Genomic DNA, 230,686 nt, shown 5'->3' on the forward strand with positions numbered 1-230,686 from the left:
AAACGAAAAAATAAAAAGGCATCTTGATAGTCTGCCTTAACCTTTAAATATTGCTGTATCATCGGCGTGTAAGTAGCCATGTTTATCCTCCAATATCACCATAACGTTCTTTAAAAATCACTGTTTATTATAACATATATCGACATATTCTTGTGATTTTAACTAAAGGGAAACATAGGAATCTAGTTGAAACTTTTTTATTAATCAGTTAGTGAGCGTGGAAAGAAGCTATTTGGAGGACACTGAAAATAGCAAATGCGGTTTAAGCAACCAATAACCGTGATAGTGCATCAGAAAGACTTGTCCAACAAAACAATTGAATTTAGATTGTGAGGAAATAAAGAAAACTAGGAGGACAATTCCTCCTAGTTATTCTTCTACATCTCCAACTAGAAATTCTGGATTTAAATCTTCAAATTCATCATCTAGCTCTTCTTCCCACTCTTCGTCATCATCACAGCCATGGGGATTTACATGTACACACACTTTCGTTTCCCCAATTACTTCTGCCAGATGCTCTCGTTCTGCTTGAACGATTATTTTGTTTCCATTTGGCGAAATCGTCACTTCTAAGCAGTTTGGTTGTTGTAACGCTTTACAGATTACTTCATGCTCATCATCAATAAAGTTATCATCTTTATATCTTAACTTTATGACATCTACATATTCTACTCGTTCTGTTACAACCTCTGTTTTTGTGTTTTCATTGTAAGAATACCAAACGTTAATATCGTAAGTACCCTCTACTTCAACTGTTTTTCCATTCTTTTGAGCATCATAATTATGGTTAATAATCCAGCCACCTAAAATGCTCGCAGGTTTTTGCGATGGTGAAATCGTATGTGTACATTGTGAAAATTTGCGTCCTTTCGCAACAACTGCTTTTGTAATTATTTCTCTGTATTCAGACATTCGAGCATACCCTCCTCAATGAATCTTCTTTTAATCCTATGCTAGGCTAGTAACGATTGTGCCAAAATAATTGACTGAAATGATGACATGTTACGCCAATACATGAAACCTATAGTTCATTGTATGCTAAGGGTGATAAATATGTGCCTAAAAAAGAAAAAAGGTGCATGATCATCTAAAAATACTTAAGCCTAATCTGTTTTGGAAAGAAAAATAAAACTTATTTGCATCATGTTAAGATGAAAGAAAGAACCGTTATTACACGTTTTTATTGAGCAATATTAGAAAACAATAAAAAAAAGATACAATTAAAGAGAGGATGTTTATTCCACCTCTCTTTAATTTGTATCTATAGCATTTTATGAACAGCTACCACCAGATGCATTATTAACTTTAGATCCTGTTTCTCCTGCTAAAAGATCTCCACCTGTTGACGTAATGATTTCATTCGTTACTTTGTTCGAAATGGTATGTGAAACTAGTTGAAGTAAGTCGTTTACTTCAATTTGTGATTCTTGGAATTCTTGAATAATTGGAATTTCATCCAATTCATTTTGAATTTTTTCAATTTTTGCCTCAACTTGTTTCAATGCTTCGTGTTTTCCATAATGTTGAAAGTTGACTGCTTGTTTTTGAAGACTTTTAATACTTGCAATCATTTCACGTATTTTTTGATTTTCGTTGATTTGTGCCTCTGCACGTTTAAAGAAATCAACCTCATTTGATTCAGAAATCATTTGTGCTAACTCACGAGCTTTTGCTACAATATCGTCTTTTGTATATAATGTCATCTTATTTCACCTCAACCGCTTCTTCTATCATTTCTCCATCAAGCGTCCATGTTTTTGCTTTCGTAATTTTCACCTTTATAATTTGCCCAATAACAGATTTAGGTGCTCTGAAGTTTACTAGCTTACTTTTTTCCGTGTAACCTGCTAAAACATCAGGATTCTTTTTACTTTCGCCTTCTACAAGAACATTTACAATTTTACCTTCGTATTCCTTTAATTTCTTTGCAGATATTTCATTTACAAGAGCATTTAATCGTTGAAGACGTTCCTTTTTCACTTCATCAGGTACATTATCTTGCATTTTTGCAGCCGGAGTACCTTCACGAGGTGAATAAATAAACGTATAGGCGCTATCAAATTCTACTTCACGGTATAGAGATAACGTTTCTTCAAATTGCTCATCTGTTTCATTTGGGAAGCCTACAATTATATCAGTTGTAAGGGATGCATTTGGCATTGCTTCCTTAATTTTACGAACGAGCTCTAAATAATGTTCACGACTATATTTACGTGCCATGATTTTCAGAATATCCGTGCTACCAGATTGTACTGGTAAATGAATATGATCTAACAGATTTCCACCCTTTGCTAATACTTCAATTAAGTGATCATCAAAATCACGCGGATGGCTTGTTGTAAAGCGAAGTCTAGGAATATCAATTTTAGAAATTTCATCCATTAAATCGCCTAAACCATAATCAATGTCTTCAAAATCCTTACCATAAGCATTAACGTTTTGTCCAAGGAGAGTTACTTCCTTATAGCCCTGTGCAGCTAAGTGACGGACCTCTTGGATAATTTCCTCTGGACGACGGCTACGTTCTTTTCCACGTGTATATGGAACGATACAGTACGTACAGAATTTATCACAGCCATACATAATATTTACCCATGCCTTAATATTCCCTTTACGGACTTTTGGAAGGTTTTCGATAACGTCTCCTTCTTTAGACCATACTTCAACAACCATTTCTTTTGAAAGATATGCTTCATTTAGAATGTTAGGCAAACGGTGGATGTTATGTGTACCAAAAATCATGTCAACAAACGGATGAACCTTTAAAATACGGTTTACAACAGATTCTTCCTGTGACATACAGCCACAAACTCCTAATAATAAATCAGGTCTTTTCTTTTTTAATGTTTTAAAGTGACCTAGTTCTCCGAACACTTTGTTTTCTGCGTTTTCACGAATTGCACAAGTGTTTAGCAGGATTACATTCGCATCTTCAACACCATCAGTTGGCTCATAGCCTAGTGCCATGAAAATACCAGCCATTACTTCAGTATCATGTTCATTCATTTGACATCCGTATGTGCGAATATAAAACTTCTTACCTTGTCCCATTCCTCGAAATTCTTCTGGAATCGAAAAGCCATCATACTTTACTTCTTCTTTCCCACGCTTTTTAGCTTCCTTCAAAGAAGGTGGCATATACACTGCTTGGAAATACTGGCTGTAGTCCTTATCGGATTTTTTGTCCGAAGGAGTTACTTGAGTACTTTCCTTACGTTGCTGTTCATTCATCGTGTGATTCTCCTTTCAAACTACCCATTTAAAAACTTGTTCGTAAATTTCTTACTTTGTAACAATTAATTTATTATCCTTAGCGTAAAACTAATTGGACATAAACTAAGGTCTTTAAACGTTGTGTTGGTCATGTATCTCATTTATTTAAATAATATTATAGAAACATACAACTTAATAGTATATCGATTATAGTTGTGTAACACAATTATTTAACCATACTGTTGAAAATTGTACATGATTTTTCAATAAAATGCGAATCTAGTTTTTGGATGCACTTCCTTCAAAAAGAAATTGAATTTTGCCTTCTTTCCACTCTAATTTCGCATCAAACGTTTTTTCTCCCTTTTTAAATCCCTTAATTAAATTAGAGTTACCCTCATTTAATAGCTTTTGAATATTAGTCTGAGAGATTTTTTTCCCTAATATTTTTTTAGAAATGGTGAAGGTACATTTGTTTGTTTTGTAGTTTGTACATCCATAAAATTCACCTTTATCGACAATATCACCATCACACAGCTTACATTTTCCAACCTTTTTGCCTATTGTGTACCGGGAAGAAGTTCGCTGGATTGAGTCTACTTTTAATCCTTCGAAGCTCCAATTAGGTGCAACTGTTATTGCATCAGATACAATCTTTGTAGACAGCTTTTTTGTTTGTTCCATAAAAACAGATGGTGATGCTTGCCCTTCACCTATTTCTGATAGCCGTTGCTCCCATTTGGCTGTCATTTCTGGTGAAGCTAAAATGTGATCACCAATTGCCGCAATTAGCACTTTTCCTTTATCTGTCGCATACACTTGGTTCTTTTTAATATCAATGTACTTTCTGTCCTTCAACATTGTGATAATACCTGCTCTCGTCGCTTCGGTGCCCAACCCTTCTACTTTGCTTAAGACCTTTTCTAATTCATCATTATCTAAATATTTCCCTGCTGTCTTCATTAAAGTTATTAACTGGCCTTCTGTATATCGCTTCGGCGGCTGAGTTTTTCCTTCCTTTGTTTCAACCTTATGAACATGTCCAGAATCACCTTTCGAAACATTAGGGAGAAGTTGATCTTTTTCTTTGTCAGATTGAAAAATGACTTTGCGCCAGCCCTCTTGAATTTGTTGTTTTCCCTTGGTTATAAATTCTGCACGCCCATCAACAAGGGTTGTTAATGTTGAGTAATCAAAAATCGCACTTTCATAGTGGGCGGCAATTAGCCTTCTAACAATCATGTCATACATTTTTTGTTCGTCAGCAGATAGTCTTTTTGGATCCTTTACCTGTTCAGTTGGGATGATTGCATAGTGATCTGTTACCTTTTTTTCATTTACGTATCGAGAATTATTTATGATAGATGGATTTGGTAACGGAAACAAATTCTTAAAGTCATCAAAGGCACTTAATTTCTTTAAAATTTCTGAAAATAGCTCTGCTTCCCCTTTTGTTACATAGGTTGAATCACTACGAGGATAAGAAACAATCCCTTTTTGATAGAGTGATTGAACAATGTCTAACGTCTTTTTTGGCGAAAATTTAAATGCCTTATTTGCTGTTGCTTGAAGTGATGACAAATTGAAAAGAAGCGGTGGTTGATATTCCTTGCGCTCGGTTATTAGTTCTTTTATTTCAGCGGGCTTATCTTTACAAAATGCTGCCATCCTGTTTGCAAGCTCAACATCCATTACTCTTGTTTGTTGATCCTTTTGCCATTTCCCTTGATATTTCTTACCGTTTATTTGGAACGTTGCAACAATTTCCCAAAATGGCTCAGACTTAAATGCATCAATTTCCTTTTCTCTTTTAACGATTAATGCGAGTGTTGGTGTTTGAACTCTACCAGCTGAAAAAACGTCATTCATCCCTTTTTCTTTTAATAAAAGCGAATAGACCCTAGAAGCATTCATGCCTACTAACCAATCAGCACAAGCACGAGAATAAGCTTCAAAATATAGATTTTTCGTTTTTTCATCATCAAGTAATTGGCGAAAACCTTCAAAGATAGAAGCCGGAGTTAGTGATGAAATCCATAATCTTTTTAAAGGCTTCTTTATACCAGATAGGTGAATGATATTACGTATGATAAGCTCACCTTCACGACCGGCATCTCCAGCATGGATGATTTCATTAACTGCTGGATCTTTTAAAAGTTGTTTGACAATATTAAATTGTTTTGCTTTTGACTTTGTGACTTCATATTTAAACTTATCAGGAATGATCGGCAACATCGTTAATGACCATTTTTTCCACTCCGACTTATAAGCTTCAGGTGCACTTAATTGAGTTAAATGGCCAATTGCCCACGTACAATAGGCACCATTTGGAAAGAGTTCATTTGGCTTCACTTCGAAATAGCCATCTCTCTTCACTCTCTGAAATTGCGCACACAGAGTTGAAGCTTGATCGGGTTTTTCTGCAATAATTACCTTCATTGTTTTAATCACCCATACACTTTAATTCATTCTATTTTCCTTGCAATCTACTTTTAGTTTACAGTATTTTTCTTTAGATGAAAAATGTAAGAAAACAAAGTTTAATAGTAGAAAACATGACTTAATCTAATTCCTATTGAGGAAATCATTTGTATACAATCATTTTCAGAGAATAAATTCTGATGAAATACACCTTTCCCCATTTTACCTATTACAACGAGAAAAAGCACCACAAAACTATGTGATGCGTTTCATAATAGAATTTAAAATGTATTATATACGTCCGGACATGAGGATTCTGTTGGTTTGTAAAAGCAGTGAGCCTTGAATCGTCCTGAGTTCCATTGGTTATTCCATTGAGCTGGACAGGCTCCAGAAGGTTTAAAAAACCATAATGAGTAACTTGCTGGGTGGAAACGTTCGCCATTAATAACTCTACGGGCGAGTCGTATATCCAGTTCTCTTGCACCTTGATAAAAATATCCTTTTATCGTTGCTTCAAACCCACCTGGTCGTTGAAAAACCATTCTTCTAATCACGTATTAATATCGTTAAAGTCTAAACATCCAGATCGCGTTCTGTTGACGCCTACATTGCCAACCATCAGCATCCCTAATTGCCCATCACCTTCTGCTTCTGCTCTCATTAAGCGAGCTAACAATTTCACATCAGCTTCAGTTGCTTTTACAACAGCCAAAAAAAATCACTCCCTTTTTTTGTATTATTTCTAATAATATGTGAGGAGTGATCGTCCAAGTGTTATATGTTAAGGTTTTAAAATAATCTTAATACAATTATCCTGATGGTCATTAAATAGTTTATAAGCATAATCTGCTTCATCCAGTGTTGTTTTATGAGTGATAATTTCCTTAGGATCAAATTCTTTTTTCGTAATCATATCAAATAACTTTGGCATAATTGGAATGACTGGAGCCTGCCCCATTTTTAATGTTATGTTTCTAGTGAAAAATGCGCCTAGTGGAAAATTGTTATAATTCGCACCATAAACACCTGTGATTTGTACCGTTCCATATTTCCTTACGGCTTTTGTTGAAATTTGGATCGGTCCAAGTGTTCCACCTTGTAGCTTTAATTTTTGTTCAATAAATTCAAGCGGCGATTTCTTACCATCCATTCCTACACAATCAATCACAACATCTGCTCCACCTTGAGTAATCTCTTTTAAATGTTCACCCATATCAGGATATTCAGTAAAGTTGAACACTTCGACGCTATTCATTTTTTTTGCATGATTTAGTCGATAATCTAAGTGATCGATGGCAATCACACGTTTTGCCCCTTTCATCCAGGCAAATTTCTGTGTCATCAAACCGACTGGTCCACACCCTAAAACGATAACAGTATCACCCTGTTTGACTCCGCCATGCTCAACACTCCAGTATGCAGTAGGCAGAACATCTGATAAAAATAAAAGTGATTCATCCTCTAATTCACAAGTTTCAGGAATGAGAAAAGGAGTAAAATTCCCAAAAGGAACCTTTAAATACTCGGCTTGTCCACCAGGATGATTCCCAAACTTTTCAGTATAACCAAAATACCCACCGGAATCATAATGTGGATTAGAATTATCACATTGACTTGTCATATCATGCTGACAATAAATACATTCCCCACATGAAACATTAAATGGGACGACAACACGATCGCCTTTTTTTACTTTCGTCACATTTGGACCCACTTCTTCGACAATCCCCATTGGCTCGTGACCAATAATGTAACCTTCTGGTAATGGCATATTTCCTTGATATAAATGTAAATCAGATCCACAAATTGCTGTTGAAGTAATTTTGACAATTACATCATCCTTTTTTTCCAGCTTTGCATCTTCAACTTCTTTTACTTTTACATTATTAGGACCTTGATAAGTAACGGCTTTCATAGGTACACTCCAATCAAAAACTGGTTTATATTTATATGAGTATAAGTATGCCCCTATTAAGCTAGTTCCAAATCATGTTTACATGTTAAATACCGAAATAAAAATGAATAATTAGTTTTCTTATACAAGCATCTTTATGTAAAAAATAACAGCACTGAAAATATCAGTACTGTCAAAGTAAGATCTTTTTATATTATCTTTAATTCTTTTCCTGACTTCTCAAAAATGTCTAAAGCAGCTTGAAGCTCTTCTTTTGTGTGTTCTGCGGTGACAATTGTTCTCACACGTGCAAGTCCTTTTGCAACAGTAGGGAAGGCAATCCCTTGTGCAAATACTCCATATGCTAATAATTTATCAGAAAAATGATGTGAAAGTGCTTCATCCCCGACTATGACTGGAGTGATTGGTGTTTCACTTTTTCCTGTATTAAAACCTAAATGCTCTAGTCCTTGTTTAAAAAACTTTGTATTTTCCCATAAGCGTTCAATCAGTTCAGACTCTTCTAATAGCACATTAATTGCCTCACTACAAGCAGCTGTCACAGCTGGTGGATGTGATGTACTAAATAAAAACGGTCGACCTTTATGAATCAGATAGTCAATAAGCGTTTTCGAACTAGCTACATAGCCACCTAAAACACCTATCGCTTTACTTAATGTCCCTACTTGAATGTGAACCCGTCCGTCTAAACCAAAGTGATTAACAGTTCCGCGACCATTTTCACCTAAAACCCCTGAAGCATGTGCATCATCAACCATCACTAACGCATCATACTTTTCTGCTAATTCTACGATTTCAGGTAGTGGTGCGATATTTCCATCCATTGAAAACACCCCATCAGTCACGATTACCCGAACTCTAAAGTTAATGGATTCCTTAAGTGCTCTTTCCAGATCCTTCATATCAACATGGTTATATACTTTTCTTGCTGCTTTTGTTAATCGAATTCCATCGATAATAGAAGCATGGTTTAAAGCATCAGATATGACAACGTCTTCATTTGTTAAGATGGCAGAGAGTACTCCTTGGTTTGTTGTAAAGCCCGATTGAAACACTAGTGCAGCTTCCGTATGCTTGAATTTCGCGAGTTTTTCTTCTAATTCCTTATGCATTGTTAATGTTCCGGCAATTGTACGAACAGAACCAGTACCGGCACCAAATTTCTCAATCGCTTCTATTGCAGCCTTTCGTAAACGAGGATGTGAAGTTAGCCCTAAATAGTTGTTTGAAGAAAGTTGAATGACTTCCTTGCCATCTATGACAACCTTTGCACCTTGATCACTTTCTAATGGAATTAACGTTCGAAATGTTCCCTGTTTTTTCATTTCATTAAGCTCAGCATGTAAATAGTCAAAGCCTTTCATTTTCATTCCTCCTATTAAACTAGTAAAAAAATCAGCAGAGCTTCGATTATAGGCTTTTAAGGATGTAATACAACCTTTCCACAGTTACCTTTGATCATTAGTTCAAAGCCTTTTTCAAATTCTTCGAGTGAAAAATGATGTGTAATGATTGGTTTTACATCAACTTGCCCCGAGTGAAGTAATGCAGATACTTGCTGCCATGTTTCAAACATTTTTCTACCTGTTATCCCTTGTACGGTTATTCCTTTAAATACAATGTCATTTGTCACATCTAGTTCAACTGGTCTTACTGGTAAACTCAAAATTGACACCCTGCCACCATTGGTGACCATTTTAAAGCCTTGATTCATGGCAATTGGATGTCCTGACATTTCACAAACTACGTCAACACCAACTCCATTTGATAACTGTTTGACAGCTTGCAGTGGCTCTTCATTTATTGAATTTATGACACTTGTTGCCCCTATTTGCTTCGCTAAATTCAAGCGATAATTATTTATATCAAGGGCAATTACCTGTGCTGCGCCTGCTGCTTTCGCCACACCAACAGCCATCAATCCTATTGGTCCACAACCGATAATTGCCACAGTTTTACCGATGACATCACCTGATAATACAGTGTGTACAGCATTACCCATCGGTTCTTGGATAGCTGCAACATCATATGGCATTTCTTTTGGATTTTTCCAAAGATTAGCTGCTGGTAGGGCAACATATTCTGCGAAGCATCCTTGTGTATCAACACCAATAATTTTTGTATACTTACATATATGCGATTTTCCTGTTAGACATTGTGAGCATTTTCCACAAACAATATGAGTTTCAGCTGATACAGAATCACCATAATCAACATTCATTACCTTTGAGCCTTTTTCTACCACCTCTCCAGAAAACTCATGCCCGAAAACATATGGAGGATTCACTCTGCTCTCAGACCATTCATCCCACTTATAAATATGAACATCAGTCCCGCAAATTGATGTTGCTTTCACTTTAATTAATACCTCATCCTCATTTATTTGAGGAATCTCAACTATTTGTATTTGGGCACCATATCCTCGATGATGTTTAATAACCGCTTTCATTTTTCCGTTCAATATGAACACCCCTTTGTTGAAAACCCTTACATAATAATAGTTTAACACGTTATTATAAAATGTAAATAAGGATGTCTACTGTGAACGGACATTTGATTACGAACAAAATAATTTTTTCTTTATACGAAATTCCTTACCATTTAAATTCTGAACATACAAAAAGGACTGATGCATTCCCATCAGTCCTTCACTATCAACTATTACATAAATTCTGCAACTAGTTTATTAAATACTGCTTCATCAATCGCTAATTCAGCTTCTGATAACGGTGTTTCGCTGTAACCATTAATCAGTTCTTGATAAGATTTTTGCTCAGTATTTTGATAAATTAATCCAGTAACCAAGCCTTTATGCTTCATTAAAGTTTGCATTGCTAATTCTTTATTATTAGCATCATAACCTTCTACATTAGCTAACTTTGTTAAGTTCTCTTTAAACCAATCATACGTGTTGACCTTGTTATACGTTACACAAGGGCTAAAAACGTTAATTAGTGAGAATCCTTTATGGTTAATACCTGCTTCAATTAATGCTGTTAAATCCTTAAGGTCAGTTGAAAAACTTTGTGCAACAAATGTCGCACCAGCTGTTAACGCCATTTCCATTACAGATAAGGCAGATTCAATCGAGCCTTTAGGTGTACTTTTTGTAACAAAGCCTGCATCACTACGTGGTGATGTTTGACCTTTTGTTAATCCATAAATTTGATTATCCATGACGATATACGTGATGTCGATGTTACGACGAATAGCATGGATGGTGTGACCCATACCAATCGCAAAGCCGTCTCCATCGCCACCAGATGCGATTACTGTTAAGTCTCGATTTGCCATTTTCACACCTTGTGCAATGGGCAATGAACGACCGTGAATACCGTGAAAACCATACGAATTAATGTATCCAGAAATACGACCAGAACATCCGATACCAGACACAACAGCAAGATTATCTGGCTGTAGACCTACATTTGCTGCAGCACGCTGGATAGCAGCTTGTACAGAGAAGTCACCGCAACCAGGACACCAGTTTGGTTTTACGTTGTTTCTGAAATCTTTAAACGTTGTTGCCATGTTTAGATCAACTCCTTGCTTCTCGTATGAATTTCATGAGGTAGGAATGGATTACCGTCATATTTTAATATTGATGAGATTTTGTTAGCATGACCAACATTCATCTTTAAAAGACTTGCTAGTTGTCCAGTTGCATTGTTTTCAACAACAATGACTTTTTTTGCAGCTTCTACTAATGGAAGCATTTCCTCAGTTGGGAAAGGATGAATTAGGCGAATTTGAGCATGATTTACCTTAACACCATCTGCTTCTAAGCGCACGATTGCTTCTTCGATTGTTCCTCTTGTTGAAATGAAACCAACAAGTAGCACATCTGGATTTTCATGTTTGATATTTTTATGAACAGGATTTTTGAACTGAATGCTATTTAGCTTTCTTAATCGTTTATCCATCTGATCAATACGATTTCCTGCAGCCTCAGATGGCTTACCAGTCTCATCATGCTCTACACCTGTAACATGGTGAATTCCGTTTTTCATACCTGGAATAACACGAGGTGATACTCCGTCTTTTGTTACTTCAAAGCGTTTGAAGTAGCCTTTATTCTCTATTTCTGGTAATTCTTCTGTTTGAAGCTTTCCACGACGAATTTCGATGTTACTATAATCTAACGGTTCAACGGTTTGTTTTCCTAATGAAAGTTGTAAGTCTGTTAACAAAATGACAGGGCATTGATATTCTTCGGCAATATTGAATGCTTCTATTGTATCGTAGAATGCCTCTTGAACTGTACTTGGAGCCATAACAACTTTAGGAATTTCACCATGTGTTCCATAAATCATTGCCATTAAGTCAGATTGTTCTTGTTTTGTTGGTAAACCAGTACTTGGGCCTCCACGTTGTGTATCAACAATAACAAGAGGTTGTTCTGTTATACCCGATAGACCAATTGCTTCCATCATTAACGATAAGCCAGGACCTGCTGATGCTGTAAAGGTACGTGCACCTGCATAGTTTGCACCAATTGCCATTGTACAAGCTGCAATTTCATCTTCGGTTTGGATAACCGCTCCACCGAATTTTGGAAGTTTATCAATTAAATATTCCATAATTTCTGAAGCAGGTGTAATTGGGTAAGCAGCCATGAAACGTGAACCACCAGCTAATGCACCTAATGCGATCGCATCATTCCCAATCATAAACATACGCTTTTTGCCATCAGCTTTTTCAAGGTACATATCTTGGCGATCAAATCCAAGTTCATTTTTTAAATACTCTGCACCCTTTTCAATTGCTTGCATATTCTTCTCAACAATCTTTTCTCCTTTGCGGCCATATGTGTCATTTACGACTTCATGGTATCCACTCGGATCTATATCAAGGATTGCACTTGTTGCTCCAATTGCAACCATATTTTTCATTAAAGAAGTACCTAATTCAGTAGCAATTGCTGAAAATGGAACTGAATAAAGCGTAACATTTGCTTCATCAGAAATGGTTGGATTGAATTTTGAATCTGCAAGGACAATCCCACCAGCTCGTAGCTCATGGAAATTTACATCGATTGTTTCTTGATCAAAAGCTACTAATATATCAAGATCGTCTGAAATTGAACGAACCTGTGTTGTACTTACACGAATTTTATTGTTCGTGTGTCCACCTTTGATTCGTGACGAAAAGTGACGATATCCGTATAGATAATAGCCTAGTCGGTTTAATGCAATAGAGAATACTTCACCAGTACTTTCAATACCTTCTCCTTGCTGTCCTCCAACTTTCCAGGAAAGTTGACTTATCATGTATTTACACCCCTCAAAAGAATACAAAATTTTAATTTATATGTTTTTAAATATAATTAACAGTGTACCATAATCTCGTCCATTTTCATTACTATACTTCTTGGAGCCTATGAAAAATTGATTTATGGCCATTTCAATTAAACTGAGTTATTTGATTGGATTTACTCTAAACTTTTACAATTGTAGACCCTACTTTAGAAAAAAACAAGTGTTTGACTCAAAATAATAAGAAAAATAAAGTCTAGTTTTCACAGCTTATCAATCTTATTTATTTAATATGAAATGTTGTCTATAAAGTTTTGATAGACCAGCTTATTTACTATTTTTTGAGGATAATAGTTGAGTAACTGATTGATAAAATTGTAATAACATGAGTAATCCTCTAGACCGATTATCGTTTCATCAATCCCATCAAAGTCTGAACCAAATCCTATATGATTTTCTCCGCCTAAGGCACAAAGATAATCTACATGTTTTAGGACATCAGAAATGGTTGGCTGTGGGGTATTGGTCGTAAAGAATGGGACAAACGTTACGCCAATCATTCCATTTTTTTTAAACAAGGCTAGGATTTGTTCATCTTTTAAATTACGTACATGTGGACAAAGCATATGAACATTGGAATGTGAAGTAATTGGATAGTCAGCTATTTCTAAAGCCTCCCAAAAACTTCTCTCACTTGTGTGAGATAAATCTGTCCAAATTCTTTGTCCATTTAAATAGTTAATCACATTCCTTCCAAAGTTTGTAAGACCACCATTTCGTTTCTCATTTGCACCATCAGCAACGAGATTTGCATAATTCCAAGTTAAGCCGACAGAACGAACCCCTAACTGATAAAGAATTTCTAATTGTTCAAGCTGATCCCCAATTGCATCACAGCCTTCTAGTGTTAAAATAGCACCTATATCATTTTCCGAGAGGCGGTCGATATCAGATTTTGTTTTTATTAATTTTATTTCTGGATATCTTTTTAACACCTTTTGAAAAAAAATATTGATTTGCGAATGAACAACCGATAATCGGTTATTAAATGGAACATCCTCTGGAACAAAGATTGCAAAGCATTGGATGGCCTTATTCATTGCTTTAAGTTTTGTAATAGAGACGTGTAAGCTTTTGTCTTCAAAAACATCAATTTTCGGATCTCTCCAAAGTTTGAATAACATATCACAGTGTGCATCAAACACTCTCATCAATGATTTCTCCCCTTCAAAAAACAAGTCTTTAACAAAACAAGGGTCTGACTCAAAGTTACGAGTCAAACCCCTATTTGACATATCTCCTAATCTTGTAACCTTTACATTACCTTGGCTCGACAATTAATTTAATTGCAGTTCGTTCTTCTCCATCTATTTGAATATCAGTAAAAGCAGGAATACATATTAAATCAACACCACTCGGTGCTACAAAGCCTCTAGCTATCGCTACAGCTTTTACAGCTTGATTGAGTGCACCAGCCCCAATTGCTTGGATCTCGGCATTTCCACGTTCTCTTAAAACCCCAGCTAATGCACCAGCGACAGAATTAGGATTAGACTTTGCTGAAACTTTTAATATTTCCATTTCTAGTTCCCCCTTAATTTTCAATGAATCCTTGAGTGTTCATTAGAACAATCATTGGCATATCTTGTTTAAAAGGCTTCCCCTCATTTGCCTTCTAAACAGTGTTAGTTCATCATCCATTGATACTATATTCACTAGAAATGGAAAGTATTCCTGCTTGTTCGCACATTATTATGAAAAATCCTATCCCTAACAGTGTAAGCGATTTACAAATCCTCTTGTAAATAAAACACTCTCGATTATATAGTGTTCTATCCTTTAATTCCTTTAACCTATCTTTATTCAAAAAACATATGATCGTCGTTAATAAGAACTCTTTCAATTTTTTTGGCATTCCCTGTTTTATCATCAATGTCAACGACAACTGCACTTAATTGTGTACGACCTTCTGCAACATCATGACGTACAGGTAAACTCGTTAGAAACCTTTTTAGAATCATATCTCGATTTACACCTAATATCCCATCATAAGGGCCTGTCATACCGACATCTGTTATGTATGCTGTCCCTTTATCTAAAATACGTTCATCTGCTGTTTGGACATGTGTATGTGTACCAACTACAGCTGAAACCTTCCCATCTAAATACCATCCCATCGCTTGCTTCTCACTAGTTGCTTCTCCATGAAAATCAACAAATATTATTGGTGTACGTTTTTTAGCTTCTGCAACAAGCTCATCTGCCTTTTTAAACGGACAATCAGATGGCGGCAAAAATGCTCTCCCTTGTAAATTAATCACGGCTACTTCTTTTCCACCAATTGTTACAAAGATCATGCCTTTTCCAGGATTTCCTTCTGGAAAATTAGCTGGACGGATCATCTTTTTAGCATGATCTATAAACTCAAATATTTCACGATTATCCCAAGTATGATTTCCCATCGTAATAACATGTGCACCACATTCAATAAATTGCTGATAAATCTTCTCTGTAATTCCTTTACCGTGTGCAGCATTTTCTCCATTAATAATTACGACATGTGGGTTATATTTTGTTTTTAACTTTGGTATATATTCTTTAATCATATCTCGACCTGGTGAACCAAATACATCTCCAACAAACAATATTTTCATAATTGAAGCCCCTCTATTTAAGTAATCTTTATTTTTTTCCTTGGATCTGTAAAAGTTGGTTGTTGATTTCCCCGCTGCAGGCGTTCGCTTTCCGCGGGCGTTCTGGGAGCCACCTCGGTGCTTTGCACCAGTGTTAGTCTCCCTTGGACTCGCACTCCCCAGGAGTCTCATCCTTCCGCTCCAATCAACAAAGTGCAAGAATCAACTGTGAGCTTTAACAGAGCCTCTACCTTATAAACGCTATTCTGCAAAAAGTTTTTACTATGTATCTTTCTTAGTTTTGCACAAACTTCATAAAAAATAAAGTGGCGCATTTCTGCACCACTTTATTTTGCATATTCAACTGCTCTTGTTTCACGGATAACAGTTACTTTAATGTGACCAGGATAGTCGAGCTCTTCTTCAATTCTTTTTCGGATGTCTCTTGCCAAGCGATGAGCCTGTAGATCGTCAATACTATCAGGCTTAACCATAATACGTACTTCTCGACCTGCTTGGATCGCAAACGACTTTTCAACACCTTCATATGATTCAGAGATTTCCTCGAGCTTTTCTAGGCGACGAATGTAATTTTCAAGCGTTTCACTACGTGCACCAGGTCTTGCCGCTGATAATGCATCTGCTGCTGCAACAATAACAGCAATGATTGAAGTTGGCTCTGTATCACCATGGTGTGAAGCAATACTGTTAATCACAACAGGATGCTCTTTATACTTTGTTGCAAGCTCAACACCAATTTCCACGTGACTTCCTTCCACTTCATGATCAATTGCTTTACCAATATCATGCAGGAGCCCTGCTCGTTTAGCTAATAACACATCTTCACCAAGTTCGGCAGCCATTAGGCCTGCTAAGAATGAAACCTCAGTAGAGTGCTTCAATACGTTTTGACCATAACTTGTTCTGAATTTCAAACGACCAAGAATTTTAATTAGATCAGGATGAAGTCCATGTACACCAACCTCAAATGTCGTTTGTTCTCCAATTTCTCGGATGTATTCATCTACTTCACGTCGAGACTTCTCAACCATCTCTTCGATACGTGCAGGGTGAATACGACCGTCCTGAACAAGCTTGTCTAACGCTATTCTTGCAGTTTCCCTACGGATTGGATCAAACCCTGATAAAATAACTGCTTCAGGCGTATCGTCAATGATTAGATCTATACCCGTTAATGTTTCTAATGTACGAATATTACGTCCCTCACGTCCAATAATACGACCCTTCATTTCATCATTCGGAAGATTGACAACAGATACGGTAGTTTCGGCTACATGATCTGCTGCACATCGTTGAATAGCAAGCGACAGGATTTCTTTAGCCTTCTTGTCAGCCTCTTCCTTGGCACGACTTTCGCTATCTTTAATCATTATAGCGGTATCATGTGTAAGTTCTTTTTCAACCTTTTCAAGAATGATCGACTTTGCTTCATCTCGTGTAAGGCTAGATATGCGCTCAAGCTCTGTTTGCTGTTTACGCACCATCTCGTCCACTTTGCTTTCCATCTCTTCAATATGCTGTTGTCTTTCATTCAGAGAATCTTCTTTTTTCTCTAGCATAACTTCACGTTTATCTAAAGACTCGTCCTTACGGTCAAGATTCTCTTCCTTTTGTAATAAGCGATTTTCTTGTTTCTGAAGCTCATTTCGTCTCTCACGAACTTCCTGCTCTGCATCTGTTCGCAACTTGTGGATTTCGTCCTTTGCTTCAAGAAGTGCTTCTTTTTTCGTTGCTTCTGCATCACGCTTTGCATCTTCAAGAATCTGCTCTGCAGCATGATTAGCACCAGCAATTTTCGCTTCGGCAATGGATTTACGAACAAAATAGCCAACAACTGCACCGACGATTAGGCCAAGCAAAATGGAGATGATTATTGATACGATGTCCATCATTACACCTCCTCTTGCTATGAACTTGTTTTTTCTAGATTAAAGTGTCGGCATGTACATTGTTCAATTTTAAGTTGTCAACATACAGCACAAAGCTTTGTTTTCATGTTGAACTTTGCGTCTTATCAATATTTTTTTTAGGAAGACAAAATCAAGTACCAACATTTTTGCTTTCAAAATGCTTCAATCATCATTCTACAAAATTGTAAAATATACATCCTAATTGTAAATGTGTGAAATTTTCTTGTCAAGCCCGTCATTCTAACGATTGTAGCCACTTAAACAATTAGAAAGATTGATTACCCTATTTGAAATTGAGAAAGCTAGAGTGAATTTTGTAGAATTGTGTCATAATATATTGTTTTTAGATAAAATTAATTATAATGATTATATCCAAATATGATACCTTTCTATACGTATTCAAGTTATCTTTAGTCATTTTCTTTTCTATTAGAATTGTATAACGGTAAAAATACTATTTTCATATAAAGACTTTTCTAAAGACGCTGTTATGCTCTTATAGGATTGAATAGAAAGAATATTTTCGCAATGATCCATACCTCTGACTTCCCGGATTTAGCTTTTCTTCATGCTCATCCCACTTATTTATTGATTCGTTTACTCTTTTAAATTTTGTAGAGGTAAACTTTTAGAAAGGCTGATTTCGCAAACTTTGTTGCTATTACCAAGGAATGAGATGTGGTTGATTGCAGCGAGAGATGCTCGCTTTCCGCGGGGCAGGCGGTTAGCCTTCTCGGCGTAAACGCCTGTGGGGTCTCACCTGTCCCCACTGCTCCCACAGGAGTATCGCACTTTCGCTCCAATCAACCTGAATAGTTTTTGCTTTAAAAGCAACAATCTCTTAGAAAAGAGCATACAAAAAAAGGGCAAGCTGCCCTTTTTAAATTAATCCTCTAATAAATCTAATTCCTCTTGGCTCTCATCCGGAGCAATGACATCTTCATCCAAGCCATAATGTTTGCGAATTTTTTCTTGAATTTCTAAACGAAGAGCTGGGTTTTCTTTTAGGAATTGCTTCGCATTTTCACGACCTTGTCCTAAACGTTCTTCATTATATGAATACCAAGAACCACTTTTTTGAACAATATCAATATCAGATCCTAAATCGATAATTTCTCCCTCTTTAGAGATCCCTTCACCGTACATGATGTCCACTTCAGCAACTTTGAATGGTGGAGCAACTTTGTTTTTCACAATTTTGATTTTGGTCTTGTTTCCGACCATATCATTTCCTTGTTTAAGTGTTTCAGCACGACGAACCTCTAGACGAACTGATGAATAGAATTTTAACGCTCTTCCACCTGGTGTTGTTTCTGGGTTACCAAACATAACACCAATTTTTTCACGAATTTGGTTGATAAAAATAGCAATTGTTTTTGATTTATTAATAGCACCTGACAGTTTTCGCAATGCTTGTGACATTAAACGTGCTTGGAGACCAACGTGTGAATCACCCATCTCACCTTCAATTTCAGCTTTTGGTACTAACGCAGCAACTGAGTCAATAACTAGTATATCTATAGCGCCACTTCGAACAAGCGCTTCAGCAATTTCAAGTGCCTGTTCTCCTGTGTCAGGTTGAGATAATAATAGTTCATCTATATTAACACCTAACTTTTGTGCATAAACTGGATCAAGTGCGTGCTCTGCGTCGATAAATGCTGCTTGTCCTCCTTGTTGCTGAACTTCAGCAATAGCATGAAGAGCAACAGTCGTTTTACCAGAGCTTTCAGGACCGTATATCTCTATAATTCTACCACGAGGGTATCCACCTACTCCTAATGCCGCATCAAGAGCTAGTGAACCACTCGGAGATGTTAAAATCTTTCTATCTGTTTGTTCCCCTAATTTCATAATGGAACCTTTACCGAATTGCTTCTCTATTTGTTTTAACGCCATATCTAAGGCAGCTTGACGATCGCTCACAAAATTTCCTCCTTTAAATGAATCTATATTTAATATAACGCTTTTTTTATCGTTTGCCAAGTAAAAATCGAACATTTATTCGATTGTTTTCTTTTGAAAAACGTTCTTAATTTTCACTTTTCCTTAAAGAGTTTTTTGAAATTAAGAGTAATATGATGCCATAAAATCTAATTTTATCTATTTATTAATCAATGTTCCCATAAATGAAATAGGATCTGAAAATCAGATCCTATTTCAGTCTCTCAAGTAAGTAATCATTTAAGAAGTTTACGAGAGGTTATTATATCATTCTATTTCCGATAAAAGTTTGACTAAATAATGACATCCATACTTTACCGTTCTCACACGAATTCCTTTTCTTGATCCAGCAAAATGAAACGGATAAACTTTTGTTTCACTATCCTTCATAGAAATACCGATAAATACTGTACCTACAGGTTGTCCCTCATGTGGTTTTGGACCTGCAACACCTGTAAAGCTAATACCGATATCACTATTTGATATCTTGCGTACTTGCTCTGCCATTTCCTTTGCACATTGCTCACTGACAGCCCCATTTTCATCAAGTGTTTGCTTTGACACCTTTAGTATTTGTGCCTTCATTTCGTTTGTATAGCAGATAATGCTACCTTTAAAAAATTTTGATGAACCCTCTAAGGCTGTTAGTTGTTCAGAAAACATTCCACCTGTTAAACTTTCAGCTGCAGATACCGTTTTCTGTTTATCTATTAACAGGTTTTTAAGTTCTTGAGCAAGCGTTGTTTGTTCATAACCGTATAGAAATTCACCAACACGGGCATGAATTTTTTGTTCAAGTTCGTTTAATAGTTGATTCGCAACTTCTTCATCTACATGCTTTGCGGTTAAACGTAAAGTTACTTCACCTTCAGATGCTAATGGTGCAACAGTTGGGTTTATCTGTTCATCAATGATGTCTTGTATGTCTGTCTCAAGCTGAGATTCACCAATACCAAAGAATCTTAACACACGAGAAATAATCTTTTCCTGAAAACCAAGTTGATTTTGGAAATAATCTCGACCATAGTTTTGGAACATTGGTTTCATTTCACTCGGGGGACCTGGTAAAAGCATATAGATGGTTTGATCAACCACTAAGGCCATCCCAGGCGCCATCCCATAATCATTCTTCAATATGTATGAACCATCTAGTACAAGTGCTTGTTTTTTATTGTTTTCAGACATGATTCGTTTCGTTTGAACAAAATATTGTTCAATGCTATCTAACGCAGCCTGATCAAATATAAGTTCCTTACCAAGTGATTTAGAGATGGTTTCTTTCGTTAAATCATCCTTTGTAGGCCCAAGCCCTCCAGTGAAAATAATAACGTTTGATCGTTCCTGAGCAATTTTAATTGCTTGCTCAAGTCGAGTTGGATTATCACCAACTACAGTATGGTAATAAACATTCATTCCAAGTTCAGCAAGTTCTTTAGATAAAAATTGAGCATTGCTGTTTACGATTTGCCCAAGCAGTAATTCAGAGCCAACAGCAATTATTTCTGTACGTATATTCATTATGTATTCCTCCTGTAGGGTTTTAGATCACTTGGAGTTAATAAAGGCCTGCTTGTTTTTATTAAAGTAGTCCCAGCCTGATATTACTGTAAAAAAGGTCGCAACCCATAGGGCTATCATACCAAATGGAAGATTTATAAATTCAAATGGCAGGTTATGAAGTAATAGCGCTGAGATGGCTATGATCTGTGTCCATGTTTTAATTTTCCCTAACATGTTCGCTGCAACAACCTCACCTTCCCCTGCTAATACAAGTCTTAGACCTGTTACTGCGAACTCACGACTAATGATGAGAATGACCATCCAAGATGGTGCAAGTTTAAGTTCTACTAGGATAATTAATGCGGCAGAAACAAGTAGCTTGTCTGCTAAAGGATCTAAAAATTTCCCGAGATTAGTAACCTGGTTAAGTTTTCGAGCATAATATCCGTCAACCCAATCTGTTGTTGATGCAATAATAAATATAAGTGCACCAACAAAATGTGTGACTAAAATTGTTTCAGAACCAAAAGTTAGCTCTCCCCAATTGAATGGGGCAAGCATAATCACCATGAAAACTGGGATTAGTAATATTCTCGAGATCGTTATTTTATTAGGTAAATTCATGTTAGATTTCCTCCGTGTTTTTTTAAATTAGCTCTGTTAAACTTGGTTGTTGATTTCCGCTGCATGCGTTCGCTTTCTGCGGGCGGTCTAAGGAGCCTCCTCGGTGCTTTGCACCTGCATGAGTCTCCTTTGGACTCACATTCCCGCAGGAGACTCACGCATTCCGCTCCAATCAACAAAGTGCCAAAAATAATTGTGAGCTTAAGAGAGCTTTAAAATTAAAAGCTAAGCTGAATGTTTCAATTCCTTACAAAGAGAAACATTTCAAAGTAATGTTTTCAATCGTTCAAATAGTAAAAGGGAACGACTCAAAATAAAAGTCTGACACCTAATCCGACATCAGGGCGGAAGAGGTGTCTGACACATTAACATGAGTCAATCCCTATTCTTTGCTATAAATAATCGTAATGTTTTGAGGTGTTGTCTTCGTATCTTCAAATTTTAACAGCTCACCATTGACTTTTAGATCAGTACCAGGAACATTCCCAACCCTTACTGTGATTTCTGATTCAGCTGTAAAGTCAGATACTTCTGACTCCCCTTCTGCAATTTCAGCACCAAAGAAACTTTTACCTTTTCCATTTTTAATACCTACCCATGTTCTACCTTTAGCAATTACCTCTAATTCAAACTTATCTGTACCCGTAAGTTCATATGTTGTAGTATTGCCTTTCACTTCTTTTACAGAAAGTGTTTGAACTGGTTTCTCTGGCTCTAGTTCAGTTTCTTCCTCTGCTGTCGTATTCTCTTGCTCTTTTTCTACTGATTCGTTTTCCTCATCAGTGGATGTAGTATTTTCGATATTGTTTGTATATTCGTTCTCGTTTTCAACTGTATTAGTATCGCCACCTTGATTACTATCAGTTGCATTTTGTCTCCACAGCCAGAAGACAATCGCAATAATAACAATAACTACGACAATTAATAATTTAGGTAGCATATCGAGAAATTTAGACGCGGATTTAGGAAGTTCTTTATGTGTTTTTACTCGTGATAGCTGTTCAGGTAAATCTTCATTATATGTACTTGGAACTTCGTTTTTAAATTCTTCAAAAATCATATCTGGATCTAAATTCACTGCTTCAGCATATTGCTTAATAAACGCGCGAACATAAAATTTACCAGGTATCATGGAATAGTTGCCTTCTTCAATACCAAGTAAATAGCGCTTTTGAATTTTCGTCATTGCTTGAAGGTCGTCCAAGCTAATGTTTTTTTCTTCTCTTGCTTGTTTCAGTCGATCTCCTAGTTCACTCAACCGTAACACCCCATATTTAAAAGTCAAAGCCTGAAAGACTTGAAGAATCAAACATCATCTGTGGTTCTTCAACATCTTTATAGGTAATTTCCTCATCAGGATCATTGCGAATTTCTATTATATAATCAAAGTCATCCAATGTATATTCTGTATTTTGCACAAAAATATCAGGATGTTCCACTACTTTTGTTGCAGAAAGTCTCATTATTTCTCTAACTAACTGAAGATGTTGTTCAGAGCCTCTTCTCGTTGATACGATCCCATCAATAATAAATACGTTATCTTCACTATATTCATCAGCAATCAACTGACTGCGAATTGTTTGCTTGAGTAAAGTAGATGAAACAAATAACCATTTTTTATTTGCGCAAACACTAGATGCAACTATCGATTCTGTTTTTCCAACCCTCGGCATTCCACGGATTCCAATTAGTTTATGACCATCCTGTTTATATAATTCTGCCATAAAATCAACTAATAGTCCAAGTTCATCTCGTACAAATCGAAAGGTTTTTTTATCGTCTGCATCTCGCTGTATGTATCGTCCATGGCGAACTGCTAATCGGTCTCGAAGCTTTGGGACTCTTAACTTGGTAACAGTTATATGATCCATAGTTTTTAGGATTGATTCGAGTCTTCGTACTTGGTCATTACTTTCACATTTCAATAACAAACCTCGACGGGAATCATCTACACCATTAATGGTGATAATGTTAATTGATAACATCCCTAATAAGGATGAAACATCACCAAGGAGCCCGGGACGATTTTTTTGAATTTCATATTCTAAATACCATTCAAATGGCAAAGTAAGTCCCCCTTTAAACAACCACTATAACCTATAATATATGATTTATCCAAAAGAAGAAAGAACAATTACTTGACAAATAATAAAAAGTGCAACCATCTTAATCTTACTTTATCCAAAAAAGGTCTATGTAAAACAAACCAAAAGGGTTCTATAATAAATGATATTGAAAAAGAGAGGATATCTCCTCTCTTTTTTAGTGCGAACCGTTATTTTGAACAAGCTTTACCATCATACTTGCAATTGCCTGTTTTTCTTGATCAGAAGCAACACTCCAAAGATCTGATAATACTCTTTCTTGAGTGTTTTTAGGGTCTACTTGTTTTGCTAAGTAGTCACCAACTTCAAATGCTAGATTATTAATAACCTGATCATTCATTCCTTCGTTTTGAGCATGATGTAAACGGTCACCAAGGAAATTTTTCCACTCATCCCAATTTTCTAAAACAGACATAGGAGTACCCCCTTTTTTAATTGTTACAAGCTTAGTGTTCCTTTGGCTTAAATTTTTTATTCCATATTTTTTAGAAAAATCTTATTTGTAGAAATAGATATTTCGTCAATTTCAAAAATAGGGCCTAGATATCGGTTCAAACCATAGCAAGTTGAATAATGCACTTAATTAATACCATCCACCATCCACCGATATAACCTGACCAGTGATATAAGAGGCTTTTGTTGATGCTAAAAAAGATACCGTTTGAGCAATCTCATCAGGCTGACCTAAACGACCAATTGGAATTTCATCTTTAAGATCATTAAGTTCCTCTTCAGTAAAATTCGAGAGCATTTGAGTGTTAATAGCACCTGGTGCAATCGCATTTACTCGAATTTGACTAGGGGCAAGCTCTTTAGCGAGAGCTTTAACAAATGAATTTTGCCCACCTTTAACCATCGAATACAATACCTCACACGATGCTCCTACTATTCCCCAAATTGATGAAATCACTATGATGTTTCCCTCGCGCTTACTTACCATTGCAGGAATAAGCTTTTGTGTTAAACGAAAAGGGCTTGTAATATGTAAATTGATCATTTGTTCTATGTCATCATCATTCATATCAGTAATTAAACCGTAAAAGCTCATGCCACTATTTAATACAAGTAAATCAATTGGCTTTTCCATTTGATTGATAAGATCTTGTACACCCGTTTGCTTAGTTAAATCTGCTTGTATTGGCAGGATCATCCGTTTATATTGGGCATTAGATTGCACAAGCTCCTGAATAGCTTGTTCATTTTGATGATAATGAACAAATAAATGGTAACCATCCTTTATAAGTTTTTTCGCAATTGCTGTACCAATTCCACCACTAGCCCCAGTGATTAATGCATATTTATCCATTGTTTCTCTCCTCAAACAAAAGGGTCAGACCCCTTAACACAATCTATAGTATTTTAAAAAGTGGAAAAATACTATAAACTAGTGAAGTTTGAAGGGGTCAGACCCTTTTAAGTCATCTATTAACTACATTATTTCTTAAACCTATCGTTACTTAGGTACTACCTGACAAACTGTGAATAATTCTTCTTCCACTGCCTCTTTGAGTACAGATGTAATATCGTCCTGTGAAAGCGATTCGAGTGTTGGTACGACATCGAAAAGGTTCATATCATTAAAGGCATAACGCGTAAACTGATTTGCGATATATTCTGGAGAGTTAATCGCTCTTAAGAACGCTCCAATTTTTTTGTTTTTCGCTGAATCAAAAGTTGTAAAATCAACACCATCAGCTTTTGCCGTTAATAAAATATGTTTGATTTGCTCTGCAAGTTTATCAGGATCTTCTGTATCTCCACCGATCATTGCAAAACCAAATCCTTTTTCTTCTGTATAGTCATAACTAAATGTATCGTCAATAAGACCCTCACTATAGAGATTCTCATAGTACTTAGAACTTTTACTAAATAACATATCCAAAATAATATTCATAGCTAGCTCATATTTTAATAAATCTTTTCCAGAGCGATTAGGATTTTTTGCTTTTAATCCAACTAAACATTTAGACCCTTGGACATTCATTTTTAATTGATCAAGCTTTTGATAAACTTGATTCGGCTCATTTGGAAATTCTCTTTTGATTTCAGATTGAGCTGTGAAATCTTTTTTCTGTTGATTATCTCTTACTTGTTTTAATATTTCCTCTGGTTCTACAGCACCAACCACAAATAGCAACATATTGCTTGGGTGGTAGAATGTATTGTAGCACTCATACAACGAGTCTTTTGTAATTTTAGCAATTGAATCAATTGTACCTGCTATATCTATTCTTACCGGATGATGTTGATATAGATTTTGGATTAATCCAAAATATAATCGCCAATCCGGATTATCATCGTACATATTGATTTCCTGCCCAATAATACCTTTTTCCTTTTCAACAGTTTGCTCTGAAAAATATGGAGTTTGCACAAAATCTATTAATGTTTCAAGATTTTGTTCAACATTGCTTGTGCTTGAGAACAAATAAGCTGTTCTAGTAAACGAAGTAAACGCATTTGCAGATGCCCCTTGTTTACTGAATTGCTGAAATACATCTCCATCTTCTTTCTCAAAAAGCTTATGTTCAAGAAAATGGGCGATTCCATCTGGAACAGTATTCATCTCTTCCTTATTTAAAGGTACAAAGCGATTATCAATTGACCCATATTTTGTTGTAAATGTAGCAAATGTTTTGTTAAAACCCTTTTTAGGTAATACATAGACATCAAGCCCATTATCCATCTTTTCATAGTATAGCTCTTCCTGTAATTGCTCAAAACGAATAGGATTTGTCATGCATTTCCCCCCATTCCTTTTAAGAAGTAAATTGTATCTAACTCCACCTTATCAGCAACTTTCACAACATCTTCTTTTGAAACTTCTTCAATCCCTTGTAGGTATTCGTCAAATGAGCGATTCTTTTGGGCAATAACATTATGATAGACAATCTCAACTAAGCCATATGCAGTATCAATTGTTTCTAAAAGCTGATTTCGGATAACTGCCTTAGTTTGCTCGAATTCTTGATCTGTAAAATCTCCACTTTTCATCGCAGCCATTTGCTCCCGAATGATTGTGACAGCTTGTTCATAATTCTGAACCTCTATGCCGGACATAACCATTAATAAACCTTTGTGGCTCTCAACCCTTGATGCCGAATAATAAGCTAAGCTTGCTTTTTCACGGACATTGATAAATAGCTTCGAATGTGAAAAACCACCGTAAATTCCATTAAAGACTTGTAGAGCATAGTAGTCATCATCACGATACGTACTATTTGTTCGATAGCCAATATTTAATTTTCCTTGTTTTACATCTTGTTCCTCAATCACTTCATTTTCTTCTACTTCTTGTTTCTTAGATGTTTCACTAACTGGATGATGGTTGTTTTGTATAGGAAAGTACTGATTTACATAACCTTCCACCTCTTGTTGATCTAAATCACCAACAACATAAAGATCAATTTTATCGGAGCTTATTGCCTTCTGATAATAATCGAATAATGTCTTTGGAGATATTTGTTCTATATCATCAATATCACCATTAACATGTAGCGCATATGGTTCACCCTTACACATTTCCTGCACAAGGCGTAAATTAGAATATCTCATTTTGTCATCATAAACAGATTGTATGCGTTGCTTTAACGTTCGCTTTTCTTGTGTCACAATCTCTTCTTTAAATGCTTCTCCATCGACAACCGGATCTAACAAAATTTCTGATAATAGCTTAATCCCTTTTTCTAATAAAGGCGCGGGATTGGACAAGAATTTTTCATTTGCAAGTTCCATGCGAAATGAAATGATATGATTTTCACCCTTTTTAGCAAGATCAACATGTAGAGTTGCACCATATAGTTCATCTAAATGCTGCCTTAAACTCGTACTAGTTGGAAAACTCTTCGTACCTCTTTGAAGTACATACGGAAGCAATGCACGATATGTAACATCCTGTTCATTTAATGGGGCGAGTAGTTTTAAAACAATAGTATTGGTTTTAAATTTACTCGTTGTAACAGTATGCAAGGACAACCCGTTTACATTAACGAGCTGTTCATTAATAAACGACATGAAAACCCTCCTTTATGGCAATTAGCTTTTGTAAGTATTTGCTTGTAATTATATCAATACGAGGATAATAAAGGAAATAATACACTTTTTTCTCCATCTTATTCTTTCTATAAACAAACATCTATATACAAATGAATATAAACAGGCTGATATAAGGGAGAAAATCCCTTACATCAGCATTAAGCAAGCTTAGGCATTCGCTTTGTATCCGAATCCTTTTGCGGGTTATTTTTAGGCTTAATAAATAACATAACAATCATTACAGCCAAAAAACTAACACCACCAGATATATAATAGATGAGATGTTCTGATATCGTCATAAAATATGAGTATGCTGGTGGACCTGCTGCAACTCCTATAAATCTCATTGAACTATATATTGAGGTAATTGTTCCTCTATGCTCTTTCTCAATACCCTCTGTAATGATCGCATCAAGGCTTGGCAGTGTGATTCCAATGCCAATGCCAGTAATGACTAAAAAGGCAACTAAATATAAAAAAGAATGTTGTACCCTTAATGCTATAAAGGATATAGTTACGATTCCCATCCCAATGACAATGACCATTTTCATCAGTTGTTTGCTTTCACCAATTTTTTTCCCCGCTGCATATGAACTAACTGAAAGCGCTAATAACGGAATGGCTAATACTAACCCTTTGTGAATACCATCTATGTTATATTGCTTTTCAAGCATATCTGATAAATAGAATAAAACCCCAAACAAGACAAACATAATAATACAACCTACCGCAAAAACAGCAGAAAGCCATTTTCCATTTTCTTTAAAAATGTCTTTTATACAATGAGCAAATTCCTTAAATGACTGTTTCTCTTTTTCCTTTTTTTTAGGAACCTTAACGAAAAAAAAGACAAGTAATACACTAATTAAACTAAAAAAAGGAATAAACCAAAAGGGCAAATACCATAAAAATGAAGCTAAAACAGCTCCGATTATTGGACTTAACACTTTTCCTGCTGTATTAGCTGTTTCAGTTAATCCTAATCCCTCACTAACTTGTTCATCTTCCTTAAACATATCCCCTACTAACGGTATCACCACGGGTGCGGCACCAGAAGAGCCAATCCCCTGTAATACCCTCCCCATCAGTATAAACATAAAAGGATCATCCATTTGCCAAGAAGCCCAACCTGAAACTGCTCCACCTAGACCTGCAATAATTAAACATGGTACCATGACCATTTTTCTACCAAAACGGTCAGATAAATATCCTGCAATCGGTATTAAAATAATCGCCACAATTGAATACACGGTTATAATTAAAGAAACTTGAAAAGATCCGATATTTAATTTTTTAGAGATTAAAGGAAGTACAGGAATTAACATTGAATTTCCTAATGTCATTACAAGCGGAACAGATGATAATGCTAACAAATCGAGCTTCTTTCGTGATTCCATCTTTGCTTCACCTTGTCTACATTATTTTTTATTCAATTACATTTTGTGTAGTTACCTACGAACATATACTAGAATTAAGTAGTAACTAACAAATGGAAATTCATTCGTATTTATTAGTTCGTTATTTTAATTTATTTCTTGTTAGAATATTAATTCTAAAAGGCACAAAAACTCAAGCGCATTGATCAACCTAAGGCAAATAAGATGATTTAGAATAGAAGACGTTCTTTGCCTTCAATTCTAAATTAGCTTATGACCTCGAGGGGCTAGGCGCTGGAGCTGGATGTCGTGCGCTTATCCACAGTTCAAGAATTTTATAATTTACTAAACGACAAAAAAAGCTCCCCAACATAGTGAGGTAGCCTTTTTCGATTATTACTTTTATCGTTTTCCTTTTTCATATGGGGTTCCAGATGCTTTAGGTGCATCGGCACGTCCAATAAATCCTGTTAGCGCAAGAATAGTTAAGACATAAGGTAGTATAAGTAAGTAAACCGTTGGAATATCTTTTAAAAACGGAATGGTTCCTCCAATAATACTTAATCCTTGTGCAAGTCCGAAAAATAGTGCGGCCCCCATCGCACCTAATGGATGCCATTTTCCAAAAATAACCGCTGCAAGCGCCATAAATCCTTGGCCACTTATTGTTGCATGACCGAAATCTCTTGAAATAATCGTAGCATATACAGCACCACCGATTCCAGCAAACGCTCCACTGAGCATGACCCCGATATATCTCATTTTTGTTACATTTATTCCCATTGTATCTGCTGCCATTGGATGCTCTCCAACTGAACGCAGACGAAGACCAAATGGTGTTTTATATACAACATACCAAACAATCACAGCTGCTAGTATTGCAATATAAGAAGTAATATATCCTCCTGAGAAAAGAATTTTACCAATTATAGGAATGTCACTTAAGATTGGTGCGTCCATCTTATTAAAGCTTATACTTATTCGATCTGTTTGCCCTTTTTCATATATATTTTTTACTAAGAATAATGTTAAACCTAATGCTAAAAAGTTTATTGCTACACCACTTACTACCTGATCTGCTTTAAAGGTAATCGAAGCGACTGCGTGAAGCAAGGAGAAAATAGCTGCTGCAACCATTGCAGCTAAAATGGCTAACCAAGGGGTAGCACTTCCAAATACATCTACAAAATTAAGGTTAAAAACAATACCTACAAAAGCACCAATAATCATTAAGCCTTCAAGACCAATGTTTACAACACCTGCACGTTCACTAAGAACTCCACCAAGTGCAGTGAAAATAAGTGGAGCTGCCACAAACAAAGCTGTTGGAATTATAATTTCTAAAGCCTGTAAAATGCTCACTTATTTCCCCTCCTTTTTAAAACGAAGTAAAATCCAACGGATAAAGTAGCTTGAAGCTACGAAGAAGATAATAAGTGCAATAACTATTTCAACTAGTTCATTCGGTACACCAGCTTCTGAAGGCATGTTTAATGCTCCAATTTTCAGTCCACCAAATAATGCAGCAGCGAATATGATTCCAATTGCCGTGTTTCCTCCAATAAGGGCAACAGCGATTCCATCAAAACCAATTCCTGTAAAGCCACCCTTAACAGAAACATATTCAAACGTTCCTAAACCTTCCATCGCCCCAGCAACACCCGCAAACGCACCAGAGATAACCATAGATAAAATAATGTTTTTATTTACATTCATCCCAGAATAATGTGCTGCATCGTGATTAAAACCTACTGCACGAAGCTCATATCCTTTTGTTGTTTTTTCAAGTAAAAACCACATCAAAAATGCTGCAATTAGTGCAATAAAAATCCCAAAGTGCATACGTGAAAAGTCAGTTATATTCTCAAAAAATTCAGAACGTAAAGATGCAGATGGAAGTACTTTTTCCGTTTTATCAGCATTATCAGTAATTACGTCTCTAATTAATGCATTTGTTACATGTAAAGCAACATAATTCATCATAATTGTAACGATGACTTCGTGTACTTTAAATCGGGCTTTCAAAAAACCAGGAATAAATCCCCAAAGTGCACCTGCTAAACCAGCAACGATAATTGCTAGTGGAAGGTGAATAATCATTGGTAATTCAAATGCAATACCGACCCAAACCGCAGCAAGCCAACCGACTATTACTTGCCCTTCAACTCCAATGTTAAATAGACCAGTACGAAAGGCAAACGCTACCGCTAAACCTGTTAAAATATAAGGTGTTACCTGTCTAACCGTTTCACCTATATAATAAGATTCTCCGAAGATCCCATACCATAATGCACTATACCCAGCAATCGGATCGTAACCACTAACTAACATAATGATTGCACCACAAACTAAACCTAATATAATGGCAATTATCGGAATTAGCAAATTCATATAACGATTTAAATTCATGATGGCTCACCTTCTTTCTGACGCTTACTACCAGCCATTAGCAATCCTAACTCCTGTTCAGTTGTTTCCTTAGGATCAACGATATCAACTATTTTTCCTTCGTAGATAACAGCAATTCTATCACTTACATTCATAATTTCATCTAATTCAAATGAAATAAGGAGGACAGCTTTTCCGTTATCACGTTGTTCTATTAACCGGCTATGAATGAATTCAATTGCTCCAACATCTAATCCACGTGTAGGCTGTGCTGCAATTAATAAATCAGGGTTTCGATCAACTTCACGTCCGATTATAGCCTTTTGCTGATTTCCACCTGATAAAGCCCTTGCTAAGGTTGTTGAGCTTGGTGTTCTTACATCAAATTCCTTTATTAATTGGGAAGCTTTATCATAAATGGCTTTAAAATTTAAGACACCTCTCTTTGAAAATGGTTTTTGGTAATAGGTTTGTAGCACCATGTTCTCGCCAACAGGGAAATCCAATACAAGGCCATGTTTATGTCTATCCTGCGGAATATGACCAATGCCTGTCTCTGTAATTTTCCTTGGGTGCATATTTGTAATGTTTTTATTATTTATTTTAACAGTACCAGAATGCACCTTTCTTAACCCTGTAATCGCTTCAATTAATTCAGTTTGACCATTGCCATCTACACCAGCAATACCGACTATTTCACCGGCACGGATTGATAAACTTAAAGAATTTACCATCGGAACTTGACGATTATCTTTAACAACTAAATTTTCGATTGTTAATACATCTTCTTTAGGAGAAGCAGGAATTTTTTCTGTAGTAAATGAGACCTCTCGTCCTACCATTAATGAAGCTAGTTCATTTGGATTTGTATCAGATACATCTACTGTTCCAATTCCTTCCCCTTTACGAATGACTGTAACTCGATCACAAACCTCCATAATCTCCTTTAATTTATGTGTAATTAATATGATCGATTTTCCTTCGTTAATTAAAGTTTTTAAAATTTGAATTAACTCTTTAATTTCTTGAGGAGTTAAAACTGCTGTCGGTTCGTCAAAGATTAATATTTCTGCACCGCGAAATAACGTTTTTAAAATTTCTACTCGTTGCTGCATACCTACTGAAATATCTGAAATTTTTGCTGTAGGATCAACTTTAAGACCGTATTTCTCTGATATTTCTTTTACTTGTTTTTCTGCTTCTTTTAAATTAATTGAAGTACCTTTTTTCGGTTCATTACCTAAGATGATATTTTCTGTAACAGTAAACGTATCAACGAGCATAAAATGCTGATGAACCATCCCAATTCCTAAATCATTTGCGATGTTTGGATTCGTAATATCAACCTTTTTTCCTTTAACTCTAATTTCCCCTTTTTCCGGTTGATAAAGTCCAAAAAGCACATTCATCAATGTTGACTTTCCTGCTCCATTTTCACCTAATAACGCATGAATTTCCCCTTTTTTAACTTGTAAAGTAATGTTATCGTTTGCAACTATTCCAGGAAATTCTTTGCGAATATTTAGCATCTCAATTACATATTCCAACTTGTTCACTCCTTTTCCCTGAACAACATGAAGTTTTTTATTATTCATTTTGTAACTTAATGCTCTATTGACAAAAGCTAGCTGGTATGAAAATCACCAAATGCAAGTCCTCTAAATAGTTAGAAGATTTGCATTTATTGATTTTCAGGAATAAAGGGGTGACTTTTAAATAGTACAGACCTCTCTAACAAATGGAGATATAGACACATTGTCCTATATTCGTTTAGCTAGAGGGTCTGACCTTTATCATTAAGTCAGCCCCTTTTTATTTATCTTTATTTTGTAGGTACTTCAATTTCACCATTTAAGATTTTCTCTTGATATTCTTTCACTTTTGCTTTTACATCATCTGATAGATGTTCATCATGTGGAGCTGAAGCAATACCAATTGCCTCCTCTTCAATACCGTATTCTATAATTTCTCCACCTGGGAACTCACCAGCAGAAGCTTTTTCAGCAAGATCTTTAACAGCAACGTCAACACGTTTTACCATAGAAGTAAGTGTTACGTTAAAGTCTTCTCCGTCTTTCGTTTTACCGTTTCCTTCTTCATATTGATCTTTATCAACACCGATAACCCAAAGTTCACGGTCTGGATCTTCTACTTTCAAGTCAATAGCCTCAGAGAATACACCGTTACCAGTACCACCAGCAGCATGATAAATAATGTCTGCGCCACCACCGTACATACTTGAAGCAATCGCTTTACCTTTATCAGCTGCAGTAAATGATCCAGCGTATTGAATATCAACTTTTGCAGCAGGATTAACTGCTTTTACACCTTCAACAAAACCTACTTCAAACTTTTTAATTAAATCAGATTCCATACCACCTACGAATCCAATTTTATCAGTTTTCGTTGTTAAACCAGCAACTACTCCAACTAAGTATGAACCTTGATGCTCTTTAAATGTAATGCTGGCAACGTTTGGCTGTTCTACAACACTATCAACAATAGCAAAATGAGCATCCTTTTGTTGCTGTGCGATCTCATCTACTGCACCTTGCAATTGGAAACCAATTCCGTAAATTAAGTCATAGTCTTTACGGGCAAGAGTATTTAAGTTTGTCGCATAGTCTGCATCACTTGTTGATTGCAAATAGTTATAACCTTCCCCTTTTTCAAGGTTGTTTTCTTCACCATATTCTTGAATGCCTTCCCAAGCAGATTGGTTAAATGATTTATCGTCTACCCCACCTTCATCAGTAACCATCGCTAAAGTGAAGTTATCTTTTGAACCTTCACCGCCGCCTTCTCCACCAGCTTCTTCATTTTTATCAGCCCCACCGCCACAGCCAGCTAAAAGCGTTCCTGCTGCAAGCACTAGAGATAATGCAAGTCCATGTTTTTTCTTCATTTTTATAACCCCCTAATTAATAATTTTAATATAGCTCTTAACTACAAACAGACTTTTCGGTACGATCACCTCCTTAAAGTCCAAATTACACTTACTTTTATCATAAAGCGAGAATTCCATCGGAGGGGTTATGTTCATCCCTACTGATGGATAGCGAGACTTATCGGATCTTTACGGGCAGTTCCCCCCACACCAATCTGCTTGGCCTCTCTAGAATCTTGAGGTGGGGGTTTTACTGCCCGTTATGAATGGGATAAATAACACACAAGAGTTTAGCACTAACTAGTGTAGATTTTCTGACAAACTTATGTAAGAACTATAGAAAAAAAGTTAAGGGTCTATTATTATCATTTACCTATAATCGTTTTCTTACAACATGAAAACTAAAGTGGTCTGCTCTAAAGTAATTTAATGAGTATAAAACCGGTCTATCTTGGTCATCAAAGTGCATTTGTTTTAACAATAGCAATGAGGTTTCAGGATCACACTCTAAAATTGGAGAAATTTTCTCATGGTAGCCAATAGGATCGATATGAGTAACAGCATAGCTAATATATATATTAGCTTTTTCTTCCAATAATTTAAATAAGGATTCCTGCTCATGATCAAAAGTTTCTGGTAAAATATGTGTCGGAATTTTATCTAAACAATAGACTACTGGCTCACCATTTGCTGTCCGTACTCTTTCTAGTAAGAAGATTTCCTCTTCTTTGTCACATTTAAACCTTTTCACATCATCATCTGTAGCACCAGTAATCAAGGATGAAAGAAATATAGTGCCTGGTGTAAGATTTGCCTTTTCAATCATTGCTGTTACACTATTTAATTGTTCTATACCTGAAGTGAATCGCGGTTTGGAGTTTACAAATGTTCCAACACCATGCCTTCTTATGATAACGTTTTCTTCCTCAAGTATACGGAGTGCTTCTCTTAGAGTAGCCCTACTGACTCCTAAACCTTTTGAAAGTTCAAATTCAGATGGTAGTTTTTCTTTTTCCTTGTAAGTGCCATTTTCAATATCTTCTTTAATTTTATCAATAACTTGTAAATACAAGTGACGATTGTCAGATTTTATGGTCATTAGTCCGCCCCCAACCTTTTCCGCTATGTACAAGAGATCAGACATCTGATGTTATACACCTATCTCTAATCGAAAATACTATATCATGTTTTTCGTTAGAAATAAATAGAAACTAAATATTTTTGTCGAAATAAGTAGAAAAATAAAATTAGTTTGTTAACTATATTTCTGTTTTTCATGATTTATTATACTCAATATGTAAATTTTAGATGTAATGTGTCCAATTTTTATTGGAACTACTAGTAACAAATTTATTATAAATTTTCATTTTATTATTGAACTTGCAATTGAAAACAAAAAAACAGCATACAAAATGATTTTCACTTCGTACACTGTTTAGTCTTATTCATTATGAGGTTAGTTCTTCATGTCTTTCTTTTGAGAGAAGGACTTCACGAGGCTTGCTCCCTTCGTATGGGCCTACTACTCCTCTTTCTTCCATCGCATCAATTAATCGAGCCGCTCTCGTATAACCGACACGAAATCGACGTTGTAGCATTGACACAGATGCCGTTTGCATATCAACTACAAGCTGTACAGCTTCCTCGTACAAATCATCTTGTACTTCGCTTGTTGTTTCAACTACTTCGGAAGGAATCATCTCTTCTTGATATTGTGCCTTCTGTTGAGCAATAACAAAATCAACGGTTTGTTCAACTTCATCATCCGATAAAAATGCTCCCTGAACACGAACAGGTTTTGATGCACCGACAGGTAGAAAGAGCATATCTCCTCTACCTAATAGCTTTTCAGCGCCCCCCATATCAAGTATTGTTCTAGAATCAGTTTGTGATGAAACACTGAAAGCGATTCGTGAAGGAATATTTGCTTTAATTACTCCTGTGATAACATCAACTGACGGACGTTGTGTTGCAATAATCAAATGGATTCCTGCCGCACGAGCCATTTGTGAAAGCCTAGTTATTGAATCCTCAACATCAGATGAAGCAACCATCATTAAATCTGCGAGCTCATCAACAATAACAACGATATAGGGGATTTCTGGCTGCTTTGCTTCTTCAACTCGGTTATTTCTTCTGATTATCTCATTATAACCCTCAATATTTCTCGTTCCAGTATGAGAAAACAGCTCATATCGTCTTTCCATTTCATTGACTACTTTTTTTAAAGCTTGGGACGCTTTTTTTGGATCTGTTACGACAGGGGCGAGCAAATGCGGGACCCCATTATATACATTAAGTTCTACCATTTTAGGATCTATCATCATAAGCTTGACTTCATGTGGCTTTGCACGCATTAAGATACTTGTGATGATCCCATTAATACAGACACTTTTCCCACTACCAGTTGAACCTGCAACTAATAAGTGAGGCATTTTATTAAGTTCAGCTAAAACAGCATCACCAGAAATATCTCTTCCCAAACCGATTAGTAGTTTTGCATCAGGTCGATCATTCGATTTCGACTCTAATACCTCTCTTAGGGAAACCATTGCTATTTCTGAATTTGGTACTTCGATACCGACAGCAGATTTTCCTGGAATAGGGGCCTCTATCCGAATATCCTTTGCAGCAAGAGCTAATGCTAAATCATCACTTAAATTAACAATTTTACTAACCTTAACACCTGCATCGGGGTATACCTCATATTTCGTAACAGCTGGTCCTAAATGTACCTGAGTAACTTTAGCTTTGACACCAAAACTTTGAAATGTTTTTTCAAGCTTCCTAGCATTTTCGTAAATATTTTTCTTATCTGCATTTTGAGCGTTTTGCTTAGGTGCTTTTAATAAATCGATTGGCGGTAGTTCATAATCTTTGTTCTCTACCTCCACAAATGTTATTGGCTGAAGAGCCTCTTGCTCTTGTGTTGATTCTTCTGTTGTTGATTTGGTAGTTCTTTGTTTTTGAGTTGATTCATTAGCAGGATTTATTTGTTGATGTGTGTCCATCATATGAACGACCATTTCTGATGGTTCCTCAAGATCAGAAAAACTTGAAATGATTGGTTTCATAACCTCTTCATCATCAAACGATTCCATTTCCTTTTCTCTAGCCTTCTCTTCTTCCTTGTCCTTTCTATTTTGTTTTTGCTCCTCACGCTTCTTTTTCATTGCAGAGGGTAGACTTTTCATATCATCTTTAAAACCTATAGCCTGATTTTTAATAAATCTTCCAATCGGCATTAACACCTTAGCCAATGTTGCTTGTAATGATCTACCTGTAATTAAAATAACCCCAATAACAATTAGGACAACTGCAATGATTCTTGAACCCGCTTCAGCAAATAGATAGTAGGAAGCAGCAAAAAAGAGTGCTCCTAGCATTCCCCCACCTAAATCGACAGTGCTTCCCTCACCTCTAACATCCAACCAAAACAGTTCAAGTGTGTTAGAGAGAACACTAGGGGATGCAAAAGTGCCATTATGTGAAAGCATTTTGAAAAGTGTTACATGACTAAGTAGTAATAGAGAGGCTGTTACACAATATATGCCAATCATTTGCCGACTAAATAACCTTGGGATTTGTCGCTTCCAAATTAAACAGAGTGAGAAAAGGACAATTCCAATTAAAAACAGCATGTACCATTCTCCGCTAAAAAAGCGAAATAAATGAACGAACGTTGTACCCACAAATCCAAGCTTTGAAATAGCTATTAGTGCAATTGCTAAAATAATTAATCCTGCAAGCTCATATTTTAACGTCTTTTTCCAATCTTCCTTCGTTTTTCTTTGTTTTCTTTTTCGTTTTGCCATAAAATGATCACCTATGTATAGTTAATGTTTTTCTTTAAAAAAATGAAGAAAGCAGCCGAAACTGGCTGCCTTATCGTTGCTCTCCTATTATACCATATTTCTCCTCTGGGGTTGAAATGGTCATGGTAATTTTTTGACCCGGACAATACTGATTATCTAAAAAATGACGTGGATCACTACTTAGAATTCGAACAATTTCATATTGAGCAGTTGCTGTTTCCTGGACTAAAAGTTGAACACCGTTCATATGAATGACTGATTGCTTTTTATATTCATCTTCCATGGTTGGGAACATAAGTTCTTCTGGCATCATTGTATAGTAGATCATTGAAGCACCTGCTTATCATCAGATTTTTCAAGAATACTATTCAGCTTTTGAATTGCTTGACCAACTCCACCGACTTCATCAATTAACCCGTACTCTACTGCATCCTTCCCAACAACATTTGTCCCAATATCTCGCGTTAAATTCCCTTTTGAAAACATTAACTCTTTAAACTTCTCTTCAGTAATATTTGAGTGCTTCGTAACAAAATTGATGACTCGATCCTGCATCTTATCTAAATATTCAAAGGTTTGTGGTACCCCAATAACTAATCCTGTTAAACGAACAGGGTGGATTGTCATTGTTGCAGTTTCTACGATAAAGGAATGGTCACATGAAACAGCGATTGGGACACCAATCGAATGACCTCCACCTAATACTATGGAGACAGTTGGTTTTGAAATCGTGGCAAGCATCTCAGCTATAGCTAAACCTGCTTCCACATCACCACCAACGGTATTTAATATTACTAATAATCCTTCTATATTAGGATTTTGTTCAATTGCAACGATCTGCGGGATGACATGTTCATATTTCGTTGTTTTATTTTGAGGTGGAAGTTGAATATGACCTTCAATTTGTCCAACAATTGTTAAACAATGGATTTTAGAATCTTGTCCCATCTGTGGCACATTTGTTTGGCCCAGTTGTTGTATCTTTTCAACAATTGAACTTTCTTTTCCTTCTTGCTTCTCTCCAACTTCGCTATGATCGTTCCCCTGTATGTAATGATCATGATTCGTCAAGCTTCATCATCCTTTCTTTTTCATTCTGTTTGTAGTATTTACAACCTTGTTTATTTCATGCGAATGATAAGAAATAGACGATTCAAAACAAAAGCGCATGTACCTTGTTCAGCGATGTATGAACTGGAGGACTCCGTATCTAGCTGCGGCTTATAGCTCTTCGAGTCATAAGCCAATCAGCTGCCTGAGAAAAAACCACAACAATCATCTGCTTGTCTTATGCTTGTCAGAGCTGAACAGTCGCCTCGCTTTTAAATTGTATGGGATATAGCGAGACTTACATCAGTGGTTTTCTGATGGATAGTAAGACTTAACGGACTTTTACATTTACTAACCTTTAATGTGCAGCAAATAAAACACAAAGAGCACGAGCGTTCGATGTTGACTTAGCGTATAAGGGGTGTAAAGTTCAATAGTCGCTGGAGGAGGATGTCAAAGCTCTTAACCACAATAGAAACAATTTTATTATTTTCTTCACATTGAAAAGAGACTGACAATTCAATCATGTGTCAGTCTCAAGCCAAATTAAAGTATATTCAACAACTTTGTCTTACAAGCGTTTTCAATCTATTAAAAATCAACGTTACATTGATTTTTCATTAAATCTCCATAATAATCGGTAAGATCATTGGTCTTCTTCTCGTTTTCTCATATAAGTATTGATTAAGCGACTCTCTTATACTAAGCTTTATTGCTGACCATTCAATAGCATATTCCCTCACACTACGATCTACAATATCAGAAACAAGCTCAGTTGCTTTTCCAATTAACTCCTCTGATTCACGGACATAAACGAATCCTCTCGTTATAATCTCTGGACCTGATATGATTTGTTTTTTCTGTTTATCAAGAGTAACCACAACGATTAAAATTCCATCCTGAGATAATAAACGACGATCTCGAAGCACGATGTTTCCTATATCCCCTATTCCTAGGCCATCGATTAATATATTTCCAGATGATACTTTAGCACCTGTATGTACTTGATCTCCTTTAAACTCAACAACATCTCCTTTTTCTATTAGAAAGATGTTCTCTTCATCCAAGCCTACTTGTTTCGCTAATTTTGCATGAGCTTTTTGCATTTTATATTCACCATGAATTGGAATAAAAAACTCTGGCTTTGTTAAGTTAAGCATCATTTTTAACTCTTCTTGGTGACCATGGCCAGAAACTTGGATTTGCTTTTGACCAAATACAACATTTGCTCCTGCTCTAAATAATAAATCAATTGTTTTAGAGAAAATTAACTCTTGACCAGGAATTGGAGTAGCTGCTACAAGGATGGTGTCTCCTTCTTTTACATTAACTTGCTTATGAGACTGTTTAGCCATTCTAGATAAGACAGCTAGTGGATCTCCATGATTACTTGTTGTTAAAATAGCAACTTCATTTTTTGGATGCTTGTCTATTTCGTTTACAGATATGATAAACTCTTCATCAACATCAATATATCCTAGATTGATAGCTAAATTTAGGGTATTCTTCATATTTTTCCCTACAATTGCTATCTTACGGTTATTTTTTACTGCAGCATTTATTACTTGTTGAATCCTGTATAAGTTAGAAACAATTACTGCAACAATTACCCTTCCTTCGGCATTATACATGACATCAGATATTTCACTTCCAATAATGGCTTCTGAACCAGAATATCCAGGCTTTTCTGCATTAATACTATCAGATAATAAGCATAAAACACCTTCATCTCCGATCTTAGCGATTTTACCAATATCCATTTGACTATCACCAACAGGTGTTTGATCAAATTTAAAGTCACCTGTAAAGACGATAGAACCCATTGAAGTAGAAAAACTTATGCCGACTGAATCTGGAATACTATGATTTGTTCTAAAAAAAGAAATTTCAGTACTTGAAAACCGCAAGACTGTTTGGTTATCAATTTCTTTTACCAATACCGTTTGTTTCATTCGATTTTCTTTTAGTTTTTCACTGACAAATGCCAATGTAAGCTTTGTACCATATATAGGCACACTAATATTATTTAGGAGATAGGAAATCCCACCGATATTCTCATCATGCCCATGTGTTAGAAAAATCCCTCTTACACGCTCTCTATTTTCCTTTAAATACGTAATATCTGGTATAACCATATCAATACCTAACATTTCACCTTCAGGATACATTAACCCTGCATCAACGACAAATAGATCAGAGTTAATTTCAACTACAAACATATTTTTCCCGACTTCACCTACGCCGCCTAAAGCGATTAATTTAATATTTTCTGTCTTTTCCATGATTTAATAAATCCTCCCCACTGAAGTACCCGTTCAACGGCACTTAGAAACATTATACCTGATGAAAGAAATGGAACACAAGGAAATTTTCTCCGTATAGTTTTTCTGATGATTAATACTTAATCATCATCATAAACACCTTCTCCAACCTTAGTATTAGTCCCCATAAATAAATGGTTCCTCACCTTCAATCTTAAGTGTTTAAGACTAGAAGGCAATTATGTTTGTTTCCGTCGAAATAAATAAGACCTGATACTCTTGTATCAGGTCTAACGAAAATGAATCAACAAAAATAATTATTCGTTTAAATAGTTATCAATTACTTCCATAAGCTTATTACGTTCATCACTTGTTAATGGGATTAATGGTAAGCGTACAGAACCAACATCTAAGCCTCTAACTTGTAAAGCCGTTTTTACAGGTCCTGGGTTTGGAACTGTGAACAATTGCTTAACTACGGGCAATAATTTACGGTGTTGGTTTGCAGCGGAAACATAATTTCCACTAACAAATGCTGATATCATAGATTGAATCTCATTTCCAAAAATATGAGAAGCCACAGATACTACTCCGGCACCACCAATTGAAAGAACTGGTAATGTTAATGTATCATCACCTGAGTATAGGACGAAATCTTCTTTTGTTTTAGCAATAATTTCTGACATCGCATCTAGATTACCACTAGCTTCTTTAACTGCAACAATGTTTGGCAGCTCTGACAGTCTCACCGTTGTTTCTACGGACATATTAACTACACTTCTGCCTGGAATATTATATAGCATGATCGGGAGAGTCGTTGATTCTGCTATAGCTTTAAAGTGTTGATAAAGTCCTTCTTGGCTAGGTTTATTATAATATGGAACAACAAGCATAATTGCATCCACACCTGATTCCTCAGCAAGCTTTGTTAATTTAATTGAAGCAGCAGTATTATTACTACCAGTCCCAGCTACAACAGGAACTCTACCATTTACCTCTTTAACAGTGTGTTTAATTAGCGCAATTTTCTCTTCATTGCTTAGTGTAGGAGATTCGCCAGTTGTACCTGTTACAACCAATGAATCAGATCCATGGTTGATTAAGTAATCAATTAATTTAGATGTTTTTTGAAAGTCAATATTTCCATTTTTATCAAACGGAGTTACCATTGCTGTTGAAAGTTTTCCAAAATGACTCATTCTCTCTCTCACTCCTTTTGTTGCCTTCTAAATATAAGCTTAGTTTGTTGCTAATGATAGCGGCTAATTGCCCAAGAATGTCCAAAGGCTTCCGCTTTTCTTATTTTGATAGATCAAATGCTTCGTGTAAAGCATTAACCGATTTTATCATATCTTCTTCCTTTACTAAAACCCAAATCGTCGTATGACTATCGGCAGATTGAAGGATTTGGATTCCTTTTTCGGAAAGTGCTGTCACTATTCTTGCTGTCACACCAGGAACACCCATAATTCCTGCCCCTACTGTGGATACTTTTGCACAATGTCTATTAATAATTGGTTCATAACCGAGACTCTCTAAAATTTGGATTGCACGATCGGTAACCTTATCAGTAACAGTGTAAATAACACCTTTTGGAGTTATATTAAAAAAGTCTACACTTATACCGTCCTTTGCCATTGCTTTGAAAACTTCTGTTTGAACATCATATTGACCTTCTTTTGCAGTCACTTTTATTTGAGTGACATTAGAGACATGCGCAATTCCGGTTATTAGACGTTCATGAACATCGCTTCCTCTTTTTCTAGAGTGATTTGATGTAACGAGTGTTCCAGAGGATTGTGAATATGTCGATCGAACACGTATAGGTACTTCTGCTTGCATTGCGATTTCAACTGCACGAGGATGGATAACCTTAGCACCTTGATATGCAAGATTAACAATTTCTGTATATGTTACAATTGAAAGAGGTTTTGCATTTTCTACGATTCGTGGATCTGCAGTCATGACACCTTCAACATCTGTAAAGATATCAACAAATTCAGCGTCTAATGCTGCACCAAGTGCAGCTGCAGAAGTATCACTTCCACCTCTACCAATCGTCGTTATATCTCCATTTGTCGATGAAGCACCTTGAAAACCCGCGACAACTACAACATCATGAGTTTCGAATGTCTCAAGCAATCGCTCACACTTCATTTCAAGAATTTTAGCATTTGTATGTTCATCATTTGTAACAAAACCAGCTTGTGATCCATTTAGCGCTGTGGCTTTAATATCATTCTCATTTAACATACTTGAAAATACAATTGAAGAGATCATTTCACCGCAAGACAAGAGCATATCCTGTTCCCGATTCGAAATCGATTCAATCCCACCATATAGCAAACTAAGCAGCGTATCTGTTGCATATGGATCACCATTTCTACCCATTGCAGAAACGACAACAACAACCTTATAGCCTTCCGCTATTGCTTCTTTTATATGGTTTAAGGCCATTTCTCGACCGTGAGTATCTTTAACAGACGTTCCACCGAATTTTTGAACAATAATTTTCATTGTAACACCTCAACTATAGACGTGAGAGAAGAGAGCTGGTTAACCATGCTCTCTTCCTAATAAAGATTAAACTAATTGTAATTTTACAAGACTCTCAGCGATTTGAACAGAGTTCCAAGCTGCACCTTTTAATAGGTTATCAGAAACGATCCACATATGGAACCCATTATCACGGTCTAAATCTTTACGAATTCGACCTACAAACACATCATTCTTTCCTACACAATGTGCTGGCATTGGATAAATTTGTCTGGATGGGTCATCTTGAAGTGTCACACCATCTGATTCTTTTAATAGTTCTTTAACTTGCTCTGCTGTGACATCATGTTGATCAATTTCAACGTATACAGATTCTGAATGTCCAGTCTCAACAGGTAAGCGAACACAAGTTGCTGCTACGTGTAACTCAGGCATAGTCATAATTTTCTTCGTTTCGTTAATCATCTTCATTTCCTCAAATGTAAAGCCATTATCTTGGAATTTATCAATTTGTGGAATTGCATTAAATGCAATTTGATAGTGTTGTTCATCACCTTTTACAGGAAGAATTTCAGGTGTGTATTCTTCACCATTAAGGATGGCTTTAGATTGTTCTTTTAATTCATTAATTGCTGCTGCACCTGCTCCAGATACTGCTTGATATGTTGACACAATCACTTTATTTAAGCCATATTGCTTGCGGATTGGTTCAAGTGCAACAACCATTTGAATCGTAGAACAGTTTGGGTTTGCAATAATCCCATTATGATCTTTAAGAGCCTCTTCATTAACTTCAGGTACTACAAGTGGAACATTTTCATCCATTCTGTATGCACTTGTATTGTCAACAACGATTGCTCCACGTTTTACTGCTTCTGGTGCAAATTGTTTAGATACACTTCCACCAGCACTGAACAATGCAATTTGAACTCCTTCAAAGCTTTCAGGAGTTGCGACTTGAACAATATATTCTTCGTCTCTGAACGTGATTTTAGTACCAGCTGAACGTTCAGAAGAAAGCAAAGTTAATTTAGAAATTGGAAAATTACGTTCCTCCAGCGTATGAAGCATTTGTTGCCCCACCGCTCCTGTTGCACCGACTACTGCTACATGATAACCTCTTGCTTCCATTAAACACTAGCTCCTTCCAGCTATTTTAAACAAACATGTAAAATAGCTTCAAATCTTTTACGTATTATTCTATCACATTAATTGTCGAATGGATTCAAAAATTTATTTTTGTTTAATTGAATTTTAAAATTATTTTTCTAAATCGCGAAACTTTTCGACAACAACAGGTTGAAATTGTTTTCCTTCTAGTGCAGATAGGACTGTCTCAAGTAATGATTCCATTCTAGCAACCATTGAATTAGGCTTCTTATCAGGAGCATCTTGACCGAAAGGAATGAAGTAAATATCTTTAGTAGCCATTAAACGCATCAGATTTACACCATTTAACCCAAGTGCATCATTAGTTGAAATTCCAACTACAACAGGACGATGTGTTCTTAACGTTGCTTTGGCAGCCATTAGAACTGGAGAGTCTGTTAATGCATTCGCAAACTTACTCATTGAATTACCTGTTAATGGAGCAATCACCATGCAATCAAGAGGGAGCTTCGGACCCAATGGTTCCGCTGCTACAATCGAGTCAATTACTTTATTACCTGTAAGTCGTTCTATTTTTTCTACCCATTCTCCAGCAACTCCAAAGCGTGTTGTTGTATTTTTAACTGTATGTGATACAACAGCAATAACATCAGCACCTTCATCTAATAATGACTTAATTTGTGGATATACCTCTTCATATGTGCAATGTGATCCCGTAATTCCAAATCCAATACGTTTACCAGTTAACTTCATCAAGAAGACCCCTTTCCTTCTATTAATAAATCATTCAAAAGCTGGGTGAGAACATTAGCTACAATTTGGCCTGCTGTTTTAGGGGCAACAATGCCAGGTAATCCTGGTGCCAATAGAGCTTTAATTCCCCGTTTTTCAGCATAGCGAAAATCAGTTCCACCTGGTTTTGATGCCAAATCAACGATTAGAGTGTGTGTAGGCATATTCGAGATGACCCTTGCAGTAACAACTAAATGTGGAATTGTATTAATGCAGACATCAATGTCCTCAACCTCTTCTTGAAGGTTTTCTAACAAAAATGGTGTAAGTCCCATCTCAGTAATTCTAGCTAAATGTGCAGTATCTCTTGCTCCTACCTTTACTTTTGCTCCTAATGCAGCGAATGTTCTGGCAACACTCATTCCTACTCTTCCAAGGCCTAGAACAGCGATTTTCGAGCCATGGATAGTGATATCAGTGTGCTGAATGACCATCATGATCGTACCTTCGACTGTAGGTATTGAATTGTAAATAGCAACATCATCCCGCTCAAAAAGTTGCACCAATGTTCGATTGGTTGATTGAACAATTTTATCTAAGTAAGAATTTGTTATTCCTGAATATATAACACAATGTGTAGGAGTTTTTGAAAGTAATTCCTCAGTTAATTTAACTTCTTCATTCGAAAACACAGTATCAATAGCCCCCTCATGTGTGGTACCATTGATGGGCAAAATTATTGCATCTATTTCTTCAAATTGAACCTCATCTATCTTTGCTTTCGTAGCACCAGTAAAGCCATGGTCTAATTGATCAAAACCGATGAGAAATAGCTTTGCATCGAGTTCAGTTAATTTACGGATAACTTCAAGCTGCCTTGCATCGCCACCGATAACAGCTACGTTTAATCCTGTTAACATGTTGATTTTTCACCTTCTTTTCGGCATGTTATCTGTTTTAAATTCATTGATTTTCTAGGATAACTTACTTCAACATACTATGTAGAGAATGTAATATGGGTGATTAAACAAGAGGAATTTTGAAAATGGAAGCTTGAGGTTCAGGAATTGGAAAACGGTACGTTCCTTTGTGTTAAGTGTTTATTACCTATCAATGAGGATTCGTGTATAAAAAAAAACGATTGGCTTATGCCAATCGAATACAATTATGATTCTATTTTTTCAATCTGTTCATCAGGAATATCAAGAATAATCATATCTGTCCCGATCTTTTTAATATGCTGCCATGGTACACGAATTTCTTGCCCTTGTTTTCTTAGACCAAACCACTTTAAAGAAGGGATAATTAAGGTAGTAATTTGACCTGTTTGTTCATTGATTTCAAGATCTGTTTGACCAAGCACACCTAACCGCTCTGCTCGTTTAACATCGACGATTTCTTTTCCACTTAACTCACTTAATCTCATGTTCATTCCCCCTTTCTATTATCTTATCGGACTATACCATAAAAAAATGCCTACAATTTTCATGAATTGTAGGCTTTTAAAATTATTTTAGTTTTTCAGGAAGCTGTCCGTCTGGACTGATTAGGGCAATTGAATACGTATCTGTAAACAATTGGTTTGCAAGAGTATTGACGCTTTCTTCACTAACTTCATTTACCTTTTCAATGATTGAATCAAGTGAACGATGACGTCCAAGCATAAGTTCATTTTTACCATTTCTACTCATTCTACTATTTGTGCTTTCAAGGCTTAGCATTAAGCTTCCTTTCATTTGCTCTTTGCTATTTGCTAATTCTTTTGCGGTAATGCCTTCTGCTTTTAATGTCGCTAACGTATCTTGAATCGTTTCAAATAACAGGTTTAATTGGCTGCTACCTGTACCACCGTAGATCGTTAGTAAGCCATTATCCTCATATGAAGAATGATAAGAAAAGACCGAGTAGGCAAGTCCTTTTTGCTCCCTTACATCTTGAAACAAACGGCTGCTCATACTTCCACCTAAAATATTATTTAATACGATTAAACTATAAATATTTTCATGACCTACCTCTAAGCCATTAAACCCGATACAAAGATGTGCTTGTTCAGTATCCTTTTTTCTTGCTAGCTTTTGATCCATAAAGCCTGGTTTTTCAACCTCGCCTTTAGTTGAATTCGTTTCGTATGATCCAAAAAGTTTTTCAACTTCTTTTATAAATTCCTCTGATATATTACCAGCAACAGAGATAACAACTTTATCAGGTGTATAATAATCATTCATATATTGTCGTAAAGTATCTCCATTAAAGGTTGCTAGTGTTTCTTCCGTACCTAAAATTGGATAACCCAGTGGATGATCTCCATATGTAGCACGACTTAATACATCATGAACGATATCATCTGGTGTATCTTCATACATTTTTATTTCTTCATATACAACGTTCTTTTCTTTTTTTAGTTCTTCCTCATCAAATGTTGAATGAAAGAACATATCTGCTAATACATCAAGAGCATATTGTGCATGGTCATCTAGAACCTTAGCGTAATAGCATGTATACTCCTTTGATGTAAACGCATTAACTTGCCCACCTATACTATCAAAAGACTCTGCTATTTCGCGTGCAGATCTCGTTTTTGTTCCTTTAAAAAACATATGCTCTAAAAAGTGGGAGACACCATTATTTTGTAAATTTTCATTACGTGATCCAGTGCCAATCCATACCCCAATTGCAACTGATCGCACAGTTGGTATGTTTTCTAATACGATTCTTACTCCATTTTGACAAGTATATTTTTTTATCAAACTTGCTCCTCCTTCATAGATGCTACATGAATCACTCATCTGTTTTGTTATTCTTATCATTTGTTGATAGTCTTCCTTCATCAACCATCATTGAAACAGAGCCGAACGAATACCCTTTTTGCTTGACTGATAAAATTAGTGTTTCAAGACTATCAGAAGTTGAAGAGGTTGGGTGCATTAAAATTAAAGCGCCATTATGAACTTTCCCCATGACTCGCTGAACTAGCACATGTGGTTCAGGACGCTGCCAATCAATTGTATCGACACTCCACATAACTGTTCCCATATTCATTTCGTCAGCAATTTCTACAACCTCATCCCTCATACTTCCACTTGGTGGTGCAAACCAAGTTGGAGTTACGTCTGTTACTGACTTGATGACCTCATTTGTTTTCGCTAATTGCTCTCTAATAGACGATGAAGACAACTGTTTCATATCTGGATGTGTATATGAATGATTTCCAACCTCATGACCCGCGTCAACAATCATCTTAGCCATTTCAGGATTTTCTTTGACCCATCTTCCTTCTAAGAAGAAGGTTGCTTTTACATGGTATTTATTTAGCGTTTCTAGCATATCAGGAATATACTCATTTCCCCATGCAACATTAATTAGAAAGGAAACCATAGGTTTATCAGGATGTCCTCGATAAATCGGTGCTGCAGGTAAATCTGCTAAATGAACAGTCGGTTCTACTTGACGGTACACAAGGAGCTTTTCATCAAATACTCCCTTACCCTTCATTTTCTTATATGATTCTTCAATATCAACGGCTATTCCATTATAGCCTGGTGTTGCCTTCCAAACCTTATGTATTTCTGCATTTTGAGCAGGAATGTTATATTCTTGGGATTTAGCAGCAATCTCCTCATATAAATTGTCCTGATGCTTTGAAACGGTGATGCTAGCATGCTTTATTTGATCAACATAAGATGATGTATAAGGATTTTCAATAAACCCTATGCCAACCGTTAAGATTAAAAGAAATCCAACGAGATGAATAATTTTCCTTTTCATTATGTATCCCCCTTTTTACTAAAAAATATGTAAAAAGAGGACAAGGTAGAACTAGAAAGCGGAAGGTGCCTGCTTATCGGTGAAAAGAATAAGACGAGCCGACTAGAAGGTTGTTCTTTAACCTTCTAGACGGATTGGCTTATTCCTCGAGCCGATGGCATCTGCAGCTGGACTAACGGAAAGCGCAAGCGCCTTGTTCAGCCCCGACAAGCATAAGACGCTCCATAATAGAAGGCGTCCTTTGCCTTCAATTATGGAGTGGCTTATGACTCGAGGGGCTAGGCGCTGGAGCTAGACAACAAAAACTAATTCTAAAGCATATTAATTCCAGGACCTCTAAGAAAAAACGCACTTTTATAGAAAGTCACCTTTATGTAATAAACTCAGTATTGCAGTATTTGCAACCGCTCTCCCCAATAACCTTTCAAACCTAAAAAGAAGCCCGGTTACCCCGGCCTCCACTATTATCCTTCTTGCTCTTCTTTTTCTTTTTGTTCTTTTAATACAGCTTTTCGTGATAAGTTTACACGACCTTGCTTATCAATTTCAGTTACTTTAACTAAAATCTCATCTCCTAGGGAGAGAACATCCTCTACCTTACCAACACGTTCTTCAGCAAGTTCAGAAATATGAACTAATCCATCTTTCCCACTGAAAATTTCAACAAATGCACCGAATTTTTCAATACGCTTAACTTTACCAAGGTACAATTGGCCAACAACCACTTCACGTACAAGATCTTCAATAATTTTCTTCGCTTTTTGATTCATTTCCTCGTTTACAGATGAAATGAATACAGTTCCATCTTGTTCAATGTCGATCTTCACGCCAGTTTCTTCAATAATTTTATTGATTTGTTTTCCGCTCGGTCCAATAACATCTCTAATCTTATCTGGATTTATTGCCATTGTTAAGATTTTAGGTGCATATTGTGAAAGCTCTTGCTTTGGTGTTGAGATGGTAGCAAGCATTGATTTTAGGATCTCCATACGACCCTTTTTCGCTTGTTGTAACGCTTCTTCTAGGATCTCACGAGAAAGTCCTTCAATTTTGATATCCATTTGTAAGGCAGTTACACCTTTTTCAGTACCTGCAACTTTGAAGTCCATATCACCTAATGCATCTTCCATACCTTGGATATCTGTTAATACTGTATAGTGCTCTCCAGATTTCACTAAACCCATCGCAATACCAGCTACTGGAGCTTTAATTGGAACACCAGCATCCATCATTGCTAATGTACTTGCACAAATACTTGCTTGTGATGTTGATCCATTTGATTCTAGTACTTCTGAAACAAGACGTATTGTATATGGAAAATCTTTTTCAGAAGGGATAATTGGTTCTAAAGCTCTTTCACCTAAAGCACCATGACCGATTTCACGTCGTCCTGGCCCTCTCATTGGTCCTGTTTCTCCAACACTAAACTGTGGGAAATTATAATGATGCATGAATCGTTTTGATTCTTCGATACCAAGACCGTCTAATATTTGTACATCCCCAAGTGCACCGAGCGTACAAATGCTTAATGCTTGAGTTTGTCCACGTGTAAACAAGCCTGAACCATGTGTTCTTGATAATAAATTCACCTCAGATGAAAGTGGTCTGATTTCATCAACACCACGGCCATCAGGTCTTACTTTTTCTTCCGTAATTAGGCGACGAACCTCAGCCTTTACTAGCTTAGAAAGAATTTGTTTAACCTGCTTAATTGTTTGAGCATCTGCTTCTTTTTCTTCGAATTTAGCGATAACTGCATTTTTCACTTCTGTAATCGCAGCTTCTCTAGCATGTTTTTCTTGAACTTGAATAGCTTGTAATAAGTCCGTTTCTGATAGATCACGAATTTCTTTTTCTAGCTCAGCATCTAATTCAAAAAGCTCAATTTCTATTTTCTCTTTGCCAACTGCTGCAGCAACTTCCTCTTGGAAGGCAATTAGACGTTTTATTTCATCATGTCCAAACATAATCGCCTCTAACATAATTTCTTCTGGTACTTCTTCTGCACCAGCTTCAACCATATTAATTGCATCTTTTGTACCTGCAACAACTAAATGAATATCGCTTTGTTCAGCTTGTTCAACAGTTGGATTAATGACAAACTCATTATTAATTCGACCAACTGTTACACCTGCGATCGGTCCTTCGAATGGGATATCCGAAACACAAAGTGCTAATGATGACCCAAACATTGCTGCCATTTCAGAAGAACAATTTTGATCAACACTCATAACAATACTAATGACTTGTACTTCATTTCTAAAGCCGTCAGCGAATAATGGTCTTATTGGACGATCGATTAATCGACTTGCCAAAATTGCTTTTTCACTTGGACGACCCTCTCTTTTAATAAATCCACCAGGAATTTTCCCAACTGCATATAGTCGCTCTTCATAGTTTACAGTTAACGGAAAGAAATCAAGTGGTTTCGGTTCCTTTGAAGCAGTTGCTGTACTTAATACTGCAGTATCACCGTAACGAACTAACACGGCACCGTTTGCTTGTTTGGCTAATTGCCCAATTTCAACTGTTAGGTTTCTACCAGCCCAGTCTATGGAAAACTTTTGCTTTGCTTGTCCCATATATGTAAAACTCCTCTCTTACTAGTTAGTTTTAATATTATGTATTAGTATGAACCATTTATATTCAACATATCAATGTTGTTATTGTATGTAAATAGGTTAATTAGAAAATCTTGATTCCTCACCAAGTACTATTGACGATAGGTTAAGTTTTTCTTATACAGGCTCTTTATTTAAATACACTAAAAAAGCGGGAATAATCCCGCTTTTGAAGTAATTATCGACGTAAACCAAGCTTGTTGATTAACTCACGATAACGAGTTACGTCTTTATTACGTAGGTAAGTTAATAAGTTACGACGTTTACCTACCATTTTTAATAGACCGCGACGTGAATGGTGGTCTTTTTTGTGAACACGTAAGTGATCGTTCAAGTTATTGATGTCCTCAGTAAGGATAGCAATTTGAACCTCTGGAGATCCAGTATCAGATTCATGTGTTTTAAAAGTAGCGATTAGTTCGTTTTTACGTTCTTGTGTGATAGCCATCCTTTTCACCTCCTTAATTTACAAAACCCCAATTACCGAGCAACCGTTGGTGAATCGATTTGCCAAGCAATGGTTTTAAGTTACATCAATTAGAATACTATTTTTCTAATGATTTTGCAAGAGCTAAACTGTTTTTTTTCCAAAGTATTGTAGTGTGGCAGCTTTATCCTTTGCAATTTGTGAGATTAATTCATCTACATTATGGAACTTTTGTTCACTTCTTATACGTTTAAACCAAGAAACTGAGACTTTTTCCCCGTAAATTTCACTTTGAAAATCAAAGATATGGACTTCAATACTTGGTTTTGCAGATTTTTCTTTATTAAAGGTAGGCTTGTAGCCTATGTTACAAACCCCTTCATATTCTAGACCATTTACAATTATTGAAACGGCATATACTCCTGTTGGTGGCAATAAATAGACATCAGATACCTCAATATTAGCTGTTGGAAATCCGATCGTTCTCCCTCTTTTATCACCATGTACAACAGAGCCTGAAACACTATGTGGTCTTCCTAGCAGTTTATTAGCATATGTTACGTCACCGCTTCTTATCACTTCACGAATTAATGTAGAACTAATCTTTCGATCATGATCTGTTTGTTTTTCTACAGTAGTATGGAAAAATTGTTCTCTAGAATGAAACGGCAAAGTTTCCATAGTCCCCTTACCTAAATGTCCATATGTAAAGTCAAAACCTGCAACTACATGCTTAACATGCAAGTTTATGATATAGTCATCCACAAACTGTTGTGGTAATAAAGCTGCAAAATCCTTCGTAAATTCCACAACAAATAACAGGTCAACATTTAATGCCTCAATCAAGCGGATCTTCTCATCAAGGGGTGTAATATAGTCAATCCCCTTTTGATCACGAAGAACTACAAGAGGATGTGGGTTAAATGTCATTACTGCACACTTTATCCCAAGATTATTTGCAACCTCTTTGGCTTTCAGAATAACTTTTTGATGTCCAATATGAACTCCATCAAAATAACCCAATGCTAAAACCATTTCATCAAAGTCTTGCTTCATAAAATTATGTGGTTGAGACAGCTTAATTAGTTTCACGGTCACTTCACCTTTTCTCACTTATAACATGTTAAATTTCATTATACAGCACCTTCGTAGGCTTCATCAGGTGTTGCTTAGTAGGATGTTTAGAATAAATAGCTAGGCAACGTCCATCTTCACCATAAACAGCAATTGGAGAACCCACTTCAAGATCTTGAAACTCTGAAGGTAACTCTAGCACTGCACCATTTTTCACTTTCTCTGCTAGCGTATCATGGATAATTAGATTCGGCAAATCTTTTAACGCTTCACCAATTGACAGTAAAGAATCCTCTAGTGATCCACATTCAATTGCTGCTTCAATTTCTTCAAAGGTTAAACAATTTGCAAGATCAAATTCTCCTGATTTTGTACGAATAAGATGGGACATATGGGCAGGATAGCCAAGTTTTTCTCCAATCATTACAGCTAAAGTTCGGACATATGTACCTTTTGAACAGGTAACACGAAAGCGAAATTTAGTTAAGTCATTTTCGTTTATTACGTCTCCAAGAAGAACTAATTCATCAATTGTAATCATTCGAGCTGGCCTTTCAACCTCTATACCGGCTCTTGCATATTCGTAAAGCTTCTTCCCTTTCACTTTTACAGCTGAGTACATTGGTGGAATTTGTTCTATAGATCCAAGCATTGAATTAAAGACATGTTCAACTTCTTCTTGGGTAATTTTAGGATTCACTTTTTTCCTCGCTACTTCTTCTCCTGATGAATCTTCAGTTGTTGTGGAAAAACCAATTGTTACCTCAGCTTCATACGTTTTTGATGCGGCTGTTAAATATTCTACAATTTTTGTTGCTCTTCCAAGACATAGTGGCAATACACCTGTTACATCAGGGTCTAGTGTACCTGTATGTCCGACCTTTTTTGTTTTTGCGAGCCTACGCATTTTGGCTACACAGTCATGGGATGTCATCCCAACAGGCTTATTTAGTAAAAGTACACCTTCCATTTAAAGACCTCCATGCAATTATTTAAAAAGTGAAATGATGTTACTATGTAAAAAATAATTAGCATTTCACTTTCCTGAAGCGAGAAATAAGATAAAAGCTATTTGATAAAACTGATACCTATCAATAAATTGTGTCACCATACATAGAAAAGGGATAGACGAAGGTGTCTATCCCTTTAATAAAGGAGTTAATCCTCCTCTTTATTTTGAACATTTAACTCATGAATAAGTGTTTCAATCCGATTTCCATAATTAATTGATTCATCAAATTCGAATTGTATTTCTGGAGTTTTTCTTAGGCGGATTCGTTGGCCAATTTCTGAACGGATAAACCCTTTTGCCTTCGCTAAGCCTTTTAACGTATTTTGCCTTTGTTCTTCATCACCTAAAACAGAGATAAATACTTTAGCAATTTGTAGGTCTCCTGAAACACTTACATCTGTTACTGTCACAAAGCCTATACGAGGGTCTTTTATTTTTCGACCAATAATATCGCCAAGCTCTTTTTTCATCTGTTCACCGACACGGTTTGCTCTTAAGCTCATGCCAATCACCTCTTCATTAAAACCATTCAAACGAAGTTACTGTACGCTCAATTTCAGGAAATGAATCAATAAATTGCAAAACATTTTGCAATTCTCGTTCTGTTTGTACCTTTGAGGAACTAATGGAAACAATACCAAACTTTGTACGTTGCCAAGTGTCCTGAAATTCAATTTCTGAAATTGAAACATTATACTTTTGCTTTATTCTTGTAAGCACTCGTTGTAAAACAGCTCTTTTATCTTTTAATGACTGTGAATCATAAATGATACATTCACAATCTATATAACCGATCATTTACGTTCAATTTCCTCCATCACATATGCTTCAATAATGTCGCCTTCTTTTATATCATTGAAGTTTTTAATTGTAATTCCACATTCGTAGTTACGAGCAACTTCCTTCACATCGTCCTTGAAGCGTTTTAAGGTATCAATTTCACCTTCAAATACGACAATACCATCGCGAATTAGTCTAATACCGCTATCACGAGTGATTTTACCTTCAGTGACATATCCACCTGCGATCGTACCAATTTTGGAAACCTTGAAAGTTTGTCTTATTTCAACTTGACCAATTACTTTTTCTTCGAATTCAGGGTCAAGCATACCTTTCATAGCTAATTCAATTTCTTCAATAACTTTATAAATAATACGATGTAGGCGAATGTCAACTTCTTCTACATCAGCTGTTTTCTTAGCACCATTATCAGGTCTTACGTTAAACCCAATTACAATTGCTTTAGAAGCAGCTGCTAGGATGATATCAGATTCAGTAATTGCACCTACACCCGTATGGATGATCTTTACACGAACACCTTCAACATCAATTTTATGCAATGCTGCTGCTAATGCTTCTGCAGAACCTTGAACATCAGCTTTTACAATTAAATTAATGTCTTTGATCTCACCTTGTTTAATTTGCTCAAATAAATCATCTAAGCTTAATTTAGAGCCTTCGCTACGTTGTGCATCAAGCTGCTTCTGAGCTCTTGCTTCCCCAACTTGACGAGCTTGCTTCTCATCTTCAAATACCATGAACTGGTCTCCAGCTAATGGTACGTCATTTAAACCTGTGATTTCAACAGGAGTTGATGGTGCTGCCTCTTTCACACGGCGACCGATGTCATTAACCATTGCACGTACACGACCAAATGTATTTCCTACTACAATTGGATCACCAACGCGAAGTGTTCCATTTTGAACAAGTAATGTAGCAACAGAGCCTCTACCCTTATCTAATTGTGCTTCAATAACCGTACCTGTAGCACGTCTGCTTGGGTTAGCTTTTAATTCCTCTACTTCTGTTACTAGGATAATCATTTCAAGTAGATCATCTAGTCCTTGACCAGTTAATGCTGAGACTGGTACAAAAATAGTATCCCCACCCCAAGCCTCTGGTACTAGACCATGTTCTGTCAATTCTTGCATAACACGATCAGGATTTGCTGTCGGTTTATCAACTTTGTTTACAGCAACAATGATTGGTACTTCAGCTGCTTTAGCATGGTTGATAGCTTCAATTGTTTGAGGCATAACACCATCATCTGCTGCAACTACTAAAATGGTAATATCTGTCACTTGCGCTCCGCGAGCACGCATAGTCGTGAAAGCAGCATGACCTGGTGTATCAAGGAAGGTAATCTTTTGATCATTAGAAACAATCTGATAAGCACCAATATGCTGAGTGATACCGCCAGCTTCACCTTCAGTTACTTTTGTATTTCGAATGGAGTCAAGAAGAGTTGTTTTACCATGATCAACGTGACCCATGATTGTTACAACGGCAGGACGAATTTGTAGATCCTCAACACGGTCCTCTTCTTCATACTTCTCGAATTCTGTTTTTTCAAATACAATTTCTTCTTCCACTTCAACACCATATTCACCAGCAATTAACTCAATTGAGTCTTTATCAAGCTCTTGATTAATTGTTGCCATAGTTCCGAGTAAAAGAAGCTTTTTAATAATTTCAGACGGCTCTTTACCAAGCTTTGAAGCTAATTCTCCTACAGATAAGCTATCTGTGAAGGTAATTTTACTAGGTAGTTCCTTTTTAGGCTTTGGTTGAACAGGTTGTTGGAAGTTACCTTTATTTTTCTTATTGTTGTTGTTTTTCTTACCTTTATTTTGATTAAAGGATTTATTATTAGATTGATTTGGCTTTTTGTTATCTCGGTTAGTGCTAGTTGGAGCTTGCTTAAACGATTTATTGTTAGCAGATTTTTCTCCACTAGTTGTTTTTACATTTTCTGAATTGTTAGTACTTGTATTAGAATTATTCACTTGTTTCCCCGGTTTCTTAGTTGATTCGTTATTTGTATTTACTTGACTTTTTGCTTTAAATTTTTGATCAAGTTTAACTATGACATCATCTTCAATTGTTGACATGTGGTTATTAACTTCAACATTCATTTCTTGTAACGTAGAAATAATGTCTTTACTTGATACATTTGTTTGTTTTGCATATTCATAAACTCGCATTTTTGTCATACGTTCACCCCCAAGAATATTAATCGAGCAAGGTTTTTAACTTTGCAGCAAAGCCTGCATCATTTATCGCTACAACGACTCTCGCATCTTTACCAATTGCTTGACCTAACTGGTAGCGATCTTCAACGGTTTTTAAGGGGACCTGATAAAATTTGCATTTATCTGTTACCTTCTTCATTGTATTAGCGGATGCATCTTGTGAAAGAAGAACAAGTTTAGCGCGTTGTTGTCTAACTTCTTTAACAACAAGTTCCTCCCCTGATATAACTTTTCGTGCTCGATTTGCTAAGCCCAATAAGGACGTCCATCGTTGCTGCTGATTCATGTATTTATTGTTTCTCCTTCTCAGCTAATTGAAGTAACTCTTCATATACAGTTTCATCAATTTTTGTCTTTAAATGATTAGCTAGAATGTTTTTCTTTTTTGCTAAAAGAATACACTCTTTATCAAGTGTAATATAAGCTCCACGTCCATTTTTTTTGCCGGTTAGGTCGACAGAAACATCGCCTTCCTTTGATCGGACAACGCGGACTAATTCTTTTTTTGTTTTCATTTCACCTGTTGCAACACATTTACGTAAAGGAATTTTGCGATTGTTCATGTGATTTCACCTCTTATTCACTAAGCTCAGGTTCATGAATACTAGTTAAAAGTGGTTCGTCATCAACATCAACGTCGGATTCAGACTTTTGAAGTGGATAAATTCCAGCTTTTTCTGCATCTGTTTCACTTTTAATATCTATTTTCCATCCAGTAAGCTTAGCTGCTAAACGAGCATTTTGTCCACGTTTACCAATTGCTAATGATAATTGATAATCAGGAACAATAACTGTAGTGGCTTTTTCTTCTTCATTTACAAGAACCTCAACTACTTTAGAAGGACTTAATGCGTTAGCGACAAATTCAATAGGATCTTGCGACCATTTTACAATGTCAATTTTTTCTCCTTTTAATTCGTTGACAATTGCTTGTACACGTTGCCCTTTTGGCCCAACACATGATCCAACTGGATCTACCTCAGGATTCTCGGAATGTACAGAGATTTTTGAGCGATCTCCTGCTTCCCTAGAAACAGATTTAATTTCAACAGTACCATCATAGATTTCTGGAACTTCGATTTCAAACAATCTCTTTAGAAGACCCGGATGTGTTCTAGACACAAAAATTTGTGGGCCTTTTGTCGTTTTTTCGACCTTTGTAATAAAAACCTTTATACGGTCATGTGGTTTATATGTTTCATTTGGCATTTGTTCACTAACAGGTAAAAGAGCTTCTATTTTACCTAAGCTTACATAAATGAATTTAGAGTCGATACGCTGAACAATACCTGTCATAATATCTTCTTCTCGATCAATAAACTCGCTATAAATTACACCACGTTCAGCTTCACGAACACGCTGAGTTACAACTTGTTTAGCTGTTTGTGCTGCAATACGACCGAAATCCTTTGGAGTAACTTCCATCTCAATTACATCGTTCAGCACATAATTTGGATTGATTCCTCGTGCTTCACTTAGAGATATTTCAAGACGAGGATCATATACCTCATCAACAACATCTTTTCTTGCATAAACCTTCATTGTACCTGTTTCACGATTTAAATCAACGCGAACATTTTGTGCTTGGTTAAAGTTTCGTTTATAAGCAGAAATTAATGCAGCTTCAATTGCTTCAATGATAATTTCTTTGCTGATGCCCTTTTCCTTTTCTAAGATTGTTAAGGCATCTAATAGTTCACTACTCATTTTAACGGCTTCCCCCTTAAAAAATAAGCTAAATGCATATTGTTTTGCTAAATCCACCTTCTACAGTTAAGGTACAAGCTTAGTACACTTAAGAAGTAATGAGGAGAATGCTTGGACTTGTAAATAGATAAATATTCACAAATCCGCTGGAGATACTGCAGTCGATGCTAGTTAAAATGTTACGGCTAATCTAGCTTTTGCCACTTTATCATAAGGGATTTCAACCTGTTTTTTTCTAGTCTTAATCGTTACAGTTACAGTAACCGTTTGACCGTCAAAATCAGTTAAGACACCTTCAAATAACTTTTCTCCATTTATTGGTTCATATGTTTTAATATGGACCTGTTTACCAATTGCCTTCTTTAAATCTTCTTCTTTTTTTAATGGTCTCTCAGCACCTGGCGAAGAAACTTCTAAGAAGTAGTTATGTTGAATGGGATCTAATTCATCAAGCTGCTCGCTTAATCGTTCGCTTACTACACCACATTCTTCAATATCAATGCCTTTTTCAGAATCAATAAATAATCGAAGAAACCAATTAGAACCTTCCTTCACATATTCAATATCTACCAATTCTAATTTCATATCGTTTAAAATTGGTGTCACTAATTGTTCCACGATTTCCGTTACTTTTTTGCTCATTCTCTTCCTCCTTGCTAAGAAAAGCGCATGCCTTGGGCAAACTAGACGATAATCACAGACCTTTGGTGATTATTGACTTGAAGGCTAGGCGCTGAAGCTAGACATGATTCTTTAGTCCAAAAAACTAGCATTCTTATCCTAAACAGCAATTTGACACCTTTAAGTTGCTGAAAAACCCTGCCTTTTGAGCAGGGAATGGTATGTACTATACTATCCGAGTGACGAGGACGATAACAATACGAAAGAGTGGGTTTCCCCACTCTTTTCCTCTGCTTATCGTTAGCATTTCCATTAAAAGCATAACATAACCGTATTTTTATTGCAAATATACCTTAATTTACCCAGGGTCTGACCCCCAGAGAATATATAAGTTATTTGAACAAGTCTTTGCAGGGGTCTGACCCTACTTTGAGCAACGGTATAAATGCACCTTATAAATTTCTAGTGTTTTAGTTAAATTAGTGGTGGGGTCTGACCCCTATTTAATTAACCTCATAAATTTATTTTGTGCTCTTGGGGTCAGACCTCCGCTTGAGACATAGAGATCTAAAACAGTGATAGTTGGTTTTGATCAGGTAGTTCATCAAGACAGCCATGAGTGTTTAAATATTCAATGATTGTTTTTGAGACTTTACCTCGTTGCTGGAGGTCTTCTTTTGATAGAAATTCTCCGTCTTCTCTAGCTTTTACGATATTTAACGCTGCGTTTGTTCCTAGTCCAGGTATGGAGTTGAACGGGGGAATTAGTGTATTCCCATCAATAATAAAGTCTGTTGCACTAGAACGATAAAGGTCAACCTTTTGGAAGGCATATCCTCGTTCACACATTTCCAGAGCTAGTTCTAATACAGTTAGTAAGTTTTTCTCTTTTGGAGAAGCATCTAACCCTTTTAGATTAATTTCATCAATTATAGCTCGAATTGGTGTAGAACCTTTTACCATTGTGTCAATATCAAAATCATCTGCACGAACTGTGAAATATGCAGCATAATAAAGTAGAGCATGATGGACTTTAAAATACGCAATACGAACAGCCATTAACACGTATGCCGCAGCATGGGCTTTTGGGAACATGTACTTGATTTTCAAGCATGAATCAATATACCAAGCAGGCACTTCTTGTTTTTTCATTTCTTCTTCCATTTCATCTGTTAATCCTTTTCCTTTACGAACAGACTCCATAATCTTGAAAGCGAATGAAGGCTCTAATCCTTGATAGATAAGATACACCATGATGTCATCACGACAACCAATAACTTCACTTAACGTACATATTTTATTATGAATTAACTCTTGAGCATTCCCAAGCCATACATCTGTCCCATGTGATAGACCAGAAATTTGGACAAGCTCAGAAAATGTTGTAGGTTTTGTGTCTTCAAGCATTTGACGAACAAATCTTGTTCCAAACTCAGGAATCCCTAATGTCCCTGTTTTACACATAATTTGTTCTTCAGTCACGCCTAAAGACTCGGTACCACTAAAAATTTTCATTACCTCTGGATCATCTGTCGGAATTGTTTTTGGATCAATACCGCTTAAATCCTGAAGCATACGGATTACAGTTGGATCATCGTGTCCAAGAATATCAAGTTTTAATAGATTATCATGAATGGAATGGAAATCAAAATGAGTTGTACGCCATTCAGAACCGGTTGCATCTGCTGGGAATTGAATCGGCGAAAAATCAAAGATATCCATATAATCAGGTACAACAATAATTCCACCTGGATGCTGTCCTGTTGTTCTTTTTACTCCTGTACATCCTTGAACAAGGCGATCAACCTCTGCACCTCTATAGATGAGGTTATGGTCGTTTGCATATCCTTTAACATATCCATAAGCAGTTTTTTCTGCTACTGTCCCGATTGTACCAGCACGATACACATTGTCCTCACCAAAAAGAACCTTCGTATAGTTATGGGCAGTAGGCTGATATTCACCTGAGAAGTTCAAGTCAATATCGGGAACTTTGTCCCCTTTAAAGCCTAGGAATGTTTCAAAAGGTATATCATGTCCATCTTTTTGATATTGAGCACCACAATTCGAGCACTCTTTGTTAGGTAAATCAAAACCAGAACCGACTGACCCATCATTAAAAAACTCTGAATGCTGACAATCTGGGCATACATAATGCGGTGGCAGTGGATTTACCTCTGTTATTTCTGTCATTGTTGCGACAAATGAGGAACCAACAGACCCACGTGAACCTACTAGGTAGCCATCATCAAGTGATTTTTTAACGAGTTTATGTGAGATAAGATAAATAACCGCAAACCCATGGCCAATAATACTCTTAAGTTCTTTTTCTAGACGAGCCTCAACAAGTTCTGGAAGATTTTCTCCATATATACTTCTCGCTCTTGAATAGCTCATTGCGCGGATTTCTTCATCTGCACCTTCAATCTTAGGTGTATAAAGATCATCCTTTATTGGCTTAATTTCGTCGATCATATCAGCAATCTTATTTGTGTTATCTATAACAATCTCTTTTGCTTTCTCTTTTCCAAGGAAAGAGAAGCAGCTCATCATTTCATCTGTTGTTCGGAAATGTACATTTGGTAATTCATGACGATTTAATGGATTTGCTCCAACTTGAGAGCTAATCAATATTTTCCGATAGACTTTATCAACAGGATTTAAATAATGCGCATTACCTGTTGCCACAACAGGCTTTTCTAGCTTTTCACCAAGCATAACAATATTTGTGACAATTTCTTTTAAAGATGTTTCATCCTTAATATAATCTAATGCAATAAGGTGATTGTAAACCTCTAGAGGATGGACCTCTAAATAATCATAATATGCTGCAATCTCTTCTACCTCTTCGGGAGATTTTTGCATCATACCTTCAAAAACCTCACCTTTATCACATGCTGATCCGACAATAAGACCTTCTCGATATTTATTGAGTTGTGAACGAGGAACTCGTGGAACTCTGTAAAAGTAATTCATATGTGAAATGGACACTAGTTTGAATAAATTTTTCAACCCAGTCTCATTTTGAGCGAGTACTATAGCATGATATGGTCTTGATCGTTGATATGCATTACCTTTACCCATATTGTCGTTAAATTGATTGTGATTTTCAATGCCCTTCTCCGCTGCATCCTTTAGCATCTTAACAAGCAAATAGCCTGTTGCTTCAGCATCATAAATTGCTCGGTGATGCTGAGTTAATTCGATATCAAACTTTTTACATAGTGTGTTTAGTCGATGATTTTTAAATTCAGGATATAGGAAACGTCCGAGTTCAAGGGTATCGATAACAGGGTTCTTTGCCTTTTCTTCACCAAGGAGTTTTTTATACCCTACGTTTAAAAATCCCATATCAAAGCTAGCATTATGTGCAACGAGAATATCATTTCCGATCCAATCCTTAAACTTCCGTAAAACTTCATCAACATTAGGTGCATCTTTTACCATATCGTCTGTAATTCCTGTTAAATCAATTGTGATTGCTGATAATGGATGATGTGGATTTGCGAATGATTCAAAACGATCGATAATTTCTCCTCCACGAACCTTTACTGCAGCTAACTCAATGATTGTATCGTAAACAGCTGATAAACCAGTCGTCTCCACGTCAAATACAACATATGTTTCATCAGGTAAAAAACGATTATCATCATTATAAGCAATAGGAACTCCATCATTTACAAGATTTATTTCGACACCGTATAAAACCTTGACCCCGTTCTTTTTGCCAGCAGAATACGCTTCTGGGAAGGACTGTGCAACAGCATGATCTGTTAATGCAATCGCCTTATGTCCCCATTTCTTCGCTTGCTCAATATACTTACTCACAGACGTTACCGCATCCATTTGACTCATTGGTGAATGAAGATGAAGTTCTACCCTCTTCTCATCTTCTGGAGATTGATCTCGTCTCTCTTGAGGTGTTATTTCATTAATATCATTTGCGATCATTACAAGATCTCGTACGAATGTGTCATTTTGGATGCTACCGCGTACTTTTAACCACATTCCTTTTTTAACAGCTTGTACTAGAACGGCATCCTCTTTATCTCTAGCAAACATTTTAACAAGGATGGAGCTTGTGTAGTCAGTTATTTTAAAGGTCAGTAGTGTTCTTCCACTTCTAAGTTCCTTTGTTTCTGCATCAAATACATACCCCTGAATAGCGGTTCTTCTCTCTTCATCTTCAATCGAAGCAAGGGTACGAATTTCTTCATCATTTTTGATCGTATAACCAATTGTTAAAGGTCCAGTATATTCAGCTTGACTAGCCTCTTCCTTCTCAGCATTAACCATGTCAGTTAGCGCTTTTAGCCCTTTTTCTCTATCTTCTTGTAGCTTTTGTTCTTGAAATTTCTGAATTTCCTCTTGTGTGACGGCTACAGTTGTATCTAATTGAAAGGCAGGAAATCCAAGTTCCTGAAAGCTTTCTTGAATGAGAGATGCATATTTTCGCTTGATCGTCATTGCCTCAGTATCATTTTTGGTTTTAACGATGACCTTTATACCCTGTACAGTTGGTTTCTGCTCATTTAATAGTGCGAGCATTGGAGGCGAGATCCCGTCCATTTGCTGAATACATATTGACCAATAATCCTGCACAAGTTTTTCGTCAAAAAATTGTTCTTTCGTTTCAATTGAAAATGTAACATCTGCAATATGAGAAAACGCTTTTGCAAGCTTAGTGTGAAACAATTGATACACATCAAAAGGAAGGATTTTTTCAAATTGAAAATGAAAATGCCACTTTTTCGTTTGTTTATGCACGGTCAACTTTGCGATTGAACCGTTCTTAAAGTGAACGACAACTGCATCTTCTGTTAGATTTATTTGTTGGAGCAGGAGTTGAAATCGCTCAATTTGGTTGATTTGCATGTCCATATTTTATCCCCTTTCCCCCTCTTACTTATTAATTCTACTAATAGTTGATTAATTTTTTATTTAATTTGGCTGTTTTAGCAAACTTTGTTGCTATTTACCCAGAATTGATGTGTGGTTGATTTCCGCTGCAGGCGTTAGCTCCAATCTACATAGTGCGAAAATCAACAGTGAGCTTAAACAGAGCCTAACATTTTAAAATATAAATGAAATTAGTTTTATCACAACTGAAGAGGCTGCCTCATTTATAGACTAATGCCTTTATATACACTTAGTATATAAAGGCTTGTCTATTACTTTCGAGTCAGCCTCTTCTCGTTATTGCTCTTGTATTATTTTATCATGGTTTATTCCTTGCTGTAACCTTTTTTAGTTTCCAAGTATTTGCTTCACTTTTTCATGAAGTTCATCAACTGAAACTTCAAATGATTCACCAGTCTTACGAATTTTCACTTCTACTATACCCTCTTCTGCTTTCTTTCCAACAGTCACACGTAATGGTAAACCAATAAGGTCTGAATCTGCAAATTTGACTCCTACTCGCTCAGCGCGGTCATCAATTAGGACCTCATATCCACTTTGAGTAAATTCAGTGTATAGTTTTTCAGCTAAATCCTTTTGTGAATCATTTTTAACGTTTACAGGTATAACATGGATTTGGAATGGTGCAACTGATTCAGGCCATACGATCCCATTTTCGTCATTATGCTGCTCAATAATAGCCGCTAATGTTCTTGAAACACCTATTCCATAGCAACCCATAATCATAGGCTGCGTGCGGCCGTTTTCATCTAAGAACGTTGCATTCATTGACTCACTATATCTAGTGCCTAGTTTAAACACGTGACCAACTTCAATCCCTTTAGCAAATTTAATAGTACCTTCACCATCTGGAGATATGTCCCCTTCTTGGATAAAGCGTAGATCAGCTAATTGTGTAATCTTGGCATCACGCTCAATGTTTACACCCTGAAAATGGAATTGTTCTTCATTTGCTCCACAAACTCCATTAACTACTGAAGAAATTGCATGATCTGCTACAACTTCTACATCTTCAGAGACATTAATAGGTCCAATAAAGCCTGGAACACATTTTAAAGCCTTTATTGTCTCTTCTGCTGTTGCTAATTCTACAACTGAAGCACCAAATAGATTTTTCACCTTAATGTCATTTACCTCATGATCGCCACGAACTAAGACTAAAACAAATTTATCATCAACCTTGAAAAGAACGGATTTAATGCATGATTCCTTTGAAACATTTAAAAACGTTGAAATTTCTTCAATTGTTTTTTGATCAGGTGTTTCAATTTTTACCAATTCTTTTTGTTCCTCTGTACTTTTTTCATAAGTAGCAATGACAGGTGCCATTTCAATGTTTGCAGCATATTGAGAGGTATCAGAGTAAGCAATTGTATCTTCGCCGATATCAGATAACACCATGAATTCATGTGTATCAGTACCACCCATAGCTCCTGAATCTGCAATAACAGCCCTAAAGTCTAGGCCGCAACGAGAAAAAATATTTTGATAAGCGGTAAACATTTTTACATAGACTTCATCCAAGCTTTCGTGTGTGGCATGGAAAGAATATGCATCCTTCATAAGAAATTCTCGACCTCGCAAAACACCAAAACGAGGTCGTTTTTCATCACGAAACTTTGTCTGAATTTGATATAAGGAAAGCGGAAGTCGCTTATAAGATTTAATTTCATCACGAACTAAGCTTGTAATCATCTCTTCGTGTGTTGCACCTAAAGCAAATTCACGCTTATGTCGATCTTTTAACCTCATTAGCTCAGGGCCATATGAATACCAACGTCCAGATTCCTGCCAAAGCTCAGCTTGTTGCAGTGCTGGCATTAATAATTCAGATGCTCCAGCATTATTCATTTCTTCGCGTACAATTTGTTCGATTTTCTTTAATACTTTATGTGCCAATGGTAAGTAGCTATATACACCACTTGTATTTTGTCTTGTAAATCCAGCCCGTAGCATAAGCTGATGACTTTTTACTTCAGCATCAGCAGGAACTTCTCTAAGAGTAGGAATAAACGTCATACTTTGTTTCATTACGAGCACCTCTATTTTTATTTAAACTAGTTTCACCTAATTAGGTTACTATATTATCATTCATATTTCCCCATGTAAGTTGCTAAATCTTTAAAAGACGAGTTCGATGAATAACCGATTCCAATTTCAATCGTATATTCTTATAAGAATAAACGTTGAATGTCATTCCATGTAACAACAAGCATCAATAGCATTAATAACGAAAAACCAATAAAATGAACAACCCCTTCTTTTTGTCGATCAATTGGTTTCCCTCTTAACGCTTCAATAAATAAGAATAATAAACGTCCACCATCAAGAGCTGGAAGGGGCAATAAGTTGACTATTCCTAAATTGATACTTAAAAGTGCTGCCCATCTTAACAAGTTCAATGTACCAGATTCAGCAACCTGATCTGTCATATCGTAAATACCAACTGGGCCTGATAGCATATCAATAGAAAATTGACCTGTTACTAGCTTCCCAAAACCAATTAATATTTCTTTTGTCCAAGTGTATGTTTCAATAAATCCATATTTTATAGAGCTACTAAACGATTTATCTACGGGATTATAGGCACCAATACGTCCTATTGTCTCTTCACCGACTTTTGTTGCTTCAGGTACTACTTCAAATGAAAGGATTTCTCCACTACGTTCAACTTCAAAGGTTAATTCCTTGTCAGGGTTTTCTTGAATAATATTTACTACTTCCTCCCAAGAAGAAGTAGATTGTCCTTCAATCGACTGAATAACATCACCTTCAAGTAAACCAGCTTCTTTTGCAGATCCGTCATCAGTTAATATACCTAATTTGGGATCATCAACAGGAGCACCTTGCAATAATCCTAATGAAAACAAAATGACAAATGCAAGCAGAAAATTCATTAATGGTCCTGCAAAAATCGCTGCAATTCGCTGTCCAACTTTCTTCGACTGGAATTGACGATTATATGGAGCAATTTGGATTTCTTGACCATCAACAATAAAATAAGATGTTTCACTAACATCGAATCGTTTTATATATTCTTCTTCCCCAAATTCATAGCCGGAAATAAACATGCTATGTTCTAAATCTGCGTTCTCCACCTCAATAATTCGTGCCTGAGGGTATTTTTCTTTATTATTTAAAATAATTTTTTCAACTTTATTTTCTTTATTGAAAAGTAATCCTACGTTATGGCCAGGCTTTACCTCAATCACTTCAGGATCCTCGCCAGCCATTCTTACAAAACCACCTATAGGTAATAAACGTATCGTATAAACCGTTTCATTCTTTTTAAAAGACAAGATTTTCGGTCCAAAACCAATTGCAAATTCACGGCATAATATCCCAGCTCGATTAGCTAGAAGTAAATGTCCTAGCTCATGAAAAAAGACAAGAGCACCAAAAATGAGGACAAACGCTATCACTGTATTCACCTTGTATGACCACCTTTATCTAGATTAAAGTTTGTACAAAATTTCGTGTTAGTTGATCAACTTCTTGAATCTGCTCCAAACTAGGGTTTGCGATGCTCTCATGCTTATCTAACGATCTTTCAATTAATTCCTCGATTTGAAGAAACGTAATCTCTCCACTTAAAAATGCCGCCACAGCTTCTTCATTTGCAGCATTTAAAACCGTTGGCATCGTTCCTCCTATTTTACCTGAATCAAACGCATATTGTAAGCATCGGAACCTGGTAAAATCCGCTTTTTCAAAATGTAATTTTCCAATTTCCCAAAGCTCTAACCTTTTCGCTTCTTTTAAAGGTAATCTCTCGGGATATGTTAATGCATATTGTATAGGAACTCTCATATCTGGTGTCCCTAGTTGAGCAATGATGCTGCGATCGTGAAACTCAACTAAAGAATGAATAATACTTTCTTTATGTAATAAGACATCAATTTTGTCATAAGGCAAATTGAATAACCAGTGTGCTTCAATTACCTCTAAGCCTTTATTCATCATCGTAGCTGAGTCTATCGTTATCTTTGCACCCATAGACCAATTTGGGTGATTCAATGCTTGGTCCACCGTTACATCTACAAGGTCTTCCCTTTTTCGATCACGGAAACTACCTCCAGATGCGGTTATGATCAAGCGGTCTATCGATTTGAAACTCTCACCCTGCAAACATTGAAAAATCGCAGAATGCTCACTATCTACTGGCAAAATATTAACATTGTATTTTTTTGCATGCTCTGTTACTAAATGTCCGGCAGTGACAAGAGTCTCCTTATTAGCAAGTGCAATTGTTATGTTATTTTCAATGGCTTTTAAAGTTGGTATTAACCCTACACTTCCAACAACAGCATTTACTAAACACTCTACTCCATCATAAATTGCTGCTTCAATAAGGGCCTCTTCACCATATCCTAATTTAACATCTTGACTTGAAAACTCACTCTTAAGATGTTCATATGTTTCTTTATCTTTAACTGCAACAAATTCAGGCTTGAATTTGTTGATAATGTCGCTTCCAGATTTATAATTTCTTCCGAAAGACATTGCAACTAGCTTAAACTCTTCAGGGTGTGATTCAATGACATCTAGAGTTTGAATCCCTATTGAACCTGTAGCCCCTAACAAACTAATCTTTTTCACGAAGTCACTTCCAATCAAATTAAGAAATGCTCAGAGCGCCTTGTCTAATCTCGGTATAGACCTTCGAAGTAAAGAACGTAACATTTATAGCTGTTCCTGTGATATAAACGTTCATTGGTGTCGAAAGCCACGGCGCTAGAGCTAGACATAAAAATTAGGTAAAAATGTTTTTCAAAACAGTAACCTTAAGAAATGTAAAATTGGTAAAACAAATAATAAGCTATCAAAACGGTCTAATATCCCGCCATGTCCTGGAAGGATATTACCTGAATCTTTTACTTGATAATGGCGTTTTAATGCAGATTCAACAAGATCACCAATTTGTCCAAAAATAGAAAGGAAAATGGTCATGAAAGTAACTGTTACATAGTTATAATCAAGAACCCCTGTGAAATAATGGTAGATCCATGCAAAAATAACTGCAAATAGAACACCGCCAACTGCACCTTCAATTGTTTTATTAGGACTGATTTCAGGCCAAAGCTTGTTTTTCCCCATTGCACGCCCAACAAAATAAGCTCCTGAATCAGTTACCCATATCAATATTAATGCATAAAAAACTAGTTCTAGACCATATATATTTCTTGTTTCAATGAAAAAATAAAAACCAATCCCCAGATAAAAAATGGCAATGACAACAAAGCCAACATCGTCAAAAGTAAATTTATTTTTCGTTACAACAGTATAGGTTAATAACAATAGCAAAGCCAATAAAGCAAATTCAGACTTTGAAAAACTAACACCGTCTAGTATTTTTATATAAGAAGTTGGGATCAATAGAACCCATAAAATTAATAAACTAACTAGTCCCGGTATACTTGCTAATGAAATGTTTTTCATTTTTAAAAGCTCATATAGTGCAATTGATGCTAATAAATAAACAAATATTGTGAACGGGAGCTCCCCGTAAATGACAAATGGAAGAAAAATAGCTGCAGCTAATACTGCAGTTAATATTCGTTGTTTCATTGTATTTCATCACCTTTTATACGCCGCCAAATCTGCGCCCTCTTTGTTGGTATGTGTAAATAGCTTGAAGTAAGTTTTGTTCGTTAAAGTCTGGCCAAAGCACATCAGTAAACCAAAATTCTGTGTAAGCTAACTGCCAAAGCATAAAATTACTTAGTCTTATTTCACCACTTGTACGTATTAATAAGTCAGGGTCATGTAATGACTGTGTCATTAAATAGTCAGAAAATAGGCTTTCGTTTATTGCTGTTTCTTCGATTCGTCCTTCTTTAACATCTTGGGTAATTTTTTGGACAGCAGAAATGATTTCTGCTCGACTTCCGTAGTTTAATGCAAAATTCAGAATAAGCCCCTTGTTATTCGCAGTATCACTCATAGCTTTTTCTACAGCTCTTAATGTGTGTGCAGGAAGTCTATTTTTATCACCTATAATTCGGACTTGTACATTTTCTTCAATTAGTTCAGGTAAGTAAGTATTTAAAAATTCTTCTGGAAGCTTCATTAAAAAATCTACTTCTGTTTTAGGTCTTTTCCAATTCTCAGTTGAAAAAGCATATAGTGTAAGTACTTTAACACCAAGATCATTTGCTTGTTTGGTAATCTTTCGTACAACTTTCATTCCTTCATGATGACCAGCTATCCTTGGAAGTGCGCGTTTTTTTGCCCATCTACCATTTCCATCCATGATAATCGCAATATGTTTAGGGATTTCTCCTTTTTCTATATCCTCTTTAGCAATCGATTGTTCATTTGTGGCTTGGGAACTACCTTTCCACTTTTTTAATAAGTTGAGCATGTGATTCCTCCATCACCCAATAATTCATGATCTCTTTTTACCATGATGACGTTAACAGTATTAACAAAAAAACCCCCTGTAAACATTAGAGGGTTTTTCACTTTTCTATTGTACCTATTTTTTCATTAAACTTCCATGATTTCTTTTTCTTTATCTTTTGCAACCTGATCAACTTTAACAATATAATCATCTGTTAATTTTTGAACATTCTCAGTGTTACTTCTTAATTCGTCCTCAGTGATATCACCATTTTTTTCTAGCTTTTTCAGGTCATCATTACTATCACGTCTAATATTACGAACGGCAACCTTTGCTTCTTCTGCATATTTCTTAACTAATTTCACTAGCTCTTTACGTCTTTCTTCTGTTAAAGCTGGAATAGACAAACGGATAACTGAGCCATCATTTGAAGGAGTTAAACCTAAGTCAGACTTAAGAATAGCTTTTTCGATATCACCTAAAACAGTCTTGTCATATGGTTGAATAACGAGAAGACGTGCTTCAGGTACACTAATAGAAGCAAGTTGGTTAACTGGAGTTGGAGCACCATAATAATCCATAGAAATTTTATCTAGTAAGTTTGCGCTAGCTCTACCAGCTCTTACAGATGCTAATTCTCGACTTAAAGCTGCCACTGCTTTTTCCATTTTATCTTTAGTATTCGCTAATACTTGTTTAGCCAAGGTTATTTCCCCCTAACAATTGTTCCAATATTTTCACCAGTTACGGCACGTTTAATGTTTCCTTCTTCCATTATTGAGAAGACAATTAACGGTATATCATTATCCATACATAAAGATGATGCAGTTGAATCCATCACTGCTAGACCTTCTTTTAGTACGTCTAAATAAGATAATGTTTCATATTTCACAGCATTTTTATCAATTCTAGGATCAGCGTTGTAAACACCATCAACATTATTTTTAGCCATTAAGATAACATCTGCTTCGATTTCAGCAGCACGCAAAGCTGCTGTTGTATCGGTAGAGAAATATGGATTACCAGTTCCGGCTGCAAAAATAACGACGCGTTTTTTCTCTAAGTGTCGAATCGCTTTTCTTCTTATGTATGGTTCAGCAACTTGTCTCATTTCAATAGAGGTTTGAACACGTGTCTGAATCCCTTGTGTTTCAAGACTATCTTGCAATGCTAAAGAATTCATCACAGTAGCAAGCATCCCCATGTAATCTGCAGTCGCTCGGTCCATCCCCATTTCACTACCGATTTTACCACGCCAAATGTTTCCGCCACCAACAACAACAGCTACTTCAACATCTAACTCTGCAATTTCCTTCACTTGTTTTGCGATTGATTGGATCACAGTAGGGTTAATACCAAAACCATTATCACCTGCTAATGCTTCACCACTTAATTTAAGTACTATACGTTGATATTTAGGATTACTCATATTTACCTCCAACTCTGTTCCTTATAAGAAAAAGCGCAAATCGGCTACTGCCTATATATATCTCCAAAAGAAGGGAACACAGCCTGTGTTCCCTCTTCCATTTTTTTGATCATATACACTTATATTCTAAGAATTTAGAATAAGTGCTAGATAGCAAAAATTATTTTTTAACTTGACTCATTACTTCTTCAGCAAAGTTGTCTTGACGCTTTTCGATACCTTCTCCAACTTCATAACGGATAAATGTTTTTACAGTACCGCCTTTTGACTCGACAAATTGTTTAACTTTTTGATCTGGATCTTTAACGAAGCTTTGATCAAGTAAGCAAATATCCTCAAAATATTTACCTAAACGGCCTTCAACCATCTTAGCTACGATATTTTCAGGCTTGCCTTCGTTAAGAGCTTGTTCAGTTAAAATTTTACGTTCATGTTCAGCTTCTTCAGCAGAAACTTGATCACGAGAAACATACTTAGGATTAACAGCAGCGATATGCATAGCTACATCTTTAGCAGCATCTTCATTAGTAGTTCCTTCTAATAATGTTAGAACACCAATACGGCCTCCCATGTGTAAGTAAGCACCAAATGCATCGCTATCAGTTTTAGTTACAATTGTAAAACGGCGAAGAGTGATTTTTTCACCAATTTTAGCAATTGCTGAGTTAATGTAATCTCCAACAGTTGTACCACTGTCCATTGTTTCTGCTAATGCAGCATCAACATCAGCTGGTTTTTTAGTTAATAAGAAATCAGCTAACCCATTGATTAATTCTTTAAAGCCTTCGTTTTTCGCTACGAAGTCAGTTTCAGAGTTAACTTCTAAAATAACTGCCTCATTACCGTTAACTTTTACTAATGTAGATCCTTCTGCTGCAATACGGTCAGCTTTTTTAGCTGCTTTTGCAATACCTTTTTCACGAAGGTAATCAATTGCTTGATCCATGTCTCCGTTTGTTTCAGTTAACGCCTTTTTACAATCCATCATTCCAGCGCCAGTTTTTTCACGTAGTTCTTTTACCATTTGTGCAGTTACTGCCATAACGGTATTCCTCCTTAAGGTCAATTGTTTTATCGTATAGAATCTTTTGTTCTTTAGAAAACTTACATATTAAGCTTAGGTGCCTTATTTGCCTGTGGCTAATTAAGTCGCTTACGCTTTTGTACTTTATGTAACTTGCTTAAAAAAAGGTGATAAAAGGTCAATTCCCCTTATCACCTTTTGCACATTAAGCAGGTGTTGTTTCTTCACCTTGTTTAGATTCTAAAATTGCATCTGCAATTTTTGCAGTAAGAAGCTTAACAGCGCGAATTGCATCATCATTTGCAGGGATTACGTAATCAATTTCATCTGGATCACAGTTTGTATCAACGATACCAACGATCGGGATGTTTAATTTACGAGCTTCCGCTACTGCGATACGCTCTTTACGAGGATCAATAATAAATAATGCATCTGGTAATTGCTTCATGTCTTTAATTCCACCTAGGAATTTTTCAAGACGCTCAAGCTCTTTGTTAAGTTGAACAACTTCTTTTTTAGGAAGGACTTCAAAAGTTCCATCTTCCTGCATTCTTTGAATATCTTTTAAACGTTTAATACGTTTTTGGATTGTTTCAAAGTTTGTTAACGTACCACCTAACCAACGTTGGTTAACAAAGTACATTCCAGAACGTTCTGCTTCTTCTTTAACAGAGTCTTGTGCTTGTTTTTTTGTACCAACGAATAGGATTGTACCACCTTCAGCTCCAAGTTCCTTAACGAATTTGTAAGCTTCTTCAACCTTTTTAACTGTCTTTTGAAGGTCGATAATGTAGATACCGTTACGCTCAGTAAAGATGTAACGTTTCATTTTTGGGTTCCAACGGCGTGTTTGGTGACCGAAGTGAACACCAGCTTCAAGCAATTGCTTCATAGAAATAACTGACATGTGTTTGTTCCTCCTAATGGTTTTGTTCTCCTCCGCTTATATCATCTTTAAGCATAACTGTTACTAACAGCACCAATGCTTAAATCTATAAACGTGTGTAATAACACCAAAAATTAATATACCATATTGAAATATGACAATCAAGGATATATTGACTACTTTTGACGAAATTTAAGAAGAAGCTCTATTTCGGTCTTCCCCTTACTTAATTTTTTAGCAATCTGTTCAACAGTATGACCGTTTTCATAAAGTTTTATAGCATGAATTTCAAAAGGAAGATTTTTTTTCTGTTCTGGTTTACTGATTTCAACAATATCTTCGATTTCATTAAGCTGAGAAAAGTAGTCAGGTAGATCCTCCTCTAGAGGTTCTTCCGGTACTATATTATTCGTATGAATCATCGTGGAGTTGGCTATGTGATGATTGCTCTCATTTGTCTTCTCGTCCAACTCTTTTCTATCGTGATTATAATGTGCAGAGCCTTGTTTAAAATGCTGGATCAGTCTTTCGTTCTCTTCCTTCATCTCAATTAAAAAGCTTGTCATTGAAGTTTCCGTTTCATCAAGGATAGCCCTTTGAGACTTTGAAAGATCTTTAATAGTTGAATATTTTGTATATAAAACGACGATAAAATAAAAAGCTACTACATGGAGTAGTAAACTTATCAATAGCAATATTGTAGTCATAGACATCCTCTCTTAACCAAAAAAATCGATTTTTTTCCCTTTATAAGGATGGTCAGGATTCTCATCTTGTTTTTGTTCCTTTTTCCTTTTTTTCTGATTGTGCTGTTGATGTTGCTCAGAGCTTTCCTTTTTTAGATGTAATTTCTCACTATCACTATTTTCTTGCACTTGTGATCTTTTTATGTCAGATTCTTTTTGAAATGAATTAGCCAGCTGTTCCTGAGCTAGCTGGCTTCTTTGATTTAGTTGCTCCTGTAGCTTTCCAGCATCATGTGTACGTGGGAGGGCAATTTGCATTTCAATATTCCTAAGGCTCACATTCACTCACACCTGACTAATGTTAATGAATCACATTTTCCAATATTTTTCTTAATTTAAATAAAGCTTTTGAATGAATTTGTGAAATTCTTGAAGTTGATAAGTTCATAACTTGTCCAATTTCAGTTAAGGTTAATTCTTCTTTGTAAAAAAAGCTAATCACAAGCTGTTCTTTCTCACTTAACTGGGTAATCACTTCAGATAATTGTCCAATTAATTCATCTTTAAGAATTTTATCTTCAGGAGTGTGCTGATGTTCATCTTTAATCGTAAACCCGATGCCTTCTCCATCATCTTGATCAAAAAGCTGATCGTCGATGGAAAGGACATTCGCAAAAAAACCTTCATTTATGACGCTTACGACTTCACCTTCAGAAAGTCCTAACTCAGTGGCAATTTCTTTTGAAGAAACATTTCTTAGATGCTTTTGCTCTAATTTCTCGATAGTTGCTTCAACACGTTTTGCTTTTTCTCTAGAACTACGTGGTAACCAATCTTCTTTTCTTAACCCATCAATAATTGCTCCCCTTACTCGGAAAGACGCATACGTATCAAATTTCAAATCTCTATTTGGATCAAACTTTTCTAAAGCATCGTATAAGCCAAATAAGCCTAAACTCATTAAATCATCCTTACTTACACTTTTAGGAAGCCCCACAGAAATCCTCTGTACATGATAAGAAACAAGGGGCATGTATCTTTTTATGAGAACATCGCCAGCATTGGTGTCACGTACATCTATCCATTTTTGCCATATCACTTGTTCTTCATTTAATGTTAATTGAGTCATTTTGATCCCCCACACCAAGAATTGTAAACATACCTCTATTATTCAAATCACTTTTGTACCTTGATTTACTGTTCTTATCATCAATTCACATGTTTTCGGGTCAAATTCGATTGTTCTACCACTATTACCGCCAACATCTTCACTTAATAGAGTGATGTTATACCTTTTTAGCTGTTGCTTAATTGCTTCTACATTTCTTGGACCAATTCTCATCATGTCATTAGACGATTGAAATTGAAACATCTGTGCACCGCCAGCCATTTTAGCTTGTAGTGATCTTACCCTAGCTCCTGATTCTACTAATCTATCCATTAGCTGTGGTATGGCAGTATCAGCGTATTTAGCATGGTTCATAGAGCCTTTATTTGCGAGAGAAGAGTCCGGAAGCATGATATGTGCCAAACCTGCTACTTCGTTTACCTTGTCAAATAATATCAAACCGACACAAGAACCTAATCCTGAGGTTCTAATTTGATTAGGTGACTTAGCTACATTAAGCTCTGCAATTCCTACTTTTATTATTTCTTTAGATTTAGTCATCATCTGTTACACCTAATGCGTCAAAGAGTATTTTAAATGAGGCTGGATCTGGTAATAGAAAAAAGTGACCTTTAACTGTATCAACTTCTTGCTGATCTTCTTCTTTAATTACTGTGTCAATAATAATTGCATAATCACTCACTTGAGATAATTCAATCAATCCATGACTAATCACTGCTCCAAACATATCGAATGATAGAGCAGGTACAGAAGGATAGAGATGTAAATCAGTGAGGTCAGATAATGATGAAAGATATGATCCAGTTAATATATTTCCAAGCTCCTGAAAAGCAGATAACCCAATTTCATCATAAGTTGATTGTCTAAGGGAAAAGTTAGCATCATCAATTAATTGCTTTACAAAGCGTTCAGCTTGTTCAATGCTAAGAACAAAAAATAGAGAACCGGGAATATCGCCTTCAATTCGTAAAAAAACACTGGCAATAAAGACTTCAGGACCACCTAACCATTCTGTTAACTCATTAAAAGAAACAACTTTTACATCTGGAACTGTCATATCAATTTTTTTATTTAAAAGCTTAGAAAGGGCGGTAGCAGAGTGACCAGCTCCAATATTACCTACCTCTTTTAATACGTCTAAATGCTTAAAAGAAATACTTTTTAAAAAATCCATCTGTATGCTCCTAAACTAGTAATGAAGGCTGATTTTCAGTCTTTAATATTTCTTCTAAATCAATCATGACAATTAATCTTTTTTCTAATTTAGCTACACCTTGAATATAGTCAGAATGGACAGTGCCTACTACTTCGGGTGCTGGTTCAATAATTTCTGAATGAATATCAATTACATCATTTGCTGCATCAACTATAAAGCCTACCTCCATGTCGTCCTTGGAAACAATGATCATTCTTGTACTTTCATTCGTTGAAAGTTTTTCTAGACCGAGACGTTTACGTAAGTCAATTATTGGTGTAACAACACCTCTTAAATTAATGACACCTTTTATATATGGTGCTGTTCTAGGTACACGTGTAATATGTTGAACCTTTTCAATCGATTTAACTTGTTGAACAGGAATTCCATATTCCTCATCCTGTAATTGAAACACAATTACTTTTACATCTTCTGACATGTATTCACTCATTGGAAAGACCCCTTTCTTAGTAATGCAGAATGCCTTAGTTAGCCCCGACAAGTATAAGAAAATAATAGCTAGAAGGTATTCTCACCTTCCATTCATTAGTAGCTTAAGCCCTAGATAAAAATGGTTGTTTTTTTCCTTTTACTATTAAACTTGGTTGTTGATTTCCGCTGCAGACGTTCACTTTCAGCGGGCGGCCCGTGCTCCTCCCGCAGGAGTCTCACGTATCCGTTTCAATCAACAAAGTACAAAAATCAACAGTGAACTTTAACAGAGCCTTCCCTTTACAGGCTAGACACAAACAATCCCCTATATTATTAAAGAATTACAATCAATAATTAGAGCTACTTGCCCATCTCCTAAAATTGTTGCACCTGAAATAGCAAAAACTGAATTCAAATAATTCCCGAGTGATTTTAGAACGATTTCCTGTTGCCCGATGAACGAATCCACTACTAACGCAGCCATTTTATCACCTTTTCGGACAATTATTAAGGAAACAAAATCTTCATTTTGATTTTCCATTGGTACTTCAAAGATCTCGCTCAAGAATACTAACGGAACAATTTTCCCGCGATAATCAATGACCTTCTGATTATGTGCTTGAAGAATTTCTTCCTTTTTAATAACTGCTGTTTCAATAATAGAAGATAGTGGGATTGCATATTTTTCATTTTGTAATTCCACAAGCATCACTGAGATAATTGATAAAGTAAGCGGAAGCTGAATTGAGAATAAGGATCCTTTTCCTTCCTCAGCATCAATTGATACAGAGCCACCAAGTGATTCAATTGTACTTTTAACAACATCTAGACCTACTCCACGACCTGATATATCTGAGATTTGATCGGCAGTAGAAAAACCAGAAGAAAAGATAAGCTCATAAACCTGTTTGTCAGTTAAGGTTGCTGCTGTTTGTTCAGTAACAACCCCTCTGTCAAGGGCCTTCTTTAGAACTCGATCACGATTTATTCCTGCACCATCATCTTCGATTTCTATGAATACATGATTTCCACTATGATAAGCCCTTAAAACTACATTTCCTTCTTCTGTTTTCCCATTTTTCACTCGAACATCTGGCATCTCAATACCATGATCAATTGCATTTCGTAAAAGATGGACCAGTGGATCACCAATTTCATCTATGACTGTTCGATCTAATTCTGTTTCAGCACCAATAATTTCCAAGTTTATTTTTTTATTTAAATCCTTTGCAAGTTGACGAATCATACGAGGAAAACGGTTAAATACTGTCTCAACTGGAACCATTCTCATGTTTAAAATGATATTTTGAAGATCACCTGAGATTCTTGACATTCTTTCAACTGTTTCATCCAATTCGTTATTGTTTAAATCCTTTGAAATTTGCTCTAATCTCCCACGGTCAATTACAAGCTCTTCAAATAGATTCATAAGAATATCTAAGCGTTCGATGTTTACACGAATTGTTTTCGTGCTTGTTGCTGCAACTTGTTTTTTTGCAGTTTTTATACTAGCTTCTTGTCCTTGAATTTGTTCGATTTCTTCACTTTTCACCGAGCAATCATTACCATCTAAATCAGCCTGTCTGACATAAGATTGCGAGTTAGTCATATTTGAAGGATCTAAAATATGAACCTTAACCTCTTCGATTTCAGATACTTTCATAACTTTACTTTGAATATCATCGCTTGTATCTTTAGAAACTATTGCCACAGTGAATTGTGAATCGAACTTTTCATCTTCTAAAAGCTCTACAGAAGGAACAGACTTGATCACTTCACCAATTTGTTCTAAAATTTCGAAAACCATAAATACTCTGGCTGCTTTTAATAAACAATCCTCACGAAGAGAAACTGACAATTCATATGCAGTAAACCCTTGTTCTTTCGATTGTTGAATGACAGTGTATTCAAAATCATCATATTCCTGTATTGTATGATTACTAGAATCAATGTTAGTAAGTTGCTGGCTAGTATGCTCTTGACTATCCTCTTCACCATTTTCTATGGATTTTAACATGGCAACTATAGCTGATACATCCTTTTTTCCATCTCCACCTTCCGCAATGGAAAAAACCATTTCCTCAAGTGCATCAACAGAGGAAAAAACGGCATCAAACAAGGCTGGTGTTACTGAAAGCTTTTCATTTCTTATGGCATCAAGGACGTTTTCCATTTGGTGAGTTAAGCTTGCGAGGTCTTCATATCCCATAGTTGCACTCATCCCTTTAAGAGTATGAGCGGATCGAAAAATATCATTTACAATGATTAAGTCATTGGGATTCTTCTCTAAATCTAGTAATTTTTCATTACATGCTTGTAAATGCTCTTTGCTTTCTTCAATAAAAACTTCTAAATATTGATTCATATCCATAGAGTAACACCCCTTAGTTTCGTATAAAATCCATAATAGCAGTAGCTATATTTTCCAGGTGTTCAACTTTATCAACAAGGTTTGTACTAAGTGCTGATCTAGGCATACCATAAACTACAGAGGACTGCTCTGATTCTGCAATGGCATTAACAACACCCGTTAATTTAAGCTTTCTTAACCCTTCGGTCCCATCAGAGCCCATTCCAGTCATAATGACAGAAATTTTACGATAGTCCTGTAGCTTACTAATTGATTCGAACATCACATCAACAGAGGGACGATGTCCATTTCTTATATCTGATTGATCAATTTTAATTGTTAAATAGCCTCCCGATTTCATTATCTTCATATGAGAGCCACCTGGCGCAATATAAGCAATTCCATTTTGTACCTGCTCACCATTCTCGGCTTCCTTTACAGTGATAGATGAAATTGAGTTTAAGCGATTAGCTAGAGATTGAGTAAATCCAGGAGGCATGTGCTGGACAATGAGAATTGGTGCATCTATGTCTACTGGTATTTTTGACAATACTTGTTGCAACGCTCTAGGTCCTCCAGTAGAGGTACCTATACAGACAATTTTTTTTGTAAGGCTGTTTTTGTCGATAGTTATAGGACTTTTGTCTCTTCTTGAGTCTATTTTACTATATTCCATTTGTTTTAGGGGAATATTTTTTTTGTTTACTTCTTTTGACAATTTACGAACATTTGCTGACTTTGCAAGAACAACTTTTTCTATTATCTCTTGTTTTACTTTGAATAAGTCTAAAGAAATTGCTCCTGAAGGTTTTGCGATAAAATCAAATGCACCATATTGCAATGATTTTATTGTATTTTCAGCACCCTCAGTTGTTGTGCTTGATAGCATAATAATTGGTCTTGGAAATTGATCCATAATAACTTTCAATCCTTCAAGTCCGTCCATTATAGGCATTTCGATATCCATTGTGACCACATCAGGATTTAGTAACTTGACCTTCTTTATAGCATCTTGTCCATTTCTAGCAGTTCCAATGACTTCAATCTTTTCTTCTTCATTTAGAAAATCTGTAATTATTTTTCTCATGAAGGCAGAATCGTCAACTACAAGTACACGTATTTTACTCACCCTAGTTTACCTGCCTTTCATGAAGAAATATTTTAATTTTGCTATAAAAGGTTTAGCATCTTCCACATCAATTGATGACTGTCTATTTATAAAGTCATTTGCTATTTTGTTTATCGCTTTACTTGCATGGCAATTTGGCTGGTACATTAAGAAAGGTTTTTGATCAATAACTGCTTTCATGATAGTTGAATCATCAGGAATAGTACCTAACAGTGTGACTTCGCGTTTTAAAAACTGTTTCATTGTTTGTGCTAACCTATTAAAGGTAAAATCACCAATTTTACGATTAAATGCACGATTAACAACGATTGAAAATGGCATCGTTTCATGATTTACACAAATATGCTTTATAGCAGCATAAGCATCAGTCATTGATGTTGGTTCTGGAGTTGTAATAACGATTATTTCATCAACACATAGTATGAACCTTAAACTGTCTTCAGAAATCCCTGCTCCCATATCAAAAATAACAAAATCATATGCATTAAATAAAGGCTCAAGCTCTTGAATAAAACGTTGAAATATCTCTTCACTTAGTCTAAAAATTGTACCTAAACCAGTTCCTCCTGAAATATAATCAAGATTATTTGGACCTGTTGTAATGATGTCAGTTAGTGAAACATTTTTATTAAAAAAATCAACGATAGTAAGTCTAGAGCTTTCACCAATAAGAATATCAATATTACCCATGCCAATATCTAAATCAAATAATAAAACTCTTTTTTGAGCGTTTTGTAAGGCTAAAGAGAAATTCAAGGAAAAGTTAGATTTTCCAACCCCACCTTTACCACTCATAACCGCGATTGATTTCGCTTGCGTTCTCAATGTCTTTAATCGCTCTCTTAAGCTTTTTGCTTGATCATTCTCCATATCACTCTACCTCAATATCTGTTCGACTATGCGTTCTCTTGTTGCTACTTCGATATCATCGGGGACAGTTTGACCATGTGTTGTATAGGCAATACCTTTATTCGTTTTTATCATAACCTCAAACAATGATCCTCTGGTCGAAGTTTCATCGAGCTTTGTGAAAATTAGCCTATTAATTGGAAGGACTGAAAATTGCTCATAAACCGCAATCATGTCTGATGGTTTAGCCGTTGCAGCCAATACGAGAAATGTCTCCATCTCATCATTAAAATCAATAATTGATTGAAGATCTTCCACATACTGAGATTCTAAGAAATTCCTTCCAGCAGTATCGATAAAAATAAAATCATAAATATCCAGTTTTGTTTTTGCTTCTTTAAAATCATTAACACTATAACAAACTTCAATTGGAACGTTTAAAATTTTCGCATAAGTCTTTAACTGGTCAATTGCTGCTATTCTATATGTATCTGTCGTGATAAAAGCGACCTTTTTCTTTTTTTGTAATACACAATGTGCAGCAAGCTTTGCGAGAGTTGTTGTTTTCCCAACACCAGTTGGACCAATTACATTAATATATTTTTTTTGATAGGACATCCCACCAAATTCAAGCTCCTTTAACTCTTTAAGGAAGATTTCTGTTTCTTTTTCTCTTAATTGTTCAATGGTCAAGTTTCCATTAACAAGATACCAATAATCTAAAAGCTCTGACATAACCTGACCTCGTAGTGATGGATTTATCTCTTGTTTTGTCAACTGTTTTAAGATTACTTTCAGTGGCTCTGGATAAAAGTCACTTCTTTCATTAGTAGAGATTGACTGAAGTAAGCCTTTTAATTCTTTTAATTCGTCTAATACACCCTGATTATTCTCGACATTAATTGATTGAGGCACGTGTTCGTTGTGCATTACAGTTTTATTTTTTGATTTAGGAAAAGCGTTTTTTTCTTGTGTACTAGTTCGCGTTTCTCCCACTTTTTGCCGTTCTGGTTCATCTGGGTCTATGGCTGCAATCACTTCAATTTGTTTTTTTGCAAAAAGCCCTAAAAATCCACCTGAATGACTGACTTTTGAATTTAAAATAACAGCGTCATTTCCCATCTCAGAACGGATTTTTTTCATTGCTTCTTGCATTGAAGGTGCAATAAATTTCTTTACCTTCATTCGACATTCACCACCCCAACACTCTGTACTTCGACATTTGCTTCTAATTCATTATAGGATAAAATTGGCACCTGAGGAAAATAACGATCTGTAAGTTGTCTCACATACATTCTTACTGCAGGTGAACATAATAGAATTGGTGTTTGTTGCTGAAGCGAAAGCATTTCTATTTCCTTAGCTATTGCCTCAATAATCGATTGAGAAACGTCAGGACTTAATGATAAGTAATTTCCATGTTCTGTTTGTTGTACACCATCGGCAATTATTTTCTCAATTTTCCCTGATAAGGTAACCACCTTTAATTGTTGGTCTTGATCTGTATATTGAGTAGTAATTTGTTTAGCAAGAGCCTGTCTCACATACTCACCTAATAGCTCTGTATCAGAAGTCATTTTCCCAAAATCCGCCATTGTTTCAAAAATAATTGGCAGATTCCGAATAGAAACCTTTTCTCTTAAAAGCTTTGCAAGTACTTTTTGAATATCTCCTATTCCTAGTGGTGTCGGCGTTACTTCTTCTACTAAAATTGGATAGGTTTCTTTTAAATGATCAACCAACTGTTTCGTTTCTTGTCTTCCGAGCAATTCATGTGCATGTTGTTTAATAACTTCAGTGATGTGTGTTGAAACGACTGAAGGTGGATCAACAACCGTATAACCGTACATTTCAGCTGTATCCTTTATTTCTTCTGTAATCCATTTAGCAGGTAGCCCAAATGAAGGCTCGACTGTATCTATACCATCAATTGAATCGTCCTCAATTCCTGGAGCCATCGCTAAATAATGATCAAGTAAAATCTCACCTTTAGCTACTTCATTACCTTTAATTTTCAAACGGTATTCATTTGGTTGTAACTGGATATTATCACGTATTCGGACAACCGGTATAACAATTCCAAATTCGATTGCTAACTGTCTTCTTATCATGACAACCCGATCGAGGAGGTCCCCACCTTGATTTGTATCTGCAAGTGGGATCAAGCCATAACCGAATTCAAATTCGATCGGATCGATATTTAACAGATTTACAACGCTTTCCGGACTTTTCATTTCATCCATTTCAATTTCCTGCTCAATTTCTTCTTCATCTGGAACTTGTTTTTCTTTTGATCGAGAAATCATGTACCCCCCAAAACCTAGTAATCCAGCAATCGGTAAGGTTAGCAAAAGACCTATTGGAGTAAAAATACCTAATAAAAAAATGGCCCCAGCAGCTACATAAAGCATTTTAGGATATGCAAACAATTGTGCTGTAATATCACTACCCAAGTTACCTTCTGATGCTGCTCTAGTTACAACGATCCCAGTAGCAGTTGAAATTAATAATGCAGGTATTTGGCTGACAATCCCATCTCCAACTGTAAGCATCGTATAATGTGATGCTGCTTCACCAATCGCCATCCCTTTTTGCATCATGCCAATAATAATTCCAAATAGCATGTTGATCAAGACCATGATGATTCCAGCAATAGCATCCCCTTTTACAAATTTACTCGCTCCATCCATAGCTCCATAGAAATCTGCTTCATTTGCAACTTTCTCTCGGCGTTCTCTGGCTTGTTGCTCTGAAATCATACCAGCGTTTAAGTCTGCATCAATACTCATTTGCTTACCTGGCATTGCATCAAGGGTAAAACGAGCTGCAACTTCAGAGACACGCTCAGAACCTTTTGTTATTACAACAAATTGGATGACAATTAAAATAATAAAAACAACCATTCCTACAAGGATGTTTCCCCCGGTTACAAATGTACCAAACGTTTCGACAACCTTTCCTGCATCACCTTCAGCTAAAATAGCACGAGTTGTTGAAACATTTAACCCTAAACGAAATAAGGTTAAGAGTAATATTAATGAGGGAAAGATGGAAAATTGTAATGGTTCGTTCATATTCATTGACGTAAGGATAACTAACAACGCAAGAGAAATATTTATGATAATTAAAAAGCTTAACAACCAGCCTGGAAACGGGATGATAAGCATTGCTATGATTAAGATAACACTAAGTAATACGGATAAATCTCTTGCAGACATTTTTTTCTCTCCTTAAAACCAGTCAATTCTATCTTTAGCTTTCGTGCATAGTAATTATTTTATCCAATATAAACTTGCATCTAATGTAACGATCTTTTTACATTGATTTCGCTTGATAAACATATGCTATGATTTCTGCGACCGCTTGGAAGAACTCCTCCGGTACAGCTTGGCCTATTTCAACTTGATCGTACAGTGCTCGTGCAAGAGGTCTATTTTCAACCATCATTATTTCATTCTCTTTTGCAATTGCTTTTATTTTTTGTGCAACAAGATCAACCCCCATTGCAACAACAAATGGAGCATCCATTTTTAATTCATCATATTTTAAAGCAATGGCATAGTGTGTTGGATTCGTAATGACAACATCTGCAGTTGGTACATCCTGCATCATTCTTCTCATCGCCATTTCACGTTGCCTTTGCTTAATTTTCGATTTAATTAATGGGTCACCTTCTGATTTTTTATATTCATCCTTTATATCCTGCTTCGACATTCTGAGGTTTTTTTCATAATCATATCGCTGATAAAGATAATCCATTAATGCCAATAACAGCAGGGCTGCCGATGCAAATAATCCCATTTTCACAGTTAAGGAAGCAATAAATTGAAAAGATTGTTCTACAGTCATTTGCGATAGCCGTAAAACATTTTCCATATCAAACCATATAACAGCAAATGTGACTGATCCAACAAATGAGATCTTTAACAGTGACTTTAACAGCTCGACAATGGCACGCATTGAATAAATTCGCTTGAAGCCTTGGATGGGATCCAATTTATTTAATTTCATTTGAATTGCTTCCGTTGAAAATAAAAAACCTACTTGAAGGTAATTACCAAGTACACCTGCTACTAATGCGATTCCCATAATCGGAGCAAGAATCATTGCAGCTTGAAAAGCCATTGTTAAAAAAAAATCATGCACATTTTGATCGGTTAAATCTAAAAGTAAGTAATCTTGAAAAACACCTTTTATCATCAGTAAAATTCGGTCTCTCATAAAAGCGCCAATGAATAGAAACGATAAAAATACAGTTAATAGTGATAATGCAGTATTAACATCCGCACTCTTAGCAACCTGACCTTTTTTTCTTGCATCCTGTTTTTTTCTAGGCGTAGCTTTTTCTGTTTTCTCTCCTGAAAAAAACTGTAAATCTAATTTAAGAAGGTTCATTGCCTACTCCTCCAAACAATTCCATAAGTCCACGCATTGTATATGTCATCGTTTCAAATAGCTGTTGCATTAACACAAATAATGCACCCATTACAAGAATAAGCATGATAAAGCTTACTCCAATTTTTAATGGCAATCCTACTACAAATATATTTAATTGAGGAACAGTTCTTGCCACAATCCCAAGTGCTATGTCAACCAAAAACAATGAGCCTACAACAGGAATCGACATTTGAAACGCAATAATAAACATGGAATTAAATGTTTGAACAATGAATTCAATAATATTTTCTTCACCTAACGGTAAAAAAAGTTGATCGATAGGAACAAACTGATAACTATAAAATACCCCATCTAATAAAAGGTGATGAGCATTTAGACTAATCATAAGCAATAGTGACAATGTATAGAGAAATTGCCCTATAAGGGGACTTTGTGCACCAGTTTGTGGATCAATAACATTTGCGATAGCAAATCCCATTTGAAAATCAATAAAACTTCCTGCAATTTGGACAGCTGCAAGAATAAAATAAGCAGAAAAGCCAATCATTAGCCCGAAAAGTGCTTCCTTTAAAATAAGCATAAAATATTGGCTATCAATCTCAATTGCTGGTGGTTCTAACGAAATAAACATAATCCATGCTAAAAAAAATGAAAAACCAATTTTATGTGTATTAGGGATATTTCGATAAGAAAATAGAGGTAAAGTAACAAAAAAAGCTGTTATCCTCATAAATACTAGAAGAAATGCTGGATAATTTTCAAGAATTGTAACCATTTTTACCCCACAAACCTATTTAAATTACCGAATATATCTTGAGCATAGGAAACAAGTGTTGAAAGCATCCATGGACCAAAAAAAATTAATCCTAATAACACTGCAACAATTTTGGGAATAAACGCAAGTGTTTGTTCCTGAATTTGAGTTGTAGCCTGGAAGATACTGACTACTAAACCTATTACAAGTGCTAGCAATAATAATGGTCCACAAACGATTAAAGTTGTATACACCGCTTTTTCTGCTAAAGAAATTACAAACTCTGAACTCATTCGTTCTCACCCATTCTAAAAACTTTGTAGCAAAGACTTAATAATTAAATACCAACCATCTACTAACACAAAAAGTAATATCTTAAATGGTAGAGAAATCATAACTGGTGGTAACATCATCATCCCCATGGACATGAGAATACTTGCAACTACCATATCAATGACTAAAAATGGAATGAATATCATAAATCCAATTTGAAAAGCTGTTTTAATTTCACTTATTGCAAACGCAGGGACAAGAGCTGTTAATGGGATATCTTCGACCGATTCAGGACTTTCAATACCTGCATAATTTAGAAAAAGTGCTAAGTCTTTTTGTCTTGTGTGCTTGCTCATAAATTCCTTAAACGGTAATGCTGCTCGCTCATAAGCTTCTTCTAATTGAATTTCCTCATTAAAAAGAGGTGTTAATGCTTGTTCATTTACCTCTGAAAAAGTCGGTGCCATAATAAAAAAGGTTAAAAATAAGGCAATTCCAATCAAAATTTGATTTGGTGGCATTTGTTGTGTTGCCAGAGATGTCCGAACAAACGACAGAACAATAATAATTCGTGTGAAACAAGTCATTAAGATTAAAATACTCGGGGCAATTGACAAGACAGTTAATAATAGTAATAGTTTTACAGATGTACTGACATTTTCTGCATCACTATTATTAAAAAATTCCATAAATTCATTCATGCTTGTTTAAACCCTTTCTTTTAACATCATCAAGCTGTTTCGTTCGGTCGTTCTTTACCTTTTCTAACTGGTCTTTAAATGAAGTTGAAAATGTTGATTCATTCTCTTTTGCCCGATTTCTTTTTAAGTTGTCATTAAGTATAGTTGTCACCTTTTGGATAAAATCCTTAGGCTCAACGATTTGTTCTTGCTTACGCTCAAAATCTTCAATTAATTGTTTTCTTTCTTTTTCATCGTCTATTTCTTTAAGTAATGAAATCGATTCACCCACACCTACCACGAATAAGCGATTTCCAACCTTGACTATTTGAATTGATTTACTCTGTCCTAGGCTTGTACCTCCTAGATTGACAATTGACTGACCTTGTTGAAACATCCGGTTGCGTTTGCTGACAAATTTCAATAAGAAGTAAACCAAAAAGAGAACAAATGCTAAAGCGAGAAACATTTTAATAAAATCAAAGGCTGAAACTGACAGCGCATCATCCTGAACAATCGGCTCTACTTCTTGATTATTTTCAAGCGAGGTGTTATCAGCAGGCTCTTTATTCTCTTCTTTTATATTTTCATACACACTCTCATTAACTGTTTCCTCCGCAAGTGCACTCATTGAAGCTTGCGGAGAAAAAATGATAAGCGCTACTAACATCAATAAAGCATAGTTTCTATGAAGCAATTTCACTCCACCTTTAGCTTAATGTTTTACCAATAGCCTCTAAAACACGGTCTGCTTGGAATGGTTTAACAATAAAGTCTTTTGCTCCTGCTTGGATCGCATCGATAACCATCGCTTGTTGTCCCATTGCAGAACACATAATAACTTTTGCGTTGGCATTAATTTCTTTAATTGCTTTTAAAGCCGCAATACCATCCATTTCTGGCATTGTAATATCCATAGTAACTAGGTCAGGTTGATGTTCTTTATATTTTTCAACAGCTTGTGCTCCATCTGCAGCTTCTGCAACAACTTCATACCCATTTTTCGTTAGTATGTCTTTAATCATCATTCTCATAAATGCTGCATCGTCTACGATCATAATTTTATGTGCCATATTGTTCTCCACTCCTAATACGTAATATTATTTTAGTTTACTTAACCGTTCAGTTTGGCTAATAATATCAGTTACACGAACTCCAAAATTTTCATCAATAACAACTACTTCCCCTTTAGCAACAATTTTACTGTTCACTAAAATATCAACAGGTTCACCAGCTAGCTTATCGAGTTCAATAATTGAGCCTGATGATAATTCCAAAATTTCTTTCACTGAACGCTTTGTCCTACCTAATTCTACCGTAACTTGTAAAGGTATATCGAGTAGCATATCTAAATTTTGAATATCTTGCTGCTGATATTGCATTGGTTCAAAAGAAGTGAAATCAGCTGGTTTCACATTAACTGCTGGTTGCTGGTGTGTTGTTTGTGTATGTTGTCTTTGTGGTGCATTGTACATTTGCTGACTAGGCTGCTCCATGTATTGATTTGGATGGTTCATTTGTTGGTTCATTTGTTGATTCATTTGCATGTGATAGTCCTGAGATTGAGCTTCTTGATATTGCACAGGTATATCATTCATAACTGATGATGGCTGTTGTGCCTCTCTTACTGCTTCAGCTGTAGCTGCAACCTCTTGTACTGGATTAATTAATTGGTCGATTAAATCCTTAGCAAAATATAATGGTAATAACTGCATGATATTTGAGTCAATTAACGTTCCAATTTTAAGTCTAAATGAAACTTGAACAAATAAATCTTCATCTGGAATTGCCTGAGTTTCATCAGTTTCGTTTGCAGCGAGCAGTTCGACTCTCGGTGGTGAAATATCAACCTTCTTGTTAAATATTGTAGACATTGATGTAGCAGCAGAACCCATCATTTGATTCATCGCTTCTTGAACTGCACTTACTTGAATTTCACCAAGCATTTCATCAGGATTCAGACCGTCCCCACCAATCATTAAATCCGCAATAATTGCAGCATCACTTTGCTTAATCACTAATAAATTACTACCAGAAAAACCCTCCGTATAATTCACTTCGATTGCAACATAAGGATGCTCGAATTGGTCACCTAACTTGCTTTTTTGAACAACTGAAACACTCGGTGTTGTAATTTCAACTTTTTGCTGTAGTAGTGTTGATAATGCAGTTGCAGAACTACCGAAAGAGATGTTTCCAATTTCTCCTATCGCATCTTCTTCCATCGCATTAAAGTAATCTTCAGTATTTAGTTTAAATGCCTCTTCGTTCTCTACAGGAGTTTGGTCAACTTCAGAACTATTTCCCTTTAATAGTGCATCAATTTCATCCTGAGATAACATACCGTCACTCACCATCTTCGTCACCTCTCAATAAGTGGTCAATAATCTGAACCGCTATTTTTTTGTTCAATTTCCCTGGTTGTGCCGTATACTTTGGCTTATCACCTATTTTAACCACCAATGGTTTGTCGATCGAGCTATTTAACTGAATGACATCACCAATTTGTAATTGTAGAAAATCCTGAACGGATAATTCAGAAGCCCCTAGCTCTGCAGACACTATTAAATCAGCTAATTGTATTTGCCTCTTAAGAGCTTCTATTTCATTTGGTTTAGGCTCTTTTCTATCTGATTGCATCCAATAATGAGCTGAAAGTCTTGGAATGATCGGTTCAAGGACAACATGTGGAATACATAAATTGATCATTCCACTTGTTTCACCAACCTGAATGTTTAATGAAATCACGACAACTGTTTCATTTGGTGATACCATTTGTAAAAATTGAGGATTTACTTCAAATTCAGACATCATTGGCTCAATATCAATGATAGAATCCCATGCTTCTTGATAATTTTCTAATGATTTTTCAAAAATATTAGAGATAATTTTCGTTTCAATTTCTGTTAAATTTTCAATTTTATTAACACCTGAGCCAAGTCCCCCCATAACCCGATCCATCATAGCGTATGCTATATTAGGGTTAACTTCCATAAGGATACGGCCATCAAGTGGTTGAACCTCAAAAACATTTAGTACAGTCATTTTAGGGATCGAGCGGATAAATTCTTCGTAGGGTAATTGATCGACTGATCCAACTGTTATTTGAATATAAGTTCTTAATTGAGCTGAAAAATAAGTAGTTAACAATCTAGCAAAGTTATCATGAATACGTGTTAAGCTTCTGATTTGATCCTTAGAAAAACGTAATGCTCTTTTAAAATCATATACCTTAACTTTTTTGGTAGATTCTTCTTTCTTTAATTCATCTGCATCCATCTCACCAGTAGAAATGGCTGAGAGCAAGGCGTCAATTTCACTTTGTGATAAAATATCTCCTGCCAAAGTTTTCACCTCCTTGGATTATATGTTTGAAACTACTGAAGGATATAGGAAGTGGTATAAACCTTATTGACCTTGCCTTCTTGCATTAATCCATTTGCTTTTTGTTTAACTGTTTCCTTTAGCTTGTCCATTCCTTCTTTTCCCTCAAGCATCTCTGCAGTCATATTTGCTAATTCAGATATGATAATATCACGGATTTGAAACTCTCTTTGTTCCAATTCTTCTTTTGCCTTCTTAGAATCTGTTTCAATTTTAAATGACAGGCGTACTATATTTCCACTGGATAAATTTGTGGTGATTTCCGGGATATCCACGGATGCTTCCACTACCTCTTCAATAGAAGGTTCTTTATGCTCTTCATTACCAAGAAATTTCATAACGACAACAAGTGCTGTTACACCGATTAATGTAATAGAAACGATAATGATAAGCATAATACTTAAAAGCTTCTTATTCATCGTCCAAGACCTCCGAGCCTTTTCTTAACGACAGAACATTTATATCTCTATAAAAAGAAGTTATTTTCTGACAAACCTCTTGTTCTGGCTCTTTCACAACATATTTATGCCCATTTGTTAAAGTAATCGTTGTATCTGGAAATGATTCAATTACCTCAATAAATAATGCGTTTAGTGAAAATGATTTTCCATTTAACCTTGTTAACTGAATCATATTATGTGTGGCTGACTTAAAAAGGTGATATTAAATCCGCCTCATTCCCCCTTAATTAACGTTTTAAGCCCATTAATTCTTGTAAGATTTCATCTGAAGTAGTAATGATTTTCGTATTTGATTGGAAGCCACGCTGCGCTACAATCATTTCTGTGAATTCTTCAGACAGATCAACGTTGGACATTTCTAGTGCACCAGAAATTATTGATGAAGTTCCATTCTCACCAGCAATTGAAAAATCAGCAAGTGTGATTCCATCTCCATCTGTATCTACTTTACCTGAATTAGAGGACTCTTTATATAAGTTTCCACCGACTTTACTTAAACCCCCATCGTTTGCAAATTTCGCTAATAGAATTCTACCAGCTACATTTAAATCTCCAGCTTCATTTACGAACGATACTGTACCATCTTGCGAAATACTAAAGCTTTGTGCTGTCAATGGGATTTGAATGAGACCAGAATTACCATTTGGTGAAGTTCCAAAGGTATTCTCATCAATTTTAGTTCCAGTTTCGCCAATTAGATACATACCATCTGCAGTTACTATATAACCTTGATCATCCAAATATAGATTACCAGACCTTGTATAATTTAAATCAATTGTCTCTTCAATTGGTCCAGCGATTTGGTTATCATTAGCTGATACTCCTGCTAAGTTATAACCTTGCTTAAATGTACCCACTGGGAAAAATCCGTCACCAGCAAGTGCTAAATCTAGGGTTCTTGATGTTGTTTGCATTGAACCTGTTGTGTGAATAGTATCAATCGAGCTAATTGATGATCCAAGTCCAACTTGTTGTGGGTTTGTGCCGGCAGTTGCATTAGTTGCTCCTGCAGCACCTGCAACTTGCTGATTTACTAAATCAGAAAAAGTTGTACGTGATTTTTTAAATCCGTAAGTATTTACGTTAGCAATGTTATTACCAATTACATCTAATTTCGTTTGAAAGTTTTTCATACCGCTTATTCCTGAATATAATGAACGTAACATTTATTGTTCTCTCCCTTTATAATAATATTTTGTTGCTTCGAATCATTCCAAAACTATAGGCTTCAGATCAAGATCCTGAAATGATCTATTACTTAATAGTCAATATTTAATTGCCATAGTCCTCACTGTTACTCAGCCATACTAACCTTTGTAATTGAATCGCTTGAAATCTCTTCACCATTGTCAAGCTCTAATATAATCCCAGTGTCACTTTGTTTTATCGATTTAACAATGCCACTGCCAGTATCATCAGTGCTCTTCCATTCAACTTGTTTTCCGATCATTTCTGAGTATTTTAAAATAGAGTCACTTTGCGTCTGGGTATTAATGAATTTTTCTAGCAAAGATGACATATTTGTTGTTTGTTCTAATGTAGAGAATTGAGCCATTTGAGCGATAAATTCTTTATCTTCCATAGGATTAAGTGGATCTTGATTTTGTAACTGCGCCATCAAGATTTTTAAGAATTCATCCTTACCGAGACTTGAATTGCCTGTGCTAATTGTATTGGACTTATTTGAAATTAGTAAACTAGGATCTATTGAAGTCACCATTCATCCTCCTTAAACAGTTGTATTTAATGCCTCTTTTAATGATTCTAAAAAGCTCTGTTCGTTCTCCGGTTCTTCTTCAAGTCTAGAATCATCAAATTCTTTTTCACGCTTTTCTTCTTGATCATTATTTTGATCCTTAAATGTTTTTACAATTTGTTCTGTATTTACTTCAAACCTCTCAATCTCAATCTGAATTGATGGTAAGGCTTGCTTTAGTTGATGAATACTATGATCAAGTAAGTCCTTTGCAGACTCAGTAGATGTGATGATCCGTGCAACCATCTCACCATTTTTTTGAACAAGCCTAACAGTAAGGGCTCCTAGGTGTTCAGGGTTCAATTTGATTACTAAACGATTTGCACCGTTCGGAAGTTGTGCAAATTTACTTGTTTTAAACGCATTCACTAATTGATTTGTGAATTCCTGTCTCATTGGTACATCAGGTTTTTGGTTTTCTCCTGATAAATTAAGTTGTTTAGAGATAAGTGAATCTAATTGAATCGTAACGGTTTCTTCTCTTACCTCAATCATTTTTAGTGCTTCTTGTGGTTGAAGCTTTGAATGGTTTAAATCTATCATTTGTTGTCTTGTTGGTACTATCGTATTTATCGCTGTAATAATACGGTCTGACTGGACATTTATTTTACTATTTAACTCCTGTTTATTACTTAAAGATTCGTCAGAAAAGTCTCCGAATAATTTCCCGTCTTGTTTAGATAATTTGGTTACTAAACTCTCGTAAAGTAAAGGAACATTTTCAATCAAAGATCCTTTTTGTCCATTCTGATTATCATCAGTAAGCATAGCATGAATACTACTATCAATTTTTGAGTATAATTCATTCTTATTAAATGAACGCTGTGTTGATAATAAATTACTTCTTACAGGATCTTGGTCTTCAGTTGAAGAAATCAACTGATAACTCTCTAGTAGTTGGTCATCATTGAAGATCATTTCATCCGAAAAAAATCTAATATCTCCAATTACTCCTTTTTCATCATTTGCCAATTGATATAACTGATTAAATCTCGTTTCACCTGCAAAAAGATTTTCCACAGTTTTGTTGACAATTGATTTTATTGATGTCAAATCCATTTTTTCAAAAGTAGTTTCTAATTTATACTTAATCTCATCATCCGAGGGTACGCTTAAAATATCATTAATAATTTCTTTTTTCATCTGTGTTTCTTGTATTGGCATGATATTTGTATCGGTTAATTTATTATTTATTTCGATTAATTTATCAATGATTAGTAACCTAGTAGAATCATCATCTGATGTCCATTTACTAAACAATATTTCTCCTTCTACTAAGGATTTGTCATTTCCATTCATCTGATCAATTGCTTGCATCATGCTTAATAATGAAAAGGAATTAGCATTATTATAACTAGGATACTTATCGTCTAACACATCATTTAACTTAGATAAGAAAGGTGAAAAATCCACTTTTTCATTATTAGGTAATTCTTCGATCGCTTTTACTAACGATAGTACTCCTACTGCAGTAGGTGAAGTTATAACTTGATCAATCAATTCTTTTACAGATTCAGCATCATTAAAATTACTCATTATTTGATTTTCAAGTAGTGACACAGTTGATGATTTGGTATCAACGGTTTGATCATCATCGTGGAAGCTAGTATCTATGCTAACATGATCAAGTGCCCCCCCACCTAAAATTGCTTTTAATTCATCAGTAATTTGTTGCAAGGAAACATCTTCAGAAGATGCTTTATTATGATCAATATTAGGTAGTTGTTTTGTTCCTTGATCACCAACTAAAAACTCACTAAATTTCGAGCCACCTGAATTTGAGATCGTTCTGAATGAACTTGCATTTTGATTCATCATTTGTAATAGTGGAGCGATTTTCACTAGTTCACCACCCTTCTATTCAGTTGTTGATGCTAAAAGATTTGTATATTTTACTGCATCATCAACAGTCATTTTTGTTAATATATCTGCTACCTGTTTGTCATCTAAAGATGTAAGAATAAGCATTGCATCTGCCTCATTTAAATTAGGAATGATTTCAGCTGCTTTTTTACTCGTCATATTATCGTAAAGCTTCGTAATATCCTTCGACTTGTTTTCTGATTTAGCATTATTTATTTCTTCAATTTGAGATTCTAGAGAGTTTATTTCTTGATTTAAATTTTGAATTTCTTTTTCTTTAATCGTTACATCATTTTCTAGTGCACCAATTATTGATGATTGTTCTTCGATTGTTTTCTCGAGTTTTTCTTTCTCATCCTTTTGTTGTATAGCTTCCTTCAAATCAGCTTCTGCATTAGTTGTTGTTTCTTGTTTATCATCTTTAAACAATTTTTCAACCACTGGTACTTCTGCTAAGAGTGTCTTTGTTTTGCCTAAGACATCGAATCCAGCAACTGACAAGATTACTAGGACTAACGTAGCTGTGAAGATAGTCGGAATTAAAATAACGAAGAAAAACCATTGGAATTTACCATATTCTTGTTTGTTATTTTCCATCGTTCTTCCACCTAATTTCCTCGATACATATATGTCTGAATTGAGAGATCATCCATATACTTGTTTTCAACATACTTCATACCTATTTGGTAATCTTCTTGTTGTTTTTCTTTTAGCTTTTCATACTTTTTAACTTCAATATTGTGTTTCATAAGCTTTACTTGCTTTTCATTCATCCGACTTCGGGTCATAAGGACAAGTTTTTGATAGTGTGATATTGTCTTTTCTAGATTATTAACAAATTGCTGATAATGTCTTATTTCTTGAACTTGCATTCCTTGATTAAGTCTAGAAAGTGTATTCTCTTCAAGCACTTCTTTTTGTTTTAGAGAATCGTAAAGCTTTTGCGCAACATTTTCAAAATCATTAACCGATTGATTATATTCTGCTAACGATTTCTCTTTTTCATTTTCTTTTATATCCATAATTTTTTGAAACCGAAATTGGTAAGTCATTAAAATTCACCTTTTTCCATTAACTGAATAAGCGAATAAATACTTTGCTCAATCGTAACTTTGTCTTCAACATTTTGCTTTAAGTAGGAAATGATTTTCGGATAAAATTTTATTGCGTCATCAATTTCACGTGAAGACCCTCTTTTATAGGCTCCTATATTGATTAAGTCTTCTGAATTCAAATAGGTTGATAGGTGATCCCTAAGTTTAATGCTAGAGGATCGATGGTTTTGATCAACAATATGATTCATAACACGACTTATACTTTTTAAGACGTTTATTGCTGGAAATTGACCTTTATTTGCAAGCTGACGGTCTAAAACGATATGCCCATCAAGAATCCCACGAACAGTATCTGAAATGGGTTCATTCAAATCATCTCCATCAACCAGGACTGTATAAAATGCGGTAATTGTCCCATGCTCATTTGTACCGGTTCGTTCTAAGAGCTTAGGAAGAATGGCAAAAACTGAAGGTGTATATCCTTTTGTGGTAGGTGGTTCACCAACAGCTAATCCGATTTCACGTTGTGCCATGGCAACACGTGTTACCGAGTCCATCATAAACATGACATTTAAGCCTTTATCACGAAAATATTCTGCCACAGCTGTTGCTGTATATGCTGCTTTTAGTCTCATAAGGGCTGGCTGATCTGAAGTAGCTACAATAACGACAGACCTTTTCAAGCCTTCAGGACCTAAATCTCGATCTATAAATTCTCGAACTTCACGACCACGTTCCCCAATAAGAGCAATCACATTTATATCAGCATTCGTATTGCGTGCAATCATCCCCATCAAGGTACTTTTCCCAACTCCACTACCTGCAAAAATACCAACACGTTGCCCCTTACCTACCGTTAATAAACTATCAATCACTCGAACACCAACTTCAATTTTTTCATGAATTGGCGGACGTTTCATAGGGTTTGGTGGTGATTGATCGGTAGGTACATACGTTAAGCCCTTAGGTAAAATTGAGTCATCCATAGGTTGTCCAAAAGCATCAATTACTTTTCCAATCAATCCTGTACCAACCTTAATTTTTAACGGGTCATCTGTTCCTTCTACAATACTACCAGGTGAGATATCTGTTACTTGTAAATATGGCATTAGCAGTACGTTTTCATTCTTAAAACCTACTACTTCTGCTGGAATCTTTGATTTTTTATTTGAACCTGTGTAGATATAGCACAGATCTCCAATTGAGCTTTCTGGACCTCTTGATTCAATCATAAGTCCAACTACTCTTTTTACTTTTCCATAGCGTTTATAGGAATCTAGTGAATCAATTTTATGAATCAAGTCCAATGCTCTCAATTTGAGGATCACCCTTCATCCAGTAATTGTAATAACTGATTTTTTAATTGCTTTAATTGAGTATCAATACTAACGTCAATTCGTCCAAAAGCAGATTCAATATAACAGTCATCTACATTTAACTCTGCATTAGCATATATACTTATGTCAGTGTCATTTGTCACTAATAATTTCAATTCATCTTTTTGACCTAACAAAAGCTCATAATATGAGGGATGAACATGTATTTTTATATTTTCATATTCTTTTACTTCATTTAATCCTTGTTTAATAAGTGGTAGAAAGTTGTCAGGTGATTCAGCTAATTTTGCTGAAATAATCTTTTCGGCCAGTTTAATTGATAAAGATAAAATCGAATCCTCTGCCGATTGAATCGTTTCATCATAGTCTTTTTTCGCTATGTCAACGATTCTCTGTGATTCTTCAATATGACCTTGATATTGCCTTAAAGCCTCTTGTCTACCTAGTTCTAAACCTTCAGCATAACCTTCTTGTCTTACTTGCTCATAAAGCTGTTCACGCTCTTGTTCCCAAGCTCTGCGTTCATTTTCTATTTGTTGTTGTAGCCTTGTTTTTTCATCTTGAGCTGATTGAATTAATTGCTCTGCCTCTTCTTTTGCAGTTTGAATAATATATGAAGCATGCATATCTGTTTCTGGGTCATTTGAGTGTTTATATTTTTCGTTTAGCAGTACCTCTAGCCCTTGTACGGCTATGGGTTGTTTATCATTGTCATTTTTATAGGTGTATTGTGCTTTAATCAACCTAGACAATAATATCATCTCCTCCACCACGAGCAATGACAATCTCACCAGCTTCTTCTAGTCTTCTGATGACGCCAACGATTCTTGATTGAGCCTCTTCTACATCGCGCAGCCTAACTGGTCCCATGTATTCCATTTCTTCTTTAAAGGTATCAACCATTCTTTTAGACATGTTTTTAAAGACAACATCTCTAACTTCCTCACTTGCAACTTTAAGTGAAAGCATTAAATCTTCATTCTCAACATCTCTGATGACTCTTTGAATTGCACGATTATCAAGAGTAACGATGTCCTCAAAGACAAACATTCTCTTTTTAATTTCTTCAGCAAGTACTGGATCTTGTATTTCTAGTGAGTCAAGAATTGTTCTTTCAGTAGAACGATCTACTCCATTCAACACTTCTACTACAGCTTCAATTCCACCAGTTTGGGTAAAATCTTGTGTGACTGTAGATGAAAGCTTCCGTTCTAGAATTTGCTCTACTTCATTAATAATCTCAGGAGAAGTTCGATCCATTACAGCTATTCTCCTTGCTACATCAGCTTGCAGTTCTTGCGGCAGCTCAGATAATATTTGACCTGACTGGGCTGGCTCAAGATAGGATAAAACGAGCGCAATTGTTTGTGGATGCTCATTCTGAATAAAGTTCAAAATTTGTCCTGGATCTGCTTTTCTTGCAAAATCAAAAGGTCTAACTTGTAATGACGATGTTAATCGCTGAATGATACTAGTTGCTTTTTCGTCACCTAAAGCCTTTTCTAGAATTTGCTTGGCGTATGCTATACCACCCTGAGAGATATAGTCCTGAGCCATTGCAATATCATGAAATTCTTCAATAATTTCTTCCTTTTTATTCGCTTCAACTTTGCGAACACCGGATATTTCTAACGTTAACTTCTCAATTTCTTCCTCAGACAAATGTTTGTATATTGACGCTGAGACTTCAGGACCTAATGAGATTAAGAGGATGGCAGCTTTTTGCTTACCATTTAGTGTATTAGAATTATCTTTTCTCGCCATAACCTTAACCCCCTATTCCTCTGAAATCCATGTGCGTAAAAGCTTAGCAAAATCTTCAGGCTTTTCTTTAGCCATTTTTTCGAGCTGTTTTTTACGAACAGTTCCTTCTGTTTCGACTTCATTATTAATATCTTGTACTCTAATCGGCTCATCAATCATATAATCCTCTTCTTCGTCTAACTCAATATCATCTTGTTTTTTCTTTCTAACTAACAAAATAACTAAAATAATAATTGCTACTAATAAAGCACCAGCAACCATGTACATCCACAATGGAATGACTTGTGTTGCTTCTGTTTCAGCAAATTGTTGTTTACCATCAAACGGTTGGACAGATACAACTACTTTTTCAGCAATTTGTTCCTCTGTTAATGGTTCTTCTGTAGTATCTTTATTAATTGATGTTCGAATAACAGTTGAGAGTATTTGTTGAATATCTTCTTCACGCTCTGCTGTGAATGAAAGAGGATCCTCTGGATCAGGTGGCTCTACCATCACTTGAATTCCTAAGTCACGAATTTTATATGGGCTTTCAACAATTTGTTTATTAATACGATTCACTTCATTATTTATTCTCTCTTCAATTCGTTCGTAATCTCCGTCACCTGAAGCTTCTGTTGTAGCTTCATAGCCAGGAACATCAGTGTCACCGGTTCCATTAACTCCACCTGCTGCAGCAGCTCCGTTTCCTGTGTACGCTTCTGTAATTCGTTCAACACTTACTGCAATTCCTTCATCACTATCTTCTCCTACAGGAGTAACGATGTTTTCTTCTCTATTTTCTTGAGTAAAGTCAATATCAGTAGTAACAGCAACAACAACCTTATCTTGTCCAATCATCGTACCTAGCATTTTCTGTACATCACGCTGAATATCTTGTTCAATTTGCGACTTGATTTCCTGCTGAGATGCATAGCTAGTCCCTGCTGTAGAATTTTCACCATTATTTAAATCATAGTAGTTAAAGTTTTGATCCATTATGACGATGTTATCAGTAGTAAGGTTTGGTACACTTTTTGACACTAAATGAAATAGTGCATTTACTTTTTCTTGATCTAGCCCGGCACCAGGTTTTAAATTAAGAACGACTGAAGCTGATGAACCTTCTTGTTGATCACCAACAAATACAGATTCTGCTGGGAGATTAATCATGACATTCGCATCATTAACACCCTCAATCCCCTTCATTAAATTGGCAAGCTCAGTCTGTGTGGCTTTTAACTTTATGACATCAAATTCTTTATCAGTCATTCCAAAACCAGAGTCCTGTCCAAAATAGGAGTAATCAATTGTTCCTGAATCAGGAACTCCTTCAGCTGCAAGCTCAACCATTAATGTATCAACTTGCTCTTTCGGCACTAAAATAGTAGCACCATTATTTGTAATTTCAGATAGAATACCTTTGGAATCCAGTGTTTCTTTTATTTGACCAGTCTCAGCTGGTGAAATATTTGAATATAAAGGAACTAAATTAGGTTTTGACATAAAGTATGTTAATAAACCTGTGAACACAAAAAATAAAAGTGCACCAGTAATGATTAATGTTTTCTGCACTTTACTTCTTTGCTGCCATATCCCATTTAGTTTATTTGTCGTATTTTTTATTTTTTCGTTCATTCATATAGTCCCCCGGTTATGATGACATATTCTATTTGTAGTTACCGATAACCGCCCTTAAACGTAAGAACAATTACTACACTTGCATTCTCATCATTTCTTGATAAGCTTCTATCGCTTTATTTCGAACCTCAACTGCAAGTGTCATTGATACGCTAGCTTTTTGAGCTGTTATCATCACATCATGTAATTCAACATTTTTACCAGAAGCAAGCGCCTCAGTCATTTTATCCGACTCAATTTGTGATTGATTCACTTGATTAATCGCTTGTTTTAATGAATCAGCAAAGCTTGTTTTACTTGTACTTGTATTATTCATTAAAGAATTAGATTTTTGTTGTATTTGTGTTGGTTGTGTAGTTAGTTGAAAAGGATTTACCTTGTTTATCATTTAATCCACCCTATTTTCCAATTTCTAATGCTTTCATTAACATCCCTTTTGTTGCATTCATTGCAGTTACATTTGCTTCATATGATCTGGTGCTGCTAATAAGGTCAACCATTTCCTTTAATGGGTCAACGTTTGGCATGGCAACATATCCTTCATCATTTGCATCTGGATGGTCAGGATCATAGAAAAGTTCAAACGGTGTGTCATCTTCGACAATCTCTGTTACTTTTACACCATCTGCTTTCGAAGATGAGCCCATAGCCTTGTTTAAAAAGGACGAGAAATGATTACCTTGCGGCTGAGTTACAACCATTTTCCTACGGTATGGTTGCCATTCCCCATCAACCATCTCTCCTCTAGTCGTATCCATATTAGCCATATTGGATGAAATAACATCCATTCTAACTCGTTGTGCTGTTAGAGCAGATGCAGACGTATTAATTGATTGAAAGATTGACATGCTTAATTTCCACCTTTAATTACTGTTTTTAATGAAGAAAATTTACTACTTAATCGGTCGATTAAGGCGTTATACTGGATTTGGTTTTTTGCCATATCCGTCATTTCTTGATCTATATCGACATTGTTTCCATTGTGTTGGTAGTTGGTATTCGCTCTAGTTGTTATTTGATACCCTGATGAAGAAGAACCAAAATCAAAGTGTTTATTGTTTGTTTTATGTGCTTGTAACTTTTGCATTTCATTGCTTAGTGCATTATTAAAACGAACTTCTTGAGCCTTATAGTTCGGAGTATCTACATTTGCTATATTATTTGAGATAACTCTTTGTTTCGTAGTTGATTGGCTTATTGCCTTTTCAAGGTTATTTATTGTATTAGAAAATAATTTCATGGTACCCCCCACAAAAATAAAAATCCACACGTATCGTATAGTGTCGAATTTTGTTAATCGATATTTCAATTGTATGAAATAATAGTCTTAAAGTCTATTAAGCTACTGTAAAAAAAAGTCGGAATTTCTATGAATTCCAAAATGAGGACTATTTACCTATTAGAAACACATGAAAATAGTCATAGAAACGTTAAGAGCAGAGGATTTTTTTATTTCATCATTTCATTTCTTATATCAAAATAACACATTTTTCTACAACAAGGCAGATATTATATTTTTCCATATTACGAGCATAAAAAAAGCACTTCAAGTTTAACTTGAAGTGCTTTTTGATTAATTTGTTTTTAATTTTTCCAATTCAATTAGGAACTTATCATTTAATACCTTGATATACGTTCCTTTCATACCTAATGAGCGAGATTCAATCACACCAGCACTTTCGAGTTTGCGAAGTGCATTTACAATGACAGAGCGTGTAATGCCAACTCGATCTGCAATTTTACTTGCAACTAAAAGTCCTTCTTTGCCGTTTAATTCTTCGAAAATATGTTCAATTGCTTCTAATTCACTATAAGATAATGAACTAATAGCCATTTGTACAACAGCTTTACTTCTTGCTTCTTCTTCGATTTCTTCAGATTTTTCACGAAGAATTTCCATTCCCACAACTGTAGCACCGTACTCTGCAAGAATTAAATCTTCATCTTCAAATTGCTCTTGTACTCTTGCTAAAATAAGTGTACCAAGACGCTCACCACCGCCAATAATTGGTACAATTGTTGTTAAACCATTTTGGAATAGTTCACGATTTTCTACGGGAAATGCTGTGTATTCACTTTCAACATCAATGTTAGAAGATGTTTCAGTAATGTTAAATAGATTATTTGTATATTCTTCAGGAAATTGACGATCTTCAAGCATTTTTTTCATACGGTCATTTTCAATTTGTTGATTTACCGCAAAACCAAGTAGTTTACCTCTTCGGCTTACGACGAAAATATTTGCCTTGATCACGTCACTTAACGTTTCTGCCATTTCTTTAAAGTTTACTGGTTTTCCAGCTGCTCTTTGGAGCATCGCATTAATTTTGCGCGTTTTTTGTAATAGAGCCATAATTGGTTCCTCCTGTAGCATATTAAATTGTTATTTGGAAGTTTCGGCATTCCTTATTTGTTAGCGAAATGTATCTTCCTTCTATTAGAATCAACATAAGAAAATTATTATTGATCCTATAGTATAAATTGACTTAGATCTTTATTTTTTGAAATTTTACCCAATTTGTCTTCAACATATTGAGGTGTAATAACAATCTTTTCTAAATTTATATCAGGCGCTTCAAAAGATAAATCTTCTAGTAGACGTTCAAGAATAGTATGTAATCTTCTAGCACCGATATTGTCTGTATCCTGATTCACTTCAAATGCAACTTCTGCTATTTTACGTATAGCATCGTCAGAAAATTCTAATTGTATACCTTCAGTTTCAATTAATGCTTGATATTGTTTTAAAAGTGCATTATCAGGTTCTACTAAAATTTTTACAAAATCATCAACACTTAGCTTAGTAAGTTCTACACGAATAGGAAATCTACCTTGCAGTTCAGGTATTAGATCAGAAGGCTTTGCAATATGAAAAGCACCAGCAGCAACAAATAGGACATGATCTGTTTTTACAGATCCATATTTGGTTACCACTGTGGAACCTTCTACAATTGGAAGGATGTCGCGTTGAACCCCTTCTCTTGAAACATCAGCAGATGATCCACCTTTCGATTTCCCAGCTATTTTATCAATCTCATCGATAAAGATGATTCCACTTTGCTCAGATCTAATAACTGCTTCCTGTGTCACTTCATCCATATCAATTAATTTACTTGCTTCTTCATTAGTAACGACTTTTCTTGCTTCTCTTACAGTAAGTTTTCTTTTTTTCTTTTTCTTTGGCATAAAGCTTCCTAAAGCATCCTGCATATTCATACCCATTTGCTCCATACCAGAGCCTTGAAGCATATCAAACATCGATGCTTGTTGCTCTTCAACCTCGATCGTCACATAGTGATCCTCTAATTCCCCTAGAGCTAATTGATGTGCTATACGACGGCGTTTTTCTTGAATCGTCGTTTCTTCAGAACTATCCTCTTGCTCGTTTACTTGGTTACTCGCACCGCCGAATAACATTTCCAATGGGTTTTTTGCAGTAGATTGCTTTTTTTTCCCAGGTACAAGCAGCTCTACTAAACGCTTATTTGCATTCTCTTCTGCAAGACCTTTTACATCAGAAATTTTTTCTTCCTTCACTAAACGAACTGCCGTCTCAACTAAATCACGTACCATCGATTCGACATCTCTACCTACATATCCAACTTCAGTAAATTTTGTCGCCTCAACTTTAATAAAAGGTGCTCGGGCAAGTTTTGCAATTCTTCTCGCAATTTCAGTTTTTCCAACACCTGTAGGTCCGATCATTAAAATATTTTTAGGAACTACCTCTTCACGTAGCTTTTCGGTTAATAAGCTTCTTCGATAGCGATTACGGAGTGCAACTGCTACCGCCTTTTTTGCATCCTTTTGCCCTATAATATATTGATCTAATCGTTCAACAATTTCTTTTGGTGTTAGTTCTTTATTCAACCCTTTTACCTCCCTTATTAAAGCTCTTCGACAATAATATTTTGATTGGTATATACACAAATCTCACCTGCAATAGTCAATGAACCTTTTGCAATATCCTTGGCAGTTAAGTTCTCACCTGCGTAGCGCTTTAAAGCTCTACCAGCAGATAAAGCATAATTACCACCTGAACCGATCGCTAACATGCCGTCATCAGGTTCAATCACTTCTCCTGTACCAGAAACAAGTAAAATGTGTTCTGCATTCATGACGATAAGCATTGCTTCAAGTCTTCTTAACACCTTATCACTACGCCATTCTTTCGCTAATTCAACAGCTGCACGTTGTAAATTACCATTATATTCTTCAAGTCTGCTTTCAAAAAGCTCAAACAAAGTAAACGCATCTGCAACAGAACCCGCAAACCCTGCAATCACTTTTCCATTAAATATTTTCCGAACTTTCTTTGCAGTATGCTTCATCACAACAGCATTGCCAAATGTGACTTGACCATCACCAGCCATTGCTGACTCACCATTATGCTGAATAGCAAATATTGTTGTCGCATGAAATTGAGACATTTTTTTACCTCCTATAATCTGGCTTTTAAGCTCGTGGATGATGTGACATATAAATCCTCTTTAAATGCTCTTTCGTAACGTGGGTGTACACTTGAGTTGAAGACAAATGTGCATGTCCTAACAACTCTTGAACACTCCTCATATCAGCACCTTCATTTAGCATATGTGTGGCAAATGTATGTCTAAACATATGAGGGTGTATATGAAGTGTCGAGGATGCTTTTTTTATCAATTCATTTAATATGTGTCTTACACCACGATCTGTCAAAGGGCTACCTCGATGATTGACAAATAAATATGAGTGTTGATCAGGTTCTTTTAATCTACTTACTAATGATTTTCTTCCTTGGCTTAAATAGTGTTCAATCGAATCCTGGGCATAGCTGCCAAATGGAACGTATCTTTGCTTGCCACCCTTCCCATGAACAAGTACGGTTCCGATATAAAAGTCAATATCTGTTAACCGTATATTACAACACTCACTTACACGAATCCCAGTTCCATAAAGAACTTCTATTAGTGCCTGGTTTCTTTGCCCTAATGGAGTGGTACAATCTGAGATTGAAAACAGTTTTTCAATTTCTTCTTCATAAAGAAATTGGGGGATTTTCTGTTCTCGTTTCGGTAATGACACTAACGAAAAAGGATTTTCACTAAGTTTTTCTTCTCTAACAAGAAACTTAAAAAAGCTTCTTAAGGAAGATACTTTTCTTGAAATTGTTTTTCTAGAATACTTTCTATTATGTAACTGCGTTAAAAATAAACGTGTATCATTATATGTAATTTCTTCTAGATGTAGGATCGCTTGTTCTTTCATAAAGGAAAAAAAATCCTCTATATCAGTGGCATAATTCACAACTGTATATTGTGAATAGTTTTTCTCAATTTGTAAATATTCTATGAAGAAATTTAAATAATTCTTAACATTTTCCATCATAACACCTCACAAGGGCTACTAAATGTTATCACAACTTTAGTAGCCCTTGCAAATTATTTCTATAAATTTTTCGAAATTTTTTGAATTGTTTCTAATGCACGATTTGCATGCATTTCATTTCGCTCTTTTTTACTTTTGATACGTACTGGTAATTCTGCAAAAATGCCAAAGTTTGCATTCATTGGTTGAAAATTATCAGCATTCGTAGTTGTAATATATTTCGCCATACTACCAATCGCTGTTTCATTTGGAAATTCAACTAAGTCTTTACCTAAAACAAAGTGGGCAGCATTTAAACCAGCTACTAACCCTGATGCAGCAGATTCAACATATCCTTCAACACCTGTCATTTGTCCTGCGAAAAATAAATCTTCACGATCTTTATATTGGTAAGTTGCTTTTAAAAGTCTTGGTGAGTTGATGAACGTATTTCGATGCATAACACCGTAACGAACAATTTCTGCATTTTCTAGACCCGGAATTAAAGAAAGTACTTCTTTTTGCGGTCCCCACTTAAGGTGTGTCTGAAAACCTACTATATTATATAATGTACCAGCTGCATCATCTTGACGGAGTTGAATAACAGCAAATGGTCTTTTCCCTGTTTTTGGATCTTCTAAACCAACCGGCTTTAACGGACCGAATAACATAGTTTTTCTGCCCCTTTTAGCCATTACTTCGATTGGCATACATCCTTCAAAGAAGATTTCTTTTTCAAACTCTTTTAATGGAACTGTTTCTGCAGAGATTAAAGCCTCATAAAAACGATCGAATTCTTCCTCTGTCATCGGGCAATTTAAATAAGCTGCTTCCCCTTTATCGTATCGGGATTTTAAATATACTTTCTCCATATCAATGCTTTCTTTTTCAATAATTGGTGCAGCTGCATCATAGAAATATAAGTATTCCTCACCAGTTAGTGATTTAAGTTGATCTGAAAGATTTTTTGAAGTAAGTGGACCTGTTGCAATAATTGTTGGACCGCTAAGAATTTCTCCAACTTCTTCAGTTACAACGGTAACATTTGGATGTCCTTTAACTAGCTCCGTTACTTTAGCAGCAAACTCATGTCGATCTACCGCTAAAGCCCCTCCTGCAGGAACAGCACATTCATCAGCTGCTTTTATAATAACTGAGTCAAGAATTCTCATTTCTTCTTTTAATACCCCAACAGCATTTGTTAACGTGTTAGCTCTTAATGAGTTACTACATACTAATTCTGCAAACTTGTCTGTATGATGTGCTGGAGTTTGTTTAACTGGTCTCATTTCAAATAGACGAACTTGAATACCTCTTTTTGCTAACTGCCAAGCAGCCTCACTACCTGCTAAGCCTGCACCTATTACATTTACTACTACATCTTGGTTCATTATTGTATTACCCTCCATCAAATAAGAAATTCCACATAAAGCTCTCAAGCTAAAAATTCTTTTTCATAATTATAAAGAGGTGAGCTTAAAAGCTGCTCACCTACTTTTGCTGTTCTTCTTTATAATCACATTCCATACATTGTACTTGGATGCCCTTTTTCAGCTTCTTCTCAACAAGCATATTGTTACATTTAGGACAACTTCTTGCAATTGGTTTATCCCACGATAGGAATTCACATTCTGGATATTGATTACAGCCGTAAAAAATTCTCCGTTTTTTCGATTTCCGTTCTACTATTGTACCCTCTTCACAATTCGGGCATTTAACACCTATTTCCTTTACAATCGGTTTAGTATTACGGCAATCAGGAAAATTTGAACAAGCCATAAACTTTCCAAATCTACCCATTTTATAAACCATATGATGACCACACTCTTCGCAATCTACCCCAGCAGGTTCATCTTTAATTTCGATTTTTTCCATTTCATTTTCTGCTTTTTCTAATCTTGGAGAAAAATCTTTATAAAAATCATCAATTATTTTGATCCACTGTATATTTCCATCTTCTACTTCATCTAGACTATTTTCCATATTGGCAGTGAACTCGACATTAATGATTTCTGGAAAAAATTCCCTGATAAGCTCAAGAACAATTTCACCAAGCTCTGTTGGAATAAAGCGTTTATTATCAAGTCCTACATAGCCACGCTTTTGAATTGTGTCTAGTGTTGGAGCATATGTTGAAGGACGACCAATCCCTAATTCTTCTAATGTTTTTACTAAGCGTGCCTCTGTATAACGTGGAGGTGGTTGAGTAAAATGCTGTGCCGGTTCAACATCTTTAGAAAAGACTTCATCTCCCTCTTTTAAGTCAGGCAGTAATCGATCTTTTTCTTCGATTTGATCATCATTTCCTTCGACATATACTTTCATAAATCCAGGAAACTTAATTTTAGACCCAGTGGCTCTGAACATTACACCATTATTTGTTAAATCAACACTCATTGTATCTAAAATAGCTGATGCCATTTGGCTTGAAACAAATCGTTCCCAAATAAGCTTATATAACCTTAGTTGATCTCTGCTCAAAAACTCTTTAAGTGATGCAGGATCACGTAACGTTGATGTTGGACGAATCGCTTCATGAGCATCTTGAGCATTCGAATTTTTCTTAGCTGTTTTTGTTTGTGTACCAAGAAATTCTTTACCGTACTTACTTTCTATATATTGGGCTGCCTCTAGCTGAGCAGTTTCAGATATTCTTGTTGAATCAGTTCTCATATAAGTGATTAATCCAACAGTACCATCCTTACCTAAATCAATACCTTCGTACAGCTGCTGAGCAATCATCATTGTTTTCTTTGCTCTAAAGTTTAATTTACGTGCAGCCTCCTGTTGTAAAGTAGAGGTGATAAAAGGTACTGCTGGGTTTCTTTTTCGTTCTTTTTTTGTCACTTTATCGACAGTAAATTTGTTTCCTTCAATATTCTGTAATACTGCTTTAACATCAGCATCTGATGATAATTCTTTTTTCTTTCCATTAACACCATAAAAAGCTGCATCAAATTCTTTTTGACCCTTTAAAAACTGACCATCAATTGACCAGTACTCTTCTGGGATAAACTCTTTGATTTCTTTTTCACGATCAATGATTAATCGAAGAGCGACAGACTGTACTCGTCCAGCACTTAGGCCTTTTTTTACTTTTTTCCACAGGATTGGGCTAATCTTATAGCCAACAAGTCTGTCTAGGACACGTCTTGCCTGTTGTGCGTCGACAAGATCCATGTTAATTGAACGAGGATGTTTAAATGACTCCTGTATTGCATCCTTCGTAATTTCATTAAATACTACGCGACAGTCAGAGTGTATATCAACATCAAGGCTATGCGCCAAATGCCATGCAATCGCTTCCCCTTCGCGATCCGGGTCAGCTGCGAGGTAAACTTTTTTTGCCTTTTTAGCAGCAGTCTTTAATTCCTTTAAAACAGAACCCTTACCTCTAATTGTAATATACTTTGGTTCAAAGTTATGTTCAACATCTACACCAATTTGACTTTTAGGTAGATCCCGTACATGTCCCATTGACGCTTTTACTTTATATTTTTTCCCTAAATAACGTTCAATTGTTTTGGCTTTTGCAGGTGATTCAACAATGACTAAATAGTCCGACATGCATTTTGTCCTCCTTAAGAGGTATTCTCTCTTTAATATTTCTTTTATTTTCATTAATTTATGACTCTGTTAACTTGATTGTTGATTTCCGCTCCAATCAACAAAGTGCCAAATTCAACAGTGAGCTTTAACAAAGCCAAATTTATTGAAAGATTATTTGAATGTGAATGTTTCGCTTAGGTCACATTTAGAAAGAAGAGACCTTCTTATTCATTTTTGATTATTATCGTTAGTTTGGCACTTACTCAAATATAAGAGTAATCATCAGAATCTATAAAGAATGCTACTAATAAAATTCTGTTATGTCCATCTATCCATTTACTGCTATTGGAAAACCCCCATGAGACCGAAGTTTCACTATATAAATCTCCACTATTATTAAATATTCCCATGCTATTTGTCAAACACTAATAAAGAAATTAACCTTATCATATACCAATTTAATAAGAAAGAACATGAATATTTTCACTAATATTGTAAATTTTGTACATAGTTATTTAATTAATACTGCAACTTTTGAATCAAAAACGTTCAGAACTGATTGGAAATTCCTCGATAATATGTGATGCATTTTGAACCAATTTTGCCCCACTTTGTATTAGTTCATTTGTACCAGAACTACATTCATCAAATATGGAACCAGGTACAGCAAATACCTCTCGATTTTGCTCAAGAGCTTGGTATGCTGTAATTAATGATCCACTTCTATTTTTTGCCTGAATAATAATTGTCCCTTCTGATAACCCACTTATTATTCGGTTTCTCATTGGAAAATGCCATTTTTGAGGTGGTGTAAATGGGGGGTGTTCTGAGAGGATAAGATGTGATTTCATAAGTATATTGGCTAATGGTATATTTTGTTTTGGATAGATATGAAATAAACCACCTGCAATAACCGCAATCGTCTTCCCACCATTATTTATGGCTGTTTCATGACCTAATGTATCAATTCCTTTAGCCATTCCACTTACAATTACCCTATTAGCTAAAATAAGCGGCTTTAAAAGGTGCTCCAGAGCTTTTTTACCGTAATCAGTTGGATACCTCGTACCAACTACACTTATTAAATGGCGACGCTGTGCTAAGCTAATATCCCCCTTATAATACATTATAGGCGGTGGGTCGGTAATTTCTTTCAATAAATACGGATATTTTTCATCATATATAGAAACAAAAGATATATTGTGCTCAATGTATTTTTCATAAAGTGTGTCAAAATCTATTAAATTATATTCTTTCTTGATTGCTTGAACCTTATCTTTCTTCACATTAAAATAAAAGTTCCATTCATCATCATTAAGCGAGTAAAAAATATTTAAAGTTGGGTCAATTTTATAGAGTTTATAGAGAAGTTGATTACTTACACCTTTACAATGTGATAATAGAAATAATCTTTTAGTAACAATGTCCATGTTCCCCTCCTACTATTACTTTTCTTAACTAGCAAATTATAAAATTTTAAATACGCTGAAAAGGAACAGGCAAAAACCTGTCCCTTCTATGATATATAATTAATGTGTTTTACATTTCTCTAATAAACCCTGCTCTTCAAGTACTGAAATAAGTGTTTCCCCCATAACAGATGGTGTTTCAGCCACTTTAATACCGCATTCGTTCATTGTTTTAATTTTTTCTTCGGCAGTACCTTTACCACCTGAAATAATTGCACCAGCATGGCCCATACGCTTTCCTGGAGGTGCAGTTTGACCACCGATAAAGCCAACAACTGGTTTAGTCATATTTGCTTTAACCCATTCTGCAGCTTCCTCTTCAGCAGTACCACCGATTTCACCGATCATGATGACAGCATATGTATCCTCATCTTCGTTGAAAGCTTTAAGAACATCAATAAAGTTTGTCCCATTAACTGGATCTCCACCAATACCTACAGCAGTAGATTGCCCAATTCCAGCTTGTGATAATTGATGAACCGCTTCATATGTAAGCGTTCCTGATCGAGATACTACACCAACATGACCTTTTTTGTGAATATAACCTGGCATAATACCAATTTTACATTCTTCTGGTGTAATAACACCTGGGCAGTTAGGTCCTACTAGGCGAGTATTCTTGCCTTCCATATAACGTTTAACCTTAACCATATCTAATACTGGAATATGCTCTGTAATACAGATAACTAAATCTAATTCTGCATCTACACCTTCCATAATTGCATCAGCAGCGAAAGGAGCAGGCACATAAATTACAGATGCATTAGCACCAGTTGTTTGAACAGCCTCTTGAACTGTATTGAAAACTGGTACACCTTCTACCTCAGTACCACCTTTACCAGGTGTTACACCACCAACAATATTTGTACCATATTCTAGCATTTGCTTTGTATGGAAAAGTGCTGTTGAACCAGTGATACCTTGTACGATAACTTTCGTATCTTTATTAATAAATACACTCATGATTGTCCCCTGCCTTTCTTACCCTACTAATGAAACGATTTTTTGTGCGCCGTCAGCCATAGATTCTGCAGAAGTAATATTTAAACCAGACTCATTTAAAATTTTCTTTCCTAAATCTACATTTGTACCTTCTAGACGTACAACAAGTGGAATCTCTAAGCCTACTTGTTTTGTTGCCTCTACAACACCTTCTGCAATAACATCACATTTCATAATTCCACCAAAGATGTTAACGAAAATACCTTTAACATTTTCATCTGATAGAATAATTTTAAATGCTTCTGTTACTTTTTCTGCAGTTGCACCGCCCCCAACATCAAGGAAGTTAGCCGGATCTCCGCCATAAAACTTAATAATATCCATAGTAGACATTGCAAGACCAGCACCATTTACCATACAGCCAATGTTACCGTCTAAAGAAATATAGCTTAAGTCATATTTAGAAGCTTCAATTTCTTTTGCATCTTCTTCTTCAAGATCACGATATTCTACGATATCTTTATGGCGATATAGTGCATTTGAATCAAAGTTTAATTTCGCATCAAGTGCCATAACTTTTCCATTACCAGTAACAACTAATGGATTAATTTCTGCAATTGAGCAATCCTTTTCAACAAATGCTTGGTATAAGCCCATCATGAATTTCACAGCTTGTCCAACTAATTCTTTCTTAATGTTAATGTTAAAAGCGATTCTTCTAGCTTGATAGCCTTGTAATCCTACAGCAGGATCAATCACTTCTTTAAAGATTTTTTCAGGAGTTTTCTCTGCTACTTCCTCAATCTCTGTTCCGCCTTCTTCAGAAGCCATAAGAACAACACGTGATGTAGCACGGTCTAATACAAGACCTACGTAATATTCCTTCTTAATATCACAGCCTTCTTCAATAAGTAGGCGTTTAACCTCTTTACCTTCAGGACCTGTTTGGTGTGTTACTAATGTTTTTCCAAGAATTTCTTCAGCATATGTACGAGCTTCATCAAGGTTTTTAGCAACTTTTACCCCGCCAGCTTTACCGCGTCCACCTGCATGGATTTGAGCTTTAACTACCACTACATCTGTTCCAAGTTCTTTTGCAGCTTCAACTGCTTCATCCACAGAAAAAGCCACTCGTCCATTTGGTACAGAAACCCCGTATTTACGAAGGAGTTCTTTCCCTTGGTACTCATGGATATTCATTTGCCATCCTCCTAACCTATTTACAAGAAAAAATATACTGCGCTTTCATTTTATATAATAGTTTTCACCTTGTCTACCATTCCACACAAAATTATATATTCCTTTAATAAAATTAATTTTTATTTTATTAAGATAGAAGAATTTATAGAATTTGGGGATATTCCCCAAATTCTATATAAGATTAGCTTTCACCAAACAATTTTCATGGTAAACAAAGGGTTTACTCACTGAGGGACTGTCCCCAACACGAAAATTTTATATATCTTTGTCAAGTTTATAAAGAAATGCAAAAATTTCTGCAACTGCCTCGTATAGTTCTTCAGGAATTTGCTGATGGATTTCAAGTTTAGCTAGTAATTCTATCAATGCCGGGTCTTCTTGTATGTGGATTTCTTGTTTGTTTGCAGCTTTAATTATTTCTTCCGCAACTAGTCCTTTTCCTTTTGCTATAACTTTTGGCACAGTTTCTTTTTCGTTATCATATCTTAAGGCAATTGCTTGTTTTATTTCCTTGCTACTTGTCATATTTTAATATCAACTCCAGTGTATGAGGATAGGGGAGTTTGTATATTTACTTGCTTGATAGAATTTCCTTGAAATTCAGCTTTCTTTTCAAAAGGCTTAACTTTAACCGAGGTTACATGATAATCCATATTGCTTAAATGTTCTTTTAATTCATTACTATAAAGTGTGACAAGTTTTCCTAGTGCCTTACTATTATTTCTGATTATAATATTCATGACGCGATTTTGGATTTGAACATCGATCATCGTTTCATTCAGTCTAGGAAGTTGTAAATAAAATATGATTCGACAAAACGCCGGGTCTATCGTACCATCCGCTTGTTTTTTCCCATTCCATTGAATCGTCAAATCTGTCTGCTGATTGTGCATGAAGAGTGGAATTTGAGTCATAATTTGTTGGGTCGGACCATTATCTTGATATAGTAATGATTGACCGTTTAAACGATGTATGAGTTGATCAATTTGCTCTTTCAACCCCGGAATTGCAACTTCTTTACTAGCAGAAATTAACATATTTTTAAAGGAGAGCGTTTCATTCATTTTTTCTCGGTCACTGTTTAACTGGTGCCATAATTTAGTTTCATCCATGAGACCTAAGTTTTTTTCTGTTGCTAAAAGAATATTTAGTACGATATCCTTTGAAACTAATTGAAAATCATTATCAATATTTCCATTTGAAACTTGCATTAGTCCCTGGATTAATTCTGTTAGCAGTTTGATCGGTTTCGTTTGAACGTTTTCTTGTTGAAGTGTTTGTAAGAGCTTGTCAATTTGTTGTGCTAACGGCTCACTTCTTTGGGATTCAATAATCGATCTAACAACTACTTCTGATAACGGATAATACTTTTTTAAAGCTGAGACTATCGTGTTTATTGTTTCAGGTATTTCAGCCTTAGGTGTATTTTTAATAATTTCATTTGCAGTAATAAGCTGTTGCTTCGTTATTGGAATGTTAAGTCTTATAAGTTCATTTGCTAACAACAGATTATTCTTTGTATGTTGTTGCTGAAATAAGCTTAATAGATCTTTCACAGGAGCTAGTTGGGAGTTTTTATCCCCCTCAACTTGTTTGACTATTTTTAGTTTTATCCCTAGCTGATCTGACCCTTTCACTGTGAACCAATACTTTTCCAATGCATGAATTGGTGTATCTAGATGAGCTACAAGTTTTGAGTGTCCAACCTGGATTAGTGCTTTTTGGTCAGGAAAGAGCTTGAGTACATGTCCCAATACGACTTGATTCTCTTTTAATGTCAGCTGTCTTTGAGGCTGGGTAAGTTGAGAGACAGCTTGTTGCAAGAGATTACCTATGACAGATGCACGCTCCATTGTTACGCTCCTTCCCTTGTCAAAATGATTATAGTAATTCTTTTACAGGTGCAAAGCTTTTACGATGATGTTCTGTAACACCATATTTTCGCAATGCTTCCAAATGGTACTTTGTTCCATATCCCATATGTTGATCAAAACCATATTCAGGGAATTGCTTTGCTATATCCTGCATGATGCGATCACGAGTAACTTTTGCGATAACAGAGCTTGCTGCAATTGATACACTTTTTGCATCACCCTTAATAATAGACTCCTGTGAAATTGGTAATTCTAATTTCATTGCATCAAGTAATAAAAAATTCGGCTGGATTTCTAGTTCATTGATCGCATTCTTCATAGCTAATTTTGTTGCTTCATAAATATTTATTTGATCAATGACCTCTGGTTGGACAATACCAACCCCAATTGCCTGCGCATTTTCCTTAATAAGATCGAAATATTTCTCTCTCATTGGTGCAGATAGCTTCTTAGAATCGTTTAATCCAGGTATGTAACACTCTTCCTTTAAGATGACCGCTGCTGTTACCACAGGTCCAGCAAGTGGTCCTCTCCCCACTTCATCAACACCTGCTATCAAATGAAAACCTTTGTTTTGTGCACTCCTTTCATAGCTGAGCATGCTATAGAACTGCTGCTGAAGAATCTTATCTTGTTCATACCTTTTCAGCCATTTCTGCACAAGCTGTTGTACGCCTTTTCTTGAATCAGTTTTACACTCTTTTAGAAAAGGATCGTTATCACTTTTGATTTCAGATAATTTTTCTTGTATTTCCTTCGTTGTTAATTGCATAGTTATTAGCTCCTTACACTTTTACCTCTACCAATTATATCGGTCTAATTTAAATTAAATAAAGACTCGCAAAATTGCGAGCCCTTTTTATATGTTATTGTTCAATAAATTGTTTTGGTGTTTCAAAGGATAATCTTCCTAATTTATCAGCACGGATTTCTCTAAGAACAAGTTCAGAGGTTTTATCGTAATCAATATAACCTCCTGGCATAATGCATCCACGCTTTTTTCCGATTTCATCAAAAAGCGGCACAACCTCATCAGGTAGCTCATCCAAATGAAAGCGACCCATTAGCCGTTTAGGATAATGTTCCTTTAGAAAATTCAATGCAAAAACTGTAACCTCTTGCAAATTTAGGATTGCATCTTTAATAGCACCAGTTGTTGCAAGCTTAAAACCTACAAGCTGATCTTCAAATTTTGGCCAGAGAATTCCTGGAGTGTCCAAGAGCTCAAGTTCTTGTCCAACCTTGACCCACTGCTGAGCAGTTGTTACACCAGGCCTATCGCCTGTTTTGGTAATATTTTTCTTTGCCAGCCTATTTATTAATGTTGATTTCCCCACATTTGGAATCCCGATAATTAACGCACGTATAGCCCGGGGTTTTATTCCTTTTGAAGCCATTTTATCAAATTTTTCTTTTAACAAAACCTTTGATAAAGCGGTAATTTGTTTTAATCCAGTTCCTGTTTGGGCATCGATTGCAAGAGCAGGTATACCTTTTTCTTTGAAAAACTCCAGCCATTGCTTGGTTATGGCATCATCAGCCTTATCTGCCTTATTTAATAATACAATACGAGGCTTTGATGACACAATTTCATCGATCATAGGATTTCGAGAAGACATTGGAATTCTAGCATCAACAAGTTCAAAAACAATATCAATTAATTTAAGCTTTTCTGTTACTTGTCTTCTAGCTTTTGCCATATGTCCTGGAAACCATTGTATAGTCATAAAAAACACCTTCTTTTTCCATTACTCAGCGATTCTAAAACCTGAGATGGGCCAGTATACCAAACTGGTTTTCCCCATAACTTCTTCAATCGGAACTGTACCAATGTGCCTGCTATCCTTACTTTGTCTTCTATTATCACCCATAACAAAGATATGGCCTTCTGGTACAGTTGATTGTCCAATGATACTTTCGAGATCAAAGGGTTCTGTTAATGGTCCATCTATTAGTTGATTTTTATATTCTTCAAGGTATGGTTCGTCAAACGCTTCTCCATTTATATAAAGAGTATCATCCTTATACTCAACATGATCCCCCGGTAATCCGATTACTCTTTTAATATAATCCTTGTCAATCGTTGCATGAAAAACAACAATATCAAAACGATTAGGTTCACCGATTTTATATGAAAATTTATTCACAATCATTCTATCTTGTGTATGTAAGGTTGGCATCATGGAATATCCATCAACTACTATTGGAGCAAAAAAGAAATAACGTATGACGGCTGCTAATAGCACTGCTATCGCCAAAGCCTTAATCCATTCTAACAGTTCGTTTTTCTTTTTTGTCATTATTTCACCTACTCTAGCAATCATTATCAACACTTTTACTTATTACTATTCCCTATTACAAGGTAAGTCAATCTACCGTTTTTTATTTAGTGGTATTCTCTTGAAATTTCTTGGAGTCGTTTAAAGGCAACAATCTTTTACAAAAGAGCTTAGATGAAAAAGGAGCTTGTTATAAAAACAAGCTCCTTTTCACCTATACGGACAGCAATAAGTGCTGACCCATATATTAGAGACTTAGCATTGCTAAGCTATCTTATCGAATTTCTTTGATACGCGCAGCTTTACCACGTAATTGACGTAGGTAATAAAGTTTCGCACGGCGAACTTTACCGCGACGGATAACTTCTAACTTCGCGATCTTTGGTGTGTGTACAGGGAAAGTACGCTCAACACCTACACCGTAAGAAATCTTACGTACTGTAAATGTTTCACTAATTCCACCACCACGACGCTTAATCACAACACCTTCATACACCTGAACACGTTCACGAGTACCCTCGATAACTTTTACGTGTACACGTACTGTGTCACCAGGACGGAATGCAGGTAGATCAGTTTTTAATTGTTCTTTTGTGATATCTTCAATTAGTTTTTGCATCGTTTTCAACTCCTTCCAACAGATGCTCATTCCAACATTTCGTATTGCAGCGGAACATCGTTTTAAGACTCTACAGAATAAAAGATTACATAGTAAGCTTCTAGTCAGCAAGTCACGAGATTTATCATACCATATAGACGTAATGCCTGCAATAGCTACTTCTCATTTTCCCATTGTTTAATCAAAGATTTTTGCTTCTCTGTTAACGGATATGTTTCTAATAGATCTGGTCTTCTGGTAAATGTTCTTCGCAGTGACTCTTGCTCACGCCATTCCTCAATACGCTTATGATTACCTGATAGAAGGACCTCAGGAACCTTCATTCCTCTAAAATCTGCAGGTCTCGTATAATGTGGATGTTCAAGTAGGCCTGAACTATATGAATCTAAAACTGGTGAATCCTCATTTCCTAATACTCCTGGAAGAAGACGAACTACACTATCCGCAATTACCATGGATGCAAGCTCTCCACCTGTTAAGACGAAGTCTCCAATTGAAATTTCATCTGTAACAAGATGCTCTCTTATCCTTTCATCATACCCTTCATAATGACCACATATAAAAAGGAGATGATCTTCAGTTGCTAATTGTTCCGCCTTTGCTTGCGTAAAACGCTCTCCTTGAGGGCATACAAGGATTACTTTAGGTTTTGTATCTGTTTGCCTTTCAATATCCTCTACAGCATCAAATATGGGCTGTGGCTGCAAAACCATACCTGCTCCACCGCCATAAGGGTAATCATCAACATTATTATGTTTATTTGAAGAATAATCACGAAAATTAATAATCCGAAACTGAACAGCTTCTTTTTCCTGTGCTTTTTTTAAAATCGATTCATTCAATACACCGTTAAACATCTCTGGAAAAAGTGTCATAAAATCAATTTTCATCAGTCTAGTAATCCTTCCATTGGTGTAATGATTACTTTCTTTTCTTCAATATTAATTTCCTTAACAATATCATCGATGTAAGGAACGAGGAGGTCTTTACCACCATTTCGTTTCACTATCCATACGTCATTAGCACCTGTTGCTAAAATCTCATGGATTTTCCCGATTTCTTCTCCTTGATCCGTATACATGTGGCAACCAATGATTTCATGGAAATAGTATTCGCCTTCATCTAGTTCTGACAGCTGATTTTCGTCTACTTTTAGTAAAGAACCTTTAAATTGCTCTACATCTTGAATGGAATGCATTCCTTCAAATGTTAGTAAGTCAAAGTTCTTATGTACCCGGTGGCTATCCACAACAACCTCTATCGGATCATTGGAGCCTTCTTTAAATATGTATAATTTATTGCCAGGCTCATATCTTTCCTCAGCGAAATCCGTTTTTGATATAACACGAACCTCACCTCTAACTCCATGCGTGTTTACGATCTTTCCAACATTAAACCATTTTTCGGCCATGTTCATCACCTCAGGCGTATTTGATCTACAATACCGTCTTTTATGACAATCGTTCTTTCTTTCATAAGTTCATTCCAATTGTCACCAACATTTACTTCAATAATTGCTTCCACTTCTTTTTCCTTAAGCTCACTACCTAGGGGTAATGTATTTACTTGTTGAAGCTGAAATTCAACGAGTTTTATTTTTTCTCGTCTTTTTTCGATCTCTTTTAAAAATTGCGTTGCTAGCTGATTGCTTGTTTTTTCTACCTTTTTATATTGAAAATATAATTGATCACATTCTTGCTCTAGTAGTTTTTTCTTATTTGTAAACTGCTCAATTAATGCTTGCTTACTTGTTTCAGTCAAGATTTGTTTCACAGTAACTTGGTGGAGTATATCCATTATTATTCCTCCCCTACCTGAGCTTAATACTATTAGAAAAGCGCAAACTCCTGTTTTACTATGTATGTGCGGCTAGAAGTCTAAAAACGCGACTTCCTGTCGCAACGACTGCACTTGCACGTCCAGTGCTTCGGAGCTTGACACCAGAACTAAAAAAATTGTTTTCTAATGTACAAAAAAAGGGGAGGATCGATCCTCACCCTTTTTCAGTCATTAATTTCAAGTTGAATTCTTTTAGATGAATTAGATCCTGCTGCATAAACAACAGTTCGAATCGCTTTTGCTATACGGCCTTGTTTACCAATCACTTTACCAATGTCTTCTTTTTGAACAGAAAGGCGATACGTAATTTGGTTCTCAGTTACCAGTTCTGTTATTTCAACATTCTCTGGTGAGTCAACAAGCGGTTTAACAATGGCTTCGATTAACTCTTTCATCTCATTTGCATTCATTACTTGCTTAATTTTGCATTATGGAATTTTTCCATAATGCCTTGTTTAGAGAACAAGTTACGTACTGTATCAGATGGTTTAGCACCATCTTGCATCCATTTCATTGCTAATTCTTCGTTGATTTTAACTTCTGCTGGTTGAACAACTGGATTGTATGTTCCAACTACTTCGATGTAACGACCATCACGTGGTGAACGAGAATCTGCTACTACAATACGATAAAAAGGTGATCTTTTTGATCCCATACGTTTTAAACGAATTTTTACTGCCATTTTATAAAGCACCTCCGAAAATATTTCAACAAGATAGTATATTATCAAATAAGTTATATGATGTAAAGGTTTTTTTCTTGTCAGAAGAAATTTCCTTTAAAAAATATTAGTTTTTTGTGTCTAGCTCCTACAGAACGACCTTTGTAAAAAGTCGGAAAACTAGTACTTTTAGGATAAAAACAAAATCCCTTTTCTTACATAAACGGGAATTTCATCCCTTTTTTCTTACCTTTTGACATACTTGTCATTTGCTTCATCATTTTTTTCATATCTTCAAATTGCTTTAATAGACGGTTAATCTCTTGAACAGATGTTCCGCTACCTTTTGCAATTCTTTTTTTACGTGAAGCATTCATGATTTCAGGGTTAATCTTTTCAGCCTTTGTCATGGATTTAATTATGGCTTCTACATGACTTATCTGTTTTTCATCAACCTGAAGATTTTTGAGTCCTTTAACCTTGTTTGCTCCTGGAAGCATACCAATTAGATCTTCAAGAGGACCCATGTTGCGAACTTGACCCAACTGCTCTAGAAAATCATCAAACGTAAATGACATCGTACGCATTTTTTGCTCAAGCTCTTTTGCCTTTTCGGCATCAACATTTGTCTGAGCCTTTTCAATAAGGGTTAGTACATCCCCCATACCAAGAATCCTTGATGCCATTCGTTCTGGATGAAATGCTTCTAATGCATCCAACTTCTCACCAAGACCGACAAACTTAATTGGTGTATCTGTAACAGAGCGAATCGATAATGCAGCCCCACCACGTGTGTCACCATCAAGCTTTGTTAGCACAACACCTGTTAATCCAAGCTGTTCATTAAAGCTTTTTGCTACGTTTACTGCATCTTGACCTGTCATTGCATCAACAACAAGGAATATTTCATCTGGCTTCGCGATGGATTTTACCTGTTCTAGTTCCTCCATGAGATTTTCATCAATGTGTAATCGACCTGCTGTATCGATGATGACATAATCATGATGTTCATTCTTAGCATGTTCAAGTGCTTTCGTTGCAATTTCAACAGGACTAACTTGATCACCCATAGAAAAAACAGGCATGTCCAATTGCTTACCTAATGTTTGCAATTGTTTAATTGCGGCAGGACGGTAAATATCTGCTGCAACAAGCAATGGCTTACGGTTGAACTTTTTACGTAAAAGGTTTGCAAGCTTTCCAGTTGTCGTTGTTTTACCAGCACCTTGTAAACCAACCATCATAATGACTGTTGGAGGACGATTGGAAACAGCAATTTTACTTTGCTCTCCACCCATTAATTCAGTTAGTTCCTCTTTTACAACTTTAATAACCTGTTGGCCAGGTGTTAAGCTTTTCATTACCTCTTGACCAACAGCACGTTCACTTACGCGCTTAATAAAGTCTTTAACAACTTTGAAGTTTACATCGGCTTCTAAAAGAGCGAGGCGAACCTCTCTCATCATTTCTTTTACATCAGCTTCAGAAACCTTCCCTTTTCCGCGAATTTTTGCCATCGTATTTTGCAGTCGGTCGGCCAATCCTTCAAATGCCATAATGCCGCCTCCTAATCTAATTTCTCAAGTTCATTTAGCAATGAATCAATTTCCGCATTTCTGTCTGTCTTAGCAGAGGATTCACGAAGTTTTGTCATTAACTCTTGACGCTTTTGAAATTTTTGAAATAATAATAGCTTTTCTTCGTATTGCTCCAGCATTGCTTCAGTACGTTTAATGTTATCGTAAACAGCTTGTCTACTAACATTATATTCTTCCGCAATTTCACCAAGGGAGAAATCATCTAAATAGTATAACGACATATAGCTTTTTTGTTTAGGAGTTAATAATGATTGATAAAAATCAAACAGATAATTAAGCCTTGTCGTTTTTTCAAGCATTATGCCGTTTCACCCCTTTGTTAAGTGAATTACCTTTACATGTTATTAGTCTACATTCGCAGCCGATCCTTGTCAAGTAATACAGGAAGAAACTACGGATTTTAAAGAATAAATCTATCTATAAGTTCGGTGGAAACATAAAAAGGAGCTAACTTTCACATTATCTCAAAGTAAAAGTTAGCCCTTTCTATTTTATCGATCTTTTATTGTTCCTCTTGCTCTTCAATAATTCCAGAGAAAAGACCATATACATATTGTTCAGTATTAAACTCTTGAAGATCATCCATTTTTTCTCCAAGACCTACAAATTTCACAGGTATATCTAGCTCGCCTTTAATAGCTAATACAATACCACCTTTTGCAGTACCGTCTAATTTTGTTAACACGATACCAGATACATTTGTTGCTTGTGAAAATTGCTTTGCTTGTGTCATTGCATTTTGCCCTGTTGTTGCATCCAGTACAAGCAAAACCTCATGTGGAGCTCCAGGGACCTCCTTTTCAATGACACGCTTTACTTTTTCTAGTTCCTTCATAAGATTCACTTTATTTTGCAGCCTTCCAGCTGTATCACATAAAAGGACATCTACTTTTCTTGCCTTTGCAGCCTGTACCGCATCATACATTACGGCTGCAGGGTCTGAACCTTCAGATTGCTTGATTACATCTACACCAACTCGTTCTCCCCATACCTCTAACTGCTCAATTGCACCCGCTCTAAACGTATCCCCTGCTGCTAAAAGCACAGAATTCCCTTCACTTTTAAGCTTGTGAGCTAATTTTCCAATTGTTGTCGTTTTACCAACACCATTAACACCAACAAATAGCACGACATTTAAGCGATCTTTTTGAAGATTTAGCTCATTATCATCTCCATCTTGATCTCCTTGATAAATTTCTACAAGCTTTTCGGAAATTACCGCCTGTACCTCTTTCGTATCCTGAATATTTTGACGTTTAACTTCCATCTTCAATTCGTCAATGAGATCCATAACTGTCGTTACACCGACATCTGCACTAATTAATAGCTCTTCAAGCTCCTCAAAAAACTCCTCATCAACTTTACGATATTTTGCAACAAGATCATTCATTTTACCAGCAAATGAATCTCTTGTTTTCGTTAAGCCTTCTTTAAACTTTTCTGTTACAGAATCTGTTTGCTTTGTGATTTTATCCTTTAGTTTTTTAAAAAAGCTCATGCTTGTTCATCCTTTCAGCTAGATTGTACGAGTTCTTTTGATTCTTCAAGTCTTACAGATACGAGTTTAGAAACACCTGATTCCTGCATCGTTACTCCGTACAGGACATCAGCTTCTTCCATTGTTCCTTTACGGTGGGTAATCACGATAAATTGTGTTTCATGACTGAATTTTTTCAGGTATTGTGCAAAGCGATGAACATTTGCTTCATCAAGTGCTGCCTCCACTTCATCAAGTACACAAAAAGGTACTGGTCGAACTTTCAAAATCGAGAACAATAAGGCTATTGCTGTTAGGGCTCGTTCCCCACCAGATAACAAACCAAGATTTTGCAGCTTTTTACCTGGAGGTTGTGCAACAATATCAACACCTGTATTCAATAAGTCATTTGGATCCGTTAACTTTAATTCAGCACGTCCACCACCAAATAACGCCTGAAAAACAGATTCAAAATGAGCACGAATCGCATTAAAGGTTTGCTCAAATCTTCTCTTCATTTCCTCGTCCATTTCACCAATAACTTCGTAAAGAGTGTCTTTTGCTTCGGTCAAATCATTTCGTTGCTCAGATAGGAACGTGAAGCGTTCAAATACTCGTTCATACTCATCAATCGCTCCTAAGTTTACCGTTCCTAACTCATCAATTGCAAGCCTGATCAGCTTCACACGTTTTCTTGCTTCATTTATATCCATTTCAAGGATATATTTTTCTTTTGCACCTTCAAAGGTTAACAAATATTCTTCTCGAAGGTGGTTAAGCCGATTATCTAATTCAACATCTAAGCGATTTAATTTTACCTCTTCATCCTTTAAACTATCTTGAAGCTGCTTATCTTGACGCTTTAACTCCTTCAGTTCACGCTCCTCATACTCAAGTTTTTCATGTAATTGGAGTCGTTCCTCACGTCTTCTAGCGATTAATTCAATCGTTTTATTTTTATCCTGGAGCTTATTTCTCGCGGCTTCCTCTAGCTTTTCCTGACCAGATGAACTTGAATTCATTTCATTTGATAGCAAGGAATAATCTTCAGTTGCTTCATCATACTTTTCCTGTGATTGTTCCAAGTCTTGGTTTATCCGTTCAACCTTTTCCGTTTGGTTTTCATAAACCTGACGTTTGCTAGCAAGGATGACTTTTAATTCGGTCAACTCATCATGTAATTCGTCTTTTGAGGTTTGCTGGGATACCTTTTTCTCGGACATTTTCTCGATCTCTTTATCTAGCTTATCAAGCTTCATAGAAATTGACTGCAGATTTTTACTAAGCTCAGTTTTCCGTGCTAAAAACTTATCTTTTTCAGATTCAAATGATTCTCTTTCAGCATCATATAATTTTAAATGATCGTTAACATTCTTTTCATTTAATTCAATTTCCCTTATTTCACTTCTGATCATTTGCTCTTCTAAACGAAGCTTCTCACCCTTAGAACGTAACTCTTCGAGAATATCTTCTTGCTTTTTGATCGTTTCCTTTGTTACCTTTACATCTTGTTCAAGCTTAGCTGTCTTCTCTTCCATATCGGCTAATTTTTCATTAATTGTTTCCAATTCACGCCCGCGACTTAATAAGGAATTATTTTTTTGTTTAACAGCACCACCTGTCATTGATCCACCAGGATTCACAACATCACCCTGAAGTGTAACAAGTCGATAACGATAATTCATGAGTTTCGCGATCTCATTTGCACCCTTTAGGTCTGAAGTAACAATAACCGTTCCAAGAAGATTGCCAATAATGGATTTGAATTGTGGTTGATACTTCACCAAATTTGTCGCAACACCAACAAATGCTTGATGAGACTGAATCGTTTTAAGATCATGTGAACCGATTGAACGTTCCTTAATGACTGTTAATGGTAAAAATGTAGCTCGCCCAAAAGAGTTCTGCTTTAAAAATTGAATCGCCTTCCTTGCTGCTGATTCATCTTCAACAACCACATGTTGCATCGAACTACTTAAGGCAATTTCAATTGCAGATTCGTAGGTTTTGTCAGTAGAAATTAATTCAGCAACCGCTCCATGAATTCCTTCTAACTTATCCTTTGCTTTTAAAATCTCCTTTACACCCTGGAAGAACCCGGCATAATCCTCCTGCATTGATTCTAAGACTTCTTTTCTTGAGCGAGTTTGCTGGAGTATCTGATAGGCCTGGTATAAAGTCGATTCCTTCTTTTGATACGCACTTTTTAGGTTTTCAAGTTTTGTATGTGCATCTCGGAAACTCTTTATTTGATCAGATAACTGGCTCTCAATTAGCGAGTATTTCGCTTCGATTTTGGTTTTTCTCTCAATAATATCTTCGCGTTCTGTTATATATCGTTTATTCGAGTCTAGCAGTCTAGCATTTTTCCGCTCTTGTTGACTTAGCTGCTCTTCTAAATAATTAATTTCATTCCGTGCTGTAGCCTGCTCATTTAAAAGTTCAAAGTATTCACTTTTTAAGCCTTCAATTAATTCCTCAATATTTTGATCGTAAGATGTCATCATCTGTTGTTTTTCTGCTAATTGATCTTGAATGGTTTTTAGCTCTTTTTTAGAGTTTTGCAAGAATGCTTCCTGCTCTTGTTTTTCCTTTTTCAACCCTAAAAGTCGCTCAGTTAATTCTTCTATTGATTTTTCTAATTGAGCCTTATTTTGATGGGCATTTTTCTTTCGCTCTTTTAAAACTTCTTTTCTTCCTTCTAACTTTTCTAACTCTTCGCTTGCCAATAGTAAAACCTGTTGTAGATCATTAACTGAATCATCTAATGCGATTAAATGATCGCGCATTCGCTCAACTTCTGCTTCTCTTTTTTGCATGGTTGCAGAAAGCTTAAGTTCACGATCTTTTCCATCATCAACAGATTTAGCAAGTGCTTCGTATTTTTGGTGGAGCTCTTCAATTTCATAAACCGTAAGTGCTACTTCAATTTGTTCGAGTTCTTCTTTCTTTTGCAAAAAATCCTTGGCAATAGATGCTTGTATTTTTAATGGTTCAACCTGACCCTCTAACTCATGCAAAATGTCATGAACACGATTTAGGTTTTCCTGTGTTTCGGCTAATTTATATTCAGCCTTCTTTTTACGTGACTTATATTTTAAAACACCTGCAGCTTCTTCAAAAATGCTTCTGCGCTCTTCTGATTTACTGCTAAGGATTTCTTCAACTTTACCCTGGCTAATGATTGAAAAAGCTTCCTTCCCAAGACCAGAGTCCATAAATAAATCTATAATATCCTTTAGGCGGCAGCTTTGCTTATTAATAAAAAATTCACTTTCTCCTGAACGATACACACGGCGTGTAACACTCACTTCGTGGTAATCAATTGGCAGAAAATGATCTTCATTATCTAACGTTAATGTCACTTCAGCAATATTCAAACCCTTCCTAGAATCACTTCCAGCAAAAATGATATCCTCCATTTTTGCACCTCGAAGAGACTTAGCTGATTGCTCCCCCAACACCCATCTAATACCATCAGTAATATTACTCTTGCCACTTCCATTTGGTCCAACTACTGCTGTAACACCTTTTACAAAGTCCACTGTTACTCTTTCAGCAAAGGACTTGAATCCAACAATATCCAATCGTTTGAGGAACATTGTGATTTCCTCCTTACTATTTTTCTATTTAGTATGTGATTTTAATCTGCTAACAAAAGCTCATGGCACCTTGAACAGCCTAGGGCAAATAAGACGCTCATGAATAGAAGGTGTTTTTTACCTTCAATTCATGAGTGGCTGTAGACCCAAGAGGGGCTAGGCGCTAGGCGTTGAAGCTGGATGCCTAGCGCTCTTATCCACAGTTTTAATAATTTCCTAGACGCTAGAAAAATCACTCTATCAATGTCAAGATCAAATAAACATTTTCATTTATTAGTCATGTCTAAAACATGACAAATCCTCTCATATTTTATCACAATATGTCGGATAAAGGTCGATAACTTTTAAAGACATGAAAAAAGGACGACTCAGGTAAGTCATGTTTATCACCATAAATCAATTTGCTTAAAGGAAATGATTTAATAAAAATGTGAAGTACATGACATCATCGAATGAGTCTGCCCTAGTAAAAGTTAATTATTAATTTGTTGGAGCCTTGATAATGCTTCCTGTGCAGCATGCTGTTCCGCTTCTTTCTTAGATCTGCCACTCCCAGTTCCAAAAACTTCACCATTTAATGATACAGTTGATACAAATTCCCGATTATGTGCAGGTCCTTTTTCTTGAAGAATTTTATATTCTAAAATGCCCTTCGTGTCCCTTTGAACAAATTCTTGCAGTTGACTTTTAAAATCCATCACATGCGAAAAAGCACCTTCGTCAATCTTCGGAATAACAAACTGTTCTAAAAATTGTACAACAGCCTCCAAGCCCTGATCTAAATATAAAGCACCAATAAATGCCTCAAATACATCTGCAAGTAACGCAGGACGAGCACGCCCCCCAGTCATTTCTTCACCCTTTCCTAGTAGCACTAAGCTACCAAAAGAAAGGTTATTAGCAAATGCTACTAAGGAAGGCTCACAAACAATTGCAGCACGTAGTTTCGTTAACTCCCCTTCACTCATCATCGGATACTTTTTATAAAGGTACTGTGAGATCGTTAGCTCTAAAACAGCATCTCCTAAAAACTCAAGCCTCTCATTATCTTCATAAGGCTTCTTGCGATGCTCATTCACATATGATGAATGTGTAAAAGCTTGATATAAAAGCTTTTCATTCTTGAATGAATGGTCTATAAGCTCTTGAAATTTTTTGAATTCCTCTACCTTTTTTGCAAAGGTTCTTTTCTCTTTGTAGTTAATATGTCTTGGCATAGGGTCCTCCATTTAAAAACGGAAGCGCGCATTTTTTAGCTTAAGAAAATAAGGCACTCCATAATAAAAGGAGTTAATACCTTCAATTAGGGAGGGGCTTATGACCTAAAAGGCAGTTACATTTACGACGTTCATCGTGGTAACTCCACACACACATTTTGTGCTTTTGGAAAAAAGGCGCAGGAGCAAAAAAAGTGTACTCCGTCCGAAATTTATCTTTTCATAATCATAAAATTACTTTATAAAAGGGGTAAAGCCCCGTAAGAATACGGGACTTTTAAGCAAACATTACTGTAAGCTATTTATGTAGTTAACAGCGTCACCCACTGTACCGATCTTTTCTGCATCTTCGTCAGAAATCTCCATATCGAACTCATCTTCAAGTTCCATAACAAGCTCAACTACATCAAGGGAATCTGCTCCAAGATCATCTTTGAATGAAGACTCTAATTTTACCTCAGCCTCATCAACACCTAAACGGTCAACGATAATCTTTGTTACACGTTCTAATACTTCTGCCATTTTCCTTCACCTCCCCTCAAGTATTATAAGTGATTTTTAATAGAAAAACTAGGTTTCAAACTAGCATTTTTTAAAAGAAATCCGGAATCGCCTTGTTCAGCCCCTACTAGCATAAGACGCTCAATAATAGAAGGCGTTCTTTGCATTCAATTATTGAGTGGCAAGACCCTAGAGGGGCTAGGCGCTGGAACTAGACACAACCACAGGTTACATTACCATTCCGCCATTAACATGCATGGTTTGACCAGTAATATATTTGCTTTTTTCCGAAGCAAGGAAGGTAACAATATTTGCGATATCACTAGGTTCTCCTAATTTTGCTAAAGGAATTTGTTTTAACATTTCGGCTTTCATCTCTTCTGATAGCTCATCTGTCATATCTGTTGTGATAAAGCCAGGTGCAACTGCATTTACAGTAATATTTCTAGATGCAAGCTCTTTTGCTGTTGTTTTTGTTAGACCAATGACACCAGCTTTTGCAGCTACGTAATTTGCTTGTCCTGCATTTCCACTTACCCCAACTACAGAAGTTATATTAATAATACGACCGCTTCGTTGCTTCATCATCTGACGAGTAACACCTTTTGTACAAAGGAATACACCTTTTAGGTTCGTATTAATAACATCGTCCCATTCAGCATCTTTCATTCTCATTAGTAGATTATCGCGAGTTATTCCTGCATTATTCACGAGGATATCTAATTGACCAAATTGACTAATAACTTCTTTAATCATATTTTGAACATCCTCAGTATTTGATACATCTGCTTTAATAGCAAAGGCGTTTCCACCATTTGCTTTAATCTCATCTACAACTTCATTTGCTTTCGCTTCACTACCAGCATAATTGACAGCTACACTTGCACCATTTTCAGCTAATTCAAGCGCAATAGCTTTTCCAATTCCACGTGACGCACCTGTAACTAATGCTACTTTGTTCTCTAGCATTACGACTCCCCCTTAAGCTTCTCAACAGTTGTATTCATTGTTTCTTGATCTGATATAGAATAAACAGTAGCAGATCGATCAATTTTTTTCACTAATCCTGACAATACCTTACCTGGCCCAATTTCAATAAATGTCGTTACGCCGTTTTCAATCATTGTTTTTACAGATTCTTCCCATCTTACAGGAGAGTATAACTGTTTCACAAGTAAATCCTTAATTTCTTCTTGGCTCTCAACTGGATTCGCCGTTACATTTGCAATGACTGGAATTGTTGCATCTTGAAAGCTTAATTCTGAAAGAACTTCCTGTAATTGATTTGCTGCTGGCTTCATAAGCTCTGAATGAAACGGACCACTAACTACTAACGGAATCGCACGTTTCGCACCTTTTTCTTTTGCGATTGCAGAAGCTTGTTCGACCCCTTCAGCTGTACCTGAAATCACAATTTGACCAGGACAGTTTAAATTAGCTAATTGAACAGAATGTCCTGTATTTGTTACTTCAGATGTAACACTCTCAAGCTTTTCTACAGACATACCTAAAATTGCCGCCATTGCCCCTTGACCTGCTGGTACAGCTTCATCCATAAACTCACCGCGTTTTTTCACAGCATAAACAGCATCCTCAAAGCTTAAAACACCTGCTGCGACAAGTGCTGTGTATTCTCCAAGACTGTGTCCGGCAACATAGTCTGCAGTTATTCCGTGCTGTTTAAAATGCTCCAATATCGCAATGCTTGTTGTTAACAATGCAGGCTGGGCATTATAAGTTAATGTCAATGTATCCTGAGGTCCTTCAAAAATAAGTTCTGTTAGCTTCTCACCTAAGCGGTTATCTGCTGCTTCAAAAATACGTTTTGATTCAAGTACGTGATCAAAAAGATCTTTCCCCATGCCAACAGCTTGTGACCCTTGTCCAGGAAATAAAAATGCTAGTTTTGTCATATCTCTGTCCCTCTCATTTCTTTCTGGTTTTCTTCTAATTCTTACTCTACCTCACCTTAAAGTGAAGCGTGAATTGTATCAGAAACATTGTTCGAAACCATTTCACGTGTTTGACGGATCGCGTTGTAAATGGCATTAGCATCAGATGAACCGTGTGCTTTAATAACGGGTGCCTTCAAGCCAAAAAGTGCGGCTCCACCATATTCAGAGTAATCCATTTTCTGCTTTATTCCTCGGAGCTCAGGTTTTAATATCCCTGCAGCTAATTTCGACTTCAAATTGCTTGTTAAAGCAGACTTCATCATTGAAAACACAGATAATGCGGTACCTTCAATAGTCTTTAGAGCTATATTTCCGGTAAAGCCATCAGTTACAACAACATCTGCAATAGAATTCATCAAGTCCCTTGATTCAACATTTCCAACGAAATTTAACTGAGTATTTTTTAAAAGTTCGAAAGCTTGTTTCGTTAATTCATTTCCTTTTTTATCTTCCGTTCCAACATTTAATAGGCCGATACGAGGATTCTTAATTCCACGCACCTTTTCTACATAAATTGAGCCCATGATTGCATATTGAAGCAAATGTTCTGGTTTAGCGTCCACATTTGCACCGACGTCTAAAAATAAAAAGCCTTTTCCATCCAAAGTTGGTAATGTTGGTGAAAGTGCTGGCCGTTCAATTCCTTCAATTCTACCTACAATAAATAGACCGGCTGTCATCAATGCCCCAGTATTACCAGCAGATATACAGCCATCTGCTCGTCCTTCCTTCACTTCATTAGCCATTAGCACCATAGAAGCATTCTTTTTTCTTCTAACAGCACGTACTGGTTCATCTGTACTTTCAATAACTTCATCTGTATGTATAACTTTAATTCTCGTCTGATCTGTTAAATAGGGTTTAATTTTATCTTCATGACCAAAAAGTGTCACCTCTAAGTCTGAAAAAGCAGAAATGGCTTTTATAACACCTTCTACTACAGCCTGTGGGGCATTATCTCCACCCATTGCGTCGATTGCTAACTTCATATTTATGCTACCTACCTTTGTGCTGGATTTGAGCGATACATGTCAAATTCACCTGAAAACACTAATTCACTTCCGACATAGCTGTTTACTTCAACAGTCGTACGTCCTTTTTCAGATTCGCCCTTTACAACCTTTGCTTTCGCAATTACCCGTTCATTTTCCATTACTTGTCGAGTAAATCGAATATTTGCAGTTGCAGTTAGCGCCAACTCATCATTAATAACAGCAACTGCTAATGAATTTGCTTGTGCAAACAAATGATGACCACGAGCAATTTGGTTCCTACTAAAAACATGCTCTTTTTTAATTTCTAAAATAGAAATTGCTGAATCATCTAACTGAAGATCAATAATTTCTCCGATAACTTCTTCTATATGTAACGATTTCACTTCATCGTCTAGTTTCTTTTCTGCAACATGTTTTATACGTTCTCTTAATTCTGGAATTGACAATTCTAAGCGGTCAAGACGAATTGTTTGGATACTCACTTGGAACTTATCAGCTAATTCCTCATCTGTTATAAAAGGTGTTTCACCTATAGTTTCCTGTAATAATTGCTGTCTCTCTTTTTTATTTTTTCTCATATCCCTATGACACCGTCCGAACTATTAAGACTAGGTACTAATAGTAGTATATAGATAAAGAAAAAAGAATGCAAGTAGAAAAGCGGAAGTGCCTTGAACAGCCCCGAAAAGCATAAGACACTCCTGAAATGAAGGTGCTCTTCCCTTCAATTCAGGAGTAGCTTTTGACTTGAGGGACTAGGCGCTGGAGCTAGACAGTAGAAAAGCGAAAGCGCCTTGAACAGCCCCGAAAAGCATAAGACACTCTTGAAATGAAGGTGTTCTTCCCTTCAATTCAGGAGTAGCTTTTGACTTGAGGGACTAGGCGCTGGAGCTAGAGAAAACTATTTCAAAACCATTTAATCTATTAATCTAACTTCTCCCCATCTAGAATACCTGATCGAATTAAGTACATTCTTAACCCTTCATATTTATCTTCAACCCAAAAAGATTTTGAACGAACTAATTCTACGGCATCTTGTCTTGCAACTTCTAATGCACGATAATCATGGACCATGTCAGCAACTTTGAAAATCGGCATACCACTTTGTTTTTTACCGAAGAAATCTCCTGGGCCCCTCAACTCTAAATCTCTTTCTGATAAAACAAAGCCGTCATTCGTATCTGTCATAATCTTCATTCTTTCTTTTCCTGCTTCTGATTTCGGATCAGCTAGTAAAATACAATATGACTGTTCACTTCCTCTTCCCACTCGACCGCGGAGCTGATGAAGCTGTGACAAGCCAAAACGCTCTGCATCATATATAACCATTGTTGTTGCATTAGGGACATTTACACCAACCTCAACAACTGTTGTTGAGACTAAAATATTTACCTCATTTTGACTAAAGCTTCGCATTACAGTATCTTTCTCATCAGATGTTAGCCTACCATGCATAAGCCCTACCTGATAACGACCTTTATAATAAGAGTTGAGCATACTATGAACATCCAGCGCATTTTGCACATCAAGCTTATCTGATTCCTCGATCAAAGGACAGATCACATAAGCTTGACGCCCCTTAGATACTTCTTTTTCAATAAAAGCTAAAATTCGCTCAAGCATTGTTGGCTTTACCCAATATGTTTCAATTGTTTTTCTCCCAGCAGGCAACTCATCTATAACAGAGACATCCATTTCTCCAAACGCAGTAATCGCTAGTGTTCGAGGAATCGGGGTAGCTGTCATAAATAAAACATCTGTATTAACTCCCTTTTCACGTAGCATCCGTCTTTGCTCAACTCCAAATCGATGTTGTTCATCTGTAATAACTAAGCCAAGCTTGTGAAAATGAATGTCATCTTGAATCAGAGCATGTGTCCCAATTAAAAGCTGAATCTCATTATTTTTCACCTTTTCTAAAAGCTCGCGGCGTTTCTTACCTTTAACAGAGCTTGTTAACAGAGCGACATTTACATCAAATGATTCAAACAAGTTTGATAAAGACTCTGCATGTTGTTCAGCTAAAATCTCCGTTGGGACCATTAAAGCAGCTTGATACCCAGATAAAATTGCAGCATAAACTCCAATTGCTGCAACTACTGTTTTTCCGGATCCAACATCTCCTTGAAGTAATCGGTTCATTCTAAATGGCGACTTCATATCTGTTATTATTTCATTAATTACACGTGCTTGAGCTTTCGTTAGAGGAAAAGGTAATGCCTTAATAAAGTTCTCATGACTTTCTTCAGAAAACTCATGCGATATTCCCTTTGACTGTTCTCTCTGCACTTTGCGTAACGTTTGCATCTTCAACTGAAATAAAAGAAATTCTTCATATACAAAGCGCCTTCTTGCCTGCTTTAATTCTTCCTTTCCATCTGGTAGATGAATCGAACGTAATGCTTCCTTTCTCGTCTGAAGCTTATATTTTTGCAAAAGCTCTGTTGGAAGGATTTCTTCTACTTCATCTAAAAACTCATTTAACGCAAGAGAAATAAATTTCCTCATTCCTTTAATTGTAAGCTTACCTTTTACAGAATATACTGGTTCAATTCCATTAAGCACTTGCTTAGGTCCAAATGTAAGTTCTTGAACGGTTATGGTTTGTCGATGCTTATCCCACTTTCCTATAACGGTCACCGTTGAATCGATCGTAAGTTTATTCTTAAAATAAGGACGATTGAAACAAACCGCAGAAAGTAAGTATCGACCAACTAATAAACGGAATGTAAGGCGAGAACGCTTTTTACCAAAATAAGAAAGTAACGGTTCACTATGAACCTTCCCCTCCACCGTTACTCTTTCATCATGTTTAACATCTGCAAGGTCTTTTAAGCTGTTGTCATCATATCTATATGGAAAATATTCTAAAAGATCATCAATTGTATATATACCTAAATCGTTTAAAAGGTCTTCTGTTTCATCACCAACACCTTTAATTGTTGAAATAGGTTCTGCTAGTCTTTTCTTCACATTTATTTTGCGATTCCCTATTATTATGGTCTTTAGCTGTTGACCTTCAGGAGTCGCAGCTAACCTCCTTGTGCTTGTTCTTTTCTTGCAACATACGTAATATGCTTAGTTTAACAGATTTCCCTTCAAGCTGTACAAGCTTACTAATCCAAAAGACTGAACTAATATTTTGACAAAAGTTCTTATATATAATTAAATTTTCATCATGGAAAATTGGTTATTAGAAGTTTGTAACAGAGGAATTCTTCAATTATCCAACTCAAAAAACTCGGCAAATGCCGAGTTTTTAAGTGTGATTTTATTCAACTGAGAAAATATAGGAATATAGAGGTTGTTCACCTTTATGTGTTTCAACTTCAATGTCCTCAAACTGTTCTTCAACAAATTGAACGAGTTTCTCTACTTCTTCATCGTTTGCGTCTTCACCTTGGATAATCGTTAAAATCTCATCCTCGGCAGAAATCATTTCTGAAAGTAGTTTCTTCGAAGCAGCTAGTTGATCACGATCTGTAATGGTGATTTTACCATTCAAAATCCCCATGAAGTCCCCTTTTGTAATATCAAGTCCATCAATATTCGTATCGCGAACTGCATACGTTATTTGACCGCTTTTCACATTGCTTAAGGCATCAATTAGTGCATTTTCTACATCACTAGGATCTGCAGTAGGATTAAAAGCGAGTAATGCAGCCATTCCTTGTGGTACTGTTTTAGAAGGAATGACAATGACATTTTCTTCAACAACAGAGGCAGCTTGTTGTGCCGCCATGACAATATTTGAGTTATTAGGAAGGATGATAATGGTTTCAGCATGAACATCTTTGATTGCTTGCACGATATCCTCTGTACTAGGATTCATCGTTTGTCCACCTTCAATCACTTCATTCGCTCCGATGCTTCTAAATAGCTCTGCAATACCTTTGCCCATTGTTACGGTCACGATGCCATATTTCTGCTTTTCTTGCTTTGATTCTGCTGTAGAAGCAGCTTGTGGATTTTCACCAACAATATTAGTATGTTGTTGACGCATATTTTCGATTTTCATGTTAATAAGGTTTCCATACTTTTGACCGTATGACAAAACCTCACCAGGATGTTCTGCATGTATATGTACTTTTGCAAGCTCATCATCAGCGATAACGAGTAATGAATCACCAAATTGACTTAAATCATTTCTGAAGTTATCTTCATTGAATGGTGTCTTACCAGCTTCAAAACGCACCATGAACTCAGTACAATAGCCAAACTCAATGTCTTCAGTGTTAATATGAGATTGAACACTTTTATGATGCTCAGCGTTTACAAGTTCATTCATAGACGGCATTGATGCATTTATTGTTGAAAGTTTTTCTCCTTTTAGAACAGTTAAGAACCCTTCATATACAAACACTAACCCCTGACCACCGCTATCGACTACTCCAACCTCTTTTAATACTGGAAGAAGATCAGGTGTACGCTTTAATGAATTATTAGCTTCTTTTAATGTTAATTCCATTAATTTATCGATAGAAATCTCATTTTCTGCTGCAAGCACTGCAGCTTTAGCAGCGTCTTTTGCAACAGTTAAAATTGTACCTTCTACAGGCTTCATGACTGCTTTATACGCTGTATCAACACCTGCCTGTAGTGCGTTAGCAAATTCTAAACTGTTAATCGACTGCTTCGATTCAATTGATTTTGAGAAACCTCTGAATAACTGCGAAAGTATAACACCAGAATTTCCTCTAGCACCCATTAGTAGACCTTTTGATAGAGCGCTACCAACCTTACCGATATGATCTGATGTATTGTTTTGGACTTCTTTTGCCCCTGATGTCATCGATAAATTCATGTTCGTTCCAGTGTCACCATCAGGAACTGGAAAAACGTTAAGTGCATCGACTAATTTTGCATTATTCGATAGGTGGTTTGCCCCTTGCAAAATCATCTCTGCAAAACGCTTACCATCTAAAGTTGTAATTGACACAGGTAATTTCCTCCTTACTACGAGTTCGCTACACGAACACCTTGTACAAAAATATTTACGGAATCAACAGCAAGTCCAACCGTCTGGTCTAACGTATACTTAACTTTTGTTTGAACGTTATGTGCGACTTCAGAAATTTTTGTACCATAGCTGACGATAATATACATATCAATATAAATCGTTTCGTCTTCTTGGCGAACAATTACGCCTCTGCTAAAGTTTTCTTTTCTTAGAATTTCTGTAAGACCGTCTTTTATTTGATTCTTTGATGCCATTCCAACAATACCATAGCAGTCAATTGCTGCACCACCGGCAACAGTTGCAATGACCTCGTTTGATATATCAATTTGTCCGTACTTCGTTTTTAATTCAATGGACATGATCGTTCCCCCTTTGGAATTGCTCTCACTGGCTATAGTTATTTTACTATAAGCATGGACAAATGAAAAGCGGAAGCGGCTTGATCAGCCCCGAAAAGCATAAGACGATTTATAATAGAAGGCGTTATTTGCCTTCAATTATGGAGTGGCTTATGACTCGAGGGGCTAGGCGGTGGAGCCAGACACCTTGAAAAGCAGAAGCGGCTTGATCGGTAAGAAACCATAAAAGAACTAAATGTAATTCCTTTTTTCCATATTATTATACAATACATCATAAAATACTATGTCAAGGAAAAATTCTTGAAAGCTTTACGTTGAAGTATTGCATTCCTGAGGCAGTTATGATAAATTATTAAAGTATCTCATGGCTATGTACATGACTATTGTAAAAAATGTTAGGTTTTTTTGTAGTAAGGAGGGAATAACATGGCACGTAAATGCGTTGTTACTGGTAGAAAGACTCGCTCAGGTAATGCACGTTCACACGCGATGAACGCTAATAAACGTACTTGGGGCGCAAACCTTCAAAAAGTTCGCATCTTAGTTAACGGTAAACCAAAAAAAGTATATGTATCTGCTCGCGCTTTAAGATCAGGTAAAGTTGAGCGAGTTTAATTCATATTAAGCTCTCTCTAAATTAATGTTCAAAAAGGAAGACAAAAAGAGCCTAGAACTTCAATAAAGCAAAATTTTCAACCACCAAAACGTATATATACGTTAGAAGTCGAAAAAACAAGCTTCGTAGAAATTCGATAGCTATTTTTCCCGGACTTTTTGAACTACCTATAAAGCAGAAAACATGAAATGATAGCTTATCTTAGTTTGCTATATTGCAGCTATGTTTCATATTCCATAAATATAAAACACATAAGCTAAGAAAAAAGCACCGAAATTACGGTGCTTTTTTCTTAATCTTTTTTAAACGAACCGAGCATTGCTCGAACAATTCCTCCTAAAAACTTTGGTAGCTTGATCGTATAAAATCTCATTGTTTCCCTCCTCAACCAAATCATTAAACATGCTTGTTTAAAGGTACTATTAGCGTCAAAGTTTCAAAAAATTAAATCAGTTCTTTAGCATTATATTCAGTCTGTGGAAAAAAATGACGCGAGACCTTATCTCTTTGAATCCACAAGGCTTAATCTCGACTTCTTATCATTAATATTATGCCGTCATGAAAAGAAAAAGTACCTAGTTCATGAATGAGTTCATTACTAATACATAATGTCGATCCAATGCTGATATGACAATTTTTTAATGGATATTTAAATCCTTCTAGCGTAATACCCTTCACTTCATGACTAATCGGAATAAACGATATATATTTCCACTCCTTGCGTTTCTTTATTGTATATGTTCCTGGAGTGAAGAGCGTGATATGATTTTGTCGATCGATTATTTCAATTTTCGTATTATAATTTATTGTTTTAGAAAGGAGTTGAATATTCCCTAGCATATGGTCGATTCTTCCACCAGTTGCTCCAAAAATTTGAATGAATTCATGTGATTGTTGCACTGCCCATTCTAATGCAAGCTCTGTATCTGTTTTATCCTTTTCAGCTGAAAAAATAGACAAATTAGTGAAAGCCCTTGTTAACTCATTCCTCTCTTCATTTGTAATGGAGTCAAAATCTCCAAAAGCATAGTTTAGGGGCAATCCCGACTCTTGTATGTATAACGCCCCTCTGTCAATTCCAACCCATATAACATCATCGTGATGATAATCTATTAATACAGGGAGGTTTTCTTTTGGTCCTCCTGCAACAAGTGCGATTGTTTTCATATTTACTCCTTATAGATCAAAATTTTATTAGATTTGTTTTCTTTATCCTCACTAATGGATACCTTGACTTATCACGCTTAAAAACGCTACGTCCTATGGGCTAGGCTAAGCCTGAACCCCGCATTCTAACCTTCGTCGGATAAGCCCAGCTTCTTTGTAGTTGCTTATCTCTTGAATCGAGTACCGGAGGTTTTATTGCTAATGGTATAAAAAAAGTCTGACACACGGAATGCGTCAGAACTCATTATTGTTTTGATTTAAATCTTGGATGAGTTTATTTCAGTTTTATGAATGAATGGCTTGTTTTAAGCTCTGAATTGCTTGATGGCGATCGGGTTTATTATAAATAGCCGAGCCTGCAACAAGTACAGTTGCTCCTGCTTCAACACAAAGCTTGGCCGTTTCTTCGTTAATTCCACCATCCACTTCAATTTCGATTGGAAGCTGTTTTTCTTTAATAATCGTAGCAAGCTGTTTTATTTTTGGTAAAACTTGTGGAATAAAAGCTTGTCCCCCAAAACCAGGATTTACTGTCATTAATAAAACCATATCAATATCCTCTAGAACATGCTGTATTGACTCGATAGGTGTATGTGGGTTTAATACAACACCTGCCTTAATACCTTCTGACTTGATTAATTGAAGGGTTCTATGCAGATGTTTACATGCTTCAACATGTACAGTAATGATATCCGCACCTGCACGCACAAACTCATGTATGTAACTGTCTGGTTGTTCAATCATGAGGTGTACATCTAAAGGAAGCTTTGTAATAGGTCGAATTGCTTCCACAATTAAAGGCCCGATCGTAATATTTGGTACAAAGTGACCATCCATTACATCTACATGAATGTAGTCAGCACCTCCATTTTCTACATCTTTAATCTCCAAACCCAATTTCGCGAAATTTGCCGATAGGATTGATGGGGCAATTTTTATCATACTAATACCTCGGCTTTCTATCTTTTATTTCTTCAACAAAGGTTAAATAATGTTCATATCGATATTGCGGTATTTCTCCGTTATCTACCGCTTCTTTGATCGCACATTTTGGTTCTTTTACATGTGTGCAACCACGAAATTTACAATTCCCACTTCTTTCTTTCATTTCCGGAAAACAATAGGTTAAATCTTCAACCTCAATACCTGTAAAATCTAATGAACTAAAACCAGGTGTATCTGCAACAAAGCCAGAACCTGCTGCAATTAATTCTACATGTCTTGTCGTATGCTTACCGCGCCCTAAATGTGTTGAAATATCATCTGTCTTTAGATCAAGATCTGGTCTTAAAACATTTAATAATGATGATTTCCCTACTCCAGATTGTCCAGCAAAAACTGAAATTTTATTATCTAGAATCGGTTGTAAATCATGTTCTACACTAGATTCAACAGTAGAGGTTAATAACACTTTGTACCCTGCATTTTGATAATCTTTAGCATATGACAACACTTTTTCTTTTATATTCTCTGATGGAATTAAATCTGCCTTACTAATAACTAGTATTGGCTCAATATCATTAGCTTCAATCAAAACAAGGAAGCGATCAAGCAACGCTGGACTAAAATCAGGTTCAACTGCCGAAAAAACAAGAATCGCTTGGTCCACATTACAAATAGGTGGTCTGACAAGTTCATTTTTTCGGTCAAATATCTCAAGTATATAGCCCTCTTGATCATTATCTGCCTGGTATTCAACTTCATCACCAACAAGTGGGGTGATCTTATTTTTCCGAAAAATACCTCTACCTCTGCATTGAATCATTCTTTCGCCGTCTTGCACATAGTAAAAACCACTAAGAGCTTTCACAATTTTCCCTTGTGGCATGAATAACCTCCTAGAACAATATTGTTGTTTCTCTAAACATGATGTTAATTTATACGAACTACTTTACAAAAATCCATAATAAAAGTTTGTGATTAATATTCTTGTGATATTCCATAATAAAAAACAAAATTCTGCTACTAATTTTTAACTTTTACTCCACTGGATATGGAATTGTTTCAGAGGTGACAACTTTATTATCGATCGTAATTTGGTAAAACGCACTATCATCTGGTGCAATTGTAAATACCAACCTCTTAGTTTGTGGACCTGTAATTTTGAATGAATCAAATGTTTCTGAAATTGAATTCTCAGCATCATCAATACTAATTTTAACTTCAAGCTCTTGACCTTCTTCTTCAGGTTCATATGGAATTTCTACGGTTTTTTCTACCTTCTTAGGCGGATCTGGTTCTGGACCCATGGAATATACAAGCGTTAGAGTCGTATCTTTAGGAACAACTTCTGTTCCTACTCCAGGTGATATTGAGATAAGATGCCCTATAGGAATTTCATCTGAATATTGCTCTGATTCGTTGGGGAAAAATCCTTTAGATCTTACATATTCATCGACCTGAGACTTACTTTGACCAATTAAATTCTCGATTTTTTCAAGCTTAGGTCCAGAGCTTACCGTAAACACTATGGTTTCCTCAGAAGGGATCACTTCTTCCCCTACTTCAGGCGTTTGAGTTAGAATCGTTCCTGCATTTTCTATTTCATCCGACTTCTCTTTCCTTTCAATTTTAAAGCCCTTCATTTCGAGAATCGATTTGACTCTGTCAAAATTTTTCCCAACATAATCATCAAGCACTACTTTTTCTTTGCCAGTACTTTCGTAAATCGTAATTGTTGCACCTTCTTTTGTTATTTCAGAAGCTGATGGATTTGTCTTGATGACATATCCTTCCTCTATTTCCTCATCAGAGACAAGAACAGGTTCTCCAACTTCAAATCCATTTTCATAGAGAATATCTACTGCATCCTCGTACGTTTCCCCTGAAACATCAGGTACTTCGATATCCTTTGGTAGCATCATGGGAGGTATTATTGTAAAAGCAGCAACACTAGCCGTGATTAAAATAATAAAAGTGGTAATAATAAAAATGGCAAGTTTGCTTTTTCGCTTTTTTGGTTTCTTTTCCTTCTTTGCTAGCTTTTTATTTTGCTTAATGTTCATTTTTGGTTCTTCTTTTTGATTGTCGATTGGGGAATGAACAATTGTATCCTCGATTTTATTTTGTTCAATATCTTCATTTGTAATAATAGGTATTGCTTTAGTTGCTTCGAAATCCTCAGGTATTGAAAAACGAGGTTCAGATATCCGACTTACATCAAATGCAGTTTCAAGATCTTTTTCCATTTCTTCTGCAGAATCATAGCGGTGAAAAGGATCTTTTGCTGTCGATTTTAAAATAATATTTTCTAAGCTTTGTGGGATATCGGGATTCCATCTTTTTGGCGATGGTGTTTCTGATTGCAAATGCTTTAACGCAATCGATATAGCAGATTCACCATCGAATGGCAAACGTCCAGTTAATAACTCAAATAATACGATTCCAATTGAATAGATATCAGATTTGTTATTTGCTAAACCACCTCTAGCTTGTTCAGGCGATAAGTAGTGGACAGAACCTAGTACTGAATTGGTTTGTGTTATTGTTGTTGAGCTAAGCGCCATCGCAATTCCAAAATCTGTTACTTTCACATTACCATGATGATCAATCAATATATTATGTGGTTTTATGTCACGATGAATAATATGATTATCATGTGCGTGTTGGATCGCTGAAACAATCTGCACCATTATGTTAACCGCTTTTCTCGGGTGAACTGGAGCAAACTGCTGTATGTATTGCTTTAAGGTTTGACCTTCTACATACTCCATTACAATATAGTAAATGCCATCTTCTTCACCGACATCATATATACTTACAACGTTAGGATGGGCCAAGCTTGTTGTAGATTGTGCTTCTCTTCTAAATCTTTTAATAAATTCGTCATCGTTAGAAAAATCAAATCGCAACACCTTCATTGCAACTTCTCTTTCTAGAATCATGTCCTTGGCTAGATAGACGTTTGCCATTCCACCTCCGCCAATAACCTCTAGAATTTTATAACGACCACTAATTCTTTTACCTATTAGCACTGCGCTTCACCTAATTCAAGATTTGCGGTCTTTTTTATAATGACTAGGGATATATTATCCTCTCCACCGTTAGCATTAGCTGACTGAACAAGTGAATTCGCAATCTCAGGAAGTGGATGACTTTTTAAAAGTTCTTCTTGCATTTCTTCATCAGAAACTTTGTTTGACAACCCATCAGAGCATAATAAAAGCACATTTTCTTGTTCAAATTCAATTGTAGAAACATCCAGTTCTACTGTTTGTTCTGTGCCTAATGCCCGTAACAAGACATTCTTTCGAGGATGGTGTTCAGCATCTTCTTTAGAAATTTGCCCTGATCGTACCAATTCATTTACGAGTGAATGGTCTTGAGTCACTTGCTTATAACCACTGTTGTTTAATAGGTAGCAACGACTATCCCCAATATGACCAATGGTCGCGAAGCTTGGTGTTATAATTGCACCAACAATTGTTGTTCCCATGCCTTGACATTCTGGATTTAATAAAGAATGGTCATAAACAGCTTTGTTTACTTCTGATACCTTATCAATAAACCAAGCCTCTGCATCTTTAGGGCTATCAATATTCTTCACTTGCTCCCATAATCCTTTAAAGGTAGAGATGGTCATTTGACTAGCTACATCACCAGCCAGATGACCTCCCATTCCATCAGCAACAATCGCTAACACACCAGCTTCGTTTTCAAAAACACCAACACAATCCTCATTATGCTGTCTTACTCTTCCCCTATCTGACAAATAGAAAGTATCCACCTTGGTCACCTCGTCTCCTCTTTACGCTCCTTAGCTCGAAGTTGTCCACATGCTGCATCAATATCATGGCCTTGTTCTCTTCTTACTGTTACATTAACTCCAAACTTTTTAAGCGTATCTTCAAATAACTTAATCTGATCTTTCGGTGTACGTACATAATTTCTTTCAGGTACATAGTTTACAGGAATTAAATTAATGTGACACTTTAAACCCTTTACTAATTTAGCTAATTCTTCGGCATGTTCAACTTGATCATTTTCCCCACCAAAAAGTCCGTACTCGAAGCTAACGCGTCTTCCTGTTTTATCTACATAATACTTTACAGCCTCCATTAAATCGGGCAATTTATACGCTTTATTAATCGGCATAAGTTGAGACCGTAATTCCGAATTTGGAGCATGTAATGATATAGCAAAGTTAATTTGTAGCTTTTCATCAGCAAACTTATAGATCTTCGGAATGATCCCACTTGTTGAAACAGTAATATGGCGAGCACCAATATTTAAGCCTTTATCATGATTAATAATTTTTAAGAAAGACATCATCTCATCATAATTATCAAATGGTTCACCAATTCCCATTATGACAACATGACTTACACGCTCATCAAATTCATCAAGTGCCTGTTGTACTTTTACGACTTGAGCAACAATTTCTCCTGCTTCTAAATTTCTTTTTAATCCTCCTAATGTTGAGGCACAAAATGTACAGCCAATTCGGCAACCAACTTGAGTTGTTACACATACAGAATTGCCATATTCATGTCTCATTAAAACCGTTTCAATTGAATATCCATCATGTAATTCAAAAAGAAACTTAATTGTCCCGTCTTTTGATGTTTGTTGAATAAGAGTATTAAGTGTTGTTAAAGTAAAGTTTTCACTCAAAAGCGTTCTTAGGTTTTTCGACAAGTTTGACATATCCTCAAAGCTAGTTGCACGTTTTGTATATAACCATTCAAATATTTGATTAGCTCGGAATGATTTTTCACCATTATTCTTTAACCATTCTTCCAACTCATGAAGTTCTAATGAGTAGATAGACGGGTTACTCTTCTTTTCTTCGCTGTCTTTTTTCGTCCTTGTTGTTTTCATCTGTTCCAATTTTAACCCTTCTTTCGTAAACATGCTATATAAAAACCGTCCGTTCCAAAGTAATGTGGCAGCAACTGTACTTCCCCATTTTGAAAAATAGGCTGAAGTTTTTCAGGTAAGTATTTTACTGCATCTTGATCCCGCACGAACTCTGGATGGTTCTCTAAAAATGTCTGAACGACGTCGCTATTTTCTTCTTTATCAATTGTGCATGTACTATAAACTAACACACCATCTCTTTTTAATAAAGGGGCAACAGCCTGTAAAATATTGTGTTGTAGGTCGGCCAGCTTCAATACATCTTCTTGATTTTTTGTATACTTGATATCAGGCTTTCTTCGAATAACTCCAAAACCAGAGCATGGGGCATCAACTAAAATCCGATCAAAGCTCTCCTTTTCAAACCGGTTACCTGCCAACCTGGTATCTAATGCTTCTGGAAAAATATTTTCTAACTGCAATCGGTCTGCTTGTTGTTTAATAAGCTTTACCTTATGCTCATGTAAATCAAGGGAATGAACAGTACCTGTCCCTTTCATGCGTTCGGCTATATGTGTAGATTTTCCACCAGGAGCTGCACATGCATCTAAAACCCTTTCACCAACTTGAGGATTTAGTGCTCTAGCAACTAACATTGAACTTTCATCTTGGATGGTAAGTAGTCCTTTTGAAAACGCCTCTGTTAAGGCTAGATTTCCTTTCATACCCTTTATAGCATCCTCTGATAAATCTCCATGCTCAACCATAATCCCTTTGTTTGTTAGGTCATGAAAAAGCTCTTCAACAGTTGTTTTCGTTTGATTTACTCGTGCTGTTTGCGAAGGTGGCATTAAATTCACTTCACACATTTTTTCGGTTTCTTCATATCCAAATTGTTTTACCCATTTGTCAACTAGCCATTTCGGGTGACTTGTTTTAATGGCTAGTCTCTCAACTGAATCAAATATATCATCAAAAGTGGGTATACCTTCTCGTTGAACAGATCTTAGCACGCCATTTACAAAAGCAGCAATCCCTTTATGACCTCGTTTTTTTGCAATTTCTACTGCCTCGAAAAAGATAGCTCTTTCTGGGATTCGATCAAGATAAACCATTTGGTAAATGGAAATCCTTAATAAAATTTGTACCCAAGCCTCAATTTTTTTTGCCTTTTTTAAAAAGCCTGCTAAAAAATAGTCGAGTGTTTCACGTCTTTGCAAAGTTCCGTAAACGATTTCGGTGAGTAATGCTATATCCTTCTCATTTACTTTATGCTTTTTTATCATTGAGTTTAAGAGCAAATTACTATATGCTTGATTTTTCTCGACTTGTAATAAGGTTTCTACTGCTACATCTCGTACACTATTTGGTTGTTTTTTCATCATCATCGCCTAATTTATTCCCTACGGAAATTGTTGTCCCTCTCAAATAGTCTTCTCCACTCATTTTCTTTTTACCAGATGGTTGAAGTTCAGTGATTTTAATCGCTGTTTTATTTCCAGTTGCAACGACAAAACCGTCCTGGTCAATTCCGATAATTGTCCCGGGAGATGAATCGTTTTTATTTGGCATTTTTTCTCCCCACCATAGCTTAAGCGGTTGATTCTCATAAGTGGTAAATGCAACTGGCCAAGGATTAAGACCTCTAATTTGGTTATAGATTTCTTCCCCTGTTTTGGTCCAATCAACCTTTTCTTGTTCACGTTTAATATTAGAGGCGAAGGTTGCTTTTGAATCATCCTGCTTCTTTGGTGTAAGCTTTCCTTCGAGTAATTGAGGAATTGTTTCAGACAAAAGCTTTACTCCTGCTTCACTAAGCTTGTCATGTAATGAACCAACTGTGTCTCGCTCCTCAATTTCCACCTCTGCCTGGGTAAGGATATCACCAGCATCAAGCTTTTCTGCCATATACATTATCGTGATTCCTGTTTTATCTTTCCCTTGAAGAATAGAATAATGAATTGGTGCACCACCTCTTAATTCCGGTAAAAGGGAAGCATGAACATTTATACAGCCAAATTTCGGTGCTTCTAATAATTCCTTTGGTAAAATTTGTCCAAAAGCTGCCGTGACAATAAGATCTGGCTCTAATGAAAGCACATCCTCAACCTCTTTACGAATCTTTTCAGGCTGTAACACTTTAATACCATGATTCTCAGCTTCTACTTTTACTGGTGGAGGAGTAAGAGTTTTTTTACGACCTTTTGGTCGATCTGGTTGGGTTACAACGCCGACTATATCATAGCCCTCTTTTACAAGCTTCCGTAAAATCGGCACAGAAAAATCGGGTGTTCCCATAAATACGATTTTTGTCATACGTGTCATCCTTCCGCACTTTCTAAATCATTATCTTCTAAGTATTTTTCTATCTTCGTTGTGAATAGCACACCTTCAAGATGATCCATTTCATGTTGAATCGCTCGAGCGAGAAATCCTTCAGCTTCAATGATTTTTACTTTTCCTTTTCGATTAAATGTTCTAACCTTTACATAGTTTGCTCTCGTTACTTCACCGTACAAACCAGGAAAGCTTAAGCATCCCTCAGGTCCAGTTTGTTCACCACGTTCTTCAACAATAACTGGATTGATTAATTCAATTGTTCCATTATGATCATCAATATCAACAATAGCTATTTGCTGTGAAATACCTATTTGTGGTGCAGCTAGTCCAACTCCATCATTTTCAATCATGGTATCATACATATCTGCTAAAAGTTTTGTTAGCTTCCGATCAAAAATAGTTACCTTTTCACAAGGTGCTTCTAAAACATCTGCCGGAAACATCACGATTGGTTTAACCGCCAAAAAAACTCCTCCAAACATACTCTAAAGCGCAAGCGCCTTGTTCAGCTCCGGGCAATATGACGTTAATGAATAGAAGGCGTTCTTTGCCTTCAATTCATTAGTGGCTGTAGACCCAAAAGGGGCTAGGGGCTGGATGCATAGCGCTTATTCAGTATAAAAATTTTATTATTCTTAAAACACAAGTCCAACTCACATCATCGTATTAGGACTTAGATCAATTGCAATCATTAAATCATTTGAACTCATTTCTTGTTGAAAGTGTTCAATGATCTTTCTTAATGTTACATGTAAGTTTTTTTCCCGCTTGTATTTTACCATGCATTGGTATCGATATCTATCTTTAATCCGCGGGATCGGTGAAGCAACAGGTCCTAATATCTTTGTTTCATTTTCAACATTTCTTCTTAAAATCTGAACTATTTTCTCTGTCACTGATACAACCTTTGTTATTTCTGGATGTGAGACCGTCAGAAGTGCTAGATAGTAATATGGTGGATAAGCATGATTTTTACGAAGCTGCATTTCATGATTATAAAATGAGTCATAATCATATTGACTTGCCAGTTGAATACTATAATGCTCAGGAGTATACGTTTGAATGATAACCTCACCTGGAAGCTCATGTCTCCCTGCTCTACCACTTACTTGTGTTAATAGCTGAAATGTTTTTTCAGAGGCTCGAAAATCAGGTAAGTTAAGCATCGTATCTGCGGTTAACACGCCAACAAGTGTGACATCTGGGAAATCAAGACCTTTTGCAATCATTTGTGTTCCCAATAAAATATCAGCTTCTTTGTTGCCAAATCTCGTTAAAAGCTTTTCATGTGCACCTTTTCTTCCTGTCGTATCTACATCCATACGAATGATTCTCGAATGCGGTAATACCTTGACTAATTCTTCTTCTACTTTCTGTGTACCTGTTCCAAAAAAACGAATATGTTCACTTTGACATTCCGGACATACATTTGGCATGTGTTCCTCATGACCACAGTAATGACATTTAAGCTGTTGCCCATGCCGATGGTAGGTTAATGAAATGTCACAATGTGGACATTGGATAACAAAACCACAATCTCGACACATAACAAATGAAGAATATCCTCTTCTATTAAGGAATAAAACCGACTGTTCCCCTTTTTCTAATCTTTCGGTTAATTTCTCAATTAACGATGTTGAAAACATGCTTCGATTGCCACTTCTTAACTCCTCGCGCAAATCGATAATGTCAACACGAGGCATTGATCTTTTGTTCACACGCTCCTTTAAGGTGAGTAGCTTATAAACATCTTTTTTAGATCGTGCAAACGATTCTAAGGTTGGTGTTGCACTCCCTAGCACAACTGGACATTTATGAAGTTTCGCACGGTATATGGCAACATCACGAGCGTGATATCGTGGGTTCTCTTCTTGTTTATAACTTGATTCATGCTCTTCATCGATAATAATCATACCAAGATTTTCAAATGGAGCAAAAATAGCAGATCTTGCACCAACGACAAGTTGAACCTCTTTTCGTTGGATTTTTCGCCATTCATCATATTTTTCACCAGTAGAAAGTCCACTATGAAGGACAGCCACTTTTGATCCAAAGCGACCTTTAAAACGGTGAACCATTTGCGGGGTAAGAGAAATCTCTGGCACGAGGACGATTGCTTCTTTACCATTTTTCAACACTTCTTCGATTGACTGAAGATAAACCTCTGTCTTTCCACTTCCTGTTACCCCGTACATAAGAAATACGTCATGTACATTTTCGTTGATTGATTTTAATAGTGGTGTTATCGCCTGCTGTTGCTCATTGTTTAACATTAGTCTTTTAGTTTTCTCAAAATGACGATCTTGATAAGGATCACGATAAACTTCTTTTATCTCTTCCTTTAAAATCCCTTTAGATATTAGTGCTTTAACAGAAGTATCAGACGTGTTAGCTTCTATTAATAAATCCTGTAAAGCTATTTCATTTATTTCATTGGTCGTAAAATAGGAAATGATTTCGATTTGTTTTTTTGCATTCGCAGGTAGCTCTTTTATAAGCTCTGTGAGTCTTATTAACGATTCATTCCGTTTAATGATTTTGATTGTTTTTTTATTCGTCTTTTGTTTCACTTTGTAGATGACTTCTAAATGACCTTGCTCAATTTCCTTTTGAATCATCTTTAATGAAACAGATTGTTCAATCTCTTTTAAATCGACTTGATTGCCGTTCATAAAAAAAGACTGTAGTTGATCTGCTAATTTCGTTACATCATCAGTCGTAAGTCCAAGTGCTTTTTCATATTTTGCTTTCATTGCAGCCGGTAACATTGCTTGAAATGCAGATATTTTAAAGCATAATGTTTTTTCTGTTAACCATTGACCTAGCTGTAAAAGCTCACTAGTTAAACATGGAGTTAAATCTAGTAATTCTGAAATAGCTTTTATGCGCTTGAACTCAGAATGATTTTTTGTCTCAATCACAAATCCTTGAATCTTTCTAGGACCAAATGGAACAATTACTCTCATACCTGGTGTTACTAACTCTTGCCACTCTTCTGGAATTTTATAATCAAACGCTCGATCAGTTTGCATAGCGGGAACATCAACAATAACACTTGCGTATTTCATTATCTTGCTCCCTTTAATAGCACATGGACTTTTTCTAGTAGAAGTTTTGCTACTTCCTGTTTAGATAATAGTGGTAACTCGAGACTTTCTTGATTACGACCATAAATCGTCACAATATTCGTATCTGTTCCAAACCCTGCACCTTCTCGGGTTACATTATTGGCCACAATTAAATCTAAATTCTTCGTCGCTAGCTTTTTCTTAGCATATTCCTCAACATTGTTTGTTTCAGCTGCAAAGCCTATTAAAAGTTGATGTGTTTTCAGTTTACCTAATTCCTTTAATATATCCGTTGTTCTTTCCATTTCAATATGTAAGTCGTCATTTTGTTTCTTAAGCTTTTGCTCATATGTGATAATTGGTCTGTAATCTGCTACTGCAGCAGATTTGATCACAACATCTGCTTTTGGGTATAGCTCGATGACGCGATCATACATTTCTTGAGCTGACTCAATTTGAATAGTTGTAACAAATTCTGGTGGGGTAAGTGAGGTAGGTCCTGTAATTAGTGTTACATTGGCACCAAGCTTTTCCGCCATTTCTGCGATCGCATATCCCATTTTCCCAGTAGAATGATTTGTGAAATAACGAACTGGATCAATCTTTTCTCTTGTTGGACCTGCAGTAATTAATATTTTCACATTGTTAAGCGGTCTTCCCAACTCTATTTTTTCAAAATAATGATTGAGTAAGTTAACGATTTTTTCTGGCTCTTCAAGCCTACCCTTTCCAACATAACCACAAGCTAAAAACCCTTCACTTGGCTCAACAAACTGATATCCAAAGTCAAAAAGAGTTTGGATATTTTTCTTTACTGCTGGATGATCATACATATGTACATTCATGGCTGGAGCTATCCAAACACCTGCAGTTGTCGCAAGTAACGTTGTTGTCAGCATATCGTCTGCAATACCATTAGCTAGCTTGCCAATAACGTTAGCTGTGGCAGGAGCAACAAGGACTAAATCTGCCCAATCTGCCAAATCAATGTGGGCAATCACTTTGGAATTTTTCTCATCAAACGTATCATAAAAGACATCATTACGGGAAAGCGCTTGGAAGGTTAAAGGAGAGACAAACTCCATCGCTGAATCGGTCATAATCACCTTTACTTCTGCACCAGCTTGTACTAATTTACTTGTTAAAATACATGCTTTGTAAACCGCGATTCCACCGCTAACACATAATAATATTTTTTTCCCTGATACCATATTCTCCACCCACTTTGAAAAATCTTTTTTGTATAAGGTATGGGGACGAGATCCGCTTACCTTTTCGTAATTTCTGAACCCTATTATGAAACTCGATTATTCTTAATAGTTATAGTTTATTTGTTCCACCACTATTGAGGTGGGATTGTATTCTAAGACTCCATTTTACCTTCTTTTTTTGTTGATGGTGGTAATAAGCTTTATGGAGTTATAACATTTATTGTACCAATAAATGTTTACATTGAAAAAAATAACAACCTATAACCTAGGTTGTTATTTTAAGGCATTATTTCTCTGGTCTTTGATAATTAAGAAGACCTGCATTAATTTCTTCTAATGCTTTTCCAACATATTTATACGAAACAGGTTTCGCAATTTGTTGATCACTAAGCTCCTGCATTTCACGTGCACGTTTAGCAGCAACTGTTACAAGTGTATATTTTGAATCTAATTTATTCATTAGTACATCAATAGATGGGTATAACATATTATTCAACCTCCAGTATTTTTTTATATCGTGGTGCTACTCTTTCGCGTCTACAATGCTCTGCTGTCACGATTGCCTTAATGCGATCACATGCGAAAAGAACATTTTCGTTTTCAACTACATAATCATATGCATCCATCATGACAATTTCCTCTTTTGCCACTTTCATACGATTATTAATTAATTCCTCTGTTTCAGTTCCTCTTGTAACGATACGGTTTTTAAGTTCATTTAAACTAGGCGGACTTAGGAAAATAAATAATCCTTCAGGGAACGCATTGCGTACTTGAAGTGCACCTTGAACTTCGATTTCAAGAAAAACATCTTTTCCCTCACTTAATGTTTTCTCTACATAATCTACAGGTGTACCATAATAATTTCCAACGTATTCAGCCCACTCTAAAAGTTTATTTTGTGAAATCAATTTCTCAAATTCTTCTCGAGATTTAAAGAAATAATCGATTCCATCAACTTCTCCTTCTCGCGGCTTTCTTGTTGTCATTGAAATCGAATATTCAAATGCAGTGTCTTCTTGTGAAAATAATTCTTTTCTTACCGTTCCTTTTCCTACTCCAGAAGGACCCGATAGGACGATTAACAATCCTCTTTCTTTTATCAACGTTTCTACTCCCTACCCTTCATCTGATAGATCATCTTTATTTGAAAGCCTCTGAGCCACTGTTTCAGGCTGTACAGCTGAAAGAATAATATGATCACTATCCATTATAACAACTGCTCTGGTACGACGACCATATGTTGCATCTATTAACATGCCTCTGTCTCTTGCGTCTTGAATGATTCTTTTGATTGGAGCTGATTCAGGACTAACAATCGAAATTATACGGTTGGCTGATACGATGTTGCCAAACCCGATATTGATTAGTTTAATGCTCATATGTATGCTCCCCCTATTAAAGGACAAAACTATTTTTGCCTTATAAGCCCTTTTATAATCAAAGGTATGTTAACCTATTCAATATTTTGGACTTGTTCCTTTAATTTTTCAATAATACTTTTTAATTCGACAACATTTTTTGCAATATATCCATTATTTGCTTTCGAACCAATTGTGTTTGCCTCCCTATTTAGCTCTTGTACTAGGAAGTCTAGCTTACGACCAATCGGACCTCTAGTGTTTAGTGTTTCACTAAACTGATGGATATGGCTATGTATTCTTGTTAATTCTTCACTGATATCAGCTTTATCAGCAAACAGTGCAACATCAGTTAAGATGCGATTTTCATCGATTTTACCTGAGACGTATTCTGCTACCCTTTTCTCAATTCGTTCACGGTATTGTTCAACAACAGAAGGTGCCAGTTTTTCAAGCTCAACCGTTAACATACTTATATCCTTGAGCCTTTGTTTTAGATCAACAGAAAGTTGATCACCTTCAATTTTTCTCATTTCTACTAATTGTTTAATCGCAGCATCGACTATATGAAGAAGTTTGTTTTCAAAATTCTCATTTGAAATTGACTCTTCACGAATGTCTATCCCCTGACCTAACCCAAGAATCTGATTTAGGGTAACTTCATCCTTAAAAGAAAAACGTTCTTTTATTTGGTGAAGTGAGTTCACATATTGCTCTAATAAATCCCAGTCAACTTGAATTGATTTATCAACTAATGACTCACCTTCTAGATTGACATAAACCTCAATTCGCCCTCTACTCACAAATTGGGAGATAAGTTTTTTCAGCTTATCTTCGCTACTCATGAACTGTTTTGGCATTTTTAGACTAACATCTAAAAATCGGTGGTTAACTGATTTCATTTCAACTGTAAGAAGACATGAATCAATTTGCCCACTTGCACGACCAAATCCAGTCATACTTGCTACCATTATGGATCACATCACTTTCTATCTAAAAGCTTAATTGTTGTGTGACGTCTATGTAAATTCGATATACAAATAACGATAAAGCCTCTATTTAAAATATCACGTTCTTGATCCAACAAGCAAAAGGGATGACTTTGTGGGTCACCCCCTTTTGGATTATACCATAGTCTACGCTGATTTTCTTGTTAAAAGTGAACCTGCTAGTAAAAAAGTTGGAATCGCAGATAATCCTAGAATTAATAACCAATCTCTTAGCAGGATTGGAATCGTATGGAAAATTGGTTGAAGCGGTGGATAATAAATAACAACAAGCAATAACAAGACCGATGAAATGACCGCACCAATTAAATATAAATTTTCAAATGGATTTCGTTCAAATATCGACTTTTCACTTCGACAATCAAATACATGAATAAGCTGAGCCATAACGAGAGTTGCAAATGCGATGGTTTGTGCATAAGCAAGATCATCTGGATTACGATAATACACAATCATAAACGCAGCAAGTGTAGCAATACCAATTAAAAATCCGCGCGAGATTACTTTCCAGCCTAGACCTCTAGCAAAAACTCCTTCATTAGGGTGACGTGGCTTCCGTTTCATTAAGTCACCTTCTGGTTGATCTAAGCCTAATGCCATCGCAGGTAAACCATCAGTTACTAAATTCACCCATAGGATTTGAATTGGAACTAGTGGTAATGGCAATGCAAGTAACATTGCAAAAAGCATCACAAGAATTTCTCCGACATTTGAAGCAAGAAGATATCTAATGAATTTGCGAATATTTTCATAAATATTTCTTCCTTCTTTAATTGCCGATTTAATGGTCGCAAAATTATCATCCACTAAAACTAATGACGAAGCTTCCTTTGCAACATCTGTACCAGTTATCCCCATTGAAATACCGATATCAGCAGCTTTTATAGCTGGAGCGTCATTAACCCCGTCGCCAGTCATTGCAACAATATGCCCTCTATTCTGGAGTGCTTTTACAATTTTTAATTTATGTTCTGGTGATACTCTCGCAAACACATAAACATCATCAACAATTTCTTCTAGCTCCTCAACAGTAAGTGCTGATAGGTCTTTCCCTTCCATCACCTTGCCGTTCGCCGGTAATATATTTAGCTGCTTTGCGATTGCCTCTGCTGTTATGATATGGTCTCCTGTGATCATAACAGTCTTAATACCTGCATCACGACATTCCTTAACAGCTTGTTTTACCTCTGGTCGTGGTGGATCAATCATCCCTTGTAAGCCAATAAAAACCAATTCCTTTTCAGCCTCAAAGCTAGTATTGACTTTTTCACTTTCTTGTAAAGGTTTAAAAGCAATTGCAATTGTACGTAGAGCTTGAGATGCAAGAGAATCTATTGCATTTTTCACCTTAGTTTCAAATTCACGACTTAAGTCTTCTTGTCGTTCATTCCATAAAATACTTTTTGAAACACTTAGTAGTACATCTGGTGCTCCCTTTGTTACAACAAAGCGTTTACCTGCTTTATCTTTAACAACCACACTCATCATTTTCCGTGTTGAATCAAAAGGAAATTCTTCAACAACTTCAAAATTTCGAAGCAACGAATCTTTTTTTAGGCCCGCTTTCAATGCGGCTACAATTAGAGCACCTTCAGTTGGATCGCCATCTAAATGAAATTGTCCATCTTTTTCAACGATGCCAGCACTATTACACAATGTACCAAAGGTTAGGATTTGTTGTAATGTTTTTGTTTTCGCTACATCAACTGCTTTATCTTGATGCAAAAACTCCCCGTGTGGATGATAACCAGTACCACTTACATTCCATAGTTTATCTCCAGACCAAACTTGTGTTACAGTCATTTTGTTTTGTGTTAATGTACCTGTTTTATCAGAACAAATTACTGAAGCACAGCCAAGTGTTTCGACTGCTGGTAATTTACGAACAATTGATTTTTGCTTGATCATTCGTTGTACACCAAGTGATAATGCAACGGTAACAATTGCTGGTAGGCCTTCAGGTATCGCAGCAACAGCCAGTGATACACCTGCTAAAAACATATTGTAAAGATCATGACCTTGTAACACTCCGATACCGACAACCAGTACCGTTAAGAAAAGAGCAACAACGATTAGTATTTTACCAAGCTGTTCCAAACGTCGCTGCAATGGCGTATCCATTGTTTCTGCATTTTGCAGAAGGTCCGCAATTTGTCCCATTGCTGTATTCATACCAGTTCCAACAACAATACCAATACCAGATCCTCTTGTTACTAATGTTCCCATGAAAACCATATTTGTTAAATCACCTATTCCAACATCCTGAGCTACAATAGGTTGAATCGATTTTTGCACAGGGAGAGATTCTCCAGTAAGAGCTGATTCTTCAACCTCTAAGCTTTTTGTTTCAATCAAACGCATATCTGCGCCGATTCGATCACCAGTTGTGAATTTTACAACATCTCCAGGGACAAGCTCTTTAGAAAGAATCCTCATCCATTCTCCGTCCCTTAAAGCCATTACTTGAGGTGCTGAAAGCTCCTTTAAAGCCTCTAATGATTTTTCAGCTTTTCGTTCTTGAAAAAATCCTAATACACCGTTAACGATCACTATTGCAATAATGGCGATAGCATCAATATATTCTCCCAGTAAACCAGAAATTAAGGTTGCTGCTAATAATACTAAAACCATAAAGTCCTTAAATTGACTTAAAAACACTAATATTGCGGAAGGTCGATCAGCCTCTTTTAATTCATTATATCCGAATTTTTGTTCGCGCTTATGAACCTCCTTACTTGTAAGTCCTGAATCAACATCCGTATGAATTGAATTCATTACCTCTTCTGATCTCATCTCATGCCATTTCATGAATCACCTACACACCCCTTAAACAGAAAAAATTTTACGTTTGATTAACGGCTATATCTAGCTAGAAGTCTTGCTCCTTTTCCTTTTCACTCCCCGTAAATGTCCGATAAGTCTTTCTAATCAACAGCAGAGACAAGTTCACTCCCCCTGTTGGAAGTTTCGCTATATCACAACTTATTCAGACTCGTCCTAAAACATGCTATAATCAGATAGAAAACTTACCTAGAGATCAGGAAACCTAAAAACGTTTTGAAAATTGGTAAGATATATAAATATTTCATACACTCAAGGTGCATGTTGACAGAAGGAGTTTATGCCATGTCATTTGATGGTTTATTTACATATACAATTACACAGGAATTAAAAGGAGCACTTTATAACGGTAAAATCACAAAAATTCATCAGCCATATAAATATGATCTTATTTTCCAAATACGATCAGGTGGAAAAAATCACCGATTGTTTCTTTCTGCCCACCCAAGCTATGCAAGAATTCATTTAACGAATGAGAGCTATGAAAATCCAAGTGAGCCACCGATGTTTTGTATGCTTTTACGAAAACATCTTGAGGGTGGTGTGATCGAAAACATTCAACAGCTTGATATGGAAAGAATAATTATCATTGATGTAAAAAGTAGAAATGAACTTGGAGATTTAACAGAAAAGCGGTTAATGGTGGAAATTATGGGCAGACATAGCAACATTGTACTCGTTGATAAAGACCGTAATATGATTTTAGATAGTGTGAAACATTTATCACCAGCGGTTAACCGCCATAGAACTGTTCTTCCCGGCCATACGTATGTCTTGCCACCAGGACAAGGTAAAGTGAACCCTTTTGAAGCTGATGAAGAAACTATACTAAAAAAGCTAGACTTTAATTCAGGAAAGCTTGACGGACAGCTTGTCGAGCAATTTGCAGGGATATCTCCGCTTTTTGCAAAAGAGGTAATCCACCGATCAGGGCTCGTTAATCGAACAACCTTACCAAAAACATTTTTATCCATGCTAGATGAATTAAGAAATGAACAGATTGAACCGCAAATTTTCTATCAAGCGAAACGAGAAGTATTTTATATGATGAATCTCACACACCTAGATAGTAGGGAGCGTAAAATCTTTACAACCATCTCTGAATTGCTAGATCGATATTATTATGGAAAATCCGAACGAGACCGTGTAAAGCAGCAAGGAAATGATTTGGAACGTTTCATTATAAATGAAAAAAAGAAAAATGAAACCAAAATAAAAAAATTAGAAGCGACATTAGATCAGGCCGAAAAAGCCAATCAATTTCAGTTATACGGTGAATTGTTAACAGCTAATTTATATGCTGTAAACAAAGGAGATAAAACGGCAGAGGTTGTCAACTATTATGATGAAAATAACACGATAATCACCATACCTTTAGATGTACAAAAAACTCCATCTGAAAATGCTCAAAAGTATTTTTCTAAATACCAAAAGGCGAAAAATTCAGTTGAGGTTGTACAAGAACAAATTGAACTAGCAAGAAATGAAATTGTTTATTTTGAAGGATTGATACAACAAATAGAATCTGCCTCTCCTAGAGATATTGAAGAAATTCGTGAAGAATTAATGGAAGGCGGCTATTTAAAGCAAAGACAACCAAAAGCAATTAAAAAGAAAAAGCTACAAAAACCACAATTAGAGCACTATGTTTCAAGCGATGGAACTGAAATTTTAGTTGGCAAAAACAATAAACAAAATGAATTCCTAACAAATAAATTGGCTGCACGCGATGATGTTTGGTTTCACACAAAGGATATCCCAGGTTCTCACGTAGTGATCAGAAGTAAAGATCCTTCAGAAAAGACGATTTTAGAAGCTGCAAATATTGCTGCCTATTTTAGTAAAGCAAAAAATTCAAGCTCCGTACCGGTTGATTTTACAGCTATAAGACATGTTAAAAAGCCTAGTGGTTCTAAGCCCGGATTTGTTATTTATGATCATCAGCAAACCGTATATATCACTCCAAGTGAGGATTTGATTTTCCAATTACGGAAAGGATAAATTCTTATTTAGAATATTATCTTAATGAGGGTGACTCAGAAGGATCACTCCCTTTCTAAGTCACCCTCATGCTATTAGCACTTTATACTATATACTAAACTTTTTTATTTAACTCTTATTTTTTCTATTATGATGGATTTACATCTTTAATGTAGGAGTGGAATTATGAACTAAAAATTATCCTATCTTTATATAGCTACAGGTGCAGCTTTATGGGGTATGATTGGCATTTTTGTTACCTATCTTTATGAGATAGGTTTTACACCTACACAGGTGGTCGCGATTCGTGCTATGTCGGCAATGTTCTTTCTATTAATGTTTGTCTTAATTAAAAACCCACAATCATTAAAAATAAACATTTCAGATAGTAAGTATTTTATAGGTACCGGTATTTTTAGTATAGTCCTTTTCAATTGGTGTTTATTTCACGCGATCCAAGAAACCTCCATTTCAATAGCAAGCATCCTTCTCTATACAGCACCTGCTTTTGTAACGATTTTTTCAAGAGTCTTGTTTAAAGAATTGCTAACACCTAGAAAGATCTTATCTTTGATTACTACTTTAATAGGTTGTTCATATGTTATTGGTATCTTACCTAATTCAAATGAATCTATTACATTATATAGAGTAATGCTTGGCCTTGGATCAGGGGTGTTTTATGCCCTTTACAGTATTTTTGGGAAATTTGCTCTAGTAAAGTATGACACTTTAACTGTGACAGTATATACCTTTATTTTTGCAGCCGCTGCTGTGACACCCTTTAGTGGTCTATGGACTGTTTTACCATTATTCAGGAGTTTAGAAGTCTGGCTATACATATTAGGCCTCGGATTTCTTTCAACAATGCTTGCGTTTACTTTATATACAAAAGGGTTGAATTTCATAGTATCAAGCCGAGCATCTATTATCGCTACTATAGAATCTGTAGTAGCAACAATTGTGGGTATTTTGCTTTTTAATGAAAAATTAAGTTTTTGGCAATACTTTGGCATTTTATTGGTTATTTTAGCGGTCTTTATTGTTCAAGAAACGACTAAAGAATTCACTAAAAAGAGAGTGACTCAATCTAAGGAACATCCCCTTCCTGAGTCACCCTCATTCATAATTAATTTTTAAAAGTTGGAATATCTAATACTAATTTATAGGAGTCTATTAAACTATATAAATTATGTATTTGTTTTACTTGCTTTGCTGCCCAGCCTATATCTGTTGCATATTGATGTGAAGCATAGCCATTTGAAGCACTAGAGCTAGGATTCCATCTCATTTTATAAAGGGTATCTTGACCTGCATTAATATAGCCCTGCGCGATAAACTTTGATCCACCAATAATCGCAGCTTCAGGAGTAAACCATCCAGCATTATAAGCATACTGCGCACCACTAGATAGAGCAGATCCATCATATGCACCAATTCCATACATATTATAAACAGTTTTCCCGTTTACTTGGACTCCTGTTGAAAGCTGGGAGGTACCATTACCAGTTTCTAGTAATGCATGTGAGATTAAATAAATTTCATTCACATTATATGCTTGTCCTGCTGTTATAAAAGCAGAAGCTAATCCTTTTAAACTACCTTTTCCAGAAAGGATTTTCTCATTTACTTCAGTTGGATTAAGATTAGCTGGAAGAGATAATTTCAGATATTGAAGTGAATCAACTGGCGTATTTAAGAAATTATTAGGATCTAAGTAATAGGTGACATCTTCAGGACTAGCATTTACCCAAGATTTATTATAGTTAACTTGGTACCAATCATATCCATCATTGCCCTTTACTTTTGACAAGATTTGCAAAGGTTGTCCTTGACTAACAGTGCCAACTACCCAAAAATTAGTTCCCGCACCTCCACGAACATTCCATCCGACACCTTTAACTGTAGCAGAAGTAGAATTGTTTATGGTTAAAGCATCTTCCCTAATATACGTATTATATTCCTTATCTGTTTGTGGATTAACAGCCATTTGAATATCCGTTAATTCGCTCAAAGAAATGTCATAGTAATTTGATGTTTTTTCAGTATCAACATCATTAGGTGTGCTTGGATTATACGGTTCTGTCAATGACAAATATTGTGAACTTACATAGCCTGTTTTCCCGTTAACTGTAACCCTAGCCCAATCATTTTCTTCAGAATAAACTGTAACAATTGTACCTCTAGAAAGTTTCGTTACGATAGACCCACTTGTGGAAGCCTCTGATCTAAGGTTTAAAGCTGATCCATACATAACATTTACATACTTAGATATCGTTTTGTTTTCATTGCTATCATTTTTATCAGATTGCTCACCCTGAACAGCATCAGGTTCTGATCCAGCACTCGGCTTAGAGGTAGAGAGGTATTGTGAACTTACATACCCATACTTCCCATAGGCTTTTACTTTCGCCCAGCCATTAGCTTCCGAGTATACAGTTATCTCGACACCACGAGCGAGCTTAAGGATAATCGATGAATTAGTTGATGCACTATTCCGCATATTCAAGCTGGAACCAAGGCTTACATTGACATATTTCTTTTCCTCAATCTGTTCAGGCTTTTCGATCGTTTCGGAATTTGGTTTTACTGCAGTGAGATAATCTGAACTCACATATCCTTCTTTTCCATTCCCTTCAATTTTCGACCAGCCATTTGCTTCCGAGTAAACGGTCACTTCTGTTCCCTTCGTTAATTTTGTGAGAACCGTTCCACTCACCGAAGCTGTTTTTCTTACGTTTAAGCTCGACTTTTCACTAACATTGACATACTTCGTTGAAGGTTGTTGAGCAGAAGAGCTTGGACTAGTATCTTTATCTTTACTTGTTATTGAAGAAATTAGGTATTGACTACTAACATAACCTGTTTGTCCAAAAACTTCGACTTTCGCCCAGCCATTAGCTTCTGAGTACACCTTAACTTCTTTTCCTTTTGCTAATTTTACAATAATAGAAGCATTGGTGGATGCACTTTTTCTCATATTTAACGATCCACTATTTACATTTACATACCTAGTTGTTGGCTCAGGTGTAGGTGTTGAGCTATTACCTACATCCGAATTCTTCGGTATTAAGTAAGCAGAATTCACATATCCTTCTTTTCCACTTGCCTTCACCTTCGACCAGCCATTTGCTTCCGAGTAAACGGTCACTTCGGTTCCCTTTTTTAAGGTTGTGATAATTGTTGCACTCGTTGACCCACTCTTCCGCAGGTTTAACGAACCACTGCCTACATTTACATTTTTTGTTGTTGACCTGGCAGTTGGTGTTGCTTCAGGCGTTGAACTAGTGATTTTTTCGGAGTTTGTCGTTGTTAAGTATTTTGAACTTACATATCCTTCTTTTCCATTTGCCTTAATTTTCGACCAGCCATTTGCTTCGGAGTAAACTGTTACTTCAGTTCCCTTTTTTAAGGATGTGATCAGTTCTGCACTCGTTGACCCACTTTTCCTCAAGTTTAACGAACCACTGCTTACATTTACATATTTTGTTATGGTTTCAGGTGTTTGTTGTGAAATAGTGCTTTTGTCTAAGTTTTTCGATGTTAAATATCTAGAACTTACATATCCTTCTTTTCCATTTGCCTTAATTTTCGACCAGCCATTTGCTTCCGAGTAAACAGTAACTTCTGTCCCCTTAATAAAAGTTGCAATAACTTTTGCACTAGTCGACGCACTTTCTCTTAGGTTTAGGAAACCACTGCTTACATTTACATATTTTGTTGATGTATACACACTTTCGCTATCTACCGTTTCACTTTGTGCAGCAAAAACTGTTTCTTCAAATGCAATTGTTGATAGTACTGCAAAACAAAAAGTAGGTAATAATGCCCTTTTCATAATTCCTCCTTACTTAATCTAATATGACTAAATTATGTATCACCCAAACTCTATAACTCTATTAAAGTAGTGGTCAATATAATCTTAGCATATATTGTAAATAAAAATGACGAAATGTGTATCTTTTAGGTAATATTAACTATATAAATACATTAATTTACCAATAAGAACAATTATTTATAATTTGTGATTTCTAAGTTTATTTTTTTGGCTATGTTAAAATTATTGTTGTTTTTTTGCACTATGTTTGATTGGAACGGATACGTGAGACTACTGCTTAGAAAAGCGAGTCAAAGGGAGACACCACAGGCGCAAGGCGCCGAGGAGGCTCCCGGACCGCCCACAGAAAGCGAACTCCTCTCGCTGCAATCAACAGTCAAGTTTAACAGAGCCTAATAATTAGATAAAACAAAAAAATGGATGAACTAAGATAAGTCCATCCATTCTCCAAACCATGCTAATTTTTACGTTTTTTGTTCATACGTTTTTCATACATTTGATCTAACTCTTCTATAAACTGATCATCAAATTGTAATGAGAGCTGTTCACAAATTTGTTTGGCAAGTATTGGGCTTGCCCCATTTGTTGAAACAGACAAGGTTAACCTGCCTTTTTTTACGGATTTTGGAACTATTACATTCCCTTTTTCAGCTTCACTTGCAACGTTTATTAATTGATTTATTCTGGCATTTTCAGCAATCCATTCATTTATTGCTGGGACGTTTGTTGCTGCAATGATTATAAACGCATGCTCTAAATCAGAAAACTCAACCTCTTTTTCTAGCCAAAGTAGTTTCTTCTGATTGCTTAATTCTTTAATTTCTGCAACTACCTCTGGACTGACAACAATGACATTTGCTCCTTCCTCTAAAAAAAGAAGAAGTCGTCTAAGCGCGATCTTGCCTCCACCAACTACTAGTACGATCTTATCTTTTACATTAATGTGGAGTGGAATCATGGCTTAAACCTCTAGTAAAGGTATATTCACTATCTTTGTTATCAATTGCTTCATTTACTCGTTCTATAAATAACTCAAGTAGGATTGGGTGAGGACCAAGATATGAACATACCTCGATTTGTCGGTCTCCCCAATCATACTTATTAATCGTTTGGTCGATTTCTCTCTTTAATAAACCTGTAAAGATTAAATAAGGAATTACAAATATCGAATGTTCATTAGAATGGTAAATATCATCTATCATTTGATCAAATCTTGGATTTGCTGCCGTTAAAAAGCAAGTATGAACTTGTTTTAAGTTTGATTTATCATGTAGGACAGACGAAATTTCATTCAAATCATGAACAACATCCATATCACTACTACCTCTACCAACAAGAATCGCAATCGAAGAATTCTCGATATCCGCTTTTTCAATCATTTTGTCGACTAGCATATGTGCTAATTTGTTGTCAACACCAATTGGTCTACCGTATGTTACGAAAACCTTAGGATACATGGCCCTCACATGAGCAAGCTCTTCTGGAATATCACTTTTTGCATGGGCAGCTGTTAAAAGAAGTAACGGGACTACTGCAATATGTGTTGCACCTTGATCCACACATGATGTAAATCCTGCCTCGATTGATGGCTCTGCAAGTTCCAAAAAGCACACCTCTTGAATTGGTGCTTGTACCTGTGGTTTTATTTTATCGATAAATGCACATGCTTCCGTGCGAGCCTTTGGAACACGACTTCCATGACAAATATACAAAACTGCTTGTTTCATATTGTTAATGCCTCGCTTTGGGTATTTTTCATTAGCATATCCTCATACCAGTTAAGCTTATCCCTTAAGCTAACAACCTCACCGACGATAATCATACTTGGATTCTTAATCATATGCTGCTTCACTAGGTCATAGATATTCTCAAGTGTACCTGTAATAGTTCTTTGAACATCTGTCGTTCCCCAATGTATTACTGCTACGGGAGTGTTCGGATCTTTTCCATTTTTTATTAGCTGTTCTTGAATATATGGTAGATTACTCACACCCATATAGATGGCCAATGTGTCGATGCCATTCGCTAACGATTCCCATTTCGTTTCTTCATTAGCTCCAGCTCTTCGATGACCGGTTACAAAAGCTACACATGAACTTAAATCACGATGTGTAACAGGAATACCAGCATACGCAGACGCTGCTACTCCAGATGTAATACCTGGTACAATTTCAAAGGGGATATTATGAATAGCTAAGGCTTCAGCTTCTTCTCCACCCCGGCCAAATACGAAGGGATCTCCACCTTTAAGCCTTGTTACAACTTTGCCACTGTTCGCATACTTAACTAAAAAATGATTAATGGTTTCTTGCTTCATCGTATGATAATTTGGGAGTTTCCCACAATAAATTAGTTCACAATCTTTTTTTGCATGCTTTAATATTTCTTGATTAACTAAGCGATCGTAAAGAATTACATCGGCTTTTTGAATGCATTTAAGTGCTTTAATTGTCAATAAATCTTCGTCACCAGGGCCTGCTCCAACTAAATAAACCTTCGCCATCGACTTCTCCCCTCCTTTTAATTAAGCTAATTTTAACAATTATGTGTCTGAACAAAAATTAACACCAATGAATAATACTAACCCTTAAGATGTAAGGCCAGATGTGAAAAAGTAGCAATCGAATAATCACCGATTGCTACCTTTATGGTCTATACACTTACCGAAAATTTAATCGTAACTATAACGTTAATTTACCATAATCAATTCTTTTTTGACAAGAAAGTCTACTATTTGTTTCACAGATTCTTCAACAGTTTGAGTTTCCGTATCTACAATAATAGCTGGATTTTCTGGTTCCTCATATGGTGAATCAATTCCTGTAAAATGTTTTATCTCATTATTTCTCGCCTTTTTATATAATCCCTTTGGATCACGAACTTCACATTCATCTAATGAACATTTAACATACACTTCAAAAAATTCATTTTCTGAAAGAATATCTCTCACTTGTTGTCTGTCTTCACGAAATGGTGAAATAAATGCAGTTAACACGATTTGACCACTGTCAACAAATAATTTTGATACTTCGCCAATACGACGGATGTTTTCTTTACGATCTTCATCAGTAAAGCCCAAATCTTTATTTAATCCATGTCTGATATTGTCTCCATCCAAGACATATGATTGAATGTTTGTTTCAAATAAATGTCTTGCAAGTGCATTTGCTAATGTTGATTTTCCTGACCCCGAAAGACCTGTAAACCATAAGACATAGCTCTGATAATTATTTTTCTTTCTTCTTTCTTCTTTAGTGACAGATGAGTCGTGCCACACAATGTTGTTCGTAGCCATGTGGATGACCTCCTTATGAATTTACTGTTTCTTTCATTCCTTTAATCAACACTTCAACAACTTCTTTACGGCTAAACGTACTTGGTGGTAATTCTCCATTTCGAAGCATAGCACGAACCTTTGTCCCAGATAAAATCACGCGATCCTCATTACCGTGTGGGCAAGTTTTTGATGAAGCCATTGCTTCACATTTTGTGCAATAGAAGCTGTGTTCAAAAAATAACGGTGTTATGCCTAGTTCATCTGCAGTAAAGTTAGAGAAAATTTCCTGTGCTTCATAAGTACCGTAATAATCACCAACACCAGCATGATCTCTTCCAACAATGAAATGTGTGCAGCCGTAGTTTTTACGAACCATTGCATGGAAAATTGCTTCACGTGGCCCTGCATATCTCATTGCAGCTGGGAACACAGCTAAATGTACACGATCTTTAGGATAATAGTTTTTCAGTAAAACCTCATAGCTTTCCATGCGAATATGTGCAGGAATATCATCAGATTTTGTTTCTCCCACTAGTGGATTTAAGAATAATCCGTCAACTGTTTCAAGTGCTGTTTTTTGAATATATTCATGTGCACGGTGCACTGGGTTACGAGTTTGGAAGCCAACAATCGTTTTCCAGTTTAATTCAGCAAATTTCGCTCTTGATTCTTTAGGATCTAAATAATATTCAGCAAATTTCTTTTCTGGACGTTGAACAAGTGTGATTTCTCCTCCAACATATACATTCCCTCGTTCAAACATTTTTTTAACACCCGGATGTGCAAGCTCATTTGTACGATATACATTTACTGCCTCTTTTTGTTTATCAGGTGTAAAAATGTCTGACACGGTGATCGTCCCGTATGTAACATTTCCTGCAACAAGACGAACCTCGTCACCAATTGCTAGAGTAGCTGCTTTTTCTTCAGTTACTGGTAATGTGATTGGAATACTCCACACATGACCGTTTTTTAATTTCATATTTTCAACAACAGACTCGTAATCTTCTTGTGTTAAAAATCCTTCAATTGGGCTGTAAGCACCAATAGCAATTAACTCTAAATCACTCAATGCAATAGCATCAAGCTCGATCTCTTGATGAATATGTGAAACATTTGCTCCTAAAGATAATTTTTGAATTAATTTTCCTCCGTGTGGAAGTAAGCTCATTTTAATATCCTCCAATTCATATTAGAAAAACACTTGGTTTGTCGCCAAATCCTATTAACGACAGCCTAGGTTTAACACATTAAATCATTCTTAATATTCAAATTCTGATAAATATATTATATTTAATGGGGAATAACCTTAAATCCCCCCACCCTCTTCATGAACAGTACTTCTTTCTTGTTTACTAGCCCTCATTAAACTCAGAGCTCCAACTGTTGCAAGCAAAAGACTAGCCAAGACAAAAATCGTATATAAATCAGTTTCAATAAACAGCTTAACTAAAAAATATGACATCGTTAGTGAAATTAGTGGAGAGATTAACCAAACCATTAACATGTTTTTAACAATTTTTTGCTGAAACACATTTGCACCTGATTTTGCAATTCCAATCCCTAATATTGACGATGTTGTAATTTGAGTAAGAGGTACTGGGATTCCAAAGATCGATGCGATAGTAACCAAGGTTGCACCTGTGCTTGAAATAAGTATTCCTTCAATTTTTGAAAAACTAGTAATCTTCTTACCATTAGTTTCAAGTACTCGACGACCTAATATTAGTGCACCTAACGCAACAAATAATCCCCCAATCAATGTTCCTTTAGAAACTGAAAGGATTTCTGCACTTACTAGAGGACCAACAGCATTTGCTACATTATTCATTCCTGCTGAAAAGGCCTCGAAAAACCCAGCGAAAATAAGAAGATACGTAATAATCTTTCCTTGAAAAGCATATTTTTCAGTTAGTTTAAAGTAATGTAATATTTTTATGAAAATAAAGGCTATCCCAAAGGCAATAATTGGAATAATGACCCAATAAAAAACAATCCAAAACAAATTGTTCACATATAATGCTTGATTAGCAATCCCTACACCAACTACAGAACCAACTGTTACTTCACTTGTAGATAGAGGTATACCTAGTAAATTAGCTAAAAAAAGTGAAAAAGTTGCTGAAAAAAGTATAATGACAACAATTTTTATTGAGATAAGTGACGATGGAATAATTCCTGAACTTATCGTCTTGACTACTTCTCCTCCGCCAATAACTGCCCCTAATAAAACGCCTATCGCACATAAAATAAGAGCATTTCTTGGACGTAAAATCGCCCCTGCCCCATATGCGACTCCCATTGAAGCAGCAGCGCCACTTGCACCTATATTCATCGCAAAAAAGAAGCTGATCACAATTGCAATTATCTCTAACATCGTTCATTTCCCCCTATTGATGGAGGCCACATTCTGTTTTCATTTGCCCAGACCATCTGCCAGATCTTAAATCATTTTCATCAAAAGCAGGCTTTGTGCAATGAAAACAGCCAATGCTCGGATATCCTCTGTCATGTAATGGATTGTAAATTAAGTCATTTTTATGAACGTATCTCCATACATCCTTCCACGACCAATGAATAAGCGGGCAAATTTTAATTGAATGAAAGCGATCATCCTTATTTATATAATTAACGTGTTTTCTCGTTTCAGATTGTTCACGTCTTAGACCCGAAATCCATGCAGTAGATCCTTGTAGTGTTTCATTTAAAGGAGCAATTTTGCGGATATCACAGCATTTATTTGGAGCAGTTTCCCAGAGCTTATCACCGAATGATTTAGCTTGCTCTTCTAATGTTAGCTTTGGTTTTTTTAACTCGATATTAAGTGTTGGATACTTCTCCTTCACTTTATCTATTAGCTCATATGTTTCTTTAAAGTGAACATCTGTATCCAAGAATACGATTTTAGCATTAGGCTTTACCTTCGAAATTAAATCGATTAAAACGATCCCTTCAATTCCAAAGCTACAAGCATAAACAATTTCTTCTCCATAATGGTCATATGCCCATTTTAATACATTCAGTGCACCTTTATAGGTGTCATCTACTTCAAAATCCTCGCTCACTTCAGTCCAATTCTGATAAGTTAGCATACTATTCACCTCTTTCTTTCATACTATTTAACTTGGTTTTAAAACCCGTATATTCTTACGTTAATAGTCGGAATTACAACCAAAAACCAACCATTACAGTATGAATTATACACGTAAGTTTCATTTTTTCAAACATTTAGTATGGTCATCTTAATTGTAACTATTCGCCTTTAAACTCCCCTTACAATAAAAATTAGTGTTAAGGCGATAAAAAGCCCTCCAACCGGCGGAAGACTATATAAGGACGATCTACCCTTATCTTCCAAATTGGTATTGTTTTGGCTGGAATTAGCACCTTACGTTAAGTAGGTTGCTGGGCTTCAAAGGGCCAGTTCCCTTCACCACTCTTGATAAGAAATATGCTATTGATTCAAAATTTTAACACAATTCTTTTAAATGTCAACCCGAGTTTATCCATCGGATTAATAATTTTACTGAGAATTTATTTTCATTCATAATTTCTTAACATTTTGGACAATTATTTGATTAAAGCATCAAGTTATTTTTATTGTAATACAGGTTATATATTACAAACGTACATGGATATTTCAATTCGAGGGTAAAACTTGTCTAGCAATAAGCATATTCCTTTTTTCACCTAGTAAACTAATACTAAAAGGCAGAATTGGGAGTGGTTCAAGTATGTGGGTGATCATTCTAAATATTTTATATTCATTTGTTGGATTCTATTTTTTTTGTCTCTGTATAGCGTATGTGTTTATATATAAACCAAACAAACACTTTTTAAATGATATAAAATCCACGAAACACGCCTACATTTTTTCTTTACTTGGGCTTGCGTTGTGGGTCGTTTTAGAAAAAATGAAAATTCCTGATAAATGGTTTAATGTCGTTTACAAAGGAGTTTTTTTGACAGGAGCGGTTGCTGCGTTTATTTTCATGGTTTCTAGTTTGTAAAATCACTTCTTACTAAAATAGCGATTTATTCTGTTCAAAAAGGCAACCCTTTTTAAGAGATTGCCTTCATCCACGCAAATTAACTAACTATAAATTGTGCAATCTCTTTATTTAATTTTTTCATCTCACTATAAAACAAACCATGGCCGCTGTACTCAAACGGAATAAGTTTTGAGCCTTTTATTCCTGCTTGTAGTAATTCGGCAAAAACGAAAGGACAGATCTTATCATGTTTACCATGGAAAATACCAGTTGGTATACTAATCTTAACTAAATCCTGACGCAAATCTTCATCTCTTAAAGAGATAGCACACATTGCTGTTGCATGACCTGATGCTTCAAGTCCTAAGCTTTGGAACCAAGCTTTAAAACTTTCTGTTAAATAACGCTCAAAAAAAATATCCCCAAAGTCCTCAAGCATCTTAGGTCGATCAGTATATGTGTCTTCGATTAATTTATTTACTTCCTCTTTTGTTTTTCCATAAGGATAACCTTGCCGCTGGGTGAAAGCAGGGGCTGCTGCTCCGAGAAGGGCTAATTTAGCAACCTTATGTCCTCCATGTCGTGCCATATACCTTATTGCAATTGCCCCACCCATAGAATGTGCTACTAGGATTACACTTTCTAGTCTAAGTGTATCAATCACGATTCGGATGTCATCTGCTATTCGATTATACGAATATCCTTTCCATGGTCGATCCGATTTCCCAAATCCACGATAATCAAGCCCAATACAACGGTAACCTAGTTTAGGAAAATGGTTAAACTGATATTCAAACATTTTATGATTAGCAGGCCATCCATGTAAAAATAAGATTGGTTTCCCCTGTCCAGGATCAATATCCTCTACAAAAATATTCACATTCTGTTCAACTGTAATGAAGTATCCCATTTGACTCCTCCTAATTAATACATGTAATAATTTAGTTTATTAGAAGGTATCTTTCATATATGTTAAATAAAGACAATCAAACATAAAAAGCAGTGAATTTCATCTAGTGAAATCCACTGCTTTTTTTCGAATTTAACCTATTATATATTAGTAAAATTCATTGATGATGAAGATCCTTACCTTTAAGTAGAGTTATAATACTATAAGAAATCGTTTCCCAGATTGACTCATCATTTAGATAAGAATTCCGGAGCTTTTTATACATCTCCATTTGCTTATCTTTGAAGTCTGGTGAATCGTTTGCTGGTAGTGCACCTCTTTCAAGATCCACTAGGTTTTGAATCTTCTGTGCTCTTGGTCCCCAAACAGCTTGTTCAACTCCGTTTTGATCAATAAAAATAAAGATTGGAATCGCACGAGAAGTACCATTTGTCAAATATTGATCCATTAGCTCAAGATTTTGATCTCTTAGTAAAAATCGCACTTCCATATTAGAAGCTTCTGCAATTTTTAACAAAATAGGATTATTAACAAGTGCATCACCACACCAGTCTTCGGTCAAAACAATGACTCTAAGCTGTTTCCCTTGAATCTTCTCTAAAAATACATCATCATCCTCATTTAAAATAAAACGGTCATAGATTGAGAGCATCTCATCTTTATTTACAGTCATCTGATTTTTATATTGTTCAAATGTAAGCCCTTTAAAAAACCAATTATTAAGATTCATCTTCATCACCTCAGCATTGAATTAGCATTTCTTTTTCATTTCATTAAAGTTATCAAATTTTGATGAGGTTATCCAATAATATGCTTAAAAAGCAAGATGTACTGACAGCGCAAAGACAATCAAAAAGACAAAGAAAGCCACCCTCTATCATTCTAGAAAATGGCCTTCTGATAAATTTTTTCTTATTCACTTAATTTTCTAACCAAGCTTCTGATGAGGGATTTTCTCTCCACATTTTTAACTTGTTAAGTTCTTGTTCACTTACATAACCTTCTTTAGCGGCAACTTCAATTAAAGTATCGTAATCACATAATGACTTTGCTACTACGTTTGCATCATTAAGCTTTTCTTCTCCAACTGCAAGACCATAAGTGAAAATCGAAACGATCCCAAGTACTTCACAACCTGAAGCACGAAGCGCATCAACAGCGGTAATTGCACTTCCTCCAGTTGAGATAAGATCTTCAACAACAACAACCTTTTGGTTTTCCAATACTTTCCCTTCAATTTGATTACCTTTTCCGTGCCCCTTTGCTTTGCTTCGCACATAACACATCGGTAAGTTTAATTTATCACTAACCCAGGCAGCATGTGGAATACCAGCTGTTGCAGTTCCAGCAATTACATCCACTCCTGGAAAATGATCTTTTATTAAGCCGGCAAGGCCTTCTGCTATTTGTGTGCGGATTTCTGGAAATGATAAAGTTAGGCGATTATCACAATAAATAGGTGATTTTATTCCACTAGACCATGTAAAAGGTTCATTTGGTTGGAGATAGACTGCCTTGATTTCTAATAGATGTTTTGCAATTGATTGTTTCATGATTCTATTTCCTCCCAAGAATTTTTCACCTTCAGATATGCTTTATATGGATCTTGTTGTTTCGTTATACTTCTTCCAACGACAATTGCTGTAGAACCTAGGCGACGAGCTTGATCTGGTGTCGCGATTCTCGTTTGATCATCAGCAGAATCCTCTCTCATACGGATTCCAGGTGTAACCGTCATAAATGACGAACCGAGCTTTTCATTTATTGCTACAACCTCATGTGTTGAACATACGACACCATCTAAGCCACTTTCCTTAGCCATATTGGCATAATGAAGAACGACGTTATCTATTTTTTCATTAATTAACAATTCTGTTTCAACCATTGCTTGTGATGTGCTTGTTAGCTGTGTAACAGCAATACATGCTGGACGCTGTTTTCCTGCAGGTGTTCCAGCTTCTAAGCCTTCAATTGCTGCTTCCATCATTTTTTTTCCACCTGCTGCATGTACATTCACAAGATCAACATCAAGTTTGGCTAAGCCACGCATCGCTTGTTTTACTGTGTTTGGAATATCATGTAGTTTTAAATCTAGGAAAATATTATGTCCACGTTGCTTTATATGGGAAATAATCGCAGGGCCTTCTTGATAAAACAGCTCCATTCCTACCTTTACGAAAAGCTTTTCATCATGAAAATGATTCAAAAATTCATCTACTTCTGCATGATCCTTGAAATCAAGTGCAATAATTAGAGGTCTTTCGATCATTACTTCCAGCTCCTTCCGATACATTCCGTTACATGCTCAAAACCTAGCTCTTTTAATCTGCCAGGTAGTTGATTGATAATTTCTGGGCAAACAAATGGATTCACAAAGTTAGCCGTCCCTACTGCTACTGCACTTGCACCAGCATATAAAAATTCGATCACATCATCAACTGTTTGAACGCCACCCATTCCGATTATTGGAATATTTACAGCTTGGCTTACTTCATAGATCATCCTTATTGCAACAGGTTTAATTGCAGGTCCTGATAAACCACCTGTTTTATTCGCAATGACAGGTTTACCTGTTTTTATGTCAAGCCTCATACCTATTAAAGTATTGATCATTGTTAATCCATCAGCACCTGCTTGTTCAATTGCTTTTGCCATGTCAACAATGTTCGCAACATTTGGAGAAAGCTTTACATATACAGGTACATCTGAAACCTCTTTTACTGCTCTTGTTAATTGAGCAGCAATTTCAGGTATCGTTCCGAATGCAATTCCACCAGTTTTTACATTAGGGCATGAGATATTTAATTCAAGAGCATGAACATTTTTTGACTGACTGATTTTTTCCGCAACATAGACATAGTCTTCAATTTGCGAACCAGCCACATTTGCGATAATGGGTACATCGTATTGCTCAAGCCAGACAAGCTCACTAGAGACAACTTTTTCTACACCTGGGTTTTGAAGCCCAATTGCATTAAGCATACCAGCTTCTGTTTCAGCGACACGTGGTGTCGGATTACCAAAACGTGGTTCTTGAGTGCTTGCTTTAATCATAATCGAACCAAGCTGACTTAAATCATAAAGCTTACTATATTCACGTCCAAAGCCAAAGCAACCGGATGCTGGCATAATCGGATTTTTAAGCGATAACCCAGGTAAGTTAACTTGTAACATGATTATAAAACCACCTCTCCGGCCTTAAACACAGGGCCATCACTACATACCTTTTTATAGCTTGTACCAGTCGGATCATCACCAGTGTGACACACACATGCAAAACATGCACCGATGCCACATCCCATTCTTTCCTCTAGTGACAAAAATAACGGTTTATGTCCATGAAGCCTCTCAAGGGCTTTAAGCATTGGTGTTGGACCACAAGAAAACATCGTATCGAATTGTATGTCATGATCTTTAATGGCATCTGTGACAAAACCTTGATACCCGTAAGTACCATCATCTGTTGTGATTATCGTTTTTCCGAGCATAGAAAATTCTTCTTCAAGAAAGACGGCAGATTTTGATTGAAACCCTAATACATGTTGAACACTTACACCTTTTGCAACCAATTGTCTCGATAATTCTAGTAAAGGTGGAACACCAATTCCACCACCGACTAGTAAGGCTGTTTGACCTTTTTCGATTTCGTCAATTGGAAATCCATTACCTAAAGGACCTAATACATCAACAACATCTTCCGTTTTCTTTTTTGAAAGGAGCTGTGTGCCAGCCCCTTCTGCTCTGTATATCATAGTGAATTGCTTTTTTTCTAGATTAATTTCAGAAATACTGATTGGTCTTCTTAAGAGTGGTGTAGACCCTTCTGTTACCTTAAGATGAACAAATTGACCAGGATTCCCCATTTCTGATACAAGTTCACCTTGAAGTGTTAGCTGAAAAATATGTTCTGCGATTTTCTCATGTTTTGTAACGACCATCAGCTCTTGTTTGATCACGTTAAGCTCACCTCTAGCTGTTTGTTAATCTTAGGCATTGTGTCAGTAGAGAATGTCATTGACTCAAGGACACGTAAAATCGCTACAGCTGTATCTAATGATGTTAAGCATGGAATACCGTTTTCAACTGATTCACGGCGAATCTTAAAGCCGTCTCTTGCAGGCTGCTTGCCTTTTGTTAGCGTATTGATGACAAACTGTGCTTCCCCTTTGCGGATTACATCAAGTAGATTTGGTTCTTCCACGCCAATTTTATTAACAACTTTTGCAGGAATATTGAATGATTTTAAATATTCTGCTGTTCCGCTTGTCGCAAGAATTTGATAGCCGATTTGATGGAATCTCTTTGCAATCTCCAAGCCTTCTTCTTTATCTTTATCAGCAATTGTAAGAAGAACAGAACCATGATTTTTAATTTGAATTCCTGATGCAACTAAAGCTTTGTAAAGAGCCTTTTCTAAAGTGCTGTCTTTCCCCATTACCTCACCAGTTGATTTCATTTCAGGTCCAAGCGTAATATCTACGTTGCGAAGCTTTGCAAATGAGAACACAGGTGCTTTAACATAGACGCCTTCACTCTCAGGATAAAGTCCTGTTTCATAACCTAATTTCTCAAGTTTTGCACCTAAGATTACTTTTGTTGCAAGGTTAGCCATTGGTACACCTGTAATTTTACTTAAGAATGGTACTGTACGGCTTGAACGAGGATTTACTTCTAATACGTAAACCTCACCCTTGGATAAGACAAATTGAATGTTTAACAATCCAATGATATTTAAGCCCTTAGCAAGCTTGATTGTATAATCAATGATATTATTCTTTACTTCTTTAGATAAAGATTGTGGTGGGTATACAGCAATTGAGTCTCCAGAGTGAACACCAGCACGTTCAATGTGTTCCATGATCCCTGGAATAAGCACTGTATTTCCATCAGAGATCGCATCAACCTCAATTTCTTTACCTGTTAAATATTTATCGATTAACACTGGGTGTTGTGGATTAATTTTTACTGCATTAGTCATGTAATGTAAAAGTTCTGTTTCTTGGTACACAATCTCCATAGCGCGACCACCTAATACATAGGATGGACGTACTAATACCGGATAGCCAATATTACTTGCTATTTTAACTGCCTGCTCAACAGATGTTGCTGTTTTACCAAGTGGCTGTGGAACTCCTAAACTCACCAATGTTTGTTCGAATTTATCACGATCTTCCGCACGATCAAGATCTTCAAGCGTAGTTCCTAGGATTTTTACACCTCTAGCCTCTAATTCACTTGCTAAGTTAATCGCTGTTTGTCCTCCGAATTGAACGACAACACCTTTTGGTTTTTCTAAATCAATAATGTGCATAACATCTTCAACTGTTAACGGTTCAAAATAAAGCTTATCTGAAATACTAAAATCTGTTGATACTGTTTCAGGATTGTTGTTTACGATAATTGCTTCATAGCCAGCTTCCTTAATCGCCCAAACAGAGTGAACTGTTGCATAATCAAACTCAACACCTTGACCAATTCGGATTGGACCAGAGCCTAATACAACAACACTTTCTCTTTCTGATACGATTGATTCGTTTTCATCTTCAAACGTACCATAGAAATATGGTGTTGCAGATTCAAATTCAGCTGCACAAGTATCAACCATTTTGTACACAGGGATGATATTTGCTTGCTTACGAAGCTCATAAACTTCACGTTCATTTGAGTTCCAAAGGTTGGCGATTTCTGCATCTGCAAATCCCATTTCCTTTGCTTTTTGTAAAGTAGTTAGTTCATAAGGATTTTCTTTAATAATCTTCTCAAATGAGATGATTTTTTCTATTTTCATTAAGAAGAACAAATCAATTTTGCTCCACTCATGTATTTGCTCTTTTGTTACACCTCTTCTAAGTGCTTCTGCGATATAAAATAGTCGCTCATCGCCTGCTTTGCGAATCCTTTTTTCAACTAATTCATCTGTGAATGTTTCCGCGTCTTTTAAGCGTAAGTAATCTACATCAGACTCTAGTGAACGAACTGCTTTTAGAAACGATTCTTCAAGTGTACGTCCGATTGCCATTACTTCACCAGTTGCTTTCATTTGCGTCCCTAAATGACGGTTTCCAGACTCAAATTTATCAAAAGGCCAGCGCGGAATTTTTGATACGATATAATCAAGTGCTGGCTCGAAGCATGCATATGTTTTTCCAGTTACAGGGTTTTCCATTTCATCTAATGTTAATCCAACAGCAATTTTCGCAGCAAGCTTAGCAATTGGGTAGCCTGTTGCTTTCGAAGCTAGTGCAGATGAACGACTTACACGCGGATTTACCTCAATGATGTAATATTGGAAGCTATCTGGATCTAATGCTAACTGAACATTACAGCCACCCTCAATTTTTAGCGCACGAATGATTTTTAATGAAACATTACGTAGCATTTGGTATTCACGGTCACTTAATGTTTGACTTGGTGCAAAAACGATCGAATCACCAGTGTGAACGCCAACAGGGTCAAAGTTTTCCATGTTACAAACAACAATCGCATGGTCGTTAGAATCACGCATTACCTCATATTCAATTTCTTTAAAGCCAGCAATACTTTTCTCAAGTAAACACTGTGTAACTGGACTGTTTTTTAATCCACTTGTTACAGTCTCAATTAACTCCTCTTCATTTTCGCATATTCCACCACCAGTTCCCCCTAATGTATAGGCTGGTCTAACGATTACTGGATAGCCAATTTGCTTAACAAATGCAAAAGCTTCTTCAAGATTGTGGATAATGTCACTTTCTGGTACTGGTTCATTTAATTCATTCATTAAGGATCTGAATAGATCACGGTCCTCAGCTTGCTTGATCGCAGAGAGCTTAGTTCCAAGAATCTCTACATCACATTCTGTTAATACACCTGATTCAGCAAGTTCAACAGCAAGGTTAAGTCCTGTTTGACCACCAAGTGTTGGGACAAGTGCATCTGGGCGCTCTTTGCGAATAATGTTACTTAAAAATTCTACAGTAAGGGGCTCAATATAAACTTTATCTGCAATTTCCGTATCAGTCATTATTGTTGCTGGATTTGAATTTACTAGAACAACTTCATAGCCCTCTTCTTTAAGAGCGATACATGCTTGTGTCCCCGCGTAATCAAATTCTGCTGCTTGACCAATTACAATTGGGCCTGAACCGATAACAAGAATTTTTTTGATGTCTGTACGTTTTGGCATTATAGAACCCCTTCTTTCTTATTAGCTTCAATCAGATTTAAAAATTGATCAAATAATCCGTTCGCATCCTCTGGACCTGGTGAAGCCTCTGGATGGTATTGTACTGAAAATGCTTTAGCATGTTTATGTTTTAAGCCCTCAACCGTTCCATCATTTAGTGCTACATGTGTAATTTCTAATTCTGTATCTTTAATTGAATCTATTTTTACTGTATAGCTATGGTTTTGGGATGTGATATCAACTTTACCAGTACTAAGTTCTTTAACTGGATGGTTTGACCCACGATGGCCGAACTTCATTTTTTCTGTATCAGCTCCGCAAGCTAAAGCAAATAATTGATGACCTAAGCAAATACCGAAAAATGGAACTTTCCCAATAATACCTTTAATCATTTCAATTGCCTCTGGAACATCCTTTGGATCCCCAGGACCGTTTGAAAGCATAATTCCATCAGGTTTTAGCTGTAAAACTTCCTCAGCTGTTATCGAATGTGGAACAACAACGATATCGCAATTTCGTTTATTAAATTCTCTAAGAATGCCGTGCTTCATCCCATAATCGACTAAAACTATACGAGGACCTCTGCCTGGGCTTGGATACGCAGTTTTCGTTGATACAACTTGCACTTGGTTGTTTGGAAATTCAGTGCCTTTTAGTTTATTAATAACTTCCTCTGGATTTGCATCTGCCGAACAAATAGCACCTTTCAGCGTACCATGCATTCTAATAATTCTTGTTAATTTACGAGTATCAATTCCTGCGATTCCAGGAATATTTTTCATTTTGAAATATTCATCGATTGAATACTCACTTCTCCAGTTAGAAGGATAATCACAATATTCTTTTACAACAAAACCATTAATAAAAGGAGTGATTGTTTCAAAATCGTCTCGATTAATTCCGTAGTTTCCGATTAATGGATAAGTTAATGTTACAATTTGCCAGCAGTATGAAGGATCTGAAAGAATTTCTTGATAACCTGTCATACCTGTATTAAATACGACTTCTCCAAATTTTTCTTCATTACTTCCGAATGCTTCACCTAAAAATACTGTACCATCTTCTAAAATTAATTGTCTTTTCATACTGTTATGCCCCCTATGCTCCAAACTATGTTTCCATCTACGATTGTTAGTGTTGGCCAGCCTTTACAAGCCCAGTCAGTAAACGGTGTGTTCTTTCCTTTTGAAAGAAATTCTTTTGGATCAATTTTTGCTTCTGTTTCTAGATTAATCACTGTTAAATCTGCAACCTCACCTACTTGTAATCTTCCACCATTTAATCCAAATGCTTGAGCAGGTTTTATAGTTAAGAAATCAACGATTTGTTTAAGCGTAAATTTCTTGGTTTCTACTAAATGTGTATATAATAACGGAAATGCTGTTTCTAAGCCGACGATCCCAAATGGGGCTAATTGCATCCCTTCGGCTTTTTCTTCTGCAGCATGAGGTGCATGATCTGTTGCGATAAAATCAATTGTTCCATCAAGTAAGCCTTCAATTAATGCTTCCTGATCTGCTTTCCCTCTTAAAGGAGGATTCATTTTATAGTTAGGATCTAGTCCTGGAATATCATCTTCACATAATAGGAGATGGTGTGGTGTTACTTCTGCTGTTACGTTAATTCCTGCACGTTTCGCGTCTCTTACCACACGGACAGATTCCTTTGTACTAATATGACAAACATGGTAATGACAGCCTGCAGCTTCAGCAAGAAGAATGTCTCTTGCGATATGTACAGACTCACATACAGAGTGTATTCCATTGATACCATGTTTCTTTGAAAACTCACCTTCATGTACTGAACCTTTATTAATTAAAGTATTTTCTTCACAATGTGCAACAATTGTTGCTCCAATTGCTGCAGCTTGCTTCATCGCTTCTAGCATTTTTGCAGCTGATTGAACACCAACACCATCATCTGTAAATGCGAACGCACCTGCTTCTTTTAGTGCGGAGAAGTTTGTTAATTCCTCACCAAGCTGTCTCGTTGTAATTGAAGCATATGGTAGCACCTTTACAACCGCTGTTTCTTTAATACGATTTTGTAACCATTCCATTTGCTCCTTCGTATCTGGAACAGGTCGTGTGTTTGGCATTGGTGCAATCGTTGTAAATCCACCCTTTGCCGCGCTATTCGTTCCAGTGGCGATTGTTTCCTTATGCTCGCCACCAGGTTCTCTTAAATGGACGTGTAAATCAATGAATCCAGTTGATACTAGCTGCCCATCTACAGGGATGACTTCATAGCCATCTGTTAGAAGATTTGCTCCGATCTCTGTAATCTTTCCGTTTTCTACTTTTACATCTGCCTTTTTCAACTCACCAAGCTCATCTAAAATAAATCCATTTTTAAGAATAAATAACATTATTGTTTACCTCCTGATTTTGCTCAATTTGTTGTAAAGCTCTTTTTAAAACAGCCATTCTTGCAAAGACACCATTTTCCATTTGCTTAAAAATTCTTGATCGATCACACTCAATTAGGTCACCATCGATTTCAACATCTCGATTAACAGGTGCAGGATGCATGATGATCGCACCGTTTTTCATTTGTTTTTCTCTTTCTTTCGTTAGTCCATATACTTGTAAATAATTTTCTGCATTTGATTTTTCATCGTGTCTCTCATGCTGAATTCGAAGTAGCATGACAACATCTGATTTTGCAATTGCTTCATTTACTTCTACATACTGTCCGTATGTGTTAAGAGGGTCACGCCACTCGGAAGGACCAGAGAATAATACGTTTGCTCCAAGCCTTGTTAATACTTCAGCATTTGAACGTGCGACCCGGCTATGTCTAATGTCTCCATGGATAGAAATGGTCAATCCTTCAAATTTACCAAATTCTTGTTTAATCGTTAATAGGTCTAGGAGTGATTGTGTTGGATGGTGTCCACAGCCATCACCAGCATTAATAACTGGAATCGATACCTTACCAATCAAATCCTCAAAAAAGTGATCCTCTTGGTGTCTGATTACAACTGCATTTGCACCGATAGATTCTAACGTTTTAACTGTATCATATAAGGTTTCACCTTTTTGAACACTTGAATGTTCAGCCGTAAAATTTAGCACCTGAAGCCCTAATTTTTTTTCAGCGACTTCAAAACTGAAACGAGTTCTAGTACTAGGCTCAAAAAAAAGATTTGAGACAAACACCATGTTTGTTGGTGTCCACCCTTTTCCTAATCTGTATTGCTCGGCATCTTCTAGTATCGCGTAAATTTCTTCATTTGATAGCTGGTTCATTGTAAGTAGGTTTTTCATACCTTAGCCACTCCTTTAATCCTCTTTAGTAAAAAACACCCTGATTCATATCCATCAGGGTGTTTAAAGGTAGAGCAAATTCAGGTATTGGTATACCTTACATTGCCTTACACCCTTTCAAGCCTCTCTGGACTTTCTTTAAAAGATCTAAGCAAATTTATGCTGTTTCATTATTATTGATTGTTTCTTCTTTATCATAAGGTAAAACAAGATTTAGGATGATACCAATGATTGCCGCTAAAGCCATTCCATGTAAATCAAGGTTTCCAATCTTTAATGTTGCCTCTCCAATCCCAATAACTAGTATAACAGATGCAATGATCAGGTTTCGTTTACTACCTAGGTCAAGCTTGCTGTCAATCATCATTCTAAGTCCAGAAGAAGCAATGATTCCGAAAAGAAGTATCGATACACCACCCATAACTGGTGTAGGAATTGTGCTAATAAAAGCAGATATTTTTCCGATGAATCCAAAGATGATAGCCAAAACTGCGGCACCCGCTATGATAAACACACTATAAACCCTAGTAATAGCAAGTACGCCAATGTTTTCACCGTACGTCGTATTTGGAGGTCCACCTATTAACGCTGCGATCATTGTTGCAACCCCATCACCTAAAATCGAACGGTGTAGACCAGGATTTTCGATATAATCTCTCCCTACAACTTTCCCTAAGACCAATTGGTGTCCGATATGCTCTGAAATTGTGACAACTACAACTGGTACCATTAATAAAATGATTTCAAATGATATTGATGGTGTATAGTCGACAAACGGGATAACAAAGTTTGGTGCTTGTATCCATCCAGCAGCAGTTACTTTTGAAAAGTCTATAATACCAATTGCTAATGAGTATAAGTAACCACCTGTGATCCCTATTAATACAGGTATTAAGTTAAAAAACCCTTTTAAGAAGATCGAACATAAGATTGTGATTAGCAAAGTTACTAACGCTACTGAAAAGTACTGTAAGCTATATTCACCTGATGGGTCATTCGTTGCCATTCCAACTGCAGTTCCAGCTAACCCTAAACCGATAACGATAATAACTGGTCCTACAACAACTGGTGGGAGGATTTTCATAATCCATTTATGACCAGTTCCTTTGATAATCAAGGCGATAATCCCGTAAACTAAACCAGCTAAGAAGCTTCCAACCATCGCGGCTCCAACACCACCTGCAGCCTTTGCAACAATTATTGGTGTAATGAATGCGAAAGATGAACCAAGATATGCTGGTACTTTTCCCTTTGTAATAAGTAAGAAGGCAATTGTACCTAAACCACTGGAGATAAGTGCTACAGCAGGATCTAATTCTACGAGATATGGTACTAATATAGTCGCTCCAAACATCGCGAATAAATGCTGAAAGCTTAATGCTAACCAAGTCATTGGCTTTGGTGTATCATTTACATCGAGTATTATTTGTTCTTCTTTCACGTTAAGACCTCCGTAATGGTATTCATGTTGTTAGATTGTGTGAAGGATATACTTTTAATCCAAAAAACCTCTTTGCCAAAAGGTGCAAAGAGGTACAAAAAGGTCGTCATTCGCATACTGCGACCTGAGCCTTTTTTGTTCCCCTTTGTAGCCTCTCTGGACTATTCTTTAAAGGGTTCTATTCGTTTTCATGGATTGTTACTTGATCATTTTCGTCTGCCTCATGAAGCTCTACTACTATTTTTTCGGAGCCGGATGTTGGGATGTTTTTCCCTACATAATCAGCACGAATTGGTAGTTCACGGTGTCCTCTATCAACTAGGACTGCCAACTGTATGTTAGCAGGTCTTCCAATGTCTACTAATGCATCCATTGCTGCTCTTACTGTTCTTCCTGTATATAAAACATCATCAACTAAGATAACCTTTTGATTTGTAACATCGACAGGGATATCTGAACCTTTTACTAGTGGCTCTTGATCGTTTGTCTTTTTTGAAAGATCATCTCGATAAAGCGTAATATCAAGCTCACCAATGGCAATTTTTTTTCCTTCAATTTGTTCAATACGCTCTGCTAGTCTTTTTGCTAAATGGATACCTCTAGTTTTAATTCCTACTAGGACGCTATCCTCAATCCCTTTATTTCTTTCAATAATTTCATGAGCAATTCTTGTTAATGCTCTACGTATTGCTTGCTCATCTAAAACAACTGCTTTTTGTGTCATTGTTCGATCTCCTTTCGTTACTTGAGTCTCCAAGTTCAATATGGATTAAAAAGTAACCTTGAAAAACGAAAAACCCTCTCACCGATATGGGAGAGGGTTTACGAAGACATAGATAGACTAAGGCATTTTATTATGACCATAGTCATCTTTTCCGTTTTCCTTCTCAGCCTCACGGGACTGTGTTAAAGGTTCCTATTAAGTTAAACCCATTATGCCAAACATGTAGAAATGTGTCAACGATTATTTTTCACTTGGTCTAAAACTTGTTCAAATTCAACTGGTAAAGGTGCTTCAAATTCAAGGTATTCTTTTGTACGAGGGTGTTCAAAGCCTAACACACCGGCATGAAGTGCCTGTCCATTAATAGGCAACGTCTTTTTCGGACCATATTTCGGATCACCAACTAATGGATAGCCAATATATTTCATGTGAACACGAATTTGATGAGTTCTTCCCGTTTCAAGCTGACATTCTACAAAAGTAAAGTTCTCAAAGCGCTCAATTACATGAAAATGTGTTACAGCATCTTTACTGCTCACATTTGTAACGGTCATACTTTGACGATCAACCTTATCACGACCAATTGGTGCATTGATTGTTCCATGATCATGCGGAATATTCCCATGAACAATTGCTTTATATCTTCTTGTCACAGACTTTTCAACCAGTTGTCCAACCAAGGATTCATGTGCCATATCATTTTTTGCGACCATTAATAAACCAGAGGTGTCCTTGTCAATTCGATGTACGATTCCTGGTCTAAGTACACCATTAATACCGGAAAGATCCTGGCAATGAGCCATTAAACCATTCACAAGTGTTCCACTCATATGACCTGGTGCTGGATGAACAACCATCCCTTTTGGTTTATTTACAACAAGTACATCTTGATCCTCATAATAAATATCAAGATCCATTTCTTCAGCTATAACGTCTAATGGTTCAGGTTCTGGGATTGAAACGACGATCTTGTCATTAATTTGACATTTATAATTCGTTTTTATTTCCTTATCATTTACTTTAACTGAACCATCTTTTATCCAAAGTTGTACTTGTGAACGTGACCACTCGTCATTGTATGTTGACAAAAATTTATCAATCCGTTCTTGCTTATGTTCTTCACTAACTTGTAATTCAATGATTTCCATTTATACTTGCTCCTTCTCTTGTTTCCCTTCAAAAAACAACATATGAATAAATAATAATACAACACCCACACATAATGCAGAATCGGCAACATTAAAAATTGGGAAGTCATATGAAAAGATGTATGTATTTATAAAATCGACAACTTCTTTACGGAATAAACGGTCAATGAAATTACCAATTGCTCCACCTAGCATTAAACCAAGTGCTATTCCCATTACCTTATTTTCCTTTGTATACTTTTGTATATAATAGATGATACCAACAATGACTATTGTTGTGATGATATAAAAAAACCACATTTGTCCTTGTAAAATTCCCCATGCAGCTCCCCGATTTCGATGGGATGTAATATATAAAAAATTTTCGATTACAGTTATGTTCTCTCCAAGCTGCATATTTTTAACAATAAGCCATTTCGTCACTTGATCAATCAAAATTATTATTGCTGCAATTATGTAATAGAACACGAATTCCTCAACTCTCCTCTTTCCTTTTTTGCTAAATGTGATATTTATCCTTATGAATTGTACCATATAATCATGTTTTAAGCACTACTTGGACGGGGCTTGCTTGTTGCAGCTTTATTTTTGTCGTCTTAGATAAATAATAATAAGAACAAAAGCGCAAGCGCCTTGATTAGCCCCGACAAGCATAAGATGATTTAGAATAGAAGGCGTTCTTTGCCTTCAATTCTAAATTAGCTTATGACCTCGAGGGGCTAGGCGCTGGAGCTGGATGTCGTGCGCTTATCCACAGTCCAAGAATTTTATAATTTCCTAAACGAAAATAAAAGCCCAAACCTACTCCTATTACAGAGAAAATTTGAGCCCCCAACATCGATAGTGACTTAAAAATCACTACCTGTAATATATGTTTCTTCATGAGTATAATCGTATTGTGGGAGAGACTTTCGTTCATATAATTCCTGGAAATAAAAATCATATTTTGTCCTAGCTGTGGGGAGTATCCTTAATTTCTCAAAAGGAATTTCTTCACCTGTTTCTTCGCAATACCCGTAAATACCTTTATCAAATTTCATTAAGGCACGTTCTACATCTTGAAGTTCCTCTTTAATATGATGCATCAAAGTAGAATCTTTTCCTTGATGATCATCACAAGTCATTTCAAACAAACTGTGATCAAACAACCTAGTTCGCAGTTCTTCTCTCATCACTTGCAATTCATAACGGATCCCATAAAATTGATTCAAGATGGACAACTCCTTATCCTTCTCATGATGTACCTATAGTTTATCCCGAGAATTCTATGCTCACCCTATTAAGAATTTTCCTGTGATTGAAATGCATGCTAAAAAGGATTTCAATTAATTTTGGTGAATAGATATTTTTTACCCTTTGTTTTTATTGGTAAAACATTATTAATTAAAAATGGGCTGGCTAAACACTAAACTTATTAAAAAGCAGGGCCAGAACCCTATACAACATAAACTTAGTAAAAAGACAGGGTCAAACCCCTATAAAGTGTAGACTATAATACCTAGCACTACGCTCTGTAGGGGTCTGACCCTCGTTCTTAACTATTTTTTTGTTTAATAATGTTCTTTCACAATCCCTGCACAACGCGGGCAAAGTGTTGGGTGCTCTGTAACCTGGCCTACTTCTGGTGTTACAATCCAACAACGCTCACATGTTTCCCCTTCTGCTTGTGTGATGACAATTTTTACTGAATCGAAGCCTTCTGCATTTTCTGGTGCTTCTTCATAAGCGCCAGCGATTTCAAAACCGGAAACAATAAACAATTGTTTTAAGTCTTCTTCTACAGATTCAAGCAATGCTTTTGCTTCAGCATTAGGATAAAGTGAAATACTCGCAGTTAATGACTTACCAATTACTTTTTCATTACGAGCTACCTCTAATGCTTTTAAGACATCATCACGTAATGCCATAAACGTATCCCATTTTTTTTCAAGCTTTTCAGCTTGTGGATAGTTCTTAACCTCTGGCATATCAACTAATTGAACACTTTCTTCTGTTACTGAATCAATATGCTCCCATACTTCATCAGCAGTATGTGGAAGAATTGGTGTGACTAATTTTACGAGTGACAACAGCGTTTCATATAGTACAGTTTGAATAGCACGACGTTCTTGATTTTCTTTTGATTCAATATAAAGTACATCCTTAGCAAAATCTAAGTAGAATGAGCTTAATTCAATTGTACAGAAATTATGAACAGCATGATAAATTGCTGCGAATTCATACTGGTCATATGCATCTTTAACACGCTGTGTTAGCTTGTTTAATTTCACAAGCATATAGCGGTCGACATCACGGAGATTTTCTAGACTTACCATATCTGTAGCTGGATTAAAGTCTGCTAAATTACCAAGTAAGAAACGGAAAGTATTACGGATCTTACGATAAACCTCAGCAACCTGCTTTAGGATCGCATCAGATACTCTTACATCTGCTTGGTAATCAACTGAAGCTACCCATAATCGTAAAATATCTCCACCTAATTGTTTCATTACTTTTGCAGGTAATACCGTGTTTCCTAGTGATTTACTCATCTTTCTTCCTTCACCATCAAGCGCAAAACCATGGCTTAATACACCTTTATATGGTGCTTTACCAGTTACTGCAACAGCTGTTGATAAAGAAGAGTTAAACCAGCCACGATATTGATCAGATCCTTCAAGGTATAAATCAGCTGGTCTTTGAAGGTCATCTCTTTCTAATAGAACTGCTTGATGTGATGAACCTGAATCAAACCAAACATCCATAATATCATTTTCTTTAGTGAAGGTACCATTTGGACTTCCTTCATGTGTAAAGCCCTCTGGCAGTAGATCTTTTGCTTCACGTTCAAACCAAATATTTGATCCTTTATCACGGAATAGGTTTGATACATGTTCAATTGTTTCATCAGTAATAATTGGTTCACCATTTTCAGCATAAAATACTGGAATTGGTACTCCCCATGCACGCTGACGTGAAATACACCAGTCTCCACGATCACGTACCATATTATAAAGTCTAGTTTCTCCCCATGCTGGAACCCATTTTGTTTCATTAACAGCCTTTAATAGGTCGTCACGGAAATCTTTAATTGATGCAAACCATTGAGCTGTTGCACGGAAGATCGTTGGTTTTTTTGTTCTCCAATCATGTGGGTATGAGTGGGTAATAAATTGAAGCTTTAATAATGCACCAGTCTCTTGTAACTTTTCAGTTATTGGCTTGTTTGCTTCGTCATAGAATAATCCTTCGAAGCCTTCAGCCTCATTTGTCATATACCCTTTCTCATCAACAGGACATAAAACATCTAAACCGTATTGACTACCAATAATAAAATCATCTTCCCCATGGCCTGGTGCAGTATGAACACAACCAGTACCACCATCACTTGTTACGTGTTCTCCAAGCATGACAAGAGACTCGCGTTCATAAATTGGATGTTTTGCAATCACACGGTCAAGCTCTGCACCTTTAATTGTACGATCAACCTCATAATTTTCCCATCCAATTGTATTTGCCACAGATTCAACTAAGGCAGTAGCAACAACGAATTTTTCACCCTCTACAGCAACAACACTATAATCTAATTCAGGATGTACAGATATTCCTAGGTTTGCTGGAATTGTCCAAGGTGTCGTTGTCCAGATGATGATTTTTTCTTCATTTGTTAAAACACCTTTCCCATCTTGGACTGGGAATGCCACATAAATAGAAGGAGAGCGTTTATCAGCATATTCAATCTCAGCTTCTGCTAGAGCAGATTCACTTGAAGGTGACCAATAAACTGGTTTAAGACCTTTGTAAATATAACCTTTTTTAGCCATCTCACCGAATACTTTGATTTGCTGAGCTTCATACTCAGGCTTTAACGTAACATATGGGTTATCCCAATCACCACGTACACCAAGACGTTTAAATTGTTCACGTTGCCCATTAATTTGTTCCCAAGCATACTCTTCACATAGCTTACGGAACTCAGCAACCGACATTTCTTTTCTTTTTACTTTTTTATTTTTAGTCAATGCAGTTTCAATCGGTAATCCATGAGTATCCCAGCCTGGAACATATGGTGCACAGAAGCCTGTCATTGATTTATAACGAACGATAAAATCCTTTAAAATTTTATTAAGTGCATGGCCCATATGAATATCACCATTTGCATAAGGAGGACCATCATGCAAAATGAACAGTGGTCGATCTTTCGTACGTTCTTGTACTTTATTGTAAATGTTCATTTGCTCCCATTTTTCTTGCATTAGTGGTTCTCTGTTTGGAAGGTTTCCACGCATTGGAAATTCCGTCTTTGGCATTAGTAAGGTATCTTTATATTCCATTTTCATTCCTCCAGCTTTAAATAGTTAATTGTTTTCGTAAAATTTGCTGCTTTGTAACAGTGTCTTCACTTCAGGATGAATTTTATTTCTATTTGTTAAAGGTTGAAGAGAGACTAACAAGAATCAGATTTTTTCCCAATTACCTGTGTATGTGTCGTATACAACTTTCTTTAGAAAACACAAAAAACCCTCTCATCCCACAAGGGACGAGAAGGTTTATCTCGCGGTACCACCCTATTAGATTAATTCATTCAAACTAATCCACTCAAGCATTCGTAACGAGAATGATTCGCCTGTGCCTACTAATAAATATGTTCAGCATGGAACTCTAGGGTGATCTTCATCCTTTTTCCTTATGTCGAGCTTACACCATCCTCGATTCGCTATATAAGAATTGTAAAGGAGTACTATCCCTTTCACCGTTTTACTATAAGATTGTTAATTAAGAAAAACATCTATGTTTTCGTATTATATGCGAAAAAAAATGAAAAAGTCAAGTTTAGCTTTTAGTTTCTTCTGCTTCACCAAAAATTGGTTCTACTTCATATTCTAATAAATGATCCCAATCATCATTTTTCAAAAGATCAAGCTGTGCTTCAATTAGCATCTGGAAACGTGTTCTAAATACTTTAGATTGCTTTTTAAGCTCTTCAATTTCCATTGCAATTTTTCGAGACTTTGACAATGATTCATTAATTATACGATCCGCGTTTTTCTCAGCCTCTTTAATAATTAACTTTGATTCTTTTTGGGCATTTCGCTTTACGTCTTCTCCTGCTTCTTGAGCAATGATAATTGATTTATTCAATGTCTCTTCAATATTTGTAAAGTGACCTAATTTTTCAGTTAGTTCTACAACGCGAGATTCAAGCTCTTTCTTTTCGCGGATAATCATTTCATAATCTTTTATTACTTGATCTAAAAATTCATTTACTTCGTCTTCATCATATCCTCGAAACCCTTTATTAAATTCCTTATTATGGATATCTAACGGTGTTAAAGGCACGGATGCCACCTCCAATATGTAGTTAAATAGTTAATCCTTGTCAACATTATAAATCATAATTCGACAGGTTTGTTGAAAATCCTGCTATTTAGGCAAAAATATTTTACTTTTATAAGGAAAAGGTCATGTAAGCTTATTATTTTTGTTTATTAACAATTAATCTCCACTTGTCTCTTTTCGTTTTCCCTTCAACTGCTGTTATATTACTGCGACCATATCCTCGTACGGAGAGTGTATCTCCCTCACGACACTCAAATGATACGGAATCTACTGTTTTCCAATTAACTTTAACAAATCCATTTGTAATAAGAGGCTGGATTTTTTGCCGTGAAAGATTATAGATCGCAGAGCAAACAACATCAAGTCGCAGTGACGAAACTGTCGTAGTTAGCTCTTGTATGTCTTCTGTCTGAGTGATTAATTCGTTCAAGCCTATTTCTTTCAGAGTTATTTTAGCTCGACCAATTTCTTGAAAATTCGCCTTTAAATAATCGGCGATTTCACTTGCACAAACTAATTGCACAATGTCATTAAAAAAGCGAATATCACCAAATTTTGAACGTTTTAGTCCCAGACTCATAAGCGAGCCTAGAACCTGACGATGCTGAAGATTGATAAATTTGCTAGCATATTGTATTTGAAAAAGAATTAACTTAAAGTCCTCTTGATCGGGTTGAAAATAGTCTGGGTATAATAAAGCTCTTTTTCGTTCAGTGTCTTCTACACCACCTAAAAAAGACACCTTTACATCTGAATTTTCACCAATTACAGACGCAACAATTTCTTGTTCTCGAGGATCTAAAAAATCTGATAGCTTTGGACTATATTGATTTTGCACGGTTTCCTTCCACTCTAAAACCTGATCGATAAAATGCCGTTCTTCACCACGAAAATGTTGATATAATTGATCCATTGACCACAACTCCAGTTAAACTATAATGCATGGTTAAAATATGTATGAAAAAAAGAGGGACCAAAAAGTCCCTTAGCCAATCATTCTAAAAAGTGCAGCCACGCCAGATTGTGCAAATTTCAATGCTAATATTGCCACAATTGGAGAGATATCAATCATTCCTAATGGTGGTATTATCTTGCGAAAGGGTTCTAAATAAGGATCACATATTTTAGCTAAAAATTGTCCAAAACCAGATTCTCTTGCTCCTGGGAACCACGATAGTAAAATGTACACAATAATCGCATACGAATAAAACGTTAACAAAGTAACAATTAAATTAAATAATATATTCATCTTGTGATTACCACCTTTGATGTTCTTCTTCTGATACTAACTCCGAAATTGATCCTGATACATCTACATTATCAGGTGTACATAAAAAGATATTCATACCAATTCGTTGAATATCGCCACCGATTGCATAAACGGTTCCACTAAGAAAATCAACAATTCGTTTTGCCTGATCTCGTTGAATACTTTGAAGATTGACGACAACTGCTCGGCGATTTTTTAATTGATCTGCAATTTCTTGTGCTTCCGCATACACTCTTGGTTCACATAAAATTACTTTAGAGGACTTTTGAAGACTTTGCAAACTTACAACATTTTGCTTTTGTGTTTGTGATTGCGGTTTATGTGCGATCTGTTGCTGTTCTTCATATTCGTTTTGATGATCTTCATTTTCTACGTATTCATACTCTTCATCTTCTAATGCAAAAAAACTTTTAAATCTATTTTTAATCGACACATTAAACACCTCCGTTTTCATTTCCAACGAGTGAAGTACCTATTCGAATAAAGGTAGCTCCCTCTTCAATCGCTAGTTCATAATCATTTGACATCCCCATTGATAGTTCATGACATGGTACAAAAGGAAGTTGTAAAGCTTGTACTTCTAATTGGAGATTTTTCAACTGTTTAAAGCATGTCCTAATAAGTTGCCTATCGTTAGTAAATGGAGCCATTGTCATTAATCCTACAATACGTATATTTTCTAAGGACTCAAGCTCTTTTACAAATCGGATGACATCTTCTGGTGAACAACCATGCTTTGATTCTTCACCAGATACATTTACTTGTACAAAGCACTTAATGGGCTTTTGAGTTCGTTTATTAATTTCCTTTGCAAGTGAAATACGGTCTAATGAATGTATGTATTCAACCTTGTCGATGATATTTTTCACTTTTCTAGTTTGGAGAGAACCAATAAAATGCCAAATCGCCTTATCTTCTATCACTTGATACTTATGATGAAGTCCTTCTTCACGGTTTTCACCTAAATGATAAACACCAGCATCAATTGCCGCTTTTGCTCGGTCTACACTTACATATTTTGTTACAGCAATCACTTTAATCTCTTTCGGATTTCGTCCAGTACGTTCACATATGCTGTCAATATTTCTTCTAATGGTTTGATAGTTGTCCTGCACGTTCATTTCAAGAGTTAAGCCTCCTTAATTTATTCCAATAAAGCTTAACATTCGACCTGTTTTTCCTTCATCTCGACGATGCGAGAAAAACACATCTTCTTCACAGCTTGTACATTGCTGTGAAACCGTAATGTTTTCTTCTTTTACTCCAGATTCAAGAAGTAAGTATTTGTTAAGCTGTTTTAAATCTAATTTATATTGTCCTTCAGATACCAAGGTATAAGGTAATGGATATTTCTCAACATTATTTTTATTAATTGCTGATATTACCCGGAAATCTACATTGTAGCAGCATGCACCTATTGAGGGGCCTATCGCTACTCGAATATCTTTAGGATTAACGCCCTCATCATGAACCCATCTACTAATCATCTTTCCCCCTATATCATTTACTGTTCCTTTCCAGCCGGCATGTGCAATACCTATTAATGACTTTTCGGGAGCAATAAAATAAAGAGGGACACAATCTGCAAAACATAATGACAGCATAACTCCTGCTTCATTTGTATAGAATCCATCACAATTTGAAAGACCATCCTCATAAGTTGTTAAACCTCTACCACAATCATGTTTTGATACTTTTTTAATATGTGTAGAATGCGTCTGTTCAGCAAATACCCAGTTGTTTATCAGAGTGGAAGTTTTTGCAGCTAAAATCTCTCTATTTTTTACAACTGTTTCTCGATGATCATTTACATGAAGTCCAAGGTTTAAAGTGGAGAATGGCCCTCTGCTAATTCCACCCATTTTTGTAGAGAATCCAACAGTTAGACCATCTATAAGTTCTTCCCATTGTGACAGTGATAAAAAGGATGTGTCTGTTTGTTGAAATGGTTCTGCTGTCATTTATTATTCAACCCTTTGTTTTCGACATTAAAAAACGATCTTTCGCACTTATTTTACCACATCTTACCCCATACGTTTAGCATGATTGACAAATTATTCATCAGAACCCTCAATTTGTCGATTCATTCTAACAAGAATGACATCTTCACCTATCTTCACTATATTTCGCCACGGAATGACGAATTCCTCGTCTTTCCCGAAAAAACCTAACATTTTTCCATGACCACTAATAATGATTGCTTGTATTTTTCCTGTAGTCACATTTATATCAAAGTCACCTATATTACCTAGCTTTTTACCGTCAGAAACATTTACAACATCCTTAGTTTGAAATTCAGATATATACATCAGTCTGCCTCCTTTACCTTATACCCAAAAACGTCACCTATTACATATCTATGTTTAAGGAAGTATAAACTATTCAATTGAATCGAAAATTTTTTATTTGAAGGCTCTCTTAAACTTGGTTGTTGATTTCCGTGCAGTAGTTCGCTTTCCGAGGGCAGTTCGGAAGCTCCTCGGCGGTTCGCACCTGTGGCGCCTCCTTTGACCTCGCACTCCCGCAGAATTCTCACGTATACGTTCCAATCAACAAAGTGCCAAAATTAACAGTGAGCTTTTACAGTGCCTATTTGAATGTAATCGAGTAGAGGGAAAATAAGTTAACTTATTTTCGCCCCTCTCACAACACCGTACGTACGGATCTCGTATACTGCGTTTCAATTTATATTACAGTGTGTACTTTTAAGTAATGTTCTAAAGCAGAGGGTACTCCCCTCTGCTTTAGTCTTTTGTTTGAGATTGCTCTTTGAACAACTTTCGATAATCCGATATACCGGTAGCCTTTCCGGCAGAATGTTAATCCTTTCGCTTCTTCTTCAGGTATCCCTAGTTGAATTAGCGATTTGATTTGTTTTCTCGGTACCTTCCATTGTTTCCAGATGATTACCCTTATTCTTGAGCGTAACTTCTTATCTATTCGACTCATTACTGTTTTCATATTTGCGATTCTAAAGTAATTTACCCACCCGAATATGACTTGCTTAAGCTTCAACATTCTGATGTCTAGTGAAACGCTCCAGTTTCGCTTTGTCAGTTGTCGCAGCTTTCTTTGAAATTTCTGTACTGATTTTGAGTGAGGCTTCAATAGGTATCTATCAGTTTTAGAATCGTAGTAATACCCAAACCCTAAGAATTTTAATTCTTTTGGGCGAGAGACTTTACTCTTTTCAGTATTGACGATCAGTCCTAGATTTCCTTCGATAAACTTCACGATTGATTTCATCACTCTGACCGCTGCTTTCTCGCTCTTCACAAAGATAAGGGCGTCATCAGCGTATCTCACGAATTGGAGTCCTCTACTTTCTAGTTCCTTATCCAGTTCGTTCAACATAATATTACTCAACAGAGGGCTGAGGTTGCCTCCTTGCGGAGTCCCAACTGGTGTTTCTTCATATTTCCCATTCACCATAACCCCACTGACTAAGTACTTTCTTATTAGAGAAATGACATCTCCATCATTTATTGTGTTAGATATAATTCGCATGAGTTTATCGTGGTGGACTGTATCGAAGAATCTTTCTTTAGCGATATAAGATAGATACATGATCATTTGAATATAGACAAGATCGTTCGATCTTGTAAACTATTCTAGAGGAGATAAGATTATGGAATCTATTGTTGAAGAATATCGCGAATACCAGACTTTTGTAAGAGGATATACCCCAAAAGTTATATTAAACACTTGGAGGGAATTAAAGAAACTAATTAAATATTTTGAGAATCGTTCCCTAAACTTCCAAACTGTAACACTAGTTAATCTTGAAAACTAGTGTATTGAGCGGACTGAAGGAAAATCTCTTGGCTATCGAAACCTTATTGTAAGCCAGATTCGTTCCTTTTTTAAATACTTAATTCAACAGGAGTATTGCTCTGACAGCCCCAGTGAAAATTTATCTTACACAAACTTGGATGCTTACCAATCTCTTCCTGAAGTGGCTTCTTTTGAAGAAATACAGGAATGCCTGAAAGAATTAAGAAGACAAGTCGATTCCTCTTTAGGTAGACGTCAGTTTGATCCTATCCGAAAGAGAAATTTAGCTTTATTCTCCCTGATGTATGCCACAGGCATACGAGCTGGTGAAGTGGCTAATCTTCAACTTCGTGATGTCCTTTGGGAGGATCAGGTGCTTTGTATACGGGCTGGCAAAGGACGGAAAAAATCGCAGAGTACCCCTTGTTGGTGAAGTTCTAGAATTACTTGAGATTTATCTATCTACACGCAAGGACCTTGATATAGATGATCCACTGTTCCTCACATGGAGGAAAGAACCGATGACCAATAATCTAATTGGAGTCACTTTTAAGTCATACTCTGAAATGTGGAGTAAACCATTACGTCCTCATCAATTACGTCATACCTGTGCTACGCACCTATTCAAGGAAGGAGGAAATATTGTACATATTAAGGATTGGCTCGACCATAAAAGAACGACAACTACACTTCATTATGCAAGAATTGAGAATCCTGAAATCGCAGCTACATTAGAATCTCATCCTATTAATGAAGTAAAAATCCAAGAAAGCCCAAAGATTAATTCAGTAACCAATATACGTAAAAAACCAATGACTTCACTACGACGAAAATACACTAAAACAACTCCTATCAATGAACCCCTTGTTGGAAAGATTCAGGAACAGATCGAGGAGTTTATTCGAACAGCTGTTGGTATGAAAAAATATAGTAAAGGTACGATTAAAGAATTTCGTTTTAGCCTAACTAGATTTGCCTTAGGTTGTCCTAGCTGTATAGACAATGGGATAGAAGCACTCCGTGGTCCTGATATTATTCGTTGGTTGAGTTCACGTAGACAAGCTGGAATTTCTCAATGTACGATAGATAAAAATCTTTCCCACCTTCGGTCTTTTATTACTTATTCCATTCAACGTGGCTGGAGGTCGGACAATCCAATGGAGGCGTTGAAATTGGTTCCAAAACAACCAAAAGAACAATCTTATTTAACGGAAGATGAAATGATCAGTTTACTATCTGCGCCAGATCGATCTACACCAGAGGGATTTACTGACTATATGACGCTACTTGTTTTATACTCTACCGGTCTTCGTGTGGGAGAACTTAGTAACCTAAACATTGAAGACATAGACCTAAAAAAAGGATGGGTACATATTCATGAAGGTAAAGGACGTGACAGACAGGTTGCCATTCCAAAAGCTGCTTTGAATGATTTTAAGCAATATCTTGGGTTGTACCGGAAAGAAAAATCCGGACCATTCTTATTAAATTTACAAGGTTCACGCATAAAACCCTGGACAGTTACTAGACGTATTAGGCATTATGCAGAGATCGCCAGTATTCAAAAACCAGTCAGTCCACATACAATTCGTCATACCTTCACAACCCACCTCATTCAACGTGGCGGGCGAATTGAGGTAATCGCAAAAGCCTTAGGACATAAGACATTAGCTGAAACAAATCCTTATGCTCACGCAGATTTTGAAGATCTTAGAAAAGCCGTAAGCTTATTACGTAAAAATATACCACCATTGTCAGGAGAGAAAACAGATAATGAATGATTCATTAATTCAAGAGTTTTTAGAATATACACAAATGGTTCGCGGTTGCCGCCCCAAGACAGCTGAAGCTTACGCTATTGATCTAAAGGTATTAAAAGCTTATTGCACTTATCACTGCCCACATGTGGATAATCCCTCTAAAGCTAAATTAGTTGTGGATTATATTCGTTATCTTCGCGTGGAACGAAATAATTCTTCAGCTGCGGTCCAAAGAAAGTTAGCCACTCTTTCAGCGTATATTGACTTTCTCATCCTGATGGAGATACTAGACTCGAAACAAGATGAACGTGAAAAATGGCCTAAGTTATTAGATACACCAAAGCACCTTCCGGTGGTCTTAGAAACCAAAGAAATGCAGGATATCCTATCTCAACCAGATACTACAACTACCTTAGGGCGTCGTGATCGAGTAATTCTTACATTGATCTACTCTGCCGGGTTACGTGTCAGTGAAATCTGTGCTCTCAAGGTAAGGGATATTAGTTTTAGAGAAAATCGGATCCTTATATCTGGTAAAGGAGGACGCGAACGTTTTGTGCCTTTAGATTCTATTGTTGAGGAATCTTTAAAAGAATACATAGAGGTTAGAAAAAGTGAAATTCCAGAATTGTTTGTTAGTAAGAAAGGCGGCGCCCTTACTCCACGTGCTATTCAATATATGGTTAAAAAATATGCTAAAGAAGCTAATATAGATAAAGCAGTGACTCCGCATAAATTGCGTCATACTTGTGCTACGCATCTTCTTCAAGAAGGGGCTCATTTGGTGTCCATTCAAAAGTTACTAGGACATAACAGTTTGACTACAACCCAAATTTATTTACATATTACGATCACGGACTTAAAAGAGCTTTCAAAACAGCACCCTATGCGAAAAATGCGTACGATTATTGGACTGAAGGGCGATCCTGTTAGTTCCTTTCAGACACCTTACGGTGCTCGAACAGGAACCTAATAAAAAATATCGTAAAACTGCGAATGAGTTAGTAATAGGGAGTATTATAACCCTTTAATAACTTAAACAACTGAATACCGTTCTATATTAATGTCGCTAAATCTTTCAAGATCAATATCCACTATCCAATCATGTCTATCATTCAGAAATTCCAAGCTTTTAACAATTGCCATCTCACAACTTCTTTTTGGTCTAAAGCCATAACTGAATTCACTGAACTGCTTTTCAAATATCGGACTGAGTACTTGATGAATGGCTTGTTGAACTACTCTATCCACTACTGTTGGTATTCCCAGTTTGCGCATCTTTCCATTCTCTTTTGGGATTTCCACTCTTAAGGCAGCTTGTGGTTGGTATTTTCTTGTTCTAATACGCTGGCGCAGTTCATCCTTGTTCTCTTTCAGATATTGCTTTAGTTCGTCGACTGTTACTCCATCGACTTCACTTGTACCTTTATTTTTATAGACACGCAAGTATGCTTCATTCATATTTTGATTACTTAGAATTTGTTCTAAAAGTTCCACACTCGTTTCTCCTTTCCTCTCACGTAGTAAGTGATAGCTCCAGTTTTGGTTATCCTTTGAGATACGCTTATACTTTCACCATTAACATATTCGGAGTACGTCACTTACGCATTCGTGGCGTAGAAACACTATAAATTGTTCGGCCCTTCATGAATTTATTTCATTACTATGGCTTCTGCTGACTTCTTGCGACTAACCTTTTCCGACTGTACTACTGTACATCCGCAAGACCTCCCAGGGTAAGACAACTATCTTTCCTCTTTTACTCACCTGATTTACTCTACAGAGCTACGCACATCTTTTTGGACTTTGACTTGTTATGGAGTCTCATCCCTTTATAGAGCCTTAGTATCAGATTTCTGTTCGTCGAGCCAAGATTTTATTCCACGCTTCCTCCAGCCCTTACCTCACGATAAGTACCTTGCGCTTCCTTAGTGGTTGGTCGATGTGTACCCCCACAGTGGACTTTCACCGCCTAGATAGTTGCCATGCCTGGCACACATAAAAAAGACTACTCACAAGGAGCAGTCTTAGTTTTGAATATTTTTATTCATTTGTTTAATAGCAGCTTTTTCTAACCTAGATACTTGAGCTTGAGAAATTCCGATTTCTTCGGCAACTTCCATTTGTGTTTTTCCTTGAAAAAATCGTTTTCTAAGAATTAGCTTTTCACGACTATTTAGTCGTCTCATTCCTTCTTTTAAAGCTAATTCTTCAATCCATTGAATATCACGATTTTTTTCATCACTTAGCTGGTCCATAACAAAGATTGGATCTCCCCCATCATTATAGATAGGTTCAAATAATGAAACAGGATCTTGAATGGCATCAAGCGCAAAAACAATTTCTTCATGTGGAACCTCTAGCACCTTTGAGATTTCCTCAGCAGTTGGTTCTCTTGATGTCTCGCTCATAAGTCTTTCTCTAACCTGAAGAGCCTTATAAGCAATATCTCGAAGTGAACGGGAGACACGAATTGGATTGTTGTCCCTTAAATATCTACGAATTTCTCCGATGATCATTGGTACAGCATATGTTGAAAATTTGACATTCTGGCCTAAGTCAAAATTATCGATTGATTTCATTAATCCAATACAGCCAACTTGAAACAAATCGTCAACAAATTCTCCTCTGTTGTTAAATCGCTGGATTACACTGAGTACCAATCTTAAGTTGCCATTCACCAGCTCTTCTCTTGCTGATAAGTCTCCGCTTTGCATTTGCTTAAATAGCTCTCTCATTTTCTCGTTCTTAAGGACTGGAAGCTTTGAGGTATCTACTCCACAAATTTCGACTTTATTTCTTGTCACTTCTTTCCCTCCTAACAGGAGTTGCTGTACAGTGTTAAGTATCTCCTCGAGAGGAAAAAATATGCACAAGCTATTCGAGTTAGAAAGGGTAGAAATGCGAATTTTAATTGATACAATAAGGAAAAGTTAGGTTAAAAATTTTTTTAAACCATTTTATTGAATTCTTTTTGTAATCTTTTTATTATCCTTTTTTCTAACCTTGAAATATAAGATTGTGAGATGCCAAGCATGTCAGCAACATCTTTCTGTGTCTTTTCTTCACCACCTTGTAATCCAAAGCGAAGCTCCATTATCTGTTTTTCTCGATCATTAAGTTGTTGAAGAGCTTTCATTAATAATTTACGATCGACATTTGCTTCAAGGTCCTTTGTAATAATGTCATCTTCAGTTCCTAATACATCTGATAAAAGTAGTTCATTTCCATCCCAATCGATATTCAAAGGTTCATCAAAAGAAACCTCTGATCGCAATTTATTATTTCTTCGTAAATACATGAGAATTTCATTTTCGATACACCTAGAAGCATACGTAGCAAGCTTGATTTTCTTTTCCGGATTAAACGTATTAACAGCCTTTATTAAGCCAATTGTACCAATACTAATTAAATCCTCGATATTAATACCCGTATTTTCAAATTTACGAGCAATATAAACAACTAGGCGTAAGTTTCTTTCAATCAGAATCGCTCTAGCTGCCTGATCACCAGTAGGCAGCTTTTGTAAAAGTACTTCCTCTTCATCCTTTGAGAGAGGTGGTGGTAATGCTTCACTACCACCGATGTAATAAACCTCATCTGATTTGAGTCCTAGCTTGATTAATAGCTTATACCATAAGTAAGTAATGTGTAATTTTAACTTTTTCATTTTCCTCCCCCTTCATAGAAATGCGGAAGTGCCTTGCTTAAAGCGGTGGAAATAGACACAAAAACTAAGTAAAAAACTTATACTTTCTTAACTTCTAAAATAAAAGAATCAGAGTAAGATAGTAGAAAGTATACTTTTAAGATACGTGCCCGATTGATTGACCTTGAAGCATCTTTGGATGGACAATACATTCATATTCATCTTCAGAGGACAATTTCGTTCGATTCAAACCTACAATGGTTTTATGTACCTTAATTTTTTCGTTTTTCGTTTCTATCCACACTTCATCAGGTTTAAAGCCTAATAAAAATTGATGCTCACTCCCAACAACTCGATATGGTATTATTCTCACTCGATGTTCCCAAGGGTGACTTTCATCGCCACTCTCACTCATCGATTTCATCACATCATCTTGGATGGCTTGATTTACTAAAAGCTTTGGTATGTAGTTCTGAGCCTTCAAAGTATCAATAATCATAACGGGACTTCTTGTTATTGGATCAAAAAGCTGATTTCCACTATCAACCAACCCATTTAATGTAAACTGAGTTGACTCCACTCTTATCGTAACAGATACCAATTGATCGAAATGAATTTTTTTTGTCTCTAAACCTTCAAGGCGATTTCTTGAAAAGATCCATACAACTGGAAAACCGATAAGTACAAACAACCAGCTTATTGGGTGTCCGAATCCAGTTGAATTTGTCATTAAAATCCCATCCAAGTAACTCATTTCTGCTTGCAAAAAATAATGTGCACCGATCATCCCGCCACCTACCATAAAGGTGACAAAATAAAAGGTTAGCAAACTTTGAAAAAAATAACGAAATCGTTTAAAACCAAATGCTAGTAATACCATCATCATTGAAATGATCATTTTCCCTAATGGGTGTGTAGCGATGAAAGCTAATGGTGAAAACATCATTAGGACAATGCTTGAACCTAAAAGAGCTGATAGAAGTATTCGTAGTTTGAAAATTTTCCTTTTCAATGCAATGGCTGTTAATAAGAGCAGAAACAAATCAAAGGAAAAGTTTAAGAGCCAAATAACGTCTAAATAGATAGACATCTGTTACTCCTTTCCCTGTTATAAAAGCGCAAGCTCGCTTGATTATCCTCTTACATTAAAATTCTTTTGATCTTGAGGGGAGATAGACGCTATAGTTAGACACCCAAGCTAAGTCTAAAACCAGTTCTTCTAATCCTTTTAAAAAGCCCATTTAGAATCGCTCATATAAGAGGACCCGTTAGCATTTAGTATAAATCGTCATAGCCATGAAGTCTGTCACTTACTGCCGAGAAAATGTAAGTATTTTTGATAGATTATTAGAATTTTTGTCGAATCGTTTGGAAGGGAGTGAATGGAGATAAATATAGAAAACGTTAAAAATAGAATAAGGAAACTATTTTTAAGTGCGACTTAACTTTAAAAGGATATGTCAAGTAGTTTCACTAAGCTTGATGAGTAATCTACAATTTTGGAAATTACTTTTTTGTATGATTTTTGTACGAAGTAGTAGCTTTTTACATTTAATAAATATAACAATACATTTTTCCCCATCCTAATAAAAGGTACCCACCTTTAAATTGGAAAACTTAGCGCATTACACACATAACAAAAGTGCAAGCGCCTTGATCAGCCCCGACAAGCATAAGATGATTTAGAATAGAAGGCGTTTTTTGCCTTCAATTCTAAATTAGCTTATGACCTCGAGGGGCTAGGCGCTGGAGCTGGATGTCGTGCGCTTATCCACAGTTCAAGAATTTTTTAATTTCCTAAACGATAAAAAAAGAGTGCAATTCATCATTGAATTTGCACTCTTTTTGTTTATTCGTAATCGATTATCGACGTTTGTTACGATTTCTTAAAAATGTCGGAATATCTAACGCTTCATCCGCTTGTTGAACATTATTGCGAGATGTTGTTTCATGAATTGGTTCTTCACGCTTTATCTCACGTTTTGGTGCTGGGTTTGTACCTGTGTTACTACCACCAAATTGTCGCGTTTGTTGTTTTAAAGGGTTAACATCTTGTTCTGCAAATCCAGTTGCAATTACGGTTACAATGATTTCGTCCTTAAGGTTTTCATTAATAACAGATCCAAAGATCATGTTAACTTCCTGGTCTGAAGCAGATGCAACAATATCTGCTGCTTCTTGAACCTCATATAAGCTTAAATTGTTGCCACCAGTAATATTCATAAGAACACCTTGAGCACCATCAATTGATGTTTCAAGTAATGGACTTGAAATAGCTTTTTTAGCAGCCTCAGTAGCACGACTTTCTCCAGTAGCTACACCAATCCCCATTAGTGCAGAACCTCTATTAGACATAATTGTTTTTACATCCGCGAAGTCAAGATTAATAAGTCCTGGTTTAGCGATTAAGTCTGAAATACCTTGAACACCTTGACGTAATACGTTATCTGCTTCTCTGAAAGCTTCGAGCATTGGTGTATTTTTGTCAACGATCTCAAGTAATCGATCATTAGGGATTACAATAAGTGTATCAACAGATTCCTTCATTGATGAAATTCCACCTGCAGCTTGCATCGCACGTTTACGACCTTCAAACGTAAATGGTCTTGTAACAACACCAACTGTTAGCGCACCTAAATCCTTTGCAATTTGAGCGATTACTGGTGCTGCACCAGTTCCTGTTCCCCCGCCCATTCCAGCAGTAACGAATACCATATCAGCGCCTCGTAATGCTTCTTCAACCTGCTCTCTACTTTCTTCAGCAGCTTTTTTACCAACCTCTGGGTTTGCACCCGCTCCTAATCCACGAGTAAGCTTTGAACCGATTTGCATTTTAATTTCTGCTTTAGATAAATTTAATGCTTGTGCATCAGTGTTGACAGCAATAAATTCAACACCTTGAACACCATGCTCTATCATTCGATTAACAGCGTTATTACCACCGCCACCTACACCGATTACCTTGATGGTAGCTAAGCCGTCAATATTTGTATCAAACTCCAACATGCGAAATCCTCCTAATCCATCAAATAACTAATTGATGTGAACTATTCAAAGAAGTAACCAAAGAACTTCTTTACTTTGTTTACTTTTTTATCATCTGGTTGTTGCTTTTGTGTTGTACGTTGTTGCTGTGTTGGTTCCTTTGCAGCTGCTACTTCAACAGCATTCACTGAAACGTTAGAACCAATCTTTCTCCCTTGAATTTTAGCATTTTTATGTGCAAATTGTATTAAGCCTACACCAGTCATATATTGAGGTTCTCTCACCCCAATATAATCCGGACTAGCTATTCTTACACTGTTTTGAAGGACAGCTTGTCCTAATTCAAGGACTCCAGACATTCTAACAGTTCCACCAGTTAATACAAACCCACCTGGTAACTCACTGACACCAAGTCTTTTTAATTCATATAGAATTAGCTCATATATTTCTTCGAGTCTTGCTTCAATAATATCAGCTATTTCTAATTGATTAAAGTCTCGTTTTTGATCTGAACCAATAATAGAAGCTTCAAACACTTCATCTTCAGATGCATGATCGTAAAAAGCGTGTCCATATTTTACTTTAATTCGTTCGGCTTCATCTGTTGTTGTACGAAGACCGATTGATAAGTCCTTTGTAATATGTTCTCCACCAATTGGAAGAACAATCGTTGCAAAGAGGTGATTTTGCTCAAACACAGAAATGGTAGTAGATCCACCACCGATGTCAATAAGAGCTACTCCGAGATTTTTCTCATCCTTAGACAGCGCTACAGAACCAGCAGCTAGTGGTTGTAAACAAATATCAGTAATTTCTAAGCCAGCGCGTTCAACACATCGTAACAAATTATGTAATATCGTTTTAGAACCTGTAATAATTGTGCCTTCCATTTCCAAACGAACACCTAGCATTCCTCTAGGATCATTAATTTCATCTAATCCATCAACAATAAACTGTCTTGGGATCACATCGATTATTTCTCGTTCTGGAGGAATGGAAATTACTTGAGCTGCCTCGATTACTCTTCTTACATCTTCATTAGATATTTCACGATTTTCACTTGAGACCGCTACGACTCCATGGCAATCTTGCAAATGCACATGATTTCCTGTTACTCCTACTACTACTCTCTTTAAGGAGATTCCAACCATTCTTTCAGCTTGCTCAACCGCTTTTTTTATAGAATGAACTGTTTCATCTATATCAACTATAGATCCTTTTCTTAAACCTTCTGATTTTACATTACCTACACCTATAATGTTTAAAGCATCATTCGTCATTTCACCAATAATTACTTTAACACTGGATGTACCGATGTCAAGACTTACAAATAATTCATTGTTGTTCATTCTAAGGCACCTCCTTATCTATCAATACTTTCTATTCTATTCGTTGAAGAACAACATGACAATGAATCTAGTTTTACATGTTTGTAACAAAATTATTTTTTGAATATTTTCTTGATTTTGCCTTAATAGTGTTTATTCGTCAAATACTTGATATTCCCTTTTAAATATTCAATTTTTTTTCAACTTCCCTCTAGAAATAGACCATTTTGATATCAAAATTCTTCTAATAACCGCAATGTTTTGGAAAAGTCTTACACCAAATGCAAAGACAGCTACTAAGTATAAGTCTACACCAAGATGAACACCGAGAAAAGCTAAACTTGCAGCTAAAATTATGTTAAAGAAAAAACCTGAAACGAACACAGTTTCATCATAAATATCTTGAAGATGTGCTCGGATTCCACCTAACAATGTATCAAGTGCAGCTAGTATAGCAATTGATAAATAATTTGAGTACTCTGGGGGAATACGCATCTCTGATATCAATCCTAAAAAGACACCAAGAATAAGACCTAATATAGGAAGCCACATGTTATTTTCCCCCTTCTTCGATTTCTAATGGCTTCATATTCTTAACACGAATTGTATCTTCATATGCAGGGATTGTCATGCTATCAATCGGGTTAGAAATGGATAGACTCAAGTTATCAATCGCAAAATCTTCGTCAGTTGTCGAAGCGTTCATCCGATTATAGAGCTTATCAGCATTTTCTGAAATTACTTTAATCTCAATTGGGTATGTATGTAGGCTATAGTTGTCCATTTTCGTTTGTCCATTAATATCTCTTATCACTGTGGAATTAATTACTCGCCTTCCTTGAATCGAAATTTCTTCGGCATCATAAGAATTTAATTCATTAATTAAGCGTTTTAACAGTTCAGGCGAGATATTCGGTAACGGTTCACCAATTAATTCTTCAGAAAACAATCTGTTAATTGTAATGATAATGCCAGGTCCGGTAACTTCAGTTAGACCTGCTTCTTCTTTTAATACATTTAATGTTTCTTTTAAAGCTACTTCTGGATTTTGATTTTCTTCTGCTTTATATGTTTCGATAATTTCATTATACTTCCTTATTTCAGAAAGCAGTTCAACTTGCAATTGTTGCTCCTTTTTTAAGTCTTCCCTAAGTTGCCACATATCACGTGTATCTCGTACAATAGGTTCTTTTATTGTTTGAAATTGAATCGCAAGCATTAATCCAAATATCATCGTTAAAAAAGAAAAACTCATACCCTTTTTCCAATTCGTTTGCTTCAATACATCCACCTATCTGTCTTTACATGTATTCTTTATCTTTGGGCTCTTTTAACTTGGTTGTTGATTTCCATTGCATGCGTTCGCTTTTGTGTTTTGTGCACCTGTGGGTTCTTCCCTTGCACTCTCGCAGGAGTCTCCATATCGGTTCAAATCAACAAAGTGCCAATAAACTAGCGAGCTTTAACAAAGCCTATCTTTAAAGCATCAATTATGAGTATGTAGATATTCTTATGACTTGGTCTTCTGCTCTTGTAATAAAGGATCCATTTTAATTTCCTCATTTTTTTCAACTGTTACAACAATATGATCATAAGCTAATTGATCGATAACACCACCAGCAATATTCAATGCTGAGAGTAAGACATTAGGATCACCTATTGCAGAAATAACAAATGGAGCGGGAAATTGATTACCATCAACAGTTACAACAGGTCCATTGCAATAAATGTAGGAATCACTTGATAATCTTTGGCCATTAATGGAGATAGCATCTGCACCTGATATATAAAGTTCGTTAATAACATTAAATATATGACTCTCATGCACGATATAATTATTAACATTATCGCCTTCAGGTATATAAGATGCATCCTCTAACGTCACTTGCACTCCTTTTCCAACCACTGGTAGATCGCCCACATACATACGATATTTTTCTACATCTTCAACAAGATTATAATACACCTGCTTTTGATCTTTTAATGATTCTTCAATTTGCTTAACTTCTTCTTGTTTTGCATATAATTCCTTTTGTAAATCTCGATTTATTTCTTCATTGTTTATTAGTAAAGATCTTGTTTCATACTCTTTATCCCATTGTTCAGCAGATATTGTCCGATTTTGATTTCTTTCTTTTGTAAGCTGGTATGAGTAAGAAATTAAAAAACCTAAAACGAGGAGGACAAGGGATAAAATAACATAGCTACCCCTCAGTTTCATTTTCACTTTCATCCTCCTCCTCTGTCTGTAGCGGTTTATAGGATTCAAAGTAAGAGCCTACTTCTAAATGAATAACTCCTATGCTATTTTCATCAAGTTGACTAACAATAGAAGGGTATGCGTCCATTTTCTTTGAAAAAGTACGAACAGAAGCAATCACTTCATAACCATCATTCATATATAGTCGAACTAGCCAAGGATCGGTTTTCCCAGGAGTATGGTGGATCTCAGAGATCGAATTAAAAACGCCTGGTGATAGTTTTTTTAATTCACTAATCATAACCTGTATATCTTCATCGCGCTTCCAATCAATTAACACTGGAGCATCTGCAGGAGCTGTCTCCTTTTTATCCTTTAATACTTGTCCATTTTCAAGAATAGGTAAATAAGAACCATCCTTTTCAAGATAAGCAATACTATCATGTTCTTCAATAATTAAAACAATATCGTTAGGTAATTTTTTTTCTACCTTGACATCTTTTATTTGTAAAAGACTCTCAACAGCATTTGTGACTTGATCTGTATTGATACTCCAAAAACCAGATGAGGTGGTTATTCCACTCAATTCAATGATCTTTTCCGAATCAACCGTTTCATTTCCTATAACAGATATACTCGCAACCTTACTTAAGGGAGATTGAAAGTAGATTACAAGCAAAATCAAGAGAAAAAACACGGATAAAAATGAAATTAGTCTGCGGTTTGTTTTCTGTTTTCGTTGCTGTTGTAACTTTGGTATGCGGTCCTCTAACGAAACAACTTTTTTTTCCAATCATTTTCACCCCATCCTAGCAGACACTCTAGGCAATCTTTGATTCATTATTTTGACATTGTCTTTCATAGCACTCGTTTTGATTGCGGAAAAAAACAACTTACACATGGTTATTTTTTTTCGAAAACATACGAAAAGTCGCTATTTATTTTAAACGATAAAACAAACGGCATGTAAAATGCCGTTTGTTTTATCTAAAAAATCATTTTTAACAAACAAAATATATCATTTTAAACGTAACTCATTGACCAATGGATCTCTATGGTTATTATAACACAGGAAATGAAATTATTGGGAGGTTTGTGTCTAATTAAGACCTATTATTTCAACTTCTGTTTCCATCGATACATCATATTTTTCATAGATGGTTTTTTTGACGAAATCAATAAGATCTAACACATCTTGTGCTGTTGCTCCACCTGCATTTACGATAAAGTTTCCGTGCATTTCTGAGATTTTCGCACCACCGATTTGATAACCTTTCAAACCAGCGTCCTCCACTAATTGACCTGCATATTTCGGTAGGGGATTTCGAAAAATACTCCCTGCACACGGATAATTCCAAGGCTGAGTATCTCTTCTGTAATCTTTATTTTTTTGCATAACAGCGACAATATCTTCTTTTTCCCCTTTTTGCAATTTTAAAACCGCACCGATGCATATTCCGGGTCTTTCCTCTTGTAGAATAGAAGTCCTGTAGGAAAACTTCATTTCTTCATTTGTTAACCATTCCAAAGTACCATCTTCAAACAAAATATGTGCTTTAACAAGAATTTTTGAAATATCAGCTCCGTGTGCTCCAGCATTCATGTACACAGCACCACCAATTGATCCTGGTATTCCACTAGAAAATTCTAAACCTGATAAACCTTTTTTACTAATAATTGTTGCAAGTTTTATGATGGAATATCCACCGCCAACAGTAAGGGTTTCTCCATTTAATTCAAAATCATCCATTCCTAAACCAAGCTTAATAACCACACCCTCAATTCCCTGGTCTGCAACGAGAAGATTTGAACCTCTGCCAATTGCTCTCCACTTTGCATTATGTTTTTTAATGATGCGGAAAGCTTTAGTTAGGTCTTCACTGTTGCTAGGTTCAATAAAAATTTCTGCCGGGCCACCAATTTTCATAGTTGTATGCTTTGCTAACGGTTCATTCTCAAGGACTTTTCCGATATTCGCTTCAATTAAATCTTTATATAGAGTAGACATAACGACCTCCTAAATCCGTTTATTTCTTTGAAATTTCCTTCATTACTTGATAAACTCGCGAAGCAGCATCTGGAATTCCCAATTCTTTCGATGCTCTTTTCATTTCAGTTAATTTCATATCGTTTAGTAAAATTTCTTCAATTTTTGATAGTAATAAGCTTCCATTTAACTCTTGTTCTCGAAGCATAATTGCTGCATCATTATCACTTAAAGAGCTAGCATTTTTTTCTTGATGGTTAGCTGTTACATATGGACTAGGAATTAATATACTCGGTAATCCTAATGCTGTTATTTCTGCTAATGATGTCGCGCCCGCTCTAGAGACAATTAAATCAACAGCTGATAAAACCTCTGGCATGTTGTGGATAAACGGTTTAATGATGACATTTGAAGAATCCTTTAATGACCTCATTTCCTCCATTACTTTATCATAATGGACCTCCCCAGTGACATAAACGACCTGATATGGCTTATTTGTAAGTGCCGGTATCATTTGTAATACAGCTTCATTAATTGCTTTTGCCCCACGGCTTCCGCCAAAAATTAACACTGTTTTAAGATTGTCTTTTAGACCTAATGAACGTCTCCCTTTTTCTGGGTCTTGACCTAAAACTTCTGAAGCTCGTGGATTACCTGTTAATACTACTTTATGCTCTGGAAAATACTTTTTTGCATCTTCAAAACAGATTGCAATTTTATTGACATAACGAGCTAAAAATTTATTTGTTATACCTGGTAGGCTATTTTGTTCATGAATAACTGTCGGAATGTTAAGTTTAGATGCTGCATATACAACAGGACCGCATACATAACCTCCAGTCCCAATGACAACATCTGGCTTGAAATCCTTTAAATATTTTTTACTAACTGAGACACCCTTTAAAAACCGCGTTACTGTTTTTACATTTTCAAATGAAAGCTTACGTTTAAAGCCCGTAATTTCAATTGCTTTAAAGTCAATTTCTGCCCGCTCTACAATGCCTTTTTCTAACCCATTTTCAGTTCCTATATATAAAAATTCAACATGAGAATTATGTTTCTTTATTTCATTTATTAATGCAAGCGCAGGATAAATATGCCCGCCTGTTCCTCCACCACTAACAACTACTTTCATGATAACTCCCCCAATTTAATGGAATTTTTTTAGTATGAACAACGCTTGACGCCAATGCTTTTCATATGTAAACGTGATTAAGGCTGACTATGAAGGTATTAACTAAAGGCATAGATATTAGCCTAAAGTCTGTCTCTTCGCTATCGTCAGCCTGATTATGTCATTATTAAGTGAACTCATCCATGAATGTTTCTTGGATAAATGATAAACCCTAGGTGATTCTGAATTTAAAATTTTGAATACCTACTTACATTTAATAATACTCCAATCGCCATTAACATTAAGGTAAGCGATGATCCCCCATAGCTTAGGAACGGCAACGTAATCCCAGTAACTGGCATTAGCCCTGTTACAACCCCCACATTGATCATAACTTGAATTGCGACCATTGTGATAATTCCGATTGCTAAAAAGCTTCCATATAAGTCAGGAGCACCAAGCGCAATTCTTACTCCCCGCCAAAGGAGCAAGCCAAAAAGTAACAGTACGAGAGACCCTCCGATAAACCCTAGTTCTTCAGCTAAGATCGCAAAGATAAAATCAGTTTGTGGTTCTGGCAGGTAGAAAAACTTCTGTCTACTTTGCCCAAGACCTAAACCAAATAATCCACCAGGTCCTATTGCATACAAAGACTGGATGATTTGAAAACCACTACCTAGTGGATCTTCCCAAGGATCTAAAAATGAGGTAATCCGTTTAATCCGATATGGAGCAGATAATACTAGTGCAACAAATCCTGCTACACCTAATAGTCCGAGCCAGACAAAATGAATGACTCTTGCCCCTGATACGAAAATCATAACGATACAGGTTCCAACCATAACTGTTCCTGTACCTAAATCAGGTTGCAACATAATGATACCAAACGCAGTAAAAACAAGTCCTAAGGAAGGCACTAGCCCTTTTTTAAAGGAAGTGATTTTCTTTTGGTTTTCCGACAAAAATTTTGCTAAAAAAGCGATCATCGCCAGTTTCATAAACTCAGAAGGTTGGATCGAAAATGCACCGACACCAATCCAGCTTCTTGATCCATTTCGCTCCATGCCAATTCCTGGGATCAGTACGGCAATTAAGAGAAAAAAGCAAATAATGATTAACATTTTCGCCCACGATCTCCACGTCCAATAATCAACATTCATTAAGAAGAACATTGCGATGACACCAACCCCGGCAAATAAAAGCTGACGCTTAGCAAAAAAGAAAGAATCATCGAATTTATACGTCGCCCATACCGCACTAGCACTGTATACCATAATGAGACCGATTGTTAAAAGAAGCAACGTAAGGATAACTAATATAAAGTCTGGTGTAGACCTTTTTGCTGTCAACGCCGAACACCCCTGTACCTTTTATTTAAGGGCTGTAAGAAAAGCACAAGACGCCCGTAGTCAGCGAATCTTAAGACGAGCCGTCTAGGAAGGTTGTCTTTAACCTTTTTGACGGATTGCCTAATAAACTCACGCTGATTGCGTCTGAAGCTTGACACCAAAACTAAGTACAAAACTTCTAAAAACTAGACCGAAAATTCATTGTCTAGAAAAGATTGTACAAGCCCTTACTTAAGCTTATGCACGGCATTAATAAAAATGTCTCCTCTTTCCTCAAAAGTTTTGTACTGGTCCCAGCTTGCACATGCTGGAGATAAAAGAATGACATCTTCTTCTTCGGAAATTTCAAACGCCGCAGATACTGCTTGTTCCACATTATCGACACGTTTGATGACTTCTATTCCACTTTCATTTGCTATTCTTTCTAACTTTGGTGCAGTTTCCCCAAAGAGAACCATTGCTTTCACGTTATCCAAGTAAGGCTTCAGTTCATCAAATTCATTTCCGCGGTCAAGACCACCTGCTAGTAAAATAGTCGGCATAGAAAACGCCTGAAGTGCTTTACTAGTAGCTAGAATATTTGTTGCCTTTGAATCATTATAAAAACGGCGGTTATCAATTGTATCAACAAATTGAAGTCTGTGTTTTACACCTGTAAAGGATGTAAGAACCTTTTTAATTGATTCATTTGAAACACCTTTTAATTTGACGGCTGAAACAGCAGCTAATATATTTTCTAGATTATGAACACCTGGTAAAACGATATCTTTTAATAAAATTACGCGTTCATTTTTATACCAAATACTTTTATCCTTGATATATGTACCACTCTCGAGTTCTCTCGTTGCCGAGAAAAATAGTTTCTCTGCATGGGATTTTTCTGAACGCTCACAAACTTCCTGATCATCTAAATTTATTATTGATACATCAGAACCAGATTGATTCTGATAAATTTTTCCCTTTGCAAAAACGTATTCATCTTTTGTTCCATGATAATCTAAATGCGCATCAAAAATATTTAAAATAATGGCAATAGCAGGTTTAAATTCAATTGTTCCTAATAGTTGAAAGGATGACAATTCCATCACAATAACATTGTCGCTTGTAGCATTCTGTGCAACTTCACATGCAACTATCCCAATATTCCCTGCAATTAAAGGTTGTTTTTGATCTTCTTTAAGCATTTCATAAATTAATGTTGTTGTTGTTGTTTTACCGTTTGAACCAGTAATAGCAATAATATCTGCTTCTGATATTTTATATGCTAACTCCACCTCTGTAATAATTGGGAGATTTTGTTCAACAGCAAGAGCTACCAAAGGGTTTGAATATGGTATTCCAGGATTTTTCACGACTAAATCAATCGCCTTATCCTTTATTAATGAAAGTGGATGATCTCCACAAACAACTTGAACCCCAAGATCTCTTAACTCTTGAACCGCTGGATCTGTATCAGTTGCTCTCAAATCGTTTACTGTTACATTTGCACCAAGCTGATGTAATAATTTAGCGGACGCTAAGCCGCTTTTTGCTAACCCTATAACTAATACCTCTTTATGTAAATAATCACTAATCTTTTTCACTTACAACCACACCTCGATATAGATTCCAAGCACTGCGAAGACAAGCCCAATTGTCCAGAACGTAACAACTACTCGCCATTCTGACCATCCAACTAATTCGTAGTGATGATGCAGTGGGCTCATTTTGAATACTCTTTTACCTGTTGTTTTAAATGATATAACCTGAATGATAACCGATAATGTCTCAATGACGAACACACCACCAATTAAAACAAGCAATATTTCTAACTTTGTTAAAATTGCAATCGTTACGATAGCACCACCTAGAGCAAGTGAACCAGTATCCCCCATAAATACCTTAGCAGGATGTGCATTGAATACTAAAAATCCAAGCACTGCACCAACTACCGCAACTGAAAAAATCGCAACATCATATTGAGATTGATTCCATGCTAATACGGCAAATGCCCCAAACGCTACTGCAGAAGTTCCAGATAATAAACCATCTAATCCATCCGTTAGGTTAACTGCATTTGATCCACCTACTAGCATAAAGATGACAAGTACAACATAGCCCCAGCCTAAATCAAACGAAAGTGAGGTACCAGGTACACCAATCTCTGTTGAAAATCCATATTGTGTAAAGATAATATAGAAGATGACTGCAATAATCACCTGGCCTAGTAATTTTTGTCTTGAGGTTAATCCTAGGTTTCTTTTCATGACAACCTTAATAAAATCATCTAAAAATCCTAGTAATCCGTAACCAACTGTTACAAACAGTAATAAATACATCTCAACACTTAGTTGTGAATATTTCCCTGTCATCACAATTGTTGTAATGATGATCGAAAATATGATCAGCACTCCACCCATAGTAGGAGTTCCTGATTTCTTTTGATGTGATTTAGGTCCTTCTTCTCTAATGCTCTGTCCGAACTTTAATCTCCTAAGAAAAGGAATAATGATGGGAGATAGTAGTACACTTATTAAGAATCCCATTACGAGTGTAATTAATATAACCTGCTCTAGCATGTAAGCTCCCCCCCATCTTTATTCGTTTTTCCCAAAATCACGTATAGGTAATTTACGAGAATATCATATGAGCTATTTTCTTTTATATGTTTATCAAATCTAAAATCATTCATTTTATCAACTTCTCTTTCTATCCTTTGTTACCTATTCTATGAAGGAAATGGGGCCTGAACTACTTCATTTTATTCATACTGTCATTCCATTTCATAAATAGATTAGTTTTCTTGAGTATAAAGCACCAGGTATAGTTTTTTTAGTAATATCGATTATTGATCGCCTTTAATGCAATTTCTTTATCATCAAAATCGAATGTTTCATTACCAATAATTTGGTATGTTTCATGACCTTTCCCTGCAATTAAGATGACATCGCCCTTTTTAGCATGCTCAATTGCAAAGTGAATTGCCTTTTCACGATTAGAAATCAAATGATAATGTTCTCCACTAACGCCAGCTTCCATATCTTGAAGAATCATGGATGGATCTTCACTCCTCGGATTATCAGATGTGAAGATTGGCTCATCACTATATTCTGTAGCAATTTTCGCCATAAGCGGTCTTTTCGTCTTATCTCTATCCCCACCACAGCCAACAACACAAAAGATCTTACCTTCTGCAAATTGCTTTATCGTTTGTAAAACATTTTCTAAACTATCTGGAGTATGTGCGTAGTCAACGATAACTGTAAAATCTTGACCTCCATCAACGAGTTCAAAACGCCCTCTAACACCCTCCATTGCTTCAATCGCTTGGATAATTGTATCTATGTCAATTGATGAAGCTAAACAAGCTGACACTGATGCTAGAACGTTATAAATACTAAATTTCCCAACCATATTGATTGTTACTTTTTTTGTACCTACTGGTGTAACCAAGTCAAATTCTGTACCTTTTGACGTCATATTAATTTTTTTTGCCATCACATCAGCACAGGTTTCAATTCCATACGTTAAAATTTTTGCAGCAGTCATTTTTATAAATTCTTCTGATGCCTCTTCATCGGCATTTAAGACGGCAATCTTTACATCTTCATGATCAAAACGATTACCTAATTGAGCAAAGAGAAGGCCTTTAGCATACTTATAAGATTCCATCGTCTTATGATAATCTAGATGGTCCTGGGTTAAATTTGTAAAGACTGCAACATTGAAATCACATCCGTGAATTCTTCCTATATGAAGTGCATGAGAGGAAACCTCCATTATCGCATGTGTTACCTCTTTCTCTCTCATATCATGGAACGTTTTTTGAAGTGTCAAGCTTTCTGGAGTCGTGTTTTTTACATGTTTTAACTCATCTGCTATTTTTATGTACATGGTCCCAATTAACCCTGTTTTTTTATTTGCTACATTAAGTATTTTTTCAATAATATGTGTCGTTGTCGTCTTTCCATTCGTACCAGTAACACCAATAAGATGCATATTATGTGTAGGCTGACCATAATAAATATCCGCCAGCACAGCCATTGCTCTTTTTGAATCTTTCACTAAAACTACTGGAATTTGTAAATCATCTAATGGTCTTTCAGCAAGAATCGCCACCGCTCCACTTTCTTGAGCTTTTCTAGCATAGTCATGACCATCAACTGTATAACCGTTAATACAAATAAATAAGCTTCCCTTCTTAATTTCCCTAGAGTCCATCTCAATTGATGTGATCATCGGGTTTTCTTTTGTATCAATTTCATGTTCGTGTAAATATGTAAGCAATTCGTTTAATTTCATTATTGTTCCTACTTTCACCACAAGGTCTATGCACGTTTAATTGAATGTAGAAAAGAACCATTAACTTAGGTTACCCTTCATTCAACTTTATAAAGGAAACGGGCTATTTACCAAAGCTTTTTGATTGATTGAAGCATATATAGAATGTTCTCCGTACTTATTTTATCTTACTTATAAAAAAAGAGCCATCCTTCGTTTCATTTTCTTTTGAAAAAACGAGTCTATATTTAAAAGTTTTATTATTTAGAATATTAATGCTTGAAAAATGAAAAACATAAAGAAAGCGTGACATCTCGTATCAAGCGAATGTCATGCTTTCTTGCCAATTATTCTTTATCCTCAATTTTCTTATCACTTTCACCTAAATAAACACGCAATGTCGATCCTTCTTTCACTTTTACACCAACATCTGGGGATTGCTGCACAACAACATCTCCTTCTCCTGCTACATCAAGCTTCAAATTAACCAACTGCTCTGATAGTTCTTGTTTAGTCAACCCTAAAATATTCGGTATTTCGACTAATTTTGTGTCCAGCCATTTATATTCCTTTTCAATTTGTTCCTTTCTAGGTTTTACACCTAGCTCTGGTAATGCATCACGCATAATATTACCTACAATTGGAGCAGCAACAGTACCCCCGAATTGGACCGTGCCTTTTGGATTATCAACTGCTACATAGACAACAATTTGCGGATCGTCAGCAGGAGCAAATCCAATAAATGAAACGATATGGTTATTCTCCATATATCTTCCATCTTTAACCTTTTGGGCTGTACCTGTTTTTCCACCAACACGATAGCCATCTACATATGCATTTCGCCCTGTCCCAAGTGCAACAACACTTTCAAGTGCATAACGTATTTCTTTCGATGTTTCTTCAGAAATGACTCGTTTCTTCGCTTCTGGAGTTTGTCTACTTAACACTTCATTTGTTATAGGATCTACCCATTCCTTCGCAATATATGGTGTGTATAATATTCCACCATTTACTGCAGCTGATACAGCCGCTACCTGTTGAATTGGGGTAACAGATACCCCTTGTCCGAATGCGGTTGTCGCAAGCTCTACAGGGCCAACTTTTTCCGGATTAAACAAAATCCCTCTACCTTCACCCTGTAAGTCAATACCTGTTTTTTGCCCAAAGCCAAAGTCTTTAATGTACTTAAAGAGTGTTTCTTCTCCAAGCCGTTGTCCTAGTTCAACGAAGCCAGGGTTACAGGAATTTTGAACGACTTCTAGAAATGTTTGGTGACCATGTCCCCCTCTTTTCCAGCATCGTAATCTTGCACCATCAACCTCGACAGATCCACTATCATTAAACGTGTCTTTTTCAAGATTCACCTTTTCTTCTTCGAGTGCTGCCGCTAGCGTAATAATTTTGAATGTAGACCCAGGTTCGTACGTACTCCAAACAGGTAAGTTCCGATTGTATACTGTTGAATCCACTTCCTGGAATTTAGCAGGATCAAAATCTGGCCGACTTGACATCGCTAAAATTTCGCCATTATTAGGATTCATTGCAATGGCTATTATGCCATCAGGATTATACGTTGCCTGCACATTATCTAATTCACGCTCAATAATTGTTTGGACTCGAGTATCAATCGTAAGCTTTAAATTGTTGCCATCAACTGGTGCTGTATAGTCATCCGCTTCACCTGGCATTCTTTGACCTTTTGCATCTGAGAAGAATTTCACATACCCTTTTTCGCCTTTTAACTGCTTATCATAATAGGACTCTAAACCTAATAAACCTTGGTTATCAATCCCAGCAAAGCCAAGAACATGTGATAAATAGCTACCGAACGGATAGTAGCGCTTGGAATCCTCAGCTATGTAAACCCCTTTTAAATTTAATTCTCTTACTTCATTTGCCTTTGCATGAGATATTTTTCTTCCTTCAGGATTAATCCATTCAATCGATTCTTTCTTAGTGATATGTTTATATGCCTTTTCCTCCGACATATTTAACACAGCTGCCAGCTTTTTAGCGGTATCTGCAGGATTTTCAATTTGTCTTGGGACAACATATATGGTAGGAGCACTCATATTTGTAGCAAGTTCAACACCGTTACGATCTAAAATTTCCCCACGCTCAGGCTCAAACGGTATATTTCTGCTCCATAGATCTTTTGCACCAGAAGTTAATGAAGATCCAAGAAAAAATTGAACATACCCTAGACGTATATCAATCACTAAAAAAATTAACAAACCGAATAGCAATGTTAAAGCAAGACGCTTTCTAACGGTCACATTTGAAACACGCATATCCTTTACTCCCCCTTGTCTAGGCTCGTTCAAATATATGCTTGTACGACGGGAGATAGAACAATAGAAATAAAGGAAACTCTGGTGATTTATGTCTCAAAAATACTCACAATTTCTAAAAAAAACAAGGATTGACCTTATAGTAGGTCAATCCTTAAAATTACCATTTAGTCCTCTTCTTTTTCTTCAGTTTGTTTCTTAACTTCAGTTGTCTTTAAAGTTACGGATAATACATCCCCTTTTTTCAATACACTATCCTTCTTTATACTTTGCTTCGCAACATAGCCAGAGCCTTCGGATTTAACTGATAAATCTATCAGATTACCCAATTTCATTACATCTCGCTTGGACCAACCTGTCATATTTGGCATTTTTACACTTTCAGAAGCTTGCAGCAACACTTTCTCATTTACGATGATAGGTGTTTCTACCTCTGGGTATTGAGCGATAATCTCTTGTCCGCTACCAAGAATGATCGGCTCTAGCCCTAATTCCTCTAACTGGTGTTCTGCTTCAGTAGGCTTCATACCTACCAGTGAAGGAAGCTTGATTCCTTCCTCTACTGTTTTACTTTTATCTGTATTTTCCATTTCTTCTGTTGGATCAATTTGCATATACTGTAAGCTGTTCTTCATGACAGTATTGAAAATCATTGATACAGGAACTGATCCAGCTTTCCCTTCTAATTTCGGCTTTTGGACTGCCACATAAACGATTAATTCAGGATCATCTTTTGGAGCCATTCCTAAAAATGAAAAGACATGATTATCATTTCCTGATAAGTACCCACCTGATGGTGAATAAATTTGGGCAGTTCCTGTTTTTCCAGCAACTTTATATCCTTCGATGCGAAATGGCTTTCCTGTCCCCTTTTCAGAGCTAACTACGGTTTCTAATATATCTAATACTTCTTTTGATGTTTTTTCTGAAATAGGCTGACCTACAGCTTTAGGTTTCGTTTCTTTCACAACAGTATCGTCATCTGGATTAACGATTTTTTCTATCACATATGGTTTCATCATTTTTCCATTATTTGCAATCGCAGTAGCAGCCTGGATTTGCTGAATCGGCGTAACTGCTGAAGCTTGCCCAAATGCAGTTGTTACTTTATCACGATGCATTTCATAGTTTATTTTACTAGTAGCTTCATTTGGAAGATCAATTCCAGTTTTTGATGTGAACCCAAATTTATTTAAATATTGATATAAGCGGTCGACTCCTAGTAGCTTATCAGCAATAATTGAAAACGCCACGTTTGAGGAGCGCTGAACTCCTTCGTTATAGGTAATCGGTCCCCATCCACGTCCACTGTTATGGTCATTTATATCTGGTCCTTCTACATCGTAAGATCCTGACTGGTACATAGCATTCCCGTTATAAACGCCTTCTTCAATGGCCGCAGCAAGTGTAAAGACTTTCATTGTTGAACCAGGTTCAAAGGCATAAGAAATCACATCATTAGTATAAGATGTAATATTCCTTAGATTTGGATCAAAACTCGGTCGTTGAGCCATCGCTAAGATTTTCCCTGTTTTTGGATCAGCAACAACACCTATGATTTTCTCTGGTGAGAATTCATCAACAACTTGATTCATTGAGTCTTCTAGAAAGGTTTGAATCTTTTGATCAATTGTTAAATAAACATCTTTGCCATTTGTCGGAGCAATGATCTCGTCATTACTATTTGGCAACTTCCAGTTATAATGATCCTCTTCGTATTTTACATAGCCATCTTCTTCATGTAGGTATTTCTCAAGGGTTTTTTCAAGCCCCATCATTCCTACTGTTTCGCCAGTGTCCTCTTGTTTTTGAGCATACCCTATTAAATGAGAAGCAAATAAACCATTAGGATAAAACCGCTGTGTATCCCGTATAAACGAAATACCCGGAAGCTCTAATTTAGCTATTTCTTCTTTCAGTGTATGACTTATATCTCGACCTGCTGCTCCAAATTCAACTTGATCTGAATCCTTTGAAAGAATCTCTTCCACTTTACTTACTTCCATTTCAATTAATGGAGCAAGCTTTTGAGCAGTTTCCTGTATATCAACCACATGCTGTGGTTTTTTTGGATTAGTTGTCATTTTGTCATCAAGAATAGCGACAAGCTTATATGAGGCTTTATCCTCAGCTATAACTTCACCTTTGTTATCTAGTATTTTCCCTCGTTCAGCTTCAATTGTTCGTTGACTTTCATATAATTCCTCTGCTTTTGCCGCAAGGGCTTCCCCATGGACAGTTCCAGTTGCTTGTATGTAAAAAAAGCGGATAAAAATTGTAAAAAAGAGCAGTGCAAATAGTAACGATAGTAATGCTGCCCCTCGGTTCATATTTGTATTTTTCTGTGTTAGCTTCATAAGGACCTCCTACTCGTGTGTTTATTTTACCACATAGAAACAATCGAGTGATGAAAAAAAGCTGGCTACACATTTATATCTAGTGTAACTCAGCTTTTTCCCCTTATATCTGTGTTATTCTTGTACACTTTTCACATTGTTTTGATCTAATTTCAAGCCTAAATCTTTTGCTTTTTCCCAAATTCGATCATATGTACTTAACTCTTCAACCTGTACGTGGAGGTCACTATTTAGCTTTGTTTGCTCTTCTATTTTAGCTTCAGTTTTTTGAATTTCAATGTTCGCTTGATATACTGTATAGCTATTAGTAACAATATTTACTGCACCTATAATAAAAAGACCAACAACTAAAATCATCAGTATTTTTTCCCCATTTGTAATTGAGGCTCTTCGTTTAATAATAATTGGTTCTGATACAGGCATATGTTGCTGCTGTTGTTTTTCCTGTCTTTGCTGTTCTAATTTCATCGCTAAATTGCTCATTCATGTAACCTCCTTTTATATTACTACAATAATTTTGGAATTTTACCAGCTCAAAAGTCATATTTGACTAAGGTGCTTCAGTTTTTAACTTTTTCAGCAATCCTTAACTTAGCTGATCTGGCACGGTTGTTTTCCTCTAATTCTATTTCAGATGGAACGATTGGTTTTCTAGTAACAATATTTATTTTAGGCTCGTAACCTTCAGGTAAATACGGCATGTTACGAGGAAGCTCAGGTGGAGTTGCCGCTTCTTTAAAGGCTGATTTGCAAATACGATCTTCTAAAGAGTGAAAAGTAATGACACTTACTCTTCCTTCTGGTTTAAGCAATTCAATCGATTGTGCAATTGCTTCCTCAAAGACCTTCAATTCATCGTTTACAGCAATCCTAATTGCTTGGAAAATACGTTTTGCAGGATGTCCACCTTTTCTGCGAGCGGGAGCTGGTATCCCCTCTTTAATAATCTCAACTAGTTCTCCAGTTGTACGAATTGGCTCTTTTTCCCGATGCGCTTCAATTTTTCGTGCAATTTGTTTTGAGAATTTTTCCTCACCATATTTAAAAAAGATTCTTACTAAATCCTCATAAGACCAGTGATTCACAACATCATAAGCAGATATATCTGATTGTTGGTCCATTCTCATGTCCAATGGAGCATCATGATGATAGCTAAATCCTCTTTCTGGATTATCCAATTGTGGTGAAGAGACACCTAAATCAAAAATAATCCCATCAACCTTTTCAACACCATGCTCTGCAAGTTTTTCTGTAAGGTAGCGGAAGTTACTTTTTATAAATGTTACCTTTCCCTCATAAGATGATAACTTGTCTTTTGCATTTGCTAATGCGATATCATCCTGATCAAATGCAAATAGATGACCATCTTTCGATAATTTAGAAAGAAGATAGCTACTGTGACCAGCACCACCTAACGTACAATCAACATATGTACCATCTTCCTTAACTTGTAATCCGTCGACTGTTTCCTTCAATAAAACGGTTGTATGTTCAAACATAAGTTGTACCACCTTTTCAAATCAATTTTCTATTAGCTTGTCCACTCTGCTACTCATTTTTGCTTAAGTGAAGATTATATATCAAAATCAATCATATTTTCAGCAATTTCCTCAAAAGAATCTTCTTGTTCAGCAACATAACTTTCCCAATTGGACTTGCTCCATAGTTCAATTCGATTTGAAACGCCGATCACAACACACTCTTTCTCTAATTTTGCATATTGCAATAATGGTGTAGCGAGATTGACACGACCTTGTTTGTCTAACTCACATTCAGTCGCACCTGAAAAGAAAAAACGGGTGAATGCACGAGCATCTTTTTTGGTTAGCGGGAGAGCTTTAAGTTTTTCTTCAATTTGCTTCCATTCACTCATTGGGTAACCAAATAAGCATTGGTCGAGGCCTCTAGTGATAACGAACGTTTCTCCTAGTCCATCTCTGAACTTAGCTGGGACAATCATTCTGCCTTTTAAATCGATGGTGTGATGGTATTCTCCCATAAACATGTTCGTTGCCCCCACTTTCTCCCCTCAACTCACCACTTTCCCCCACTTATCTCCACTTCCTATTTTACCTTTGTTTCCACAAAAAAAAAACCCTGTAATAACAGGATTTTCAAAAAACTTTTATTTAAATTTTGACAATTTTATGTTTACCATTAAAGGAATATGACAATTTTAGCAATTCTCCAACAAAATCCGGTCCAAATTTATTCAAATAGTAATATACATTCCACATTCTTTCTTGTGGATTTAAACTTGGAACCAAAGATAATTCGATCGCTTTAAATTTCGAAAGCTGAACCTCATGCTGCTGTTGTTTTCTTTTCTCTACGCTACGATTTAAAAAATCTAGTTGTTCTTGAATAAATGCACCATTCTTTTTCAACATCGGTTCTAAGCTATTATCAATTTTTAGAGCCGACTTAATTAGCTTTTCATGGATGTCTGAAACCTGCCTTTTGGCTTCTTCAACAAGTGGATTCATATCGACAGGTGATACTGATTTCAGGTAAGTCTCGATTGATTTTTCTACTCCATTATGTAAAACATCATCTAACGTCAATTCAGCTTCTGCCATATTTCTTTCAATAGAACGTTCAAGTAAAGTGATCATTATTCGCGGTAAAACAGGTGGCATCTTCAGTTCTACACATGAAAATACACGTTTTAATTCTGCCCAATATGTAACCTCTCCTGGCCCTGCAATAAACGCGAGTGTAGGAAACAAGTATTCCTGCATAATAGGTCGTGTAACAACATTATTGCTCAGCTTTTGAGGATATGTTTCTATGATATCGCTTAATTCTGCTTTTGATAATGTTAAGCCAATACCAGGTACGACAAACTCTTCGTTATTTTTTCTTTCAATAAGGAAACGCTCTCCTTCATGATGATAAAAAAGATTTGCACTGTTATCAGGCATTTCTATGATTGGACGGTAGCTCTGTGAGCGCATTTCTTGTTGCTGGATTTTAACTGCATCATACAAACTGCTATTGTTATCGATAATTGATTGAAAACAACACTTCTCAAGCTGACGAAGACCTGGATCCCCTGAATTAACAAGAACTAATCCTTCATTACGAAAAAGCTTCATAATTATATGTTCAAAAAATTCTACATATGTTGTGGAGCGTTTTACACAGTTTGTTAATTGATCTAGTAAATGGTTTGAATAATCAGTTTCTCCAAATGCTTCAAAAACTTGTTCAAGCCAATCCAAAGTCTTAGACTGATTTAATGTCAAATCACTTACAGATTGTTTTTTAAGAGGAGAATCTTTAATCGCAAATTTCTTAGGAACATGATCCTTAGCAGCGAATATATGGTTAATTTCTGCAAAATCATGATCCTCTCCAGCAATCCAAAAAACAGGAATAACAGGAATACCAAGTTCCTTTTCTTGATTTTTAGCTAATACAATAATCGAGATAATTTTATGTATTGTATACAATGGACCGGTTAAAAGCCCTGCTTGTTGACCACCAATCACAACAACACTTTCAGGGTGTTTTAATCTTTCAATATTTTTTAATACTTTCTCATTATTCTCTGAAAATCGTTTTGCGTAATGCTTCAAATAAGCCGAAATCTCTTCACGCTGAAAGGAACGATTTTTTAAATCCGCTGCTCTATTATGAAAAACCTCTTTAGTATGAATATTATAATCAAAGAATGTTTCATTGTTTAATTTCTGCTCGTTAAAGTCATTCATAAATTGATTTGAAGAGCGCAGGGAGAGTTCAAGAATCTCCATATATGTAACTTCCTTTCTAGGTTAATATTATAACAGGATGAGTATAGCACTTATGTTGCTGAAACAAAAAAACTTTGCTTACAAATCTCCATCAATATCCTATTGTCTTACAAACTTAACAACTATATTGTTATGAAAGATCCTTACTTAAATAAATGCATTTTTAACTATTCCAGATGCAATACCGTATAAAGTTAAAATAAGATAACTGATAAAAAAGAAAATAAATGATAGCCGCCATATCTTTTTCGTAACAGCGGCCATCGAAGGTTCCTTCGATCTATTGTATTCAAGATAATAAACAAGTGTGGATAAACATAATAATCCTAAAATGATATAAATTAAAAATGATTGCTCAAATATGGTAATTAAATGAAAATGAACAGATACAATAAAGAATAAGGTTGATAAATCTATTGTCCATAAAATGGATTTCTTTTTATTCTTAACAACTACTCGTAAAATTAAAAAGAATATAACGAGATTAACTAAAGGTATAGCAAATGCAAATGAGATCATCCATTTCATTATTTCAATCATTACCTACCTCAATCCCTTTAATTGCATGATATAAAAATGTAATATGTGGAATTGGTTTTTGAGTGTTTGTTGCTTGCTGAATTAAATAACCTAAAATTGAGTCAATTTCCGTCTGATGTCCATTTTGAATATCTTTATACATTGATGATTGATTCTGTGCCGTGGTTTTACAGATATTCTGCACATGCTCCCAAAGTAGCTCTTTATTCGACAGTCCCAATACTTGAATGACTTCAATAAAAAGAGCTTTTAACAATTTAATAAAATGATCGTTTTCGATCAATTCACCATTTCTCACCCTTAATATAGATGTTAATGGATTTATTGTAGCGTTAACAACCAATTTTTCCGCGAGCATCTCCCTCCAGTCATCTTTCATCTCAATTGAAAATAGTGATTGTCGATTAGTTTCCAATTGTTCAATCAATGTGTTTTGACTGTTATCTCTATTATAATAAGCGATTTTAGTCGTACCTACTCCAGTATGTTGGACAGTATGATCATCGAGTCGTAATGCACCGTGTTCAACAATACCTAATATGATGTGATGCTTTAATAGAGCTGATAAATACGGTAAATGCCCCATTCCATTTTGAAGGAACAATATCGTTCTTGGTGAAAGATTGTTTATTTCTGCAATAACAGAAGCGATATCGTATTGTTTTACAGTTACAATTAAGAGCTCTTCTTTATAATTCCTTGTTGAATCAGCATTTATCATTACTCTAGTGTGGATTCCATCCTTTATCATCAACAAACCATTTGTATTTATCTGATCAGCCTGTGCCTTCCGATTCGTATAAAGGGTAATTGTATGGTTCTTACAGAGATAATAGCTGTAAAGCAATCCTAATGAACCAGCACCTATAATTCCTATATCCATCGTTCCCACCTACTATTTACTTTGCTAAGTTTTACGTTAATCAGATTCATCATATCAAATGAAGCGTCAATATTACCACATTTTTGCCTTTTTTCACTAGAAAAAGCAATTGAATCCATTTGCGAGTTAATTTATTGGAAGCGGTTAACAAAAAACTACATGAACTACATTTGTCATGCTATAATAATTGTAGTGTTATTATCATTAAAATCAAAATATTCTTTACACGAAACGATATAATTCGATGTGCATCAAGGGGGAATTTGCTATGTTAAAAGTTGAAAGATTGTTAGTTAATTATAAAACCCTAGAGGAATTTAAGAAATTTAGAGAATATGGAATACAAGAGCTTTCTATGCTTGAGGACCTGCAGTCAAATATAATTGAAAATGATAGTGACTCACCGTTCTACGGTATTTATTACGGCGACAAGCTTGTCGCACGAATGAGCCTTTATCGTGTAAATAAAAGATTTGATCAGTATTTTAGCCCGCAACAGGACTTTTTGGAGCTATGGAAGCTGGAAGTTTTACCTGATTATCAAGGTAAAGGCTATGGAAGAGCACTTGTCGACTATGCAAAATCATTTAATTTGCCTATTAAAACAAACCCACGAGTTAAATCAGGAGATTTTTGGTCTAAAATGAACTTTGAACAAGTTAAATACGAGATGGAACGTGACAAAGGAGAAAATCCATTAGTCTGGTATCCTGCAGGTGTCAGTGAACAATAAGCAATCCTGATTGCTTGCTCGGTTTCTGACAAGTAAGTATCCAAGGAAATTTAGCTTATTTTAACTAAAATACTAAGTGCTTTTTTAATGACAAAGGGGCTGACTTCTACTTGAAAGTCAGCCCCTTCTTAGATCTTTATTTCTCAACTCTTTCTAAATTTCCGTTTTTATCCATCTGGAATTTCACTTTTCTATTTCTTTCATCCTCTTGAAGAATAACCATCTTTCTTGCACGATCCATAATTTCAATTAATGCATGGTAATCTTCCTCAATTACTTCTAAGTTATTTATGAGTGACTCCTTTTCATGTTGTAATTTCGCCACTTCTTCTTCTAATTCCTTAATTTTACCTGTTAATTGTCTATTTTCTTGTTGAACCTCTTGCATAGATGGTGCTTCTTCATATTGTTGAAGAAACGAAATGAGATCCTTAATTGTATTTTTAGATTGAACACTAGGCGATTTGCTTTCTTCTTGTGCGATTGGCTCCTTTAGTGGCTCCTCTTCCTGTTGCGGAACAGTCCTAAGTTCTTTTCTTTGTTTCTTCGCTACCTCAATGCCTGTTTTATATTGTTTGCGAACATGAGAATTCCACCTAAACCCACAAGCAGCAGCAGTTCTGGATAACTTTCGACCAACCTCTTCAAAGGCAGCAAGCTGTGTTGCACCTTCACGAATATGTCTTAGTACAACCTCAGCCAACAATAAATCCTCATCATGGGTCCAAGCATCTTGACGCGTAGTAGTCATCTATAATCCCTCCAATAGTCACTTTTTTTCTATACATATGCAACTAGTAGAATAGATAGACTAAATACAATCTATTACTTTTAAAAAAGGCTCTGTTAAATTTAATTGTTGTTTTTTATATTTGGAAAGCAAAAGCTTACTCCCATTCCGCGGACTAACTGCAAATTCTCCACGCTCACACCTCACTGCTGGGTCTTGATAGGCAGTTCTCCTGTAGGAGTTTTACTGCTCGTAAAGAAATAGAATTAAAGATGTTTCCCACCTTCAACTCTAAACAAGCGAGACATTAACAAAACCAAACATACTATGTAATTAAAGCTATTTATGTTACTTCTTTCTATTTAAAAATAAAGAAACAGCACTATGGTGATCTTCCATCTCCCATAGTTCAGCACATCTATTGATTTCAGACATCATTCTTGCATGCAATTGGGTATTGATCCACTGGTTTACTTTTACAGACTTATAGGCCCTTAGTACATTAGGGTGATCAACTAATGACTCATGTATAAATTGATATGCCTCGATTCGAGCATTTGTAGCAGAAACAATCTTTTGGATAAACCCTAAAGAATACGCTTCCTCAGCAGACATTCTTTTTGCAGATAAAAGCATTGTCATTGCCTTATCATATGCTAATTTCTCATGAAGCATAGTGGATCCTCCCCAACCAGTCGTTATTGCTAAAGAACCTTGAATAAACCCAAGTGAAATACCTTGTTTGGCGATGCGAAAGTCACAAGCTGTCGCAATTTCACAGCCGCCACCTAAGGCAATTCCATTCATAATGGCGAACGTTGGTATTGGAAACGTCATAATTTGATAAAGCAATTCCCCCATTTTCGAAAGCATATGGTAGGCTTCGTCCTTTGTTTTCAATTGATGAAAGGCTTCTACATCACCACCTGAACAAAACGCCTTCTCTCCTTCTCCCGTAATAACCATTGCTTTTATATCGTTTCTTTTATATAAAGAATTAAGGCTAGCTTTTAATTCATCCATCATATCCAGGTCTACAGCATTATACTTCAAGGGCCGATTAAGCTTAAGTTCGATAATTCCTTTTTCGTGTTCATTCATAACAAGCTTATTCATACGTATCCTCCTCTCTATTTACTGTTTTTTACAAGAACAAAAGCGCAAGCGACTTGATCAGCCCCGACAAGCATAAGATGATTTAGAATAGAAGGCGTTCTTTGCCTTCAATTCTAAATTAGCTTATGACCTCGAGGGGCTAGGCGCTGGAGCTGGATGCCAAGCACTTATCTACAGTACGAGAATTTTATAATTTCCTAAACGCGAACAAAGCTCAGGGCGCCTTGAATAGCGCCGACAAGCAAAAGACGCTTATGAATCGACTGTGTTTTTCACCTTCAATTCCTGAGTTTTTTTAGACCCAAGAGGAGCTAGGCGCTGGACTTTATGATTTATAGTTGCAAAACAATAATAAAAGCGTGAAGATCCATTGATCCTCACGCTTCATTAGCTGTAACAAATAATTATTTGCTTACAACGTCTCTTCCTTTGTATGTTCCACAAGCTTTACATACACGGTGAGCAAGTTTGCTTTCACCGCAGCTTGGGCATTCTACCATACCAGGTACTTGTAATTTAAAATGTGTACGACGTAGTCTCTTTCTTGTTTTAGAAGTTCTTCTAAAAGGTACAGCCATTATTCCCACCTCCTTAAAGAGCATTGCATTGTGAATCCGGTAAAACCGGTTCAGTCTGTGCTATAAGCTTAGTATATTAGCTTTCTTCATTTTCGAAGAATTTTGCTAATCCAGCAAGTCTAGGGTCAATCTTGTTATTCTGATCTTCCTCAGAAATAACTTCCCAATCTTTCCCTGATTGAGGAGCAGCGCCTTCTTCATTTGCACCATCATCACAGAATACCTGGATCGGAATTTCTAATATAAGGATTTCTTTGATTATAGGTGTTAGATCAACAATATCACCTTCAGCAAGATGAAAATCCTCTTCCGTATCATAATCTGCTGGTTTTAATAAAAATGTTTCTGTTGTATCAATTGAAAATGGATATTGAACATCCACTAATGTTCGAGAACAAGGCAGAACCATTGAACCTGAAATTGATAAATGGAACGTTACCTTAGTTGAGCTAATGTCAGCTCTTCCACTAACGCTTACAGGAGAAATATCACGAATGTCTTGATGACTAGTGACAAGCTCACTTAAATCGATTTCTTCTTCAATCTTCAATCCCTTGCTTTGCAATTGATTTAGTTGACTAATTGTCCATTTCAATGTGTATCACCTCAAGGCAACAAAGGTAATTATAGCCTTCGCAATAATATTTGTCAATATTTTTTCTTTACAGTATAAGTATACAGGATAATCGCATTTTTACAAAACGAATATCTTGTTTCACTCATATGCGGTCTTATTTAGCATGTCTTATTTTAATCATCAAATGACTGATTTGCAAGTTCTTTCTACATTTTTGTTAAAAATAAACCTATACAAAGTGTTTATAGTTATATTCGTTTAACCTATAATGGATATCAATATCTATTTAAAAATATGGCTGTTTTCGCAAACTTTGTTGCTATTTACCAAGTAGCGCGATGAGGTTGATTGCATCGAGAGATGCTCGCTTTCTGCGGGGAGTGCGGTGAGCATCCTCAGCGTAAACGACTGCATGAGTCTCACCTGTCCCGCTGCTCTAAGCAGGAGTCTCGAAATCCGTTCCACTCAACCTTAAAGAGTTTTCGTTTTAAAAGCAACAACTCTTAGAAAGAGCCAAAAATATAGAACGTGGTGATCATATGAATGCTTTAGGACTTGTTGTAGAATATAATCCCTTTCATAATGGACATTTCTATCATTTAACACAATCCATTAAAGAAACTAATGCAGATATTGTTATTGCTGTCATGAGCGGGAACTTTCTGCAAAGAGGAGAACCTGCTATTGTCTCAAAATGGGAAAGAACGAAAATGGCTTTACATAGTGGAGTAGATTTGGTTGTTGAATTGCCTTATGCATTTGCTACACAAAAAGCAGAGACGTTTGCAAATGGTTCCGTTTCTATACTAGAGGCCTTACAATGTCGATCACTATGCTTTGGTAGTGAATCTGGTGACATTTCTTC

212 protein-coding genes, 4 pseudogenes, 1 riboswitch and 1 other annotated feature (2 of these 218 cut by a window edge) are annotated in these 230,686 nt (G+C 36.1%); of the genes and pseudogenes, 9 read left to right on the forward strand and 207 right to left on the reverse strand.

All coding sequences use genetic code 11. The features are described 5' to 3' along the window. From mutS to I7822_RS01945, 130 genes and pseudogenes are all read right to left on the reverse strand, one after another. Positions 1-80, reverse strand: the start of a protein-coding gene (gene mutS, locus I7822_RS01305) for a DNA mismatch repair protein MutS (RefSeq protein ID WP_207974986.1). The gene continues 2,512 nt to the left of window position 1, outside the view; the window shows 80 of its 2,592 coding nt (coding positions 1-80); it begins with the start codon at positions 78-80; its stop codon lies beyond the left edge, outside the window. Between the two features lie 289 nt (positions 81-369). Beyond that, positions 370-912: an outer spore coat protein CotE gene (cotE, locus tag I7822_RS01310; protein ID WP_207974987.1), complete on the reverse strand. Its 543-nt coding sequence runs from the start codon at positions 910-912 to the stop codon at positions 370-372. A 359-nt stretch (positions 913-1,271) separates the two neighbouring features. After that, positions 1,272-1,703 (reverse strand): regulatory iron-sulfur-containing complex subunit RicA, encoded by a 432-nt coding sequence (gene ricA, locus I7822_RS01315; RefSeq protein ID WP_207974988.1) that lies wholly within the window; start codon positions 1,701-1,703, stop codon positions 1,272-1,274. A 1-nt stretch (position 1,704) separates the two neighbouring features. Then, entirely contained in the window at positions 1,705-3,231 is a 1,527-nt protein-coding gene (gene miaB / locus I7822_RS01320; RefSeq protein WP_207974989.1) for a tRNA (N6-isopentenyl adenosine(37)-C2)-methylthiotransferase MiaB, read from the reverse strand. 261 nt (positions 3,232-3,492) lie between these two features. Next, positions 3,493-5,652 (reverse strand): DNA topoisomerase III, encoded by a 2,160-nt coding sequence (locus I7822_RS01325; protein WP_207974990.1) that lies wholly within the window; start codon positions 5,650-5,652, stop codon positions 3,493-3,495. A 263-nt stretch (positions 5,653-5,915) separates the two neighbouring features. Further along, positions 5,916-6,349: pseudogene (locus I7822_RS01330) on the reverse strand (cell wall hydrolase). A gap of 69 nt (positions 6,350-6,418) precedes the next feature. After that, entirely contained in the window at positions 6,419-7,552 is a 1,134-nt protein-coding gene (locus I7822_RS01335; RefSeq protein ID WP_207974991.1) for a zinc-dependent alcohol dehydrogenase, read from the reverse strand. A 188-nt stretch (positions 7,553-7,740) separates the two neighbouring features. Next, positions 7,741-8,916: a glycine C-acetyltransferase gene (locus I7822_RS01340; protein ID WP_207974992.1), complete on the reverse strand. Its 1,176-nt coding sequence runs from the start codon at positions 8,914-8,916 to the stop codon at positions 7,741-7,743. Between the two features lie 56 nt (positions 8,917-8,972). Further along, positions 8,973-10,013, reverse strand: a complete 1,041-nt coding sequence (gene tdh / locus I7822_RS01345) for an L-threonine 3-dehydrogenase (protein ID WP_207974993.1) — start codon at positions 10,011-10,013, stop codon at positions 8,973-8,975. 200 nt (positions 10,014-10,213) lie between these two features. Then, the gene (locus tag I7822_RS01350; RefSeq protein WP_207974994.1) at positions 10,214-11,083 is read right to left on the reverse strand and encodes a 2-oxoacid:ferredoxin oxidoreductase subunit beta; all 870 of its coding nucleotides are present in this window, start codon (positions 11,081-11,083) and stop codon (positions 10,214-10,216) included. Between the two features lie 2 nt (positions 11,084-11,085). Then, complete coding sequence (locus tag I7822_RS01355; RefSeq protein WP_207974995.1) at positions 11,086-12,822, reverse strand: 2-oxoacid:acceptor oxidoreductase subunit alpha; 1,737 nt, start codon at positions 12,820-12,822, stop codon at positions 11,086-11,088. A gap of 272 nt (positions 12,823-13,094) precedes the next feature. Beyond that, positions 13,095-14,018, reverse strand: coding sequence for a dipeptidase (locus I7822_RS01360; RefSeq protein WP_207975230.1), 924 nt, complete (start codon positions 14,016-14,018; stop codon positions 13,095-13,097). A gap of 109 nt (positions 14,019-14,127) precedes the next feature. Then, entirely contained in the window at positions 14,128-14,388 is a 261-nt protein-coding gene (gene spoVS / locus I7822_RS01365; protein ID WP_066231967.1) for a stage V sporulation protein SpoVS, read from the reverse strand. Positions 14,389-14,666: 278 nt separating this feature from the next. Next, positions 14,667-15,461 (reverse strand): 2',3'-cyclic-nucleotide 2'-phosphodiesterase, encoded by a 795-nt coding sequence (gene ymdB / locus I7822_RS01370; RefSeq protein ID WP_207974996.1) that lies wholly within the window; start codon positions 15,459-15,461, stop codon positions 14,667-14,669. A 326-nt stretch (positions 15,462-15,787) separates the two neighbouring features. Beyond that, entirely contained in the window at positions 15,788-17,350 is a 1,563-nt protein-coding gene (gene rny / locus I7822_RS01375; RefSeq protein ID WP_066337576.1) for a ribonuclease Y, read from the reverse strand. A 906-nt stretch (positions 17,351-18,256) separates the two neighbouring features. Continuing rightward, on the reverse strand, positions 18,257-19,297 hold the full coding sequence (gene recA / locus I7822_RS01380; protein ID WP_066337578.1) for a recombinase RecA: 1,041 nt from the start codon (positions 19,295-19,297) through the stop codon (positions 18,257-18,259). Positions 19,298-19,582: 285 nt separating this feature from the next. Next, positions 19,583-20,833 carry a competence/damage-inducible protein A gene (locus I7822_RS01385; RefSeq protein WP_243459191.1) on the reverse strand — a complete coding sequence of 417 codons (1,251 nt, stop codon included), beginning with the start codon at positions 20,831-20,833 and terminating at the stop codon, positions 19,583-19,585. A gap of 27 nt (positions 20,834-20,860) precedes the next feature. Beyond that, the gene (pgsA, locus tag I7822_RS01390; protein WP_207974997.1) at positions 20,861-21,439 is read right to left on the reverse strand and encodes a CDP-diacylglycerol--glycerol-3-phosphate 3-phosphatidyltransferase; all 579 of its coding nucleotides are present in this window, start codon (positions 21,437-21,439) and stop codon (positions 20,861-20,863) included. A 382-nt stretch (positions 21,440-21,821) separates the two neighbouring features. Then, complete coding sequence (locus tag I7822_RS01395) at positions 21,822-22,697, reverse strand: helix-turn-helix domain-containing protein (RefSeq protein ID WP_207974998.1); 876 nt, start codon at positions 22,695-22,697, stop codon at positions 21,822-21,824. A 16-nt stretch (positions 22,698-22,713) separates the two neighbouring features. Beyond that, positions 22,714-23,505, reverse strand: coding sequence for a DUF3388 domain-containing protein (locus tag I7822_RS01400; protein ID WP_207974999.1), 792 nt, complete (start codon positions 23,503-23,505; stop codon positions 22,714-22,716). A 196-nt stretch (positions 23,506-23,701) separates the two neighbouring features. Further along, positions 23,702-23,959: a DUF3243 domain-containing protein gene (locus tag I7822_RS01405; RefSeq protein WP_066337593.1), complete on the reverse strand. Its 258-nt coding sequence runs from the start codon at positions 23,957-23,959 to the stop codon at positions 23,702-23,704. 168 nt (positions 23,960-24,127) lie between these two features. Then, complete coding sequence (gene ymfI / locus I7822_RS01410) at positions 24,128-24,850, reverse strand: elongation factor P 5-aminopentanone reductase (protein WP_207975000.1); 723 nt, start codon at positions 24,848-24,850, stop codon at positions 24,128-24,130. Between the two features lie 147 nt (positions 24,851-24,997). Next, complete coding sequence (gene yfmH, locus I7822_RS01415) at positions 24,998-26,284, reverse strand: EF-P 5-aminopentanol modification-associated protein YfmH (protein WP_207975001.1); 1,287 nt, start codon at positions 26,282-26,284, stop codon at positions 24,998-25,000. Beyond that, positions 26,281-27,558: an EF-P 5-aminopentanol modification-associated protein YfmF gene (yfmF, locus tag I7822_RS01420; RefSeq protein WP_207975002.1), complete on the reverse strand. Its 1,278-nt coding sequence runs from the start codon at positions 27,556-27,558 to the stop codon at positions 26,281-26,283. Before yfmF ends, yfmH begins: the two co-directional genes overlap by 4 nt. A 179-nt stretch (positions 27,559-27,737) precedes the next feature. After that, the gene (gene bcbE, locus I7822_RS01425) at positions 27,738-28,976 is read right to left on the reverse strand and encodes a bacillibactin exporter BcbE (protein ID WP_207975003.1); all 1,239 of its coding nucleotides are present in this window, start codon (positions 28,974-28,976) and stop codon (positions 27,738-27,740) included. Between the two features lie 381 nt (positions 28,977-29,357). Further along, on the reverse strand, positions 29,358-30,311 hold the full coding sequence (locus I7822_RS01430) for an ABC transporter permease (RefSeq protein WP_372442075.1): 954 nt from the start codon (positions 30,309-30,311) through the stop codon (positions 29,358-29,360). A gap of 6 nt (positions 30,312-30,317) precedes the next feature. After that, positions 30,318-31,364 (reverse strand): ABC transporter permease, encoded by a 1,047-nt coding sequence (locus I7822_RS01435; protein WP_207975005.1) that lies wholly within the window; start codon positions 31,362-31,364, stop codon positions 30,318-30,320. Beyond that, positions 31,361-32,890 carry an ABC transporter ATP-binding protein gene (locus tag I7822_RS01440; RefSeq protein ID WP_207975006.1) on the reverse strand — a complete coding sequence of 510 codons (1,530 nt, stop codon included), beginning with the start codon at positions 32,888-32,890 and terminating at the stop codon, positions 31,361-31,363. The genes I7822_RS01435 and I7822_RS01440 overlap by 4 nt, the downstream gene beginning before the upstream one ends. Positions 32,891-33,165: 275 nt before the next feature. Then, a complete protein-coding gene (locus tag I7822_RS01445; RefSeq protein ID WP_207975007.1) occupies positions 33,166-34,248 on the reverse strand; it encodes a BMP family lipoprotein in 1,083 nt (360 codons plus the stop codon). A 355-nt stretch (positions 34,249-34,603) separates the two neighbouring features. Beyond that, a complete protein-coding gene (locus tag I7822_RS01450; RefSeq protein WP_207975008.1) occupies positions 34,604-35,329 on the reverse strand; it encodes a GntR family transcriptional regulator in 726 nt (241 codons plus the stop codon). A gap of 349 nt (positions 35,330-35,678) precedes the next feature. Beyond that, positions 35,679-38,045: an FtsK/SpoIIIE family DNA translocase gene (locus I7822_RS01455; RefSeq protein ID WP_207975009.1), complete on the reverse strand. Its 2,367-nt coding sequence runs from the start codon at positions 38,043-38,045 to the stop codon at positions 35,679-35,681. 70 nt (positions 38,046-38,115) lie between these two features. After that, complete coding sequence (locus tag I7822_RS01460; RefSeq protein ID WP_207975010.1) at positions 38,116-38,373, reverse strand: YlzJ-like family protein; 258 nt, start codon at positions 38,371-38,373, stop codon at positions 38,116-38,118. Beyond that, positions 38,370-39,095 carry a ClpP family protease gene (locus I7822_RS01465; RefSeq protein ID WP_207975232.1) on the reverse strand — a complete coding sequence of 242 codons (726 nt, stop codon included), beginning with the start codon at positions 39,093-39,095 and terminating at the stop codon, positions 38,370-38,372. Before I7822_RS01465 ends, I7822_RS01460 begins: the two co-directional genes overlap by 4 nt. A gap of 620 nt (positions 39,096-39,715) precedes the next feature. Next, positions 39,716-41,377, reverse strand: a complete 1,662-nt coding sequence (locus tag I7822_RS01470) for a ribonuclease J (protein ID WP_207975011.1) — start codon at positions 41,375-41,377, stop codon at positions 39,716-39,718. Between the two features lie 296 nt (positions 41,378-41,673). Continuing rightward, positions 41,674-42,555 (reverse strand): 4-hydroxy-tetrahydrodipicolinate synthase, encoded by an 882-nt coding sequence (gene dapA, locus I7822_RS01475; protein WP_207975012.1) that lies wholly within the window; start codon positions 42,553-42,555, stop codon positions 41,674-41,676. 100 nt (positions 42,556-42,655) lie between these two features. Next, entirely contained in the window at positions 42,656-43,873 is a 1,218-nt protein-coding gene (dapG, locus tag I7822_RS01480) for an aspartate kinase (RefSeq protein ID WP_207975013.1), read from the reverse strand. A gap of 66 nt (positions 43,874-43,939) precedes the next feature. Further along, entirely contained in the window at positions 43,940-44,983 is a 1,044-nt protein-coding gene (gene asd, locus I7822_RS01485) for an aspartate-semialdehyde dehydrogenase (protein ID WP_207975014.1), read from the reverse strand. 129 nt (positions 44,984-45,112) lie between these two features. Continuing rightward, positions 45,113-45,715, reverse strand: a complete 603-nt coding sequence (locus I7822_RS01490; protein ID WP_207975015.1) for a dipicolinate synthase subunit B — start codon at positions 45,713-45,715, stop codon at positions 45,113-45,115. Then, a complete protein-coding gene (dpaA, locus tag I7822_RS01495; RefSeq protein ID WP_207975016.1) occupies positions 45,715-46,614 on the reverse strand; it encodes a dipicolinic acid synthetase subunit A in 900 nt (299 codons plus the stop codon). Before dpaA ends, I7822_RS01490 begins: the two co-directional genes overlap by 1 nt. Before the next feature lie 245 nt (positions 46,615-46,859). Continuing rightward, entirely contained in the window at positions 46,860-47,120 is a 261-nt protein-coding gene (locus I7822_RS01500) for a YlmC/YmxH family sporulation protein (protein ID WP_066337647.1), read from the reverse strand. An 82-nt stretch (positions 47,121-47,202) separates the two neighbouring features. Continuing rightward, positions 47,203-48,441, reverse strand: a complete 1,239-nt coding sequence (locus I7822_RS01505) for a M16 family metallopeptidase (RefSeq protein WP_207975017.1) — start codon at positions 48,439-48,441, stop codon at positions 47,203-47,205. Between the two features lie 31 nt (positions 48,442-48,472). Beyond that, the gene (locus tag I7822_RS01510) at positions 48,473-49,459 is read right to left on the reverse strand and encodes a polysaccharide deacetylase family protein (protein ID WP_207975018.1); all 987 of its coding nucleotides are present in this window, start codon (positions 49,457-49,459) and stop codon (positions 48,473-48,475) included. 464 nt (positions 49,460-49,923) lie between these two features. Next, positions 49,924-52,041 carry a polyribonucleotide nucleotidyltransferase gene (pnp, locus tag I7822_RS01515; RefSeq protein WP_207975019.1) on the reverse strand — a complete coding sequence of 706 codons (2,118 nt, stop codon included), beginning with the start codon at positions 52,039-52,041 and terminating at the stop codon, positions 49,924-49,926. A gap of 217 nt (positions 52,042-52,258) precedes the next feature. After that, positions 52,259-52,528 carry a 30S ribosomal protein S15 gene (gene rpsO, locus I7822_RS01520; RefSeq protein WP_066337658.1) on the reverse strand — a complete coding sequence of 90 codons (270 nt, stop codon included), beginning with the start codon at positions 52,526-52,528 and terminating at the stop codon, positions 52,259-52,261. A 123-nt stretch (positions 52,529-52,651) separates the two neighbouring features. Continuing rightward, a complete protein-coding gene (gene ribF, locus I7822_RS01525) occupies positions 52,652-53,599 on the reverse strand; it encodes a bifunctional riboflavin kinase/FAD synthetase (RefSeq protein ID WP_207975020.1) in 948 nt (315 codons plus the stop codon). A 31-nt stretch (positions 53,600-53,630) separates the two neighbouring features. Then, positions 53,631-54,551, reverse strand: coding sequence for a tRNA pseudouridine(55) synthase TruB (gene truB, locus I7822_RS01530; protein WP_207975021.1), 921 nt, complete (start codon positions 54,549-54,551; stop codon positions 53,631-53,633). 188 nt (positions 54,552-54,739) lie between these two features. After that, complete coding sequence (rbfA, locus tag I7822_RS01535) at positions 54,740-55,096, reverse strand: 30S ribosome-binding factor RbfA (RefSeq protein ID WP_207975022.1); 357 nt, start codon at positions 55,094-55,096, stop codon at positions 54,740-54,742. 16 nt (positions 55,097-55,112) lie between these two features. After that, positions 55,113-55,391, reverse strand: a complete 279-nt coding sequence (locus I7822_RS01540) for a DUF503 domain-containing protein (protein WP_207975023.1) — start codon at positions 55,389-55,391, stop codon at positions 55,113-55,115. Then, the gene (gene infB / locus I7822_RS01545; protein WP_207975024.1) at positions 55,388-57,586 is read right to left on the reverse strand and encodes a translation initiation factor IF-2; all 2,199 of its coding nucleotides are present in this window, start codon (positions 57,584-57,586) and stop codon (positions 55,388-55,390) included. The genes I7822_RS01540 and infB overlap by 4 nt, the downstream gene beginning before the upstream one ends. 19 nt (positions 57,587-57,605) lie before the next feature. Then, a complete protein-coding gene (locus tag I7822_RS01550) occupies positions 57,606-57,911 on the reverse strand; it encodes a YlxQ family RNA-binding protein (RefSeq protein ID WP_066337670.1) in 306 nt (101 codons plus the stop codon). Between the two features lie 4 nt (positions 57,912-57,915). Then, positions 57,916-58,188: an RNase P modulator RnpM gene (rnpM, locus tag I7822_RS01555; protein ID WP_066337673.1), complete on the reverse strand. Its 273-nt coding sequence runs from the start codon at positions 58,186-58,188 to the stop codon at positions 57,916-57,918. Positions 58,189-58,201: 13 nt separating this feature from the next. Next, positions 58,202-59,332 (reverse strand): transcription termination factor NusA, encoded by a 1,131-nt coding sequence (gene nusA, locus I7822_RS01560; RefSeq protein WP_066337674.1) that lies wholly within the window; start codon positions 59,330-59,332, stop codon positions 58,202-58,204. Between the two features lie 171 nt (positions 59,333-59,503). Further along, positions 59,504-59,974 carry a ribosome maturation factor RimP gene (rimP, locus tag I7822_RS01565; protein WP_066337675.1) on the reverse strand — a complete coding sequence of 157 codons (471 nt, stop codon included), beginning with the start codon at positions 59,972-59,974 and terminating at the stop codon, positions 59,504-59,506. Positions 59,975-60,520: 546 nt separating this feature from the next. Next, positions 60,521-64,834, reverse strand: a complete 4,314-nt coding sequence (locus I7822_RS01570) for a PolC-type DNA polymerase III (protein WP_207975025.1) — start codon at positions 64,832-64,834, stop codon at positions 60,521-60,523. Positions 64,835-65,200: 366 nt separating this feature from the next. Then, the gene (locus tag I7822_RS01575; protein ID WP_207975026.1) at positions 65,201-66,904 is read right to left on the reverse strand and encodes a proline--tRNA ligase; all 1,704 of its coding nucleotides are present in this window, start codon (positions 66,902-66,904) and stop codon (positions 65,201-65,203) included. 140 nt (positions 66,905-67,044) lie between these two features. Then, positions 67,045-68,304: an RIP metalloprotease RseP gene (rseP, locus tag I7822_RS01580; RefSeq protein ID WP_207975027.1), complete on the reverse strand. Its 1,260-nt coding sequence runs from the start codon at positions 68,302-68,304 to the stop codon at positions 67,045-67,047. Between the two features lie 19 nt (positions 68,305-68,323). After that, a complete protein-coding gene (gene dxr / locus I7822_RS01585) occupies positions 68,324-69,472 on the reverse strand; it encodes a 1-deoxy-D-xylulose-5-phosphate reductoisomerase (RefSeq protein WP_207975028.1) in 1,149 nt (382 codons plus the stop codon). Between the two features lie 171 nt (positions 69,473-69,643). Further along, the gene (locus I7822_RS01590) at positions 69,644-70,441 is read right to left on the reverse strand and encodes a phosphatidate cytidylyltransferase (protein WP_207975029.1); all 798 of its coding nucleotides are present in this window, start codon (positions 70,439-70,441) and stop codon (positions 69,644-69,646) included. A gap of 16 nt (positions 70,442-70,457) precedes the next feature. Next, the gene (gene uppS, locus I7822_RS01595; RefSeq protein WP_207975030.1) at positions 70,458-71,237 is read right to left on the reverse strand and encodes an undecaprenyl pyrophosphate synthase; all 780 of its coding nucleotides are present in this window, start codon (positions 71,235-71,237) and stop codon (positions 70,458-70,460) included. Between the two features lie 125 nt (positions 71,238-71,362). Then, positions 71,363-71,920 (reverse strand): ribosome recycling factor, encoded by a 558-nt coding sequence (gene frr, locus I7822_RS01600; RefSeq protein ID WP_207975031.1) that lies wholly within the window; start codon positions 71,918-71,920, stop codon positions 71,363-71,365. A gap of 2 nt (positions 71,921-71,922) precedes the next feature. After that, on the reverse strand, positions 71,923-72,645 hold the full coding sequence (pyrH, locus tag I7822_RS01605) for a UMP kinase (RefSeq protein ID WP_207975032.1): 723 nt from the start codon (positions 72,643-72,645) through the stop codon (positions 71,923-71,925). 160 nt (positions 72,646-72,805) lie between these two features. Next, positions 72,806-73,687: a translation elongation factor Ts gene (tsf, locus tag I7822_RS01610; RefSeq protein WP_207975033.1), complete on the reverse strand. Its 882-nt coding sequence runs from the start codon at positions 73,685-73,687 to the stop codon at positions 72,806-72,808. A 187-nt stretch (positions 73,688-73,874) separates the two neighbouring features. Next, positions 73,875-74,576 carry a 30S ribosomal protein S2 gene (rpsB, locus tag I7822_RS01615; RefSeq protein ID WP_066337690.1) on the reverse strand — a complete coding sequence of 234 codons (702 nt, stop codon included), beginning with the start codon at positions 74,574-74,576 and terminating at the stop codon, positions 73,875-73,877. A gap of 155 nt (positions 74,577-74,731) precedes the next feature. Further along, complete coding sequence (locus I7822_RS01620; RefSeq protein WP_207975034.1) at positions 74,732-75,262, reverse strand: hypothetical protein; 531 nt, start codon at positions 75,260-75,262, stop codon at positions 74,732-74,734. 12 nt (positions 75,263-75,274) lie between these two features. Next, the gene (locus I7822_RS01625; RefSeq protein WP_207975035.1) at positions 75,275-75,580 is read right to left on the reverse strand and encodes a hypothetical protein; all 306 of its coding nucleotides are present in this window, start codon (positions 75,578-75,580) and stop codon (positions 75,275-75,277) included. Between the two features lie 22 nt (positions 75,581-75,602). After that, positions 75,603-76,370: a FliA/WhiG family RNA polymerase sigma factor gene (locus I7822_RS01630; protein WP_207975036.1), complete on the reverse strand. Its 768-nt coding sequence runs from the start codon at positions 76,368-76,370 to the stop codon at positions 75,603-75,605. Positions 76,371-76,412: 42 nt separating this feature from the next. Then, positions 76,413-76,910, reverse strand: a complete 498-nt coding sequence (locus I7822_RS01635; RefSeq protein WP_207975233.1) for a chemotaxis protein CheD — start codon at positions 76,908-76,910, stop codon at positions 76,413-76,415. Next, positions 76,903-77,544, reverse strand: a complete 642-nt coding sequence (locus I7822_RS01640) for a chemotaxis protein CheC (RefSeq protein WP_207975037.1) — start codon at positions 77,542-77,544, stop codon at positions 76,903-76,905. The genes I7822_RS01635 and I7822_RS01640 overlap by 8 nt, the downstream gene beginning before the upstream one ends. Before the next feature lie 10 nt (positions 77,545-77,554). Further along, on the reverse strand, positions 77,555-78,016 hold the full coding sequence (locus tag I7822_RS01645) for a chemotaxis protein CheW (protein ID WP_207975038.1): 462 nt from the start codon (positions 78,014-78,016) through the stop codon (positions 77,555-77,557). 306 nt (positions 78,017-78,322) lie between these two features. Further along, positions 78,323-79,918: pseudogene (locus tag I7822_RS01650) on the reverse strand (chemotaxis protein CheA); the annotation flags it as partial. Positions 79,919-80,137: 219 nt separating this feature from the next. Beyond that, positions 80,138-80,368, reverse strand: a pseudogene (locus I7822_RS30555) (Hpt domain-containing protein); the annotation flags it as partial. Between the two features lie 13 nt (positions 80,369-80,381). Beyond that, positions 80,382-81,476: a protein-glutamate methylesterase/protein-glutamine glutaminase gene (locus I7822_RS01655; RefSeq protein ID WP_207975040.1), complete on the reverse strand. Its 1,095-nt coding sequence runs from the start codon at positions 81,474-81,476 to the stop codon at positions 80,382-80,384. Between the two features lie 6 nt (positions 81,477-81,482). Beyond that, positions 81,483-82,346 (reverse strand): MinD/ParA family protein, encoded by an 864-nt coding sequence (locus I7822_RS01660; protein WP_207975041.1) that lies wholly within the window; start codon positions 82,344-82,346, stop codon positions 81,483-81,485. 6 nt (positions 82,347-82,352) lie between these two features. Then, positions 82,353-83,510 (reverse strand): flagellar biosynthesis GTPase FlhF, encoded by a 1,158-nt coding sequence (gene flhF, locus I7822_RS01665; protein ID WP_207975042.1) that lies wholly within the window; start codon positions 83,508-83,510, stop codon positions 82,353-82,355. Then, positions 83,507-85,543 carry a flagellar biosynthesis protein FlhA gene (gene flhA / locus I7822_RS01670; protein ID WP_207975043.1) on the reverse strand — a complete coding sequence of 679 codons (2,037 nt, stop codon included), beginning with the start codon at positions 85,541-85,543 and terminating at the stop codon, positions 83,507-83,509. The genes flhF and flhA overlap by 4 nt, the downstream gene beginning before the upstream one ends. A 97-nt stretch (positions 85,544-85,640) precedes the next feature. Beyond that, positions 85,641-86,720, reverse strand: a complete 1,080-nt coding sequence (gene flhB, locus I7822_RS01675; RefSeq protein ID WP_207975044.1) for a flagellar biosynthesis protein FlhB — start codon at positions 86,718-86,720, stop codon at positions 85,641-85,643. Continuing rightward, positions 86,707-87,498 (reverse strand): flagellar biosynthetic protein FliR, encoded by a 792-nt coding sequence (gene fliR / locus I7822_RS01680; RefSeq protein ID WP_207975045.1) that lies wholly within the window; start codon positions 87,496-87,498, stop codon positions 86,707-86,709. The genes flhB and fliR overlap by 14 nt, the downstream gene beginning before the upstream one ends. Before the next feature lie 2 nt (positions 87,499-87,500). Beyond that, entirely contained in the window at positions 87,501-87,770 is a 270-nt protein-coding gene (fliQ, locus tag I7822_RS01685) for a flagellar biosynthesis protein FliQ (protein WP_207975046.1), read from the reverse strand. A gap of 15 nt (positions 87,771-87,785) precedes the next feature. Beyond that, complete coding sequence (fliP, locus tag I7822_RS01690; RefSeq protein ID WP_207975047.1) at positions 87,786-88,451, reverse strand: flagellar type III secretion system pore protein FliP; 666 nt, start codon at positions 88,449-88,451, stop codon at positions 87,786-87,788. Next, a complete protein-coding gene (gene fliO / locus I7822_RS01695; RefSeq protein ID WP_207975048.1) occupies positions 88,444-89,127 on the reverse strand; it encodes a flagellar biosynthetic protein FliO in 684 nt (227 codons plus the stop codon). The genes fliP and fliO overlap by 8 nt, the downstream gene beginning before the upstream one ends. 13 nt (positions 89,128-89,140) lie before the next feature. Further along, positions 89,141-89,503 (reverse strand): chemotaxis protein CheY, encoded by a 363-nt coding sequence (cheY, locus tag I7822_RS01700; RefSeq protein ID WP_207975049.1) that lies wholly within the window; start codon positions 89,501-89,503, stop codon positions 89,141-89,143. Positions 89,504-89,530: 27 nt separating this feature from the next. Beyond that, complete coding sequence (gene fliY, locus I7822_RS01705) at positions 89,531-90,787, reverse strand: flagellar motor switch phosphatase FliY (protein WP_207975050.1); 1,257 nt, start codon at positions 90,785-90,787, stop codon at positions 89,531-89,533. Beyond that, entirely contained in the window at positions 90,777-91,775 is a 999-nt protein-coding gene (fliM, locus tag I7822_RS01710; protein WP_207975051.1) for a flagellar motor switch protein FliM, read from the reverse strand. Before fliM ends, fliY begins: the two co-directional genes overlap by 11 nt. 32 nt (positions 91,776-91,807) lie before the next feature. Next, positions 91,808-92,233, reverse strand: a complete 426-nt coding sequence (gene fliL / locus I7822_RS01715) for a flagellar basal body-associated protein FliL (RefSeq protein ID WP_207975052.1) — start codon at positions 92,231-92,233, stop codon at positions 91,808-91,810. Then, positions 92,226-92,447: a flagellar FlbD family protein gene (locus I7822_RS01720; RefSeq protein ID WP_207975053.1), complete on the reverse strand. Its 222-nt coding sequence runs from the start codon at positions 92,445-92,447 to the stop codon at positions 92,226-92,228. Before I7822_RS01720 ends, fliL begins: the two co-directional genes overlap by 8 nt. A 55-nt stretch (positions 92,448-92,502) precedes the next feature. Next, positions 92,503-93,441: a flagellar basal body rod protein FlgG gene (gene flgG / locus I7822_RS01725; protein WP_207975054.1), complete on the reverse strand. Its 939-nt coding sequence runs from the start codon at positions 93,439-93,441 to the stop codon at positions 92,503-92,505. 128 nt (positions 93,442-93,569) lie between these two features. Next, a complete protein-coding gene (flgD, locus tag I7822_RS01730; protein WP_207975055.1) occupies positions 93,570-93,995 on the reverse strand; it encodes a flagellar hook assembly protein FlgD in 426 nt (141 codons plus the stop codon). A 9-nt stretch (positions 93,996-94,004) separates the two neighbouring features. Next, positions 94,005-95,873: a flagellar hook-length control protein FliK gene (locus I7822_RS30385; protein ID WP_207975056.1), complete on the reverse strand. Its 1,869-nt coding sequence runs from the start codon at positions 95,871-95,873 to the stop codon at positions 94,005-94,007. A 15-nt stretch (positions 95,874-95,888) separates the two neighbouring features. After that, entirely contained in the window at positions 95,889-96,491 is a 603-nt protein-coding gene (locus I7822_RS01740) for a MotE family protein (RefSeq protein WP_207975057.1), read from the reverse strand. A gap of 11 nt (positions 96,492-96,502) precedes the next feature. After that, positions 96,503-96,946 (reverse strand): flagellar export protein FliJ, encoded by a 444-nt coding sequence (gene fliJ, locus I7822_RS01745; RefSeq protein WP_207975058.1) that lies wholly within the window; start codon positions 96,944-96,946, stop codon positions 96,503-96,505. Continuing rightward, positions 96,946-98,265 (reverse strand): flagellar protein export ATPase FliI, encoded by a 1,320-nt coding sequence (fliI, locus tag I7822_RS01750; RefSeq protein WP_207975059.1) that lies wholly within the window; start codon positions 98,263-98,265, stop codon positions 96,946-96,948. Before fliI ends, fliJ begins: the two co-directional genes overlap by 1 nt. Positions 98,266-98,273: 8 nt before the next feature. Then, a complete protein-coding gene (fliH, locus tag I7822_RS01755) occupies positions 98,274-99,038 on the reverse strand; it encodes a flagellar assembly protein FliH (protein WP_207975060.1) in 765 nt (254 codons plus the stop codon). Then, on the reverse strand, positions 99,031-100,050 hold the full coding sequence (gene fliG / locus I7822_RS01760) for a flagellar motor switch protein FliG (protein ID WP_207975061.1): 1,020 nt from the start codon (positions 100,048-100,050) through the stop codon (positions 99,031-99,033). The genes fliH and fliG overlap by 8 nt, the downstream gene beginning before the upstream one ends. Positions 100,051-100,062: 12 nt before the next feature. Beyond that, positions 100,063-101,667 (reverse strand): flagellar basal-body MS-ring/collar protein FliF, encoded by a 1,605-nt coding sequence (fliF, locus tag I7822_RS01765; protein WP_207975062.1) that lies wholly within the window; start codon positions 101,665-101,667, stop codon positions 100,063-100,065. Between the two features lie 76 nt (positions 101,668-101,743). Further along, positions 101,744-102,058: a flagellar hook-basal body complex protein FliE gene (gene fliE, locus I7822_RS01770; protein WP_207975063.1), complete on the reverse strand. Its 315-nt coding sequence runs from the start codon at positions 102,056-102,058 to the stop codon at positions 101,744-101,746. Positions 102,059-102,068: 10 nt separating this feature from the next. Beyond that, a complete protein-coding gene (gene flgC, locus I7822_RS01775) occupies positions 102,069-102,518 on the reverse strand; it encodes a flagellar basal body rod protein FlgC (protein ID WP_207975064.1) in 450 nt (149 codons plus the stop codon). 2 nt (positions 102,519-102,520) lie between these two features. Further along, positions 102,521-102,910 carry a flagellar basal body rod protein FlgB gene (gene flgB / locus I7822_RS01780; RefSeq protein WP_207975065.1) on the reverse strand — a complete coding sequence of 130 codons (390 nt, stop codon included), beginning with the start codon at positions 102,908-102,910 and terminating at the stop codon, positions 102,521-102,523. Positions 102,911-103,243: 333 nt separating this feature from the next. Beyond that, on the reverse strand, positions 103,244-104,023 hold the full coding sequence (codY, locus tag I7822_RS01785; RefSeq protein WP_207975066.1) for a GTP-sensing pleiotropic transcriptional regulator CodY: 780 nt from the start codon (positions 104,021-104,023) through the stop codon (positions 103,244-103,246). A gap of 116 nt (positions 104,024-104,139) precedes the next feature. Continuing rightward, positions 104,140-105,540, reverse strand: a complete 1,401-nt coding sequence (gene hslU, locus I7822_RS01790) for an ATP-dependent protease ATPase subunit HslU (protein ID WP_207975067.1) — start codon at positions 105,538-105,540, stop codon at positions 104,140-104,142. Positions 105,541-105,557: 17 nt separating this feature from the next. After that, positions 105,558-106,100, reverse strand: a complete 543-nt coding sequence (gene hslV, locus I7822_RS01795) for an ATP-dependent protease subunit HslV (RefSeq protein ID WP_207975068.1) — start codon at positions 106,098-106,100, stop codon at positions 105,558-105,560. Positions 106,101-106,125: 25 nt separating this feature from the next. After that, positions 106,126-107,034, reverse strand: a complete 909-nt coding sequence (gene xerC, locus I7822_RS01800) for a tyrosine recombinase XerC (protein WP_207975234.1) — start codon at positions 107,032-107,034, stop codon at positions 106,126-106,128. A 62-nt stretch (positions 107,035-107,096) separates the two neighbouring features. Then, the gene (trmFO, locus tag I7822_RS01805; protein ID WP_207975069.1) at positions 107,097-108,407 is read right to left on the reverse strand and encodes an FADH(2)-oxidizing methylenetetrahydrofolate--tRNA-(uracil(54)-C(5))-methyltransferase TrmFO; all 1,311 of its coding nucleotides are present in this window, start codon (positions 108,405-108,407) and stop codon (positions 107,097-107,099) included. Positions 108,408-108,507: 100 nt separating this feature from the next. After that, a complete protein-coding gene (gene topA, locus I7822_RS01810) occupies positions 108,508-110,583 on the reverse strand; it encodes a type I DNA topoisomerase (protein WP_207975070.1) in 2,076 nt (691 codons plus the stop codon). 521 nt (positions 110,584-111,104) lie between these two features. Beyond that, a complete protein-coding gene (gene dprA, locus I7822_RS01815; protein WP_207975071.1) occupies positions 111,105-111,995 on the reverse strand; it encodes a DNA-processing protein DprA in 891 nt (296 codons plus the stop codon). Between the two features lie 99 nt (positions 111,996-112,094). Continuing rightward, positions 112,095-112,997: a succinate--CoA ligase subunit alpha gene (sucD, locus tag I7822_RS01820; RefSeq protein ID WP_207975072.1), complete on the reverse strand. Its 903-nt coding sequence runs from the start codon at positions 112,995-112,997 to the stop codon at positions 112,095-112,097. Between the two features lie 18 nt (positions 112,998-113,015). Next, positions 113,016-114,176: an ADP-forming succinate--CoA ligase subunit beta gene (gene sucC, locus I7822_RS01825; protein ID WP_207975073.1), complete on the reverse strand. Its 1,161-nt coding sequence runs from the start codon at positions 114,174-114,176 to the stop codon at positions 113,016-113,018. Positions 114,177-114,431: 255 nt separating this feature from the next. Further along, positions 114,432-114,701 carry an EscU/YscU/HrcU family type III secretion system export apparatus switch protein gene (locus I7822_RS01830; RefSeq protein WP_207975074.1) on the reverse strand — a complete coding sequence of 90 codons (270 nt, stop codon included), beginning with the start codon at positions 114,699-114,701 and terminating at the stop codon, positions 114,432-114,434. Continuing rightward, positions 114,698-116,029 (reverse strand): hypothetical protein, encoded by a 1,332-nt coding sequence (locus tag I7822_RS01835; protein WP_207975075.1) that lies wholly within the window; start codon positions 116,027-116,029, stop codon positions 114,698-114,700. The genes I7822_RS01830 and I7822_RS01835 overlap by 4 nt, the downstream gene beginning before the upstream one ends. Before the next feature lie 28 nt (positions 116,030-116,057). Then, positions 116,058-116,822 carry a ribonuclease HII gene (rnhB, locus tag I7822_RS01840; RefSeq protein WP_207975076.1) on the reverse strand — a complete coding sequence of 255 codons (765 nt, stop codon included), beginning with the start codon at positions 116,820-116,822 and terminating at the stop codon, positions 116,058-116,060. Between the two features lie 94 nt (positions 116,823-116,916). Further along, positions 116,917-117,777 carry a ribosome biogenesis GTPase YlqF gene (ylqF, locus tag I7822_RS01845; RefSeq protein ID WP_207975077.1) on the reverse strand — a complete coding sequence of 287 codons (861 nt, stop codon included), beginning with the start codon at positions 117,775-117,777 and terminating at the stop codon, positions 116,917-116,919. Between the two features lie 21 nt (positions 117,778-117,798). Beyond that, positions 117,799-118,350 carry a signal peptidase I gene (lepB, locus tag I7822_RS01850; protein WP_207975078.1) on the reverse strand — a complete coding sequence of 184 codons (552 nt, stop codon included), beginning with the start codon at positions 118,348-118,350 and terminating at the stop codon, positions 117,799-117,801. Positions 118,351-118,603: 253 nt separating this feature from the next. Beyond that, the gene (gene rplS / locus I7822_RS01855; RefSeq protein ID WP_066337810.1) at positions 118,604-118,948 is read right to left on the reverse strand and encodes a 50S ribosomal protein L19; all 345 of its coding nucleotides are present in this window, start codon (positions 118,946-118,948) and stop codon (positions 118,604-118,606) included. Between the two features lie 155 nt (positions 118,949-119,103). Next, on the reverse strand, positions 119,104-119,838 hold the full coding sequence (trmD, locus tag I7822_RS01860) for a tRNA (guanosine(37)-N1)-methyltransferase TrmD (RefSeq protein ID WP_207975079.1): 735 nt from the start codon (positions 119,836-119,838) through the stop codon (positions 119,104-119,106). Further along, on the reverse strand, positions 119,838-120,359 hold the full coding sequence (gene rimM / locus I7822_RS01865) for a ribosome maturation factor RimM (protein ID WP_279381900.1): 522 nt from the start codon (positions 120,357-120,359) through the stop codon (positions 119,838-119,840). Before rimM ends, trmD begins: the two co-directional genes overlap by 1 nt. A gap of 5 nt (positions 120,360-120,364) precedes the next feature. Then, the gene (locus I7822_RS01870; RefSeq protein WP_207975081.1) at positions 120,365-120,745 is read right to left on the reverse strand and encodes a YlqD family protein; all 381 of its coding nucleotides are present in this window, start codon (positions 120,743-120,745) and stop codon (positions 120,365-120,367) included. A gap of 206 nt (positions 120,746-120,951) precedes the next feature. After that, on the reverse strand, positions 120,952-121,182 hold the full coding sequence (locus tag I7822_RS01875) for a KH domain-containing protein (protein WP_207975082.1): 231 nt from the start codon (positions 121,180-121,182) through the stop codon (positions 120,952-120,954). 14 nt (positions 121,183-121,196) lie between these two features. Beyond that, entirely contained in the window at positions 121,197-121,469 is a 273-nt protein-coding gene (gene rpsP, locus I7822_RS01880; protein ID WP_066337822.1) for a 30S ribosomal protein S16, read from the reverse strand. A gap of 194 nt (positions 121,470-121,663) precedes the next feature. Beyond that, positions 121,664-123,004, reverse strand: a complete 1,341-nt coding sequence (gene ffh, locus I7822_RS01885; protein WP_066337823.1) for a signal recognition particle protein — start codon at positions 123,002-123,004, stop codon at positions 121,664-121,666. Between the two features lie 11 nt (positions 123,005-123,015). Next, entirely contained in the window at positions 123,016-123,348 is a 333-nt protein-coding gene (locus I7822_RS01890; RefSeq protein WP_207975235.1) for a putative DNA-binding protein, read from the reverse strand. Positions 123,349-123,548: 200 nt separating this feature from the next. After that, a complete protein-coding gene (gene ftsY / locus I7822_RS01895; protein ID WP_207975083.1) occupies positions 123,549-124,544 on the reverse strand; it encodes a signal recognition particle-docking protein FtsY in 996 nt (331 codons plus the stop codon). A 14-nt stretch (positions 124,545-124,558) separates the two neighbouring features. Beyond that, positions 124,559-128,125 carry a chromosome segregation protein SMC gene (smc, locus tag I7822_RS01900; RefSeq protein ID WP_207975084.1) on the reverse strand — a complete coding sequence of 1,189 codons (3,567 nt, stop codon included), beginning with the start codon at positions 128,123-128,125 and terminating at the stop codon, positions 124,559-124,561. 473 nt (positions 128,126-128,598) lie between these two features. Then, a complete protein-coding gene (gene rnc / locus I7822_RS01905) occupies positions 128,599-129,342 on the reverse strand; it encodes a ribonuclease III (protein ID WP_207975085.1) in 744 nt (247 codons plus the stop codon). Positions 129,343-129,630: 288 nt separating this feature from the next. Then, the gene (gene acpP, locus I7822_RS01910; RefSeq protein WP_066337843.1) at positions 129,631-129,864 is read right to left on the reverse strand and encodes an acyl carrier protein; all 234 of its coding nucleotides are present in this window, start codon (positions 129,862-129,864) and stop codon (positions 129,631-129,633) included. A 207-nt stretch (positions 129,865-130,071) separates the two neighbouring features. Next, on the reverse strand, positions 130,072-130,812 hold the full coding sequence (gene fabG, locus I7822_RS01915) for a 3-oxoacyl-[acyl-carrier-protein] reductase (RefSeq protein WP_207975086.1): 741 nt from the start codon (positions 130,810-130,812) through the stop codon (positions 130,072-130,074). Next, complete coding sequence (fabD, locus tag I7822_RS01920) at positions 130,812-131,756, reverse strand: ACP S-malonyltransferase (protein WP_207975087.1); 945 nt, start codon at positions 131,754-131,756, stop codon at positions 130,812-130,814. The genes fabG and fabD overlap by 1 nt, the downstream gene beginning before the upstream one ends. Positions 131,757-131,812: 56 nt before the next feature. Further along, the gene (gene plsX, locus I7822_RS01925) at positions 131,813-132,787 is read right to left on the reverse strand and encodes a phosphate acyltransferase PlsX (protein WP_207975088.1); all 975 of its coding nucleotides are present in this window, start codon (positions 132,785-132,787) and stop codon (positions 131,813-131,815) included. A gap of 11 nt (positions 132,788-132,798) precedes the next feature. Further along, entirely contained in the window at positions 132,799-133,371 is a 573-nt protein-coding gene (fapR, locus tag I7822_RS01930) for a transcription factor FapR (protein ID WP_207975089.1), read from the reverse strand. Between the two features lie 346 nt (positions 133,372-133,717). Next, complete coding sequence (recG, locus tag I7822_RS01935; protein ID WP_207975090.1) at positions 133,718-135,766, reverse strand: ATP-dependent DNA helicase RecG; 2,049 nt, start codon at positions 135,764-135,766, stop codon at positions 133,718-133,720. Positions 135,767-136,064: 298 nt separating this feature from the next. Continuing rightward, entirely contained in the window at positions 136,065-137,732 is a 1,668-nt protein-coding gene (locus I7822_RS01940) for a DAK2 domain-containing protein (RefSeq protein WP_207975091.1), read from the reverse strand. A 17-nt stretch (positions 137,733-137,749) separates the two neighbouring features. Continuing rightward, on the reverse strand, positions 137,750-138,112 hold the full coding sequence (locus I7822_RS01945) for an Asp23/Gls24 family envelope stress response protein (RefSeq protein ID WP_066337858.1): 363 nt from the start codon (positions 138,110-138,112) through the stop codon (positions 137,750-137,752). A gap of 426 nt (positions 138,113-138,538) precedes the next feature. Between I7822_RS01945 and rpmB the strand changes: the two genes are divergently transcribed. Beyond that, the gene (rpmB, locus tag I7822_RS01950) at positions 138,539-138,727 is read left to right on the forward strand and encodes a 50S ribosomal protein L28 (protein ID WP_066337865.1); all 189 of its coding nucleotides are present in this window, start codon (positions 138,539-138,541) and stop codon (positions 138,725-138,727) included. 293 nt (positions 138,728-139,020) lie between these two features. Here the strand turns inward: rpmB and spoVM are convergent, their stop codons facing one another. From spoVM to I7822_RS02035, 17 genes are all read right to left on the reverse strand, one after another. Continuing rightward, the gene (gene spoVM, locus I7822_RS01955) at positions 139,021-139,101 is read right to left on the reverse strand and encodes a stage V sporulation protein SpoVM (RefSeq protein WP_066337870.1); all 81 of its coding nucleotides are present in this window, start codon (positions 139,099-139,101) and stop codon (positions 139,021-139,023) included. Between the two features lie 149 nt (positions 139,102-139,250). Then, positions 139,251-139,895: a thiamine diphosphokinase gene (locus I7822_RS01960; RefSeq protein ID WP_207975092.1), complete on the reverse strand. Its 645-nt coding sequence runs from the start codon at positions 139,893-139,895 to the stop codon at positions 139,251-139,253. Positions 139,896-140,180: 285 nt separating this feature from the next. Then, the gene (gene rpe, locus I7822_RS01965; RefSeq protein ID WP_207975093.1) at positions 140,181-140,837 is read right to left on the reverse strand and encodes a ribulose-phosphate 3-epimerase; all 657 of its coding nucleotides are present in this window, start codon (positions 140,835-140,837) and stop codon (positions 140,181-140,183) included. Position 140,838: 1 nt separating this feature from the next. Continuing rightward, on the reverse strand, positions 140,839-141,723 hold the full coding sequence (rsgA, locus tag I7822_RS01970; protein WP_207975094.1) for a ribosome small subunit-dependent GTPase A: 885 nt from the start codon (positions 141,721-141,723) through the stop codon (positions 140,839-140,841). 151 nt (positions 141,724-141,874) lie between these two features. Continuing rightward, positions 141,875-143,869: a Stk1 family PASTA domain-containing Ser/Thr kinase gene (pknB, locus tag I7822_RS01975; protein WP_207975095.1), complete on the reverse strand. Its 1,995-nt coding sequence runs from the start codon at positions 143,867-143,869 to the stop codon at positions 141,875-141,877. Further along, a complete protein-coding gene (locus I7822_RS01980; protein ID WP_207975236.1) occupies positions 143,863-144,621 on the reverse strand; it encodes a Stp1/IreP family PP2C-type Ser/Thr phosphatase in 759 nt (252 codons plus the stop codon). Before I7822_RS01980 ends, pknB begins: the two co-directional genes overlap by 7 nt. A 5-nt stretch (positions 144,622-144,626) precedes the next feature. Beyond that, the gene (gene rlmN, locus I7822_RS01985) at positions 144,627-145,715 is read right to left on the reverse strand and encodes a dual-specificity RNA methyltransferase RlmN (RefSeq protein WP_207975238.1); all 1,089 of its coding nucleotides are present in this window, start codon (positions 145,713-145,715) and stop codon (positions 144,627-144,629) included. Positions 145,716-145,726: 11 nt separating this feature from the next. Beyond that, positions 145,727-147,076, reverse strand: a complete 1,350-nt coding sequence (rsmB, locus tag I7822_RS01990) for a 16S rRNA (cytosine(967)-C(5))-methyltransferase RsmB (RefSeq protein ID WP_207975237.1) — start codon at positions 147,074-147,076, stop codon at positions 145,727-145,729. After that, positions 147,057-148,010 (reverse strand): methionyl-tRNA formyltransferase, encoded by a 954-nt coding sequence (fmt, locus tag I7822_RS01995; protein ID WP_207975096.1) that lies wholly within the window; start codon positions 148,008-148,010, stop codon positions 147,057-147,059. Before fmt ends, rsmB begins: the two co-directional genes overlap by 20 nt. 5 nt (positions 148,011-148,015) lie before the next feature. Next, entirely contained in the window at positions 148,016-148,498 is a 483-nt protein-coding gene (def, locus tag I7822_RS02000) for a peptide deformylase (RefSeq protein WP_207975097.1), read from the reverse strand. Between the two features lie 189 nt (positions 148,499-148,687). Next, complete coding sequence (priA, locus tag I7822_RS02005) at positions 148,688-151,102, reverse strand: primosomal protein N' (protein WP_207975098.1); 2,415 nt, start codon at positions 151,100-151,102, stop codon at positions 148,688-148,690. Next, positions 151,102-152,313, reverse strand: coding sequence for a bifunctional phosphopantothenoylcysteine decarboxylase/phosphopantothenate--cysteine ligase CoaBC (gene coaBC, locus I7822_RS02010; RefSeq protein WP_207975099.1), 1,212 nt, complete (start codon positions 152,311-152,313; stop codon positions 151,102-151,104). The genes priA and coaBC overlap by 1 nt, the downstream gene beginning before the upstream one ends. 286 nt (positions 152,314-152,599) lie before the next feature. After that, a complete protein-coding gene (gene rpoZ / locus I7822_RS02015; protein WP_046514597.1) occupies positions 152,600-152,800 on the reverse strand; it encodes a DNA-directed RNA polymerase subunit omega in 201 nt (66 codons plus the stop codon). Between the two features lies 1 nt (position 152,801). Then, on the reverse strand, positions 152,802-153,416 hold the full coding sequence (gmk, locus tag I7822_RS02020) for a guanylate kinase (RefSeq protein WP_066338026.1): 615 nt from the start codon (positions 153,414-153,416) through the stop codon (positions 152,802-152,804). A 15-nt stretch (positions 153,417-153,431) separates the two neighbouring features. After that, positions 153,432-153,695, reverse strand: a complete 264-nt coding sequence (gene remA / locus I7822_RS02025; protein ID WP_066337900.1) for an extracellular matrix/biofilm regulator RemA — start codon at positions 153,693-153,695, stop codon at positions 153,432-153,434. A 74-nt stretch (positions 153,696-153,769) separates the two neighbouring features. Beyond that, a complete protein-coding gene (locus I7822_RS02030; protein WP_207975100.1) occupies positions 153,770-154,645 on the reverse strand; it encodes a YicC/YloC family endoribonuclease in 876 nt (291 codons plus the stop codon). Positions 154,646-154,810: 165 nt separating this feature from the next. Next, positions 154,811-157,489 (reverse strand): calcium-translocating P-type ATPase, SERCA-type, encoded by a 2,679-nt coding sequence (locus I7822_RS02035; RefSeq protein WP_207975101.1) that lies wholly within the window; start codon positions 157,487-157,489, stop codon positions 154,811-154,813. Between the two features lie 318 nt (positions 157,490-157,807). Between I7822_RS02035 and I7822_RS02040 the strand changes: the two genes are divergently transcribed. Further along, positions 157,808-159,523, forward strand: a complete 1,716-nt coding sequence (locus I7822_RS02040; protein WP_207975102.1) for an Rqc2 family fibronectin-binding protein — start codon at positions 157,808-157,810, stop codon at positions 159,521-159,523. Between the two features lie 192 nt (positions 159,524-159,715). Continuing rightward, positions 159,716-160,639: a DMT family transporter gene (locus I7822_RS02045; protein WP_307847665.1), complete on the forward strand. Its 924-nt coding sequence runs from the start codon at positions 159,716-159,718 to the stop codon at positions 160,637-160,639. Here the strand turns inward: I7822_RS02045 and I7822_RS02050 are convergent. The 32 genes from I7822_RS02050 to I7822_RS02205 form a co-directional block, all read right to left on the reverse strand. Next, positions 160,629-163,337, reverse strand: coding sequence for an SH3 domain-containing protein (locus I7822_RS02050; protein WP_207975103.1), 2,709 nt, complete (start codon positions 163,335-163,337; stop codon positions 160,629-160,631). The genes I7822_RS02045 and I7822_RS02050 overlap by 11 nt on opposite strands. 457 nt (positions 163,338-163,794) lie before the next feature. Beyond that, positions 163,795-164,295 (reverse strand): NAD(P)-dependent oxidoreductase, encoded by a 501-nt coding sequence (locus I7822_RS02055; RefSeq protein ID WP_207975104.1) that lies wholly within the window; start codon positions 164,293-164,295, stop codon positions 163,795-163,797. After that, positions 164,276-165,064 (reverse strand): sirohydrochlorin chelatase, encoded by a 789-nt coding sequence (locus I7822_RS02060; RefSeq protein ID WP_207975105.1) that lies wholly within the window; start codon positions 165,062-165,064, stop codon positions 164,276-164,278. The genes I7822_RS02055 and I7822_RS02060 overlap by 20 nt, the downstream gene beginning before the upstream one ends. Then, positions 165,061-165,840 carry a uroporphyrinogen-III C-methyltransferase gene (cobA, locus tag I7822_RS02065; protein ID WP_207975106.1) on the reverse strand — a complete coding sequence of 260 codons (780 nt, stop codon included), beginning with the start codon at positions 165,838-165,840 and terminating at the stop codon, positions 165,061-165,063. Before cobA ends, I7822_RS02060 begins: the two co-directional genes overlap by 4 nt. A 186-nt stretch (positions 165,841-166,026) precedes the next feature. Continuing rightward, positions 166,027-166,632, reverse strand: coding sequence for an adenylyl-sulfate kinase (cysC, locus tag I7822_RS02070; protein WP_207975107.1), 606 nt, complete (start codon positions 166,630-166,632; stop codon positions 166,027-166,029). Positions 166,633-166,645: 13 nt separating this feature from the next. Then, complete coding sequence (gene sat, locus I7822_RS02075) at positions 166,646-167,785, reverse strand: sulfate adenylyltransferase (RefSeq protein ID WP_207975108.1); 1,140 nt, start codon at positions 167,783-167,785, stop codon at positions 166,646-166,648. A 138-nt stretch (positions 167,786-167,923) separates the two neighbouring features. After that, positions 167,924-168,991, reverse strand: coding sequence for a sulfate permease (gene cysP / locus I7822_RS02080; protein ID WP_207975109.1), 1,068 nt, complete (start codon positions 168,989-168,991; stop codon positions 167,924-167,926). Between the two features lie 13 nt (positions 168,992-169,004). Continuing rightward, positions 169,005-169,706, reverse strand: coding sequence for a phosphoadenylyl-sulfate reductase (locus I7822_RS02085; RefSeq protein ID WP_207975110.1), 702 nt, complete (start codon positions 169,704-169,706; stop codon positions 169,005-169,007). 252 nt (positions 169,707-169,958) lie between these two features. After that, positions 169,959-170,063: riboswitch (SAM riboswitch) on the reverse strand. Between the two features lie 640 nt (positions 170,064-170,703). After that, entirely contained in the window at positions 170,704-171,516 is an 813-nt protein-coding gene (locus I7822_RS02090) for an alpha/beta fold hydrolase (RefSeq protein ID WP_207975111.1), read from the reverse strand. Positions 171,517-171,673: 157 nt separating this feature from the next. Further along, positions 171,674-172,246 (reverse strand): thioredoxin family protein, encoded by a 573-nt coding sequence (locus I7822_RS02095; protein ID WP_207975112.1) that lies wholly within the window; start codon positions 172,244-172,246, stop codon positions 171,674-171,676. A 190-nt stretch (positions 172,247-172,436) separates the two neighbouring features. After that, positions 172,437-173,069, reverse strand: coding sequence for an orotate phosphoribosyltransferase (pyrE, locus tag I7822_RS02100; RefSeq protein ID WP_207975113.1), 633 nt, complete (start codon positions 173,067-173,069; stop codon positions 172,437-172,439). Beyond that, positions 173,066-173,782, reverse strand: a complete 717-nt coding sequence (pyrF, locus tag I7822_RS02105) for an orotidine-5'-phosphate decarboxylase (RefSeq protein ID WP_207975240.1) — start codon at positions 173,780-173,782, stop codon at positions 173,066-173,068. Before pyrF ends, pyrE begins: the two co-directional genes overlap by 4 nt. A 2-nt stretch (positions 173,783-173,784) precedes the next feature. Continuing rightward, complete coding sequence (locus tag I7822_RS02110) at positions 173,785-174,696, reverse strand: dihydroorotate dehydrogenase (protein ID WP_207975239.1); 912 nt, start codon at positions 174,694-174,696, stop codon at positions 173,785-173,787. Then, a complete protein-coding gene (locus tag I7822_RS02115; RefSeq protein WP_207975114.1) occupies positions 174,693-175,472 on the reverse strand; it encodes a dihydroorotate dehydrogenase electron transfer subunit in 780 nt (259 codons plus the stop codon). Before I7822_RS02115 ends, I7822_RS02110 begins: the two co-directional genes overlap by 4 nt. Next, entirely contained in the window at positions 175,469-178,681 is a 3,213-nt protein-coding gene (gene carB / locus I7822_RS02120) for a carbamoyl-phosphate synthase large subunit (RefSeq protein WP_207975115.1), read from the reverse strand. Before carB ends, I7822_RS02115 begins: the two co-directional genes overlap by 4 nt. Then, positions 178,681-179,766, reverse strand: a complete 1,086-nt coding sequence (locus I7822_RS02125) for a carbamoyl phosphate synthase small subunit (RefSeq protein ID WP_207975116.1) — start codon at positions 179,764-179,766, stop codon at positions 178,681-178,683. The genes carB and I7822_RS02125 overlap by 1 nt, the downstream gene beginning before the upstream one ends. After that, positions 179,763-181,049 (reverse strand): dihydroorotase, encoded by a 1,287-nt coding sequence (gene pyrC, locus I7822_RS02130; protein ID WP_207975117.1) that lies wholly within the window; start codon positions 181,047-181,049, stop codon positions 179,763-179,765. Before pyrC ends, I7822_RS02125 begins: the two co-directional genes overlap by 4 nt. After that, complete coding sequence (locus I7822_RS02135) at positions 181,033-181,950, reverse strand: aspartate carbamoyltransferase catalytic subunit (protein WP_207975118.1); 918 nt, start codon at positions 181,948-181,950, stop codon at positions 181,033-181,035. The genes pyrC and I7822_RS02135 overlap by 17 nt, the downstream gene beginning before the upstream one ends. Positions 181,951-182,107: 157 nt before the next feature. Beyond that, entirely contained in the window at positions 182,108-183,343 is a 1,236-nt protein-coding gene (locus tag I7822_RS02140; RefSeq protein ID WP_207975241.1) for a solute carrier family 23 protein, read from the reverse strand. Positions 183,344-183,569: 226 nt separating this feature from the next. Next, positions 183,570-184,115, reverse strand: a complete 546-nt coding sequence (gene pyrR, locus I7822_RS02145) for a bifunctional pyr operon transcriptional regulator/uracil phosphoribosyltransferase PyrR (protein WP_207975119.1) — start codon at positions 184,113-184,115, stop codon at positions 183,570-183,572. Between the two features lie 233 nt (positions 184,116-184,348). Further along, positions 184,349-185,263: an RluA family pseudouridine synthase gene (locus tag I7822_RS02150; RefSeq protein ID WP_207975120.1), complete on the reverse strand. Its 915-nt coding sequence runs from the start codon at positions 185,261-185,263 to the stop codon at positions 184,349-184,351. Beyond that, complete coding sequence (gene lspA, locus I7822_RS02155; RefSeq protein ID WP_207975121.1) at positions 185,264-185,731, reverse strand: signal peptidase II; 468 nt, start codon at positions 185,729-185,731, stop codon at positions 185,264-185,266. Positions 185,732-186,111: 380 nt separating this feature from the next. Then, positions 186,112-186,474, reverse strand: a complete 363-nt coding sequence (locus I7822_RS02160) for a TraR/DksA family transcriptional regulator (RefSeq protein WP_372442073.1) — start codon at positions 186,472-186,474, stop codon at positions 186,112-186,114. A 339-nt stretch (positions 186,475-186,813) separates the two neighbouring features. Beyond that, the gene (gene ileS, locus I7822_RS02165; RefSeq protein WP_207975122.1) at positions 186,814-189,576 is read right to left on the reverse strand and encodes an isoleucine--tRNA ligase; all 2,763 of its coding nucleotides are present in this window, start codon (positions 189,574-189,576) and stop codon (positions 186,814-186,816) included. A 199-nt stretch (positions 189,577-189,775) separates the two neighbouring features. After that, positions 189,776-190,005, reverse strand: a binding site (T-box leader). A gap of 70 nt (positions 190,006-190,075) precedes the next feature. Next, positions 190,076-190,582 carry a DivIVA domain-containing protein gene (locus I7822_RS02170; protein WP_207975123.1) on the reverse strand — a complete coding sequence of 169 codons (507 nt, stop codon included), beginning with the start codon at positions 190,580-190,582 and terminating at the stop codon, positions 190,076-190,078. A gap of 136 nt (positions 190,583-190,718) precedes the next feature. Further along, positions 190,719-191,495: a YlmH family RNA-binding protein gene (locus I7822_RS02175; RefSeq protein ID WP_207975124.1), complete on the reverse strand. Its 777-nt coding sequence runs from the start codon at positions 191,493-191,495 to the stop codon at positions 190,719-190,721. 72 nt (positions 191,496-191,567) lie between these two features. Further along, on the reverse strand, positions 191,568-191,831 hold the full coding sequence (locus I7822_RS02180; RefSeq protein ID WP_207975125.1) for a YggT family protein: 264 nt from the start codon (positions 191,829-191,831) through the stop codon (positions 191,568-191,570). Positions 191,832-191,838: 7 nt separating this feature from the next. Beyond that, on the reverse strand, positions 191,839-192,285 hold the full coding sequence (locus tag I7822_RS02185; RefSeq protein WP_207975126.1) for a cell division protein SepF: 447 nt from the start codon (positions 192,283-192,285) through the stop codon (positions 191,839-191,841). A gap of 1 nt (position 192,286) precedes the next feature. Continuing rightward, a complete protein-coding gene (locus I7822_RS02190) occupies positions 192,287-192,973 on the reverse strand; it encodes a YggS family pyridoxal phosphate-dependent enzyme (protein ID WP_207975127.1) in 687 nt (228 codons plus the stop codon). An 18-nt stretch (positions 192,974-192,991) separates the two neighbouring features. After that, positions 192,992-193,813 (reverse strand): peptidoglycan editing factor PgeF, encoded by an 822-nt coding sequence (pgeF, locus tag I7822_RS02195; protein ID WP_207975128.1) that lies wholly within the window; start codon positions 193,811-193,813, stop codon positions 192,992-192,994. A 93-nt stretch (positions 193,814-193,906) separates the two neighbouring features. Further along, complete coding sequence (locus I7822_RS02200) at positions 193,907-194,164, reverse strand: YlmC/YmxH family sporulation protein (protein WP_207975243.1); 258 nt, start codon at positions 194,162-194,164, stop codon at positions 193,907-193,909. 373 nt (positions 194,165-194,537) lie between these two features. Then, positions 194,538-195,425 carry a reverse transcriptase domain-containing protein gene (locus I7822_RS02205; RefSeq protein WP_307847661.1) on the reverse strand — a complete coding sequence of 296 codons (888 nt, stop codon included), beginning with the start codon at positions 195,423-195,425 and terminating at the stop codon, positions 194,538-194,540. Positions 195,426-195,480: 55 nt separating this feature from the next. Here I7822_RS02205 and I7822_RS02210 point away from each other — a divergent pair, with 55 nt between their 5' ends. From I7822_RS02210 to xerA, 4 genes and pseudogenes are all read left to right on the forward strand, one after another. After that, complete coding sequence (locus I7822_RS02210; RefSeq protein WP_207975129.1) at positions 195,481-195,645, forward strand: hypothetical protein; 165 nt, start codon at positions 195,481-195,483, stop codon at positions 195,643-195,645. A gap of 282 nt (positions 195,646-195,927) precedes the next feature. Beyond that, positions 195,928-196,753: pseudogene (locus I7822_RS30560) on the forward strand (tyrosine-type recombinase/integrase); the annotation flags it as partial. Between the two features lie 30 nt (positions 196,754-196,783). Next, the gene (locus tag I7822_RS30565) at positions 196,784-197,407 is read left to right on the forward strand and encodes a tyrosine-type recombinase/integrase (RefSeq protein ID WP_372442076.1); all 624 of its coding nucleotides are present in this window, start codon (positions 196,784-196,786) and stop codon (positions 197,405-197,407) included. Continuing rightward, positions 197,400-198,359, forward strand: coding sequence for a site-specific tyrosine recombinase/integron integrase (gene xerA / locus I7822_RS02225; RefSeq protein WP_207975132.1), 960 nt, complete (start codon positions 197,400-197,402; stop codon positions 198,357-198,359). Before I7822_RS30565 ends, xerA begins: the two co-directional genes overlap by 8 nt. Positions 198,360-198,421: 62 nt before the next feature. Here the strand turns inward: xerA and I7822_RS30390 are convergent, their stop codons facing one another. The 24 genes from I7822_RS30390 to I7822_RS02345 form a co-directional block, all read right to left on the reverse strand. Further along, entirely contained in the window at positions 198,422-198,883 is a 462-nt protein-coding gene (locus I7822_RS30390) for a reverse transcriptase domain-containing protein (protein ID WP_307847662.1), read from the reverse strand. A 530-nt stretch (positions 198,884-199,413) separates the two neighbouring features. Then, positions 199,414-200,235, reverse strand: a complete 822-nt coding sequence (gene sigG, locus I7822_RS02235; RefSeq protein WP_185654080.1) for an RNA polymerase sporulation sigma factor SigG — start codon at positions 200,233-200,235, stop codon at positions 199,414-199,416. Between the two features lie 101 nt (positions 200,236-200,336). Beyond that, positions 200,337-201,056, reverse strand: coding sequence for an RNA polymerase sporulation sigma factor SigE (gene sigE, locus I7822_RS02240; protein WP_066335840.1), 720 nt, complete (start codon positions 201,054-201,056; stop codon positions 200,337-200,339). Positions 201,057-201,192: 136 nt separating this feature from the next. Further along, positions 201,193-202,125: a sigma-E processing peptidase SpoIIGA gene (gene spoIIGA / locus I7822_RS02245; RefSeq protein ID WP_207975133.1), complete on the reverse strand. Its 933-nt coding sequence runs from the start codon at positions 202,123-202,125 to the stop codon at positions 201,193-201,195. A 773-nt stretch (positions 202,126-202,898) separates the two neighbouring features. Then, positions 202,899-204,041 (reverse strand): cell division protein FtsZ, encoded by a 1,143-nt coding sequence (gene ftsZ, locus I7822_RS02250; protein WP_207975134.1) that lies wholly within the window; start codon positions 204,039-204,041, stop codon positions 202,899-202,901. 41 nt (positions 204,042-204,082) lie between these two features. After that, positions 204,083-205,369, reverse strand: a complete 1,287-nt coding sequence (ftsA, locus tag I7822_RS02255; protein WP_207975135.1) for a cell division protein FtsA — start codon at positions 205,367-205,369, stop codon at positions 204,083-204,085. A 168-nt stretch (positions 205,370-205,537) separates the two neighbouring features. Further along, on the reverse strand, positions 205,538-205,900 hold the full coding sequence (locus I7822_RS02260; RefSeq protein WP_066335864.1) for a small basic family protein: 363 nt from the start codon (positions 205,898-205,900) through the stop codon (positions 205,538-205,540). 1 nt (position 205,901) lies between these two features. Continuing rightward, positions 205,902-206,630, reverse strand: a complete 729-nt coding sequence (locus tag I7822_RS02265) for a DUF881 domain-containing protein (protein ID WP_243459201.1) — start codon at positions 206,628-206,630, stop codon at positions 205,902-205,904. Between the two features lie 228 nt (positions 206,631-206,858). Further along, the gene (locus I7822_RS02270) at positions 206,859-207,563 is read right to left on the reverse strand and encodes a DUF881 domain-containing protein (protein WP_207975245.1); all 705 of its coding nucleotides are present in this window, start codon (positions 207,561-207,563) and stop codon (positions 206,859-206,861) included. After that, positions 207,553-208,341 (reverse strand): cell division protein FtsQ/DivIB, encoded by a 789-nt coding sequence (locus tag I7822_RS02275; RefSeq protein ID WP_207975136.1) that lies wholly within the window; start codon positions 208,339-208,341, stop codon positions 207,553-207,555. Before I7822_RS02275 ends, I7822_RS02270 begins: the two co-directional genes overlap by 11 nt. A gap of 306 nt (positions 208,342-208,647) precedes the next feature. Further along, a complete protein-coding gene (gene murB / locus I7822_RS02280) occupies positions 208,648-209,556 on the reverse strand; it encodes a UDP-N-acetylmuramate dehydrogenase (protein WP_207975137.1) in 909 nt (302 codons plus the stop codon). 19 nt (positions 209,557-209,575) lie between these two features. Continuing rightward, on the reverse strand, positions 209,576-210,670 hold the full coding sequence (murG, locus tag I7822_RS02285; protein ID WP_207975138.1) for an undecaprenyldiphospho-muramoylpentapeptide beta-N-acetylglucosaminyltransferase: 1,095 nt from the start codon (positions 210,668-210,670) through the stop codon (positions 209,576-209,578). 227 nt (positions 210,671-210,897) lie between these two features. Continuing rightward, entirely contained in the window at positions 210,898-211,998 is a 1,101-nt protein-coding gene (spoVE, locus tag I7822_RS02290) for a stage V sporulation protein E (protein WP_066335881.1), read from the reverse strand. A 227-nt stretch (positions 211,999-212,225) separates the two neighbouring features. Then, a complete protein-coding gene (gene murD / locus I7822_RS02295; protein WP_207975139.1) occupies positions 212,226-213,581 on the reverse strand; it encodes a UDP-N-acetylmuramoyl-L-alanine--D-glutamate ligase in 1,356 nt (451 codons plus the stop codon). Then, on the reverse strand, positions 213,582-214,556 hold the full coding sequence (gene mraY, locus I7822_RS02300) for a phospho-N-acetylmuramoyl-pentapeptide-transferase (protein WP_207975140.1): 975 nt from the start codon (positions 214,554-214,556) through the stop codon (positions 213,582-213,584). It abuts the gene before it with no gap. 253 nt (positions 214,557-214,809) lie between these two features. After that, a complete protein-coding gene (locus I7822_RS02305; RefSeq protein WP_207975141.1) occupies positions 214,810-216,279 on the reverse strand; it encodes a UDP-N-acetylmuramoyl-L-alanyl-D-glutamate--2,6-diaminopimelate ligase in 1,470 nt (489 codons plus the stop codon). Between the two features lie 326 nt (positions 216,280-216,605). Continuing rightward, complete coding sequence (locus tag I7822_RS02310) at positions 216,606-218,549, reverse strand: stage V sporulation protein D (protein ID WP_207975142.1); 1,944 nt, start codon at positions 218,547-218,549, stop codon at positions 216,606-216,608. Between the two features lie 167 nt (positions 218,550-218,716). Continuing rightward, on the reverse strand, positions 218,717-220,906 hold the full coding sequence (locus tag I7822_RS02315; protein WP_207975143.1) for a penicillin-binding protein: 2,190 nt from the start codon (positions 220,904-220,906) through the stop codon (positions 218,717-218,719). 114 nt (positions 220,907-221,020) lie between these two features. Next, a complete protein-coding gene (gene ftsL, locus I7822_RS02320) occupies positions 221,021-221,389 on the reverse strand; it encodes a cell division protein FtsL (RefSeq protein ID WP_207975144.1) in 369 nt (122 codons plus the stop codon). Positions 221,390-221,466: 77 nt separating this feature from the next. Further along, positions 221,467-222,405, reverse strand: a complete 939-nt coding sequence (gene rsmH / locus I7822_RS02325) for a 16S rRNA (cytosine(1402)-N(4))-methyltransferase RsmH (RefSeq protein WP_207975145.1) — start codon at positions 222,403-222,405, stop codon at positions 221,467-221,469. Positions 222,406-222,479: 74 nt separating this feature from the next. After that, a complete protein-coding gene (mraZ, locus tag I7822_RS02330; RefSeq protein WP_066335924.1) occupies positions 222,480-222,911 on the reverse strand; it encodes a division/cell wall cluster transcriptional repressor MraZ in 432 nt (143 codons plus the stop codon). Between the two features lie 124 nt (positions 222,912-223,035). After that, complete coding sequence (bshC, locus tag I7822_RS02335; RefSeq protein WP_207975146.1) at positions 223,036-224,664, reverse strand: bacillithiol biosynthesis cysteine-adding enzyme BshC; 1,629 nt, start codon at positions 224,662-224,664, stop codon at positions 223,036-223,038. 147 nt (positions 224,665-224,811) lie between these two features. Continuing rightward, a complete protein-coding gene (locus I7822_RS02340) occupies positions 224,812-225,204 on the reverse strand; it encodes a DUF3397 domain-containing protein (protein WP_207975147.1) in 393 nt (130 codons plus the stop codon). Further along, positions 225,197-226,087 (reverse strand): 2-dehydropantoate 2-reductase, encoded by an 891-nt coding sequence (locus tag I7822_RS02345; RefSeq protein ID WP_207975148.1) that lies wholly within the window; start codon positions 226,085-226,087, stop codon positions 225,197-225,199. The genes I7822_RS02340 and I7822_RS02345 overlap by 8 nt, the downstream gene beginning before the upstream one ends. 268 nt (positions 226,088-226,355) lie before the next feature. Here I7822_RS02345 and I7822_RS02350 point away from each other — a divergent pair, with 268 nt between their 5' ends. Next, positions 226,356-226,820, forward strand: coding sequence for an N-acetyltransferase (locus I7822_RS02350; protein WP_207975149.1), 465 nt, complete (start codon positions 226,356-226,358; stop codon positions 226,818-226,820). A 136-nt stretch (positions 226,821-226,956) separates the two neighbouring features. Here I7822_RS02350 and gerR read toward each other — a convergent pair whose 3' ends face one another. From gerR to I7822_RS02370, 4 genes are all read right to left on the reverse strand, one after another. Beyond that, positions 226,957-227,571, reverse strand: coding sequence for a sporulation-specific transcriptional regulator GerR (gene gerR / locus I7822_RS02355; protein ID WP_207975150.1), 615 nt, complete (start codon positions 227,569-227,571; stop codon positions 226,957-226,959). Positions 227,572-227,898: 327 nt separating this feature from the next. Beyond that, entirely contained in the window at positions 227,899-228,666 is a 768-nt protein-coding gene (locus I7822_RS02360; RefSeq protein ID WP_207975151.1) for an enoyl-CoA hydratase/isomerase family protein, read from the reverse strand. Positions 228,667-229,070: 404 nt separating this feature from the next. Beyond that, a complete protein-coding gene (gene rpmF, locus I7822_RS02365) occupies positions 229,071-229,244 on the reverse strand; it encodes a 50S ribosomal protein L32 (protein WP_066335963.1) in 174 nt (57 codons plus the stop codon). A gap of 76 nt (positions 229,245-229,320) precedes the next feature. Continuing rightward, entirely contained in the window at positions 229,321-229,839 is a 519-nt protein-coding gene (locus I7822_RS02370; protein WP_207975152.1) for a YceD family protein, read from the reverse strand. Positions 229,840-230,360: 521 nt separating this feature from the next. On the opposite strand from I7822_RS02370, the gene I7822_RS02375 reads away from it, so the two are divergent. After that, positions 230,361-230,686, forward strand: the 5' end (the start) of a protein-coding gene (locus I7822_RS02375; protein ID WP_207975153.1) for a nucleotidyltransferase. 892 nt of this gene lie beyond the right edge of the window; only the first 326 of its 1,218 coding nucleotides appear in the window; it begins with the start codon at positions 230,361-230,363; its stop codon lies beyond the right edge, outside the window.

The sequence above is a fragment of the Metabacillus bambusae genome (assembly GCF_017497975.1).
In the GTDB taxonomy this organism is placed as follows: domain Bacteria; phylum Bacillota; class Bacilli; order Bacillales; family Bacillaceae; genus Metabacillus; species Metabacillus bambusae.

Coding starts and splice junctions, on each gene's coding strand:
- cotE (WP_207974987.1), bottom strand. CDS start 912: ATGTCTGAATACAGAGAAATAATTACAAAAGCAGTTGTTGCGAAAGGA.
- ricA (WP_207974988.1), bottom strand. CDS start 1,703: ATGACATTATATACAAAAGACGATATTGTAGCAAAAGCTCGTGAGTTA.
- miaB (WP_207974989.1), bottom strand. CDS start 3,231: ATGAATGAACAGCAACGTAAGGAAAGTACTCAAGTAACTCCTTCGGAC.
- I7822_RS01325 (WP_207974990.1), bottom strand. CDS start 5,652: ATGAAGGTAATTATTGCAGAAAAACCCGATCAAGCTTCAACTCTGTGT.
- I7822_RS01335 (WP_207974991.1), bottom strand. CDS start 7,552: ATGAAAGCCGTTACTTATCAAGGTCCTAATAATGTAAAAGTAAAAGAA.
- I7822_RS01340 (WP_207974992.1), bottom strand. CDS start 8,916: ATGAAAGGCTTTGACTATTTACATGCTGAGCTTAATGAAATGAAAAAA.
- I7822_RS01350 (WP_207974994.1), bottom strand. CDS start 11,083: ATGGCAACAACGTTTAAAGATTTCAGAAACAACGTAAAACCAAACTGG.
- I7822_RS01355 (WP_207974995.1), bottom strand. CDS start 12,822: ATGATAAGTCAACTTTCCTGGAAAGTTGGAGGACAGCAAGGAGAAGGT.
- I7822_RS01360 (WP_207975230.1), bottom strand. CDS start 14,018: ATGAGAGTGTTTGATGCACACTGTGATATGTTATTCAAACTTTGGAGA.
- spoVS (WP_066231967.1), bottom strand. CDS start 14,388: ATGGAAATATTAAAAGTTTCAGCAAAGTCTAATCCTAATTCTGTCGCT.
- ymdB (WP_207974996.1), bottom strand. CDS start 15,461: ATGAAAATATTGTTTGTTGGAGATGTATTTGGTTCACCAGGTCGAGAT.
- rny (WP_066337576.1), bottom strand. CDS start 17,350: ATGGACATCGTATCAATAATCATCTCCATTTTGCTTGGCCTAATCGTC.
- I7822_RS01385 (WP_243459191.1), bottom strand. CDS start 20,833: ATGAATATACGTACAGAAATAATTGCTGTTGGCTCTGAATTACTGCTT.
- pgsA (WP_207974997.1), bottom strand. CDS start 21,439: ATGAATTTACCTAATAAAATAACGATCTCGAGAATATTACTAATCCCA.
- I7822_RS01405 (WP_066337593.1), bottom strand. CDS start 23,959: ATGTCTGTTTTAGAAAATTGGGATGAGTGGAAAAATTTCCTTGGTGAC.
- ymfI (WP_207975000.1), bottom strand. CDS start 24,850: ATGGATAAATATGCATTAATCACTGGGGCTAGTGGTGGAATTGGTACA.
- yfmH (WP_207975001.1), bottom strand. CDS start 26,284: ATGACAAATCCTATTCGTTTTGAGCAATTACAGGAAGAGCTATACTAT.
- yfmF (WP_207975002.1), bottom strand. CDS start 27,558: ATGTCGTTTATTAATGAACAGCTCGTTAATGTAAACGGGTTGTCCTTG.
- bcbE (WP_207975003.1), bottom strand. CDS start 28,976: ATGGAATCACGAAAGAAGCTCGATTTGTTAGCATTATCATCTGTTCCG.
- I7822_RS01435 (WP_207975005.1), bottom strand. CDS start 31,364: ATGAATTTAAATCGTTATATGAATTTGCTAATTCCGATAATTGCCATT.
- I7822_RS01445 (WP_207975007.1), bottom strand. CDS start 34,248: ATGAAGAAAAAACATGGACTTGCATTATCTCTAGTGCTTGCAGCAGGA.
- I7822_RS01450 (WP_207975008.1), bottom strand. CDS start 35,329: ATGACCATAAAATCTGACAATCGTCACTTGTATTTACAAGTTATTGAT.
- I7822_RS01455 (WP_207975009.1), bottom strand. CDS start 38,045: ATGGCAAAACGAAAAAGAAAACAAAGAAAAACGAAGGAAGATTGGAAA.
- I7822_RS01460 (WP_207975010.1), bottom strand. CDS start 38,373: ATGATCTACTATACAATGATGCCAGAAGAACTTATGTTCCCAACCATG.
- I7822_RS01470 (WP_207975011.1), bottom strand. CDS start 41,377: ATGGAAAAGACAGAAAATATTAAATTAATCGCTTTAGGCGGCGTAGGT.
- dapA (WP_207975012.1), bottom strand. CDS start 42,555: ATGAGTCATTTTGGAAAACTTTCAACAGCAATGGTAACTCCGTTTGAT.
- dapG (WP_207975013.1), bottom strand. CDS start 43,873: ATGAAAATTATTGTTCAAAAATTCGGTGGAACGTCTGTTAAAGATACT.
- asd (WP_207975014.1), bottom strand. CDS start 44,983: ATGGAAGCAAGAGGTTATCATGTAGCAGTAGTCGGTGCAACAGGAGCG.
- I7822_RS01490 (WP_207975015.1), bottom strand. CDS start 45,715: ATGAAGTTAACTGGTAAACGTATTGGATTTGGAATTACGGGATCACAT.
- dpaA (WP_207975016.1), bottom strand. CDS start 46,614: ATGTTAACAGGATTAAACGTAGCTGTTATCGGTGGCGATGCAAGGCAG.
- I7822_RS01500 (WP_066337647.1), bottom strand. CDS start 47,120: ATGAGATTAAGTGAGTTAAGTGGAAAAGAAATCGTCGATGTTAAACGA.
- I7822_RS01510 (WP_207975018.1), bottom strand. CDS start 49,459: ATGAAAAGGAAAATTATTCATCTCGTTGGATTTCTTTTAATCTTAACG.
- pnp (WP_207975019.1), bottom strand. CDS start 52,041: ATGGGACAAGCAAAGCAAAAGTTTTCCATAGACTGGGCTGGTAGAAAC.
- rpsO (WP_066337658.1), bottom strand. CDS start 52,528: ATGGCTATCACACAAGAACGTAAAAACGAACTAATCGCTACTTTTAAA.
- truB (WP_207975021.1), bottom strand. CDS start 54,551: ATGGAAGGTGTACTTTTACTAAATAAGCCTGTTGGGATGACATCCCAT.
- rbfA (WP_207975022.1), bottom strand. CDS start 55,096: ATGAGCTTAAGAGCAAACCGTGTCGGTGAACAGATGAAAAAAGAGCTT.
- I7822_RS01540 (WP_207975023.1), bottom strand. CDS start 55,391: ATGATCGGTTATATAGATTGTGAATGTATCATTTATGATTCACAGTCA.
- infB (WP_207975024.1), bottom strand. CDS start 57,586: ATGACAAAAATGCGAGTTTATGAATATGCAAAACAAACAAATGTATCA.
- I7822_RS01550 (WP_066337670.1), bottom strand. CDS start 57,911: ATGAATCAGCAGCAACGATGGACGTCCTTATTGGGCTTAGCAAATCGA.
- rnpM (WP_066337673.1), bottom strand. CDS start 58,188: ATGAACAATCGCAAAATTCCTTTACGTAAATGTGTTGCAACAGGTGAA.
- nusA (WP_066337674.1), bottom strand. CDS start 59,332: ATGAGTAGTGAACTATTAGATGCCTTAACAATCTTAGAAAAGGAAAAG.
- rimP (WP_066337675.1), bottom strand. CDS start 59,974: ATGAGCAAAAAAGTAACGGAAATCGTGGAACAATTAGTGACACCAATT.
- I7822_RS01570 (WP_207975025.1), bottom strand. CDS start 64,834: ATGGACATGCAAATCAACCAAATTGAGCGATTTCAACTCCTGCTCCAA.
- I7822_RS01575 (WP_207975026.1), bottom strand. CDS start 66,904: ATGAAACAAAGTATGACGTTTATTCCTACTCTTAGAGAAGTTCCTGCT.
- I7822_RS01590 (WP_207975029.1), bottom strand. CDS start 70,441: ATGAAACAACGAATATTAACTGCAGTATTAGCTGCAGCTATTTTTCTT.
- uppS (WP_207975030.1), bottom strand. CDS start 71,237: ATGCTCAACTTATTAAAAAAGTGGAAAGGTAGTTCCCAAGCCACAAAT.
- pyrH (WP_207975032.1), bottom strand. CDS start 72,645: ATGAGTAATCCTAAATATCAACGTATAGTACTTAAATTAAGTGGTGAA.
- tsf (WP_207975033.1), bottom strand. CDS start 73,687: ATGGCAGTAACTGCACAAATGGTAAAAGAACTACGTGAAAAAACTGGC.
- rpsB (WP_066337690.1), bottom strand. CDS start 74,576: ATGTCAGTTATTTCTATGAAGCAATTGCTTGAAGCTGGTGTTCACTTC.
- I7822_RS01620 (WP_207975034.1), bottom strand. CDS start 75,262: ATGACTACAATATTGCTATTGATAAGTTTACTACTCCATGTAGTAGCT.
- I7822_RS01630 (WP_207975036.1), bottom strand. CDS start 76,370: ATGACTCAATTAACATTAAATGAAGAACAAGTGATATGGCAAAAATGG.
- I7822_RS01635 (WP_207975233.1), bottom strand. CDS start 76,910: ATGACTAAATCTAAAGAAATAATAAAAGTAGGAATTGCAGAGCTTAAT.
- I7822_RS01640 (WP_207975037.1), bottom strand. CDS start 77,544: ATGGATTTTTTAAAAAGTATTTCTTTTAAGCATTTAGACGTATTAAAA.
- I7822_RS01645 (WP_207975038.1), bottom strand. CDS start 78,016: ATGAGTGAATACATGTCAGAAGATGTAAAAGTAATTGTGTTTCAATTA.
- I7822_RS01660 (WP_207975041.1), bottom strand. CDS start 82,346: ATGGAGAATGATCAAGCAAAAAGCTTAAGAGAGCGATTAAAGACATTG.
- flhF (WP_207975042.1), bottom strand. CDS start 83,510: ATGAAGGTAAAGAAATTTATTGCACCTTCAATGCAAGAAGCAATGAAA.
- flhA (WP_207975043.1), bottom strand. CDS start 85,543: ATGTCTGCAAGAGATTTATCCGTATTACTTAGTGTTATCTTAATCATA.
- flhB (WP_207975044.1), bottom strand. CDS start 86,720: ATGAACCTTCTTAAATTAGATTTACAGTTTTTTTCAGGAGAGAAAACA.
- fliR (WP_207975045.1), bottom strand. CDS start 87,498: ATGGTTACAATTCTTGAAAATTATCCAGCATTTCTTCTAGTATTTATG.
- fliQ (WP_207975046.1), bottom strand. CDS start 87,770: ATGAGTTCAGAGTTTGTAATTTCTTTAGCAGAAAAAGCGGTGTATACA.
- fliP (WP_207975047.1), bottom strand. CDS start 88,451: ATGAATGAATTTATGGAATTTTTTAATAATAGTGATGCAGAAAATGTC.
- cheY (WP_207975049.1), bottom strand. CDS start 89,503: ATGGCACATAAAATTATGATCGTAGACGATGCAGCATTTATGAGAATG.
- fliY (WP_207975050.1), bottom strand. CDS start 90,787: ATGGTGAGTGACGGTATGTTATCTCAGGATGAAATTGATGCACTATTA.
- fliL (WP_207975052.1), bottom strand. CDS start 92,233: ATGAATAAGAAGCTTTTAAGTATTATGCTTATCATTATCGTTTCTATT.
- I7822_RS01720 (WP_207975053.1), bottom strand. CDS start 92,447: ATGATTCAGTTAACAAGGTTAAATGGAAAATCATTTTCACTAAACGCA.
- flgG (WP_207975054.1), bottom strand. CDS start 93,441: ATGTTACGTTCATTATATTCAGGAATAAGCGGTATGAAAAACTTTCAA.
- flgD (WP_207975055.1), bottom strand. CDS start 93,995: ATGGTGACTTCAATAGATCCTAGTTTACTAATTTCAAATAAGTCCAAT.
- I7822_RS01740 (WP_207975057.1), bottom strand. CDS start 96,491: ATGGAAAATAACAAACAAGAATATGGTAAATTCCAATGGTTTTTCTTC.
- fliJ (WP_207975058.1), bottom strand. CDS start 96,946: ATGACTTACCAATTTCGGTTTCAAAAAATTATGGATATAAAAGAAAAT.
- fliG (WP_207975061.1), bottom strand. CDS start 100,050: ATGGCGAGAAAAGATAATTCTAATACACTAAATGGTAAGCAAAAAGCT.
- fliF (WP_207975062.1), bottom strand. CDS start 101,667: ATGAACGAAAAAATAAAAAATACGACAAATAAACTAAATGGGATATGG.
- fliE (WP_207975063.1), bottom strand. CDS start 102,058: ATGATAAACAAGGTAAATCCTTTTCAACTAACTACACAACCAACACAA.
- flgC (WP_207975064.1), bottom strand. CDS start 102,518: ATGTCAATCTTTCAATCAATTAATACGTCTGCATCTGCTCTAACAGCA.
- flgB (WP_207975065.1), bottom strand. CDS start 102,910: ATGAAATTATTTTCTAATACAATAAATAACCTTGAAAAGGCAATAAGC.
- codY (WP_207975066.1), bottom strand. CDS start 104,023: ATGGCTCTATTACAAAAAACGCGCAAAATTAATGCGATGCTCCAAAGA.
- hslV (WP_207975068.1), bottom strand. CDS start 106,100: ATGTCTCAATTTCATGCGACAACAATATTTGCTATTCAGCATAATGGT.
- xerC (WP_207975234.1), bottom strand. CDS start 107,034: ATGGAAAATGTTAAGAATTATTTAAATTTCTTCATAGAATATTTACAA.
- trmFO (WP_207975069.1), bottom strand. CDS start 108,407: ATGAACCAAGATGTAGTAGTAAATGTAATAGGTGCAGGCTTAGCAGGT.
- topA (WP_207975070.1), bottom strand. CDS start 110,583: ATGTCGGACTATTTAGTCATTGTTGAATCACCTGCAAAAGCCAAAACA.
- dprA (WP_207975071.1), bottom strand. CDS start 111,995: ATGGACATTGTTACTAAAAGATTATTTCTATTATCACATTGTAAAGGT.
- sucD (WP_207975072.1), bottom strand. CDS start 112,997: ATGAGTGTATTTATTAATAAAGATACGAAAGTTATCGTACAAGGTATC.
- sucC (WP_207975073.1), bottom strand. CDS start 114,176: ATGAATATCCATGAGTACCAAGGGAAAGAACTCCTTCGTAAATACGGG.
- I7822_RS01830 (WP_207975074.1), bottom strand. CDS start 114,701: ATGACAAGTAGCAAGGAAATAAAACAAGCAATTGCCTTAAGATATGAT.
- I7822_RS01835 (WP_207975075.1), bottom strand. CDS start 116,029: ATGGAGCGTGCATCTGTCATAGGTAATCTCTTGCAACAAGCTGTCTCT.
- rnhB (WP_207975076.1), bottom strand. CDS start 116,822: ATGCAATTAACAACGAAGGAAATACAAGAAAAATTATCTGAAATCAAA.
- ylqF (WP_207975077.1), bottom strand. CDS start 117,777: ATGACTATACAATGGTTTCCAGGACATATGGCAAAAGCTAGAAGACAA.
- lepB (WP_207975078.1), bottom strand. CDS start 118,350: ATGACAAAAAAGAAAAACGAACTGTTAGAATGGATTAAGGCTTTGGCG.
- rplS (WP_066337810.1), bottom strand. CDS start 118,948: ATGCAAAAACTAATTGAAGATATCACAAAAGAACAATTAAAAACTGAT.
- trmD (WP_207975079.1), bottom strand. CDS start 119,838: ATGAAAATTGATTTTATGACACTTTTTCCAGAGATGTTTAACGGTGTA.
- rimM (WP_279381900.1), bottom strand. CDS start 120,359: ATGGCCGAAAAATGGTTTAATGTTGGAAAGATCGTAAACACGCATGGA.
- I7822_RS01870 (WP_207975081.1), bottom strand. CDS start 120,745: ATGGATATACTCCACCAAGTTACTGTGAAACAAATCTTGACTGAAACA.
- I7822_RS01875 (WP_207975082.1), bottom strand. CDS start 121,182: ATGAAAGAGTTAATCGAAGCCATTGTTAAACCGCTTGTTGACTCACCA.
- rpsP (WP_066337822.1), bottom strand. CDS start 121,469: ATGGCAGTAAAAATTCGTTTAAAACGTATGGGATCAAAAAGATCACCT.
- ffh (WP_066337823.1), bottom strand. CDS start 123,004: ATGGCATTTGAAGGATTGGCCGACCGACTGCAAAATACGATGGCAAAA.
- ftsY (WP_207975083.1), bottom strand. CDS start 124,544: ATGAGCTTTTTTAAAAAACTAAAGGATAAAATCACAAAGCAAACAGAT.
- smc (WP_207975084.1), bottom strand. CDS start 128,125: ATGTTCCTCAAACGATTGGATATTGTTGGATTCAAGTCCTTTGCTGAA.
- rnc (WP_207975085.1), bottom strand. CDS start 129,342: ATGCCAAGACATATTAACTACAAAGAGAAAAGAACCTTTGCAAAAAAG.
- acpP (WP_066337843.1), bottom strand. CDS start 129,864: ATGGCAGAAGTATTAGAACGTGTAACAAAGATTATCGTTGACCGTTTA.
- fabG (WP_207975086.1), bottom strand. CDS start 130,812: ATGCTAGAGAACAAAGTAGCATTAGTTACAGGTGCGTCACGTGGAATT.
- fabD (WP_207975087.1), bottom strand. CDS start 131,756: ATGACAAAACTAGCATTTTTATTTCCTGGACAAGGGTCACAAGCTGTT.
- plsX (WP_207975088.1), bottom strand. CDS start 132,787: ATGAAGTTAGCAATCGACGCAATGGGTGGAGATAATGCCCCACAGGCT.
- fapR (WP_207975089.1), bottom strand. CDS start 133,371: ATGAGAAAAAATAAAAAAGAGAGACAGCAATTATTACAGGAAACTATA.
- I7822_RS01945 (WP_066337858.1), bottom strand. CDS start 138,112: ATGTCCATTGAATTAAAAACGAAGTACGGACAAATTGATATATCAAAC.
- rpmB (WP_066337865.1), top strand. CDS start 138,539: ATGGCACGTAAATGCGTTGTTACTGGTAGAAAGACTCGCTCAGGTAAT.
- spoVM (WP_066337870.1), bottom strand. CDS start 139,101: ATGAGATTTTATACGATCAAGCTACCAAAGTTTTTAGGAGGAATTGTT.
- I7822_RS01960 (WP_207975092.1), bottom strand. CDS start 139,895: ATGAAAACAATCGCACTTGTTGCAGGAGGACCAAAAGAAAACCTCCCT.
- rpe (WP_207975093.1), bottom strand. CDS start 140,837: ATGATAAAAATTGCCCCATCAATCCTATCGGCAAATTTCGCGAAATTG.
- rsgA (WP_207975094.1), bottom strand. CDS start 141,723: ATGCCACAAGGGAAAATTGTGAAAGCTCTTAGTGGTTTTTACTATGTG.
- rlmN (WP_207975238.1), bottom strand. CDS start 145,715: ATGAAAACAACAAGGACGAAAAAAGACAGCGAAGAAAAGAAGAGTAAC.
- rsmB (WP_207975237.1), bottom strand. CDS start 147,076: ATGAAAAAACAACCAAATAGTGTACGAGATGTAGCAGTAGAAACCTTA.
- fmt (WP_207975096.1), bottom strand. CDS start 148,010: ATGACAAAAATCGTATTTATGGGAACACCCGATTTTTCTGTGCCGATT.
- priA (WP_207975098.1), bottom strand. CDS start 151,102: ATGAAATACGCAAGTGTTATTGTTGATGTTCCCGCTATGCAAACTGAT.
- coaBC (WP_207975099.1), bottom strand. CDS start 152,313: ATGGTATCAGGGAAAAAAATATTATTATGTGTTAGCGGTGGAATCGCG.
- rpoZ (WP_046514597.1), bottom strand. CDS start 152,800: ATGTTATACCCATCTATTGATGTACTAATGAATAAATTAGATTCAAAA.
- remA (WP_066337900.1), bottom strand. CDS start 153,695: ATGAGCATTAAACTAATCAATATCGGGTTTGGCAACATCGTATCAGCC.
- I7822_RS02030 (WP_207975100.1), bottom strand. CDS start 154,645: ATGGTAGCAAGTATGACTGGATTTGGTCGTGCAAGTGGGCAAATTGAT.
- I7822_RS02035 (WP_207975101.1), bottom strand. CDS start 157,489: ATGAAATGGCATGAGATGAGATCAGAAGAGGTAATGAATTCAATTCAT.
- I7822_RS02040 (WP_207975102.1), top strand. CDS start 157,808: ATGTCATTTGATGGTTTATTTACATATACAATTACACAGGAATTAAAA.
- I7822_RS02050 (WP_207975103.1), bottom strand. CDS start 163,337: ATGAAAAGGGCATTATTACCTACTTTTTGTTTTGCAGTACTATCAACA.
- I7822_RS02055 (WP_207975104.1), bottom strand. CDS start 164,295: ATGATTCCACTCCACATTAATGTAAAAGATAAGATCGTACTAGTAGTT.
- I7822_RS02060 (WP_207975105.1), bottom strand. CDS start 165,064: ATGAAACAAGCAGTTTTGTATATTTGTCATGGAAGTCGTGTTCCAAAG.
- cobA (WP_207975106.1), bottom strand. CDS start 165,840: ATGGCGAAGGTTTATTTAGTTGGAGCAGGCCCTGGTGACGAAGATTTA.
- cysC (WP_207975107.1), bottom strand. CDS start 166,632: ATGGCTACGAACAACATTGTGTGGCACGACTCATCTGTCACTAAAGAA.
- sat (WP_207975108.1), bottom strand. CDS start 167,785: ATGAGCTTACTTCCACACGGAGGAAAATTAATTCAAAAATTATCTTTA.
- cysP (WP_207975109.1), bottom strand. CDS start 168,991: ATGTTAGAGATAATTGCAATTGTGATCAGCTTCTTTTTTGCGATGAAT.
- I7822_RS02085 (WP_207975110.1), bottom strand. CDS start 169,706: ATGCTAACTTATCAGAATTGGACTGAAGTGAGCGAGGATTTTGAAGTA.
- I7822_RS02090 (WP_207975111.1), bottom strand. CDS start 171,516: ATGGGATACTTCATTACAGTTGAACAGAATGTGAATATTTTTGTAGAG.
- I7822_RS02095 (WP_207975112.1), bottom strand. CDS start 172,246: ATGAATCTTAATAATTGGTTTTTTAAAGGGCTTACATTTGAACAATAT.
- pyrE (WP_207975113.1), bottom strand. CDS start 173,069: ATGAAACAATCAATTGCAAAACATCTATTAGAAATCAAGGCAGTCTAT.
- carB (WP_207975115.1), bottom strand. CDS start 178,681: ATGCCAAAACGTACAGACATCAAAAAAATTCTTGTTATCGGTTCAGGC.
- I7822_RS02125 (WP_207975116.1), bottom strand. CDS start 179,766: ATGAAAAGACAATTAATTTTAGAAGATGGTACAGTATTTTTAGGTGAA.
- pyrC (WP_207975117.1), bottom strand. CDS start 181,049: ATGTTATTTATTCTTAAAAATGGATTTATTTTAGATGAGCTTGGTGAG.
- I7822_RS02135 (WP_207975118.1), bottom strand. CDS start 181,950: ATGAAAAACCTACTTACAATGAACCAGCTATCAAATGAAGAAATTTAC.
- I7822_RS02140 (WP_207975241.1), bottom strand. CDS start 183,343: ATGACTTGGTTAGCATTAAGCTTTCAGCATTTATTCGCGATGTTTGGA.
- pyrR (WP_207975119.1), bottom strand. CDS start 184,115: ATGACACAAAAAGCAGTTGTTTTAGATGAGCAAGCAATACGTAGAGCA.
- I7822_RS02150 (WP_207975120.1), bottom strand. CDS start 185,263: ATGGAAATCATTGAATTACAAGTTAGTGAAGAACATAAGCAAGAACGG.
- ileS (WP_207975122.1), bottom strand. CDS start 189,576: ATGGAATATAAAGATACCTTACTAATGCCAAAGACGGAATTTCCAATG.
- I7822_RS02175 (WP_207975124.1), bottom strand. CDS start 191,495: ATGGATCAATTATATCAACATTTTCGTGGTGAAGAACGGCATTTTATC.
- I7822_RS02180 (WP_207975125.1), bottom strand. CDS start 191,831: ATGAATATATTATTTAATTTAATTGTTACTTTGTTAACGTTTTATTCG.
- I7822_RS02190 (WP_207975127.1), bottom strand. CDS start 192,973: ATGAACGTGCAGGACAACTATCAAACCATTAGAAGAAATATTGACAGC.
- pgeF (WP_207975128.1), bottom strand. CDS start 193,813: ATGACAGCAGAACCATTTCAACAAACAGACACATCCTTTTTATCACTG.
- I7822_RS02205 (WP_307847661.1), bottom strand. CDS start 195,425: ATGATCATGTATCTATCTTATATCGCTAAAGAAAGATTCTTCGATACA.
- I7822_RS02210 (WP_207975129.1), top strand. CDS start 195,481: ATGGAATCTATTGTTGAAGAATATCGCGAATACCAGACTTTTGTAAGA.
- I7822_RS30565 (WP_372442076.1), top strand. CDS start 196,784: ATGGAGGCGTTGAAATTGGTTCCAAAACAACCAAAAGAACAATCTTAT.
- xerA (WP_207975132.1), top strand. CDS start 197,400: ATGAATGATTCATTAATTCAAGAGTTTTTAGAATATACACAAATGGTT.
- sigE (WP_066335840.1), bottom strand. CDS start 201,056: ATGAAAAAGTTAAAATTACACATTACTTACTTATGGTATAAGCTATTA.
- spoIIGA (WP_207975133.1), bottom strand. CDS start 202,125: ATGTCTATCTATTTAGACGTTATTTGGCTCTTAAACTTTTCCTTTGAT.
- ftsZ (WP_207975134.1), bottom strand. CDS start 204,041: ATGTTGGAGTTTGATACAAATATTGACGGCTTAGCTACCATCAAGGTA.
- ftsA (WP_207975135.1), bottom strand. CDS start 205,369: ATGAACAACAATGAATTATTTGTAAGTCTTGACATCGGTACATCCAGT.
- I7822_RS02260 (WP_066335864.1), bottom strand. CDS start 205,900: ATGTGGCTTCCTATATTAGGTCTTATTCTTGGTGTCTTTTTAGGATTG.
- murB (WP_207975137.1), bottom strand. CDS start 209,556: ATGTCTACTCTATATAAAGATTTAATTGAAGCGAATATCGGAAAAGTC.
- murG (WP_207975138.1), bottom strand. CDS start 210,670: ATGAAAGTAGTTGTTAGTGGTGGAGGAACAGGCGGGCATATTTATCCT.
- mraY (WP_207975140.1), bottom strand. CDS start 214,556: ATGCTAGAGCAGGTTATATTAATTACACTCGTAATGGGATTCTTAATA.
- I7822_RS02305 (WP_207975141.1), bottom strand. CDS start 216,279: ATGAAATTAAACGAATTGCTTACATATTTACACGAACATGAAATTGAT.
- I7822_RS02310 (WP_207975142.1), bottom strand. CDS start 218,549: ATGCGTGTTTCAAATGTGACCGTTAGAAAGCGTCTTGCTTTAACATTG.
- I7822_RS02315 (WP_207975143.1), bottom strand. CDS start 220,906: ATGAAGCTAACACAGAAAAATACAAATATGAACCGAGGGGCAGCATTA.
- ftsL (WP_207975144.1), bottom strand. CDS start 221,389: ATGAGCAATTTAGCGATGAAATTAGAACAGCAAAGACAGGAAAAACAA.
- rsmH (WP_207975145.1), bottom strand. CDS start 222,405: ATGTTTGAACATACAACCGTTTTATTGAAGGAAACAGTCGACGGATTA.
- mraZ (WP_066335924.1), bottom strand. CDS start 222,911: ATGTTTATGGGAGAATACCATCACACCATCGATTTAAAAGGCAGAATG.
- bshC (WP_207975146.1), bottom strand. CDS start 224,664: ATGGAGATTCTTGAACTCTCCCTGCGCTCTTCAAATCAATTTATGAAT.
- I7822_RS02340 (WP_207975147.1), bottom strand. CDS start 225,204: ATGATTGAAATAATGAAATGGATGATCTCATTTGCATTTGCTATACCT.
- I7822_RS02345 (WP_207975148.1), bottom strand. CDS start 226,087: ATGGATATAGGAATTATAGGTGCTGGTTCATTAGGATTGCTTTACAGC.
- I7822_RS02350 (WP_207975149.1), top strand. CDS start 226,356: ATGTTAAAAGTTGAAAGATTGTTAGTTAATTATAAAACCCTAGAGGAA.
- gerR (WP_207975150.1), bottom strand. CDS start 227,571: ATGACTACTACGCGTCAAGATGCTTGGACCCATGATGAGGATTTATTG.
- I7822_RS02360 (WP_207975151.1), bottom strand. CDS start 228,666: ATGAATAAGCTTGTTATGAATGAACACGAAAAAGGAATTATCGAACTT.
- rpmF (WP_066335963.1), bottom strand. CDS start 229,244: ATGGCTGTACCTTTTAGAAGAACTTCTAAAACAAGAAAGAGACTACGT.